General features: G+C 64.7%; 198 protein-coding genes, 1 pseudogene and 2 riboswitches (2 of these 201 cut by a window edge). Of the genes and pseudogenes, 115 read left to right on the top strand and 84 right to left on the bottom strand.

The annotated features are described in order from the left end of the window. The 8 genes from scpA to K3F49_RS12775 form a co-directional block, all read right to left on the bottom strand. On the bottom strand, positions 1-498 hold the 5' portion of the coding sequence (gene scpA / locus K3F49_RS12810) for a methylmalonyl-CoA mutase (RefSeq protein ID WP_234681269.1). The gene continues 1,659 nt to the left of window position 1, outside the view; only the first 498 of its 2,157 coding nucleotides appear in the window; it begins with the start codon at positions 496-498; its stop codon lies off the left edge, out of view. Positions 499-520: 22 nt separating this feature from the next. After that, positions 521-985, bottom strand: a complete 465-nt coding sequence (locus K3F49_RS12805; protein ID WP_234681268.1) for a GFA family protein — start codon at positions 983-985, stop codon at positions 521-523. Further along, on the bottom strand, positions 982-2,856 hold the full coding sequence (locus K3F49_RS12800; protein WP_234681267.1) for a methylmalonyl-CoA mutase subunit beta: 1,875 nt from the start codon (positions 2,854-2,856) through the stop codon (positions 982-984). The genes K3F49_RS12805 and K3F49_RS12800 overlap by 4 nt, the downstream gene beginning before the upstream one ends. Before the next feature lie 81 nt (positions 2,857-2,937). After that, a complete protein-coding gene (folK, locus tag K3F49_RS12795; protein ID WP_234681266.1) occupies positions 2,938-3,429 on the bottom strand; it encodes a 2-amino-4-hydroxy-6-hydroxymethyldihydropteridine diphosphokinase in 492 nt (163 codons plus the stop codon). A gap of 1 nt (position 3,430) precedes the next feature. Continuing rightward, positions 3,431-3,799 carry a dihydroneopterin aldolase gene (gene folB / locus K3F49_RS12790; protein WP_234681265.1) on the bottom strand — a complete coding sequence of 123 codons (369 nt, stop codon included), beginning with the start codon at positions 3,797-3,799 and terminating at the stop codon, positions 3,431-3,433. Next, positions 3,796-4,656: a dihydropteroate synthase gene (folP, locus tag K3F49_RS12785; RefSeq protein WP_234681264.1), complete on the bottom strand. Its 861-nt coding sequence runs from the start codon at positions 4,654-4,656 to the stop codon at positions 3,796-3,798. The genes folB and folP overlap by 4 nt, the downstream gene beginning before the upstream one ends. 256 nt (positions 4,657-4,912) lie before the next feature. After that, positions 4,913-5,320, bottom strand: a complete 408-nt coding sequence (locus K3F49_RS12780) for a DUF4332 domain-containing protein (protein ID WP_234681263.1) — start codon at positions 5,318-5,320, stop codon at positions 4,913-4,915. Between the two features lie 24 nt (positions 5,321-5,344). After that, a complete protein-coding gene (locus tag K3F49_RS12775) occupies positions 5,345-5,710 on the bottom strand; it encodes a DUF2267 domain-containing protein (RefSeq protein WP_234681262.1) in 366 nt (121 codons plus the stop codon). 343 nt (positions 5,711-6,053) lie between these two features. On the opposite strand from K3F49_RS12775, the gene K3F49_RS12770 reads away from it, so the two are divergent. The 3 genes from K3F49_RS12770 to K3F49_RS12760 all read left to right on the top strand — a co-directional run bounded on the left by K3F49_RS12770 (position 6,054) and on the right by K3F49_RS12760 (position 10,586). After that, positions 6,054-7,676, top strand: coding sequence for a helicase HerA-like domain-containing protein (locus K3F49_RS12770; RefSeq protein WP_234681439.1), 1,623 nt, complete (start codon positions 6,054-6,056; stop codon positions 7,674-7,676). A gap of 149 nt (positions 7,677-7,825) precedes the next feature. Beyond that, positions 7,826-9,154 carry a glycosyltransferase family 87 protein gene (locus K3F49_RS12765; protein WP_452100967.1) on the top strand — a complete coding sequence of 443 codons (1,329 nt, stop codon included), beginning with the start codon at positions 7,826-7,828 and terminating at the stop codon, positions 9,152-9,154. Between the two features lie 25 nt (positions 9,155-9,179). Next, positions 9,180-10,586 (top strand): M20/M25/M40 family metallo-hydrolase, encoded by a 1,407-nt coding sequence (locus K3F49_RS12760; RefSeq protein WP_234681260.1) that lies wholly within the window; start codon positions 9,180-9,182, stop codon positions 10,584-10,586. 203 nt (positions 10,587-10,789) lie between these two features. On the opposite strand, the gene K3F49_RS12755 is transcribed toward K3F49_RS12760, so the two are convergent. Both K3F49_RS12755 and K3F49_RS12750 read right to left on the bottom strand, forming a co-directional pair. Further along, the gene (locus K3F49_RS12755) at positions 10,790-11,569 is read right to left on the bottom strand and encodes a class II aldolase/adducin family protein (RefSeq protein WP_234681259.1); all 780 of its coding nucleotides are present in this window, start codon (positions 11,567-11,569) and stop codon (positions 10,790-10,792) included. Between the two features lie 131 nt (positions 11,570-11,700). After that, positions 11,701-13,350, bottom strand: coding sequence for a glycosyltransferase family 39 protein (locus K3F49_RS12750; protein WP_234681258.1), 1,650 nt, complete (start codon positions 13,348-13,350; stop codon positions 11,701-11,703). 313 nt (positions 13,351-13,663) lie between these two features. Here K3F49_RS12750 and K3F49_RS12745 point away from each other — a divergent pair, with 313 nt between their 5' ends. After that, on the top strand, positions 13,664-14,530 hold the full coding sequence (locus K3F49_RS12745) for a DUF308 domain-containing protein (RefSeq protein WP_234681257.1): 867 nt from the start codon (positions 13,664-13,666) through the stop codon (positions 14,528-14,530). 160 nt (positions 14,531-14,690) lie between these two features. Then, positions 14,691-15,104 carry a MucR family transcriptional regulator gene (locus K3F49_RS12740; protein WP_148778724.1) on the top strand — a complete coding sequence of 138 codons (414 nt, stop codon included), beginning with the start codon at positions 14,691-14,693 and terminating at the stop codon, positions 15,102-15,104. A gap of 118 nt (positions 15,105-15,222) precedes the next feature. On the opposite strand, the gene K3F49_RS12735 is transcribed toward K3F49_RS12740, so the two are convergent. Next, positions 15,223-15,651, bottom strand: a complete 429-nt coding sequence (locus K3F49_RS12735) for a SufE family protein (protein ID WP_234681256.1) — start codon at positions 15,649-15,651, stop codon at positions 15,223-15,225. A 70-nt stretch (positions 15,652-15,721) separates the two neighbouring features. Then, a complete protein-coding gene (locus K3F49_RS12730) occupies positions 15,722-16,150 on the bottom strand; it encodes a DUF5330 domain-containing protein (protein ID WP_234681255.1) in 429 nt (142 codons plus the stop codon). 411 nt (positions 16,151-16,561) lie between these two features. Between K3F49_RS12730 and K3F49_RS12725 the strand changes: the two genes are divergently transcribed. From K3F49_RS12725 to K3F49_RS12715, 3 genes are all read left to right on the top strand, one after another. Beyond that, positions 16,562-18,403 (top strand): PAS domain-containing sensor histidine kinase, encoded by a 1,842-nt coding sequence (locus K3F49_RS12725; RefSeq protein ID WP_234681254.1) that lies wholly within the window; start codon positions 16,562-16,564, stop codon positions 18,401-18,403. Beyond that, positions 18,396-19,115: a peptidoglycan-binding domain-containing protein gene (locus K3F49_RS12720; protein WP_234681253.1), complete on the top strand. Its 720-nt coding sequence runs from the start codon at positions 18,396-18,398 to the stop codon at positions 19,113-19,115. Before K3F49_RS12725 ends, K3F49_RS12720 begins: the two co-directional genes overlap by 8 nt. A gap of 63 nt (positions 19,116-19,178) precedes the next feature. After that, positions 19,179-19,523: a DUF1491 family protein gene (locus K3F49_RS12715; protein ID WP_234681252.1), complete on the top strand. Its 345-nt coding sequence runs from the start codon at positions 19,179-19,181 to the stop codon at positions 19,521-19,523. 152 nt (positions 19,524-19,675) lie between these two features. Here K3F49_RS12715 and K3F49_RS12710 read toward each other — a convergent pair whose 3' ends face one another. Further along, a complete protein-coding gene (locus K3F49_RS12710) occupies positions 19,676-20,653 on the bottom strand; it encodes a DUF2336 domain-containing protein (RefSeq protein WP_234681251.1) in 978 nt (325 codons plus the stop codon). Between the two features lie 252 nt (positions 20,654-20,905). On the opposite strand from K3F49_RS12710, the gene K3F49_RS12705 reads away from it, so the two are divergent. Further along, positions 20,906-21,094 (top strand): hypothetical protein, encoded by a 189-nt coding sequence (locus K3F49_RS12705; protein WP_234681250.1) that lies wholly within the window; start codon positions 20,906-20,908, stop codon positions 21,092-21,094. Positions 21,095-21,109: 15 nt separating this feature from the next. Next, positions 21,110-21,871, top strand: a complete 762-nt coding sequence (locus tag K3F49_RS12700; protein ID WP_234681249.1) for a hypothetical protein — start codon at positions 21,110-21,112, stop codon at positions 21,869-21,871. Positions 21,872-21,912: 41 nt separating this feature from the next. Here K3F49_RS12700 and K3F49_RS12695 read toward each other — a convergent pair whose 3' ends face one another. The 3 genes from K3F49_RS12695 to K3F49_RS12685 all read right to left on the bottom strand — a co-directional run bounded on the left by K3F49_RS12695 (position 21,913) and on the right by K3F49_RS12685 (position 24,164). Continuing rightward, positions 21,913-22,491 carry an amino acid synthesis family protein gene (locus K3F49_RS12695; RefSeq protein WP_234681248.1) on the bottom strand — a complete coding sequence of 193 codons (579 nt, stop codon included), beginning with the start codon at positions 22,489-22,491 and terminating at the stop codon, positions 21,913-21,915. Positions 22,492-22,499: 8 nt separating this feature from the next. Continuing rightward, positions 22,500-23,363: a fumarylacetoacetate hydrolase family protein gene (locus K3F49_RS12690; RefSeq protein ID WP_234681247.1), complete on the bottom strand. Its 864-nt coding sequence runs from the start codon at positions 23,361-23,363 to the stop codon at positions 22,500-22,502. 99 nt (positions 23,364-23,462) lie between these two features. Beyond that, positions 23,463-24,164: a GntR family transcriptional regulator gene (locus tag K3F49_RS12685; protein ID WP_234681246.1), complete on the bottom strand. Its 702-nt coding sequence runs from the start codon at positions 24,162-24,164 to the stop codon at positions 23,463-23,465. Positions 24,165-24,274: 110 nt separating this feature from the next. Here K3F49_RS12685 and K3F49_RS12680 point away from each other — a divergent pair, with 110 nt between their 5' ends. From K3F49_RS12680 to K3F49_RS12645, 7 genes and pseudogenes are all read left to right on the top strand, one after another. Then, entirely contained in the window at positions 24,275-25,267 is a 993-nt protein-coding gene (locus K3F49_RS12680) for a zinc-dependent alcohol dehydrogenase family protein (protein WP_234681245.1), read from the top strand. Positions 25,268-25,283: 16 nt separating this feature from the next. After that, positions 25,284-26,177: a VOC family protein gene (locus tag K3F49_RS12675; RefSeq protein ID WP_234681244.1), complete on the top strand. Its 894-nt coding sequence runs from the start codon at positions 25,284-25,286 to the stop codon at positions 26,175-26,177. A 69-nt stretch (positions 26,178-26,246) separates the two neighbouring features. Beyond that, positions 26,247-27,223, top strand: a pseudogene (locus K3F49_RS12670) (tripartite tricarboxylate transporter substrate binding protein). Positions 27,224-27,626: 403 nt separating this feature from the next. Further along, positions 27,627-31,034 (top strand): CHAT domain-containing protein, encoded by a 3,408-nt coding sequence (locus tag K3F49_RS12660; protein WP_234681243.1) that lies wholly within the window; start codon positions 27,627-27,629, stop codon positions 31,032-31,034. A 27-nt stretch (positions 31,035-31,061) separates the two neighbouring features. Then, positions 31,062-31,508 carry a hypothetical protein gene (locus K3F49_RS12655; protein ID WP_452100959.1) on the top strand — a complete coding sequence of 149 codons (447 nt, stop codon included), beginning with the start codon at positions 31,062-31,064 and terminating at the stop codon, positions 31,506-31,508. 41 nt (positions 31,509-31,549) lie between these two features. Next, positions 31,550-31,702, top strand: coding sequence for a hypothetical protein (locus K3F49_RS12650; RefSeq protein WP_234681241.1), 153 nt, complete (start codon positions 31,550-31,552; stop codon positions 31,700-31,702). Between the two features lie 2 nt (positions 31,703-31,704). Next, positions 31,705-32,469 carry a hypothetical protein gene (locus tag K3F49_RS12645; RefSeq protein WP_234681240.1) on the top strand — a complete coding sequence of 255 codons (765 nt, stop codon included), beginning with the start codon at positions 31,705-31,707 and terminating at the stop codon, positions 32,467-32,469. 505 nt (positions 32,470-32,974) lie between these two features. On the opposite strand, the gene K3F49_RS12640 is transcribed toward K3F49_RS12645, so the two are convergent. The 4 genes from K3F49_RS12640 to K3F49_RS12625 all read right to left on the bottom strand — a co-directional run bounded on the left by K3F49_RS12640 (position 32,975) and on the right by K3F49_RS12625 (position 34,922). Further along, positions 32,975-33,145, bottom strand: coding sequence for a response regulator (locus K3F49_RS12640; protein WP_234681239.1), 171 nt, complete (start codon positions 33,143-33,145; stop codon positions 32,975-32,977). A 19-nt stretch (positions 33,146-33,164) separates the two neighbouring features. Then, complete coding sequence (locus K3F49_RS12635; protein WP_234681238.1) at positions 33,165-33,332, bottom strand: hypothetical protein; 168 nt, start codon at positions 33,330-33,332, stop codon at positions 33,165-33,167. Between the two features lie 59 nt (positions 33,333-33,391). Then, entirely contained in the window at positions 33,392-33,577 is a 186-nt protein-coding gene (locus K3F49_RS12630) for a hypothetical protein (protein WP_234681237.1), read from the bottom strand. Positions 33,578-33,767: 190 nt separating this feature from the next. Beyond that, positions 33,768-34,922, bottom strand: a complete 1,155-nt coding sequence (locus K3F49_RS12625; RefSeq protein ID WP_234681236.1) for a helix-turn-helix transcriptional regulator — start codon at positions 34,920-34,922, stop codon at positions 33,768-33,770. A gap of 134 nt (positions 34,923-35,056) precedes the next feature. Between K3F49_RS12625 and K3F49_RS12620 the strand changes: the two genes are divergently transcribed. The 3 genes from K3F49_RS12620 (at position 35,057) to K3F49_RS12610 (ending at position 38,155) form a co-directional block, all read left to right on the top strand. Next, positions 35,057-35,923: a response regulator transcription factor gene (locus K3F49_RS12620; RefSeq protein ID WP_234681235.1), complete on the top strand. Its 867-nt coding sequence runs from the start codon at positions 35,057-35,059 to the stop codon at positions 35,921-35,923. Between the two features lie 332 nt (positions 35,924-36,255). Continuing rightward, on the top strand, positions 36,256-37,431 hold the full coding sequence (locus tag K3F49_RS12615; RefSeq protein ID WP_234681234.1) for a M14 family metallopeptidase: 1,176 nt from the start codon (positions 36,256-36,258) through the stop codon (positions 37,429-37,431). A gap of 298 nt (positions 37,432-37,729) precedes the next feature. Then, on the top strand, positions 37,730-38,155 hold the full coding sequence (locus K3F49_RS12610) for a hypothetical protein (protein WP_234681233.1): 426 nt from the start codon (positions 37,730-37,732) through the stop codon (positions 38,153-38,155). Positions 38,156-38,967: 812 nt separating this feature from the next. On the opposite strand, the gene K3F49_RS12605 is transcribed toward K3F49_RS12610, so the two are convergent. Genes K3F49_RS12605 through K3F49_RS12595 form a run of 3 tightly spaced genes read right to left on the bottom strand, consistent with a single transcriptional unit; the run spans position 38,968 to position 42,425 of the window. Next, positions 38,968-39,552 (bottom strand): DUF1254 domain-containing protein, encoded by a 585-nt coding sequence (locus K3F49_RS12605; protein WP_234681232.1) that lies wholly within the window; start codon positions 39,550-39,552, stop codon positions 38,968-38,970. Then, positions 39,549-40,127, bottom strand: coding sequence for a DUF1214 domain-containing protein (locus K3F49_RS12600; RefSeq protein WP_234681231.1), 579 nt, complete (start codon positions 40,125-40,127; stop codon positions 39,549-39,551). Before K3F49_RS12600 ends, K3F49_RS12605 begins: the two co-directional genes overlap by 4 nt. Positions 40,128-40,136: 9 nt before the next feature. Beyond that, positions 40,137-42,425, bottom strand: coding sequence for a transglycosylase domain-containing protein (locus tag K3F49_RS12595; protein WP_234681230.1), 2,289 nt, complete (start codon positions 42,423-42,425; stop codon positions 40,137-40,139). 292 nt (positions 42,426-42,717) lie between these two features. Between K3F49_RS12595 and K3F49_RS12590 the strand changes: the two genes are divergently transcribed. Together K3F49_RS12590 and K3F49_RS12585 are read left to right on the top strand one after the other, a co-directional pair. Further along, a complete protein-coding gene (locus tag K3F49_RS12590; protein WP_234681229.1) occupies positions 42,718-43,233 on the top strand; it encodes a YcgN family cysteine cluster protein in 516 nt (171 codons plus the stop codon). Between the two features lie 160 nt (positions 43,234-43,393). Then, complete coding sequence (locus K3F49_RS12585; protein ID WP_234681228.1) at positions 43,394-44,983, top strand: MDR family MFS transporter; 1,590 nt, start codon at positions 43,394-43,396, stop codon at positions 44,981-44,983. A gap of 3 nt (positions 44,984-44,986) precedes the next feature. On the opposite strand, the gene K3F49_RS12580 is transcribed toward K3F49_RS12585, so the two are convergent. The 8 genes from K3F49_RS12580 to ku all read right to left on the bottom strand — a co-directional run bounded on the left by K3F49_RS12580 (position 44,987) and on the right by ku (position 55,311). After that, complete coding sequence (locus tag K3F49_RS12580) at positions 44,987-46,630, bottom strand: alpha/beta hydrolase (protein WP_234681437.1); 1,644 nt, start codon at positions 46,628-46,630, stop codon at positions 44,987-44,989. Positions 46,631-46,708: 78 nt separating this feature from the next. After that, positions 46,709-50,278, bottom strand: coding sequence for a GAF domain-containing protein (locus tag K3F49_RS12575; RefSeq protein ID WP_234681227.1), 3,570 nt, complete (start codon positions 50,276-50,278; stop codon positions 46,709-46,711). Positions 50,279-50,373: 95 nt separating this feature from the next. Continuing rightward, positions 50,374-52,104 carry a thiamine pyrophosphate-requiring protein gene (locus tag K3F49_RS12570; protein ID WP_276575379.1) on the bottom strand — a complete coding sequence of 577 codons (1,731 nt, stop codon included), beginning with the start codon at positions 52,102-52,104 and terminating at the stop codon, positions 50,374-50,376. Positions 52,105-52,137: 33 nt separating this feature from the next. Beyond that, entirely contained in the window at positions 52,138-52,527 is a 390-nt protein-coding gene (locus K3F49_RS12565) for a hypothetical protein (protein WP_234681225.1), read from the bottom strand. Positions 52,528-53,295: 768 nt separating this feature from the next. Then, positions 53,296-53,460, bottom strand: a complete 165-nt coding sequence (locus tag K3F49_RS12560) for a Flp family type IVb pilin (protein WP_234681436.1) — start codon at positions 53,458-53,460, stop codon at positions 53,296-53,298. 186 nt (positions 53,461-53,646) lie between these two features. After that, entirely contained in the window at positions 53,647-53,829 is a 183-nt protein-coding gene (locus tag K3F49_RS12555; protein WP_234681224.1) for a hypothetical protein, read from the bottom strand. 188 nt (positions 53,830-54,017) lie between these two features. Beyond that, on the bottom strand, positions 54,018-54,254 hold the full coding sequence (locus tag K3F49_RS12550; protein WP_234681223.1) for a hypothetical protein: 237 nt from the start codon (positions 54,252-54,254) through the stop codon (positions 54,018-54,020). A gap of 58 nt (positions 54,255-54,312) precedes the next feature. Continuing rightward, positions 54,313-55,311: a non-homologous end joining protein Ku gene (gene ku, locus K3F49_RS12545; protein ID WP_234681222.1), complete on the bottom strand. Its 999-nt coding sequence runs from the start codon at positions 55,309-55,311 to the stop codon at positions 54,313-54,315. 235 nt (positions 55,312-55,546) lie between these two features. Between ku and K3F49_RS12540 the strand changes: the two genes are divergently transcribed. The 13 genes from K3F49_RS12540 (at position 55,547) to K3F49_RS12480 (ending at position 71,431) form a co-directional block, all read left to right on the top strand. After that, positions 55,547-55,702: a hypothetical protein gene (locus tag K3F49_RS12540; protein WP_165448146.1), complete on the top strand. Its 156-nt coding sequence runs from the start codon at positions 55,547-55,549 to the stop codon at positions 55,700-55,702. A gap of 228 nt (positions 55,703-55,930) precedes the next feature. Next, positions 55,931-56,605, top strand: a complete 675-nt coding sequence (locus K3F49_RS12535) for a response regulator transcription factor (protein WP_234681221.1) — start codon at positions 55,931-55,933, stop codon at positions 56,603-56,605. Between the two features lie 106 nt (positions 56,606-56,711). After that, on the top strand, positions 56,712-58,088 hold the full coding sequence (locus tag K3F49_RS12530) for a sensor histidine kinase (RefSeq protein WP_234681220.1): 1,377 nt from the start codon (positions 56,712-56,714) through the stop codon (positions 58,086-58,088). A 148-nt stretch (positions 58,089-58,236) separates the two neighbouring features. Continuing rightward, positions 58,237-59,640, top strand: coding sequence for a hypothetical protein (locus K3F49_RS12525; RefSeq protein WP_234681219.1), 1,404 nt, complete (start codon positions 58,237-58,239; stop codon positions 59,638-59,640). A gap of 99 nt (positions 59,641-59,739) precedes the next feature. After that, entirely contained in the window at positions 59,740-60,009 is a 270-nt protein-coding gene (locus tag K3F49_RS12520) for a hypothetical protein (RefSeq protein ID WP_234681435.1), read from the top strand. Positions 60,010-60,140: 131 nt separating this feature from the next. After that, on the top strand, positions 60,141-61,256 hold the full coding sequence (gene ccmI / locus K3F49_RS12515) for a c-type cytochrome biogenesis protein CcmI (protein WP_234681218.1): 1,116 nt from the start codon (positions 60,141-60,143) through the stop codon (positions 61,254-61,256). A 37-nt stretch (positions 61,257-61,293) separates the two neighbouring features. Next, complete coding sequence (gene ccmE / locus K3F49_RS12510) at positions 61,294-61,821, top strand: cytochrome c maturation protein CcmE (protein WP_234681217.1); 528 nt, start codon at positions 61,294-61,296, stop codon at positions 61,819-61,821. Then, the gene (locus K3F49_RS12505; RefSeq protein WP_234681216.1) at positions 61,818-63,800 is read left to right on the top strand and encodes a heme lyase CcmF/NrfE family subunit; all 1,983 of its coding nucleotides are present in this window, start codon (positions 61,818-61,820) and stop codon (positions 63,798-63,800) included. Before ccmE ends, K3F49_RS12505 begins: the two co-directional genes overlap by 4 nt. Before the next feature lie 4 nt (positions 63,801-63,804). Beyond that, positions 63,805-64,284, top strand: coding sequence for a cytochrome c-type biogenesis protein (locus tag K3F49_RS12500; RefSeq protein ID WP_234681215.1), 480 nt, complete (start codon positions 63,805-63,807; stop codon positions 64,282-64,284). Positions 64,285-64,480: 196 nt separating this feature from the next. Beyond that, positions 64,481-66,058 (top strand): Do family serine endopeptidase, encoded by a 1,578-nt coding sequence (locus tag K3F49_RS12495; protein WP_234681214.1) that lies wholly within the window; start codon positions 64,481-64,483, stop codon positions 66,056-66,058. Between the two features lie 273 nt (positions 66,059-66,331). After that, a complete protein-coding gene (locus K3F49_RS12490) occupies positions 66,332-67,012 on the top strand; it encodes a response regulator transcription factor (protein WP_234681213.1) in 681 nt (226 codons plus the stop codon). Then, a complete protein-coding gene (locus K3F49_RS12485; protein ID WP_234681212.1) occupies positions 66,996-68,456 on the top strand; it encodes a sensor histidine kinase in 1,461 nt (486 codons plus the stop codon). The genes K3F49_RS12490 and K3F49_RS12485 overlap by 17 nt, the downstream gene beginning before the upstream one ends. Further along, the gene (locus tag K3F49_RS12480) at positions 68,453-71,431 is read left to right on the top strand and encodes a bifunctional [glutamine synthetase] adenylyltransferase/[glutamine synthetase]-adenylyl-L-tyrosine phosphorylase (protein ID WP_234681211.1); all 2,979 of its coding nucleotides are present in this window, start codon (positions 68,453-68,455) and stop codon (positions 71,429-71,431) included. Before K3F49_RS12485 ends, K3F49_RS12480 begins: the two co-directional genes overlap by 4 nt. On the opposite strand, the gene K3F49_RS12475 is transcribed toward K3F49_RS12480, so the two are convergent. From K3F49_RS12475 to K3F49_RS12455, 5 genes are read right to left on the bottom strand one after another with little or no spacing between them, the layout of a single operon-like run. Beyond that, positions 71,397-71,636 (bottom strand): formate dehydrogenase subunit delta, encoded by a 240-nt coding sequence (locus K3F49_RS12475; protein WP_234681210.1) that lies wholly within the window; start codon positions 71,634-71,636, stop codon positions 71,397-71,399. The genes K3F49_RS12480 and K3F49_RS12475 overlap by 35 nt on opposite strands. Next, on the bottom strand, positions 71,620-72,453 hold the full coding sequence (gene fdhD / locus K3F49_RS12470; RefSeq protein WP_234681209.1) for a formate dehydrogenase accessory sulfurtransferase FdhD: 834 nt from the start codon (positions 72,451-72,453) through the stop codon (positions 71,620-71,622). Before fdhD ends, K3F49_RS12475 begins: the two co-directional genes overlap by 17 nt. Before the next feature lie 4 nt (positions 72,454-72,457). Next, positions 72,458-75,331, bottom strand: a complete 2,874-nt coding sequence (gene fdhF / locus K3F49_RS12465) for a formate dehydrogenase subunit alpha (protein WP_234681208.1) — start codon at positions 75,329-75,331, stop codon at positions 72,458-72,460. Between the two features lie 10 nt (positions 75,332-75,341). Further along, positions 75,342-76,898: a formate dehydrogenase beta subunit gene (locus K3F49_RS12460; RefSeq protein WP_234681207.1), complete on the bottom strand. Its 1,557-nt coding sequence runs from the start codon at positions 76,896-76,898 to the stop codon at positions 75,342-75,344. Next, positions 76,895-77,383 carry a formate dehydrogenase subunit gamma gene (locus tag K3F49_RS12455; RefSeq protein ID WP_234681206.1) on the bottom strand — a complete coding sequence of 163 codons (489 nt, stop codon included), beginning with the start codon at positions 77,381-77,383 and terminating at the stop codon, positions 76,895-76,897. The genes K3F49_RS12460 and K3F49_RS12455 overlap by 4 nt, the downstream gene beginning before the upstream one ends. Positions 77,384-77,607: 224 nt before the next feature. Between K3F49_RS12455 and K3F49_RS12450 the strand changes: the two genes are divergently transcribed. After that, on the top strand, positions 77,608-78,501 hold the full coding sequence (locus K3F49_RS12450; protein ID WP_234681205.1) for a LysR family transcriptional regulator: 894 nt from the start codon (positions 77,608-77,610) through the stop codon (positions 78,499-78,501). Between the two features lie 209 nt (positions 78,502-78,710). On the opposite strand, the gene K3F49_RS12445 is transcribed toward K3F49_RS12450, so the two are convergent. From K3F49_RS12445 to K3F49_RS12380, 14 genes are all read right to left on the bottom strand, one after another. Next, positions 78,711-81,041 carry a PAS domain-containing sensor histidine kinase gene (locus tag K3F49_RS12445; RefSeq protein WP_234681204.1) on the bottom strand — a complete coding sequence of 777 codons (2,331 nt, stop codon included), beginning with the start codon at positions 81,039-81,041 and terminating at the stop codon, positions 78,711-78,713. 212 nt (positions 81,042-81,253) lie between these two features. Further along, a complete protein-coding gene (locus K3F49_RS12440) occupies positions 81,254-82,645 on the bottom strand; it encodes a cation-efflux pump (RefSeq protein WP_234681203.1) in 1,392 nt (463 codons plus the stop codon). Between the two features lie 242 nt (positions 82,646-82,887). Beyond that, positions 82,888-83,856, bottom strand: a complete 969-nt coding sequence (locus K3F49_RS12435; RefSeq protein ID WP_234681202.1) for a zinc-binding dehydrogenase — start codon at positions 83,854-83,856, stop codon at positions 82,888-82,890. Between the two features lie 25 nt (positions 83,857-83,881). After that, positions 83,882-84,877, bottom strand: coding sequence for an NAD(P)H-dependent flavin oxidoreductase (locus K3F49_RS12430; protein WP_234681201.1), 996 nt, complete (start codon positions 84,875-84,877; stop codon positions 83,882-83,884). Between the two features lie 278 nt (positions 84,878-85,155). Beyond that, positions 85,156-85,806 carry a hypothetical protein gene (locus K3F49_RS12425; RefSeq protein ID WP_234681200.1) on the bottom strand — a complete coding sequence of 217 codons (651 nt, stop codon included), beginning with the start codon at positions 85,804-85,806 and terminating at the stop codon, positions 85,156-85,158. Positions 85,807-85,850: 44 nt separating this feature from the next. Then, a complete protein-coding gene (locus tag K3F49_RS12420) occupies positions 85,851-86,054 on the bottom strand; it encodes a hypothetical protein (protein WP_148754708.1) in 204 nt (67 codons plus the stop codon). A 170-nt stretch (positions 86,055-86,224) separates the two neighbouring features. Further along, positions 86,225-86,941, bottom strand: coding sequence for a hypothetical protein (locus K3F49_RS12415; protein ID WP_234681199.1), 717 nt, complete (start codon positions 86,939-86,941; stop codon positions 86,225-86,227). Positions 86,942-86,997: 56 nt separating this feature from the next. After that, complete coding sequence (locus tag K3F49_RS12410) at positions 86,998-88,404, bottom strand: hypothetical protein (RefSeq protein ID WP_234681198.1); 1,407 nt, start codon at positions 88,402-88,404, stop codon at positions 86,998-87,000. Between the two features lie 146 nt (positions 88,405-88,550). Beyond that, a complete protein-coding gene (locus tag K3F49_RS12405) occupies positions 88,551-89,324 on the bottom strand; it encodes a fumarylacetoacetate hydrolase family protein (protein ID WP_234681197.1) in 774 nt (257 codons plus the stop codon). Positions 89,325-89,335: 11 nt separating this feature from the next. Next, a complete protein-coding gene (locus K3F49_RS12400; protein WP_234681196.1) occupies positions 89,336-90,355 on the bottom strand; it encodes a 2-dehydropantoate 2-reductase in 1,020 nt (339 codons plus the stop codon). 103 nt (positions 90,356-90,458) lie between these two features. Further along, positions 90,459-90,884, bottom strand: a complete 426-nt coding sequence (locus K3F49_RS12395; protein WP_234681195.1) for a CBS domain-containing protein — start codon at positions 90,882-90,884, stop codon at positions 90,459-90,461. A gap of 190 nt (positions 90,885-91,074) precedes the next feature. Further along, the gene (oxlT, locus tag K3F49_RS12390; protein ID WP_234681194.1) at positions 91,075-92,397 is read right to left on the bottom strand and encodes an oxalate/formate MFS antiporter; all 1,323 of its coding nucleotides are present in this window, start codon (positions 92,395-92,397) and stop codon (positions 91,075-91,077) included. Positions 92,398-92,655: 258 nt separating this feature from the next. Further along, positions 92,656-93,945, bottom strand: coding sequence for an oxalate/formate MFS antiporter (gene oxlT, locus K3F49_RS12385; RefSeq protein ID WP_234681193.1), 1,290 nt, complete (start codon positions 93,943-93,945; stop codon positions 92,656-92,658). Positions 93,946-94,193: 248 nt separating this feature from the next. Then, positions 94,194-94,331: a hypothetical protein gene (locus K3F49_RS12380; protein ID WP_164938782.1), complete on the bottom strand. Its 138-nt coding sequence runs from the start codon at positions 94,329-94,331 to the stop codon at positions 94,194-94,196. Between the two features lie 295 nt (positions 94,332-94,626). Here K3F49_RS12380 and K3F49_RS12375 point away from each other — a divergent pair, with 295 nt between their 5' ends. Next, the gene (locus tag K3F49_RS12375; protein WP_234681192.1) at positions 94,627-95,958 is read left to right on the top strand and encodes an Hsp70 family protein; all 1,332 of its coding nucleotides are present in this window, start codon (positions 94,627-94,629) and stop codon (positions 95,956-95,958) included. A gap of 227 nt (positions 95,959-96,185) precedes the next feature. Here K3F49_RS12375 and K3F49_RS12370 read toward each other — a convergent pair whose 3' ends face one another. Further along, entirely contained in the window at positions 96,186-96,629 is a 444-nt protein-coding gene (locus tag K3F49_RS12370) for an SRPBCC family protein (RefSeq protein WP_234681191.1), read from the bottom strand. 389 nt (positions 96,630-97,018) lie between these two features. On the opposite strand from K3F49_RS12370, the gene K3F49_RS12365 reads away from it, so the two are divergent. From K3F49_RS12365 to K3F49_RS12345, 5 genes are all read left to right on the top strand, one after another. Continuing rightward, entirely contained in the window at positions 97,019-97,990 is a 972-nt protein-coding gene (locus K3F49_RS12365) for a phytanoyl-CoA dioxygenase family protein (protein ID WP_234681190.1), read from the top strand. Between the two features lie 242 nt (positions 97,991-98,232). Next, the gene (locus tag K3F49_RS12360) at positions 98,233-99,360 is read left to right on the top strand and encodes an alpha/beta hydrolase family protein (RefSeq protein ID WP_234681189.1); all 1,128 of its coding nucleotides are present in this window, start codon (positions 98,233-98,235) and stop codon (positions 99,358-99,360) included. 343 nt (positions 99,361-99,703) lie between these two features. Further along, positions 99,704-99,913: a cold-shock protein gene (locus K3F49_RS12355; RefSeq protein ID WP_026201564.1), complete on the top strand. Its 210-nt coding sequence runs from the start codon at positions 99,704-99,706 to the stop codon at positions 99,911-99,913. Between the two features lie 97 nt (positions 99,914-100,010). Beyond that, the gene (locus K3F49_RS12350) at positions 100,011-100,253 is read left to right on the top strand and encodes a transcriptional regulator (RefSeq protein ID WP_234681188.1); all 243 of its coding nucleotides are present in this window, start codon (positions 100,011-100,013) and stop codon (positions 100,251-100,253) included. A gap of 54 nt (positions 100,254-100,307) precedes the next feature. After that, positions 100,308-100,532: a hypothetical protein gene (locus K3F49_RS12345; RefSeq protein WP_234681187.1), complete on the top strand. Its 225-nt coding sequence runs from the start codon at positions 100,308-100,310 to the stop codon at positions 100,530-100,532. A gap of 12 nt (positions 100,533-100,544) precedes the next feature. Here K3F49_RS12345 and K3F49_RS12340 read toward each other — a convergent pair whose 3' ends face one another. The 4 genes from K3F49_RS12340 to K3F49_RS12325 all read right to left on the bottom strand — a co-directional run bounded on the left by K3F49_RS12340 (position 100,545) and on the right by K3F49_RS12325 (position 105,022). Then, positions 100,545-100,727, bottom strand: coding sequence for a hypothetical protein (locus K3F49_RS12340; RefSeq protein ID WP_234681434.1), 183 nt, complete (start codon positions 100,725-100,727; stop codon positions 100,545-100,547). A gap of 462 nt (positions 100,728-101,189) precedes the next feature. Next, the gene (gene frc, locus K3F49_RS12335; RefSeq protein WP_234681186.1) at positions 101,190-102,467 is read right to left on the bottom strand and encodes a formyl-CoA transferase; all 1,278 of its coding nucleotides are present in this window, start codon (positions 102,465-102,467) and stop codon (positions 101,190-101,192) included. A gap of 63 nt (positions 102,468-102,530) precedes the next feature. After that, the gene (gene oxc / locus K3F49_RS12330; RefSeq protein WP_234681185.1) at positions 102,531-104,264 is read right to left on the bottom strand and encodes an oxalyl-CoA decarboxylase; all 1,734 of its coding nucleotides are present in this window, start codon (positions 104,262-104,264) and stop codon (positions 102,531-102,533) included. Positions 104,265-104,326: 62 nt separating this feature from the next. Beyond that, a complete protein-coding gene (locus K3F49_RS12325; RefSeq protein ID WP_234681184.1) occupies positions 104,327-105,022 on the bottom strand; it encodes a GntR family transcriptional regulator in 696 nt (231 codons plus the stop codon). Here K3F49_RS12325 and K3F49_RS12320 point away from each other — a divergent pair. From K3F49_RS12320 to K3F49_RS12280, 9 genes are all read left to right on the top strand, one after another. Further along, complete coding sequence (locus K3F49_RS12320) at positions 105,006-105,350, top strand: hypothetical protein (RefSeq protein ID WP_234681183.1); 345 nt, start codon at positions 105,006-105,008, stop codon at positions 105,348-105,350. The genes K3F49_RS12325 and K3F49_RS12320 overlap by 17 nt on opposite strands. Positions 105,351-105,369: 19 nt before the next feature. Next, positions 105,370-107,499 carry an acetate--CoA ligase family protein gene (locus K3F49_RS12315; RefSeq protein ID WP_234681182.1) on the top strand — a complete coding sequence of 710 codons (2,130 nt, stop codon included), beginning with the start codon at positions 105,370-105,372 and terminating at the stop codon, positions 107,497-107,499. Between the two features lie 61 nt (positions 107,500-107,560). Beyond that, positions 107,561-108,400, top strand: coding sequence for an IclR family transcriptional regulator (locus K3F49_RS12310; protein WP_234681181.1), 840 nt, complete (start codon positions 107,561-107,563; stop codon positions 108,398-108,400). Positions 108,401-108,505: 105 nt separating this feature from the next. Then, positions 108,506-109,306 carry an NYN domain-containing protein gene (locus K3F49_RS12305; protein ID WP_234681180.1) on the top strand — a complete coding sequence of 267 codons (801 nt, stop codon included), beginning with the start codon at positions 108,506-108,508 and terminating at the stop codon, positions 109,304-109,306. Between the two features lie 84 nt (positions 109,307-109,390). Next, the gene (locus K3F49_RS12300) at positions 109,391-111,193 is read left to right on the top strand and encodes an adenine deaminase C-terminal domain-containing protein (protein WP_234681179.1); all 1,803 of its coding nucleotides are present in this window, start codon (positions 109,391-109,393) and stop codon (positions 111,191-111,193) included. Positions 111,194-111,344: 151 nt separating this feature from the next. Further along, the gene (gene gcl, locus K3F49_RS12295; protein WP_234681178.1) at positions 111,345-113,135 is read left to right on the top strand and encodes a glyoxylate carboligase; all 1,791 of its coding nucleotides are present in this window, start codon (positions 111,345-111,347) and stop codon (positions 113,133-113,135) included. A gap of 12 nt (positions 113,136-113,147) precedes the next feature. Beyond that, the gene (hyi, locus tag K3F49_RS12290; RefSeq protein WP_234681177.1) at positions 113,148-113,933 is read left to right on the top strand and encodes a hydroxypyruvate isomerase; all 786 of its coding nucleotides are present in this window, start codon (positions 113,148-113,150) and stop codon (positions 113,931-113,933) included. A gap of 199 nt (positions 113,934-114,132) precedes the next feature. Then, complete coding sequence (locus K3F49_RS12285; RefSeq protein ID WP_234681176.1) at positions 114,133-115,020, top strand: 2-hydroxy-3-oxopropionate reductase; 888 nt, start codon at positions 114,133-114,135, stop codon at positions 115,018-115,020. 115 nt (positions 115,021-115,135) lie between these two features. After that, positions 115,136-115,519, top strand: coding sequence for a DUF1236 domain-containing protein (locus tag K3F49_RS12280; protein ID WP_234681175.1), 384 nt, complete (start codon positions 115,136-115,138; stop codon positions 115,517-115,519). Between the two features lie 75 nt (positions 115,520-115,594). Here K3F49_RS12280 and K3F49_RS12275 read toward each other — a convergent pair whose 3' ends face one another. Together K3F49_RS12275 and K3F49_RS12270 are read right to left on the bottom strand one after the other, a co-directional pair. Continuing rightward, on the bottom strand, positions 115,595-116,191 hold the full coding sequence (locus K3F49_RS12275) for a thiamine pyrophosphate-dependent enzyme (RefSeq protein WP_234681174.1): 597 nt from the start codon (positions 116,189-116,191) through the stop codon (positions 115,595-115,597). 8 nt (positions 116,192-116,199) lie between these two features. Then, positions 116,200-116,766: a thiamine pyrophosphate-binding protein gene (locus tag K3F49_RS12270; RefSeq protein WP_234681173.1), complete on the bottom strand. Its 567-nt coding sequence runs from the start codon at positions 116,764-116,766 to the stop codon at positions 116,200-116,202. Positions 116,767-117,021: 255 nt separating this feature from the next. On the opposite strand from K3F49_RS12270, the gene K3F49_RS12265 reads away from it, so the two are divergent. Continuing rightward, a complete protein-coding gene (locus K3F49_RS12265) occupies positions 117,022-118,071 on the top strand; it encodes a hydroxyacid dehydrogenase (protein WP_234681172.1) in 1,050 nt (349 codons plus the stop codon). 34 nt (positions 118,072-118,105) lie between these two features. On the opposite strand, the gene K3F49_RS12260 is transcribed toward K3F49_RS12265, so the two are convergent. Beyond that, entirely contained in the window at positions 118,106-118,339 is a 234-nt protein-coding gene (locus K3F49_RS12260; protein ID WP_234681445.1) for a hypothetical protein, read from the bottom strand. On the opposite strand from K3F49_RS12260, the gene K3F49_RS12255 reads away from it, so the two are divergent. Both K3F49_RS12255 and K3F49_RS12250 read left to right on the top strand, forming a co-directional pair. Beyond that, positions 118,239-118,637, top strand: coding sequence for a flagellar basal body rod protein FlgC (locus K3F49_RS12255; RefSeq protein ID WP_234681171.1), 399 nt, complete (start codon positions 118,239-118,241; stop codon positions 118,635-118,637). The two genes, K3F49_RS12260 and K3F49_RS12255, sit on opposite strands and share 101 nt — an antisense overlap. Before the next feature lie 105 nt (positions 118,638-118,742). Then, positions 118,743-118,955 (top strand): hypothetical protein, encoded by a 213-nt coding sequence (locus tag K3F49_RS12250; RefSeq protein ID WP_234681170.1) that lies wholly within the window; start codon positions 118,743-118,745, stop codon positions 118,953-118,955. Positions 118,956-118,958: 3 nt separating this feature from the next. Here K3F49_RS12250 and K3F49_RS12245 read toward each other — a convergent pair whose 3' ends face one another. The 3 genes from K3F49_RS12245 to K3F49_RS12235 form a co-directional block, all read right to left on the bottom strand. Then, the gene (locus tag K3F49_RS12245; RefSeq protein ID WP_234681169.1) at positions 118,959-119,537 is read right to left on the bottom strand and encodes a GNAT family N-acetyltransferase; all 579 of its coding nucleotides are present in this window, start codon (positions 119,535-119,537) and stop codon (positions 118,959-118,961) included. Between the two features lie 6 nt (positions 119,538-119,543). After that, positions 119,544-121,901, bottom strand: a complete 2,358-nt coding sequence (locus tag K3F49_RS12240) for an Orn/Lys/Arg family decarboxylase (protein WP_234681168.1) — start codon at positions 121,899-121,901, stop codon at positions 119,544-119,546. A 107-nt stretch (positions 121,902-122,008) separates the two neighbouring features. Beyond that, complete coding sequence (locus K3F49_RS12235; RefSeq protein ID WP_234681167.1) at positions 122,009-122,488, bottom strand: Lrp/AsnC family transcriptional regulator; 480 nt, start codon at positions 122,486-122,488, stop codon at positions 122,009-122,011. 133 nt (positions 122,489-122,621) lie between these two features. Here K3F49_RS12235 and ald point away from each other — a divergent pair, with 133 nt between their 5' ends. Next, entirely contained in the window at positions 122,622-123,737 is a 1,116-nt protein-coding gene (gene ald / locus K3F49_RS12230) for an alanine dehydrogenase (protein WP_234681166.1), read from the top strand. Between the two features lie 8 nt (positions 123,738-123,745). On the opposite strand, the gene K3F49_RS12225 is transcribed toward ald, so the two are convergent. Continuing rightward, on the bottom strand, positions 123,746-125,677 hold the full coding sequence (locus tag K3F49_RS12225; RefSeq protein ID WP_234681165.1) for a flavin-containing monooxygenase: 1,932 nt from the start codon (positions 125,675-125,677) through the stop codon (positions 123,746-123,748). 276 nt (positions 125,678-125,953) lie between these two features. On the opposite strand from K3F49_RS12225, the gene K3F49_RS12220 reads away from it, so the two are divergent. Then, positions 125,954-126,172 carry a hypothetical protein gene (locus K3F49_RS12220; RefSeq protein ID WP_234681164.1) on the top strand — a complete coding sequence of 73 codons (219 nt, stop codon included), beginning with the start codon at positions 125,954-125,956 and terminating at the stop codon, positions 126,170-126,172. A 110-nt stretch (positions 126,173-126,282) separates the two neighbouring features. Next, on the top strand, positions 126,283-127,341 hold the full coding sequence (locus tag K3F49_RS12215; RefSeq protein WP_234681163.1) for a YeiH family protein: 1,059 nt from the start codon (positions 126,283-126,285) through the stop codon (positions 127,339-127,341). A 124-nt stretch (positions 127,342-127,465) separates the two neighbouring features. On the opposite strand, the gene K3F49_RS12210 is transcribed toward K3F49_RS12215, so the two are convergent. The 5 genes from K3F49_RS12210 to K3F49_RS12190 all read right to left on the bottom strand — a co-directional run bounded on the left by K3F49_RS12210 (position 127,466) and on the right by K3F49_RS12190 (position 132,024). Next, a complete protein-coding gene (locus K3F49_RS12210; RefSeq protein ID WP_452100929.1) occupies positions 127,466-128,350 on the bottom strand; it encodes an ABC transporter ATP-binding protein in 885 nt (294 codons plus the stop codon). Further along, positions 128,335-129,243, bottom strand: coding sequence for an ABC transporter permease (locus K3F49_RS12205; RefSeq protein ID WP_234681161.1), 909 nt, complete (start codon positions 129,241-129,243; stop codon positions 128,335-128,337). Before K3F49_RS12205 ends, K3F49_RS12210 begins: the two co-directional genes overlap by 16 nt. Next, complete coding sequence (locus K3F49_RS12200) at positions 129,240-130,661, bottom strand: ABC transporter substrate-binding protein (RefSeq protein ID WP_234681160.1); 1,422 nt, start codon at positions 130,659-130,661, stop codon at positions 129,240-129,242. The genes K3F49_RS12205 and K3F49_RS12200 overlap by 4 nt, the downstream gene beginning before the upstream one ends. A gap of 164 nt (positions 130,662-130,825) precedes the next feature. After that, positions 130,826-131,599: a Crp/Fnr family transcriptional regulator gene (locus tag K3F49_RS12195; protein WP_234681159.1), complete on the bottom strand. Its 774-nt coding sequence runs from the start codon at positions 131,597-131,599 to the stop codon at positions 130,826-130,828. A 128-nt stretch (positions 131,600-131,727) separates the two neighbouring features. Continuing rightward, positions 131,728-132,024: a gamma-butyrobetaine hydroxylase-like domain-containing protein gene (locus K3F49_RS12190; RefSeq protein WP_234681433.1), complete on the bottom strand. Its 297-nt coding sequence runs from the start codon at positions 132,022-132,024 to the stop codon at positions 131,728-131,730. Between the two features lie 217 nt (positions 132,025-132,241). On the opposite strand from K3F49_RS12190, the gene K3F49_RS12185 reads away from it, so the two are divergent. The 35 genes from K3F49_RS12185 (at position 132,242) to K3F49_RS12015 (ending at position 172,695) form a co-directional block, all read left to right on the top strand. Continuing rightward, positions 132,242-133,015: a ferredoxin--NADP reductase gene (locus K3F49_RS12185; RefSeq protein ID WP_234681158.1), complete on the top strand. Its 774-nt coding sequence runs from the start codon at positions 132,242-132,244 to the stop codon at positions 133,013-133,015. A 99-nt stretch (positions 133,016-133,114) separates the two neighbouring features. Continuing rightward, positions 133,115-134,857, top strand: a complete 1,743-nt coding sequence (locus tag K3F49_RS12180; RefSeq protein WP_234681157.1) for a fumarate reductase/succinate dehydrogenase flavoprotein subunit — start codon at positions 133,115-133,117, stop codon at positions 134,855-134,857. Between the two features lie 31 nt (positions 134,858-134,888). Further along, a complete protein-coding gene (locus K3F49_RS12175; protein ID WP_008141081.1) occupies positions 134,889-135,122 on the top strand; it encodes a 4Fe-4S dicluster domain-containing protein in 234 nt (77 codons plus the stop codon). Between the two features lie 2 nt (positions 135,123-135,124). Then, positions 135,125-136,102 (top strand): HEAT repeat domain-containing protein, encoded by a 978-nt coding sequence (locus K3F49_RS12170; RefSeq protein WP_234681156.1) that lies wholly within the window; start codon positions 135,125-135,127, stop codon positions 136,100-136,102. Positions 136,103-136,217: 115 nt separating this feature from the next. Continuing rightward, positions 136,218-137,390, top strand: a complete 1,173-nt coding sequence (locus tag K3F49_RS12165) for a fumarylacetoacetate hydrolase family protein (RefSeq protein ID WP_234681155.1) — start codon at positions 136,218-136,220, stop codon at positions 137,388-137,390. A 419-nt stretch (positions 137,391-137,809) separates the two neighbouring features. Further along, on the top strand, positions 137,810-138,775 hold the full coding sequence (gene ytfQ / locus K3F49_RS12160; protein WP_234681154.1) for a galactofuranose ABC transporter, galactofuranose-binding protein YtfQ: 966 nt from the start codon (positions 137,810-137,812) through the stop codon (positions 138,773-138,775). Between the two features lie 116 nt (positions 138,776-138,891). After that, positions 138,892-140,433, top strand: a complete 1,542-nt coding sequence (locus K3F49_RS12155) for a sugar ABC transporter ATP-binding protein (protein WP_234681153.1) — start codon at positions 138,892-138,894, stop codon at positions 140,431-140,433. Then, positions 140,430-141,422, top strand: coding sequence for an ABC transporter permease (locus K3F49_RS12150; protein WP_234681152.1), 993 nt, complete (start codon positions 140,430-140,432; stop codon positions 141,420-141,422). The genes K3F49_RS12155 and K3F49_RS12150 overlap by 4 nt, the downstream gene beginning before the upstream one ends. After that, positions 141,419-142,399 carry a galactofuranose ABC transporter, permease protein YjfF gene (gene yjfF, locus K3F49_RS12145; RefSeq protein ID WP_234681151.1) on the top strand — a complete coding sequence of 327 codons (981 nt, stop codon included), beginning with the start codon at positions 141,419-141,421 and terminating at the stop codon, positions 142,397-142,399. Before K3F49_RS12150 ends, yjfF begins: the two co-directional genes overlap by 4 nt. Continuing rightward, the gene (locus K3F49_RS12140) at positions 142,396-143,166 is read left to right on the top strand and encodes a FadR/GntR family transcriptional regulator (protein ID WP_234681150.1); all 771 of its coding nucleotides are present in this window, start codon (positions 142,396-142,398) and stop codon (positions 143,164-143,166) included. Before yjfF ends, K3F49_RS12140 begins: the two co-directional genes overlap by 4 nt. A gap of 2 nt (positions 143,167-143,168) precedes the next feature. After that, positions 143,169-144,095, top strand: coding sequence for a Gfo/Idh/MocA family protein (locus K3F49_RS12135; RefSeq protein WP_234681149.1), 927 nt, complete (start codon positions 143,169-143,171; stop codon positions 144,093-144,095). Positions 144,096-144,097: 2 nt separating this feature from the next. Beyond that, the gene (locus K3F49_RS12130) at positions 144,098-145,174 is read left to right on the top strand and encodes an aldose epimerase family protein (protein WP_234681148.1); all 1,077 of its coding nucleotides are present in this window, start codon (positions 144,098-144,100) and stop codon (positions 145,172-145,174) included. Continuing rightward, complete coding sequence (locus K3F49_RS12125; RefSeq protein ID WP_234681432.1) at positions 145,174-146,052, top strand: SMP-30/gluconolactonase/LRE family protein; 879 nt, start codon at positions 145,174-145,176, stop codon at positions 146,050-146,052. The genes K3F49_RS12130 and K3F49_RS12125 overlap by 1 nt, the downstream gene beginning before the upstream one ends. Before the next feature lie 74 nt (positions 146,053-146,126). Further along, a complete protein-coding gene (gene chvE / locus K3F49_RS12120) occupies positions 146,127-147,200 on the top strand; it encodes a multiple monosaccharide ABC transporter substrate-binding protein (protein ID WP_234681147.1) in 1,074 nt (357 codons plus the stop codon). A gap of 60 nt (positions 147,201-147,260) precedes the next feature. Further along, on the top strand, positions 147,261-148,838 hold the full coding sequence (mmsA, locus tag K3F49_RS12115) for a multiple monosaccharide ABC transporter ATP-binding protein (protein WP_234681146.1): 1,578 nt from the start codon (positions 147,261-147,263) through the stop codon (positions 148,836-148,838). After that, positions 148,835-150,025 (top strand): multiple monosaccharide ABC transporter permease, encoded by a 1,191-nt coding sequence (mmsB, locus tag K3F49_RS12110; protein WP_234681145.1) that lies wholly within the window; start codon positions 148,835-148,837, stop codon positions 150,023-150,025. The genes mmsA and mmsB overlap by 4 nt, the downstream gene beginning before the upstream one ends. 266 nt (positions 150,026-150,291) lie before the next feature. Further along, entirely contained in the window at positions 150,292-151,518 is a 1,227-nt protein-coding gene (locus K3F49_RS12105; RefSeq protein WP_234681431.1) for a sensor histidine kinase, read from the top strand. 39 nt (positions 151,519-151,557) lie between these two features. After that, positions 151,558-152,220 (top strand): HAD family hydrolase, encoded by a 663-nt coding sequence (locus tag K3F49_RS12100; protein ID WP_234681144.1) that lies wholly within the window; start codon positions 151,558-151,560, stop codon positions 152,218-152,220. A gap of 6 nt (positions 152,221-152,226) precedes the next feature. After that, positions 152,227-153,177, top strand: a complete 951-nt coding sequence (locus tag K3F49_RS12095; protein ID WP_234681143.1) for a sugar-binding transcriptional regulator — start codon at positions 152,227-152,229, stop codon at positions 153,175-153,177. 380 nt (positions 153,178-153,557) lie between these two features. After that, positions 153,558-154,811 carry an ABC transporter substrate-binding protein gene (locus K3F49_RS12090; protein ID WP_249794745.1) on the top strand — a complete coding sequence of 418 codons (1,254 nt, stop codon included), beginning with the start codon at positions 153,558-153,560 and terminating at the stop codon, positions 154,809-154,811. A gap of 148 nt (positions 154,812-154,959) precedes the next feature. Then, positions 154,960-155,832, top strand: coding sequence for a carbohydrate ABC transporter permease (locus tag K3F49_RS12085; RefSeq protein WP_234681141.1), 873 nt, complete (start codon positions 154,960-154,962; stop codon positions 155,830-155,832). A 4-nt stretch (positions 155,833-155,836) separates the two neighbouring features. Continuing rightward, positions 155,837-156,667, top strand: coding sequence for a carbohydrate ABC transporter permease (locus K3F49_RS12080; RefSeq protein ID WP_234681140.1), 831 nt, complete (start codon positions 155,837-155,839; stop codon positions 156,665-156,667). Between the two features lie 16 nt (positions 156,668-156,683). After that, positions 156,684-157,691, top strand: a complete 1,008-nt coding sequence (locus K3F49_RS12075; RefSeq protein ID WP_234681139.1) for an ABC transporter ATP-binding protein — start codon at positions 156,684-156,686, stop codon at positions 157,689-157,691. A gap of 20 nt (positions 157,692-157,711) precedes the next feature. Beyond that, positions 157,712-158,485: an SDR family NAD(P)-dependent oxidoreductase gene (locus K3F49_RS12070; RefSeq protein ID WP_234681138.1), complete on the top strand. Its 774-nt coding sequence runs from the start codon at positions 157,712-157,714 to the stop codon at positions 158,483-158,485. Between the two features lie 38 nt (positions 158,486-158,523). Next, on the top strand, positions 158,524-160,170 hold the full coding sequence (locus tag K3F49_RS12065) for an FGGY-family carbohydrate kinase (RefSeq protein ID WP_234681137.1): 1,647 nt from the start codon (positions 158,524-158,526) through the stop codon (positions 160,168-160,170). Between the two features lie 5 nt (positions 160,171-160,175). Further along, complete coding sequence (locus K3F49_RS12060; protein WP_234681136.1) at positions 160,176-161,111, top strand: carbohydrate kinase family protein; 936 nt, start codon at positions 160,176-160,178, stop codon at positions 161,109-161,111. Between the two features lie 101 nt (positions 161,112-161,212). Continuing rightward, positions 161,213-162,634, top strand: coding sequence for an amidase (locus K3F49_RS12055; protein ID WP_234681135.1), 1,422 nt, complete (start codon positions 161,213-161,215; stop codon positions 162,632-162,634). An 85-nt stretch (positions 162,635-162,719) separates the two neighbouring features. Further along, a complete protein-coding gene (locus tag K3F49_RS12050) occupies positions 162,720-163,670 on the top strand; it encodes an ABC transporter permease (RefSeq protein ID WP_234681134.1) in 951 nt (316 codons plus the stop codon). Further along, entirely contained in the window at positions 163,667-164,560 is an 894-nt protein-coding gene (locus K3F49_RS12045; protein ID WP_234681133.1) for an ABC transporter permease, read from the top strand. The genes K3F49_RS12050 and K3F49_RS12045 overlap by 4 nt, the downstream gene beginning before the upstream one ends. A 2-nt stretch (positions 164,561-164,562) precedes the next feature. Next, positions 164,563-165,570 carry an ABC transporter ATP-binding protein gene (locus K3F49_RS12040; RefSeq protein WP_234681132.1) on the top strand — a complete coding sequence of 336 codons (1,008 nt, stop codon included), beginning with the start codon at positions 164,563-164,565 and terminating at the stop codon, positions 165,568-165,570. Beyond that, complete coding sequence (locus K3F49_RS12035) at positions 165,567-166,571, top strand: ABC transporter ATP-binding protein (protein WP_234681131.1); 1,005 nt, start codon at positions 165,567-165,569, stop codon at positions 166,569-166,571. Before K3F49_RS12040 ends, K3F49_RS12035 begins: the two co-directional genes overlap by 4 nt. A 58-nt stretch (positions 166,572-166,629) precedes the next feature. Further along, positions 166,630-168,123 (top strand): ABC transporter substrate-binding protein, encoded by a 1,494-nt coding sequence (locus K3F49_RS12030; RefSeq protein WP_234681130.1) that lies wholly within the window; start codon positions 166,630-166,632, stop codon positions 168,121-168,123. Positions 168,124-168,464: 341 nt separating this feature from the next. Beyond that, positions 168,465-169,439: a magnesium transporter CorA family protein gene (locus K3F49_RS12025; RefSeq protein ID WP_234681129.1), complete on the top strand. Its 975-nt coding sequence runs from the start codon at positions 168,465-168,467 to the stop codon at positions 169,437-169,439. 149 nt (positions 169,440-169,588) lie between these two features. After that, entirely contained in the window at positions 169,589-170,770 is a 1,182-nt protein-coding gene (locus K3F49_RS12020; RefSeq protein WP_234681128.1) for a membrane dipeptidase, read from the top strand. 266 nt (positions 170,771-171,036) lie between these two features. Continuing rightward, the gene (locus K3F49_RS12015) at positions 171,037-172,695 is read left to right on the top strand and encodes a tannase/feruloyl esterase family alpha/beta hydrolase (RefSeq protein ID WP_234681430.1); all 1,659 of its coding nucleotides are present in this window, start codon (positions 171,037-171,039) and stop codon (positions 172,693-172,695) included. Between the two features lie 106 nt (positions 172,696-172,801). Here the strand turns inward: K3F49_RS12015 and K3F49_RS12010 are convergent, their stop codons facing one another. Both K3F49_RS12010 and K3F49_RS12005 read right to left on the bottom strand, forming a co-directional pair. Beyond that, complete coding sequence (locus K3F49_RS12010; RefSeq protein ID WP_234681127.1) at positions 172,802-173,419, bottom strand: alpha/beta hydrolase; 618 nt, start codon at positions 173,417-173,419, stop codon at positions 172,802-172,804. Beyond that, positions 173,416-174,354 carry a ring-cleaving dioxygenase gene (locus K3F49_RS12005; protein ID WP_234681126.1) on the bottom strand — a complete coding sequence of 313 codons (939 nt, stop codon included), beginning with the start codon at positions 174,352-174,354 and terminating at the stop codon, positions 173,416-173,418. The genes K3F49_RS12010 and K3F49_RS12005 overlap by 4 nt, the downstream gene beginning before the upstream one ends. Before the next feature lie 128 nt (positions 174,355-174,482). On the opposite strand from K3F49_RS12005, the gene K3F49_RS12000 reads away from it, so the two are divergent. Then, positions 174,483-175,391, top strand: coding sequence for a LysR family transcriptional regulator (locus K3F49_RS12000; RefSeq protein WP_234681125.1), 909 nt, complete (start codon positions 174,483-174,485; stop codon positions 175,389-175,391). Positions 175,392-175,525: 134 nt separating this feature from the next. Here the strand turns inward: K3F49_RS12000 and K3F49_RS11995 are convergent, their stop codons facing one another. From K3F49_RS11995 to K3F49_RS11985, 3 genes are all read right to left on the bottom strand, one after another. Continuing rightward, complete coding sequence (locus K3F49_RS11995) at positions 175,526-175,702, bottom strand: hypothetical protein (protein WP_234681124.1); 177 nt, start codon at positions 175,700-175,702, stop codon at positions 175,526-175,528. A 353-nt stretch (positions 175,703-176,055) separates the two neighbouring features. Further along, positions 176,056-178,749, bottom strand: coding sequence for a hybrid sensor histidine kinase/response regulator (locus K3F49_RS11990; RefSeq protein WP_234681123.1), 2,694 nt, complete (start codon positions 178,747-178,749; stop codon positions 176,056-176,058). Then, positions 178,746-179,789: an ABC transporter substrate-binding protein gene (locus tag K3F49_RS11985; protein WP_234681122.1), complete on the bottom strand. Its 1,044-nt coding sequence runs from the start codon at positions 179,787-179,789 to the stop codon at positions 178,746-178,748. The genes K3F49_RS11990 and K3F49_RS11985 overlap by 4 nt, the downstream gene beginning before the upstream one ends. A 164-nt stretch (positions 179,790-179,953) precedes the next feature. On the opposite strand from K3F49_RS11985, the gene K3F49_RS11980 reads away from it, so the two are divergent. The 3 genes from K3F49_RS11980 to K3F49_RS11970 all read left to right on the top strand — a co-directional run bounded on the left by K3F49_RS11980 (position 179,954) and on the right by K3F49_RS11970 (position 199,087). After that, positions 179,954-180,715 carry a hypothetical protein gene (locus K3F49_RS11980; RefSeq protein WP_234681121.1) on the top strand — a complete coding sequence of 254 codons (762 nt, stop codon included), beginning with the start codon at positions 179,954-179,956 and terminating at the stop codon, positions 180,713-180,715. A 71-nt stretch (positions 180,716-180,786) separates the two neighbouring features. Continuing rightward, positions 180,787-197,388 carry a leukotoxin LktA family filamentous adhesin gene (locus K3F49_RS11975; protein ID WP_234681120.1) on the top strand — a complete coding sequence of 5,534 codons (16,602 nt, stop codon included), beginning with the start codon at positions 180,787-180,789 and terminating at the stop codon, positions 197,386-197,388. A 4-nt stretch (positions 197,389-197,392) separates the two neighbouring features. Then, entirely contained in the window at positions 197,393-199,087 is a 1,695-nt protein-coding gene (locus K3F49_RS11970; RefSeq protein ID WP_234681119.1) for a ShlB/FhaC/HecB family hemolysin secretion/activation protein, read from the top strand. 56 nt (positions 199,088-199,143) lie between these two features. Here K3F49_RS11970 and bluB read toward each other — a convergent pair whose 3' ends face one another. The 3 genes from bluB to cobU are packed head-to-tail and all read right to left on the bottom strand — an operon-like array spanning position 199,144 to position 201,065. Beyond that, on the bottom strand, positions 199,144-199,776 hold the full coding sequence (gene bluB / locus K3F49_RS11965; RefSeq protein ID WP_234681118.1) for a 5,6-dimethylbenzimidazole synthase: 633 nt from the start codon (positions 199,774-199,776) through the stop codon (positions 199,144-199,146). Positions 199,777-199,779: 3 nt separating this feature from the next. Next, positions 199,780-200,565 (bottom strand): adenosylcobinamide-GDP ribazoletransferase, encoded by a 786-nt coding sequence (cobS, locus tag K3F49_RS11960; RefSeq protein ID WP_234681117.1) that lies wholly within the window; start codon positions 200,563-200,565, stop codon positions 199,780-199,782. Next, entirely contained in the window at positions 200,562-201,065 is a 504-nt protein-coding gene (gene cobU, locus K3F49_RS11955; protein ID WP_234681116.1) for a bifunctional adenosylcobinamide kinase/adenosylcobinamide-phosphate guanylyltransferase, read from the bottom strand. Before cobU ends, cobS begins: the two co-directional genes overlap by 4 nt. 121 nt (positions 201,066-201,186) lie before the next feature. On the opposite strand from cobU, the gene cbiB reads away from it, so the two are divergent. Both cbiB and cobD read left to right on the top strand, forming a co-directional pair. After that, positions 201,187-202,128, top strand: a complete 942-nt coding sequence (cbiB, locus tag K3F49_RS11950; protein WP_234681115.1) for an adenosylcobinamide-phosphate synthase CbiB — start codon at positions 201,187-201,189, stop codon at positions 202,126-202,128. A gap of 11 nt (positions 202,129-202,139) precedes the next feature. Then, the gene (gene cobD / locus K3F49_RS11945; protein ID WP_234681114.1) at positions 202,140-203,105 is read left to right on the top strand and encodes a threonine-phosphate decarboxylase CobD; all 966 of its coding nucleotides are present in this window, start codon (positions 202,140-202,142) and stop codon (positions 203,103-203,105) included. On the opposite strand, the gene K3F49_RS11940 is transcribed toward cobD, so the two are convergent. Continuing rightward, entirely contained in the window at positions 203,094-204,542 is a 1,449-nt protein-coding gene (locus tag K3F49_RS11940) for a cobyric acid synthase (RefSeq protein WP_234681113.1), read from the bottom strand. The genes cobD and K3F49_RS11940 overlap by 12 nt on opposite strands. A gap of 22 nt (positions 204,543-204,564) precedes the next feature. Beyond that, the gene (cobO, locus tag K3F49_RS11935; protein WP_234681112.1) at positions 204,565-205,200 is read right to left on the bottom strand and encodes a cob(I)yrinic acid a,c-diamide adenosyltransferase; all 636 of its coding nucleotides are present in this window, start codon (positions 205,198-205,200) and stop codon (positions 204,565-204,567) included. Between the two features lie 40 nt (positions 205,201-205,240). Continuing rightward, positions 205,241-205,458, top strand: a riboswitch (cobalamin riboswitch). Positions 205,459-205,554: 96 nt separating this feature from the next. Here cobO and K3F49_RS11930 point away from each other — a divergent pair. The 7 genes from K3F49_RS11930 to cobJ are packed head-to-tail and all read left to right on the top strand — an operon-like array spanning position 205,555 to position 213,456. After that, positions 205,555-205,929, top strand: coding sequence for a DUF1636 family protein (locus K3F49_RS11930; RefSeq protein WP_234681111.1), 375 nt, complete (start codon positions 205,555-205,557; stop codon positions 205,927-205,929). After that, positions 205,926-206,960, top strand: a complete 1,035-nt coding sequence (gene cobW / locus K3F49_RS11925) for a cobalamin biosynthesis protein CobW (RefSeq protein ID WP_234681110.1) — start codon at positions 205,926-205,928, stop codon at positions 206,958-206,960. Before K3F49_RS11930 ends, cobW begins: the two co-directional genes overlap by 4 nt. Next, complete coding sequence (cobN, locus tag K3F49_RS11920; protein ID WP_234681109.1) at positions 206,960-210,205, top strand: cobaltochelatase subunit CobN; 3,246 nt, start codon at positions 206,960-206,962, stop codon at positions 210,203-210,205. Before cobW ends, cobN begins: the two co-directional genes overlap by 1 nt. Further along, a complete protein-coding gene (gene cobG, locus K3F49_RS11915; RefSeq protein WP_234681108.1) occupies positions 210,202-211,362 on the top strand; it encodes a precorrin-3B synthase in 1,161 nt (386 codons plus the stop codon). The genes cobN and cobG overlap by 4 nt, the downstream gene beginning before the upstream one ends. Continuing rightward, positions 211,362-211,991 carry a precorrin-8X methylmutase gene (locus K3F49_RS11910; RefSeq protein WP_234681107.1) on the top strand — a complete coding sequence of 210 codons (630 nt, stop codon included), beginning with the start codon at positions 211,362-211,364 and terminating at the stop codon, positions 211,989-211,991. Before cobG ends, K3F49_RS11910 begins: the two co-directional genes overlap by 1 nt. 2 nt (positions 211,992-211,993) lie before the next feature. Beyond that, entirely contained in the window at positions 211,994-212,725 is a 732-nt protein-coding gene (locus K3F49_RS11905) for a precorrin-2 C(20)-methyltransferase (protein ID WP_234681106.1), read from the top strand. Next, positions 212,722-213,456: a precorrin-3B C(17)-methyltransferase gene (gene cobJ / locus K3F49_RS11900; protein ID WP_234681105.1), complete on the top strand. Its 735-nt coding sequence runs from the start codon at positions 212,722-212,724 to the stop codon at positions 213,454-213,456. The genes K3F49_RS11905 and cobJ overlap by 4 nt, the downstream gene beginning before the upstream one ends. Here cobJ and K3F49_RS11895 read toward each other — a convergent pair. Then, entirely contained in the window at positions 213,432-214,178 is a 747-nt protein-coding gene (locus K3F49_RS11895) for a cobalt-precorrin-6A reductase (RefSeq protein WP_234681104.1), read from the bottom strand. The two genes, cobJ and K3F49_RS11895, sit on opposite strands and share 25 nt — an antisense overlap. Here K3F49_RS11895 and cbiE point away from each other — a divergent pair. The 7 genes from cbiE to cobT are packed head-to-tail and all read left to right on the top strand — an operon-like array spanning position 214,177 to position 220,349. Then, positions 214,177-215,358 carry a precorrin-6y C5,15-methyltransferase (decarboxylating) subunit CbiE gene (gene cbiE, locus K3F49_RS11890; RefSeq protein WP_234681103.1) on the top strand — a complete coding sequence of 394 codons (1,182 nt, stop codon included), beginning with the start codon at positions 214,177-214,179 and terminating at the stop codon, positions 215,356-215,358. The two genes, K3F49_RS11895 and cbiE, sit on opposite strands and share 2 nt — an antisense overlap. Next, the gene (locus K3F49_RS11885; RefSeq protein WP_234681102.1) at positions 215,355-215,723 is read left to right on the top strand and encodes a cobalamin biosynthesis protein; all 369 of its coding nucleotides are present in this window, start codon (positions 215,355-215,357) and stop codon (positions 215,721-215,723) included. The genes cbiE and K3F49_RS11885 overlap by 4 nt, the downstream gene beginning before the upstream one ends. Then, positions 215,720-216,502, top strand: a complete 783-nt coding sequence (cobM, locus tag K3F49_RS11880; protein WP_234681101.1) for a precorrin-4 C(11)-methyltransferase — start codon at positions 215,720-215,722, stop codon at positions 216,500-216,502. Before K3F49_RS11885 ends, cobM begins: the two co-directional genes overlap by 4 nt. Next, positions 216,502-217,812: a cobyrinate a,c-diamide synthase gene (locus K3F49_RS11875; RefSeq protein ID WP_234681100.1), complete on the top strand. Its 1,311-nt coding sequence runs from the start codon at positions 216,502-216,504 to the stop codon at positions 217,810-217,812. Before cobM ends, K3F49_RS11875 begins: the two co-directional genes overlap by 1 nt. Next, positions 217,809-218,540, top strand: coding sequence for a uroporphyrinogen-III C-methyltransferase (gene cobA, locus K3F49_RS11870; RefSeq protein ID WP_234681099.1), 732 nt, complete (start codon positions 217,809-217,811; stop codon positions 218,538-218,540). The genes K3F49_RS11875 and cobA overlap by 4 nt, the downstream gene beginning before the upstream one ends. Then, complete coding sequence (cobF, locus tag K3F49_RS11865; protein ID WP_234681098.1) at positions 218,537-219,286, top strand: precorrin-6A synthase (deacetylating); 750 nt, start codon at positions 218,537-218,539, stop codon at positions 219,284-219,286. The genes cobA and cobF overlap by 4 nt, the downstream gene beginning before the upstream one ends. A gap of 10 nt (positions 219,287-219,296) precedes the next feature. Next, entirely contained in the window at positions 219,297-220,349 is a 1,053-nt protein-coding gene (cobT, locus tag K3F49_RS11860) for a nicotinate-nucleotide--dimethylbenzimidazole phosphoribosyltransferase (protein ID WP_234681097.1), read from the top strand. Here the strand turns inward: cobT and K3F49_RS11855 are convergent. Then, a complete protein-coding gene (locus tag K3F49_RS11855; RefSeq protein WP_234681096.1) occupies positions 220,346-220,918 on the bottom strand; it encodes a histidine phosphatase family protein in 573 nt (190 codons plus the stop codon). The genes cobT and K3F49_RS11855 overlap by 4 nt on opposite strands. 73 nt (positions 220,919-220,991) lie before the next feature. Next, positions 220,992-221,193: riboswitch (cobalamin riboswitch) on the top strand. A gap of 116 nt (positions 221,194-221,309) precedes the next feature. Here K3F49_RS11855 and K3F49_RS11850 point away from each other — a divergent pair. After that, positions 221,310-223,652, top strand: coding sequence for a TonB-dependent receptor (locus K3F49_RS11850; RefSeq protein ID WP_234681095.1), 2,343 nt, complete (start codon positions 221,310-221,312; stop codon positions 223,650-223,652). Between the two features lie 12 nt (positions 223,653-223,664). Continuing rightward, positions 223,665-225,098 (top strand): PepSY-associated TM helix domain-containing protein, encoded by a 1,434-nt coding sequence (locus K3F49_RS11845; protein WP_234681094.1) that lies wholly within the window; start codon positions 223,665-223,667, stop codon positions 225,096-225,098. Here the strand turns inward: K3F49_RS11845 and K3F49_RS11840 are convergent. Together K3F49_RS11840 and K3F49_RS11835 are read right to left on the bottom strand one after the other, a co-directional pair. Next, a complete protein-coding gene (locus K3F49_RS11840) occupies positions 225,082-226,467 on the bottom strand; it encodes an amidase (RefSeq protein ID WP_234681093.1) in 1,386 nt (461 codons plus the stop codon). The two genes, K3F49_RS11845 and K3F49_RS11840, sit on opposite strands and share 17 nt — an antisense overlap. Further along, positions 226,448-227,644 (bottom strand): MFS transporter, encoded by a 1,197-nt coding sequence (locus K3F49_RS11835; RefSeq protein WP_234681092.1) that lies wholly within the window; start codon positions 227,642-227,644, stop codon positions 226,448-226,450. Before K3F49_RS11835 ends, K3F49_RS11840 begins: the two co-directional genes overlap by 20 nt. A 26-nt stretch (positions 227,645-227,670) precedes the next feature. Between K3F49_RS11835 and K3F49_RS11830 the strand changes: the two genes are divergently transcribed. Further along, on the top strand, positions 227,671-228,006 hold the full coding sequence (locus tag K3F49_RS11830; protein WP_234681091.1) for a hydroxyisourate hydrolase: 336 nt from the start codon (positions 227,671-227,673) through the stop codon (positions 228,004-228,006). On the opposite strand, the gene K3F49_RS11825 is transcribed toward K3F49_RS11830, so the two are convergent. The 3 genes in view from K3F49_RS11825 to K3F49_RS11815 are tightly spaced (at most 3 nt apart) and all read right to left on the bottom strand, a layout consistent with a single transcriptional unit that may run on beyond the window. Then, positions 228,007-228,822: an ABC transporter permease gene (locus K3F49_RS11825; protein WP_234681090.1), complete on the bottom strand. Its 816-nt coding sequence runs from the start codon at positions 228,820-228,822 to the stop codon at positions 228,007-228,009. It abuts the gene before it with no gap. Then, the gene (locus K3F49_RS11820) at positions 228,822-229,685 is read right to left on the bottom strand and encodes an ABC transporter permease (RefSeq protein ID WP_234681089.1); all 864 of its coding nucleotides are present in this window, start codon (positions 229,683-229,685) and stop codon (positions 228,822-228,824) included. Before K3F49_RS11820 ends, K3F49_RS11825 begins: the two co-directional genes overlap by 1 nt. 3 nt (positions 229,686-229,688) lie before the next feature. Further along, positions 229,689-230,686: the 3' portion of an ABC transporter substrate-binding protein gene (locus K3F49_RS11815; RefSeq protein ID WP_234681088.1), read on the bottom strand. The gene runs 49 nt beyond the window's last position; the window shows 998 of its 1,047 coding nt (coding positions 50-1,047); the start codon falls outside the window, past its right edge — the gene reads right to left on this strand; it ends in the stop codon at positions 229,689-229,691.

Here is a 230,686-nt window from a genome sequence, read left to right as displayed (position 1 = left end):
GAGCGCGAGGATCGGCAGCACCGCGCCGTTCATGGTCATGGACACGCTCATCTGGTCCAGCGGGATGCCCGCGAACAGCGTGCGCATGTCGTAGATGGAATCGATGGCAACACCGGCCATGCCGACATCGCCGCCGACGCGCGGATGATCGCTGTCATAGCCGCGATGGGTGGCGAGGTCGAAGGCGACCGAGAGGCCCTTCTGTCCGGCCGCCAAATTGCGGCGGTAGAACGCGTTGGAATCCTCCGCCGTGGAGAAACCGGCATATTGCCGCACGGTCCAGGGCTGGTTGACATACATGGTCGGGTAGGGGCCGCGCAGGAACGGCGCGATGCCCGGATAAGTATCGAGGAAATCGAGTCCGGCGAGATCGGCCTCGCCGTAGGCGGGCTTTACGAGAATGCCCTCGGGCGTCAGCCACGGCTCGGCGCTGCCTGACGGAGCGGCGCTTGCGGTGCGCTCGAAGGCAATGTCTGCAAAGTTTGGAATGCGGCTCATGGCTTCAACCATATCAGGGCGTTCAATCATGATCCGGATGCTGGTGGCTGACGATGGTTGCCATCTTCTCCGGGCCGTAGTTCTGCTGCGTGGTCTGGCTCGGCAGGTTGGAGATGCCGACCACCCAGCCGAGGCGGGATTCCGTTCCGTATTGCCGCGTCGGTACCAGGCGGTCGGGCCGGTCGAACGCGCCGGTCATGATCTCGATCCGCTCGCCATCGATGCGCCCAAAACTGAGTGGCGTGCCGCAGGCGGCGCAATAGCCGCGGTCGGCGATCGTGGACGAGCGGAAGAACGACGGCTCGCCCTTGGTCCAGGCGAAATCCGTGCGGTTGACGTCGGCGAACGAGGCGAACGGCGCGCCGCTGGCCTTCTGGCACATCCGGCAGTGGCAGATCGAAACCCGGTTCGGTGTGGCCGAAATCGCAAAGCGCACCGCGCCGCATTGGCAGCCGCCGGTGAGAACGGGTTTGTTGGCGTCGGTCATGCCTGTTCCATCCGCAAATAAGCGTCTTGCAACGTGGCGAGCGCGTCGCCGCCAGCAAACACAAAGCCGATGATGCCGGCCGCGCGCAGCGCCGCCTCGGCCCCAGCCGGACGGCCTGCCAGATAAATATGTCGGCCGCCGGCGGTTTGCATGGCCTTCGCCGCAGCTTCTGCGTGTTCCGCATAGACCTTGTCGCTGGAACAGAGGCAGGCGAGCACGGCGCCGGAGGCCTTGAAGGCGGCCGCCAGCTTGGCGGGATCGGCAAATCCCTCGCTATCGACGGCCTGGATGCCGCCGGCCTCGAAGAAGCTTTTTGCGAAGGTCGCGCGCGCGGTGAAATCGGCGGGCGTCCCGAGATTGGCCAGGAACACGCTGGGCCGCGCGCCACGCGCCTTCAGCGTCGCATCGGATTTGTCGCGCAGCGCCTCGAACGGCGCGGCGAGGCGCGTCGGCGCCAGCGCGTCGAACTTGCATGTCGGCTCGCCCGTGGACGGCAGCGTGGTCGGCTTCACGTCGAGCACGGTGGCGTCGGCCTCGTGCAGATTGGGAAACTCGCTGGCGCCGGTCAGGACATCGCGGCGCTTTGCGATGTTGGCCTCGCGCGCTTTGCGCGTGGCCGCGACCTTGCTCTGGAACAGGCCCTGTTCAAGCGCGGCGAAGGCGCCGCCGGCTTTCTCGGCCTCCTGGAACAGCGCCCAGGCCGCCGCGCACAGTTCCGACGTCAGCGTCTCGATGCCGCCGGATCCCGCTGCGGGATCGCTGACCTTTGCGAGGTTGCTCTCTTCCAGCAGCAGAAGCTGCGTGTTGCGCGCCACGCGCCGCGCAAAGGGATCGGGCAGCCCGCGCGCCAGCGTGTACGGTAGCACGGTGATCGCGTTGGCGCCGGCGAGCCCGGCTGCGAATGTCGCGATGGTTGCGCGCAGCATGTTCACATAGGGGTCGCGCTGCGTCAGCATGCGCCAGGCGGTTTCCGCGGCGATGAAAGCCGGGTGAGGCGCGAGGCCGCACGCCTGCTCGACACGGGCCCATAGCTGCCGCAATGCGCGGAACTTGGCCATGGTCAGGAACTGGTCGGCGTCGGCGCTGAGCCGGAATGAAACCGCTTGCCGCGCGACATCGAGATCGATGCCGCCGCGCTCGAGCATGCGCAGATAGGTTGCACCGAGCGACAGCACGAACGCCAGCTCCTGCGCCTCGGAACCGCCGGCGTCGTGAACGGGCCGGCCGTCGGCGAGCACGAACGGACCTTTGAACCCGCGCCCGATCAAGCCCGACACGATGCGCGCGAACGGCGCTTCGTACTCCGACCATGGCGCGACCGCGCCGCCGCGCACGGCGAACGTGCTCAGGGCCTGGTAGTTGAAGCGCACGTCGATCCCTGCGGGATCGAGCTTTTTGGCCTCGACCATATCGGCGAACAGCGTGCCGGCGTCCTGCCGGCCGGCCACCGGGTTGAGCGAGATCGCGACGCCGGCATCGAGGAACACGCCGTCGAACAGCCGCGTCAGCGTGTCCGGACCGGCGTCGATGACACCGAAGCCGCGTGCGCCGGGCCCCCCGGCGAACTCGATATCGAGGCCCGTCGCCCCATTCTCCAGATCCTGCAGCGCCTGCGCATTCGCCGCCGCCGCATCGGGATGATCGACCCGCTGCATGATCAGCCATGGTGCAGCGGCCGCGCGCCCCGTCACCAGCGCAGCACCCTTGGCGCGCGGATAGAGCGGCTCGATCCTCACGCCGTCATAGGTCTTGCCGACCAGCTTCTCGAACGGCGCGCCCTTCAGCACACCGTCGACCAGCTTGCGCCAGTCCGCGTCCGTCGCCTTGGGAAAATCAGCCGCCAGCGGCAGATCGTCAGTCATGGAGGTCATACGGCCAAGGGCTCCCAAACGTCTCGTTATTCGCAGGCGAAATTGCCACGGCCGGCCCTCCCTGCAAACGGTTGTTTTTGGTTAACCGGTATCCGAAAGCCGCTCAATGCCTTGCGTCGAGACGCTGGCGAGGCCGTCACGAACACGAATGCCCGAGATCACGCGGTCCGGCGCGATCTCGGCCAGCGGCACCAGCACGAAAGCGCGCTCGAACAGCCGCGGATGCGGCAGGGTCAGGTCGGGCTTCCTGAACGACACATCGTCATAGGCGATCATGTCGAGATCGAGCGTGCGGGGGCCCCAGCGGCGGTCCTTGTCGCGCGTGCGGCCGAATTTCTGCTCGACTTTCTGCATGACGAACAATAGCGCGTGCGGATCGAGGTCGGTCTCGATCTCGACGCAGGCATTGATGAAGGGATCCTGGTCCTCGTCGCCCCAGGGTGGCGTGGTGTAGTCCGACGAACGCGCGATCACCGCGGCTTGCGCCATGCCGCAGATATGGGCGATCGCCTTGCGGAACGTCGCGCGGACATCGCCGACATTGCCGCCGAGTGCGATCAGCACGCTCGCCATGTCAAGGTTGCCGCGAGCGGGTCAGCATGATGCCGACATCGTCGAAGATCGCGGCGATCGGCGCGTGCGGCTTGTGCACGGTGATCTTCACCGCACGGATGCGGGGGAAGTGCGACAGGATCGCGTCGGCGACTGCACCCGCCGCGCGTTCCAGCAGCTTGTAGCTGGTGTTCTTGAACGCCGCCGTCGTGGTCGCCACCACGTCGGCATAGGAGACGGTATCGGCGAGGCGGTCGCTGCGCGAAGGCTCCGACAGGTCGGTGTAGAGCTCCAGGTCGATGACGAAGCGCTGGCCGACTTCGGTTTCGTGATCCATCACGCCATGGCGTGCATGGATCGACAGGCCGGTCACGAAGATCGTATCGGTCATTGCTTGCTCTCAATTGCGTTGGCGACCCGCAGGGCCTGCAAGGTCTCGGCGACGTCATGGGTCCGGATGATCTTCGCGCCCTTTTGGGCTGCGATCAGATGCGCGGCGATCGAGCCGGCGAGCCGCTCCTTCGGCTCCGACGGCGACACCGAGGCGATGAAGCGTTTTCGCGAGGCACCAACGAGGATTGGCAGGCCGAATACGTCGAGCTCGCGCAAGCGTGCCAGCGCGATCATGCTCTGTTCGGCGGTCTTGCCGAAGCCGATGCCGGGGTCCAGCACGATTTTTTCGCGCGCGATGCCGGCTTTCGCGGCGATGTCCAGCGAGCGCACGAAGAACGCTTTCATCTCCGCGACGATGTCGATGGCGGAATCGACGCTGTCGCGGTTGTGCATGACGATCACGGAGACTCCTCTTGCAGCGACCAGGGGCGCCATGCCGGCGTCGCGCTGCAATCCCCAGACGTCGTTGGCGATGGCCACGCCATGGTTGAGCGCGAAGGCTGTGACCTCCGCCTTCATGCTGTCGATCGAGACGGGGATGCCGAGCGCGACGATGCCTGATAGCACCGGCTTCAGCCGCGCAAGCTCGTCTGCGGCGGTGACCGGCTGGGCGCCCTTGTAGGGCCGGGTGGATTCGGCGCCGATATCGATAATGTCGACGCCGGCCTCGATCATCGCCCGCGCCCGTGCCAGCGCCTGGTCCGGCGCGATGAAGTCGCCGCCGTCGGAAAAGGAATCCGGCGTCACGTTGAGCACGCCCATCACCGCCGGTAGAGGCCGGCCCACGAGCGTCCGCAGCACGTCAGGCCCGGCCGAGCCGGCCTGCGGGACGGATGGGGAGGGCGAGGCATTCATGCGCGTGGCTTTGCGCGGTCGGGAAGGGGGAGTCAAGACGGGAGAGGGGTGGATATGCTACTCGCGCGGCTCTCCAATCGTCACCCTGAGGTGGCCGCTCTTCGGCGGCCCTCGAAGGGCGACGCCCGGCTCTCTCCGTGGCAACAGCGTGGCCGTCCATCCTTCGAGGCTCCCCACGGGACGCGTTGCGTCCCGTGCCTCGCACCTCCAGCGACAACCGCTTCGCGGTTGCACGGGGATGACGGAACTACCATTATCAATACGTAATCTTCGGCGACAGCTTCCTGGCCTTGGCGATGATGTCGCCGACCGACTTCTCGGAAGGAAGGATGCGGACGAGCTTCCTGCGATCGTTGGCCTCGCGCATGCTCTGCGCCAGTCTTGCCGGATTCCGATAAGCCAGCTCGCGCACGGTGGTGACGCCGGCGGCGCGGACCAGGCCGACCTTGGCCCGGCCCATGCCGGGAATGCGCATGTAGTCGGAGACGTTGGCCCACTCCAAGAGCTGCTGCTCGCTGATGCCGGTCCTGGCCGAGAGCGCCTTGCGGCCCTTGGCGGTGCTCGCGGCTTCCAGCAGCGCATCGGTCGTGCGGATTCCCTGCGCCTTCAACTTGTTGGCGGCAAAGGCTGGCAGGCCCTCAATCTCGGAGATCGGATATGTCATGATACTCAATGTGAAATGCGTCGCTCAGGCGAACTGGCTGAGGCCCGGCGTGCCCGCGATGATCTTGCCCATCTGATCCGCTCCGATTTTGTCTCGGCCGTAGCGGAAAAGTTCACGGGCAACGGTCTGGATGTCGGACATGCCAAGCCCAAGGCCCATCAGGCGCGTGCCGACGGCCATCAGGCCGCCGCCCATCAGTCGCGACAGCCCGCCGCCGCTCTTGGACGCTTCGATCGCCCCTTCTGCACCAGGGATCTGGTCGATCAGGGCCTGCACGCTGTCGGAAGGACCTTCGTTGCGAAGGAAGCCCAGGATAATGCCGACGGTCTTTTCAGCCACAGCACTATCTATGCTGGCGTTCGTCGCCAGCCGTCCGATCAGCTCGTCCATATGGGCCTGCCCCTCAGCCGGTTCACATGCCGGAGATTATTTTCGAAAAATGATCTTGAGCCGGTGCGATGTGAAATACAAGCGATGAACGCACGCAACCTCCGATTCACTCGCGAAGACGCCAAAAGTGTTGCAGCGATGCAAGAGCGGAGAAGGAATTCTTGAAAAATTGCCGCGGTGCGAATGTATCACTCCGACTTTCGGCCCATACCGCGCGCGGTGTTTCCGACAATGTCGCATGTCAACACCGCCTTGAACGGTTTCAATCGGCTCGCGACATGCGTTAAACTGGGGAACTGGTGGGCTCGAGTTTCAATACGCGAAACCAACGATAGAGAGAATGATGACGGCGCAGGACAACAAGCTCGGCGATACCGACGACAAGATCTTCGTCGGCAAGGGAGACGAGCAGGCCTGGCTGACGCTGGCGCTCGCCAATCGCCATGGCCTCGTCACCGGCGCGACCGGAACGGGCAAGACGGTCACGCTGCAGGTGATGGCGGAAGGATTTGCGCGGGCCGGTGTTCCGGTGTTCGCCGCCGACATCAAGGGCGACCTCTCCGGCATCTCCGAGGTCGGGGAGGCAAAGGACTTCATCGTCAAGCGCGCGACCGAGATGGGGCTGACGTTCCAGCCCGACCAGTTCTCGACCGTGTTCTGGGATGTGTTCGGCGAGCAGGGCCATCCGGTGCGGGCCACCATCACCGAGATGGGGCCGCTGCTGCTGGCGCGCATGCTCGATCTCAACGACGTGCAGGAGGGCGTGCTCAACGTCGCCTTCCGCGTCGCCGACGATAACGGCCTCGCTCTGATCGACATGAAAGATCTGCGGGCGTTGCTCGATGCCATCGTGCCCGACAGCGGCAAGAAGGGGCCGGACGAAGGTGATGACCCACTCGCGCCGATCCGCAAAGCCGCCCAGGGTTTTGGCAACGTCACCAAAGCCACCGTCGGCACCATCCAGCGCCAGCTCCTGGTGCTGGAGAACCAGGGCGCCACGAAATTCTTCGGCGAGCCGGCGCTGACCTTGAAGGACTTCATGAAGACCGACCGCGACGGCCGCGGCATGGTCAACATCCTTGTCGCCGACAAGCTGATGCAGAGCCCGCGGCTTTACGCGACATTCCTGCTGTGGATGCTCTCGGAGCTGTTCGAGGAATTGCCCGAGGCCGGCGATCTGCCCAAGCCCAAGCTGGTGTTCTTCTTCGACGAGGCGCATCTGTTGTTCAACGACGCGCCGAAGGCGCTGATGGACAAGATCGAGCAGGTGGTCCGTCTGATCCGCTCCAAGGGCGTCGGAGTCTATTTCGTTACGCAAAACCCCATCGACGTACCCGACCGTGTGCTCGGGCAGATGGGCAACCGGGTGCAGCATGCGCTGCGCGCCTTCACTCCGCGCGACCAGAAGGCGGTCGCCGCCGCGGCCCAGACCTTCCGGCCCAACCCGAAGCTCGACACCGCCAAGGTGATCATGGAGCTCGGCAAGGGCGAGGCGCTGGTGTCGTTTCTCGAAGGCAATGGCACGCCGGCGATGGTCGAGCGGGTGCTGATCCGCCCGCCGTCGGCCCGCATCGGGCCGATCAGCCCGGAGGAGCGCAAGGCGATCATGGATGCGAGCCCGGTGAAGGGCAAATACGACACCGCGATCGATCCCGAGTCCGCCTATGAGATCCTCCAGAAGCGCATCGCCGGCACCGCGGCGCCGGCCGATGGCCAGCCGGGTGGAGGCGGCGGCGGCATCCTCGGCCAGATCGGCTCGATCGTCGGCACCATCTTCGGCACCAACACCGGACGTAACCGGCTGACGACGGGACAACGCATCGCGCGCGACGTCACGCGCACGGTCACCGGCAAGGTGGTCGGCGGCGTCGTGGCCGATTTCGGCAAATCGGTCGGCGGCCAGTTGGGCGGTTCGGTCGGTCGCGCGCTCGTCCGCGGCGCGCTCGGCGGATTGCTGCGACGGTAGGCAGAATGCCCGGTTGCGGGCCAGTGGTCCGCGCCGCCGGTCCGGTGGCGCGGGAGGCGGCATTTCTACTGGATACAAATTCGGGTGAGGGGGGCTCTCCAAGCGTCCGTCGGTCTGCTACGTGCTATTTGTTTCCGACTGGACATCATGTGACGCTATTGAATTCATCAGACAAACCCGGCGCGCTCCGGGCTCTCTCGCTGCGCGCGCCGCTCGACCTGCTCTTCCTGGTCTGCTGCCTGATCCTGACCGCGGATGTCTTGGGGCCGGAGATTTTCGGCCGCGGCAAGACCAAGGATTACGCGCTGTGGTACTGGGCCGGGCAGCAGGTGCTGCATGGCGGGCCGCTCTATCCCAGCGAATTGGGTCGTCCGTTCGAGTTCATCTATCCGCCGTTGCCGGCAATCCTGCTCGCGATCCCGAGCTGGTTCGGTAAGATCCCGCTCTACCTCGTGCTGTCGATCCTGAACGTGGTGGCGTGGTTTTCCACGGGCGTTCTCTCCAATGCCATGACCGGCTCGGACCGCAAGCCGGGCCCGTGGCTCGAAGCGCTGCCGGCGTTTGCCACCGTGACCTTCGTGTTCGACATGTTCGATCTCGGTCAGCCGAATCTCGTTCTGTTGGCGATGATGCTCTACGGCTTCTGGAGCCTCCAGCATCGACGGTCCTGGCTCGCCGGCTTCATGTTCGCGCTCGCCACGGCCATCAAGGTGTTTCCGATCGCGGTGTTGCCTTATCTGGTTTGGCGGAGGCAGTGGGCCGCAGTCCTCAGCATGATTGCCTTCATCGGCGTCCTGCTCTACGTCGTACCGGCACCGATCCGTGGCTTCGAGCGTAACGCTGCCGAACTCAGCACCTGGTACCAGGGCATGGTCGGCTCGAGCTCGGAAAAGGGTTTTGGCCAGCGCGACGAGCAGAACTGGTCGTGGGTCAACCAGTCCATCATCGCGGTGACGCACCGGCTGGTCCGGCCGATCAACTACAATCTGGAGGATCCCAGCAAGCCGGTGCGCACGATGAATGTCATCGACGTCGATTACAAGACGGCGAACTGGATCGTGCTCGCGGTATCGGTGTTGCTCGGGCTCGGCTTTGTCGCAATCATGCCGCGGCAAGCGCAGAGAACGGCGCGATCGGACGCCGAGGAGCTCGCCATCCTGTTCTGCCTGATGACGGTCGCCTCGCCGTTGGCGCGGCAATATTACTTCATGTGGCTGTTCCTGCCGTTCACGGTGCTGATGCATCGGGCCGCCTTCGACCTGCGGCCGAATGTGCGGCTGGGAACCTGGCTCGCGCTTGCCGCAGCCGGCATCCTGATGCTGCTGTCGCTGCCGCTGTTCCCCAACACCATCCAGGCCTGGGGCAACAATCTCGTCGCCACGGCGGTCCTCGCCGTTGCGCTCGGCTGGCACATCCGGCATCCGCCGGTTGCGGCTAGCTCCGACGCCGCGGCAGGGCTAAAACCGCAACCATCCTGAGACTTGAAAAGTGGGACATCCGACCATGGCCAATGCGCAGCTTCAATCCGTGCTCGACCACATCGACAAGGACTTTGATAACAGCCTCGAGCGCCTGTTCTCGCTGCTGCGGATCAAGTCGATTTCCGCAGATCCGGCCCATGCCGCGGATTGCAAGGCGGCGGCCGAGCATCTGGCCAAGGACATCGCGAGCCTCGGCGTCGCGACCGAGGTCAGGCCGACCGCCGGCCATCCCGCCGTCGTCGGCAAGGCCAAGGGGGACGACAAGGCGGGTGGACGTCCGCATGTGATCTTCTACGGCCATTACGACGTGCAGCCGGTCGATCCGCTCGAGCTCTGGCACCGTCCGCCGTTCGAGCCTGCCGTCGCCGATCATGCCGACGGCCGCAAGATCATCGTCGCGCGCGGTGCCGAGGACGACAAGGGTCAGGTGATGACCTTCGTCGAAGCCTGCCGCGCCTGGAAGAAAGTCACGGGCTCGCTGCCGATCGACATCACCTTCCTCATCGAAGGCGAGGAGGAGGTCGGCTCCAAGAACTTCGTGCCGTTCGTCGAGGCCAACAAGGACGAGTTCAAAGCCGATTACGTGCTGGTCTGCGACACCGGCATGTGGGACCCGGAGACGCCGGCGATCACCACGGCGCTGCGCGGCCTGCTCTATGAAGAGGTGAAGATCACCGCCGCCAGCCGCGATTTGCATTCCGGCGTGTTCGGCGGCACGGCGATGAACCCGATCCGGGTGCTGACCAGGATCCTCGGCGGCTTGTTCGACGACGACAACCACATCACCATTCCGGGCTTCTATGACGGCGTGACGGACACGCCGCCGGAGATCCTCGAGCAGTGGAAGAAGCTCAACTTCACGCCGGAATCATTTCTCAAGCCGATCGGTCTGTCGATCCCGGCCGGCGAGAAGGGCCGGCTGATGGTCGAGCAGGCTTCCACGCGTCCGACCTGCGACGTCAACGGCATCTGGGGCGGCTATATCGGTGAGGGCTCCAAGACGGTGATCCCGTCGCATGCCTCGGCGAAGGTCTCGTTCCGGCTGGTCCAGGGGCAGGATCCCCAGAAGATCCGCAAGGCCTTCCGCGACTACGTGACCGCTCGAATTCCCGGCGACTGCAAGGTCGAGTTCGGCGACCATTCCGCCGCGCCCGCCGTTGCGCTCGACTGGAACATGAAGCCGCTTGCCGCCGCGAGGCAGGCGCTGACCGAGGAATGGGGCAAGGAGACCGTGCTGATGGGCTCCGGCGCCTCGATCCCGATCGTCGCCGATTTCAAGCGCGCGCTTGGGCTGGATTCGTTGCTTGTCGGCTTTGGCCTGGATGACGACAACATTCACTCGCCGAACGAGAAGTACGATCTGCGCAGCTTCCAGAAGGGCATCCGCTCCTGGGCGCGGATCCTCGCGGCGTTGGCGGACGTGAAGTAGGGCACCAACGCTCGATCCTCGTCATTGCGAGCGAAGCGAAGCAATCCAGAATCCCTCCGCGGAAATACTCTGGATTGCTTCGTCGCAAGAGCTCCTCGCAATGACAGTGGGCCAAATAAAAACGCCGCCCGGAATTGGGCGGCGTTTCATTCCGAAATGTGTAGAGGGTGTTGACCGCTAGTCTACACCAAACTCCGTAAATCTCAAGACCGGTAGCCCGGGAGCTCGCGGTCGAGCTTGCGCAGCAGCGGCGGCCAAACCAGGTTCGTCGCGCGCAGCTCGGCGCGGTCGCGGTTGGCGAGCAGCTCGGTGTTCTTCTCGATCGCAATCTCCTCGACCGGATAGACCGGCGTGCCCAGCGCGCGGGTGCGCACCTGCATCGAGCAGGCGCGCTCGAGGTGGTACATGCGCTCGAAGGCGGAAGCGACTGAGCGGCCGACGGTCAGCGTACCGTGGTTGCGCAGGAGCATGTGGTTGTGGTCGCCGAGATCCTTCTGCAGCCGCGGCCGCTCGTCGTGATCGAGCGCGATGCCTTCATAGTCGTGATAGGCGAGGTCGTGGGTGACGAGCTGCGCGGTCTGGTTCAGCGGCAGCAGGCCTTCGGCGCTGCTCGACACCGCCGTGCCGTCCAGCGTGTGGAGATGCAGCACGCAGGCCGCGTCCTCACGCACCTCGTGGATCGCCGAATGGATGGTGAAGCCGGCGGGGTTGATGCTGTATTCGCTCTCGCTGAGCTGGTTGCCGTGCAGGTCGACCTTGACCAGGCTCGAGGCCGTGATCTCGTCGAACATCAGCCCGTAGGGGTTGATCAGGAAGTGATGGTCCGGGCCGGGCACGCGCGCGGAGATGTGAGTGTCGACCAGATCGTCCCAGCCGTACAGCGAGACGAGACGATAGCAGGCGGCGAGATTGACCCGTTGCTGCCACTCGGCCTCCGTCATGTTCGACGGCACTTCCTTCAGGCGCGCTTCCGCTGGTGACATGGCAAATCTCTCCGAACCTCGTTGTTGCGGGGAGGGAGCCTAGTCTTGGGTGAAGCCGGCAGCAAGGCGCATGAAGCGCGGCAGTTCAGCGTAGCCCGCATGGAGCGGGCTGCGGCTTCAGGAGAAAATGACTACGGCGCCGGGATCGACAGCAGGCTGGAAATGCTGCGGCCGCGGATGTCGTAGACGCGGGCGAACACCACGTCGTCGCGCTTGATCTCGACCAGCACGGGCGCGGTCAGGCCCTTGCAGTAGAATTCGCCGAGCGTCATGGCGAAATCGGCCGCGTTGGAATCCCAGCCGATGGTGAAGTCGGGGCCGAGCGCGACCTGCGCCGGGCGCTGCGGACCGCATACCGCGACCTTCCATTTGCGATTGCGCGGCGGCACTTCCTGGCGCTCGACCAGCTGCTCGCGCAGTTCGTCGGAGGCCTGCTTCAGCGCGAGGCCCCAATAGTCCAGCATGAAGCGGTCGTCGGCGGCGCGTACGGTGCCGGCGATGTGGTTGAAGTGGGTGTATTGATAGGGGTGCAGCCGGATCATCTCGGCGAGCGGCAGCGCCAGGCCGAAGCAGAACACGGCGAGCATGGCGGGCTGCCAGGCGCGGTGGTTGGCGCGCAGGCGCTCCATGGTCCAGCCGAAGGCGACGCCGCCGAGCACCGCCATCGGCGGGATCACGAACACGAAATGGCGGATGCCGTTGTAGAGCGCCGGACGCTTCACCATCGCGATCGCGAGCGGCAGGGTGGCCGCCAGCGTCAGCATCAGCATGATGGTCTTGCGTCGCGCCGGAACTTCGCGACGCGTCAGCATCGCGAAGGTGCTGAACACGGCGCCGGCCGTCAGCACCAGCATCACTTCTGGCAGCTGCAGCGCGAACAATGTCGGCAGATAGGACCAGGGCATGTCGGGCACGGACACGATCGCGCCGTCGAACATCTCCTTCCAGGGCTTCTCGAAGAAGTGCGAGAAGTAGGTCAGGGCCTCGAACGGATTGCCGGGCTCCATGATCGACCACGGCCAGATCAGGCCCATCACGAGATAGCCGAACGCGAGGCCGGGCAGCAGCACGTAGACGACATGGGCGAAACGCCTGATAGCCTCGCGCGCGCCCTCGGTGCGCAACTCTTCCAGGAACAGCGGCATGAAGCCGGCCATCGCGTAGACCAGCGCGAGCCCGCCAAGGACGCGGCAGCCGATCGACAGGCCGGCACCGAGGCCGACGATCAGGATCGTGCGCGGCGAGGGGTTCGGATATTCCTCGGCAAGTCGGACCAGGCCCAGCATCAGGATGATCATCGCCACCGCGAAGGGCGCATCCTTCGGGTTCATGAACATGTGGCCGTAGAAGATCGGGCAGAGCGCGAGCAGCAGGAGTGCGGCAAGACCGGCCAGCGGTCCGGCGATGCGACGGCCGAGCCGCCACGTGACCGCAAGCCCGATCACGCCGACGATCGCGCCGACCAGGCGTCGCGTCTCGAACAGCTCGAGCGGGAGAATCTTGTGCAGCAGGGCCGCGACCATGTCGAACCCACCGCCATACATATAGAGGTTGGCGAACGAGAGGGCAGACGTGTCCCTGAAGCCGGAGCCGTACATGCGCAGCAGCAGGTCGGCATATTCGGCATGGGTGTAGTCGTCCCAGCCGAGCCCGTAGTCACGGAAGGTCAGGCCTGCGATGACGGCGACGGCAGCCAGCACCAGCATGGCGAGGTCGTCGCAAGTCCGTTCAACCGAGCGCCCGAAAGGCGTGTCGATCGCCGAAGTTGTGATGGATGTCATGGCTATTGGTGACCCGGAATCCCCTCTTGGCCCTGCTGGTGCGCGCGGGCCTGCTCCCCGGAATCCCTATAGCGCAGTTCCATTACCAAGTAATTGGGCATTATGGCTAAATTCCTGATGCGACGCAGCAATTTCCAGAAACGCGGAGTGACACTAGAGCTAGCGGACCGTTGCTGAAGGGAATGTGAATAAGTCTCTGATATCCCTCCCTTTAGGAACGGCGCCGGCAATTGGTCGTTGGCGAGGAACGCAGTATGACGGTATCGTGGCGTAACGGGTGTCGCGCGTGCATGCGCGGCCGGGGGTGTGTTCGATGAGCTTTGCTTTGTTGATTGTAGGGATATTCGCCGTGGTGGCGGGCCTCCTTGCGGTCGCTTTTGGCTATTCGATCAGGGATTTCAGCCTCGGCAGCACGCTCATAACGAGCGGCACGATTGGCGTCTGCTCCGGAATGTTACTGGTCGGCCTCTACATCGTGCTGCTCGAGTTGCGAGGCATCGCCCGCCGTCTGGCCGGAATCGCCGCGTCGTCGGAGGTTCGCGTGAGGCCGGTGCTGCCGCCGGGCCTCGCCGCGCCTGGCGCGCCTGTGGCGGAGCCCGCTCCTGCAATGCGGGTCGAGCCGCCGCCATCGCCTGCCGTGCCACCATGGCACGCCGAAGCGCCGGCACGCGATCGCCCGCGGGCCGAGGCACCCGCCGAGCCGGAAGTGCCTCCGCCGCCGCCCGCAACTCCGGAAGCACCACGCCGGCGCAACCTGATGTTCGCCTCGAGCTCGCGCAAGGAGCGCGAGCGCGCCGAGGCGAAAGCCGCCGATAGCCCGCCGCACGACGAGCCCACGGAACCTGCAGCGCCTGAGGTTCCGCCCGCGAGCTTCGACGATGCCTGGCCGAAGGCCGACCGCGCACGCCCGCCGGAGCCGCCGGCACCGCGTCGCCCATCGCCGCTGCGGCCGGCGTCGACCTTCGAGCCTGCTGCTCCTCAGCCTCCCGCCGCACCTCCGCCCGTACCCGAGCCGCCGCCGGCCGAGCAGCCGCCGGTGACGGTGCTCAAATCCGGCATCGTCGACGGCATGGCCTATTCGCTTTATTCAGACGGCTCGATCGAGGCGCAGATGCCGGAGGGCATGATGCGCTTCGCCTCGATCGATGAGCTGCGCGCCCATCTCGACCAGCGCGGCTGAAGACCCGCCGTATCTAAGTAAATCTCGCAATTGTTGCCGCGAGATCAGTAATCGGTTCATATTTTCCAGTCGTCGTATTTCGGCCAAACGTATTGTTGACAGAGAATACTTCGCCGCCGCCAATGCAGTGCGACGGAGTCGTTGGAAAGAGGTCGAGCCCATGTCGGATGTTGGGGCTAAAAATTTCATCGAGCTGACGGCGAACATCGTCTCGGCCTATGTCAGCAACAACCCGACGCCGGCCGCCGAGATTCCGAACCTGATCAGCCAGGTGCACGGCGCATTGACGCGGGTATCGTCGGGCCGCGTCGAAGCGCCGCTCGAACCGGCAAAGCCTGCGGTCTCGCTGAAGAAGTCGATCGCGCCGGACTATCTGGTGTGCCTGGAAGACGGCAAGCGCTTCAAGTCGCTGAAGCGCCATCTGCGTACCCAGTACAGCATGACGCCCGAGCAATATCGCGAGAAGTGGGGCCTGCCGGCCGATTATCCCATGGTCGCGCCGAACTACGCCGTGGCGCGTTCGCAACTGGCGAAGAAGATGGGCCTGGGACAGCAGCAGCGGAAGCGGAAGTAGTCCCGCGCTCCGCCCTCATCCTGAGGAGCCCGCAACGCGGGCGTCTCGAAGGATGGCTGCAGGCACGGTGCGGGCCTGCATGGTTCGAGACGCGCTTCGCGCTCCTCACCATGAGGGTCTAAGAAGCTTCCGCGAGCGCTTCTTTCGCGTCGGTCTTGATCCGCTCGACCATCGAGCGCAGGCCGTTGGAGCGCTGCGGCGTCAGATGGTCGCGGAAGCCGAACTCGTCGAACACCGATAGCGCATCGGTCGCAAGAATCTCCTGCGGCGTGCGGCCGGAATACAGCGCGAGCACGATCGCAACCAGCCCGCGCACGATATGCGCGTCGCTGTCGCCGCGGTACTTCAGGATCGGCGCGCCATCGCCGCGATCGACCAGCTTCTGGAGCCAGACCTGGCTGACGCAGCCATTCACCTTGTTCTCGGCCGAGTGTTCCGCCTCGGGCATCGGTTCCAGGGTGCGGCCGAGCTCGATGACGTACCGGTAGCGGTCGTCCCAGTCGTCCAGAAGCTCGAAATTGTCCCTGATCTCGTCAATCGCAGTCATTGATGGCCCGTGGTTCCCGCTTCCCGTTAATATAGGGATGCAGGCTGCCGAAATCGATAGGATTTGGGCCCTAATTCGCCGCTTCCGGACCGCGCCATTCCAGCGCGAGATCGTCCTGGGTCAGCGTGTTCCGCGGCGCTTCCGCCGCGGCGGCATCGCCCTCACCGGCGACCGTGATCGAGCCGGTGTGGTCGGGCGCCTTCTTGTCGGTCTTTTCGTTCTTCTCGATCTGCTCTTTTTTGTCGTTGATGATCTGGTAGATCTTCTTCGCGCCGTCCTGGGCCCGCTGGCCAATGATGGTCGCGGCCTGTCCACCGACCTCGCAGGCCGCCGGCTGGCGCTTGCAGAATTGGGTCATGTCGGAGACGGCCGCGGTCGCAGCCTGCACCGCGTCGGCAGCGCCGATCTGCGGCAGCTTGTCCGATTCGGGCGTCTTGTCCCGTGGCAGGAGCACCAGCACCAGCCCGAGCCAGAATGTGATGCGGAGCAGAAAGCGCATCTTGCGAACCTGTACGTTAGATCTGGCCTGCGGCGATTCCCGCAGAACGCGCCGGACCTGGCAACTCTCGATAAATCGCAAGTGATTGCCTTCCGCTTAATTCGCGGAAAATTTACGCAATAATCTTCGAACATTGCGGTCTCGTAAATTTTCGATTGATGCGGGCGCCCGCGATGCTCCGGCCCCGCTCGTCCACCAATTCGAAACCATGAAGGGGACGGCGAAACCCTGTGTTCACCATCCCCGATGATGACATCGCCAAATCGTCTAAAAATCTCCGCGATGACGCGGTGTCGGGCCCCGGGCCGGATTGCCTTAGCACTCGTTTAAGGTCGCTCTGACACGTTGGCTTAACGACAAGGAGGCGTTCCGGCACGTCTTCAAAGACGATTGAGCCGAAGCGCGAGACCCGTGACAGTTTTGAGTATCATCCGCGATTGTCTCGATGCACTGCTGCATCCCTCCGCGCGTTACGATGCGCTGATGCGTGCACGCCACCGAGCTTTCATGGCGCCGCGGCTTCTCGGAAGCCTGGCCGCTTTTGCCGCATTTCCGGTTTATCTCGTCCTGCGTGGCGCGCCGAGCGCGATCGAGGTCGCCGCTTTCGCCTGGCTGATCGCACCGATCATGCTGTCCTGGTTCCTGTCGCGCACCGGACGCTATGAAGGTGCCCATGTGCTATCGTCGCTGGCGCTCGCCGGCCTGATCATGGCGATCGCGAGCACGACCGGCGGCATCGAATCATTCGCAGCGATCTGGCTGGTCGTGGTTCCCCTCGAAGCCGCGCTGTCGGCGTCGCGCCGCGTCGCGGCCTTTGCCTCGTTGCTGGCCCTGTCCTGCGCCGCGATATTGATCCTCGTGAGCCAGTTCGGCTGGTTGCCGTCCGAACATGTCGGCGCCGCGCAACGCGGTGTGATGATGGCGTTCGGCGTCGCTTCCGCAACGCTCTATGCCGCGGGCCTCGCCTTCGGCGCCGAGTCGCTCGCACGCACCAGCGTTACCCTGCTGTCGCGCGAGGAGGAGCGCTATCGCCTGCTCGCGCGCAACATGAGCGACGTCATCTCGCGGCATCAGCGCAACGGCGCGGTGCAATTCATCTCGCAAGCCGCGGAAGCCATGCTCGGCATGCCGGTGGCGCAATTGCTCGGCCATGGCCTGTTCGACCGCGTCCATGTCGCGGATCGCCCGGCCTATCTCACGGCGCTTTCCGATGCCGCGCGCGGCGACGTGCGCAGCGTCGAATTCCGGCTGCGGCGCGAGCCCACCGGTTCCGAGCGCGGTCAGGTCGATTTCATCTGGGTCGAGATGCGCTGCCGGCCGCTCGATCAGGATCTGGGCCGCGATCTCACGCGTGAGGCCGAAGTCGTCGGCGTGATGCGCGACGTCACCGATCGCAAGCTGTCCGAGGAGGCGCTCGATCAGGCCCGCAGCGCGGCGGAAGCCGCTGACGCCGCCAAGACGCGCTTCCTCGCTACCATGAGCCATGAGCTGCGCACACCGCTCAACGCCATCATCGGCTTCTCGGAGATGATCGCGCAGGAGCAGACCCTGATGCTGGCAGCCAGCCAGCGCAAGGAATATGCCGAGCTGATCAACGCGTCCGGCCAGCATCTGCTGTCGGTCGTCAACGGCATCCTCGACATGTCGAAGATGGAGTCGGGCAATTTCGAGATTGCGTCGGAGCCGTTCGCGCCACGCGCCTCGCTGACGCATTGCTGCAACCTGCTGGCGCTCAAGGCGCGCGAGAACGGCATCGATCTCATCACCGATGCGCCCCAGGATCTGCCTGTGATGACCGGCGATCCCAGGGCCTTCAAGCAGATCGTGCTCAACCTCGTCGCCAACGCCGTCAAGTTCACCGAGCGTGGCGGTCAGGTCACCGTAACTGCGTCGGCCTCCGCCTCGCAGCTGACGCTACGCATCAGCGACACCGGGGTCGGCATCGCGCCCGACGACCTCAAGCACATCGGCTCGCCGTTCTTCCAGTGCGGCAAGACCTATCAGCGTCGTCACGAAGGCACTGGTCTCGGATTGTCGATCGTGAAGAGCCTTGTGGCGTTGCATCTCGGCGAATTGACGGTACAAAGCAAGCTCGGCGAGGGCACCGCTATCACGGTCAAGCTGCCGCTGGTCTACACGCCGCCGCAAGCAAAGCCCGCGGAGAGCAAGATCGCGACGCTGACGCCGGTGCTGCGCCAGGAACTTCAAGACCGACCTCAGGACCAACCTGCTCTGGTGAAGAAAAGTGCCTAGAAAGTCTGCAAAGGACGAAGCTGTTCCGCGCCGCCGTGGCGCCAAGGGTGTCAAGGCCGCGGTCGTGGATGTCGAGACCGAGCGCAATCTCGTGATGCGCGTGCTCCTGCACAGCCCCAAGGACACGCTGGCCGGCCTCGTCGCCGCCGCCGCCATCAGCGCCATCGTTGCGAACGCACTGTTCCTGCAGACCGGCCGGCATCCGGCGCCGATGTTCGGCACCGTGATCAACCTTCCTGCGCCGTCGTCCGCGTCGCTGTCGAACCTCATGCCGCGCCCGCGTCCCGTCGGCGCCGATACCTCGCCGCTCGAACCAAAAGCAACCGAGTTTCGCGTCGAGCCGAAACCGGCAGAGAAAGCGCCGGAGAAGCCCGCCGAGACGACGGCCTCGACGCCGCGCGCGGGTGATCCCATGACCAATCTGGTCATCAAGGCCACGACACCCACGCCGGCACCGTCCGCGGTGGCCGTCGCGCGGCCGCCGGCGCCGATCCCGGCGCAGCAAAGTCCCGCGGCGCGTCGCCTTTCCGGCGTGCAGCGCGCGCTGTCCGAATACGGCTACGGGAATTTGAAGATCACTGGCTCGATGAGCGGCGAGACCCAGTCGGCGATCCAGACGTTCGAGCGCCAGCACAAGATGCCCGTCACCGGCCAGGTGTCGGACCGCCTGCTGCGCGAGCTCGCCGCCGCGATCGGCCATCCCGTCGAATAAGCGTCGGCGCTTTGCGAGACCTCAAGGCTGGCGCTGCTTGCGGCGCTGACCTATCGTGTGCTCATGCGTTTGAAATCAAATATCTGGGTCTCAGCTTACTTGCGCCGATGCCAGACCGAGGGTGTGTTCGGCGCCGTGCGTCATCGCGGTGCCGAGGAGGCGGGGGCGGTGTTCGTCAAGGTGTCGCTGCTCGACGGCAACGCGATGCTTTACGTGCCGGCGCCGCAGACCGTCTATGACGACGGCCGGCCGGTCGACCGCTTCTTTGTGCCAGCGGCGGCGCAGCCGATGCCGGAGCCTACGGTGGAAGAGCGCCTGACCAAGGAGCTTCGCTTCGATCCGGATGCCTGGATCGTCGAGACCGAGGATCGCGCTGGCCGGCATTTTCTGGAACTGGCGAAGACGTAACCAGGGCCACCGTCGTTGCGAGCGCAGCGAAGCAATCCAGGCTCTGTCCGCGGAGGGACTCTGGATTGCTTCGTCGCAAGAGCTCCTCGCAATGACGAGCTCGGGCGCGTCGCGCGCCTCACGCTCAGCGTCAGCGTTTGAACGAGAGTGCCTCAGCGCTCCGTCGATCCGCCGCTGCCCGTGCGCACGGCCGGGCTCGAGCCGGGCTGCACGTTTGGCCGCGTCTGGCCGGTCGCGCCGCGCGCGCGCTGGCGGTCGCTGTCATGCAGCGATGGCTGATATTTTGCGCGCGTGACGGCGAGTGTCGAGCCGCGCCAGGCGGCGAGCATCACCAGCGCGGCGCGGTCGCTGAGGCGGTCGTAGAGGCGCGACAGCCGGTAGACCGAATCCACCGAGTTGCCGATCTCCGGCTTGAAGAACAAGAGGATGCGCTGGAAGTTCGGGCTCGGCATGTCGAGTGCGCGGGCGGCCACCGCAAGCGCTTCGCCGCCGGCATCGTCGACGATCTCTGCTGCGACGCGCGAGGGCAGGATCAGGGTATCACCGAGCTCGTAGATGAAACTCTCGATATCGCCCGCGATCGCCGCCATCTCCAGGATCTGGATCGCGCGCTTGCTGTGCACGGTCGGAATCCGCGGTGCGGCCTTCAACGGCGTCTGCGCCAGATTATGCAGGATCAGCGCGCGCTGGCTCGCATCGGCGCCGAAGAACATGTCGTGGATCTCGGCCGCTTCCTTCGGCTGCATCGCCATGTTGGCGGCCATGCGCTGCTCGGCGTCGGTCGGCGCGCGGGCGGGCGAGGGGGCGGACGCAGGCCGCGGGATTTCGCGCGCGAGCGGCACCCTGCGGCCTTCCTGCGCTGCGACCAGCCCGAGCTTCTGCAGCACTGGAATGGGCGTCTGCGGATAGATCGCGAGCCGCGCCTTGACGGCGGCGCGCGTTGCATCGTCGACCTGGTCGATCAGCCGCGTGGCGAGCTCGACGAATTGCCGCTGCTCGTCCTCGCTGTGGGTGGGCGCCTGGACATAGAGGTCAGTCAGCACCCGCAGCAGCGTCGGACGCACATCGACGCCCTCGCGACGGGAGAGTGTCATCAGCCCGTCAAATCCGGGAAACAGCGACTTGGTCATGGAGGCGTACGCAACTTGGAAAAGACTGTTGCCCCAGCCTATCAGCGGTTCCTTTAAAGGCTCGTTAAGGAAAACGAGGTGTGAAGCAAACCCGCTCATTTCAGCCGATTTCGTGTCGCAGCGGGACGCTCCGGCTGGCCCGTGCGGTTACGGTCCGAAACCTTTGTTTACATCCCATTAACCATAAACTGATCCTAATGACCCCCATGTTGCAGGGGCGCATTTTGTCGCGCGGCAATTGAGAGAGCTGACATGGGGACGATCATCGAATTTCCGGCCGGTCGCCGGGTGGGCTCGTCGGGGGACGTCACACCGCGCGCGGACACGGGGACGATTCTGATCCTTCCCGTCATCCGGATCGAGCGCGATGCGGACGAAACCAGCGGCGATCGCGGGCCGGAAGCGGGCACAGCGCCGGGGCGCCGTCGTCGTCGCCGCTAAGGTCCGGCTTTTGCAATGCCGGACTCCATCCGCCAGATCCGCACAATCGTAACGGCCATCCTGCTCGCGGCTGTGGGCGCGACGCTTGCCGCCTGTAGTGGCGGCGATTTCGGCCGTACCCGCGCCGACATGCGCAGCGACGACATGCATCGCTGGCTCGGCGCCGAGGTCACCGGAAGCCTCGGCCTGAATGCCTCTCAATTCCAGCTCACCGACGAAGAACGTCAGCTCCGCGACCTTGCCTATCCCATGATCGAGCCGCCACTGTCGCGCCCGGCCTGGAAGAGCGTGTTCGGCGACTACAAGGCGTTGCCGTCGCCGTGGCGGCAGAAGATCGTGTTCGATCGCACCATGTATGGCCGCACGCTGATCGACGAGCCGCATCGCTCGCATTCCTCGCGCTACGCGCAGTTGATCGAGGACGTGCGCAACGACATCACGCGTTTTGAACCGTTCTTTGCCTCAGCCATCCGCGTCATCGACCTCGACAAGAAGCGCGAGGCCAGCATGGCGCGCGTCTCGGCGCTGTCGCCGCGGGAGAAGGCCGACGCCGTCGCACGCATGCAGGAGAACTCGCTGATCATCCAGTGGGTGCAGCTGTCGCTCGAGCAGCGTGTCTCGTCCTATCGCTGGGCGCTTGAGCGGCTGGTGATCCAGGCGCCCGACGGCATGGCCGCCGACGCCGATCGCCTGATCGGTGAGCTCGCGGCCCAGACCGCGAATCCGCCGGTTCAGTCGCAGCCGGCCTACGGCCGCGCCGTCGTCTCGAAGGGCTAGCGGTCCTGCGCGCGATCCGCGCCGGCATTGATCGCGCGCCGTCAGCGCTGTCCGTCATGCACGGAGATGTCGGACGCCTTGAGGCCGCCGATGCGCGCGTGAGGGCGGCCGCCGGTTGCCATCACCAGGCCGAAGGCGATCTCATCACGCCTTGGTGCATCCCACAGCGTCATCTCTGCCGTTCCGAAATGGCTGCGAACATAGGCGGCGTGGATGTGGCCGAGCGGCACCATCTGGCGCGTGCCCGGCCCGCCGATGGTCTTCGCGGCCGGGACGATCGCCTTGGGTTGCCCCAACACCTCACGCATGCCCTGGCCGCCGGCTTCGTGCCAGACCGCGCCGTGCTCGAGCTCGCCGTCTTCGCCGACGATGATGCCCTTGCCGTAGGCTTCGATGTGCGAGGCGCCTCCGAGCTGCGCAATCAGCCGCGTTGCAAGTTCGCGCCCGAGCTCACGCAAGGAAGCCTGAAACGGCATCAGGTTGGGCTCGTAGCGACCGGCGAAGGGATTGCGGATGATCGCAGCTGCCGTTCCGACCAACAGCGGCTTCTCCAGGCGAGGGCCGCGCTCATGCCAGATCTCCTCGACACTGAGCGCGGTCTTGCGAACATCGTAGGACATGCGCGGCCCTATGCTTCGTCGACGACCGGATTGCGCAGCACACCGATGTTTTCGATCTCCACCTCGACCACGTCGCCGGGCTTGAGGAAGATCGGCGGCTTGCGGGTGAAGCCGACACCGGCGGGCGTTCCGGTTGCGATCACGTCGCCGGGAACGAGGTCGAAGATGGTCGAGCAGTACTCGATTAGCTTCGGGATCGAAAAGATCAGCATCGAGGTGTCGGACGACTGCACCACCGCGCCATTAACGCGTGTCTCGAGCTTTAGCTTGGCGGGATCGCCGATCTCGTCCGGCGTAACGAGCCATGGTCCGAACGGACCTGTACCGACGAAATTCTTGCCGGAGGCGATTTGGCCGGCATGGCGCTGCCAGTCGCGCACGCTGACGTCGTTGTAGATCGAGTAGCCCGCCACGTGATTCCAGGCATCGGCCTGGCTGATGTGGCGACCGCCCTTGCCAATGACGACGGCAAGCTCGCCTTCCCAGTCGAAATTGTCGGAGACTTTCGGCCGGATCACCGGCGCGTTGTGGCCGACCTGCGAGCGCCAGACCCGCAGGAAGATCGGCGGAAACTCGGTGATATCGCGCTTCATGCCGAACGCCACCGCCTCGTTATGGTGGTCGAGATAATTGCGCACGGCGCAGACGATCTTTTCGGGACGGGGGATCACGGGGAGGTATTTGACGTCGGCCAGCGCCCTCGTCGGCTTGTGTTCGGCGACAATGGCCTCGCGGCGCGCGTAGTCGTTGCTGCCGAGGAAGTCGGCGAGCGTCGGATATTGGGGCAGGGCGCGGCCAAGATCGACCACGCCATTTTCGACGACGGCTCCCCAGCTTTCCCGATTCCCATCCAAGAACGACAGCAGCTTCATGGCTTTACCCCGAAAGTTCGCGTTTTTCGATATTGGTTATTATTTTCGAAAATCATCGGCGGCGCAAGCCTGACGCGAACGAAAAATGCGGAGAGCGCCCTATTCGGGATCGAGCAGGTGCCCGGCGTACTTCGCGACGTTGTCCGCGGTGGTGCGGATATGCGTCTCGATCAGCTGCACGGCGAGATCGGCATTGCGCGATATGGCGGCTTGCATGATCGCCTGGTGCTCGCCGGCCTTGTCGCGGGGGCGTGGCCGGAAATTGGCCGACAGAAGCCGGTATCGCTCGGCGCGATCGAACAGCTCGGCGCGGATCGCGAGCAGGGTCGCAGAGCCGCAGGCGGAGACCAGCGCCTGGTGAAATTGCCGGTGGGCGATCTTCCATTCGGGATCGCGCAGCGGATGCTCGGGATCACGTTGTTCGATGCGTTTCAGCCTGTGAAGCGTCGAGATGACGGCAATCTCCCAGTCGTCATCGCCCTTCTGGATCGCGCGGCGCATCAATTCCACTTCGATGAGGACCCGGGCGTCGGTGACCTCCACAAGATCCTGCCGGCTGACCGGCGCAACGCGAAATCCGCGCTGCTCCTGGGCGTCGACCAGGCCCTCGGCGGCGAGGGCGGTCAGCGCCTCGCGCAAAGTGGTGAAGCTCGCGCCGAAACGCTCGCGCAATACGTCGAACCTCAACGGCTCGCCGGGGGCCAGACCGCAGGTCACGATCTCCTCGCGCAGCCGATGCGTGATGTCGGCGGCAATGGTCTTGCCGAATTCCTTGCGGGGGCGAATGGCGCTGTCAGGCATGGGTTCTGCCGCTGAATCGATGGCTCAAGATGCCGCGCCAACGACCATCTTGCAATAATTTTCGTAAACGGTATGATTTTCGAAAATATGTCTGGGGAGCACGTGAAGACATGAGGGCAGTGCTGGTGCGTCAGCCGGGTGGGTCGGACGCGCTTGAAGTGGTCGAGCTTCCGGTACCCGTGCCGGGCGCAGGCCAAGTGCAGATCCGGGCCGAGGCGTTCGGGGTCGGACAGCCCGACGTGCTGATCCGGCGCGGCGTCTACAAATGGATGCCGCCGCTGCCGGCCAATCCCGGCAATGACGTCGCGGGCCGCATCTCTGCGATGGGCCCCGATGTCGAGGGGTTTGCAATCGGCCAGAAGGTGCTGCTGAGCGCGCGCGATCTGTCCCAGCGCGGCGGCTGTTACGCCGATTATGTGGTCGCGCCCGCGGATGCCGTTCATGCGCTGCCCGGCAATGTCGATCTGCAAGCGGCGGTGTGCCTCTCGAACTACCAGGTCGCCTACGCACTCCTGCATGAGTGCCGCCATCCGCGCGCACCCACAAGCGTGCTGGTGATTGGGGCTGCCGGCGGCGTCGGCACGGCGCTGGTACAACTGGCAAAACTCGCGCAGCTGAACGTCATCGGCACGGTCTCGACCGACGAGAAGGCTGCGTTCGCGAAGGCGAACGGCGCCGATTACACCATCTTCTATCGCCACGAGGACGTGGTGACGCGGACCCGCGAATTGACGAACGGCGAGGGCGTCGGCCTCGTGCTCGATCATGTCTGCGGGCCGGAATTCACAGGCTATCTCGGCGCGCTCGGCAAGTGGGGGACGCTGTTGTCGTACAACGCCTTCGCCGGACTGCCGGAAGAGAATTTAATGGCGGCGATGCGCAACCATCTCGATATCTGCCCGGCTGTGCGCTGCTTCTCCTTCCACATCTACGACCACGATCGCGACGGGCGCCGTGCCCTGATGCGCAACGTGATCGAGGCGCTGAGCCGCAATGCCATCAAGCCGGCGATCTCGGCGGTCCTGAAGCTCGACGAGGTCAGAAAAGCCCATACGCTGCTGGAGCAGGGCTCCGCGCTCGGCAAGATCATCATGACGCCATAAGGGGATGGACCGCACGATGACGACACGAGCACCCATCGCACGCTTCACCCGCCTCAGGCACGCGACCTTTGCTTCGCCCGATCCCGAGCGGCTGCTCGACTATTACCGGGCGGTGATCGGCCTCGGCCTCGTCGCCCGCGACGGAAACCGCATCTTCCTCGCCAACGATTCCGAGCAGCTGTCGCTGGTAATCGAGCCCGGCGAGGCCGCGCTGACGAGCATCGCCTTCGAAATATCGCCTGATGTCCAGATCGAGGCGCTGGGCGTTGCGCTCAAGCAGGCCGATCTGCGGCCCGAACTCCAGAGTGATCCCCTGCCTGGTGTTTCATTCAGCGATCCCGAAGGCACGCGCTTCGAGCTGATCCAGGGCTGGACGCCGACGCCCGCGCAGGAGCGGATCGGTGCGCTCGCCGTCACCAAGCTCGGCCACGTCGCCCTGCGCACGCCCGATCCGCATGCGGCATCGGAGTTCTATGCCAACGTCATGGGCCTGCGGGTCTCCGACTGGATCGAGGATCGCTTCGTCTTCATGCGCAGCGGCTTCGAGCATCACACGCTGAATTTTGCCCGCGCGCCCGGCCGCGGCCTGCATCACTTCGCCTTCGAGCTGCGGGGCCCGACCCACATGCACCAGGCCTGCGACCATCTCGCGCGGCACAAGCTCCCCGTTCTATGGGGCCCGGTTCGTCACGGCCCCGGGCACAACACGGCGATCTATCATCGCAATCCCGACGGGCATCTGGTCGAGCTGTTTTGCGATCTCGACCGCATGACCGACGAGGCGCTCGGCTATTTCGAGCCGCGTCCCTGGCATCGCGATCGTCCGCAGCGGCCAAAAGTCTGGGTCGGCCTGCCGCGCGATGTCTGGGGCATGCCGCCGTCGCCTGAATGCACTGAGTTTGCGCGTTAGCTAGCACAATCACGAAGACGCCGCACGCGCTGCGGCCAACGAAACAAAAGTCAAAAGGGAGAAGCATCCATGCTCTGGATGAAGCGGCTTGCTCCGGCCATTTTTCTGCTTGGTGGTTGTCTCGCGACCGGCCCCGCGTCGGCGGACAATTATCCGTCGCGCCCGATCCGCCTCCTGCACGGTTTCGCTGCGGGCGGCGCCGCCGACACGCTGTCGCGCATCATCGCCGATGGACTGTCGAAGAAGCTCGGGCAACCGATCATCGTCGAAGCCAAGCCTGGCGCCGGCGGCAACATCGCGGCGGATGCCATCGCCAAGGCTGCGCCCGACGGCTACACGCTCGGGCTCGTCACCGGCGCCCATGCGATCTCCGCAGCGACCTACAAGAGCCTCGCCTATAAGCCGGCCGAGAGTTTCGACATGATCTCGACGCTGGTCTACTACGCGCTCGTCATTGCCGTGCGCAACGACTTCCCCGCGAAGTCGCTGGGCGATCTCATCACTATCGCTAAGGAGAAACCCGGCGCGCTCAGCTTCGGGTCGGTCGGTTTCGGCAGCACGCATCACCTGGCAGGAGAGTTGCTGAACGCAACCGCAGGTATCGAGATCGTGCATGTGCCCTATCGCGGCGATGCGCAATCCGTTACCGCGCTCCTCGGTGGCGAGGTTCCGGTTATCGTCGGCACGCCCGTCCTGCTCGCGCCGCAAATCCAGAGCGGCGCGATCCGCGGTCTCGCGGTGACCTCGCCGGCGCGCACTGCGTTGCTGCCAGACGTTCCGACGGTTCAGGAGGCCGGCATTGGGGGATACGACGTGCGCCCTGGGCCGGCCTGCTGGCCCCCAAGGGAACGCCGCCCGCCATCATCGCGACGCTCAATGCCGCGACGCGCGACGTGCTGGGGGACCCCGACATCAAGCAGCGCCTGGAGACGGCCGTCGGCGGTGAGGTCCGCGGCAGCTCACCGGGAGAGATGAAGGCGCTCATCGAGACGGAGATCGCCAAATGGACCGGCGTGGTGGAGCGGGCGAAGATCCCGAAGATCTGATCGACGGTGAGGGCGTTCTGCCTGTTTGCCAACACCTCTAGTCGGCGACGAAGCGTGGCGCGAATTCAATCTTCACGGGACAGCGGGGAGAAGCGGAAATTGCAGTGACTGGCGCCGCCGGCCGTCAGTCTTCGCGCGTGGCTGCGAGCCCTGGCGGCTGAGAACCCGTGCGCAAACCGTCGCCCACGACTGGTCGGCGGCGTCGGACGCTGAGGCGACCGAGGGGCGTTGGCCGGCCAACCGATGTGCCCCCGCCAGGATGCCCGGGGAACCCGGCCCTGGCCGCAGGTGGTAACCCTCTTGGGCATATTCCGAGACTGCGCCGATTGGCGCTTGTTCTCCCGGGCCGTATCGATAGGATTGCGCCGTTATACCAAGTCATTTTGCACGAAGGTCTTTTGAGATGAGCATCAATTCCGCGATGCCGCTTGACGCCCGTCGCAATTTCACGCCCCTGCGAAAATTGCTGGCCCTTGCCATCCTGCTCGGATCGACCGGCTCGGCCGCCGCGCTGACCAAGGAGGCGGCGATCGAGAACTGCCGGATGACCGTGGGCAAGCCGATCGTGCAAGCCTGCATGCGTGCGGGCGGCGGCGCCAATCTGGAAGCGTGCCGCGCCACGGCCTCTCCCAAGGTCAAGGCCTGCGTGATGGCGGCGCTCAACGCCGCCAACGGCCGCGCCAATGTCGCCGTCGAGTTGCCGAAGGAAGCGGCGCCCAAGCTCGATCCCGGCACCGCCCTGCCAAAGGACTTCGTCGCGCCGCCGCGCAATATCTCCGACATCACCGCGATTCTCGACGGCGAGAAGCCTGACGAGAAGCTGATCGCTGAGCTGAAATCCGACGCCGACGCCGTGCCGACGGGGAAGGAAGCGCGCGTGGATCTCGCGCAATTCTACTTTGACCGCGCCAACGCGCGCGCCCAGCTCGGCCGCCTCGCCGACGCCACTGCCGATGCCAACAAGGCCGTGGAGACCGGGCGCGGCGCCGCCAGCCCGAACATGATGGCGCGGATGATGCAGCTCCAGTCGTTCCAATATGCGACTGCGGGCGATCCCAAGCGCGCGTTCGAAATCCTCCAGAAGATGCTGCGCGACTTTGCCGGCACGCCGACTGCCAAGGGATTTCAGTTTGGCGCCAATCGCTCGATTGCCGCCATCCTGATCCAGATGGGCGACATCCCACAGGCCGAAGCTTATCTGCGCCGGAGTCTGACCGCGATCCAGGAGGCACGCACCAGCGGACTTCCGGGCTGGCGCGCCTCCTATGCCCGGCTCGGCCAGAACTGGGAGGGCGAGATCGAGATTTCGCGCGGCCAGATCTTCGAGGCGCGCGGGCAGTTCGCCGAGGCCGAGGCTGCTTATCGCACCGCGGAGGTGCGCAAGCGCGCTGGCAACAAGGGGGTTCTGGAGGGCGACAATCCGCCGGCCGAAACCCTTCTGTTGCAGGCGGTCGACAGCAGCATCCTGAATCAGGCGCGCATGAAGGCGCGGCAGGGCAGGCTCGCCGAAGCCGAGGTCGACGCGCGCCGGGCGCTGCTGTCGCGTCTGAAGGACACCGGCAAGTACAATCCGGTGACGCCGCGCTATGTGATGGGATTGGCCGGCATTCTGGTCGACCAGGGCCGTTACGACGAAGCCGAGCAGCTCGGCCGCGTCGCGCTCGAGATCAACAAGACGGTTGGCGTGCCCGAGGACTCGCAATCGACCGTGCAGCTGCTTTCGCAGGTCGCCGGCATCCTGAACCTGCAGCGCAAGAATGCCGAGGCCAACGACATGTTTGCGCGGATCGACAAGGCGGTCGCCAATTGGGATCCGCAGCGCCGCCAGGTCATCGAGCTCAATCCGGCGCGCATTCTCGCGCTCTACAATTCCGGGCAGCTCGACGCCGGCATCGCCGCCGCGGAGCAGCTGGTCAAGAAGCAGGTCGGGCGGGTCGGCGAGAACCATTTCGATGCGGCGTCGGCGCGCGGCACGCTGGCGATCGGATTGATGCGCGCGCGGCGCGATGCCGACGCGATCCGGGAGTTCAAGGCCGCCATTCCGATCATGATGGCGAACGCAAACGAGAACGCCGACGACGAGAACACGACCGTCGTGGCCGCGCGCAGCCAGCGGCTCCAGAACATCGTCGAGAGCTACCTTCTGCTGCTCGCGCGGGCCGAAGGCACCGGAAGCGGCATCGGCGAGGAGACGTTCGGTCTGGCCGACGCGATCCGCGGCCGCTCCGTGCAGCAGGCGCTGGCCGCCTCCAGCGCGCGTGCGGCGGCGAAGGATCCCGCGCTGGCCGAGCTCGTGCGCAAGCAGCAGGACCTCACCAAGCAGGTCAACGCCCAGCTCGGCACACTGAACAATGTGCTGGCGATTCCCTCTGCGGATCGCGACGAAAAGGGCGTTCAGCAGATCCAGGCATCGATCGCGTCCATGCGTAGCGAGCGCGACAAGGCACGGCAGGAGATCAACCGGCGATTTCCGACCTACGCCGATCTCGTCTCGCCCAAGCCGCCGAGCGTCGCAGAGATCCGTGCGACGCTGGCCGACAACGAGGCCATGCTGTCATTCTACTTCGGTCAGTACGGCAGCTTCGTCTGGGCCGTGCCGAAGTCGGGGCCGGTGGCATTCGCGGCGGTCAAGGCCAGCATCGGCGACGTCGAGACGAAGATCCGCAAGCTGCGCGAGGCGCTCGAGCCGCAGGCTGCGATGATCTCGGACATTCCGCCGTTTGATCTCAAGCTTGGTTACGAGCTCTACGAGCTGTTGCTGAAGCCGGTCGAGAGTGGCTGGAAGCCGGCCAGGAATTTGATCGTGGTCACGAATGGCGCGCTTGGCCTGCTGCCGCTGTCCCTGCTGCCGACGGCGCCGGCCGAGGTGGCCGCGGACGAAGATCCGCTCTTCGTCGGCTATCGGAACGTGCCATGGCTGGCGCGAACCCACGCCGTCTCGACCGTGCCGTCGGCCGCGGCCTTGCGCACGCTTCGGCAGTTGCCGCCCGGCAAGCCCGGCCGCGGCGATCTCGTGGCGTTTGGCGATCCCTATTTCAACAAGGACCAGGAGAGCGAGGCGGAAGGCGCCGGCGAAAAGGTGCAGGTGGCCGATGTCGGTGGCAACGTCACGCGCGGCATGCCGCTGAAGCGTCGCAACAGCCCGAAGCTCGACGGCGTCGACAGCGCCGAACTCGGTCTCCTGCCGCGCCTTCCCGATACGGCCGACGAACTCAAATCGATCGCGCTGGCGCTGCAGGCCGATCCCTCAAAGGTGCTGTTCCTCGGCAAGAGCGCGACCGAGAGCGCGGTCAAGACGATGAACCTCTCCGGCTTCAAGATCCTCGCATTTGCCACGCACGGCCTTGTTCCGGGCGAGCTCAACGGTTTGACACAGCCGGCGCTCGCACTGTCATCGCCAACGGTGACGGGCGAAGGCGGCGACGGCCTCCTGACCATGGAGGAGATTCTCGGCCTCAAGCTCGACGCCGACTGGGTCATCCTGTCGGCTTGCAACACCGGTGCCGGCGCCGGTGCCGGCGCGGAGGCCGCGTCCGGACTTGGTCGTGCCTTCTTCTACGCCGGAACGCGCGCGCTGCTGGTGACGAACTGGTCGGTGCATTCGCAATCCGCGCGGCAGCTGGTAACCGATCTGTTCAAGCGGCAGGCGGACGATCCAAAACTGTCGCGGAGCGAAGCGCTGCGGCAGGCGATGATGGCCCTGGTCGACGGTCCCGGTTACCTGAACGGCGAGGGCAAGACCGAGTTTGCCTATGCACATCCGCTGTTCTGGGCGCCGTACACAATCATTGGCGATGGCGGCGTGCGTTGACGGCAGGTGAGGAGGGGTGGAATTGAAATGAAGCGGAATTTCTTGCCGGCGCTGATCGCGGCAGGCCTCCTGTTTTCGGGAGCTGCGAGAGCGGCAACACAATTGATCACGGAAGAGGAAGCGAAGTTGCCGCCCCCGAAGGGCGCGGTCGCTGCCGATCGACGCGGCATCTTGCGCGGACCGAAGGTCGAATTTGTTTCGCCGAGTGACTCGGTCAGCTCGCCATTGCACCTGGTCTTGAAGTTCGATTCCTTTGGCGGAGCCAAGATTGATCCGGATTCGGTCAAGGTGATGTTTCTGAGGACGCCGAACGTCGATCTGACGGCGCGAGTCAAACCGTTTATCCAGGCCGACGGCATCAACATACAGGACGCCGAACTGCCGCCGGGCGATTACACCGTGCGGGTCGACGTCAAGGACAGCGATGGGCGGCCTGGCACGGCCGTTTTTACCCTCAAGGTCGCACCCAGGTGATGTGTCCTTACTGCCAGGCCGAGAGTGCGGATCACGCGCTGGTGTGCGCATCCTGTGCGCGCGACATCGCCGTGCCCGCGACGCTGATTGCGGAGCGCGACGATCTCCTGCGCAAGCGGGACCAGCTGCGCGATGAGCTGACGCGGGCCAGAAACGAGGTCGAAGCCATCATGCAACGCAGGAAGTCGCGCTGACGATGGAGTGTCCGTTCTGCGCCGAGACGATCAAGGACGAAGCCATCGCGTGCAAGCACTGCTCGCGCGACTTGCGTGTGGTGCGGCCGACGCTCATCGAGATCGAAGAGATCGTTGCCGATCTCGACAAGCTCAGGCGCGACCTCGACCGGGTCAATGTCCGGCTCGAGCGGCACAAGAATCCGCTGCGCTATTTCGGGACGCATGTCCTTCTCTACGTGTTCATTCCGGCCGTCCTGCTGACGATCACCCATTTCCTGGTCACCATCACCTTCAACCTCTCTCCAATCCCGCTCCGGATCGCCTCGATCGTTGTCCCGCTGCTGTTCGGGTTCGCTGCCTATCCTCTGCATCGGGTCTCGGCATTGGGGGCGTTCGTGCTGGCGTTGCTGCTCGCCAGCGTCAGCATCCAGGCAATGCTGACGGTCACCGGCATCCACGATGGCGTTCCGATCCTTCCGACGGTGTGGATCGAGTGGCGCGAAGTGTTCGAATACGGTGCGAGCATCCTGCTCGCCTTCGTTTCCGGAAACATATTGGGAGTCGTCATCTTCCAGGTCTTGCCGCGCGTTTTGGGCCAGGGCGGGAAACCCAACGCTTTCGCCTTCAGGATGGCGCGCCTGCTCGGGCAGCATGTTGGGGAGGAGCAGCTCCGCCGCCGCGCCCGTTTGATTCAGGACCTGATGCAGACCGTCGGCCCGCTGGTCGGGGTCGCCGCGACGGCCGTGGGCTCCATCTATGCCGGCCTGAAGGGTTTGCTCGGATAGCGGCGGCGCGCAAGCGCGGCAGCGCCATGGCCCAAATCCTCCGATTGGCGACGCAAATGAACTGTCACCGTGGCAACGTGTTGCTGTTTTGCCCGTTCAACTAATCGCACGACAGGCAGATCGTCTCAGGCGAGGATTTCGCGGGCTCAGATCCCGAAGCACGTCCGCAGATGTTCCAGGCGACGACGTGCACGAGGAGAAACGCGGCGGCGACTGCCAGAAGCCAGCCCATCTCGTCCTGGGCCCGGGATCGGGTCGTCAATCCCGTTCGTGCCGCCCCGTTCGTAACGACCATTCGCGTTCTCCGGAATTCGGTTTGGGTTTGCTTGTGAGCAGGTGCTCGTACTGGCGCATGACGCGACGCGCCTGGCGGCGTCGCGACGCATGCAGCGCGGACATGATGAAAGCGACAAGGCCTCGCGCCTTCGGTTCGACGCCACGGTCTGAAACGGGAGAGGCGGCCTCGGAAGAATACCGCATGATGCTCATGTTCGAACCCGATCGGTCAGAACAGGCCGGCGCTCAGATCGAGCCCGCAAGTCAGCGTCAACAGCCACACGAACAGGATGGCGCCGCAGAACATCGCGAGCTGCTTCAGAAATCTTGCCCGCAGCGACGAGGCAGGGAATATGCGAACGAAAGCGTTCGCGAGGGCGGCAGCAGCGAGGGCTCGCATGATGATCTCCGGAGGTCGCCTAGTGGCCGGGCTTCACGGAGCGTCGCGCTTCGTGCATGAACTCGCGGTTTTGCTGCCATCCCCGGCGAGCCTCCTCGAATTCCCGGAACGCCCGGACGAAACAGGCGCCGAGGCAAACTGAAATCGAAATGAGCAGAAATGCTTGATCGCTCGCGGTCTGAATCATGAAACGTCCAATGCAAATAAGAATCAGATTGATGCAAACGATGCGCCAACGTGCCTCGCTCAGGGAATGTCGACCGCCGGCAGCGGGCCAGTGGGACGGATTGGGTCATCGGGGAGCTGCTTCTGTGTGAAGATCGCCAGGACGACCAGCCCGACCAGAAAGAAGGAGGATACGAGCTGCCATCGCCTGGAGTCCGCTCGGTCGTCGGGCGTCTCGAGGCGGCGCCGGCCTGTCGTCTTGGTCATCGTCATTCTCCTGTTGTCGTGACGCGACAACACCAGTCTTCCCGCATTGCCGCATCATCGGAACCAATGAGGCGCGGCTGCTGCGGCACGGATTTTCATGTCTGAAGTCTCTCGCCGGGCAATGCGCAGCGCCGCGCCAGCAGCTTGCGCGGGCATGTCGTGACGATCTGGCCGTTTCTCGGATGATGGATTAACCGACCGCGCTTTGTGCCGACAAAAGCGGTGGCGTGGAGCTCTGGAGCAGGCGCAACAGATCGGCCTGCCGAGTCGTATTCGTCTTGGAAAAGATTCGCTGCAAGTGTGAGCGTACCGTCGGTTCACCGATGCCGAGCATGTCGGCCGTTTCCTTGGCGCCGAGGCCCTGGGCAAGCGTCATCAGCACGCGGAGCTCGCCTCCGGTCAGCTTGTAGAGCCTGGCAAAGGCCTCGCCGGGCATCATCGGTGCTTCGGCCGGATCCTTCATGAAGACGGCGACGGATGCGGCAAACGGGGCGAGAATTCCGCTGCGCTGGCCGCGATCCACGGGCAGCAGCGTTGCGATGTAGCCGGCGCCGTCGATATCGGGGATGGCCAGCGACTGTCCGCTCAAATCCGCGTCAATGCCGGACGCTTCGTCGATCGCCTTGGCGAGAGCGGCGCGCGCCGCCAAATCGACCGGAAAGATCCGGTTGCCTACGATGCGAACGGCGTTGCCGGTCTTGATCTGGCGCTCGGCAACTTCGTTCATGTAGACAACGCGACCGTCACGGGACGTGAGGAATACGCCAACGGCCAACATGTCGAACGTCTTCTCCAGGATTTCCGATCTCAAAGTTCTGAGATCGAGTGCATCGGAGATGGTCAGCGTGCGGCAGACATGCGGAGACAGCAGTTTGAACAGATTGACATCGAGCTGCTGATAGCGCGGCGCCTTCTCGGTGCGGGAGGCATGCATCGAGGCCATGCGGGCACCGGTCCGCAAGGCCGGAAACCAGATGATGTCCTGAAGTCCGTAGGGCTGGAGAACTTCCCGGTAGAACCGGCTTTCGAGCAGCTCGTCGGGATCGTTCATCGACAGCGCGTTGACCTGGCCGACGTCCGCGACGACGTCGGCCGCGGCCATCGGCGTTTGGGCGTAATTCGTGCCGAGCTTTTCCAGGAAGGTCTGCTCGTAACCGAACACGAACAGCTGGTCGTTCTGCACATGCCGCATGTCGTGCACGCAAATGCCGCCCGCCGTGCTCTCGCAGAGATCGGCGATCTTGCGGCAGGTGGCCGCCCAGAGCTGTGGGTTGAGCGCGCAGTCGTAGACCGCGCCGATCACGTCGGACAATGCCTGGGCGGAAACGCCATCCAAACCGATCACGGCACCCTCGCTTGAAGGAGGGGCCTCACCGGTCGCCGGGTCGCGAGAGGACCCGTCTTCCCAGCACCCCCTGCCGAATATCGCGCCACTTGACGGGTCTGACTACTACCTAGAAAGGTGGTTCGCTGTCCTTTATGTATGCCCGCGCAGGTCGGCGGGGGACTTCTGAGGTCGGTAGCCTCTGCACACGCGTTGGGAATGACATGCATCCATCCACGGATCCCATCGATCCGCAAAATCAAGAAGTCTATGCACTCTGGGATCGGCTGGCCGAGTTCTCCGTCGGCGACAGCGACGCCGCACTGACACACCTGCTGGCCTCACTAGGGACCATGTTGTCGGCACGCAACGTGCTATGGGGCGTGCTCGTGCGATTGCCTTCACCGAAGCGTGCGGATCCCTTGCTCGGCTGGCGTCCGCGCCTCGTCCGGGTGCTGGACCCAATACCGGCGGTGGCTGCATCCGTGCAGAAGCAATACGATAAGCTTTGGTCCGACAACGTCGACCTGTCTCAGATCTTGTCCATGTCGGGCGATGAACCGTTCCGCGTCCGTCTGCTGTTCGAAACGTTACCGCCGGAATGGTTCGAGGGCGAACACTATCGGCGGCACTATTTGGACGTCGGCTTCGCCGACAGCATTTCCGTGCGAATTGCGCTCAATGACGATTTGCGGATTCGCCTGTTCGTATTCCGCGATGCGCAGGCACCCCGCTTCACTGCGCAGGACGGCCAGCGTCTCGGCTTCGTGATGCGCGCCTTGAGATGGTTTCACCGTCAACAACTGCTCAGCCACGGCCTGCTCATCGCCAACGCGGCCCTGACACCCGCTGAACGCAGGGTGTTGCTCGCATTGCTCGACGGGCGCACCGAAAAGGAGATCGCGCAGACGCTCGGGCAGAGTCCGAACACCACGCACTTCCATGTCAAGTCGATCTACGCCAAGTTCGGCGTACGCAATCGCGCGGCGCTCACGGCGCTCTGGCTCGGCAAGCTGCGATAGCGGAACCAAACAAGTCGGTGCCGATTGGAATGTCATGATCGGTACGCCCCAACCCGGCCATCCGCGATGGGGCTTTGCGCCGCTGTCCACAACCGCAGCAAATGTCGTTATGGACCAGTGAGAGACTTGACCAAGGACGATTGAGCCGCGTGAACGGGCAGGATGAAAATCGCGTCACCGGCCCTGGAGGTCGATGCGGCAACTACTCGGCGCAACAATCTTGCACCCTGATGAGATCAGTAGCAGACTCGGTGCGCTGCAGTCGCGGATGTCGCGACCATTATGCGTTTCATTCTCTGATCGTACCATCATAAAAAAGGAGAATTGACACCATGCCGGACAATTCCGAAAAAGGTCTCGATCGCCGCAACTTCTTGATTGCATCTATCGCCACCGCTGGAGCCTCGGCCGCCTTCGCTGTCAACGCTAACGCTGCTGGCGAAGCGCCGGCTGCGTCGGGGGGAACCGTCTATACCGGCGATGTGATCCAGGGGAAGAAGGTCATCAGCGCGCTGGACGTCAACGACCTTGAGCCCGGGCAGAAGCATCTCTTCTATTTTCAGGGCGTGCAGATGCCTACGGGCAAACACTGGAATGTGTCGGTGGTGGTCGCGAAGGGGGTAAGGCCAGGCAAGCGCGCCCTTCTGATCAGTGGTGTGCACGGCGACGAGATGAGCTCGATCCATACGGTCATGACCGTGATGAACCAGCTCGACCCCAAAAGTATGTCGGGCACGGTGATGGCGGTCACCGATGTGTCTCGCCCCGCCTTGGAAAGCATGCAGCGGCGATGGCCCAACGTGGGGTTGGGTGCCGACCTCATAGACATGAACCGAGTATGGCCGGGAGACGAAAACGGCCCCACCCCGACCAGCCGACATGCGGGGTTGCTGTTCAATCGTCTGCTGCGGCCGAACGCCGACTTCGCCATCGATTTCCACACCGGAGCAACCGGCTTTAGTGCCAGTGCCTTCAATCTCGGCGATATGAATATTCCGGAGGTCAAGGCGATGCTGGAACTCTTTCCCGTTACCCAGATCTTCAATAATCCGGTGTATCCGGTTGTTCTCCATAACGCTCTGATCGACGTGGGCATTCCGGCGTTCTGCTCAGAGATCGGCCCCGGTCGGGTACTCACTCCTGATATGATCGATCTGTTCGTTGGGGGTACGATGAACGTACTCAAACACCACGGTATCGTATCCGGCCCGATGGGCAAAACCGGCAAGGACGTGACTGTTTTCATTGGCAACAGTGGCTTCCCGATTATTGCGACCGAAGCCGGCTTCGTCGAGCCTCTGGTTAAGCTTCACGACAGGGTCAACCCTGGGCAGAAGGTCGCTGTACAGCGCAACAGCTTTGGCGAGATTGTTGCCGAATACATGAGCAGCGTCACGGGGGAGGTCTTTGCACTGCGTACTGACGTGACATCTGAGCCCGGCAATCCTCTGCTGTTTATTCTTTTCGAGAAGCCGACGCGGGAGGGCATGGAGTCTTATCCCGAGTAGTTCGCCCGAACACGTTCCAGAACGAATGTAACGCCTGTGACCTCCCTTTCCTGGCGACTGAGAAGCCCACAACGAACTTTGCACTTGCCGATCGTGGATATGACGCTGACTGGATCAGGGAGCTTGCCAGGCAAACTCTCCGTCTCAGTCACGCCGTTTCAATTCTAGCGCGCCGCTTCGCCGCGTAGCCTGTACCGTCGGATTGTCCACACCCACGACCCGCAGTGTCGAATTGCGGATCAGGCCTACTAGCCATCGATAATTTGCCAACGCGCGTCCGCATCGCTTTGATGCCGGCATGGGTACCAAATCACGCGAGGTCATCTGGAGTGGGCGGATCATGGGCGCGGAGATTTCCGCCAAGCACGCCCGCGAGGAAGCCCGGAAGGCCGTGCGCGAGGCCGATCGTGCGGAGGCCGAGGCCTGGTCGGTCCGCATGGAAGGTTACGGTGGTCCCTCGCAGCCGTCGCCGACCATCGCGCAATGCCTCAACGGCGGCATGGGCTGGCTCGAGGTCGAGTGCAACAGGTGCAAGGCGCGCGCGAGCCTGCCGCTCGATGCGATCCGCCGTCCGCGCGATACGTCGATCTGGAAGCTGGAAGCGTCGCTGAAGTGCCGGTCATGCCGGAAGGGACGATCCGCACCGCCGGTCCACATGATCAAGCTGACGGAAACGCGGAGCATCACGCCGTACAAATGGGTGCATCCGACCGAGGAGCGTTAGAGCATGATCCGGATCTTAAGCGCCGCGACGAAGGTGTATACCGCTCTCCAACTCCCGACTTGCTCGCGTAAAGCTGGCGCGGGAACAAAGGTGGTTGTTGCGGGTTCAAATTTTCGCAAAGGCAAATTTTCGCAAAGGAATGTGCGAAGCAAGATCCAGGGAGGATGCCATGGATGGCCCGGCGCCGCTGGCCGAGAGCTGCCGTATTTGAGGTGGACGATATGATGATGATGGGCAATCCGTTCAAACTTGTTTGCGCACTCCACAAGCAGCGGAAAGAGCGGATGAGGCGTCGCGAGTGCGAGGCGCGCAGGAGGGGGGCGGCGCGCGCGAGGGAGCAGGGTTGGGCGGACTTGTTTGATCACATGTCCCGAAACTCCGCCCACGCTGCGGGCCTTGCATCTCAGCCGGTATCCTTGACCGCACCGGAAGCCGCGGTCGAAGCCAGCCGGGGCGACGCCGACATCCAGTCGGTGGAAGAATCGATCGAAGCGCCCGGAGCTCTCCCATTGGCTCGCCCGCCGCGCAGAGGTGACGTTTGACGTGCGCTGGCTGCCGGTGCTGCCAGGCATGAAAAACCCGCGACGGATTTCTCCGCGCGGGTGTTTACGAACTTTTCGATGATGCCAGTTTGCCAGTGTTTTGCCCGACGTGTCAAACCGGTCCGGGGGCGGCGGACGAGGCGGCGAGAACGATGATTCCGCTGATCGGGTTGGCTGCTGCGCTTAAGCGAACGATTTCAAGACTCCGGCTACTGTGCATGGGGTTGTTTTCGCGCTCCTGATCTTGCGGCTCGTCGAAACGGCCGCGCTTCAGCGCCGGCCGCGCGGCGCTTCGGCCTTCGCCGGCGCTTCGGTCTGTGGTCCGCAACTCGCGGCCGCCAGCGTGGCCTGCGCCTGCGGCATCAGGCCGGGCTCGGCGGCCAGCGCCTTCATCACGATCAGGCCGGTGGCGCTCGGGGAGTCAATGATCAGGCGGTCGGCCGCCGTGATCTCTTCGTCCTCGGGCAGGGCGTCGTGCTGGGCCTGCGTCATCAGGTCGAGCTCGATGACCTTCTTGCCGGCCGAGCGGTCGTTGATGGCGTAATAGGCGATCTCGTTGCGGGTATAGAACGACACCGAGGTATAGGCCTGGCTCACCGGCACGGTGAGCTTGATCGGTCCGCCCGAAAGATCGTAGCGGCAGATCGCCAGTGCAAAGGCCGGATCCATGAACGGCATCGGCGAGGTGTTGGGATCGGCGAGCGGAAGCTGCGTGACGCCGTTGAGCTTCGTCATCGGCGTCAGCCGCGAATAGGCGTCCTGCGTTGCGATGCGCGGCAAGGCCAGCACGCTGACGAGATGGACCACGAGGCCCAGCACCACGCCGGCAAGTATCGTGAACAGCAGCCGGATCATGAGCAGCCCACCGTCGAGATGGTGGGCATCGGCGCGTCACGCTGGGTGCGCGTCGCAACCCCGACCGGCGTGTCGTAGAGGCGGAACATCAGCGCGTAGCGCTCGATGCCGCCGGTCGGCAGCCAGTTGCCGGCGCGCGAGCGCGCGGCGATGTGGATCTCGAACGAGCCGTCGGACTGGCGGATGATCTCCTGGCTGGTGAAGCCGTAGCGCTGCAGCGAGTTGGCGACGAGATGACCCTTGCGGTCGTACAGCGTCAGCGTCCAGAACCGCGCCGGCGGCGTCACGCCGGAGACGACGACGTCGCAGCGGCCGTCGAGCGCCTTCTTCTTGCCGTCGGCGGTCGCGGTGAAGGCGACGCCGTCGCCGGTGCCGATCGGCAGCTCGCCGTTGCGCACGATGGTGGCGCGCGAATAGGGATCGACGTCGGCGGTGCCGGTGCGGGGGCGGGCGGTCCAGGGGCCGATGGTCAGTGCGCCGATCTCGGTGCCGCGCGTCGTCGTCATCCAGGTCGCGCCCAGGCCGACCACGGTCGCGAGCAGAAGGGCCGTCAATGTGATCAGGATCAGCCGCACGGGATCAGGTCAGTTCTTGCGCGGGGTGGATGCGTTCGCGTTGTCCTCCGCCGCATAGTTCTGCGGGAAGGCGAGCGCGCTCGCTGCCGCCGGCTTGGCCGGCTGGCTGTCGTTGGCCGTCGATTTGTTCGCAGTCTTGGCCGCGTCGTCGAGCAGCTTCTCGACGCGCACCAGGATGTCGGCGCCGCGCTTGGTCAGCACCGGCGGCGGACCGGGCTTGGTCTCCAGCACTTTCGGCGCCGCATTGGCCTGCGCATTCGCGACCTGCTCGCGCGGCAGCTTCTGGCCCATGCCGACGCCGGGAATTTCGCGGACCTCGACGCCCTGATGCGCCGCGACCATGATGTCGTGCCAGGTCTGCGCCGGCAGCGAGCCGCCGGTCATGCGGTTGGTCGGCGAATAGTCGTCATTGCCGTACCAGACCGCGCAGGTGAAATTGCCGGTGTAGCCGACGAACCAGGCGTCGCGATATGCATTCGTCGTGCCGGTCTTGCCGGCGGTCGGAATGCCGTCGAGCGCCGCGCGGCGCGCGGTGCCTTCGCTGACGACGTGGCTCATCATGCCGGCCATGTCGGCGGCGATGTTCGGCGGAATGGCCTGCTTCGGCTTCGGGCCGTCGCGGTCCCAGCGCCAGACCAGATCGCCGGCGCCGGTGCGCACCTCCAGCACGGAATGCGGCGTCACCGACTTGCCGCGGTTGGGGAAGGTCGCATACGCCACGGCGTGTTCGAGCACGGTGACTTCGTCCGAGCCGATCGGCAGCGACGGCGTGTCGGGCAGGGGCGCCTTGAGGCCGAAGCGGCGCGCGACCTCGACGATCTTGGCGCGGCCGATCTTGGCCGGGTTGGGCGCCTTCGGCTGTTCCTTCTGGCCGATCGCGATCGACAGCTTGACCGGCACCACGTTGATCGAGCGCGTGATCGCCTGCGTCAGCGTCACCGCGCCGGAATAGGAATGGCCATAGTTCTGCGGACACCAATTGCCGATGCAGACCGGGCCGTCGACCACGATCGAGTTCGGCGTGAAGCCGTTGAGGAGGGCCGTGGTGTAGACGTAAGGCTTGAACGACGAGCCGGGCTGGCGATAGGCGTCGGTGGCGCGGTTGAACTGGCTCGCGCCGTAATCGCGGCCGCCGACCATGGCGCGGATGCCGCCGTCGAGATCGGAGACGACGGTTGCGGCCTGGGTCGCGTGATAGTCGCGGCCGAACTGGCGCAGCTGGTTCTCGATCGCGTCCTCCGCACCCTTCTGTACGTTCATGTCGATCGCGGTGCGGACCACGAAGACGCGCTCCGTGTAGGATTTCGGGAAGGTGTCGACCAGCTTGCGCATTTCGTCGAAGGCATAGTCGAGATAGTAGTTTGGCGACGCCTCGTCGCGGCGGTCGACCGCGAAGGCGGGGTTGCGGCGGGCGCCGAACACCTGGCCCTCGGTCATGAAGCCGGCATCGACGAGATTGTCGAGCACAACGTTGGCGCGGGCGCGCGCGGCGGGCAGGTTGATGTGGGGGGCGTATTTCGTGGGCGCCTTGAACAGACCGGCGAGCATCGCGGCCTCGGCCAGCGTGACGTCGCGCGCCGACTTGTTGAAATAGAAATGCGCGGCGCCATCGACGCCGAACGTGCCGCCGCCCATATAGGCGCGGTCGAGATAGAGCTTGAGGATCTCGTTCTTGGTCAGGCGCCATTCCAGCCAGACCGCGAGGAAGGCCTCGTTGATCTTGCGCTCGATGGTGCGCTCGTTGCTCAGGAACAAATTCTTGGCGAGCTGCTGCGTGATCGAGGAGCCGCCCTGGCGGACGCCGCCGGCCTGGGCGTTGGTGACCAGCGCGCGCGCGGTGCCGGCGATGTCGATGCCGAAATGCTCATAGAAGCGGCGGTCTTCGGTCGCGAGTGTCGCCTTGATCAGGACATCCGGAAAATCTTCCAGCGGGATCGAGTCGTTGTGCTTGATGCCGCGGCTGCCGATCGGATTGCCGTAGCGGTCGAGGAACGTCACCGCGAGGTCGGACTTCTTCAGCCAGTCCTCGTCCGCGGTCTCACGGAAGGCGGGGATGGCGAGGATCAGCATCAGCACCATGCCGCCGAGGCCGAGGGTTGCGGCTTCCGACAGCGGCTCGATGAACACCCAGCGCTTCCACCGCCCGACATAGAAGCGGTCCATGAAGGTTGAGTAACGCTCGTAGAGCTCGCGGATGCCCTTGGCCGAGGAGAACAGCGAGGAGTCGATGCGCGCATCGAGGTCCAGGAAGAAGTTCCTGATCCGACTCTTCCAGTTGGATGGTGTGTTCTGGACCACCTAGAACCCTTGAGGCTCGCTTCGAAAGCGTTCAAGCACCCGGCCGGGGCGGCATCGAGACGTCTTGCGGGATTGTTGCGGCAAACCCAAGGCGCCCGTTTCGCGTCCGTGGGGACTTGCTGTTCTTCTAGCCGAGCGGGGCCTATAAACCAATGGTCAGGCTCGCAATTTTGAACAACAGGCCTAATTGAACCCCGGTTCATTACGGGCCTTGCGCGGGCATTGCTTGCAGCTTACCGGCCACGCGCTCTAGATGGCGCTGGCTGCACCTCTTGGGAATCGTATCAGGCCTATGACCGCAGCTCCGAAACGACCTTCAGATCAGGATGGATTCTTCTGGAAAACCAAGAAGATGGAAGACATGTCGCCGGCCGAATGGGAGAGCCTGTGCGACGGCTGCGGCCGCTGCTGCCTGAGCAAGCTCGAAGACGAGGATACCGGCGAGATCTATTTCACCGACGTCAGCTGCAAGATGCTCGATTCCTGCACCAGCGGCTGCAAGGACTACGCGAATCGCTTCGACTTCGTCCCGGACTGCGTTGTCATGACCCCCGAGAAGGTCCGCACCCTGCCTTGGCTGCCGCCGAGCTGCGGCTACAGGCTCGTCGCCCAGGGCCGCGATCTCTATTGGTGGCACCCGCTGATCTCGGGCGACCCCAATACGGTGCACGAGGCCGGCGTCTCCGTGCGCGGCCGGGTCTCGGGCACCGAGGACGATGTTCCTGACGACGAGCTCGAAAACTACTTGGTGCAATGGCCGGGGCAGATCCCGAAACGGGCGCGCCTGAAGCGACGCCCCAAGGACTGATCTACCCGCAGCGCCGGATCAATTGTTCGGGATGACCGCGGTGCGGGATGCACCCATGCGCCGCGGTGCCTGCCTGAGAAGAACTTTGCTGTCTAGATTGGCTTCATAGAACGAATCCTTCGCGGCTTTGCGCCGCAGCAAGACGTCTGACACGCCCGAAATGAACCAGTTCGCACGGCAGAGCAGCCAGTCTGCCGACATCCAGACATTGCCCGACGACCTCGCCGAGGAACTGACCCGCCTTCCGGGCGAGGTCATGAGCGTCAGCGACGCACCGCCGATCTCGCCGCCGACACCGCTGACCTCGGACGAGGTCCGCACCATCGTCATCAGCCTGATGCTGACGATGTTTTTGGCCGCCCTCGATCAGACCATCGTCGCCACCGCGCTGCCGACCATCGGGCGCCAGTTCCAGGACGTCTCGAATCTCTCCTGGGTCATCACCGCCTATCTGCTGGCGTCGACCGCGGTTGCGCCGGTATTCGGGACGCTGAGCGACATCTACGGCCGCAAGGTCATGATCATCGTCTCGCTCAGCCTGTTCATAGCGGGCTCAGTGCTGTGCGCGATCGCGCCGAGCATGCCGATGCTGATTTTGGCGCGCGGCCTGCAGGGGCTCGGCGGCGGCGGCATCATGCCTGTCGTGCAGACCGTGATCTCCGACGTCGTCTCGCCGCGTGAACGCGGCCAGTACCAGGCCTATTTCTCCAGCGTCTGGATGGTCGGCGGCATTTTGGGCCCCGTCATCGGTGGCGTGTTCGCCGAGCATCTGCACTGGTCGATGATCTTCTGGATCAACCTGCCGCTCGCAGCCGCGGCGCTCGCACTGCTGCTGCCGAAGATGAAGAAGATCCCGGTGTTCCACCGCCACCGCAAGGTCGACTGGCTCGGTGGCGTGTTGCTGATGGCCTCCGCCGTCGTCTTCATGCTGGTGCTGACCTGGGGCGGCACGCGTTATCCCTGGCTGTCGCCGACCGTGCTGTCGATGGTGGGCGGCGCCGTTGCGCTCGCGGTCACCTTCGTCTGGCACGCGCGCCGCTCGGACGAGCCGTTCCTGCCGTTGAAGCTGCTGACCGGATCGGTCGCGCCGTTCGCGCTGACCGCCGGCGGCTGCGGGCTAGGGGCCATCACCGGCCTCACCGTGCAACTGCCGCTCTATTACGAGTCGGTCTATCACCTCAGCGCCAGCGAGGCGGGGCTTGCACTGATTCCGCTCGCGGCGGTCTCGACCGTAGGCGCGGCTGTTGCCGGCCGCACCATGGCGCGCGCCAAGCATTACAAGCGCGTTGCGATCATCGGCACGTCCTGGGCCGCGCTGTGCGCGCTCGGCCTCACGGTCACGACGCTGCCGCTGTGGGCCCTGCTGTCGCTGATGGCCGCGTTCGCGCTCGGTCTCGGCACGACTTTCCCGGTCTGCGTGGTCTCGCTGCAGAATTCGGTCGCCCGTCCGCTGGTCGGCACCATCACCGGCGCGATGAACTTCTTCCGCTCGCTGATGTCCTCGTTCACCGTCGCCGCGTTCGCCGCCATTTTGCTGATTGCGCTTGGCGCCGACATCCCGCTCGCCGGCGAGCATCACGCCGCGAGCAGCATCCCGGCGATCCCCGCTGAAGACATGCGGCATGCGTTCCGCTACGTCTTTGCGGCTGCGACCGCGTTGATGACCACCGCCGCGCTCTGCCTGATTATGATGGAGGAGCGGCCGCTGGCCGGTCCCACCACCACGCAGCCCGTCGAGATGGCGGAGTAGAGCTTAGCCGCCGCGATCGGGATCGTCGTCGGCATTGCCTGTCGTCGTCTTCCGCGCCTTTGCCGCAAGCCGCTCCTTGAGCTTCGCCAGCGCCTCAGCCGACCAATCGCCGACATCGGTCACCGCGACCCAGGCATCGACATAATGCTCGGGCGCGTAGACATGACCGAAGCCCATCGGCGTGCCGGTCGCTACCGCCATGTCGAGCGCGAGCTGCAGCATCGTCACGATCGGATACCATCGCAGCTCCGGTGACACGTCAGGCCCGCGCGGCGCATTCATCCAGGCCGGGGGCTGGTAGGCGTCGCGATAGGCGAAGAACGTGATCGCGTCGCTCGCATATTGCAGATAGACGACGCGCATCGCGCCCCAGGGCGCATCTGCGGGCACCGTCGGCCCGCTCTGGTTCATGAAGCGCACGAAGCGGCCGTCGCGAAATTCCGGCAGCCACGCCGGCGTGCCGGGATTGCGGTTGTCGGTGATCGAGCGCCAGTTGCGGCTCTCGAACGGAGGTCCGCTCCACAGTGCACCCGCGATGGGATCGCCGATCATCTCGAACAGCTCGGCGGATTTTTCCGAGTTCAGGGCGCCGAGACTGAGTCCGTGCAGATACAGCTTTGGCCGCTTGTCCTTCGGCAGCGTCGTCCAGTAGCCGTAGATTTCCACAAATAGAGCGCGCGCCGCTTCCGCGCCGTATTCGGGCTGAAACAGCAGCGACAGCGGGCTGTTGAGATAGGAATACTGCATCGCGACGCTGGCGACGTCGCCATGATGGAGATATTCGACGGTATCCATCGCGGCCGGATCGATCCAGCCGGTGCCTGTCGGCGTGATGACGATCAGGAGTTTGCGCTCAAAACCGTGCTGGCGCTTGAGCTCATCGAGTGCAAGCCTGGCACGTGCCTGCGCCGTGTCGCGGGCCGCGAGGCCGACATAGACGCGCACCGGCTCCTGTGCGGGCCGTCCCGTCACGGCACCGATCTCGGCTGCGGTCGGGCCCGAGGCAATGAACCGGCGTCCCATGCGCCCGAGCTCCTTCCACTTCACCAGCGACGCCGGGCTTCCGGTCCGATCGGCTGCGGTCGGCTGCGGGCGTTCGGGCTCGAGCAGGACATCGAGCTCGCGGAAGGAGGAATCGAGCGCGTTGAAGGCGGTGCGGATCAGGACATTGCTGGCGATCGACCAGAACAGCAGGCCCGCGACCAGCACGCCGATGACGTTCGCGACCTTTCGCGGAATGACGCGTCGTATGCGCGCAGCCAGAAAGCTGGCGATCAGGGCAAACAGCCGCCCCAGCACAAGTAGCACCACGAACGCGGTCAGGGCGATGGCACAGACCTTGAGCGGATGCGCGGTCTCCACCGGCGTCATCTTCATCACAGTGCGGATCGAATTCTGCCATTCGGTGGTCCGCCATAGGAAGAGGATGACGATAAACAGGCAGAAGGCCGCGGCAAGCGCATTGGCGCTCGATCGCAGGCGCGCTGAAGGTTCGGGCAGTTCGAGATAGTGCCACAGCCGGCGCCACAGCACGCCGGCGAAATAGCCGATCGCAAAGCAGCCGCCGGCCAGCGCCCCTTGCGTGAGATAGCTGCGCGGGATCAGCGTCGGCGTCAGCGCGGCCGCGAAGAACAGCGCGCCCAGCATGAGACCGACGCCTGACAACGAAAGCAATTGCCGCCGAATGAACCGCGCGAGACCAGTCAAGATATCCCCCTGGCGACGTTATCCTTTGTCGTCCGCAAGGCCGCTCTTCCGCGGCAGCAGGATCGTGAACTCCGTGAACTGGCCCGGCTCCGTCGCGACCTCGATCGTGCCGCCGTGCTGCTTCACCACGATGTCGTGGCTCATCGACAGTCCGAGGCCAGTGCCTTCGCCGGCCGGTTTTGTCGTGAAGAACGGATTGAACATTTTTGCCTTCACGTCATCGGGAATGCCGGTGCCGTTGTCGCGGATACGGATCTCGATAGTGTCGCCGCGGTCGCGGGTCGTGGCGGTCACCACCGGCTCGAATGTGCCGGCGCTGCTTTCCGCCTGGCGCTTTGCCACCGCATAAAACCCGTTCGAGATCAGGTTCAGCAGCACCCGCGAGATCTCCTGCGGAAACAAATTTGCGAACCCCGCCGCCGGATCGAGCTCGCGCTTCAGCGTCACGTCGAACTGCGGCTTCTCGGCACGTGCGCCATGATAGGCGAGGTTGAGGCTCTCCTCGACCAGTGCATTGATCTCGCTCAAGCCGTATTCGCCGCCGCCCTCGCGCGAATGCAGCAGCATGTTCTTGACGATGGAATCGGCGCGCTTGCCGTGTTGCACGACCTTCTGCAGATTGTCCTTCAGCATCCCGGTCAGCTCGTCGACGTCGTTGCGGATGTCGTCGCCGAGCGAAACGGGCCCCAGCACCTCGTTCAGCTCGTCCGTCAGCTCGGCGGAGAGCGCGGCGAAATTGTTGACGAAGTTGAGCGGGTTCTTGATCTCGTGCGCGATGCCGGCGGTGAGTTGGCCGAGCGAGGCCAGCTTCTCGGTCTGGATCAGCCGGTCCTGCGCCGCGCGAAGATCGTCGAGCGACCTGGCGAGCTCGCTGGTGCGGGCCTGCACCTCGTCGAAGAGGCGCACATTCTCGATCGCGATGACGGCTTGGTCGGCGAAGCTGGTAACGAGTTCGATCTGCTTTTCGCTGAACGGCCGGATTGCGCGACGCGCGAGAACGATAGCGCCAACCGTGCTGCCTTCGCGCAGCAAGGGCACACCGAGGAAGCTGCGCGGATTGCCGCTCAATTCCTGGCCTTCAAAGAAGTAATCGGGGTCTTCGAGCACGTCGGTGACATGGACGACCTTGTCGCCGAGCAAAGTCCGGCCTGTGATGGTGCGCCTGTCTGGCCGGACCGGGAGATCTCTTACATATTCGACGAACTTGGCCGGGAAGCCGTGGGAGCCAGCCCGAAAATAGGTGCTGCCGGTCTTGCGGGTAATCGCCGCCATATCGGCTTCGCATAGTCGCGCCGCCGATTCGACCAGCGTATCGAGCACGGCCTGCAAGTCGAACGCCGAGCGGCTGATAACCTTGAGCACGTCGGCAGTCGCCGTCTGCTGTTGCAGCGACTCGGTCAAATTCTCGGTGCGCTGACGCAATTCGCTGAGCAGCCGCGCGTTCTCGATGGCGATCACGGCTTGCGCCGCGAACTGGCTTAGCAAGGTGATCTGCTTCCGCGAGAAGCGCCGGTTCTCCTGTCTGAAGATCATGACGTTGCCGACCACGCGCTCGTCCTGGAGCAACGGCACGGCGAGCAGACAGCGCGCGCCGCCGAGATCGACCAAGGCCCGGCGGTTCGGCTCTCCGCTGCGATAGACGTCCGACTCCAGAAGGTCGACCATTTCGACGAACGGTTCGCCCCTCAAAAGGCGCGCGGGCGCGGTGGCCGGACCATAGTTGAGGGGCGCCTTGCGCCGGAATTCATCGTAGGCGGGGGGCAGGCCGTAAGTCGCGGCTGTGTGGAACTGCGTGCCATCGTAGGTATTGAGCACGCCGAAACTGGCACCGCAGAGCTGCATTGCCTTGCCGAGCATCGCCTCGAAGACCGGCGCGAGATCGCCATTCGATCGGCTGATGACAGCGAGCACCTCCGATGTCGCGGTTTGTTGCTCCAGGGATTCGGTAAGCTCGCGCGTGCGGTCCTGCACCTCGTTGAACAGGCGCGTGTTCTCGATCGCGATCACGGCCTGGTCGGCAAAGGTCTTGAGCAGGTTGATTGCCTTGTCGGGGAAATGACCGGCTTCGGGGCGTGTCACGCCGATGGTGCCGATCGCAACGCCATCGCGCAGCATCGGGATCACGAGGATGCTGCGGTAGCCGCGCGTCCGCGCCAGCTCCCGCATCGCCTCGGTCAGGTCTGCCTCGTTCTGCATGTCGCTGCGGAACGCGTATGCGCCGCTGGTCGCGACCCGGCTGTGAATGCCTGACGACGACAGCGGCGCCGGGAACGTGCTGAGCAGCTCGGCATTGCCCGCCTCGTTGTCGGTGGTGAACGCCGCCAGATGCAGCAGGCCGTCGATGACGCGGGTGACGGTGGAGGAATGGCCGCCGACCAGCGCCTTGGCGCTGTCGGAGATCGCCTGGAACACCGGCGTAACGTCGGCGGGCGAGGCGGCGATCACCTTGAGGATGTCGGCTGTCGCGGTCTGCCGTTCCAGCGCTTCCCTGGTCGCATTGAACAGGCTGACATTCTTGACTGCGATCACGGCCTGGTCGGCGAAGGTTTGCAACAGCCGCACATGATGCTCGGCGAACGCGCCGGTTGCCCGCCGCGTGGCGATGATGACGCCTTTGGCCTCTCCCTCGCTCATCAGCGGCGTGAACAGCATGCTGCGAAAGCCACGCGCGCGGGCGACGTCGCGCGCCGCGGGCTCGAGCTCGGTGTCGGGCAGCTGAGCGGATTCACCATGAGCGGTGAGCTGGTAGGCCGGGAACTGGGCGAACGGCACCGGGAACGACGCCTGCAGCACGCGATCGCCTTCCGGATCGCCCGGCGTGAAGGCCGCAAGATGCGCCGCGCCGTCGATGTAGCGCAGCACGGCGGTGGAAAAGCCGCCGATCAGCCGGTTGGCATTGGCGGCGATGGCGTCGAACACCGGCTGCACGTCCGAGGGCGACGCCGCCATCACTCTCAAGATGTCGGCCGTGGCGGTCTGGCGTTCCAGCGCCTCGCGCGTCTCGTTGAACAGCCGAGCATTCTCGATCGCGATCACCGCCTGGTCGGCAAAGGTCTGGAGCAGTTCCACGAGGTCGGGCGCAAACGCACCGGTCTCGGTGCGCGTGACGCTGATCATGCCGACCGCCGTGCCGCAGTTCATCAGCGGCATGAACAGCACGCTGCGGAAGCCACGCAGCCGCGCGAGATCGCGGTTCAGCTCCGGCACGTCACTGGCTTCGCTGTCGGGAAACTGGATCGTCTCGCCGCCGCGAACCAGCGCGAAGGTCGGAAAATCCTCGATCCGTCGCGGGAACGACGCCTTCAGCCCTTCGTCGCCTTCCGGGCTGGTCGGCGTAAACGCCACGAGGTGCAGCTCATCGCCGATGAACTGGAGCACAGTGGCGGAGAAGCCGCCGAGCAGGCGTTTTGAGCTGGATGCGATCGCCGCGAAGACCGGCCGGGCATCGGAGGGAGAGGCGGCGATGGTGCGCAAGATCTCGGCGCTGGCGTTTTGCCGATCGCGCAGCCGCGCATTCTCGGCTGTGGCGGACTGCAATTGCCGCTTGAGCTCGTCGATCCCGGCAGCATCGTTGGAAAGGGTGGTCATTTGCATTCCGGCTGAATGCCGCGACAGGCGCGGCACCAGGCCGGATTATCACATCTCCTGCGGCCGGAGCCAGCGCTCGCGGCCCTGCAGCTGCCTCAAGTCCCCGGTCGCGACACCTCGGTCTCCTTGCTGGTGATGAACTCCAGCAGCACAGGGATGCCTTCCTGCGTCTTCTGGATGCCGCGCTTGATCGCGGGGATGATGTCTTCCGGCTTGGTCACCCGTTCGCCGTAGCCGCCGAAGGCGCGCGCCATCGCGGCATAGTCGCCCGAAATGTCGGTGGAGCGATATTTCTCGGTCGAGATCGGCATCACCTTTAATTCGATCGCCATCGAGAAATTGTTGAGCAGGATCGACATGATCGGGATGCGCTCGCGCACCGCGGTCTCGAAATCCATGCCCGTAAAGCCGATGGCCGCATCGCCCCAGACATTGATGCAGAGCTTGTCGGGTTTTGCGAGTTTTGCGCCCATGGCCAGCCCGAGGCCGTAGCCGAGCTGCGTCGTCTTGCCCCAGCCAAGATAGGAGAGGGGCGTCACCGCCTTCCAGAACGGCGAGAGCTGGTCGCGCGGGCTGCCGGCATCATGGGTGATGATGGTGTTGTCGATATCGACGGTGTGTTGCAGGTCCCACAGCACCCGGTAGGGATTGAGCGGCGCATCGTTGCTGGTGAGCTTCGGCATCCATTTCGCCAGCCACTCCCGGTGCGAGGCCGCGATCTCGGCGGCGACGGCCGAGGCATCGCGATCGGCGGTAACCGTCTTGCCGATTTCCTTCAGCAGCGCATCGAGCACGAGGCCGGCGTCGCCGACGAGGCCGATCTTGGCTTCGACGTCCTTGTTGAGATGGTTCGGATCGAGCGTCGAATGGATGACGGTCTTGCCCTTCGGCATGGCGATGCCAAAGCTGGTCTCGGTGAAGGAGCAGCCGATGCCGAAGATGACGTCGGCCTCGGCGAGGAATTTCGGCACCGCGCGCGGCACCGCAAGCCCGCCGGAGCCGAGCGAGAGCGGATGGGTTTCCGGGAATGACGATTTGCCACCGAGGCTGGTGGTGACGGGAATGGCGAGCCGCTCCGCAAGCCGCTTCAGCTGCGGCCACGCCTGCGCGTAGTGCACGCCCTGGCCGGCATAGATCAAGGGACGCCTGGCGTTGACCAGCAGGGCGGCCGCTTCCTTCACATGCACGGGGTCGGCGCCGTATCGGGTGCGCAGCACCGGCGTGTAGTTCAGCGGTTCCGGTACCTCCTCGTTCCACATGTCGGCGGGAATTTCCACGATCACCGGCCCGCCGCGGCCGTTCTTCAGCTTGGTGAAGGCGCGCCGAAAGATATTGGTGACCTCGGCCGCCAGGATGATCGGCTCGGACGATTTCGAAAACGGCTTCATCGCCTCGCTGGAATTGAAGTTCGGCTCGATATGCGCAAGCCTGCGCTGATAGCCCATCGGCAGCACCAGCACGGGCACGGATTCACCAAAACACTGTGCGACGCCGCCCATCGCGTTCTCCGCGCCGGGTCCGTGCTGCATGCAGAACGCGCCGATCGTGCGTCCCGACGTGACCCGTGAGATCGCATCCGCCATGTGCACGCCGACGCGTTCCTGCCGCACCATCACGGGACGGATCTCGGCCTTCGCCGCGTGCTCGATCAGATGATTGACGGGATAGCCGCAGAGGATCTCGATCCCCTCGCGCCGCATGATTTCCGCAATGGCGGTGCCGAGCTTCATGGCGTCTCTCTCCCTGGCGAGGCCGGTTGCTCCGGCCGTTACGGAGAGAGGATCAGGAAATGCCGGGAGGGTAAAGCGTGAGCAAGTGACAGTCAGCTATGCAGCGAGCTCTCGTAGCGCGGATGGAGCTTATTTGCAGTTTTTACAAATGGTCAGTTTTCGCTTCAACGCCTCGTCTTCCTGATCAATCGATGACTGCGCGTCGGAATCTTTCGCCGCGCGCGACCTCACAGGCGGCGGCAGCTGGCTTGGTGCGTCATTGTCGTCGGTACTGGCGCTGAAGCCATCGTAATCGGCGGCGGGAGCAGGATTCGGCAATTGTGGAGATCCGCTGGTCGCCGGTGTCGACGACATCCTGTCGGACGCAGGCGGCGGATTTTTCGTGCCCGCGCGCGGTGGCGATGCCTTGGGCGGGGTCAGCGAAACCGGTGGCGCGGCCGAACTCTGTGCCCTCGCGCTGTCCTGCAGCCCGACGCCGACCAACATGAGGCAGAAAGCCAGGAGCGTCGCGCGTCTCATCTGCGTCCTTCAAACAGTTCTGGTTCAATGATTGACCGCATGGCTCGTCGCGCCACCCCGTGAAGAATATCAGCACTCGCATGGGCGTCAAAGTTGACGGAAATGGGGTTCGGACGGCCGCCGATGGGCCACGACCCCTTGTGTTGCCCGACGGGCAAAATACGCCAGCGCTGGGTCAATCGCCGGTCACCAGGATATTCGTATTTACAGAAATTTCGTTTTGGCGTAAAACCCGAAACATCCCGCCCGCCACAAGGGCGTTTCGCGATCGTCACGAGACGGGGCAGGGATGCGGTGGCCGCGACGGCGTCGGCGCGCAGGGGTGACTGCAGGGCGGGAAACCGTGAGCAGCGCTTCGCGTGGCACGACACGGCGCTGACTGCGTCTTCGGATGGCCTTCATGGCGAGCGCACGCCAGCCGTGGGGGATGCAGACGAAGATGTGCGCGGACGGAGAAGTCGTGTGGTCTTGGCGCCCGGAGCCTGTGCGTCAAGTCCTGCGGTGATGTGGCGGCCCGACCGGGCACGCGCATCAGTCATCTGCATGGCGACGGGGGCAATAGTGCATCGCTCCCCGGGGAGAGCACGAAGGACACCGTGAAAACCATCCGCGAGAGCGCGAAGGTGTGTCTAGGGATGAAAGTGCGAGTGAAAGGGAAGTGCTGTGGCCTGGAATTCCGTCATTGCGAGCGCAGCGAAGCAATCCAGAGTCCCTCCGCGGAAAGACTCTGGATTGCTTCGCTGCGCTCGCAATGACGAGGGGACGGCCTTACTTCGCGGCCGCGCTGATCGAGTTGAACTTGTTGCTGAGGAGGACACTGCCCGTGTTGGTCACGACCGTCACGATGGCAAGAGCGACGCCGGCGGCGATCAGGCCATACTCGATCGCGGTGGCGGCTTTCTCATCGGCAAGAAAAGACCTGAGCAAAATCATCGCCAACTCCTCATCATCCGGTCCAATGTAAGCGCGCGGCGTTATGAAACTGGTAAAGCGATCGACGGGCATTTGCGCGCGTCAAATATGCAAGGCTCAGCCGAACCTTGCCCGCTGTGTCTTAACGTAACAGCCGTTAAACGAAGGTTTCATTATCCAATTGAAATGAAGGAAAGCTGGCCCGGCTCAACCCGTGGTGGTGCGTCCCGGCGCATCCTTGCGAGCGCGTCCCAGCATGGCCGCGAGACGGCTGACCAGATAGCCCACCGCATGCGGCTGCAGGCGTGCCGCACCGTCGGCGATGCGCTCGTCCTCGGTCGTGTCATTCACGATGCCGATGTAGTTCTTTCTGGCGTCCTGCTGCGGCACGAAGCTGCGAACCCTGGCTCGATCGATGGCCAGACCATGGTGCGCGTAAGGGGAATCGGAAGTTAATTTTGGCTTCCGTAGGAATACTCAGTGCGACACGATGACATGATGGTGCGAAAGGTGCGCGCCTCGCTTAAGGGATTTTTGAGGCTGTTCGTCAACCTATCGGCAAGCATACCGATCGCGGCTCATCCACGGCGGCCGTCCGCGTTCAACGCCCGCAGCATCCCGACGCGCGCGAACATCAGCCAGCCGCCGCCGGCCTCCGCCGCGTTGATCAGCATCTCGATTGCGGTTTGCCAGCGCGGCTCCTGCTGCTCGGCTTCGGGCAGCTTCATGATGAAGTCGGCGGCCTCTTGCAGCGTACGGAGCCGGCGTCCGCCGCGCAGGTCGATCGGATCGTCGAACGGCGTCGACCAGGGCATGTCAGGCTGCCCGATCGGTGAGGGGAAACGTCACGGCGCGATCGGTGGCGCGAGGTCGTCAGCCGGCCTTCTTCGTCCGTGTCGTGGCGCGCACCGGCTTTTCGGCCTTCTTCGGTGCAGCTTCCTTGGCCGCTGCGTCCTTGCCGCCCTTGCCCGAGATCGGCAGCAGCATCTCGCGCTGGCCCTCGACGCGCTTCTTCGGCTTCTTGGCCTTGACGGCTTCCCTGGCGGTCTCCTTGACCGTCTCCTTGGCAACCTTCGCCCTGGGCGCCGCGTCCTTCTCGCTCGCGAGGCTCTTCTTCAGCGCGTCCATCAGGTTGATGACGTTGCCGCCGCTCTTCGGTGTGGTCTTGGCTGCGATCGGCGCGCCCGCGCGCTTCTTGTTGATGAGGTCGATCAGCGCGCTCTCGTAATGGTCTTCGAACAGCTCGGGTTCGAACGCGCCAGACTTCTTCTCCACGATGTGCTTGGCGAGGTCGAGCATGTCCTCTGTCAGCTTGACGTCCTGAATGTCGTCGAAATATTCGCTCTCGCTGCGTACCTCGTAGGGATAGCGCAGCAGCGTGCCCATCAGCCCGCTCTCGAGCGGCTCGAGTGCGATGATGTGCTCGCGATTGGTCAGCACCACGCGGCCGATCGCGACCTTGTCCATGCTGCGGATGGTCTCGCGGATCACCGCGTAGGCGTCGTGGCCGACCTTGCCGTCCGGAACGAGGTAGTAGGGGCGGATCAGATAACGGTTGTCGATGTCGGCCTTCGGCACGAACTCGTCGATGTCGATCGTATGGGTCGAGTCCAGCGCGATGTCGTCGAGCTCGTCCTTGGTGACCTCGATGTAGGTGTCGGTGTCGACCTTGTAGCCCTTGACGATGTCCTCGGAGGTCACCTCGTCCCCGGTCTCGGCGTCGACCTTGAGATACTTGATCCGGTGGCCGGTCTTGCGATTGATCTGGTTGAACGAGACCTTCTCGGTATCCGATGTGGCCGGATACAGCGCGACCGGGCAGGTCACGAGCGAGAGGCGCAAAAAACCCTTCCAATTGGCACGGGGGGCCATGGGTTACTCCAAACGCAACAGGGACAGACTTATGAAGATACCATCGGGGAACACCGAATCATACACGGCTCAGCGCGGATTCTTGCAACTGCGTTAACCAGTCGCTGACCCCGCGGTTCTGCCCGATCCGGCGGCAAAAGGCCGGAACATCATATCGGATCGGGCGTTGGCTCCGGACACAGGGCCGTGATGAGGTCGCGGTCGTCGGAGGCGACGTTCAGAGATTGAGGCCACCATGGCAACCACGCGAGACCAGCATCAGATCGTTGAAACCGCAACCGAGGCGCGCCAGGGCGAACCGGGGCCGTCGGTGGCCGCGCTGCTTGCCATCTCGACCGGGCTTGCGATCCTGATTCTCGCCGTCATCTGGTTCGTGTTCTTTCGGACCTGACGGCTAAATCGACGGGAAGGGCGGACCTTCCGACTCACGGCGTGCCGCGGCAGATTGCGCCCGCCATGCCCCCGGCTCATCCGGTGGCGCGGCGGGCGCAGTCGCGTTTAGCCCGGACAGATCGTATATGACCAAAAAGTAACGCGGTCGGTTCCCCGCGTTCATACTCAGTTCACGCCGGAATTGCTCATCTCTGGCGTAGTTGATGCAGCCATCTCGGAGAGAAGCGTGCGCCTGCTCGTTGTTGAGGACGACCCCGATCTCAATCGTCAGCTCACCAAGGCGCTGACGGACGCCGGTTATGTCGTCGACCGCGCCTTCGACGGAGAGGAGGGGCATTATCTCGGCGACAACGAGCCGTACGACGCCGTGGTGCTCGATATCGGCCTGCCGAAGAAGGACGGCATCTCGGTGCTGGAGGCTTGGCGCCGCAACGGCCGCACCATGCCGGTGCTGATCCTGACCGCGCGCGACCGCTGGAGCGACAAGGTCCAGGGCTTTGACGCCGGCGCCGACGATTACGTGCCAAAGCCGTTCCATCTGGAGGAGGTGCTGGCGCGCCTCCGTGCGCTGCTGCGCCGCTCCGCCGGCCATGCCCAAAGCGAGCTCAGCTGCGGCCCGGTCACGCTCGACACCCGCACCGGCCGCGTCAGCGTCTCCGGCAACCCCGTCAAGATGACCTCGCACGAATATCGGCTTCTGGCCTATCTGATGCACCATTCGGGGCGCGTCGTGTCGCGCACCGAGCTGGTTGAGCATCTCTACGACCAGGATTTCGACCGCGACTCCAACACGATTGAAGTCTTCGTCGGCCGCATCCGCAAGAAGCTCGACGTCGACATCATCCAGACTGTCCGCGGGCTGGGCTATCTCCTGACCCCGCCGCCGGCGCCGGGCGCCTAAGGAGGCTCTCGGAGGATCTTGGCTTGACGGGAGCCCGGACACGGGCCTTGGTCCGATCATGACCGCCGAAGCCATGCCGCCACCTCGCGCCTCCGGGATCATTCCGATGCCCGCCAGCTCGCTTGCCAACCGACTGTTCCTGTCGGCGACCGCCTGGCTCGTGGTGATCCTGGCCATCACTGGCGTGGTGCTGTCGTCGGTCTACAAGAACGCGACCGAGCGTGCCTTCGACCGCCGGCTCAACCTCTATCTCCGCACCCTCATTGCCGAGGTCGCAACCCCGGACGAGCCGCCGGACCGCCAGTTCCAGTCGCTCGGCGAACCCCTGTTCGAGCTGCCGCTGTCCGGCTGGTACTGGCAGATCACGCGCACCGACACCGAGAAGCCGGAGGTTCGCTCCTCGCGCTCGCTCTGGGACAAGAAGCTGCCGAAGCTGGAAGACCAGGGCACCGAGCTCACCGCAGCCGGCATTCGCCTCGCTTATGTCGACGGGCCGGAAGGGCAGAATTTGCGCATGGTCGAGCGTCCCGTCGACCTCGGCGCCGACGGCAAATATCTGGTCAGCGTCGCCGGCGACGACACCGAGATTTTCGACGAGACGCGCAGCTTCGATTACTATCTCGGCGGGACCTTCACCGCGCTCGGCGTCGTGCTGCTGCTGACGACCGTGTTCCAGGTCCGCTTCGGCCTTGCGCCGCTGAAGCGCATCTCGGAAGCCATCGCCGACATCCGCTCCGGGCGGGCGGAGCGGCTGGAGGGCGAATTCCCGGTCGAGATCGCGCCGCTCGCGCGCGAGACCAACGCGCTGATCGACGCCAATCGCGAGATCGTGGAGCGCGCGCGCACCCATGTCGGCAATCTCGCCCACGCGATCAAGACGCCGCTGTCGGTGATCGTCAACGAGGCCGGTTCGCACGCTGCCGATCCGTTCGCGGCAAAGGTGATGGAGCAGGCGGACGTGATGCGCAACCAGCTCGCCCATCATCTGGAGCGCGCCCGCATCGCGGCCCGCATCTCGATCGTCGGTACCGTGACCGAGGTTGCCCCCGCCATCGAGGGGTTGCGGCGGACCATGGAGAAGATCCACCGCGGCCGCGACATTGCCATCGAGGCCAAGGCCGACCCGTCGGCAAAATTCCGGGGCGAGCGGCAGGATCTGGAGGAGATGGTCGGCAACCTCGTCGACAATGCCTGCAAATGGGCGGCCTCGCGCGTCTTCATCGAGGTGTTGGTGGAGGCTCCGACCCAGACCGGCGCAGGCCCCAGGCTGCGGCTCATCGTCGATGACGACGGGCGCGGCCTTTCCGAGGCCGAGCGCGCCCAGGTCTCCCGGCGCGGCCAGCGGCTTGACGAATCCAAGCCGGGCTCAGGGCTCGGGCTGTCGATCGTGACCGACCTCGCCGCGCTCTATGGCGGCAGCCTCTCGCTCGGCAGCGCGCCGATCGGGGGCCTGCGGGCCGAGCTGGTGCTGCCGGGAATATAATCCTCTGATCGCAAACGATTATTTGGGTTTCCGGGCGAAACCGGAGGGTTTCGGGGCGACGTCCTCAACGGCTTCTTAAGGCGCACGCACCTATGATCGTGCAGGACGCATCCTACGTCCGCCATTTTACCGTGCATTACCCGGGCGCATGAGCCAGACATCGATCGAGCGGCTGAGGGAATATCTCGCGCAGCTCCCGCCGCAGGCGCAGGCGCTGCTGATGCGGGAGTTCGAGCGTGCGCTCGAACGCGGCCAGGACACCGCCGTGGCGACCCTGGTGCTCGAGCAGCTGCGCAAGATCGTGCGAAAAACCGAGGCCGACGAAGCGCTGCCGCCGCGCACCGACGATCTGTCCCGGCTGCTGTTCCAGGTGGTGGAACCGTTCCTGGTCGAGGCCGGTGCCGCGGCCCGGGTCGGACAGATCCGCCGCTCCTCGCTGCATCCGATCTGGCAATGGCTCGGCCGCGACGGCGCCCCGGACAAGATCAACGAATTCGAGACGGCGCTGGCGCGCATGCCGGCGTCAGACAGCGCGCGGCAGGTCGAGGCGCTGGCGCTCAAGCTCCAGGCCGTGGCTGCGGGCGCCATCTTCGAGCTGACGGGGCCCGGCGGCGGCGACAAGTCGCGCGCGCTCGCCCGTGTCGGTCCGCCCAGCGTGATCGAGGACCTCTATGCGATCGGCGCGCTGCTCGCGGTTCGCGAGGCCATCGGCACGCTCAATGAGAAGCTGCCGCGGTTCCTGCGCACGTTCGGCGAGCCCCAGATCGCCGCGGTGTCCGCGGCCCTCAACATTCCCGTGCTCCAGACCCCGCAGATGCTGCCATTTGCGCTGACGGTGTTGGTCCAGCGCATGACCGCGCCGTGGCAGATCATTCGCCTCGCCATCAAGATCGCCGCGTCCGACGACGAAATCCGCGTCGCGGCGACGCCCTACGGCGTGGCTGTGACGATGGCCCTGCACGATTTGGCCCGCGTTGCCGCCAATTTGCGCATGGACATCAAGCGCGGCCATTTCGAGACCGTCGCCGACAATCTGAAAGCGCTGCATGACGGCGTCCGTGGCCTGCGCACCGAGCTCGACCTGCGCAATGATTCCGCCTGGGGCAAGCAGCTGACCTCGATCCGGGCCGATATCTCCAACGCGCTGCAGTCCGAGATCGACAGCGTTCCCGGCCGCGTCCGCCGTATCCTGCGCCAGCGCGCCGAGAAGGACATTCCGCCGGGCGCGCGGATCGACAGCACCGAAGTCGAGGAAACCGCGGCGCTGATCGATTTCGTCGCGACCTGCCGCAACTATGCCAGCGAGCTTGCGATCAACGAGGTGACGCTGCGCACCTATTCCGACCTGCAGCAATATGTCGAACGGTCGACCGAGCAACTGGTGCAGTCGCTGCGCGCCGCCGATCACAAGGTCCGCACCTACCGGCAGCAGCAGGTGCAGGCCGCGATCCGCTTCTGCCAGGTGCTGTTCGGCGACGATTACGCCTCGCTGATGAGCCGCGCCGCCGAGAATGCGGCCACGGGCGAGCGTAAATCGACGCGCGCAAGCTGATTCAAGCGCATCTTTTTGCGGTCACAATTTGTGGTTGACGCTGCCGGTCGTGGGCCCTACGGTCCCGTGCAGGCTTCTGGAATTGCTATCTGTGGGCGCATGAAACCTGTTATCAGCTCCATCGAAATTGAGAACCGCGTCATTGTTGCCAAATATCAAAGGCTGATGGTCGGCGCGAAGGTGGTGCTGGTCGAGAAGGCGAGCGGTCGGCAACTGCCCGAGACCGTCACCAGGGTCGCATCGCCCGTTCCAGTCGGGGCCTTGCGCATCAGATTGCCTGACGCAATCGAGCCGGGAACATACTTCCTGAGGGCCTTGAATGGGCACGGCGAGGACGCCGCTCAAAGCGCGGACTTCGAGATCGGCTAAGCCGTTGGATTTTCACCATTTCGGGACTGTGTGCGCTCGCGCCAAATTGACAATTGTCAATTGCCGCATCGTCCGGCCGTGGTGTAAAGCCAGCTACAGGCGCGGCTCGCGCGCTGCCGGAAGCTTGCCTGATGACGCTATGGTTCGTGTTCGCGCTGATGACGGTCGCGGCGATATTCGCCGTGCTCTGGCCGCTCGGCCGTGGCGCGCGCCCCGACAATCAAGGCAGCGAGGTCGCGGTCTACAAGGACCAGCTGGCTGAAATCGAGCGTGATCTCGCGGCGGGATTGATCGCGCTGCCTGAAGCCGAGGCGGCGCGCGTCGAGATCAGCCGCAGGCTGCTCGCCGCCGCCGGCAGCGAGTCTGCGCGCGTGCCGACATCCAGTCTGAGATGGCGCCGGGCGGCTGCCGTGCTGGCGCTGGTCGGCCTGCCGCTGGTGGCAGCCGCGATCTACGTTCCGCTCGGCTCGCCCGCGCTTCGCGACTTCCCACTGGCGCAGCGGGGGCGTGGGGCGGGATCCGGCACGGCGCAGTCGCTCGAGAACCTCGTCGTGCAGGTCCAGCAACATCTGGAAAAAAATCCGGCCGATGGCCGCGGCTGGAACGTGCTTGCGCCGGTGCTGGAGCGGCTTGGCCGCTTCGACGAGGCCGTGCGCGCCTATCGCAGCTCGATCACCTATAACGGCGAGAGCGCGGAGCGCCGCTCCGATCTCGGCGAGGCGATCACGGCCGCGGCCAGCGGCGTGGTGACGGCGGAAGCCAAGACCGAGTTCGAGCGCGCGCATGCGCTCAACGCCGACGATCCCAAGGCGAACTACTTCCTCGGGCTCGCTGCCGAACAGGACGGCCGCAAGGATGACGCGGCCAATATCTGGCGCGCGCTGCTGGCGAAGGCACCCGCCGATGCGCCGTGGCGGCCCCTGGTGCAGACCTCGCTCGCGCGGGTCGGCAGTGGCGGCGTGACGATGCCGGCGCTGTCCGACGAGACGATCGCAGCGTCCAAGGAGATGAACGACGGCGATCGCAACGCGATGATCCGCAGCATGGTCGAACGTCTCGCCACGCGGCTCAAGCAGAACGGCGACGATGTCGAGGGCTGGCTGCGTCTGGTGCGCGCCTATCTCGTGATGGGCGATCGCGACAAGGCGCAGGGCGCCTCGACCGATGCGCGCCAGGCGGTCGCCAAGGATTCCGAGCGGCTGCGCCAGCTCAACGAAGGCCTCAAGACTCTCGGGCTCGACGGATGACAGTCGCAGCACGAGACGAGCGGAGAACGGACACGCCATGACGCGCAAGCAGCGACGTATGACCATCATCGGCGGCTCGCTCGCCGTGCTCGCGCTCGCGGCCGCGCTGGTGCTCAATGCCTTGCGCGACTCCATCGTGTTCTTCTCGACCCCGACCATGGTGGCCGAAAACCATGTCCAGCCCGGCAAGCGTTTCCGCCTTGGCGGCCTGGTGCAGCCGGGCTCGCTCCAGCGCGGCGACAATCTCGCGGTGACGTTTGACGTGGCCGACGGGGGTGCCAAGCTGCCGGTCGCCTACAAGGGCATCCTGCCCGATCTCTTCCGCGAAGGGCAGGGCGTCGTCGCCGAAGGCGCGCTCGATGCCAACGGCGTGTTCAAGGCCGACACGGTGCTCGCCAAGCACGACGAGACCTACATGCCCAAGGACGTCGCCGATGCCCTGAAGAAGCAGGGGCACTGGAAGGACGATTACGGCGCCCAAGCTTCTGGTAACCCCAAGCCTTCTGATGGCCCCAAGCCTTCAGCGACGACGGCGCAGGGCAATTCGCAGGGAGCTGTGCGGTGATCGCGGAAGCCGGACATTACGCGCTGGTGCTGGCGCTCGCGCTGGCGCTGATCCAGTCCTTCGTGCCGCTGATCGGCGCGCGCCTGCGCGATCCCGCGCTCATGAACGTGGCGCGTTCCACCGCGCTGGCGCAGCTCCTGTTCGTCGGCGCGTCGTTCATCGCGCTTGTGACGTTGCACGTGAATTCGGATTTCTCCGTCGCCAATGTCTACGAGAACTCCCACTCCATGAAGCCACTGATCTACAAGATCACCGGGGTGTGGGGAAATCATGAAGGTTCGATGCTGTTGTGGGTGTCGATCCTGGCGCTGTTCGGCGGGCTCGTGGCCGCCTTCGGCAACAATCTGCCGCTGTCGCTGCGCGCGCATGTGCTCGCAGTTCAGGCCTGGATCGCGAGCGCGTTCTATCTCTTCATCCTGATCACCTCGAATCCGTTTCTGCGCATCGTCAATCCGCCGATCGAGGGGCGCGATCTCAATCCGGTGCTTCAGGACATCGGTCTCGCGGTGCATCCGCCGATGCTTTATCTCGGCTATGTCGGCTTCTCGATCTCGTTCTCCTTCGCGATCGCTGCGCTGATCGAGGGGCGGATCGATGCGGCCTGGGCGCGCTGGGTGCGGCCGTGGACGCTGATGGCGTGGATCTTCCTCACCCTCGGCATCGCCATGGGCTCCTATTGGGCCTATTACGAGCTCGGCTGGGGCGGCTGGTGGTTCTGGGATCCGGTCGAGAACGCCTCGCTGATGCCGTGGCTCGCCGGCACCGCGCTATTGCACTCCGCGCTGGTGATGGAGAAGCGCAATGCACTGAAGGTCTGGACCATCCTGCTCTCGATCCTGACTTTCTCGCTATCGCTGCTCGGCACTTTCCTGGTGCGCTCGGGTGTCATCACCTCCGTCCACGCATTCGCCAATGATCCGACCCGCGGCGTGTTCATCCTGCTGATCCTCTGCCTGTTCATCGGCGGCAGCCTATCGCTGTTTGCGGGGCGGGCGACCTCGTTGAAGCAGGGCGGCTTGTTCGCACCGATCTCGCGCGAGGGCGCGCTAGTGCTGAACAATCTGCTGCTGACGGTGGCCTGTGCCGTCGTGCTGTTCGGAACGCTCTATCCGCTGGCGATGGAAGTCCTCGCCGACTTCAAGATGTCGGTCGGCGCACCTTTCTACAATCTCACCTTCGTGCCGCTGTTCGCGCTGCTGCTGCTCGCCGTGCCGTTCGGGCCCATGCTGGCGTGGAAACGCGGCGATCTGCTCGGCGTCACCCAGCGGCTGCTTGCGGCCGGCGTCGCCGGTCTTGTGGTGATCGCCATTGTCTGGGGCTGGACGCGTGGCGGCAGTGCACTGGCGCCATTGGCCATCGGGCTTGGGGTCTTCGTCATCGCTGGCGCCGTGACCGACATGGCCGAACGGACGGGCCTGTTTCGCCTGCCGTTCATGACCACGCTGCACCGTGCTCGCGGCCTGCCGCGCTCGGCCTGGGGTACTGCCTTTGCGCATGCCGGTCTCGGTGTCGCGCTGATCGGGATCGTCTGCGAGACCACCTGGAACAGCGAATATATCGCGACCATGAAGCCGAACGACGTTGCGCAGGTCGCCGGATATGAGCTGAAGCTCGACGGTCTGCTCGAGCGCCAGGGGCCGAACTACCGCGAGATGATCGCCCAGTTCAACGTCAGTCGGGACGGCGATATGCTCAGCGTGATGACGCCGTCGAAGCGCAGTTTTACCACGCGCGGCTCCTCCACCACCGAAGCTGCGCTTTTGACCCGCGGCGCCAGCCAGCTCTACATCTCGCTCGGCGACGCCACCGCCGAGGGCGCGATCGCCGTGCGCATCTATCACAAGCCGCTGGTGCTCATGATCTGGTGGGGGCCCGTGCTGATGGCGTTCGGCGGCGTGCTGTCGCTATCCGACCGGCGCCTGCGGGTCGGTGCGCCGAAGCCGGCGCGGGCCAAGCAGCGCCTGCAACCGGCGGAGTGACGGGATGCGCCGGATGATGGCCGCGCTCGTCGCGCTCGTGCTGCTGGCCGCTCCGGCGGCCTACGCTGTGCAGCCTGACGAGATCATGTCTGATCCGGTCAAGGAGGCCCGCGCACGCGACTTGTCGCGCGAGCTGCGTTGCATGGTCTGCCAGAACCAGTCGATCGACGATTCCGATGCGCCGCTCGCGCGCGATCTGCGTCTTCTCGTGCGCGAGCGGATCGCGGCCGGCGACAGCAATTCGCAGGTGCTCGACTTCCTGGTCGCCCGTTACGGCGAGTTCGTGCTGCTGAAGCCGCGCTTCGAACGGCAGACCTTGCTGTTGTGGCTGCTCGCGCCGCTGCTGCTGGCCGGCGGTGGCTTTGCGCTGTGGCGGCAAAACCGACGCCGTGCGCAGACGGGTGTAGATGTGCCGCCGCCGCTGACGCAGGACGAACAGGCGCGGCTCGCGGCGTTGATGTCGGACGACGCCACGTCGCGATAGCCCGTCCCCGGAACCGCGTTAAGTTCCTGTGAGACCGCGACTTTTGGCCTGCGATAAACTGCCGCATCGCGGACCATCCTTCATTACAAAAGTTTAACCCCGCAGCCAGCGCGCGGTAAGGCGGCAGCCCCCATCTTCAGCTCCGTAAGGTGTCGCTATCGCGCGCCAAATGGATTTCAAGGCCCTGGAGACCTGCATGACCGATCGTCCCGACCTCACCAACCTTCCGTCCTACCGGCAGCCTCGCCGTTCGGTGTTTTCCGCCCGCCGGATCGCGCTGATGGCCTCCGTCGTCGCCGGCCTCGGCATCGCCGTCCATGGCTTCAGCCCGTCGACGTCGCCCGCCGACCTGTTCTCCAGTCCGGCGCACGCCCAGGTCAACAACGAGGTCAAGAAGGTCGAACGTCCGATCGGTTTCGCCGACATCGTCGAACGCGTGAAGCCCTCGGTGATCTCGGTGAAGGTCAACATCAAGGAGAAGACCGCGAGCAATGACGACGGCGATGATTCCGCCTCGCCGTTCCAGCCGGGCTCGCCGATGGAACGCTTCTTCCGCCGCTTCGGCGGTCCGGATGGTTTCCCGGGCCAAAAGGGTGGCCGTGGCCGCGTCGTGCAGGGCCAGGGCTCCGGCTTCTTCATCTCGGCGGACGGCTTTGCCGTGACCAACAACCACGTGGTTGACGGCGCAGACAAGGTCGAGGTCACCACCGACGACGGCAAGACCTACAGCGCCAAGGTGATCGGCACCGACCAGCGCACCGATCTCGCGCTGATCAAGGTCGAGGGCGGCTCGAACTTCCCGTTCGCCAAGCTCGCCGACGGCAAGCCGCGCATCGGTGACTGGGTGCTCGCGGTCGGCAATCCCTTCGGCCTCGGCGGCACCGTGACCGCCGGCATCGTATCGGCCAGCGGCCGTGACATCGGCAATGGTCCCTATGACGATTTCATCCAGATCGACGCGCCCGTGAACAAGGGCAATTCCGGCGGTCCGGCCTTCGACACCAACGGCGAAGTGATGGGCGTCAACACCGCGATCTACTCGCCCTCCGGCGGCAGCGTCGGCATCGCATTCTCGATTCCCGCGAGCACCGTGAAGAGCGTGGTGGCGCAGCTCAAGGACAAGGGTTCGGTCAGCCGCGGTTGGATCGGCGTGCAGATTCAGCCTGTCACCTCGGACATCGCCGACAGCCTCGGCATGAAGAAGGCCGAAGGTGCACTGGTGGCGGAGCCGCAGGCGAATGGTCCGGCGGCCAAGGCCGGCATCGAGTCCGGTGACGTGATCACGTCGGTCAACGGCGAATCCGTCAAGGACGCCCGCGAGCTCGCCCGTACCATCGGCGGCTTGGCGCCCGGCGCCACCGTGAAGCTCAATGTGCTGCACAAGGGCCAGGACAAGGTCTTGAACCTCACCCTGGGCCAGCTGCCGAACAGGGTCGAGGCCAAGGCCGACACCGATAACGACAGCGGCAAGGGCGCGAGCAAGGGTACCGACGTGCCGAAGCTCGGCATGACGGTTGCGCCTGCCAATTCCGTGGCCGGCGCCGGCAAGGACGGCGTCGTGGTTACCGAAGTCGATCCGAAGAGCGCAGCCGCCGAACGCGGCTTCAAGGAAGGCGACGTGATTCTCGAAGTCGGCGGCAAGAGCGTGAGCACCGCCGGCGACGTCCGCGACGCCATCAACACGGCGCGGACAGACAACAAGAACAGCGTCCTGATGCGCGTGAAGAGCGGCGGCCAGTCGCGCTTCGTCGCGGTGCCCATCGCCAAGGGCTGAGCCTCGGGATGTTGACGAGATGAAGGGTGTCGCCGGCATCAGTCGCCCCCGCCGCCGGCACTCTTCCGGGGGAGCAGCGCAAGTTTGCTCCCCACGCCTACCTTCCGGTGGAATTACGCCCCCCTCCGTCGGAAGGCCTAGGGCGGTGAGGTCCCCCCAGCTTCACCGCCCGCCTTTTTGCCTAGCCAAGTCCCGTTCGCTTGGCTTGCATGCGATTGCTGCTCGCGCCATGTTCAGAGAAGGTTGACCTCCTTGACCGCCGCCGAACGCACAATGCGCCTCCTCATCATCGAAGACGACCGCGAATCCGCCGACTATCTCGTGAAGGCGTTTCGCGAGGTCGGACACATTGCCGACCACGCCGGCGACGGCGAGGAGGGCCTCGCCATGGCCGAGAACGGCGACTACGACGTGCTGGTGGTCGACCGCATGCTGCCCAAGCGCGACGGGCTGTCGCTGATCGGCTCGCTGCGCGACAAGGCCGATACGACGCCGGTGCTGATTCTTTCCGCGCTGGGGCAGGTCGACGATCGCATCAAGGGTCTGCGCGCCGGGGGCGACGACTATCTGCCAAAGCCCTATTCCTTCGCCGAGCTGCTCGCCCGCGTCGAGGTGCTGTCGCGCCGCCGCGGCGGACCTGCCGAGGACACGCTCTACCGTGTCGGCGATCTCGAGCTCGACCGGCTCTCTCACCGCGTCGCCCGCGGCAAGGACGAGCTGACGCTGCAGCCGCGCGAATTCCGCCTGCTCGAATATTTGATGAAGCATGCCGGCCAGGTGGTGACGCGCACCATGCTGCTGGAGAACGTCTGGGACTATCATTTCGATCCACAGACCAACGTGATCGACGTGCACATTTCGCGGCTGCGCTCCAAGATCGACAAGGGCTTCGAGCGGCCGCTGCTGCACACGATCCGCGGCGCCGGGTACATGATCCGTGACGGCATTCGGTAAACTCGTCCGCACCACGGCATTCCGGCTGACGCTGGTCTACCTGTTCCTGTTTGCGATTTTCGCGGCCTCGCTGCTCGGCTATTTCGCCTGGAACACGCGCCGGCTGATCACCGAGGAGATCACGCAGACGGTCAATGCCGAGACTTCGGAGATCAACGACATCTACGCCCGCCGCGGCATGTTCTACCTCGTGCGCGCGATCGAGTATCGCGCGCTGCGCCCGGGCGCCAATCTTTACCTCGTGACCACGCCGACCGGACAGGCGGTTGCCGGCAATGTCGGCTCGCTGGCGCCGGGCGTGATGGCGACGCGCGGCTGGACGGAGACCGCCTACCGGCGCCTCGAGGACGCGGACGAGCGCGACCATCGCGCGCTGGTGCGCGTCACCGAGTTGGAGAATGGTTTCCGCCTCCTGATCGGCCGCGACCTCGCCGAGCGGCGGCGCTTGTTCGGCATCGTCGCCAAGGCCGCGCAATGGTCGATCCTGATCGTGGTGGTGCTCGGCCTCGGTGGCGGCGTCTTCGTCGCGCGCAGGGTGCTGACGCGCATCGATGCCATGACTGGCACGGCCCAGCGCATCATGACCGGTGATCTCAGCGGCCGCCTGCCGGTGGGACGCAGCGGCGACGAGCTCGACCGCCTCGCCGAAAACCTCAACGCCATGCTGGAGCGGATCGAGGCGCTGATGGTGGGGCTCAAGGAAGTTTCCGACAACATCGCCCACGACCTCAAGACGCCGCTGACGCGCCTGCGCAACCGCGCCGAGGAGGCGCTGGCAAAGTCGGGCTGCGAGGCCGATTACCGCGCCGCGCTGGAACGCACCATCGAGGAATCCGATGGGCTGATCCGCACCTTCAACGCGCTGCTGATGATCGCGCGCGCGGAGTCCGGCCAGGCGCGCGGCAACATGGATGATTTCGACGCGGCCGATGTCGCGGGCGGCATTCACGAGCTCTACGAGCCGCTGGCCGAAGACGACGGCATGACGTTGAAGGTGAAGACGCAAGCCGCGCCCATCCACGGCAATCGCGAATTGATCAGCCAGGCGCTCGCCAATCTCGTCGAGAACGCGATCAAATACGGCAAGCCGGCGGCGCAGTCGGCGGGAACCGTGGTCAGCATGGACGCCCGTCAGATCACGATCGAGGCGAAGCGGGAGGGCGACCAAGTGCTGCTGAGCGTCACCGACCGCGGCCCCGGCATCCCCGAGTCCGATCGCAAGCACGTGGTCGAGCGGTTCGTCCGGCTGGAGGCCAGCCGCACCATGCCGGGCTCCGGCCTCGGCCTCAGCCTCGCATCCGCCGTCGCCACATTGCATGGCGGTGAATTGCGGCTGGGCGATGCCCAGCCCGGTCTCGTCGCCACGCTGCTGCTGCCGGCGCGCGCGGGGGCCGGCGACAGGGTTGCTCCGCCAATACCGGATGTGCCACAGAAGGTGGCATGAACCACTCCGCGCCGGGAAACGCGGACAAGCATGGTGAGAGCCTGGCCGCCCGCTTCGCGGAGGCTCCCCATATTGCCGCTTCCACAACCGACCAACGACGTTTCGAAACCTGGCTGGCCGCGCTCGAGCCGGCACAGTCGGCCCGTCTGGAAGGCTTGCTGGTCCATCCTTTTGCCCGGGACATTCTCGCCGGGATCGTAGAATTCTCGCCTTATTTGTTCGATCTGGTGCGCGCCGATCCGCTGCGCCTGATCCGGCTGCTCGAGTGCGAGCCGGATGCGCATCTCGCTGCGCTGATCGCAGAGGCGAGGGGCGCAGTGCTTGCTGCCCCCGATGAAGCCGAGGTGATGCGGCTGCTTCGTCGCATGAAGGCGGAGGCCGCGCTGCTGATCGCACTGTGTGACATCGGCGGGGTCTGGCCGGTGATGCGGGTGACTGCGGCGCTGACCGATCTCGCGGTGTCCTCGGTGCAGGCGGCGCTGCAGTACCTGCTGCGACAGGAAGCCGCACGCGGCAAGCTCGCGCCGCCCGATCCCGAGGCGCCGGAAGTCGGCTGCGGCCTGATCGTGCTCGCGATGGGCAAGATGGGCGCAGGCGAGCTGAACTATTCCAGCGACATCGATCTCATCGTGTTTTTCGACCCCGATGCGACGACGCTGGCACCGGACATCGAGCCGCAGCCATTCTTCGTCCGGGTGACGCAAGGCATGGCGCGCATCCTCCAGCAGCGCACCTATGACGGCTACGTGTTCCGCGTCGACCTGCGGCTGCGGCCCGATCCGTCGTCGACGCAGGTCGCGATCTCGCGCGACGCCGCGCTGAACTATTACGAGCGGGAAGGGCGCACCTGGGAGCGTGCCGCGATGATCAAGGCGCGTGCTTGCGCGGGCGATGCCGGCGCAGGCGAGGCGCTGCTGGCTGAGATCGCGCCCTTCGTCTGGCGCAAGCATCTCGACTTCGCCGCACTTGCCGACGTGCACGACATGAAGCGGCAGATGCAGACCTATCGCGGCCAGAGCGAGATCTCGGTCGAGGGCCACAATGTCAAGGTCGGTCGTGGCGGCATCCGCGAGATCGAATTCTTTGCCCAGACCCAGCAGCTGATCGCCGGCGGCCGGCATCCGGAATTGCGGGTGCGGCCGACGCTTGCGGCGCTGAACAACCTTGCGTCCAGCAACTGGATCACGTCCGCGGCGCGCGACGAGCTGACCACCGCGTATGAATTCCTGCGCCGGGTCGAGCACCGTCTCCAGATGATCGCCGACGAGCAGACCCACGCGTTGCCGGAGGACAAGGAGGCGGTGGAGCGCTTCGCCTGGTTCTTCGGCTATGACAGCCGCGAGAGTTTCGCGCGCGACCTGTTGCGCCAGCTCGAGATCGTTCAGGGGCACTACGAAAAACTGTTCGAGGGCGATGATCCGACCGGAACGGCAAGTCTGCCGGCACTCGACTACAGTGCGGGTCCTCATGATCCGCGCCTGCTGCAATATCTGACCACGCTCGGCTTCAAGAAGCCGGCCGCCCTTGCGCAGACCGTCCGCGACTGGCTCACCGGCGACTACCGCGTGTTCCGCAACGAGCAGACACGAAACGCCTTCGTCGAGTTCGTGCCGGCCTTGATCGACGGCCTCGCACGTGCCGAGGAGCCGGATCGCGCTGTCGTGGCGTTCGATCAATTCCTTGCAGCGCTCCAGCGCGGCGGCCGGCTGATCACGCTGCTTGGCCAGAACCGCGATCTCGTCGCGCTCGTGGCGCTCGTGCTTGGCGCTGCGCCCCGGCTCGGCGAGATGCTGGCGCGGCAGCCGCAGCTGATGGACGGCCTGATCGATCCGCGCTTCTTCGGCGCGATGCCGCAAAAGCAGGAATTGTCGGCACGGCTTGCAACCACGGTGCAGGACGCCGGCTCCTATGAGGAGTTCCTGGACCGCCTGCGCCTGTTCGGGCAGGAGAGCCTGTTCCTGATCGGTACGCGCATCCTCTCCGGCACCGTCTCGGCGCAGCAGGCGAGCACGGCCTTTGCAGACGTCGCCGAGGGCATCGTCCACACCGTGCACGGCCTCGTCGCCGATCGCTTTGCCGCCCAGCACGGGCGGATCAAGGGGCAGGAGACCGCCATCATCGCGATGGGCCGGCTCGGCAGCCGCGAGATGACGGCATCTTCGGATCTCGATCTGATCCTGCTCTACGATTTCGACGGCGACAATCCGGACTCCGATGGCGAGAAGTCACTGCAGGGCGCGCATTACTTCGCCCGCCTCACCCAGCGCCTGATCAGCGCCTTCACCACCCGCACCAATTACGGTGTGCTCTACGAGATCGACATGCGGCTGCGTCCTTCGGGCCGCGCCGGCCCGGTCGCATCAAGCCTTGTCTCCTTCGCGGACTATCAGGCCAACGAGGCCTGGACCTGGGAGCACATGGCGTTGACGCGCGCACGCGTGGTCTCGGCATCGCCGGAATTCACCGCGCGGATCGAAAGCATCATCCGCGAGGTCCTGACCCGACGGCGCGACCCCTCGATCACCGCCAATGACGTCGCCGACATGCGCCGCGCGATCGCGCAGGAGAAGGGGGAGACCGACTATTGGGACTTGAAGTACGCCTCAGGCGGCATGGTCGACATCGATTTCATCGCGCAATATCTCCAGCTCGTTCATGCCCATGACAAGCCGGAGATTCTCGATGTCGGCACGGTGCAGGTGCTGGACAACGCAGCCAGACTAGGCGTGCTGCCGCACTCGGAGGCGGAGATCCTGCGCGCCGCGGCGCGGCTCTATCACGATTTGACCCAGATCCTCCGGCTCTGCGTCAGCGACGGCTTCAAGCCGGAGACGGCGGGTACTGATCTTCAGCGTGTGATGGCGCGCGCCGGCGATGCGCCGGATTTCTCGTCGCTGGAGGCGCGCGTGAAGGAGACGCAGGGCGAGGTGCGGCGCGTGTTCAGTGCGCTGCTGGAAGGGAAGTCGTCTGCCTGAGCGAGGTGAGGGCTTCGAGCACGTTCGGCTCGAGGCCAGTGCCGCCGGCATCGAGATGCGCGAAGATCGCGCGCTTCATCCGGGGATCCCAGAACTTCTTGATGTGGTCGGCGATCCCCGGCACGGCCTTGTCGTGGCCCTGGCTGCGGAAAAATGTGCCGATCTGGTTGGCCATGTAGACGAGGCGGTCAGCAGGCGACGACATTGACAATCTCCTGAGCACAGTCCGCCGAGACGCGGCCCTGGTGCGTGAACACTTCAAACCCGTCGCTGCGGGCAATTGCAATCAGCGTGATGCCGGCGGCGGCGGCGGTGCGCACCGCGAGCGCGGTGGGCGCGGAGACCGCGACCATCACAGGCGCGCCGATGGCGGCGGTCTTCTGCACCATCTCGACCGAGACGCGGCTCGTCAGCAGCACCATGCCGCCCGCGGCATCCGTCCGGCTGCGCGCCAGCGAACCTGCGAGCTTGTCGAGCGCGTTGTGGCGGCCGACGTCTTCGCGAAGGGCCACGACGCCGTTCGATGGCGACCAGAAGGCCGCGGCGTGGACCGCGCGGGTCTGCATGTTGATCGCTTGCAGGGGAGCGATCGCCTGCATCGCGATCATGATCTCATGCGGCGTGAAGGTCTGCCCTTGCAGCACGACGGCCGCGGGCCGTATGGCTTCGGCGATCGAGTCGATGCCGCAGATGCCGCAGCCGGTGGGACCGGCGATATGGCGGCGGCGCTCGCTGATGCGTGCGGCGTTCTCCTGCTCCAGCCACATGCGCAGCTCGATGCCGTCGTCGAGGCGGACCACATCGAGCGACTTGATGTCATCGACCGATTTGATGATGCCTTCGTCCAGGCTGAAGCCGACGGCGAAATCTTCCAGGTTCTGCGGCGTCCCCATCATGACGGCATAGGTGCCGCCATTGTAGGTCAGCGCCAGCGGCGTCTCCTCCGGGATCAGCCGCGTGCCCTCGGACGCGACACCGTCGCGCCAGATTTCGCGGTCGATGGCCTGGACCGGGACGTGCATGCGGTTACTCCGCGGCTTCGGCCGGCGCAATGCGGCGGGAGTGCCGTGCCTGCTCGTCATAGGACTTCTGCCAGTCGGACGGGCCGTTCGACGGCGAGATCTGCACCGCCGTGACCTTGTATTCGGGGCAGTTGGTGGCCCAGTCCGAATAGTCCGTCGTAATCACGTTGGCCTGCGTGTCCGGGTGATGGAAGGTGGTGTAGACGACGCCCGGCGACACCCGGTCGGTGATCTCCGCGCGCAGCGTGGTCTCGCCGGCACGGCTCTGCAGCCGCACCCAGTCGCCGTCGCGCACGCCGCGCAGCTCGGCGTCGTGCGGATGAATCTCCAGCCGGTCCTCGGCGTGCCAGACCACGTTCTCGGTGCGCCTTGTCTGCGCGCCGACATTGTACTGGCTGAGGATGCGTCCGGTCGTGAGCAGCAGCGGGAAGCGGGGGCCGGTGCGCTCGTCGGTCGCGACATATTCGGTGACGATGAACTTGCCCTTGCCGCGGACGAAGCCGTCGATATGCATCACCGGCGTGCCCTCCGGCGCCTTCTCGTTGCAGGGCCACTGCACCGAACCAAGCTCTTCCAGCTTGGCGTAGGAGACGCCGGCAAAGGTCGGTGTCAGCGCGGCGATCTCGTCCATGATCTCGGAAGGATGGCGGTAGTTCATCTCGAAGCCCATCGCCTTGGCGAGCGCGATGGTGACTTCCCAGTCGGCCATGCCGTTCTTCGGCGACATCACCTTGCGAACGCGCTGGATGCGGCGCTCGGCGTTGGTGAATGTGCCGTCCTTCTCGAGGAAGCTCGAGCCGGGCAAGAAGACATGGGCGTAGTTCGCGGTCTCGTTGAGGAAGAGGTCGTGGACGATGACGCATTCCATCGCCGACAGCGCCGCCACCACATGCTTGGTGTTGGGATCGGATTGCAGGATGTCTTCGCCCTGCACATAGAGCCCCATGAACGTGCCTTCGATCGCGGCATCGAACATGTTGGGAATGCGCAGGCCAGGCTCCGGGTTGAGCTTGACGTCCCACATCGCCTCGAACTGCTCGCGCACGGCATCGCCCGCGATGTGGCGGTAACCGGGCAACTCGTGCGGGAACGAGCCCATGTCGCAGGAGCCCTGCACGTTGTTCTGGCCGCGCAGCGGGTTCACCCCGACGCCGGGACGGCCGATATTGCCAGTCGCCATCGCGAGGTTCGCGATTGCGATTACCGTGGTCGAGCCCTGGCTGTGCTCGGTGACGCCGAGGCCGTAATAGATCGCGCCGTTGCCGCCGGTGGCGTAGACGCGCGCCGCTTCGCGCAACGTCTGCGGATCGACGCCGGTCAGGATGGCGGTTGCTTCGGGGCTGTGCTTGGGCTGGGCGACGAAGGCGGCCCATTCCTCGAACTCGCTCCAGTCGCAGCGCTCGCGCACGAAGGCTTCGTTGACGAGACCTTCGGTGACGATGACATGCGCGAGCGCGGTCACGACCGCGACGTTGGTACCGGGCAGCAGCGGCAGATGCAGCGCCTTCACGTGCGGCGATTCCACCATCTCGGTGCGGCGCGGATCGACCACGATCAGCTTCGCGCCCTGGCGCAGCCGCTTCTTCAGGCGGGAGGCGAAGACGGGGTGAGCCGAGGCCGGGTTGGCGCCGATGATCATGGCGACGTCGGTATTCTCGACCGAGTCGAAGTCCTGCGTTCCGGCGGAGGTGCCGAAGGTGACCGAAAGACCGTAGCCGGTCGGGGAGTGGCAGACGCGGGCGCAGGTGTCGACATTGTTGTTGCCGAAGCCGGCGCGGATCAGCTTCTGCACCAGATAGGTTTCTTCGTTGGTGCAACGGGACGAGGTGATGCCGCCGATGGCGTCACGGCCGTATTTCTTCTGGATGCCGCGCATCCTGGCCGCGGCGAACGAGAACGCCTCGTCCCAGGACACTTCGCGCCAGGGGTCTTCGATCCGCTCGCGGATCATCGGATTGAGGATGCGCTCCTTGTGGTTGGTGTAGCCCCAGGCGAAGCGGCCCTTGACGCAGGAATGGCCACGATTGGCCTTGCCGTCCTTGTACGGCACCATGCGGACGACTTCCTCGCCGCGCATTTCGGCCTTGAAGGTGCAGCCGACGCCGCAATAGGCGCAGGTGGTGACAACCGAGTGCTCGGGCTGGCCGATCTCGATCACGGACTTTTCCGTCAGCGTCGCGGTCGGGCAGGCCTGCACGCAGGCGCCGCAGGAGACGCATTCGGAGCCGAGAAAACTCTCGCTCATGCCGGGTGAGACGCGGCTGTCGAAGCCGCGGCCGGAGATCGTCAGTGCGAAGGTGCCTTGCACTTCCTCGCAGGCGCGGACGCAGCGCGAGCAGACGATGCACTTGGAGGGATCGTAGGTGAAGTAGGGGTTGGATTCGTCCTTCGGCATCCAGGCGGCGTTGATCTCGCCGTGGGATTTGGCGAAGACATGGTTCTCGCCCTCATAGCCGTAGCGCACGTCGCGCAGGCCCACGGCGCCGGCCATGTCCTGCAATTCGCAATCGCCGTTGGCGCCGCAGGTGAGGCAGTCGAGCGGATGGTCGGAGATGTAGAGCTCCATCACGCCCTTGCGCAGCTTCTTCAGCCGCTCGCTCTGGGTGTGGACGACCAGACCGTTCATCACCGGCGTGGTGCAGGAGGCCGGCGTGCCGGCGCGGCCCTCGATCTCGACGACGCAGAGACGGCAGGAGCCGAATGCATCGACCATGTCGGTCGCGCAAAGCTTCGGGATCTGGTGGCCGGCATCCATCGCGGCGCGCATGATCGAAGTACCCTCGGGCACCGTGACCTCATTGCCGTCGATGGTCAGCGTCACCATCGTTTCCGATTTGGAGCGCGGCGTGCCGTAGTCGATTTCTTCGATCAGAGACATCGTTGTTCTCCTATTCCGCGGCCTGAAGCGTGGTCGGCACGGGCGCGAAATCTTCCCGGAAGTGCTTCAATGCGCTGAGCACGGGGTAGGGCGTGAAGCCGCCGAGTGCGCAGAGTGAGCCGAATTTCATGGTGTTGCAGAGGTCTTCGACGAGCGCGAGGTTTTCGGTGACCCGCTCGCCACGGATGATCTTCTCGATGGTCTCGACGCCGCGGGTCGAGCCGATGCGGCAGGGCGTGCACTTGCCGCAGGATTCGACGGCGCAGAATTCCATGGCGAAGCGCGCCTGCTTGCGCATGTCGACGCTGTCGTCGAACACGACGATGCCGCCATGGCCGATCAGGCCGTCGCGCGCGGCGAAGGCTTCGTAGTCGAACGGCGTGTCGAACAGGGCGCGGGGGAAGTAGGCGCCGAGCGGGCCGCCGACCTGCACCGCGCGAACCGGGCGGCCGGTGAACGTGCCGCCGCCGATGTCGTCGACCAGCTCGCCGAGCGTCACGCCGAACGCCGTTTCGAACAGCCCGCCCTGGCGGATGTTACCGGCAAGCTGGATCGGCATGGTGCCGCGCGAGCGTCCCATGCCGAAATCGGCGTAAGCTTTGGCGCCCTCGGCGAGGATGAAGGGAATGGCCGCGAACGACAGCACGTTGTTGATGACGGTGGGCTTGCCGAACAGGCCGTGATGGGCCGGCAGCGGCGGCTTTGCGCGCACCAGGCCACGACGGCCTTCGAGGCTCTCGAGCAGCGAGGTCTCCTCGCCGCAGACATATGCGCCGGCGCCGACGCGCACTTCCATATCGAAGCTAGTGGTCGAGCCGCCGATCTTGTCGCCGAGATAGCCGCCGCGCCGTGCCGCGGCGATGGCAGCGTTCATCGCCGCGACCGCGTGCGGATATTCGCTGCGGATGTAGATGTAGCCCTTGGTCGCGCCGACGGTGATGCCGGCGGTCGTCATGCCCTCGATGACGAGGAAGGGATCGCCTTCCATGATCATGCGATCGGCGAAGGTGCCGCTGTCGCCCTCGTCGGCGTTGCAGACGATGAATTTGCGATTCGCGCTGGCTTGCGCGACCGTCTTCCATTTGATGCCGGTCGGGAAGCCGGCGCCGCCGCGGCCGCGCAGGCCGGAGGCGGTGACCTCGTTGAGGATCGCATCTGAGCCGAGCGAGAGCGCGCGCTCCAGGCCCTTGTAGCCGCCATGAGCGCGATAATCCTCGAGCGAGCGCGGATCGATCACGCCGCAGCGGGCGAAGGTGAGACGGGTCTGGCGCTTGAGCCAGGGAATTTCGTCTACGACGCCGAGCCGCAGCATGTGCGGTCCATTGCTCGCCATGGAGTCGAATACGGAAGCGACGTCCTCGGAGCTAACCGGGCCGTAAGCGACCCTGCCTTTAAGGGTTGCCACCTCGACCATCGGCTCCAGCCAGTAGAGCCCGCGCGAGCCGGTCCTGACGATCTCGACCGGCAGGCCGCGCTTGGCCGCGACCTGCTCGAAAGCGACCGCAATGTCATCGGCGCCGACGGCAACCGCAGCAGCATCGCGAGAAATGAAGATCCGCATGCTCATCGCTGCGCCTCCGCGACCAGCGCGTCGATGCGCTTCTCGTCGAGCCGGCCGACGAGGCGGCCATCGAGCATCGCGGACGGCGCGGTCGCGCACAGTCCGAGGCAGTAGATCGGCTCCAGCGTGACGCGATCATCCGCGGTGGTGTTGCCGAGCGAGACGCCAAGCCTCGCTTCGGCGCGCGCCGCCAGTGCATCGCCACCGGCGGCCTGGCAGGCCTCGGCGCGGCACAGCTTCAGCACATGGCGGCCGGCCGGCTTGTGGCGGAAGTCATGGTAGAAAGTGAAGACGCCATGGACTTCGGCGCGCGACAGGTTCAGCGCCTGCGCCACCATGGGAATCGCGGCCTCCGGCACGTAGCCGAACGCCTCCTGGAGCGCGTGCAGAATCACGAGCGTCGCACCTTCCTGCTTGGCATGTTCGGCGATGATCTCGGCGCCGCGCGTCTCGTTCCAAGGCTCGTATGAAGGCTCGTAAACCGCTGTCATTCTTCGTTCTCAAATTGAGCGTCCCTTCCGCGCAAATTATTTGGAATCGTTCGAAGATCAATAAAGCTGTCTCATGCTGCGATTGCGAATTCAGATCGATTTGGAAACCAAATCGATCGATGCGAAGCACTGATGAAACTTGTATCGGTCGCCGGTTTTTGCGTGTTGGTGCAGGCCCGGCGTGATAGCTTGCATGCCACCACAGAGAGCCAGGGGACGGACGGTTGATCGACAAGCTTGAACTGCTGCTGGCGCTGGCCAAGGAGCGGCATTTTGGACGGGCGGCAGAGGTCTGCGGCGTCACCCAGCCAACCATGTCGACCGGGCTGAAGCAGCTCGAGGAGATCCTTGGCGTGATGCTGGTCCAGCGTGGGTCCCGATTCCAGGGATTCACCCCCGAGGGCGAGCGGGCGTTGGACTGGGCCCGGCGGATCGTGGGCGACGCCCGCGCGATGCGCCAGGAGATCAACTCGCTGAAGGACAAGTTGTCCGGCGAGATCCGGATTGCAGCGATTCCGACCGTGCTCGGCATGGTGGCCTCGCTGACGACGCCATTCCGCGCGCGGCATCCCGAGGTGCGTTTCAGCATCCGCTCGACGACCTCGTCGGAGGTGCTGGGGTTGCTCGAAAATCTCGAGGTCGATGCCGGGCTTACCTATATCGAGAACGAGCCGATCGGGAAGGTGCGCACGATTCCGCTGTTCAACGAGAGCTACCGCCTCCTGACCGCGCCGGATGCGATGTTCGGCGACCGTGAGTCCGTGACCTGGACCGAGGTCGGGCAGGTGCCGCTGTGCCTGCTGACGCCCGACATGCAGAACCGCCGCATCATCGACCGCGCGCTGCGCTCGGTCGGCGCGGAGGCGACGCCGACGCTGACATCGAACTCGTTGCTCGTGCTGTACACGCATGTGAAGACCGGGCGGTGGGCGAGCGTGATGCCGGCCAAGCTCGCCGAGACGCTCGGCCTGTCCGACAAGGTCCGCTCGATCCCGATCACCGATCCCGAGGTCAATTACAGTATCGGTCTGGTGATCCCGCAGCGCGATCCGATGACGCCGCTGATCGCGGCGCTGGTCAACGTCGCGCGCGAAGTGGCGCCGTCGCTGCAAGCGTAGGGCATAGTGAGATCAGGTTCGAATGCCGCAACGAGGGAGGTGTGCTCCCTCCCCCGCTTGCGGGGGAGGGCTGGGGAGAGGGTATCTCCGCAATCGAGAATCCCCAAGAGGAGAGAACCCTCACCCGGCGCGTTGCGCCGACCTCTCCCGCAAGCGGGAGAGGTGCACCGAGTCCGCGGTCGCGTGATTCAACCTAAGCCCATTCCGCTCTAGGCCGCAGCGGAAATCCCTGCCGCCGCCTTGATGGCGTCGCGCGGCAGCGTCACGCGGACGACGGTGCCGACTTCCAGCCTGGAGCGCAGTTTCATCGAGCCGCCGTGGAGCTGTGCCAGCGAGCGGGCGATCGCGAGCCCAAGGCCGGAGCCGTGATAGGTCTTGGTGAGCTGGCTCTCGACCTGCTCGAACGGGTGTCCGAGCCGCGCCAGCGAGTGCGGCGCGATGCCGATGCCGGTGTCGGCGATCATCAGCACGATCCTGTCCTCGAACTGCCGGCTGCGCACCACGATGCGTCCGCCGTCGGGCGTGAACTTCACGGCGTTGGACAACAGGTTGACGATGATCTGCTTGGTCGCACGGCGATCGGCGACGACGGAGATCGATTTCTCGATTTCTGCGTCAAGCGCCAAATTCTTGTCCTGCGCCCGACCGGCGACGACGCGCAGGGATTCCGCGAGCGTCTGTGCGAGGTCGAGCTCTTCCATATCGAGCTTCATGCGGCCGGCCTCGATCTTGGACATGTCGAGGATGTCGTTGATGACCTCGAGCAGATAATGGCCGCTGGTCAGGATGTCGTGGCAGTATTCCTGGTACTTCTCCGAGCCCAGCTCGCCGAACATGCCCGAGCCCATGATCTCGGAGAAGCCGATGATCGCATTGAGCGGCGTGCGCAGCTCGTGGCTCATATTGGCCAGGAATTTCGACTTGGTCTGGTTGGCTTCCTCGGCCCGGGTCTTCTCGCGCTGATATTTCTCGGCGAGATCGGCGAGCTCGATGGTCTGGCGCTCCAGCGCCGCCTGCGAGCGCTTGAGGTCGATGACGGTGGCGCGCAGGCGCAGGTCGTTGTCGACGAGCTTCTGCTCGTGCTCCTTGATGCGGGTGATGTCGGTGCCGACCGAGACGTAGCCGCCGTCCTTGGTGCGGCGCTCGCTGATGTGCAGCCAGCTGCCGTCGTCGAGCTGGGCCTCGAAGGTGCGGGCGCCGGGGCCTTGGGCAGCGGTCTCGTTGTGGCGGGTCCGGACCTCCGGCATGCGGCCGACTTCCAGCACGGTCTCGTAGGAGGTGCCGGGGATCACGGCCGTGTCGGGCAGCTTGTGCAGGCGCTGGAAGTGCGAGTTGCAGAGCACCAAGCGGTCGCTGGCGTCCCACAGCACGAAGGCTTCCGGAATGGTCTCGATCGCGTCGCGCAGGCGAAGGTCGGCTTCCACGGTGCGCTCGGCGAGGCTCTTCTGCTCGGTGATGTCGACCGCGATCCCGATCAGGTGCATGCCGGAATCGCTGGCACCGCGGGTCCGCTCGCAGCGGACGCGGAGCCAGATCCAGTGGCCGTCGACGTGCTGCATGCGGAAGGTCTGGTCGATGTGGTCGATCTTCTCGGAGATGAGCTGGTCGGCGATCGCGAACAGGTCGATGTCGTCGGACTTCACCAGCGCATTGACCTCGCCGAAGGTGAGGAGCTCGTTGCGGCCGTCGAGGCCCAGCATCGAAAACATCGATTGCGACCAGAAGATCCGGCCGCGCGACAGGTCCCAGTCCCACAGGCCGCAGCGGCCGCGGTTGAGCGCGGTGTCGATCCGGCCGCGCACGGCGTCGTTGATGAGGTCGCCTTCGCGGGCGCGGGTCGACTGCCAGTGGAAGGCGAAGCCGAGGATCAGGACGACGAAGCCGGTGGTGGCCGACAGCGTCACCGAGAGCGCCGCGTCCGACCCCCAGATCGGCTCGTTGCGCTCCTGGATCACGGTGACGAGGCCCGGCATCGACTTGATCTGCCGCGAGGTCGCCACTGCGGCGTTGCCGTTCGGCAGCGTCATGTTGGAGATGTCATTGTCGCGCGGTGGTGCTGCGAGCAGCTGTGCGGTGGTGATCGCATCGAGCAGGCGGTCGTTGCCTGAGCTGTCGCTGTCGATCGGAATGCGGGCGAGCACGCGGCGGTCGATCCCGGCCGAGGTGACGACGACGTGGCGTCCCGAGACTCTGGCCCGGGACGGGATCATGTCGGGCAGCATTGTCGGCAGGTTCTCGATGCTCTTCAGCCGCTCCGCGCGCACGGAGGTGACGCGGTCGATGCGCTCGGCGAGCAGTTCGGCGAGGAATGAAATGTCGTTCTGGATCACCTGGCGCTTCTGGCGCGTCTGGTCGACGACCTGGACGAATGCGCCGAGGCAGATCGTGACGAGGAAGGCGATGATGAGCGTCGGCACGGCGCGACGCAGCGCTGGCTCCGCGATCAGGAGCCGATGATAGGCAGGTTTCGCGATCGATTGTGCCAATCCCTTGATCGAATCGGATTGGACACACGCGTTCGCGGCGTCTGCGCGCGCCATGCCTTCGGCCCCCTGAAAACCAGCTTACGACGAATTTCGAAAGCAGCCCCACGTCGCTTTCGAATCACAGCGATTTGAATCCAGTTTGCGCAGGCTGTCGAGAGTCAACGAAACGTTAACGCGAAATAATTCTTATCCAACGCAGAGTTCGCGCGCTTCGAGTCCGCAAACTCACGTGCGCGACGAGTCCGAAACGAGAACGTGCGACTCCATCACGCACGCGGCGGTTCGGCGTGGCTGATGACGCGCTTCACGCTCGGGAACGCGCGACGCAAGCGGCGCTCGATCGCATCAACTTGCTCGTGCACCTTGATCACGCTCATCGATGGCGTGGCGCGGCAATGGAAATTGACGATCTCGCCGGCATCGGTATTGCGGACACGCACATTATGGATGTCGTGGATATCGCCGCCGGCGGCATATTCCGTCAGCGCGGCTGCGATGGTCTGCACCCGTTCCGGGACGGCGTCGACGCCGAACGGCAGCTCCGGTTCCAGCGGCTCGATATGGACGTCGACCTCGACGTCGGCGCCAAACTCCTCCTGGATGCTGCGCTCCAGCGTGTTGGCGACGTCGTGGGCGGCCTCGAGCTGCATGTCGGCGTCGACCTCGAGGTCGATGCTGACGATCAGCTTGCCGCCCAGGTTCTGCATCGTACCCAAGTCGTGCACCGTGACGTGGTGGATGGCGAGGCCGGAATTATGCGCGATCACCATGATGCGGTCGCGCACGGTCTCGTTGTCGCGGGCGACCGGCACTGCGGCGAAGGTGAGGTCGGCATCGCCGAAGGCCCTGGTGACGGCGGCTTGCGCGCTGCGCTTGATCTCCTCGACGCGGTCGATCGGGTAGGTCCTGGGCACCTTGACGATGCAGTCGATGAACGTGGTGGCCCCGACCATGCGCACCCGCAGGCGCTCGACGTCGATCACGCCGGATACGCTGCGGATCGCGTCGGTGGCCTTCTCCAGCGCGCCTTCCGGCGCGCGGTCGACGAGCGTCTGCACCGTGGAGCTTGCCATCCGCAGGCCGAGCAGGGCGATCATCACGGCCACCGCTGCGGCAGCGGCCGCGTCACCCCACCAGAAGCCGAGCGCTGCGAGAATCAGGCCCACGATCACGGCACAGGAGCCCATGACGTCTGATGCGAAGTGCAGCGCGTCAGCGGCTAGCGCCTCGCTTCGGGTCTCCCGGGCGGCACGATGCAGGGCGCGGGCGCGCCATAGATTGACGACGATATCGATCACGAGCACCACAAACGGCACGGCCGAAATCGTCGGCGGCGGGGTTCCCTCGCGAAGGTGGCTATAGGATTGGACCAAAATGCCGCCGGCCAGCACGTAGAGCAGGGCGGTCACGCCGAGCGCGGAGATGCTCTCGAGCTTGCCGTGGCCATAATGGTGCTCGTCATCGGCCGGCTTGTCCGAGACCCGCACCACCGCCCAGGTGATGATGGTTGCGACCAGGTCGATTGAGGAGTGCAGCGCTTCGGAGATCAGCGCCAGCGATCCGATCGCGATGCCGACCACGAATTTGGCCGCCGCCATGCCGCCGCTGGCCAGGATCGAGATTGCCGCGACCGATGTCTTGTCGTGTTGTCCGCTCATGGTCGGGGATTTAGCAGGGCGTTCGCGAACATCAAGCGACGATCCACAGCTGTAGTCGCTAGTGAGTTGCAGGAGCGAAGCTATTGCGAATGCTTCCGAATTGTATGCTGTGCCACTCCCTCCGTCGTGCCCGGGCTGGTCCCGGGCATCCACGTTCTTCGTTCCTCGTGGCAAAGACGTGGATGGCCGGGACAAGCCCGGCCATGACGAGTGGAGAGAGTGCGGTTCTCGTCCGGCTGCTGTTAAAGCGTCACCACGATCTTCCCCAGGTGCTTGTTCGCCTCCATGTGCTCGAACGCCTTGTCGATGTCGTCGAACCCATAGACCTTGTCGATCGGCAATTGGAGCTTGCGCGACTCGACCGCACCCCAGATGTCCTTCCTGACCTCGTCGAAGATCGCGCGGACCTCCTCGATGGTGCGGGTGCGGAAGGTGACGCCGATATAGCTGATGCGGCGGGCGGCATGCAGGTCGAAGTTGAAGTCGGCATGGGTGCCGCCGAGCCGTCCGACATTGACGATGCGGCCCAGGACCTTGGTTGCAGCGAGGTTCTGGTTGGCGACCTTGCCCGAAACCTGGTCGACGATGACGTCGACGCCTTCGCCGTTGGTCGCCTTTAGCACCTCTTCCACCCATTTGGGGTCGGAGGAGTCGACCGCGAGGTCGGCGCCGTATTCGTTCAGCCGGCCGCGGCGATAGGCATCGGTCGAGGAGCCGATCACCATCCTGGCGCCCTTGAGCTTGGCGATTTGCATCGCCATCAGGCCGACGCCCGAGCTGGCACCCTGGATCAGCACGGCCTGGCCAGGCTGCACACCCCCGACCGTGACCACGGCGTTGTGCATGGTCGCAAGCGCGACGGGGAGGGTGGAGGCCTCCTCGAAGTTCATGTTCGAGGGCGCGCGAAATAGCCGGCCGTGGTCCGCGAGCGTATACTCGGCAAACGCCGCGCCGCCCGAGCCCATGATGCGATCACCGACCTTGACGCCCTTGGCATCCGGTCCGAGCTCGGCAACCTCGCCGGCCCATTCCATCCCGAGCACGGTGCCGACGCCGCCCGCGGCGCCATGGGCGTGGCCCTTGCGCATGCCGGTGTCGGCGCGATTGAGGCCACAGGCACGCACGCGAACCAGCACCTGCGTGCCTTTAGGTTTTGGTTGAACGACGTCGGAAATCCGAGCGCCCTCAGGGCCATAGACATAAGCCTTCATGAATTACTCTCGCTTCTTGCAGTGATTATTCCGCGGCTTGCGCGCTTGGATGAGCGATCATGCCTTCGAGCCGGTTGCGAATGATCGCCTCGGCTTCGCGCACGATGCGCGAGATGAGCTCGCCGCAGCTCGGGATGTCCTGGATCAGGCCTTGTACCTGACCCGCCGACCAGATGCCTTCATCCGAATTGCCTGTCGCGTAGACCATCTTGCCACGGGCGCCGGCGACGAGCTCGCGGATGTCCTCGAACTTGGCGCCTTCCTTCTCCATGGCGACGACCTTGGTCGAGATCTCGTTCCTGGCGACGCGCGAGGTGTTGCGCATGGTGCGGAAGATCAGCTCGGTCTCGCGCTCGTCATTGGCGACGATCTTCTCCTTGATGAGCTGGTGGATCGGGCTTTCCTTGGTGGCCATGAAGCGGGTGCCCATGTTGATGCCCTCGGCGCCCAGCGCTAGCGCCGCCACGAGGCCGCGGGCATCGGCAAAGCCGCCGGAGGCGATCATCGGGATCTTGACCTTGTTCGCGGCGGCCGGGATCAGGATCAGGCCGGGGGTGTCGTCCTCGCCGGGGTGGCCGGCGCATTCGAACCCATCGATCGAGATGGCGTCGACGCCCATCCGCTCGGCCGATAGGGCGTGGCGGACGCTGGTGCATTTGTGCACGACCTTGACGCCATGCTTCCTGAACTCGTCGACATGCTCCTGCGGCTTGTTGCCGGCAGTCTCGACCACCGTGATGCCGCTCTCGATGATGGCGGCGCGGTATTCGGCGTAAGGCGGCGGCTTGATCGCGGGCAGGATGGTGAGGTTGACGCCGAAGGGCTTGTCGGTGAGGTCGCGGCAGCGCGCGATCTCCTTGGTCAGATCCTCCGGCGTTGGCTGGGTCAGCGCCGTGATGAAACCGAGCGCGCCGGCGTTGGCGACCGCTGCGACCAGCTCGGCCCGCCCGACCCATTGCATGCCACCCTGGACGATCGGGTGCTCGACGCCGACGAGTTTGGTGAACCGTGTCTGCAGCATCTTTGTTTCCCCCGCCTGCGTGACAGGCTCTGTTATCGGTTGATGGCGGGAGGATGCCGCCCGGGTCGGCAAAAGTCTATTGCGCGGCCGTGCGGTGAGGGCGGGGCGTCATGCGGGGAGTGAGGGTGATTCCGCAGGGCGGATAATTGGCGCGCGCCACTGCATCAGCCACGTCATTGCGAGTGCAGCGAAGCAATCCAGAGTCCCTCCGCGGAAAGATTCTGGATTGCTTCGCCGCGCTCGCGACGACGGAGCGGCGTGGCGGGCAGCCTCGACAGCTACTCCGCCGACAGCCGCACCAGCTGGCGGCCGCCGTTGATTTCTTTGAGGCTGTTGACGAAGTTTTCCGGGCGCTGCCAGCGATAGGGGACTTTCAGTCCCATGTACTCGGCGATGTCGCCGATGAAGCCGGTGCAGTTGGTGGTCTCGGCGTTCCAGACCGGCGAGCTTGCCTGCAGCTTCTTGATGTAAGCGAAGACGCGCTTGGCGTCGGCCTCGTTCAGATAGACGCGATAGCTCGCGGTCAGATAGTCCGGATCGAGATCGCCGTAGCTCGCGCCGGTCTCGGATGGCACCCAGGTGAGGTGACCGAGCACGTAACTCCAGGTGTCGCCCTTGGGCGTGAGGCCCGCGACGTCGACGGCGCGCTCGCTGGTCTTGCCGTACCAGACGAAGGCATGGCCCCAGCTCGCCGCCGTCCGCGCGCGGAAGTCGACGTAGTACGGACCTTTCTCCGCACGCGCGACGGGGCGCCGCGTCGATTGCGGCGCCTGTCGCGATGAGGAGTCGGTCGTGGCAAGCGCATTTGCATCGGCAACGCGCTTGTTCGCTTCGTGGGCCGAGGCCGATGGCATCATGGATGCGGTCATGGCCGCAAGCGCGAGACCTGCAAGGATACAGAATCCCGATCGATCAGGTTTGTTCGTCACGCTGAGCCCCTCGACTGTCGGCCGCCTACGCAGATATTTGCGGCTCAGTAGCGCGCTGCGACCGGGCCAGGCGCCTTGCCGATCGGGGCCTTGCCAATCGGGCTCTTGCCAATCGGCATCTTGCCGATCGGGGCCTGCTCGGCCGGATAGACCGGCACGGGCTGGCGGCGCGGCAGGTCCGCAGCGTTCGCAGCCGTCACCAGAGCAAGCGTCGCACCCAGAACAAATACAATCTTCTTCACAGTCATACCCCTAGCAGGTTTGGTCCAAACACGGCTGAGCCGTGCCCCCAGACACGGCTTACAGAAGGGCGGCCGAATGCGTCGACAGTGCGGCACCCCTGCGACTTGTTGGCGGCATTGATCGGGTGCGCACAGATGTGATGTGTGTCTACATGTTTCGGCGCGCCGTGCGTTCGTCAGCGATCGGCGGTGAGGCTGAAGTGCATCTCGATCTTGGCTGGCGATGGCTCGCTCGCGGTGCGCCAGGGTGAAAAGCCGGGCGTGGGGTCCGGATCGGAGGGAAGATCGATCGACCAGCTCTGCGTTGGCACGCCCGGGAGCGTCAGGCTGACGGCGCGGTGACGTGTCTTGTACATCAGGGACGCCGTGGAAATGATCGCCTTGCGGTCACCGTCATGCGCGCGCCAGTTCGCCGGCAACATGGCGTTGGCATATCCCGAGGCTTCCTCGACTTCGATGTGAACGTCCTCCTCCTTGTCCAGCAGTGTCATGCCGGGGGGAAGCCGAAACTCGATCTGCAGCGTCATGAAGCCGTGGCTGAGATTGGGCGAGCGGATCAGTTCGTACCATCCCCAATAGCCGAGGATGGCCACGATGAGCAGCACGGTAACGGCAAAGGGGAAGGAGAGCCGCGTGGCGCGGGGAGGCCTGGCATCGGGGGTGTCCGCAGGCGGCCGTGGCGTTGCGTTTCGCACCAGGCCGAAACGCACGAACAGCCAGATGCCGGCGATCAGGCCGACAACGCCGCCGATCGGGCCGATGTCGAAGAAGGCCCCCATGGCGATGCCGCCATCGCGGTCCGGCCCCGCCAGCATGACGACCAGCGCGGCCAGGCCGGCCCATCCAGCGAGCGCGCCGAGCAGAGCGGACAGGAAGCCGAGGATGAAGCGCATGTCCGGTTGGTCGCGCGCGGATCAATCGCGGTTCGAACCGGTGCGTCGTTCGGCCTTCACCCGATCCGGTTCAGGCTGTTGCGGATGGTCGAGAAGATGCCGCCGATATCCTTGCGTAAGGCATCGAGCGCGTTGAAATTCTCGAAGATGCGGGCGAGGCCGTCTTCGACCTCGCGCTTGCTGTTGGTCAGCGCATCGACGCGCGAGGTGAGGGTGACATCGCCATGGGCCTCGATCTCACCGACGGTCTTGGCCAGGAGATCGCGGGTGGTGCTGACATCGGCGATCATGGCCTCGATGCCGAACACTGGTGCTTTCAGCGGGACGAGATCGGCCTGCGACCTCGACAGCTCGGTCTTGAAGGCATTCAGCGTCGCCAGCGTCTCCTGCAAGGCGCCAAGGCGCTGGCGCGACTGGAGAACGAAATCGTTCAGCGCGTTCTGGCGGTCGACGAGCGTCTTGCCGTCGGGATCGGTCTCGACGCTGGCGAGCGAGCGTTCGAGCTGCGCCTTGCGCTGACCGAGCTCCTCGAAATCGAGCCGGATGGCTTTGAGGATGTTGGCGCTGTCGTCGATGCGGGCCAGGCGCTGCTCGATCTCGTTTCTGTTCGTCGACAGCGTCTCGACGCGTGCGCTGAGCGGCGCCTCGCCGCCGGTCTCGAGCTCGTCGACGGTCTTGGCGAGACGGTCATGGCTGAGACTGAGCTCACTGATCAGGGCGTTGATGCCGGCGTCGGACGAGCGCAGCGGCACCAGCTCGGCATGGGATTTTGCCAGATCTTCCTTGTACTGGTTGAGCGTCGCAAAAATGTCCTGCACCGCGGTGACCCGGCCCAGCAGCGTCGAGACGTCGCGGGCGATGTCTTTCAGACGGTCGGCGAGATTATTCTTGCGGTCGTCGGTCTCGAGGTCGAGGAGCGCGCGTTCGAGCTGGTTCTGGCGGTCGCGGATCTCGGTGAAGACGGGCTCGACCGCGCGGCGCTGGTCGGCGACCTTGCCGACCATCTCGCGCAGCCCTTGCTGCCGGCGGCGGATCTCGGCGAGCTGGTCGTGCATGTCGGTGGACTGATTGCGGCCCTGCTGGAGCAGCGCGCGCTGCTCGGTCTCGCCCAGTTTGTCGTGCAGTGCGGAGACGGCCTCCCGGGGATCGCTCTCGATCAGGTGCTGGACGGTGGTATCGAGATGATTTTGCAGGGCGTGGGCGACGACGACGTCTTCCCGGGTCTTCTTGAGGCGGTCGCGCAGCTTGTCGAGGCGCCGGTCCTGGCGCGAAAGCCGCCACGCCGAGGCGCCGATCAGCGCCAGCCCCACCACAAGGATCGCCCCGGCTGCGATGCGTTGCGGCATCGGCAGGGCGGCAAACGCGGCGGGCAGATGGGTGATGTCGTAGCCCAACGCCTGCGGGGCGAGAAACGCGATGGCGGCGAGCAGGACAGCCCAGGCAACCAGGAAAAACAACCACATCGCGACGCCCCCACGCCGGCACAATCTCGCCATGATTGCTATTGGAGAGCGGAACCGAGATCAAGGGCCGGACGGGTTGCCGGACGTATTCGGTTGCACAATCCACGGCTGGTTGCGTTGGCCGGGCGGCGGAGGGGTGCGCGGGGTTACAGCCGAAACTCGTTGGTCAGCTCGCCGATGCCGTCGATGGCCACGGTCACGCTATTCACCGGCTCCTTCATGACGCCGACGCCGACCGAGGTACCGACCGCGATGAGGTCGCCGGGGAGCAGGGTCATGTCGTGGGAGATCTTGCTGACGAGGGCTTGCGCGCTGAAGATCATGTCGGAGATCGGATAGTTCTGCCGCTCCGCGCCGTTGAGGATGGTGCGAACCGTGAGTTTCGCCGGATCGAGGCCGGTTGCGATCACAGGGCCGAACGGGCCGTAATCGTCGATGCCCTTGGCGCGGGCCCACTGGGGAAAGGTAGGGTCGCTGGTCAGGATGTCGTTGGCGGTGATGTCGTTGACGCAAGTGTAGCCGAAGATGAAGCCGTCGGCTTCCGCAGGAGAGACGCGGGCGCAGGTCTTGCCGATGACGATGCCGAGCTCGCCCTCATAGGTGGTCTTGCCGTCGTAGTAGGAGGGACGGCGGATCACGGCGCCCGGCGTCGTGATGGTGGTGGTGGCCTTGAGCAGATAGAGCGGCTCCGGCGGCTCGGGCTGATTGAGCTTCGCGGCGAGCGCGTGGAAATTGTTCCAGAGCGCGACGATCTTGCTGGGCGCGCAGGGCGCGAGCAGCTCGACCTCCGACAGCGCCAGCATCTTGCCGGTGCTTGCGTTGCGGCCGAACATCTCGCCCTCGTGCACGCTGATGCCCGACGCGGAGAGCGTGCCGAAGCCGGTGGTGCCGGCGTGGCGGAAGCGGAGCCAGTGTTTCATCTCGCCCGCCATCACGCCACCGCCAGTGCGCGAGGATCCGATGGTGCCGACACGCCGTCATAGAGGCCGGCGATGCGGGCGCGCTGGGTCACCATCGCCAGCACCGAGTCGAGCGCGGGCGTCGGAATCCTGGTCAGGCGGCCCATCTCCTGCACCACGGTGACGAGCGGGTCGATCTCCATCGGGCGGCCGCGCTCGAGATCCTGCAGCATCGAGGTCTTGTGCGCGCCGACCTTGCGGGCGCCCTCGATGCGGCGCTCGACGTCGACGCGGAACTTGACGCCGAATGTTTCGGCGATCGCCTGCGTCTCCACCATGATCGCGCGCGACAGCGCCCGCGTCGACGGATCGGTGCAGATCACGTCGAGCGTGGCGTGCGTGAGCGCGCTGATCGGATTGAAGCAGACATTGCCCCAGAGCTTCAGCCAGATCTCGTCGCGGATGCGGTCGAGCACCGGCGCCTTCAGGCCGGCCGCGACGAAGAGGTCGGCGAGGCGCTGCACGTCCGACGTGATCTCGCCGGAGGGCTCGCCGAGCGGAAAATTGTTGCCGTAGACGTGCCGGATCACGCCCGGCGCCTCGATCTCGGTGGCGGGATAGACGATGCAGCCGATCGCGCGTTCGGCACCTAGCTCGCGCCATTGCCGCCCGCCGGGATCGATGCTCTCCAGCGTCGAGTTCTCGAAATCGCCGCCGTGCCTGTGGAAGTACCAATAGGGGATGCCGTTGACCGCAGTGACGATGCGGGTGTTGGGCCCGAGCAGCGGCTGCATCTTCTCGATCACGCCGGTGATCGAATGCGCCTTCAGCGTGACGATGACGTAGTCCTGCACGCCGAGATCGGCCGCATTGTCGGTGCAGCGGGGATGGACGGTGTGCGTCTCCTCGCCGGCGAGCAGGGTCAGGCCGTGCTCGCGCATCGCGGCGAGGTGCGCGCCGCGCGCGACCAGGCTGACATCGGCGCCTGCGCGCGCCAGCTGCACGCCGAGATATCCGCCGATCGCGCCGGCGCCGTAGATGCAGATCTTCATGAAATCCTCGCGGGGGGGTACCGGAAATTTGGGCGAAAGATCCGGTCCGGCTCGGAGGTGTCCGAGCCGGGGCCGGTAGTCGCAGGGGAAGAGTGGTCGCGCTTTAGGCTGCTTGCGACGTGCTGTTGGTCGCCTCGTCAACGGCAGCCGCGATGTCGCGCATGCTGATGACGGAGACGAGGCTGTAGTCGTCGATCACGGGCAGGTGCCGGATGTGATTCCGGTTCATCAGATGCCTGACGTGCTCGATCGTGTCCGAGGAGGTGCAGGAGACCAGCTGCTGCACCGAGACGAGCTGAGAGACCTTGACGTTGACGGCGTTGGCGCCGTGCTCGGCGACCGCGCGCACCACGTCGCGCTCTGTGAACATGCCGACCGCCGTGTTTCCTTCGGAGCGGACCACGTCCTTCACCACCAGCGCGCTGATGTTGTTGGCCCGCATCAGCTTGGCGGCGATACAAACCGTTTCGTTCATTCGCACCGTGACAACGCGCGGTGTCTTCTTGCGCAGAATGTCTCCGACCAGCATTGCAACCTCCCTGGGTGAATGATGGATCAAGTGTGGTATACATAATACCAAACGTCAAGCACTCGATTTGGCTGATCCGAAAATTCTTGCGGCAGCAATGCTGACGTTTGCCGTGGCGGACCCAAAGGAGACAAAGAAAAAGGGGCGCATCGCTGCGCCCCTTCTGGCCGTCGTCAAGGCGTCTGGCGGCTCACGCCGTCTCGGTCTTTGCACTCGCGGTCGCGGTGTTGGCGCGCTCGGCTTCCTTGCCGAGGATGAAGGAGCGGCGCAGCGGCTTGATCACGAACAGCGCCATCAGCGCGGCCGTCGCGTTCAGCGCCACGGCCACCACGAACACGGCCTTCCAGCCATAGGCGGTCGAGATCACGCTGGCGAGCGGCACGAGCAGGGAGGCGGTGCCCTTCGCGGTGTAGAGCATGCCGTTGTTGGTGGTCGCATATTTCGAGCCGAAGGTGTCGCCGCAGGTGGCGGGGAACAGCGAGTAGATTTCGCCGAACACGCCGAAATAAACTGCAGTGGCAAGCACGAACACGATCGGAACGTGACCGTAGGCCGACAGCGTCAGCAGCATCAGCGCCGCCGTGCCGAAGGCGATGAACATGGTGTGCTCACGGCCGATCGTGTCGGACACAAAGCCGAAGAACGGACGGCCGAAGCCGTCGAAGATGCGATCGAGCGAGATCGCGAACGTCAAGGCCGCCATCTGGAAGCCGGCGAGCGAGACCGGCGTGTCGGCGATCTTGAAGTCGTGCGCGATCGGCGCGATCTGCGCCGCGGTCATCAGGCCGCCGGAGGCGACCATGACGAAGACGAGATACATCACCCAGAAAATAGGGGCACGCAGCACCTGCGGCGGGGTGAAGTCGATCTTGGTCTGCGGCAGATTGAGCTGCTTCTTCTTCGGCGGGATCGAGATCCGCGGCGGCTGGATGAAGAAGGCGAGCACGAACACGATCACGCCCTGGCCGATGCCGAAGGTGAGGAACGCGTGCTGAAAGCCGCTCGTCGCGATCATCGCCGCGATCGGCACCACGGTGAGCGCTGCGCCCGCGCCGAAGCCGGCAGCCGTTGCACCGGCGGCGAGGCCGCGGCGGTCCGGAAACCATTTCAGCGCATTGCCGACGCAGGTGCCGTACACCGCGCCCGCGCCCATGCCGCCGACGACGGCCGCCGCATAGAGCACGGGAAGCGAGTCAGCGTAGGAGTTCAGGATCCAGGACAGTGCGATCATCACGCCGCCGAACATGATGACGATGCGCGGGCCGTATTTGTCGACGAACCACGCCTCGATCGGCACCAGCCAGGTTTCGGTGACGACGAAGATGGTGAAGGCGAGCTGGATGGCGGCGCGCCCCCAATGGTACTTGGCATCGATCGGATCGACGAACAGCGTCCAGCCATATTGCAGGTTCGCGATCATCGCCATGCAGACGATGCCCATTGCGAGCTGGAGCCAACGGAAACTGGTTCGTAGGGGCGCAGCGGTCACGGCGCCATCCGTGCTGGACATCATCAACAACCTCCCAAGCGCCTGTCTGGTCACGACACTGCTGCCCATATGACGGAGTGTCGCAAATATTGTGGCTTATCGTCGCAAGCGCGGCCGGCAGCTTGGTATACCATATTCCAGAATGCAAGGCCTATTGTGCGGCCCCACTCAAGAAAGTGCGGGTTCCCTTCGGGTTTCCGGTATTATTGTATGTTCGGGCAAAACGAAAACGCCCGGCCGTGAGGCCGGGCGCATCCGCGAGACGGTTGTGTACGAAGCGGCTCAGACGCTCGATTGCGCGACCACAACCTTGCGCCAGGGCTTGAGCACCACGATCGCCAGGAGCGAGGCCAGAATGTTGGCGCCGGCCGCAAGAATGAACACGTTGTCCCAATGGCCGGAGGTCTGCTGCACGTAGTTCGCGAGCGGCACCAGCAACGCGGCGGTGCCTTTCGCGGTGTAGAGCAGGCCGGCATTGGTGGTCGCGAACTTCGCGCCGAACGTGTCGGTGCAGGTCGAGGGGAACAGCGAGTAGATCTCGCCCCAGGCGAAGAACACGAAGCCCGACAGGATCACGAACCAGATCGGGTCCTGACCCCAGAGATAGAGCATCCAGATGCCGACGCCTTCCATGCCGAAGGCGATGAACATCGTGTTCTCGCGCCCGATCATGTCGGAGATCCAGCCGAAGAACGGGCGCGTCAGGCCGTTGAGTACGCGGTCGATGGTCGCCGCGAACGTCACCGCGGTCATGGTCATGCCGATCAGCGTGACCGGCACGGCGTCGACCTTCCAGTCGACCGCGATCGGCTTCAGATTCGCCGTCACCATCAACCCGCCGGCGCCGACGATCACGAACATGAAGTACATCAACCAGAAGATCGGCTGACGCAGAACTTCGGTCGGCTGGTAGTTGCGCCGCGACTGCGCGAGTGCGGCGTTTGCCACCACGGCCGGCACCTGGCCTGGCTTCGGCGCCAGCAGGAAAAAGGCGAGAATGCAGATGATGATGCCTTGTCCGAGACCGAAATAAAGGAACGTGGTCTGGAAGCCGCTGTCCTTGATCATGGCCTGGATCGGCGCAACGGTGAGCGCTGAGCCCGCACCGAAGCCCGCGGCCGTGATGCCCGCCGCGAGACCGCGCTTGTCGGGAAACCATTTCAACGCGTTGCCGACGCAGGTGCCGTAGACGCCGCCGGCGCCGATGCCCGCGACGATCATGCCGAGATAGTAGCCGTTGAGCGTGGTGGCCTGCGCGTTGATCACCCAGCCGACCGCGCAGAGCACGCCGCCGACGAGCACGACGAGGCGCGGACCGTATTTATCGACAAACCATCCTTCGACCGGCACCAGCCAGGTCTCGAACAAAACAAACAGAGTAAAGGCCCACTGGATCGAGGCGCGATCCCAACCGAATTTCTTCTGGATGTCGGGGACGAAGAACGTCCAGCCGTATTGGTAATTGGCGATCATCACCATGGCCGCTACGCCGATCGCCAGTTGCGCCCAGCGATATGTATCGCTGACGCGTGCGGCCGCAGGAGCCGTTGTTGTCTGCACCATGTCCGTCATGAATCCTCCAATGAGCGCTTCTGTTTTTTTGAGCGAGCGTTGGCGGCATTCTTGTATTCATTATGCCAAGCTTCAAGCGCGCGCCGGCCCATTGTGCGCTTATGACGCAACCCCGTTTTCGAAGCTGCGAGAATGAGCCGATTCCCAAATAGAAATGGCCCTGCAGAGCAGGGCCATTGTTCAAAAGTAGGAGTTCGCTGGTTTTACAACCGCCGCGACAATTCGACGCGCCGGCTCTCGTCCAGACCTTACAGGCCGAAGCGGGGCAGGTCGCCGTTGTGGTTGGAGATCTCGGCGCTCGCCATCAGGAAGCGGTCGACGGCGGCCATGAAGCGGGCGAACAGCGAGGCGGAGGGCGCGAGCGCGACGGAGGCGGTCTTGGACATCGGAATTTCCTTTCTCGAGACAGTCAGTAATGCTGTCTCATTTCGAAAGGCAATCTATGTATACCAGATGCCACTGTCTATGCATGCCATTGCATGGCAGCATTCGAATTGCCGCATTGCAGCATAATTGCTTCGTTAAAGCGAGCTGTCTGGCTCAAAACACGCGGTTTGAGGCCCAAAAGGGGGCGTAAGCAGCTCCGGGCCATTCCGGATCGGCTCTCGCATCCGGCTCTTGGCACTGCAGTGCAAAACGGTTAGTGCTTCGCCCCCCTTTCCAGATCTCGCAGAGTGGTTCATGTCGAGCGCCTCGCCCGCCGTCTCGATCGGCATCGATTTTGGGACCAGCAACACGGTCGTTGCCCTTGCGGTCGACGATCACCGGGTCGAGGCCATCCGCTTCGATCACGGCGGACAACGGCACAGCACCTACGTCTCCGCCCTGTGCTTCTGGGAGGACCGGCCGGGCGCCGGCGCCCAGGCCGAGGGTGGCCCGTGGGCGATCGAGCAGTTTCTCGAAGGCCGCTACGTCTACCGCTTCCTGCAGTCGTTCAAGACCTTTGCGGCCAGCTCGAGCTTCAACACCACCCAGGTGTTCCGGCAGCGCTTCAAGTTCGAGGATATTTTGGCGGCGTTCCTGCGGACGCTGGCGCGCCATGGCGGCGACAAGTTCGGCTTCGAGGTGGCCAACATCACGGTCGGCCGGCCCGTGCGCTTTGCCGGCGGCAATCCCGACGACGATCTGGCCATGCAGCGCTATCGCGCCGCGTTCGAACGCCTCGGCGCCGGCCACGCGCGCTATGTCTATGAGCCCGTGGGCGCGGCGTTCTCCTTCGCCCGCCGGCTGGAGCGCGATGCGACCGTGCTGGTTGCGGATTTCGGCGGCGGCACCAGCGACTTCTCGGTGATGCGCTTCTCGCGTGCAGGCGGCGTCTTGCGCGCCGAGCCGCTCGGCCATGCCGGCATCGGCATTGCGGGCGACACGTTCGATTATCGCATCGTCGATCACGTCGTCTCGCCGCGGCTCGGCAAGGGCTCGAGCTTCCGCTCGTTCGACAAGGTGCTGCCGATCCCGAACAGCCACTATACCAACCTCGCGCGCTGGCATCAGCTCGCGCTGATGAAGAGCAACGGCGACCTGCGCGAGCTGCGGGAGCTTGCGCGCACCGCGATCAAGCCCGCGCTGCTCGAGGATTTCATCACCATCGTTGATCTCGATCTCGGCTTTTCGCTGTACCGCGCGGTGTCGGACGCCAAGGTCGCGCTCTCGGCCAGGGACGAAGTCGACTTCCGCTTCAAAGGCGGCGGCGTCGAGATCGGCTCGACCATCACACGGAAAAGCTTCGACGCCTGGATTGCCGACGACATCGCTCGCCTCGGCGCCACGGTCGACAAGGTGCTGAATGAGGCCGGCATCACCGCGCGCGAGGTGGAGAAGGTGTTCTTGACCGGCGGCACTTCGTTCGTGCCGGCGGTGCGAAAACTGTTCGCAGACCGGTTCGGCAACGAGCGGCTGATGTCGGGCGACCAGTTCGAGTCGATCGCCTACGGCCTCGCGCTGATCGGACACAGTCCCGAGCCGGACCGCTGGACCGCAGACGGCGGGCTGAAGACGAAGGCGGGCGCGTAGCAATCGTTCTCCGCAGACTCGATGTGAGTTGTTCTCCCGGAGAGTTCGTCATTCTCCGTCATTGCGAGCGCAGTGAAGCAATCCAGAATCGTTCCGCGGAGGGACTCTGGATTGCTTCGCTGCGCTCGCAATGACGAAGTTGGTGGATCCGCGCATACGATCGAACAGATCGATCCGCGGATGCTCCCCTCGGCGGATCACATCCGACGGTGCGATCCTGATCCAGGCTACTGATTGATCTCCGGCTCCACGAGCCGCGCCAGGTTGCGCAGCGATTCCTGCCAGCCGAGATAGCAGGCCTCCACGGGAATGACGTCGGGAATGCCGGCCTGTGTGATATCCACCTCGGTGCCGACGGAGACCTTCTTCAAGATCACGGTCACCTCGATCACGCCCGGCAGGTTGGGATCGTCGAACTTGTCCGTGTAGCGTAGACGCTGCCCCGGAACGAGCTCGAGATATTCGCCGCCGAACGAATGGCCGTTACCGGTCGTAAAGTTCCGGAACGACATCTTGAACGTGCCGCCCACCTTGGCCTCCAGATGATGCACGGTGCAGGTGAAACCGTTGGGCGGAAGCCATTTTGCCAGCGCATCGGCCTCAACGAAAGCGCGATAGACTTTGTCCGGGCTGGTCGTGAGAACGCGGTGCAGACGTACGGTGCCGGGCATGGTGTTATTCCCTGTGAATTGCTGGGCTCGACGGTCAGGTCTATTGCCCAATCATGGCCTGAGGACGAACGCGCCGGCTCTGATCCGACATGACGGCGTCAAATTTTTTCGCCGGGTGTGCCTCGGGTCGTCCGTCGATCGCACCGCGAAACAGCCAATCGCACGAAAGGCGCTACCTGTTTACCGCAACTGCATCTGACGTGTCGTGACGATGCGGCATGCATGCCATACGCAGCGTTCGCACAATTTGAGCGCATCTACTCCCGCAGTTCACTTCGACACACTCAGGCCGGATTTTTGCCTCTAGTCTCAGCGATGAGTTCGTCGCAGGCCGCGTCGCATGACACGGCGACCGCGCGACGAATCCATCGCACTGGAGAATTTGCGACATGAAGCAGACGACGCTGCGTTACCGGGCCTTGCGCCGGGTCCGCAGCCTGCCGGCCGAAACCGCTTCACGGCTGCTCGGGATGCCAGCTGTCGGCCGACGATTGAACAAGGCCTACGAAAAGGCGCGCGCATCGCATAGGCCGCGCCTGCCAAAACTCTCCCCGCACGACATGGACGTTGTTGCCGGGCTGGAGACAAACGGCGTTTACGTCACCTCGCTCGCGGCGCTGGATCTGCCCGGCACGGACACACTCTGGACATCGGCGACCGACATCGCGAACGCCTATTCCGTTCGTGCCAAAGCAGGTGAGTTCGCCGGCCAGTATACGGTGCAGGTCGGTGCCGAGGACATGATGCGCCATCCACACATCGTCCGCTGGCCCCTCCACGACCGCATTCTCGATATTGTCGAGACTTATCTCGGCTTGCCTGCGGCGTACGACACGCTGAATTTTTTCTACACATTGGCCGATGGCCGTCAGGTCGCGGCGCGCCGATGGCATCGCGATGTCGAAGACCGACGCATGGTCAAGGTGATCGTCTATCTGCACGACGTCGATGAGGAGGGCGGCCCGCTCGAAATCCTGCATCGCGCCTTTCCAGGCAGCGACCGGCTCGACGGCGCCAACTATCCGGTGCTGACGCAGGAAATGCTGGAGCAGCGGCTCGGCGGGACGCTGGCGCACGGCGACCTGACGACCTGCACCGGCAAGGCCGGGACGGTGATCTTCGTGGATGTTGCGAGCCGCTACCATCGCGGCCGCCCGGCGATCGCGCGCGACCGCTGCGCCCTGTTCTACAATTTCTTGTCGCGCTCGCCGCTTCGCCCATTCTTCTGCGAGCGGCACTTGTTCTCGCGGGCGCAGCTTGTCGAGCTTGCGGCCGGCCAGACCGCGCGGGCGCGTGATTGCATGCTGTGGCACGCCAACGTCCCTCTGCTCGCCCGGCTCGTGCCACGCGCGCGGGTCTAGAAGCATCGAAGCCACAATTCCGCTATCGTTCCCCGCTCAACTTCCGCGCGAAATCAGGGGGTGTCCGTTGCTCAGGACAGTTGGGCTTTCGCCATCGCACTCTGCTGTCTTGGGTTTGCTCCGATCCCGATGGCTTTGACAGGGTAGCCTTTCACCACACGTTCGATGCGGCCGTAGTGAAGTCTTTTTCGCGAGCAGCTCGCTGGCGGAGATCAATGAACATCTGGTCCGGGGAGGCGAGGATGAGGCGACTTGGCTATGTGATCGGCTTGCTTGTGCTTCTTGTGTCTTCGGCTGTGGCCGATCCCGCGCTGCCGGGCCTCGTTCGGCAGGATCGGATGATGCCGATCACGCTCGCCGATGGCAGTCAGGTCAAACTCGAGACCATGATCCTGCGGCCGGATCGGCCCGGACGCCTTCCGTTGGTTCTTCTGGTCCACGGCACGAATCCCGCAGCCGGACAAGCGTTTCGGGTCGCGGCGGAGCGACAATCGCCGGCCGATCTCCTCAATCCTGCCGTCGCGTTTGCACAGCATGGTTATGCCGTCGCATCGATCATGCGCCGGGGCTTTGGTCATTCAGACGGACCATTCGCCGAGACGCTGTCCGGACCCTGCGACGATCGGGACTATCTCGCCGTTGCACGGATCGCGGCTGAGGACGTGACCGGCGCTCTTGCCACGCTCCGCGGTGAGCCCTGGGTCGATCCCGATCGGGTCGTGCTGATGGGGCATTCCACCGGCGGCTTTGCGGTGACCGCGGCGGCGGCGGACAATCCTGTTGGCGTCGTCGGTGTTCTCAACTTCGAGGCGGCGCACGGTTCTGTCCCGGGTCGCACCTGCAGCCCGGATCATCTCGTCGCCGACGCCCGCATCTTCGGCCGCACGGCGCGCGTTCCGGCGCTCTGGGTTTATTCGGAGAACGATCGCAGTGCCCCGCCGGCGTTGGGCCGTCGCATGTTCGATGCTTACGTCGCCTCCGGCGCGCCGGCGCAATTGCAGGTCTTGCCGCCCTTCGGCGTCGACGGACATGCCGTGGTGCCGATGGGCCCCGCTGACTTCTGGTGGGCGGCCGTCGAGCGTTTCTTGAACCAATTGCGCCTGCCGACGTCAGTGCTGGTCGAATTGCCTCCGCCTGCACCCATTCCGGCGCCGGCGCCGCTCAACGCGGCGTGCGCGGGCTATTTCGATGCCTATGTGAAGGCATGGACCGATGCCAAGGCCTATGCCTGGAACCGTGATGGTCATTGTTCATCGGCGACCTCCATGCGAACCGTGGATGATGCGAAGAACGAAGCCATGCGCCAATGCGTGGCCGCCTGGAAGGAATGCTCGCTCTATGCGGTCGGCCAAGCGCTGGCGCCCGGGTAGAACGCGACGAAGTGGATGCGCATGTGGGGCGACGAGGCAAAGATCGGCAGGCCACGAGAATTGCATCAAATCGGCGCTTGCGATTGCGCCCGCTCGCGCAGTGTCTGACGCCGTGCGGGCCTGAATCCTAAATATCTGCAATGGCTTGCAGCGCTTATGGGGCAATTGAATCCGGCCCAGCCTTGCAAACGACGCTGATGTGGTATACCTTACTGTTGTTCGTTCAGCCGCTGTGCCTTGTTGAATGCGCCCGCGGGCTCCTTTTCCATCGACATCGACGAATTGAAACGGTTCTGCGTGAGTGTCACGCGGAACGCACATGTGTGCTCTTTGGAGAAGAAAAATGACGACAGGTACTGTAAAGTGGTTCAACGGCCAGAAGGGCTTCGGATTCATTCAGCCCGACGACGGTGGCAACGATGTGTTCGTTCACATCAGCGCGGTCGAGCGGGCTGGTCTTGCGGGTCTCGCTGAGGGCCAAAAGGTCAACTTCGAGGCCAAGACCGACAAGATGCGGGGCAAGGTCAGCGCTGAGAATCTCTCGCTGGCTTAAGTCCTCCAGTGCCGTTTCACGGATGTACTGAAACGGCCATGCGACCCGCTCGATCGCTGGATTGAGCGGGTTTTGTCCGTTTCCGAAAGGGTGAAAGATGAGCGCCAGAAAATCGGCCGAACCGTCACCCGAAAGCATCGCGCGCTCTAACCGCCAGCGTTTGGCGGCTCAAGAAGGCGCGCAAGCGATGGCGGATGCCGAAAGGCAGGCTATCGACGTTCGCAAGAACATGGCGAGGCTTCGCGAGCTGCGCGAAGCCAGGGCAGCGGCCGACGCAACCCATCAGGCATCGCTGCCGGCACCGATCCCGACCAAGCGCAAGAAGAAGCCGCCGCAATAGCCGACGTCGGCATCGCTGCCGAACGACGGGAGAGGGCCGGTTACATGCCAGGGAGTGCGGATCGTGCCTAGAGTCAAATCGGACGCCGGCGGCACCATCACCTTCTTTCTCGCGCACGGCGCGGGTCGGCAGATATGCCGGCTTGCGACCACCTTTGCGACGCAGAAGCAGGCCTTCAGCTATCTTCAAAAATACCGCACGGAGTTCGAGCGCATCGCACGGACGCGGTTGGATTCGGGAGAGCTCGAAGACGGCGTCGTTGTGCTGTCGATGCTCTAGAGTGCGTCGATCCTAGTCTTCGCTGCCTTTCGGCTTGGCCTCGCGAGCCAATCGTTCCGCTTTCAGCCGCTCGCGGTTTTCGTTGAAGGAGTGCTGGTCCTTCGCGTAGTCATTCATCGGTTTCTGCGTTTTGGCAGGCTTGAACGCCTTGTCGGCTTCACGCTTGGCGCGATCAGAGGATTGATCTCTCAACATATCGGTCTCGGTTTGTTTGAACGTGTCTGGCCCGCGAATGTGCTGACGTCCCGTCCGCGTTCGCGGGCTGGTGAAACAGCGCATCGTCCCTGAGTGGAGAAGTCGGGTCTGGATAAACAACTGACGGCCACCGCGCCGGTTCCTCGAAAGACTGTCCGACGCGAATAAAAATGCCGGCTGGTCGCCACCCGACTGGTCGTCGGCGCGCGGCAGTGACGCGCCTCTGCGTCGAGATGCCCCTCATAGGCCGGCCTTCGCTTCTCGCATAATGGCATACTACCCCTGTTTTCCCCGACGCGTCAAACGAAATTCGTAAAATACGAAGTTTTGTTCGCGGCAGGGGCTACTGTGCATGGGGTTGTTTTCCGCTTTTTGGGTTGGGCACGTGGCCGCACCGCCTTCCTGACGCAAAAAGGGCCGCCTCGATGGGCGGCCCTTTCATCTCATGCGTTGTGGTGCCGCTTACTCGGCGGCCTGCTTCTGCGGCGGGTCGAGCGCGCCGGACTTGTGGATCTCGGCGACCTGGTGGTCGCTGAAGCCGAGCACCGCGCGCAGGATCTCGTCGGTGTGCTCGCCGAGCAGCGGAGAGCGGGTGACGTCGGCCGGTGAGTCCGACAGCTTGATCGGGTTGCCGACCGAGATGTACTTGCCGCGGGTCGGATGATCGACCTCGACCACGGTGCCGGTCGCGCGCAGCGACTGGTCCTCGGCGATCTCCTTCATCGACAGGATCGGGCCGCAGGGGATGTCGTCCTTGTTGAGGATTTCCATCGCCTCGAATTTTGTCTTGGTCATCGTCCACTGTTCGATGCGGGCAAAAATCTCGTTGAGGCGCGGAAGGCGTGCGGCTGGCTTGGAATAGTTCGGATCGGTCTTCCAGGTCGGCTCGCCGATGACGTCGCAGATCTTCTCCCAGACCGGGGCCTGGGTGATGAAGTAGATGTAGGCGTTGGGATCGGTTTCCCAGCCCTTGCACTTCAGGATGCGGCCGGGCTGGCCACCGCCGGAATCGTTGCCGGCGCGCGGCACGGCATCGCCGAACGGAATGCCTTCGCCGAACTGGCTGTATTCCCTAAGCGGGCCGCGCTCGAGGCGCTGCTGGTCGCGCAGTTTGACGCGCGCGAGGTTGAGCACGCCGTCCTGCATCGCGGCGGTGACGCGCTGGCCCTTGCCCGAATGGGTGCGGTGATACAGCGCGGTGACGATGCCGAGCGCCAGATGCAGGCCGGTGCCGCTGTCGCCGATCTGCGCGCCGGTGACGAGCGGAAGACCATCGCGGAAGCCGGTGGTGGAGGCGGCGCCGCCGGTGCACTGCGCGACGTTCTCATAGACCTTGCAGTCTTCGTACGGTCCGGGACCAAAGCCCTTGATCGAGGCGACGATCATCTTCGGGTTGATCGCCTGGATCTTCTCCCAGGGGAAGCCCATGCGGTCGAGCACGCCGGGGCCGAAGTTCTCGACCAGCACGTCGCACTTCTTGATGAGCTCGGTGAGGACTTCCTTGCCCTTGGGGTTCTTGGTGTCGAGCGTGATCGAGCGCTTGTTGTGGTTGAGCATGGTGAAATACAGGCTGTCCACGTTCGGGATGTCCTGCAGCTGGCCGCGGGTGATGTCACCCACGCCCGGGCGTTCCACCTTGATCACGTCGGCGCCGAACCATGCGAGCAGCTGCGTGCAGGTCGGTCCGGACTGGACGTGGGTGAAGTCGAGAATGCGAACGCCCTCGAGCGCTTTGGTCATGGTGTTGCTCCGTACTCTGTCTGCCCCTGCGAACCACAGGGAATAAAGGGTTGAGGGGTGGACTTACTTCTTCTTCTGCAGAACGCTCTGCGGATTGAGGTTGCCGATGCGGCCGCTCTCCGAGCCCGCGGCGGGATCGATCACTGCGTTGATGAGCGTCGGCTTGCCCGAGGCCATCGCCTCGTTGACGGCGCGCTTCAGTTCATCCGGCGAGGTCGCATTCACGCCGACGCCGCCGAAGGCTTCCATCATCTTGTCGTAGCGCGCGCCCTTGACGAACACCGTCGTTGCCGGATCGGCGTTGGCGCCGTTGACGTCGGTGCCGCGATAGATGCCGTCATTGTTGAAGATGACGACGCAGATCGGCAAATTGTAGCGGCAGATGGTCTCGACCTCCATGCCGGAGAAGCCGAAGGCCGAGTCGCCTTCCACCGCGAGCACGGGGTGGCCGGTCTCGAGCGCAGCCGCGATCGCCTGGCCCATGCCGATGCCCATCACGCCCCAGGTGCCGACGTCGAGACGCTTGCGTGGGCGGTACATGTCGATGACGCCGCGGGCGAGGTCCAGCGTGTTGGCGCCTTCGTTGACGAGGATCGCCTCGGGATGTTCCTTGATCACGTTTTTCAGCACGCCGAGCGCGCCGTGATAATCCATCGGCGACTTGTTGTTCATGAGCTTCGGCGCCATCTTGGCGACGTTCTCGTCGCGCTTGGACACGATGGCCTTGGTCCATTCGGCCGGCGGGGCGGTCCAGCCCGTAGCGATCGCCTGGTTGAAAGCCGAGACGACCGAGCCGATGTCGCCGACGACGGGCGCGACGATCTCGATGTTGGAGTCCATTTCCTTCGGCTCGATGTCGACCTGGATGAACTTCTTCGGCGCATCGCCCCAGCTCTTGCCCTTGCCGTGCGACAGCAGCCAGTTCAGCCGCGCGCCGATCAGCATCACGACGTCGGAGTCCTTCAGCACCGTCGAACGCGCAGCCCCTGCGCATTGCGGATGCGTGTCGGGGAGCAGGCCCTTGGCCATGCTCATTGGCAGGAACGGCACGCCGCTCTTCTCGACGAAGCTCTTGATCTCTTCATCTGCCTGCGCATAGGCCGCGCCCTTGCCGAGAATGATGAGCGGACGCTTTGCGCTCTTCAAGACATCAAGCGCGCGCTTGACCGAAGCAGGCGAGGGGATCTGGGCCGGAGCCGCGTCGATCACCTTGACCAGCGACTTCTGGCCGGCCTCGGCGTTCATCACCTGGCCGAACAGCTTGGCCGGCAGGTCGAGATAGACGCCGCCCGGACGGCCCGAGACCGCAGCGCGGATGGCGCGGGCGAAACCGATGCCGATGTCCTGGGCGTGCAGCACGCGATACGCCGCCTTGCACAGCGGCTTCGCAATCGCGAGCTGGTCCATCTCTTCGTAGTCGCCCTGCTGGAGGTCGACGATCTCGCGCTCGGAGGAACCCGAGACCAGGATCATCGGATAGCAGTTGGTGGTGGCGTGCGCGAGCGCGGTGAGACCATTGAGGAAGCCGGGCGCGGACACCGTGAGGCAGACGCCGGGCTTCTTGGTGAGATAGCCGGCGATGCCGGCGGCGTAACCGGCGTTCTGCTCGTGGCGGAAGGAGATCACGCGAATGCCTTCGGCCTGGGCCATGCGGCCCAAATCCGTGATCGGGATGCCCGGCACATTATAGATGGTGTTGATGCCGTTCAGCTTGAGCGCGTCGATGACGAGATGGAAGCCATCCGTCAGTTCTTGCTCGGTGCCCGGTGCTTCGGACTTGGTCGCGGTGTTCAGCATGGGCCTTGTCTCCCTGGTCTCAAGATAACGGGGCGAATGTTTCGCCCTTCTGGTGAATGTTGCTAGGTGAAGAGTTCCTGACCGTGCGATTCGACGTAAGCGGCGAGGCCAAGGGTGTGGTCGCGGGCGCGCTTCTCGGCGAGCTCGGTGTCGCGTGCCTCCAGCGCCTCGATCATGCCGAGATGCTCGGGCAGCGACGTCGCGGTGCGGTCCTTGCGGCCGATCGTCAGTTGGCGATAGCCGCGCACGTGCAGCAACAGATCGTTGGTGAGATCGACCAGCACCGGAGATTCCGACAGCGAGATCAGTGCCTGGTGGAAGGCGATGTTGGCGCGTGAATATTCCTCGACGTGATCCTCGGGCAGGCGGTCCTTGCCGAAGTCCTTGAAGTAGTCGCGCAGCGCCGTGATGTCCTTCTTGCGCGCGGTGGTGGTGATGAGGCGCGCCGCCATGCTCTCCAGCGCGGCCCAGGCGCGGATCATGTCGACGATCTCGCTCTTGGTCCTGCGCACCACCATGATGCCGCGGCGCGGCACGGTCTTCACGAAACCGTCCTGCTCGAGCATCGCGATGGCTTCGCGGATCGGCGTGCGGCTGACGCCCAGGCGTTCGGACAACGCGCGCTCGTCCAGCATGACAGGCTCGGGCGTCGAGTAGATGTCCATCTTGAGGATGGCTTCCTTCAAGGCGTCATACGCCTTGTTCTTGAAGCTGCTCTCCGGGGCAATACGAACGATTGCGATGTCTGCCTCGGCCATGTTCGGCAATGCCTTGGTTGGTTTCCGCAGTGACACGACGATTCTCCTCCAGTGGGAGTCGTCTTTTACAGGAATATTTACCGGAAAGTTTTTGGCATACCAAATGCCAGAATGTCAAGCTGCCTATTTTTTGCGGCGTTCCAAGGTGGTCTCTGACTTGACAAGTTGGCTTCTGGCATACCAAATGCCATCACTAGCCATTTTTGATCCAAACCGGCGGTGTAGTCTAGGCATTTCTGCCGCTGCATTCCGCCATACGGAACAGAGCGTGGCGATGGCAAGCATCACGGGCAGCCGCATCACGCGCGCTTTGCAAAGCAAGAACTGAAGGTCAAGGGAGAAGCCATATGTCCAATTCCAAAGACGTCGTCCGCAGGGTCCTTGACCAGGTCAAGGCCGACAACCGCACCAGCCTGACCGCCCCGGAAGGCAAGGTGGTCTGCGACGCCTACGGCATCCCGGTGCCGAAGGAGGGTGTGGCGAAGTCGGCTGGCGAGGCCGGCAAGATGGCGTCGTCGATGGGCTTCCCGGTGGTGATGAAGATCGTCTCGCCGGATATTCTTCACAAGACCGAGGCCGGTGGCGTCATCGTCGGCGTCAAGACGGCACAGGACGCCGAAAAAGCCTACGAGACCATTCTCGGTAACGCCAAAAAGTACAAGGCCGACGCCAAGATCGAGGGCATCCAGGTTCAGCAGATGCTGGCCGGCGGTACCGAAGTCATCGTCGGCTCGATCACCGACGGCTCGTTCGGCAAGCTGGTCGCCTTCGGTCTCGGCGGTGTGCTGGTCGAAGTGCTCAAGGACATCACCTTCCGCCTCGCGCCCGCGACCAAGGAAGACGCGCTCTCGATGCTGGACGGCATCCAGGCGCATGAGATTTTGAAGGGCGTTCGTGGCGGTGAACCGGTGAACCGCACGGCACTCGCCGATGTCATCGTCAAGGTCTCGCAGCTCGTCACCGATTTCCCTGAAATTGTCGAGCTCGACCTCAACCCGGTGTTCGCCACCGCAAAGGACGCCATTGCCGCCGACGTGCGCATCGTCGTCGACTTCGCCTACAAGCCCAAGCCGAAGCCGCGCCCGACCGAAGAGATCGTCGCGGCCATGAGCCGCATCATGCAGCCGAAGGCCGTCGCCGTGGTCGGCGCCTCCGCCGAGGACGGCAAGATCGGCAACTCCGTGATGAAGAACCTCATCAACGGCGGTTACAAAGGCGAGATCTATCCGATCCACCCGAAGGCCTCCGAAATTCTCGGCTACAAGGCCTACAAGAGCGTCAAGGACGTGCCGGGCGTAATCGACACGGCGGTGTTCGCGATTCCTGCGAAGTTCGTGGCTGCGGCGCTGACCGAATGCGGCGAGAAGAAAATCCCGGGTGCGGTGCTGATCCCGTCGGGATTCGCTGAAGCCGGCGCGCCGGAGCTGCAGGCCGAGATCGTCGAAGTCGGCAAGAAGTACGACATCCGCCTGATGGGGCCGAACATCTACGGCTTCTATTATACGCCGGCCAATCTCTGCGCGACCTTCTGCACGGCCTACGACGTTAAAGGCCACGCGGCGCTGTCGTCGCAGTCGGGTGGCATCGGCATGGCGATCATCGGCTTCTCGCGCTCGGCCAAAATGGGCGTCTCCGCGATTGTCGGCCTCGGCAACAAGTCGGATATCGACGAAGACGATCTGCTCGCCTTCTTCGAGCAGGATCCGAATACGAACCTCATCGCGCAGCACTGCGAGGACCTCAAGGACGGCCGCGCCTTTGCGGAAGCCGCCAAGCGCGTCTCGAAGAAGAAGCCCGTGATCGTGCTCAAGGCCGGTCGCACCTCGGCTGGTGCAAAGGCGGCCTCGTCGCACACCGGCGCGCTCGCCGGCAACGACAAGATCTACGAGGACGTCCTGGCGCAGTCCGGCGTGATCCGTGCCCGCAGCTTGCGGCAATTGCTCGAATTCGCCCGTGGCGTGCCGGTGCTGCCGACGCCGAAGGGCGAGAATGTCCTGATCATCACCGGTGCGGGTGGCTCGGGCGTGCTGCTGTCGGACTCCTGTGTTGACAACGGCCTGTCGCTGATGTCGATGCCGCCGGACCTCGATGCTGCCTTCCGCAAGTTCATCCCGCCGTTCGGCGCGGCCGGAAATCCTGTGGATATCACCGGCGGCGAGCCGCCGATCACCTATGTCAACACGGTGAAGCTCGGTTTGACGGATGAGCGCATCCACTCGCTGATCCTCGGCTACTGGCACACCATCGTCACGCCGCCGATGGTGTTCGCCCGCAACATGGTCGAGGTGAAGAAGGAGATGGAAGCCAAGGGTTTCGTGAAGCCGATCGTCGCCTCGCTCGCGGGCGACGTCGAAGTCGAGGAAGCGGCCGAATATCTCTACCAGAACGGCATCCCGGCCTATGCGTACTCGACCGAACTGCCGGTCGAGGTGCTCGGCGCAAAGTACAAGTGGGCGCGCGGCGCGGGCCTGCTCTGAGACGACGACGTCCATTCACCTCTCCCCGTGTGCGGGGAGAGGTGAGAACAGTCAGGTCGCGATGAGCAGGAACGTGATCAGGCGCAAATCGCTCGAAACTCGATCGGCATCGGAGGCCGATCGTGATGGCGGCGTGCAGTCGGTCGACCGCGCGCTGTCGATCCTCGAGACACTGGCCGAGGACGACGAAGGCTATCGCCTCAGCGATCTCGCTGTGCGCACGGGCCTATCGGCTTCGACCGTTCACCGCCTGCTGGCCACGCTGGAAAGCCGCCGCTTCGTGCAGTTCGACCGCGTCGAATCCAAATGGCACGTCGGCGTGCGCAGCTTCACTGTGGGCGCCAGTTTTGCGCGTCGGCGCAATTTTACCGCACAAGCCATACCTTATTTGCGCAAGTTGCGCGATCTGACTCGCGAGACCGCCAATCTCGCGGTGGTCGACGACGAATTCATCATCGTGCTGACCCGCATGGAGAGCCGCGAGATCATGCGCTCGCTGACCAAGGTCGGCGGCCGCGTCGCGATGGTGACATCAGGCGTCGGCAAGGCCGTGCTCGCGACCTACTCCGACGAGGATGTCGGCGCCGTCATTCGTCATCACGGCATGCCCAGGCTGACGGAAAAATCCATCGTGCGGCCGAGCGACCTCTTCAAGGAACTCGCGACGATCCGAAAGCAGGGTTTTGCCGTGGACGACGAAGAGGCCGAGGCGGGCCTGCGCTGCGTCGCTGCCGTGGTCTACAACGCGCTCGCCGAGCCGCTGGCCGCGATCTCCGTCTCGGGCCTGACCAGCCGCGTCACCGATGCCCGCTTGCCGGAGATCGGCCGCGTGGTACGCGAGGTCGCGGCGGAGTTGACGGCGGCGCTTGGGGGCGTAACGCCTGCGGTGAACCCAGGCTGAGCCAGTTTGCGCCTAATCGTGCCCTGAAGGGAAATCAGCTCTGGCGGCAACAGCCTCGAAATCGGTATATCCATCCACGGTTGTCGCGTCCTTTTGGGGAATATCATGCCGTCTGAGCTCCGTTCGCCCCGTCTCGCTGTTCTGATCGATGCCGACAATGCTTCCGCGAAGATCGCCGATGGTCTGTTCGAGGAGATTGCCAAGATCGGCGAGGCGAGCGTGCGCCGCATCTATGGCGACTTCTCCAATGCGCGGTCGAGGGGCTGGGCCGACATTCTGTCGAAACACGCCATCATCCCGCAGCAGCAGTTCGCCTATACGACTGGAAAGAATGCTTCCGACATAACCCTGGTGATCGACGCAATGGACCTGCTTCACAGCGGCCGGTTCGATGGCTTCTGCCTGGTGTCGTCCGACAGCGACTTCACCCGGCTTGCCGCCCGCATCCGGGAGCAGGGCGTCGATGTCTTTGGGTTCGGCGAACACAAGACACCGGAAAGCTTCCGACAGGCCTGCAGAAGGTTCGTTTACACGGAGAATCTGCTTGCCGCCCCGGCGAACACCCAGGACGCCGCGTTGCGTTCGACATCGCTTCAGCCACCTGATGCCGCGACCCCCATCATCAAGAAGGTCATCACCCAGATGGAGAGCGAAGACGGCTGGGTCACGCTCGGAGAAGTCGGCCGGCAGCTTGCCAATTTGGCTTCCGATTTCGATCCGAGGACCTTTGGCTTCCGCAAGCTGAGTGACCTCGTGCGAAAGACGAATTCGTTCGAGATCGACGAGCAAAATGGGCGATCGATGCGGATTCGGGTCAAGCCCACTGCCGCACCAACGCCGAGAACGCGGAACCGGCGCAGACCTGCCAGGTCGCGGACGGCAGGCGGTTCGCCGCCTAAGGCGTAAGCAGGCGTGCCGTCATATTTGAGCTTGCCCGGTTTGGCGTAGGGCGTAACCATCGCTTGGCCGTAACGCCACGCGAGGGTCCTGATGACCAAACTCACCCGTTTTGCCGTCGCGCCGCTGCATGCGATGACGCGCCGTCTCGCCGATGTCGCCTCGGCGCGCGTCGCGCCCGATCTCGTCGTAACAGGTGCACGGGTGCTCTCGACCTATTCGGAGCGGATCCATCCGGGACGGGAGGTCTGGATCACCGGCGGCCGCATCGCCGCGGTGAAGCCGGCCGGTACGGCGAAGAAGGCGTGGAGCGACGTTGCGGTTTATGATGCCGCCGGCGGCATCATCGCGCCGGGGTTGGTCGATCCGCACATCCACATCGAGTCCTCGATGGTGACGGCCTGCGCCTACGCGGAGGCTGCGCTGCTCAACGGTACCACCACGATCTTCTGCGACAGCCACGAGATCGGCAACGTCATGGACGTCGCCGGCGTCGAGGCGATGCTGGAGGATGCCCGCGAGGCGCCGCTCTCGATCTTTTTGACGGTGCCGTCGACGGTGCCAGCAACATCGGCTGAATTGGAGACGGCGGGCGGCGACCTCACGGCGGACAAGATCGCCGGCCTGTTCGACCGCTGGCCCGAGGCGGTGGCGCTCGGCGAGAAGATGGATTTCGTGCCTGTGACCATGGGTGACGAGCGCAGCCACGCGATCCTTGCGGCGGCCTTGAAGCGCGGACGTCCGGTGTCCGGCCATGTCTATGGCCGCGAATTCGTCGCGGCCTATGCGGCAAGCGGCGTCACCGACACTCATGAGGCGATCGACCGCGACATCGCCGATGATCTGCTCGATGCCGGCGTCTGGATCTTCCTCCGCGGCGGGCCGCCGACGACGCCCTGGCACTCGCTGCCTCAGGCGATCCGTACCATCACCGAGCTTGGCGCCTCGCACAAGCGGACGGCGGTCTGCACCGACGATCGCGATGCCGACGACCTCCTGCTGTTCGGCCTCGACTGGGTGGTGCGCGAGGCCGTGAAGGCGGGGATGTCACCAGAGCAGGCCTGGTCGATGGGCTCGCTGCATGGCGCCACGCGCTTCGGCATGGAGGGCGATATCGGCGGGCTCGGCGGCGGCCGTCGCGCCGATCTCGTGCTGATGGACGATCAGCTCAAGCCGCAATCAACCTGGTATGGCGGCGAACTGGTCGTCGAGAACCGCAAGATCACGCCTCGGCTCGATCAGGCCCTATCGCAGCGCTATCGATATCCGAAAGCGGCCTATGTCACTGTGAAGCTGCCGGAGAAGCTCAAGCTGACGCCGGAGCTGCCGACGAAGGCCTGCACTGTCAACGCGATCAAGACCGCGCTGCCTGGCATCACCCTGATCCATGAGAAGATCGCGATCGAGCCAGCCAAGGACTGGCCGTCGTTGTTCGCCCGCTACGGCCTGTGCTTCGTCACCGTGGTCGAGCGTCACGGCAAATCGGCCGGCAACGTTGCTTATGGCCTCTTGAAGGATTTTGGCCTCAAACGCGGTGCAGTCGCCTCCAGCGTCGGCCACGACAGTCACAACATCATCGTCGCGGGCACCAACGAGGGCGACATGCAGGTGGCGATATCAGCCATCAAGGCGCAGCAGGGCGGCGTCTGCGTCGTCGCCGACGGCAAGGTGAGGGCGCTGGTGCCGCTGCCGATCGCTGGCCTGCTCTCCTACAAACGCGTCACCGAAGTGGCGGAAGAGGTAAAGGTGCTGAAGAAGGAATGGGCCGAGGCCGGCTGCACCATCCCCGACATGGGCTTCAATCTGATTCCGCTATCAGTCATTCCGGAAATTCGCATCACCGACAAGGGGCTGGTGTTGGTGCCACAGATGAAGCTGGCGCCGCTGTTCGAGTGAGTTGCTTTCACGCATTTCTCGATCTAACCAACTGAAGCGTCCACTGTTTTTCCGCGGTTGCCGCATCGTGGAAAATAAAACCGATCTCGTTGAGATCGCATCTCGCACACCTGATGATCTCACTCGCTGACGTAACCGAGGGAGATCCGATATGGCGAAGATGCGAGCCATCGATGCGGCTGTGCGTATCCTGGAGAAGGAAGGCATCTCGACCGCCTTCGGCGTTCCCGGGGCTGCAATCAATCCGCTTTATTCGGCGCTGAAGAAGCGCGGCTCGATCCGCCACATCCTCGCGCGGCATGTCGAGGGTGCCTCACACATGGCCGAAGGCTATACGCGGGCCAAGGCGGGCAATATCGGCGTTTGCATCGGGACCTCAGGCCCTGCCGGCACCGACATGATCACCGGGCTCTATTCGGCGATTGCCGATTCCATCCCGATCCTCTGCATTACCGGCCAGGCGCCGCGGGCACGGCTCTACAAGGAGGATTTCCAGGCCGTCGACATCGAGTCGATCGCAAAGCCGGTGACCAAATGGGCGGTGACGGTGCGCGAGCCGGCGCTGGTGCCGCGGGTGTTCAGCCAGGCGTTTCATGTGATGCGCTCAGGCCGGCCGGGGCCGGTCCTGATCGACATGCCGCTCGACGTGCAGCTCGCCGAGATCGAGTTCGACGACGAGACCTACGAGCCGCTGCCGGTCTACAAGCCGACCGCGACGCGCAAGCAAGTCGAGAAGGCGCTGGAGATGCTCAATGCCGCCGAGCGCCCGTTGATCGTCGCAGGCGGCGGCATCATCAACGCCGACGCTTCGGATCTGCTGGTCGAATTCGCCGAGATCGCCAACGTGCCGGTGGTGCCGACGCTGATGGGGTGGGGCGCGATCCCCGACGATCACGTGCTGATGGCCGGCATGGTCGGCCTCCAGACCAGCCACCGCTATGGCAACGCCACGATGCTGGAGTCGGACTTCGTGCTCGGCATCGGCAATCGCTGGGCCAACCGGCACACCGGCTCGGTCGAGACCTACACCAAGGGCCGCACCTTCGTGCATGTCGACATCGAGCCGACCCAGATCGGGCGCGTGTTCAATCCCGATCTAGGTATCGTCTCGGACGCGAAAGCTGCGCTCGAGCTCTTCGTCACCGTCGCCAGGGAGTGGCGACGTTCCGGCAGGCTCCGCGAGCGCCAGGCGTGGCCCGCAGCCTGCCGCGATCGCAAGAAGACCATGCTGCGCAAGAGCCATTTCGACAACGTCCCGATCAAGCCGCAGCGCGTGTATGAGGAGATGAACAAGGCGTTCGGTCGCGATACCACCTATGTGACCGTGATCGGTCTGTCGCAGATCGCAGGCGCCCAGTTCCTCGGCGTCTACAAGCCACGCAACTGGATCAATGCGGGGCAGGCGGGGCCGCTCGGCTGGACGCTGCCGGCGGCGCTCGGCGTACGTGCGGCGTGTCCGGATCGCGACATCGTCGCGCTGTCGGGCGACTATGACTTCCAGTTCCTGATCGAGGAGCTCGCCGTCGGGGCGCAGTTCAATCTGCCCTACATCCATGTCGTCGTGAACAATTCCTATCTCGGCCTGATCCGCCAGGCCCAGCGCGGTTTTGATATGGACTATCACGTCCAGCTCTCGTTCGAGAACGTCAACGCGCCGGAGCTCAATGGCTATGGCGTCGACCATGTCGCGGTCGCTGAAGGTCTCGGATGCAAGGCGATTCGCGTCACCGATCCGAACGACACGCAGGCGGCATTCGCGACCGCGCGCGAATTGATGAAGAAGCACCGCGTGCCCGTGGTGGTCGAGTTCATCCTCGAGCGCGTCACCAACATCGCGATGGGCACCGAGATCGACAACATCGTCGAGTTCGAGGAGGTGCTGGACCTGCCGCTCGACGAGGTCGGCACCAAGCGGCCCGGCGTGCTGCAGCCGGCAGAATAGGGGGACAGCATCATGCCGAAATTCGCCGCCAACCTCACCATGCTTTTCAACGAGATGCCGTTTGTTGACCGCTTCGCTGCAGCGAAGGCGGCAGGCTTTGCCGGGGTCGAATATCTCTTCCCCTATGATTTCGACAAAGCGCTTTTGCGCGAGCAGTTAGAGGCCCACGGGTTGACGCAAGTGCTGCACAATCTGCCCGCCGGCAACTGGGCCGGCGGCGAGCGCGGCATCGCGATCCTGCCCGATCGCACCGCCGAATTCCGCGACGGCGTGTTCCGTGCCATCGACTACGCCAAGGCGCTCGATTGCGAGCAGCTCAATTGCCTCGTCGGCGTCGCGCCTGTCGATGTCGATCCGCGCGAGCTTCGGGAGACGTTGATCGGAAACCTGCGCTTTGCGGCTTCGACGCTGGCACGCGAAAACATCAAGCTGCTGGTCGAGCCGATCAATACCCTCGACATTCCCGGCTTCTTCCTCAACGGCACCGAGCAGGCGGTGCAGCTGACCTCCGAGGTGCGATCGAACAACCTGTTCGTCCAGTACGACATCTATCACATGCAGATCATGGAGGGCGATCTCGCCCGCACCATGCAGGAATATCTGCCGCGGATCGCTCATATCCAGCTCGCCGACAATCCCGGCCGCAACGAGCCCGGCACGGGCGAAATCAACTATCCCTTCCTGTTCCGCCATCTCGACGCGATCGGCTATCGCGGCTGGATCGGCTGCGAATACAAGCCGCGCACCACGACGCTGGAAGGCCTGTCCTGGCACGCCGCGCAGACTTTCGAGACCTGAGGAAGTGCGCTCCCTCTCCCGCTTGCGGGAGAGGGTTGGGGAGAGGGTGTCTCCGCGATGAAACACGGTGAGGTGCGTTGAAAATCCCCGGGCGGAAAGAACCCTCACCCGGCACTACGTGCCGACCTCTCCCGCAAGCGGGAGAGGTGCACCTCGCGCGCGGACAATATTTCACTAATCAACGGAAAGAAAATCAGACATGATTGACATCGGCTTCATCGGACTTGGCACCATGGGACGGCCGATGGCCGGCCATCTTCTGGCCGCGGGCCATCGCGTTCTCCTGCACGACGTCGCGCCGGTCGCCCCCGAGCTGATCGCAGCGGGCGGCATCGCCTGCAAGTCGGCGAGGGAAGTCGCGGAGGAGGCGGATGCCGTCATCATGATGGTGCCGGATACGCCGCATGTCGAAGCCGTGCTGTTCGGCAAGGACGGCGTTGCCGACGGCATCTCAAAAGGCAAGATCGTGGTCGACATGAGCTCGATCTCGCCGCTGGCGACCAAGGAGTTCGCGAAGAAGATCGAGGCGCTGGGCGCGGACTATCTCGATGCCCCGGTATCGGGCGGCGAAGTCGGTGCCAACGCCGCGAGCCTCACCATCATGGTCGGCGGGCCTGAGCGCGCCTTCAACACCATGAAGCCGATCTTCGACAGGATGGGCAAGAACGTCACCCATGTCGGGGCCAATGGCGACGGTCAGACCACGAAGGTCGCCAACCAGATCATTGTCGCGCTGACGATCGAGGCGGTGAGCGAGGCGCTGCTGTTCGCATCCAAGGCCGGTGCCGATCCCGCGCTGGTGCGGAAGGCGCTGATGGGGGGCTTTGCCTCGTCGCGGATTCTCGAAGTGCATGGCGAGCGCATGGTGAAGCGCAATTTCGATCCCGGCTTCCGTATCGAGCTGCACCAGAAGGATCTCAACCTCGCGCTCGAAGGCGCGCGTGCGCTCGGCCTGTCGCTGCCGAGCACGGCGGTGGCGCAGCAATTGTTCTCGTCCTGCACCGCGCATGGCGGCAAGGGCTGGGATCATTCGGCAATGGTGCGGGCGCTGGAACTGATGGCAGGGCACGAGGTCGCCGCCGCCTGAACTGTTACGCGGTAACACTCTTTCGGATTGGGCGCGTCTTTCGCCACGGGGGAACCGGAACAATGCTCCGGCCCCGCGGTTGAAGGCGCATCAACAAACACTGGAGAGTGTGGACATGAAGACCCGTCTTGCGATTTCGTTGGTTGCCGCGTCGCTGCTCGCGTCGAGCGCAGCCTTTGCACAGTCGACGACCGAACAGGGTGCCAGGAACGGCGCACGCGCGGGCGGCGACATCGGTGGTCCGGTCGGGGCCGTCGTTGGCGGCACCGTCGGTGCGGCGGTCGGCGCTGGCCTCGAAATTCCGAATGCGATCCTGGGTGGAATCCCGCGCGATGATTCCGTCGTGATTCAAGAGCGCGTCGTCGTGGGCGAGCCGCTGCCTCCGACCGTGGTGCTGCGGCCTGTGCCGAACTACACCGAGTATCGCTATGCTGTCGTGAACGATCGCCGCGTGATCGTCGAGCCGCGTACGCGCCGTGTCGTCAAGATCATCGACTGATCTGCGCCAAAGTGACTGGAATATCGGGCCCCGCGGAGCGACGCTCCGCGGGGCTCTGTCGTCAGTGGCGATGGCCTAAAGCGGCTCGCGCACACCGAGGCCGTGCATGAAGCGCTCGCGGATCTGCACGGGATCCCTGCGGGTGGTGCCGACGCCGGGCTTGTCGTCGATGCGCAGCGCGATGAGGCTGGGCTCGTCAGCCGACATCGCCTCGTCGATCAGCCGTTCGAAGTCCTCCTCGTCCGCGGCCCAGGCGCTGTTGGTGAGACCCGATGCTAAGGCGATCGCGACGAGATCGGCGACACCCGCGGCCGGCGTCGGCTGTGCGCCGGTGATCTGGTAGATGCCGTTATCCATCACGATCATGACCAGGTTCTTCGGCTTCAGCGCGGCGATGGTCGAGAGCGCACCGAGCTGCATCAATAGTGAGCCGTCGCCTTCGAGCGCAAAGACACGACGATCGGGCTGCGCCAGCGCCACGCCAAGCGCGATCGGGAAGGCGAGTCCCATGCTGCCGAGCATGTAAAAATTCTGCGGGCGGTGGCCGGCGGCCCAGAGGTCGAAATTGGTGTTGCCGATGCCACCGATTACTGCTTCCTCGCGCTTGAGCTTTGCGATCAGGCGCGAAGTCACATCGAACCGGTTCATCACCTTGGTGTTGCGGGTGCTCATCGCCGATCTCACTTGTCGAAGATCTTGCCGCCGGTGAGCAGCGGATTGAGGATCAGCGCCACCGGCGCCTGCGTGGTGACGGCCTGCTTGATCGAGCGCTCGGCGATGAATTCGAGCTCGTCGAGCCGGGTGATGGTGTGATGCTCCAGCGCCAGCGAATCGAGCACCGGGCGCATGGTGCGGCAGACCAGCGACTGGCCGTAATTGAACTCGCCGAGCGTGCCGCGTTCGGAGACGAACATGATCAGCGGGATCTGGTAGGGCACTGCGAGCGAGGCGAGCGTGTTTGCGAGCGTGGCAAAGCCCGAGGTCTGCATCAGCACCGCGCCGCGCCGTCCGCCCATCCAGGCGCCCGAGACGATGCCGACGGCCTCCTCCTCGCGGGCGGTCGCAAAGGTCGTGAAGAAGGGATCGGCGTGCAAATTCTTGATCAGCGGCGTCAACACCCGGTCGGGTACGTAGGGGATCAGGCTGATCTCGTTCCGCTTCAGGGTTTGCAGGACGATGCTATGCCAGCTTTTGTCGCCGGACCCCGGTCCCGCCTGGGACGAGGTCTGCTGTTCCGCAATCGCCATCGCGTTCTCCCTTGTGCCGCGCAGGTTTCTTGGTCTTGACCATTGTCTTGGTCGTCGCGGTGATCTGCCGAAACTTGACGGAGCGGGCAGGATTGTCAACATGTCCGGGCCGGCACCGTGATCTGCGCCAGACGGTCTGCCGTGGCCGGCGCCGCCATGTCATAAGCGGGATAACATGAAAACGGGAGAACGCTTGGACGGAGCGCGTATTGCGCGGACCTTGCGGGTCTCCACGAGAGAGCCGGAAGGGTCCTGATGTCGGTCAACAGCAAGCGCGTCTTCTACGTCAAATACCTGGCCAATCCAATCTACATCGACATCCTGAAGGCGCGGCCCGACGTCCGGCTCGACCGCATCGAGAACGAGAGCCCCGAGGACTTTTACGCCCCGATCCTGAGTGCGGCCCATGTCTACCAGATCGGTGCCGCCCGCGACGAGCTGGCGCCGCATTTCCATGTCGACGCGGCCTTCCTGAAGCGCACGCCGAACCTGCTGCTGGTCTCCAGCAACGGCGCAGGCTTCGACCCCGTCGACGTCGAGGCCTGCACGGATGCGGGCGTGCTGGTCGTGAACCAGTCGGGCGGCAATGCCCATTCGGTGGCCGAGCACGCGCTGGCGATGATGCTGACCTTGTCCAAGAGGATCATCCAGTCCGACCGCCGCTTGCGCCGTGAGGCGAATGTCAACCGCAACGAGCTCGTCGGCAACGAGGTCGAACACAAGACCGTTGGCATCATCGGGCTCGGCAATGTCGGCCGCCGGATCGCCGCGCTGTGCGAGGGCCTGCTCGGCATGAAGGTGCTGGCTTACGACCCGTATCTGTCTGCCGAAGTGATGGCCGAGCGGGGCGGCGAGAAGGTCGAGCTTGACGAGCTGCTGCGCCGCGCCGATTTCGTCTCGATCTCCTGTCCGCTCGACAAGCGCAGTCGCAACATGATCAGCGTGCGTGAGTTCGGCCTGATGCAGCCGCACGCCTATTTCATCACCACCGCGCGTGGCTTCATCCACGACGAGGACGCGCTGCTCCAGGCGTTGCGCGACAAGCGCATCGCCGGTGCCGGCCTCGACGTCTGGTCCAAGGAGCCGCCACCGCCGGAGCATCCGCTGCTGCAATTCGACAACGTGCTGGCGAGCCCGCACACCGCCGGTGTCACGATCGAAGCGCGCCAGAATATGGGCCGCATCGCCGCCGAGCAGGTGCTGGAGACGCTCGACGGCAAACGGCCGCCCCGCATCATCAATCCCGAGGTCTGGCCTGTTTATGCCGAGCGCTACAAGCAGGCCTTTGGCGTGATGCCGGGGTAGCGCGCGCGAAGGGCCGTTCCGCAGCGATCATTGGTTACCACGACAAAAAGACAAAGCGGCGCATCTTATCGATGACGTGAATGAACGCGTATGACTTGTCCTGTAGATCAGGTTCCATGAACATACTCTCGATTGCGACATCCGGATTATCTGCAGCGAGCTTGCGCGTGAACGTGGCCGCGAGCAACATTGCAAATGTCAGCACGACCGGCCCGCTACCAGACTCGGGCGGATCGAACGCAGCGGCCGGTGCCGGCAGTTCGCGCACCAGTTCGACTTATCCTGCGGCTTATGTGCCGTTGCGAGTCGATCAGGTCGACCAGTCGAGCGGCTCGACGCCAGGCGGTACGATCGCGACGGTGTCGACCGTTTCGCCGAGCTATTCCGCCCAATCCGACCCGAGCGCTCCATTCGCAAACCAGGACGGCTTGGTCGCCGCGCCGAACGTCGATCTCGCCAACGAGTTCGTTCAACTGGCAACGGCAAAGTACAGCTTCATTGCCAATGCAAAGGTCATTCAGGCCTATTCCGAAACGACAGAGGCGCTGCTCGATATCAAGACGTGACTGGCTGGCGGAGGAACCGTCGCCGGCTTTGATCTTCGTCAAAATCTCTCTCGCCGGTTTGGGCTAAATGGGATTAGATTGCTGCCGGGGCAGCAGGGAGGTCCCATGTCAACTTATGTCGTCAGGTTCATGAAGGACGTGCTCGGCCAGTACGGACGGCAGATCGAGGTCTGTCAGGGTGCGCTCGAGATCGACGCCGCCGACGAGGACGAGGCCAGGGAGCAGGCGAAGGCGAGGTTTTGCAAGGACCAGGCGTTGCATCACTGGTCGCTGCATGCCGACCGTATTCAGGTCAGGCCGGCTGACTTTCCCTCGTAGGGTTTAACGTCCCGGTGCCGTGAGCGATGGCGGCGCGGTGATGCCGGCGCCGAGCGAACGCTGCACCATGGCGGTGTCCGACCAGCGGCCGTGCCGATAAGCAACGCCGCAGAGCAGGCCCACGCGCGAAAATCCAAACTTCTCGTGCAGCGCCAGCGAGGGCGCATTGTCGGCATCGATATAGCCGATCATCTGGCGGAATCCGGCCGCGGCACAGGCGTCGATCAGCTCCCGAAGCAGCAGCCGTCCGACACCCCGGCCGAGATGCTCGTGGTGGACATAGATCGAGTGCTTGGCCGTGTAGCGATAGGCCGGTCGCTTGCGGAACAGCACCGCATAGGCGTAGCCGACGACTTCGCCGCGATAGGTCGCGACCAGATGCGGCAGACGGGTCTGCTTCAGATTCTTGCGCCGGTCGCGTAAGTCGTCCGGCTCCGGCGCGCCGGTTCCCTCGACATCGCGCGGCACGCCATTGCGGACGTGATGGCGGTAGATTGCCAGCATCGCTTCGATATCGCTCTCGCGTGACGGCCGGATCAGAACCGGCTCGCCATCGGTGCGTGCAATCGCTGTTTCGTTCATCGGCGCCTACTCGGCAACGACGTAAGTATAGAGCCCGATGCGGCCGCGCGCATCGACCTCCTTGTAGACGCCCTGGATTTCGACATCGAAGCCCGGAAACGTGTTGAAGCAGGTTTCGAACATCTTGAGATAATCCACCATGGGCTTGGCCCGTTCCGTCAGCCGCTCGCCGGGGACGATGGTGGCGATGCCGGGCGGATAGACCACGAAGGGGGTGGTGGCGATGCGGCCGGCGATTGCCTCGATCGGCAGATAGTCGACGTCGTTCTTGAACAGGAAGCGCGCGGCATCGCGCGGCGACATGACGATCTCAGGCATGTGCTCGGGCATGAATTGCCGCGCCTGGAGCGCGCTGACGTCGGCGGCGCGGAAGAAGCGGTGCATCTCCCCGCAGAGATCGCGCAGCCGCACGCCGGCGTAGCGCGCCTGCCGCCGCTGGTAGAATTCCGGGATCGCGTCGGCCAGCAGCGCATTGTCGTCGTGCAGCCTCTTGAACGCGACGAGGCCGGAGATCAGCGTGCCGGCCTTGCTCGCCTCGACGCCCGGCGTGAGCAAGAAAAGCAGGGAGTTGAGGTCGTTCTTTTCTGGCACGATGCGGTTTTCGCGCAAGTACTGCGCGACGACCGGAGCAGGAATGCCGTGCTCGGCATAGGCGCCGGTGCCACGGTCGAAGCCTGGCGTAAGCAGCGTCAGCTTGTTCGGATCGGTCATGGCAAAGCCCTCGGCCATGGCGGGGAAGCCGTGCCAATCGCTCGCGGGCGAAAGGTGCCAGAGCGCGGGATTGGTCGCGAGTTCGTCGGTCGACAGCGTTTCCCAGGCAACATTGTGGGAGGCGCCGGGGCGGCTGACGTCGGGGATGGCGACGCGATCGGGAACGAAGGGCTCGAAGAACCAGCGCCGGTCCGCGTTCTGTTCCTTCTCCTCGAACTCCCGGCGCATGGCGCGGATCTTTTTGCGCAGCTCGATGCCCAGCCGAATCGTGTCGTCCCACAGCACCTCGCCGGAGCGGCCCTTCATCATCTGCGCGCCGACGTCGAGCGAGGCGAACAACGGATAAAATGGCGAGGTCGAGGCGTGCTGCATGAAGCTTTCGTTGAAGCGACGGTGCTCGACCCGCCGCTTCTGGCCCCGGATGTGGCGATCCTTGATGTGGATCTGCGAGGCCTGAGAGAAACTCGCAAGCTGCTTGTGGGTCGACTGCGTCGCGATGATACCCGGTGCTTCCGGCGGAAGGTTGGCGAGCCCCATCGCGAAACGGCCGGCATAAAGCGGGTGGAACTTCATGAAGCCGGCCCAGGCCTCGTCGAACAGGATGTATTCGCAGAGATGGCCGATGCGTTTCAGGATCATTTCGGCGTTGTGGATCGTGCCGTCATAGGTGCATTGCTCGACCACGGCGACGCGGAACGGCCGCTCCTTGCGCCAGGCGTCCTTGTCCGTGACCAAGGGATGATTGCGGATCGCCTCGCGCAGGGCCTTTTCGTCCAGCGCGTCCCAGCGCATCGGGCCGATCAGGCCCCAGGCGTTGCGGATGGTCGGGACATAGACCGGGATGCCGCCATTGATCATCAGCGCGCCGTGATGGGCGGCCTTGTGGTTGTTGCGGTCGAACAGCACGAGGTCGCCATCGGTGACGAGCGCGCCGAGCGCGACCTTGTTCGAGGTCGAGGTGCCGTTGAGCACGAAATAGGTCTTTTCCGCGCCGAAGATCGCGGCCGCTTCCTTCTGCGCCTTCAGCGCCGGGCCCTCATGGGTGAGGAGGTCGCCGAGATCGAGCACGGAATTGTCGAGGTCGTCGCGGAATACCGATTCGCCGAGATGCTCGACGAACACCCGGCCGATCGGGCTGCGGTTGTAGAACACGCCGCCATTGTGGCCCGGGCAGGTCCAGAGCTGGTTGCCTTCCTCGGCATAATCGACCAGCGCACCGAAGAACGGCGTCTTCAGCGTCTCGGCATATTGCTTGAGCCGGCTGATCAAATTCTTGGCAATGAAGGTCGGGGTCTCCTCGGACAGGAACACGTAGCCGTCGATGAAGTCGAGCACCTCGACCGGCAGATCTTCGAACCGCTTGCGCCGGATCAGCAGGATGATCGGGAAGTCGAGGCCGCGGCGCCGCATCAAATTGATCAGCGCCGAAGTCTTGCCCTCGAGCCCCTTCTTGCCCCAGTCCACCACCATGCAGCCGATCGCGGCATCGGTCTGTACCGCCATCTCGGCGTCTTCCAGCTTGCGGGCCCGGACCACCTCGAAGCCGGAGCGCTGGATCTCCTCGATGATCTGGTTGAAGCGGACGCCCTCGAGGTCGTCGGCGTCGAAAACAGGTGCGGCGAACAGGAAGTTGAAGCGCTTGAAATAGTCCATGGCGTGTCCCGAATGTGCAGAGACTGACAGGTCTCGGCACATTCGATGACAGTTCTATGACAGCGCTGTGGGATAGCCTTCCGCCGCGTTGGTGGGGAGAGGAGCCGCTACCGCTTGCCTTCGCCGAATACCACGGTCGGCACCGCGCGATTGACGATCTCGCGTAGCGCGAAGCTCGATTGCACCCGCGCCACGCGCGGCAGGCGCGACAGCTCGGTGCGGTGGATGCGCTCGAAATCCTGGATGTCGCGCGCAAGCACGATCAAAATATAGTCGTCGGTCCCCGACATCAGGAAGCAGCGCACGACGGAGGGGCACTTCACCACCTCCGCCTCGAACGCTTTCAGCGCCTCGTCGCTCTGGCTCTCCAGCGCAATGCGCACCAGCACCGTGGTGGTGAGGCCGAACTGCGCCAGATCGAGCGCGACCTGGTAGGCCTGGATGTAGCCGTCGTCCTCGAGCGTCTTCTGCCGCCGCGCCAGCGCGGTGCTGGAGAGGCCGACCTTGTTGGCGAGCTCGGTGTGGCTGGCGCGCGCATTGGTCGTGAGTTCCGCGAGAATGGCGAGATCTTTCCGGTCGAGGGCCAAGGTTTCGTTTCCAGCGTGAAAGGACACTTCCGCGACCGAAACCGGCGCGGGACGGCCAAAGCTAGCGGATATTTGCACGAAACCAAACCAGCCTCGTCGCTACGATCATGCGGGGAATCAAAAGGAGGCCGGGATGCGCGTCGGTGTGCCCAAGGAGATCAAGGTCCAGGAATATCGCGTCGGGCTCACCCCGGGCGCCGTCCGCGAATACGTCGCGGCCGGGCACCAGGTCTCGGTCGAGACCGGCGCCGGCAGCGGCATCGGCGCCTCCGACGAGGTCTATCAGCGGGCAGGGGCCTCGATCGCTGCGAGCGCGCGCGACATCTTCGCCAAGTCCGACATGATCGTGAAGGTGAAGGAGCCGCAGAAGGGCGAATGGGCCCAGCTCCGCGAGAGCCAGATCCTGTTTACTTACCTCCATCTTGCGCCGGATCCCGAACAGGCCAAGGGCCTGCTGACGTCCGGTTGCAGCGCGATCGCCTATGAGACCGTCACCGACGCGGCCGGTCACCTCCCCCTGCTGGCGCCGATGAGCGAAGTCGCCGGCCGCCTCGCCATCGAGGCCGCCGGCGCCGCCCTCAAGCGATCGTCCGGTGGTCGCGGGCTGTTGCTCGGTGGCGTGCCCGGCGTGCAACCGGCGCGCGTCGTCGTGCTCGGCGGCGGCGTGGTGGGAACGCAGGCCGCGCGAATGGCCGCAGGCCTCGGTGCTGAGGTCACCGTGATAGACCGCTCGATCCCGCGCTTGCGCGAGCTCGATGATCTCTTCGCCGGCCGTGTGCGCACCCGCTTCTCCACGATCGAGTCCGTCGAAGAAGAGGTGTTTGCCGCAGACGTCGTGATCGGCGCCGTGCTGGTGCCAGGCGCCAGCGCGCCAAAGCTCGTCACACGCGCGATGCTGAAATCGATGCGGCCCGGTGCCGTGCTGGTCGATGTCGCGATCGACCAGGGTGGTTGCTTCGAGACCTCGCGTGCGACGACGCATGCGGAGCCGACCTACGAGGTCGACGGCGTCGTGCATTATTGCGTCGCCAACATGCCGGGCGCGGTGCCGGTGACGTCGAGCCAGGCGCTGAACAATGCGACGCTGCCGTTCGGCTTGATGCTCGCCAACAAGGGCTTTGCCGCAGTGCTGGAAAATCCGCATCTGCGCAACGGGCTGAACGTCCATCGCGGCCGCATCACCAACAGGGCGGTGGCGGAAAGTCTCGGGCTGGAGTTCGCGCCGGTGGGAAGCGGGTTGGCGGCCTGATAAGGCCGTCATTGCCGATGTGGTGAGGTCCACCCCTTCGTCAGCCTGTATTGCCGCAGATCCGGATCGTGCGTCATCCGCCAGTAGTCCACGAACCGCCAGGGCATCGCGGAAAATACGCGGCCGCTCGAGTTGCGGTAGTATGTGCTCATACCCGGATGGGTCCAGATCATAGCCTCGTGCTCGGCATCGACCTTGCTGACATAGTCGTCGAGCACGTCCGGGCGGACGTCGATGGCGGCGATGTCGTGCTCGATCATGTCGACGAGGCATGCGGAGATGTAGCGGCTCTGGCATTCCGACTGGAAGATGACGCTGCCGCCATGGGCCGGGCCCGAGTTCGGGCCGAGCATGCAGAAGAAGTTGGGAAAATCCGGCACGGTGAGGCCGAGGAAGGCGGTCGGATTGTCGTTAGCCCAGGCCTCGCGGAGGTTCTTGCCGTCGCGGCCGCTGATGTTGAGGCGCGCCGCCATCGCCGTCACCTTGAAACCGGTCGCGACGATGATGATGTCGGCGGGATGCTGCTTGCCGTCGGCGGTCACGATGCCGCCTTCATCGAAATGGTCGATCGCATCAGTGATCAGCTCGACATTGTCCCGCCTCAAGGTCCTGAACCAGTTGTTGTCGAGCAGGATGCGCTTGCCATAGGGCGGATAGGTCGGCACGCATTTTTCGATCAGGTCGGGCCGGTCTTTCAGCTCGGTCAGGATGAAGTCGGTCAGCTCCTGGCGATGCCGGTCGTTGCCCTTGTTGACGGCGCGTTCCGGATGCGGCCAGGCCGGGTCCTTGCGCAGGAACGGCAGCAAGCCGTCGCCATAGCGCCAGAACATGTTGAAGCGGTACCACTGCACATAGAACGGAAGGTGCGCGAGCAGCCAGCGCGCGCCTTCGCTGATCGGGTCGGCATAGCCCTTCACCGGTCGCGCCCATTGCGCGCTGCGCTGATAGACCGTGACGGAGGCGACACGGCCCGCGATCGCCGGCACCACCTGCATTGACGTGGCGCCGGTGCCGATCACGGCGACATGCTTGCCGTCGAGATTGATGTCGTCCGACCACAGTGCCGAGTGCAGGATCGTTCCCTTGAATTCCTCCTCACCCTTGAAATGTGCGCGTGAGGGATCGTTGAGCTGGCCGATGGCTGAAACCAGAGCCGTCGATTCGAAGATCTCTTCGCCGTCCTTCGTCTTCAGCGTGGAGATCCAGCGCCGCTTGCTGTCATCCCAGCGCGATGCCATCAGCTCGGTGCTGACGCGCAGATGCTTGCGGATGCCGTATTCGTCGGCGACCTTCAGGAGATAACCGAGCAGCTCCTCGCGCAGGCAGAAATAGCGCGTCCATGCGTTGCGTGAGCCGAACGAGTAGGAATAAGAGTGGTTCGGCGTGTCGACGCCGCAACCGGGATAGCGATTGATCCACCAGGTGCCGCCAAGCTCGGCGTTTTTCTCGACGATCGTGTAGGGGATGCCGAGATGGCCGAGCGCGACACCGAGCGCGATAGCGCAGACACCGGCGCCGACGATCAGCACGTGTTGTCTAGAGAGCTTCTCGTCCGAAGGCCGCGCCGTCCAGCGCGCCTCGCGCGACACAAAGCCCATCTCCTCGCGCATCAGCGGCGCATATTCCGCCGCGACGTTCTCGCCGAGGCAGGCGCGCATCATCTTCAGCAGCAGCTGTTCGCCGGGATCGGTGATCATCGGCCTCGGCGGGCCTTCGGCAAACAGCTTGACCACGGCGGCGCGGATCTCGTCCTGGACCTCGCGGGGCACGCCGGCCTCGGGGTCGGGGATGAGGCGGATGTCGCGCTTGGGCAAATAGGGCGGCTCGAGCCAGCGTTCATCGCCGGTCATGTGCACCAGCACCATCAGGAGGCAGCGGATATCGGCTTCGGAAATCGCGGAGGCGAGGTCGAGCGGCTGGCGGGGAGATTCGATGTTCATCGTCTTCTGATCTCCGGCGATCCCATGTGTCCGGTCCTGAAGGGATGAACGAAGGACTTGCGGGCACGGGACGGTAGTCGACCAGCGCTGGGGCGTCTACGCGGCGGCGTCCGGCCGCGCCCCCGTGTCCAAATGGGCTAAAAGAAGAAAACTATTGCCTGGTGACCGTCCCACGGAAGGAGCTTCCCCTCCAGAGGGCAAAAACGCCAATTGCATCCATTGCTGTTTGGGCCCGAAACGACGACATTTCGGTTACAGATTGATGGATTGACGACCATGGAACGCACTGGATTTGAGCCCTTCGGCGAGCAGCTGGTGTCCGCAACGGACACCCAGCCGCAGTCGCGCGCCTCGAAGTTGCTCCTGCGGGCGGGTACGGGCGTGTTCTGGACGCTGGTCGCGGGCATCGTGCTGGCGCGTGCAGCCTTCTTCGAGCCCTGTGTCTACGACAGCTTCAGCCACGTTGCTTCGATCGCCAGGAACCTGCTGTTCTGAGCCGGATCATTCCGGGCTGAGGACAGAACTTCCCTCGGCCCTGATATGTCGAAATCTTATTCCTCAAACGAACGGCGCTGCGTATAAATCCTTCTCCCAGGGAGAGATTTGTGTCGCAGAATCAAGCATCCAGCCCGGCCGACGCCAAGCCAGCCACTGCCGTTAGCCGCATCGTTGCGCTGATTCCCGGGATTATCCTTTGCATTGCCGTCGCCGGGGTCTCGGCCCTGCTCGAGCGGGCGGAGTTGGGCGTCTTCGAGCATCCCTATGTCGAGGCGCTGGTGATGGCGATCCTGCTCGGCATGGCGCTGCGCAGCTTCTGGAAGCCGGCGCCACGCTGGCAGGCCGGCATCGCCTTCAGCGCCAAACAGCTGCTCGAAGTCGCCGTCATGCTGCTCGGTGCCTCCATCAGCTTTGCGGCCATCGCGGCCTCGGGCGTCGCGCTGCTGGCGTCGATCGCGGCCGTCGTCGTGATCGCGCTCTCCGTCTCCTTCGGTCTCAGCCGTTTGCTTGGCCTGTCGACGCGGCTCTCGATCCTGATTGCCTGCGGTAATTCCATCTGCGGCAATTCGGCGATCGCGGCCGTGGCCCCGATCATCGGCGCCAACAGCGACGAGATCGCATCCTCCATCTCGTTCACCGCGATCCTCGGCGTGATGATGGTGCTGGGCCTGCCGCTGCTGATCCCGCTGTTGCAGCTCACTGCCACCCAATACGGCATCCTGGCGGGCCTGACCGTCTATGCCGTGCCGCAGGTGCTCGCGGCGACGGTGCCGGCTGGCCTGATCTCCACGCAGATCGGTACGCTCGTGAAATTGATGCGCGTGCTGATGCTGGGGCCTGTAGTTGTCGGCCTCTCGCTGGTCGCCTCGCGTTGGCAGACCGGTGCCAAGAAGACCAATGTCGGCTTCTTCCGCCTGGTCCCGTGGTTCATCCTCGGCTTCCTCGCGCTCGCCACGTTACGCTCGCTCGAGATCGTGCCGGGCACGGTGGTGTCTCCGATCACGCGGATCACGGGTTTCCTCACCGTCGTGTCGATGGCTGCTCTTGGCCTCGGCGTTGACGTGAAGGTGCTTGCCAATGTCGGCGGACGGGTGACGGCCGCGGTGACGCTGTCGCTCATGCTACTGCTGGGGATCAGCATCGCGCTGGTGCATTGGTTTAAATGAATAGAGTGAAACTGCCGTAGCAAAGGCGCGAAGCGCCGTGCCCACTATCTTTCAAGAATAGGGATAGTGGTGGGCACGCTCCGCTTTGCCCACCGAAACGGCCTCCGTCGCTAGCGGGAGTGAATCAAATCACATCCGCCAGCGAATGGCCCTGCAGCTCGATGTTGAGTCCCTGCATACCCATGTCGCTGATCTCGCCGCCCATCGCCTTCAGGCTTTCCTCGCGGATCAGCGACATCAGCCCGCGGCGCAGTGCAAGAAATTCCGAGGACATCATCATCGATTGCTGCCGCGGCCGCTCCAGGGGAATCGGGATCTCGGCCTTGATTGAGCCTGGACGCGCGGTCATGCAGTAGACACGGTCGGAGAGGAAGATCGCCTCGTCGATGTCGTGGGTCACGAACAGCACCGAGATCTTTAGCCGCTGCCACATGTTGGTGAGGATCTGCTGCATGATGACCCGGGTCTGCGCGTCGAGCGCGCCGAACGGCTCATCCAGCAGCAGCACCTTTGGGCCCGTCGCGAGCGCGCGCACGATGCCGACGCGCTGCTTCATGCCGCCCGAGAGCTTTTCAGGATAGTGCTTCTCGAAAGCTTCGAGGCCCGCGAGACCTAGCAGCGTGCGCGCGGCGCGCTCGCGCTGCGAACGCGGCATGCCGCGCATCTTCAGGCCAAACTCGACATTCTCCCGCACTGTCTTCCAGGGAAACAGTGAATATTGCTGGAACACCATGCCGCGCTCGGCGCTGGGGCCGCCCACGCGGTCGCCGTCGACGGTAACGATGCCCGTGGTTGGCTTGAGAAAGCCCGCGACCGCATTGAGCAGGGTCGATTTTCCGCAGCCGGATGGACCGACGATCGAGACGAACTCGCCGGGCTTCACATGGATCTGCGTATCGGTGACGGCCTGAACCGGTCCCTCGATGCTGTCATAGCTGAGGGAAAAATTCCTGACCTCGATATGGCCCTTCGACGGGCTAGCCAGCCTCTCGCTCATGTCGGCCTCCATGGCATCACCAGATGTCCCGCACCCCTGATCAGCACACTCGATCCGAGGCCAAGCACGCCGATCGCGATCATGCCAAGCGCGATATCGGGATACTGGACCAGCGAATAGGCCTCCCAGGTGAAATAGCCGATGCCGTACTGGCCCGAGATCATCTCGGCCGCGATCAGCGACACCCAGGCGACGCCCATGCCGACGGTGAGGCCGGTGAAGATGTGCGGCAGCGATGCCGGAAAATACACCTCGCGGAAGATCGAGCGCTCGCGTGCGCCGAGACACTGCGCGGCGCGCACCAGCACGGGATCGACCAGCGACATGCCGTGCAGCGTGTTGACCAGGATGGGGAAGAACGAGCCGAGGAAGGTGATGAAGACGATGCTCTGCTCGTTGGTCGGCCACAGCATGATCGCCATCGGCACCCAGGCGATCGCCGGGATCGGCCGCAGCACTTCCGCAACGGGGAAAATGATCTCGTGGACAAGCTTGAAGCGGCCCATGATCAGGCCGAGCGGCACGCCGACGATGGCGGCAAGCGAGAAGCCAATGAAGATGCGCCGGCAGCTCAAGACGATGTGCAGGAGAAATTTGGGATCGTGGATCGCCTTGGTAAAGCTCGCATAGACCGCGAGCGGCGAGGGCACGTTGGTGAAGCGCACGAAGAACACGACCCGGTAGGTCGTGAGCAGGTGCCAGACCAGCAGGAAGGCGAGCAGCGAGATGATGCCGATCGCGGTCGCGCGCAGCCGGTCTTGGTTCAGCCGGTACCAGCGCAGCGCCAGTGTACCGAACGAGGGCGGTGTTGCGGGGGGCGTGACGGCGGGAACGGGGCCTGCCTCGGCTATGGCTGCGGGCATGCTGCTGTGCTCTGAATGTCTGAGGATGGCGGGACTGCTCACGTCTTGCCTCCGCTAACCGCCGCCTTCACCGCCTCGTCGAAGCCGAGCACCTTGCCGCTGATCTTGGCGGCATAGGCTTCCGCGTCCTTCTTGAGCAGGAAGGGCGCGACGTCGCCATTACCAACTGCGAAGAAGGCCTGGTCGGCGAACAGCTTGATGCCGCGCGTGGTGTCGAAGACGTAGGCGACGTTGATCTTCTTGCCCTTGGCCTTGAAGTCGGCATAGGCCCCTAACGTGCAACTCGCCGACGAGAACGGCAGGATGCCGGCCTCGTCGACCCAGACCTCGCCGGCCTTGCGCGGATCGGTGATCGGCTTCTTGCAGAAGCCGTCCTCGCCCGAGATTTCGTAGTTCATGGTGCTCGCAAGCTGCGCGTCATAGTCGAGCTTCATCTCGGCATAGGCCTTGCGGACGTAGCTGTCGTCGACCCACTTCTTGGGATCGAACTCCTTCATGCGGCCGAGGTTCTGCAGCACCTTGACGTCGGCGGTGGCCGCATCGATCAGCGCTGGCTTGATCGTGGGATCGGTGGTCATGTTGCCGCTGGGACCGAGGAAGATGTAAACGACTTCCTTGTTGATGCCGGTCCATTCCTGGATCTTTTCGGCCGCAAGCTTGGGGTCGTCGCGCAGCCACTGGTTGGCGGCGATCAGCGCTTTGAAGTAGGCGACGACGACCTCGGGATATTTCTCGGCGAAATCGGTGCGGACGACGATGCCGTGGAAGGTCGGCAGATTGGTCTCGACGCCGTCAAAAATCTTTCGTGCGAAGCCGCGGAAGGGGAGCAATTCGGCAAAGGGGACGAAGTCGGCATGCGCGTCGATCTTCTTCTCCTGGAGATTTGTCGAGCCGACCTCCGGGCTCTGGCTGACGAGCTGGAAGAAATCGGACGAATAGCCGCGGTCCTGCATCGCCTTCAGCACCATACCGTGGGCGGCGGAGCCGAAGGGCACGCTGACGAGCTTGCCCTTAAGATCGGCGAGATCGTAGTAGGGCGAATCCTTGTGAACGACAATGCCGTTGCCGGAGCCGGAGAGGCTGTAGGCAGCGATGCCGATCAGGCGGCTCTTGCTTTCGGGATTGCTGTCGAAGGTGAAGCCGTTCACGATCAGCGGATAGTCGCCCATCATGCCGATCTGCAGCTTGTTCGCCATCATCGCATTGGTGACGGGCGGACCGGACGTAAAGTTCTGCCACTCCAGCTCGAACTTGATGTTGGAATATTTGCCGTCGTTGGGCAGATATTTTTCGAGGAGATGAAGCTGGCGGATAACGACGCCCGCGGTCACCGTGTTGGTCGTGGTGTCCTGCGTTCCGATGCCGAGGGTGACGGTTTCCGCCGAAGCCGGCTGCGCCAGCAGTAGCGCCAGCGACGTCACCGACATCGCGATCGAGAGCGTGGGAAGATGGCGGACCATTCTCATTCTCATTCGGTTGGATGTGCTGTGGTGCCATGATTGGGTGAGGGCACCGGCAGGGCAAATCCGGAATGATGACCGCAGTCGATTAGTTGCCGGGAAAAGCTGATTGCATACTCCTTGGGCAGTCCTGCACTATAAAGCCGCTTGCCTGTGCAGCGGCCTTAGTCTGTCCCTTGGCCGCGCATCTCCTCCAGCGCGTCGGTCCGGCAGACCACGATCTGCGAACGCTTGGTCAGGACGATTCCCTTCTCCTGCATGCGTTTCAGGCTGATCGTGACCCATTGCCTGGTGGCGCCGACCATGTGGGCGATGTCGGCATGGGTGAAGGCAGCGGCAATCACGCGCCCGTCGGCGTCGTCGACGCCATAGAGATCCACGAGATGCAGCAGCAGGTGTGCGAGGCGCTGCGTGATCGACCGTGTTCCCAGCATCTGGGCCAGTGCCGAATAGCATTTGCCCTTGAAGGTCAGGCCCTCGATCAGACCAATCGCGAGGTTCGGTATCTCGACGGCCAGTGACCGCAGTTCCTTTCCGGGCAGGTGCACCACGCTGCAATTGCTGGATGCGACGCCGGACCATTGATGCACGGTGCCCTCGAACACTTCGGGTCCGCCGACGAAATTGCCGACATGCCAGTAGGCGAGCGTGATCTCGCGTCCGAGCGGGGAGGTGTAGAACACGCGGATGCGGCCGCTTTCGATCAGCCAGATGCCGTCATGTTTGCCGCCCTGGCTGAACAGCGTCTGGCCGCGGTTGAGCACTTTTCGCCGGCCCTGCTTCAGCACGAGCTCCCGCTCGCGCGGCGTCAGCTTGTCCATCAGCGGCGGCGGGCCGCCGATCCATTGCTGGTTCTCGGTGAGGAGCAGCGAGGAACTGCCTGCAGGCCGGACTACCGGGGGAACGGTCCCGCGAATCGCACTCGCCGCCTGCAACATCGTCTGCCTCCGGAACGTTCAAATCGTTCTAAAGAGGAGCAATGTCCGTGCCAGATGGGGGACGTTAGCGGGGAATGCCGGCGGAGGCCGCTGCTTGGGTGAAACCCCTCTCCAGCGTCGTGAGTGGGTTACCGCTCCGCCAAACTCAACAAATACTGCTTCGGGTAAATTCCCCGATTGTGCCCGTCCGAAAACGAGATATTCAGCCCATAGCCGAGATCGCCGACCTCGGTGATGGCGATGCCCGGAAAGCATTCGGGGAAGCGGCCGTCGAAGCGGGCGCGGGTGCAGTGGGCGCATTTGCATGAGAGGCGGAGTTTTTCGGCGGGAACGCTGAGAGCGTCGCCTTCGGTCGTGCGGACGAGGAGCGTCGCGAGATCGGCGCTTGCCTCATAGTCGGCCACGGTCGGTGCCACCAAAGTCATGGTCATGACGAACCTCCGATTCCTCTCTACGTCAGCGCCGGCGCGCTCGGATAGCAACTAATTGCCAGCGTCGGCGCGCAATCGCACGTTCGTCGATGCCTGTTCTTCGATCGTCACCGACGAAATGTGAAACTAATCGACCGGGAATGTCGTTTCCGCGTTGCCGGAGTCCCGTCTCTCCGAAACCTTGCGCGTCGTCGCGAGCCAAGGAGAGACAATGAGCGCATTTCAGAAGGAAACGGTTTTGTCGGTCAGGCACTGGACCGAGTCCCTGTTCAGCTTCACTGCGACGCGGGATCCGGGCTTCCGCTTCCAGAACGGCCAGTTCGCGATGATCGGACTGGAAGTCGAAGGCAAGCCGTTGATGCGCGCTTACAGCATGGCCAGCGCAAATCACGAGGAAGCGCTCGAATTCTTCTCGATCAAGGTGCAGGACGGCCCGCTGACCTCGCGCCTTCAGAAGATCAGGGAAGGCGACATTATCCTGGTCGGCCGCAAGGCGACGGGCACGCTGATCACCGGCAACCTCATTCCGGGCAAGCGTCTTCTGCTGCTCTCGACCGGCACGGGCCTCGCTCCGTTCGCAAGCCTGATCAAGGACCCCGATGTCTATGAGAATTACGAGACCATCGTGCTCGCCCATGGCTGCCGCCAGGTCTCCGAACTCGCTTATGGCGAGCACGTCGTCGACGGCTTGCGCAATCACGAATTCTTCGGACCCCTGATCCGCGACAAGCTCGTCTACTACCCGACCGTGACCCGCGAGCCGTTCCGGAATCGCGGCCGTATCACCGATCTGATCTCGTCCAATCAGCTGTTCGACGATATCGGGCAATCCGGTCTCGATATCGAAACCGACCGCATCATGCTGTGCGGGAGCCCCGCGATGCTTGAGGAACTGCCTGCGATGTTCTCCGCGCGCGGCTTTGTCGAAGGCAATCACAGCCAGCCCGGGCATTTCGTGATCGAAAAGGCTTTTGTCGAGCGCTGAGAGCAAATCGGCTCCCCGCGACAACTAATTGCTATCGCTGGGACGCCTCCTGAACAAATCTGATGCAAAGGCGCCGGATCGGCGAACCAGGAGCAAGCGATGGCACTAGATCAGATCGTCGACGGACTTTCGGAGGTTTCCTGCGATGTGCTGGTGATCGGCGGCGGCACGGCCGGTCCGATGGCGGCATTAAAGGCGAAGCTCAGGAATCCGAAGGCCAATGTCGTCCTGCTCGAAAAGGCCAACGTCAAGCGTTCCGGCGCGATCTCAATGGGCATGGACGGGCTGAACAACGCCGTCATCCCCGGCTATGCGACGCCGGAGCAGTACACCAAGGAAATCACCATCGCCAATGACGGCATTGTCGATCAGAAGGCGGTCTATAAATACGCCCAGAACTGCTACAAGATCATCGAGGAGCTCGACAGCTTCGGCATCCGCTTCCTGAAGAACGAGAACGGCGACTATGCCGTCAAGAAGGTGCACCACATCGGCACCTATGTTCTGCCGATGCCGAACGGCGAGACCGTGAAGAAGGCGCTGTACCGCCAGCTCCGCCGCGCCCGCATCCTGATCTCCAACCGTTACATGGCGACCCGGCTGCTCAAATCGTCCGACGGCCGCATCGCGGGGGCGATCTCTGTCAACACCCGCACTGCCGAGATCCTGGTGATCAAGGCCAAGGCCGTGATCCTGTGCATGGGCGCCGCCGGCCGCCTCGGCCTGCCGACGTCCGGCTACATGTTCGGCACCTACGAGAACGCCGCCAATTCCGGCGATGGCTATTCGATGGCCTATCACGCCGGCGCCGCACTCGCGAACCTCGAATGCTACCAGATCAATCCGCTGATCAAGGATTACAACGGCCCGGCTTGCGCCTATGTCGCCGGTCCGTTCGGCGCGTTTACGGCCAACAACGAGGGCTCACGCTTCATTGAATGCGACTACTGGTCCGGCCAGATGATGCTGGAATTTTACAACGAGCTGTTGTCAGGCAAGGGCCCGGTGTTCCTCCAGCTCAAGCATCTCCACCCCGACACGATCTCGGAGATCGAGTCCACGCTGCACAAGGTCGAGCGGCCGACGCGCGGCCTGTTCCAGCAGGGGCGCGGGGTCGACTACCGCAACGACTCGATCGAGATGCACATCTCGGAGATCGGCTTCTGCTCCGGCCACAGCGCCTCCGGCGTGTTCGTCGACGACAATGCCCGCACCACCGTGCCCGGCCTCTATGCCGCCGGCGATATGGCGAGCGTGCCGCACAATTACATGCTCGGCGCCTTCACCAATGGCTCGGTTGCCGGCATCGACGCGATGGAGTTCGCCGACAGCCATGACTTCGCCGAATTCGACGCGGCCGATGTCGCGAAAGAGCGCGACCGGGTGCTGGCGCCGACCAGGCGCGAGGATGGCATTCCACCGAACCAGGTCGAGTACAAGACCCGCCGCCTGGTGAATGACTATCTCCAGCCACCGAAGGTCACGCGCAAATATGAGCTCGGCATGCGCCGCCTCGCCGAGACGCGCCAGGACATGCAGGAGCACATGATCGCCCGCAATGCGCACGAGCTGCTTCGCGCGCTCGAAGTGCAGTCGATCATGGACTGCGCCGACATGGCGGTGCACGCTTCGCTCTACCGCGAGGAAAGCCGCTGGGGCCTCTACCACTGGCGCACAGATTTCCCCGAGAAGGACAACGAGAACTGGTTCTGCCACACGCTGCTGTCGAACCAGAATGGCAAGATGACCAGCGAGAAGCGCGCGGTCGAGCCTTACGTCGTGCCGATCGCCGACGACGAGAAGGACCTCTACGACAAGCAGCGCATCCGCGCCTCCGCCTGATCCACCGCACCATAGCAACTGGAGACATCAAATGCCTCTCGCGTCCTATCAGACATCGGTTCCGGTGGTCGTCGACGACGCCAAATGCATCGCCGACAAGGGCTGTACCGTGTGCGTCGACGTCTGTCCGCTCGACGTGCTGCGCATCAGCGACATGACCGGCAAGGCCTACATGGCCTATGACGAGTGCTGGTACTGCATGCCCTGCGAGGCCGATTGCCCGACCGGCGCCGTTACCGTCAACATTCCCTATCTGTTGAGGTGAGCATGTCGAGCCCGTTCGAATCCTATGACGATCTCGAAGACGCCGACGAGCGGCTCCAGGCGGCCGATCCCGCCGAGCGCCGCGTCGCCATTATCGCACTCGGCCATTCCGGCGACCCCGCCGCGGTTGGTCATCTCGCCAGCATCGTAACCGATCCCGACGCCGGCGTGCGTCAGCAGGTCGCGATGGCGCTCGGCGAGTTCGACGGGCCGGAAGCCGCAAGTGCATTGGTGAAACTGCTGGTCGACCCGGAACGGATCGTGGCGGCCGCTGCTGCCGACAGCATGGCCGAGTTCAAGGATCCGGCGTGTGCGGAGACCATCCTGCCGCTGGTCAAGCACGCCCACGCCTTCGTCCGCATGGGCGCGCTGCGCGCGCTGAAGGAGCTGCGGCGCAAGGATACGCTGAAGCCCGCGCTGGAAGCGCTGCAGGATCTCGATGCCGCCGTGCGCGTGCAGGCGATCGGCGTGATCGGCTTCCTGAAGCTGGAGGAATCCATCCCCGCGCTGACCGCGCTCATCAACGATCCCGATGCACATGTCCGCCGCGCCGCCGTGAGTGCGCTCGCGTTCTCACAGATGAAGCCCGCGGCTGAGACGATTACGCGAGCCTTGAAGGATGCCGACTGGATGGTCCGCGAGATGGCGGCGGAAACGCTCGGCCTCAACGTCAACGGTTCGATCGCGGCCGACCAGCTCGTCGGCGCGCTTACCGATGAGTTCTGGCAGGTGCGGCTGAAGGCGATCCGCAGCCTCGGCAAGATGAAGATCGAGCGCGCGGTACGGCCGATCGGCAATTGCATCAATCACGATCAGGCGAATTTGCGCAAGGAAGCGGCCGCCGCGCTCGGCGAGATCGCCCATCCCGACGGTGAAGCATTCCTGGCCGTGATCGCCGACGACGCCGATCCGGATGTCCGCAAGAATGCACGCTGGGCGCTGCAGCAGATCGCGGCCCAAAAGGCGCGGGCAGGGGCATAGCAGCAGGGCAACGTGCCGCTCTGGACTTCCCCTGCCAGACGTTTATTGGTCTTCGCCAATGGGATCGGCCGCTTGCGAAAGTGGCCAGTCCTTAGAAACAGCGAGGACGCCGGCCATGACGAGTTTGACGGTTAAAGACCTTCTTCCTGAGGATGGAACGAAGGGGACGCTGGTCGGTCGCGTTTGGCTGCCGCAGGCGGACGGCCCGGCCGTGGTCGCCGTGCGCACCGACGGTGTCTTCGACGTCACCGCGAAATTCCCGACCGTCAGCGCCCTCTGCGAGGAGGACAATCCGGCCAAAGCGCTTGCCGCGACCAAGGGCGAGCGGATCGACGATCTCGAAGCCATCGTTGCCAACACGGGGCCTGATGGGCGCGACCCGAAAAAGTCCTGGCTGCTGGCGCCGGTCGATCTCCAGACCTTGAAGGCTGCCGGTGTCACCTTCGCGATCTCGATGCTGGAACGCGTGATCGAGGAGCGGGCCAAGGGCAATCCGGCCTCGGCCGAAGCAATCCGGAAAGAGGTGACACGGCTGATCGGCGACGATCTGTCAAAACTCAAGCCGGGCTCGGACCAGGCGATGCATCTGAAGCAGGTGCTGGTCGATCAGAATGCCTGGAGCCAGTATCTCGAAGTCGGCATTGGTCCCGATGCCGAAGTCTTCACCAAGGCGCCGACCCTGTCCTCGGTCGGCACCGGCATGGACGCCGGGTTGCATCCGAAGTCCACCTGGAACAACCCCGAGCCGGAGCTGGTGCTGTTCGTCTCCAGCCGCGGCAAGATCGTCGGCGGCGCGCTCGGCAACGACGTGAATTTGCGTGACTTCGAGGGCCGCTCGGCGCTGCTCTTGTCGAAGGCCAAGGACAACAACGCCTCGTGCGCGATCGGACCGCTGCTACGTCTGTTCGACGACACTTTCACGCTCGACGATGCGCGCAAGCTCGATATCAGCCTGAACGTGAAGGGCGCGGACGGTTTCGTGCTCGACGGCCACTCGTCGATCAGCATGATCAGCCGCGATCCGACCGATCTTGTCGCGCAGACCATCGGCAAGGTGCATCAATATCCTGATGGCTTCGTTCTGTTCCTCGGCACGATGTTCGCGCCGGTCAAGGATCGCGATGCGCCGGGGCAGGGGTTCACCCACAAGCGCGACGACATCGTCACGATATCGGCACCTCAGCTCGGCAAGCTCGTCAACCGCATGCGCACCAGCGACGAGTGCGAACCGTGGACGTTCGGCATCGGGGCACTGATGAAGAACCTGGCGCAGCGGAAGTTGATCTAGCACTTCGCTTCTCTGCCACGCGTGGCAGCTGATCGCACACGCAAATTTCCATGAGACCGTGATGCCCGGACTTGTCCCGCCTGCGGGGCCGAAGCCCCTTCGGCGCGGCGAAGGCCCGGGCATACACGTTCTTTGACCCGCGAGAGAAGGCCGCGGAGGGCCTTGACGAGCCCGGCCATGACGATGCCGCACTCGCAAAACTCCTTTCACCTCCACGTTGCATCCATGGAACAAGGTCGCGTTTGGCGAGCCATCTACGCAGCCGTCGGCATCCCGGTGACATTCGGTTGAATAGTCAAATAATATGACTATACGGGCAGAAACTTCCGTGAAATAGTCCCTCCCGCCGCCTTAAAGGCCGGCTTGAGGGTGCCAGGATACCGAAGGCGCCCCGGACAACATTTTGGGAGACACGTCTGATGACCTTCAAAGCCCTTTTTGCGGCCAGCGCCACGGCCGCGTTGTTGCTCGCGCTGCCGGCCAATGCAGCCGAGCTCACCGTCGGCTTCTCGCAGATCGGATCGGAATCCGGCTGGCGCGCGGCCGAGACGTCGGTCTCCAAGCAGGAGGCCACCAAGCGCAAGGTCAATCTCAAAATCGCCGATGCGCAGCAGAAGCAGGAGAACCAGATCAAGGCGATCCGCTCCTTCATCGCCCAGAATGTCGATGCGATCTTCCTCGCGCCCGTGGTCTCGACCGGCTGGGATTCGGTACTGAAGGAAGCCAAGGAAGCCAAGATCCCGGTCGTGCTGCTCGACCGCGACATCGATCCGTCCGGCAAGGACCTCTATCTCACCGCCGTCACGTCGGACAGCGTGCATGAAGGCGCGGTCGCCGGCGAATGGCTGGCCAAGACCGTCGGCGACAAGGCCTGCAACGTCGTCGAATTGCAGGGCACGGTCGGCGCCAGCGTCGCCGCCAACCGCAAGAAGGGCTTTGACACCGCCATCGCCAAGCATGCCAATTTGAAGGTGGTGCGCAGCCAGACCGGCGACTTCACCCGCGCCAAGGGCAAGGAAGTCATGGAGAGCTTCATCAAGGCCGAAGGCGGCGGCAAGAACATCTGCGCGGTCTATGCCCACAACGATGACATGATGGTCGGCGCGATCCAGGCAATGAAGGAAGCCGGTCTCAAGCCGGGCAAGGACATCCTCACCGTCTCGATCGACGCGGTCCCCGATATCTTCAAGGCGATGGTCGCCGGCGAGGCCAATGCCACGGTCGAGCTGACGCCGAACATGGCGGGGCCGGCCTTCGATGCCGTCGCGGCATTCAAGGCAAAGGGCACCGTTCCGCCGAAATGGATCCAGACCGAATCCAGGCTTCTCACGGCCGCCGACGATCCGCAGAAGGAATACGACAGCAAGAAGGGCCTCGGTTACTGAAGCGAGCGCCTGCCGGACCGCTCTTTGCGGTCCGGCAACCCCCTTCGCATCCGTTGCACGAACGAATAGGCTGGGTGTCCGCAGCATAAGCGGGCGCCGGTGGGAGTGACGTCGTTATGGAGAATAGCCTTGATCCGGCTCCTTCTTTGTTGGAGGTGCGCGGGATCAGCAAGAGCTTCGGTGCGGTGCGCGCGTTGCAGGAGGTCGACTTCACGCTTCGCGCCGGCGAGATCCATGCGCTGCTCGGCGAGAATGGAGCCGGCAAATCCACGCTGATCAAGGTCATCACCGGCGTGTTCCCGCGCGATGCCGGTGTCGTCCGTCTGGGCGGCGAAGAGGTCGCGCCGCGTTCTGCCAAGGCTGCGCTGCAAGCCGGCATTGCCACCGTCTACCAGGAGGTTAACCTGCTGCCGAACCTGTCGGTGGCGCAGAACCTGTTTCTCGACCGCCAGCCGATGCGCTTCGGCATCGTGCGTGAAGGCGAGATGCGCCGCCGCGCCAAAGCGCTGCTCACGGAATTCGGCCTCGATATCGATGTCGCAGCGCCACTCGGCAATTATTCGGTAGCCATACAACACGTCACCGCGATCGCACGCGCCGTCGATCTTTCCGCCCGCGTGCTGATCCTGGACGAGCCGACAGCGAGCCTCGACCGTCACGAGGTCGAGATCCTGTTCGGCATCATGCGCCAATTGGCCAAGCGTGGCATCGGCATCGTCTTCGTCAGTCATTTTCTCGATCAGGTCTACGAGATATCAGACCGCATCACGGTCTTGCGGAACGGTCGCCTGGTCGGCGAGCGCGAGATCGCTTCGCTGCCGCGGCTCGAGCTGATCCGGATGATGCTCGGGCGCGAGCTGGCCGAGACCACCAGCGCACGGGCGGCGGTCGGCGAGCACAAGGCACGCGAGATCTGCGCGAGTTTCGAGAGTTACGGCAAGGCCGGCTATGTCGCCCCGTTCAATCTCGAGCTGCGCCACGGCGAGGTCGTTGGTCTCGCTGGCCTCCTCGGCTCGGGCCGCACCGAGACAGCGCGGCTGGTGTTCGGCGCCGAGCGTGCCGATGGCGGGCATGCGAGGGTGGAGGGCGCGGCCGTACGGCTGCAGTCCCCGCGTGATGGCGTGCGCCACGGCTTTGGCTATTGCCCGGAGGAGCGCAAGACCGATGGCATCGTCGCCGAGCTCACCGTGCGCGAGAACATCGTGCTGGCGCTTCAGGCCAAGCGCGGGCTGCATCGGCCGCTGTCGCGACGCGAGCAAGACGAGATTGCGAGACGTTACGTCAAGATGCTCGACATCCGCCCGCCCGATGCGGAACGACCCGTCGGCCTGCTCTCCGGCGGCAATCAGCAAAAGGTTCTGCTGGCGCGATGGCTCGCGACTTCGCCACGGCTCCTCGTGCTGGATGAACCCACGCGCGGCATCGATGTCGGCGCGCATGCCGAGATCATCCGCCTGATCCGCGAGCTCTGCGACGACGGGCTGGCGCTGCTCGTGATCTCCTCCGAGCTCGACGAGATCGTGACCTATTCCGATCGTGTGGTTGTGCTTCGCGACCGAACCCATGTCGAGGAGCTCTCGGGCGAGGCCATCGACGTCACCAACATTCTCGCGGCCATCGCCGCCGATGGCGCAGCGATGCAAGAGGCCCGGGCATGACAGCGCTATTGCCGCGGCGCGGCCTTGCCCAGATCCTCGCGCTTGTCGTCATTCTCGCGGTCGACCGCGTGGTGTCGCCGCAATTCTTCGACCTGCGTCTCCAGGACGGTCGGCTGTTCGGCAGCCTGATCGACGTGCTCAACCGCGGCACACCGGTGGCGCTGCTCTCGCTCGGCATGGTGCTGGTGATCGCGACGCGTGGGATAGACCTCTCCGTCGGTGCGGTGATGGCGATCTGCGGCGCGATCGCCGCGAGCCTCGCCGACAGCCACGGCCTGCCGGTGGTGCTGGCGGCGGCGCTTGGCGCGGGGCTCGTCTGCGGATTGTGGAACGGCTTCCTCGTCGCCGTGCTTGGCATGCAGCCGATCGTGGCAACGCTGATCCTGATGGTCGCCGGTCGCGGTATCGCCCAGCTCATCACTGAAGGTCGCATCGTGACCTTCAGCTCGCCGGATCTGGTCTGGCTCGGCAACGGCGCCATTCTCGGCGTGCCGGTGCCGATCGCGATTGCGCTCGGCATGCTGATCCTGACCGGTGCGGTGGTGCGCGGCTCGGCGCTTGGACTTCTGATCGAGGCGACCGGCGGCAATGCGCGGGCGAGCGAGCTTGCCGGCGTCGCCACGCGCGGGATGATTTTGGCGGTCTACGTCTGGTGCGGCGTCTGCGCCGCACTTGCCGGCGTGATTGCCGCGGCCGACATCATGGGCGCGGATGCCAACAATGCCGGCCTTTGGCTCGAGCTCGATGCCATCCTCGCGGTGGTGATCGGCGGCACCTCGCTGTTCGGCGGCCGCTTCAGCCTTGTTCTGGCGGTGCTCGGTGCGCTGATCATCCAGACCATGAACACCGGCATTTTGCTGTCGGGCTATCCGCCGGAGTTCAATTTGCTGGTCAAGGCCGTGGTGGTGCTCGCGGTGCTGCTGCTACAATCGCCAAAACTGTCCGACTTTGCTGGCATCATGGCGCGGCTGCGGAGGACGAAACCATGAAAGGCCTGCCGCCCGTCCTGATCACGGCCGTCGTCCTCGTCGCAGGCTTTGCCCTCTGCGCGCTACAGTTTCCCAACATCGCCTCGACCCGCGTGGTCGGCAATCTCCTCACCGACAATGCCTTCCTCGGCATCGTCGCGACCGGCATGACCTTCGTCATCATCTCCGGCGGCATCGATCTCTCGGTCGGCTCGGTGATCGGCTTCACCACCGTGTTCGTGGCGCTCGCGATCGAGCGCTGGGGCGTGCCGCCGCTGGTCGCGTTCGTCGCCATCCTTGCGCTCTCGGCGGCCTTTGGCGCCGCGATGGGCGCGATCATCCACGTCTTCGACCTGCCGCCCTTCATCGTGACGCTCGCCGGGATGTTCCTGGCGCGCGGCGCGAGCTTCCTGCTCTCGACGGAGTCGGTGCCGATCACCGCGCCGGTCTACGCATCGGTGTCCGACTTCGCGCTGCGCATCCCCGGGGGTGGGCGGCTGACCGCGATCGCGATCATCATGCTCGCGATTGTGATCGGCGGCGTGCTGCTGCTGCGTCTCACCCGGTTCGGTGCCAACGTCTATGCACTTGGCGGAGGCCGGGCCACCGCAAGCCTGATGGGCGTCGCGGTCGGCAAGATGACGGTGAAGATCTACATGCTGTCGAGCCTGCTTGCGGGCATCGCCGGCATCGTGTTCTCCTTCTACACCAGCGCCGGCTATTCTCTCTCCGCCGTCGGCGTCGAGCTCGATAGCATCGCGGCCGTGGTCATCGGTGGCACGCTGCTCACGGGCGGGCAGGGCTCGGTGATCGGCACCTTCCTCGGCGTGCTGATCCAGGGCATGATCCAGACTTACATCAATTTCGACGGGACACTGTCGAGCTGGTGGACCAAGATCGCGACCGGCGTCTTGCTGTTCGCCTTCATCGCCCTGCAGCAGGGACTGGTCGCGCTGGCGCGACCGCCGGCGGCGAAACGTGCGGGAGCCGTCTCATGACCTCGCGCATCGTCGTCATCCCGACACGGCGGGCCCATTCCAACCACGCGGAGGTCGCCCGCTCGATTGGCGTCGACATCATCGCTAGCCGCTATGCCGAAGGGGCGCGGCTTCCGGGTGACGCCGAGCTGATCGCGATGTTCGGCGTGTCGCGGCCGGTGCTGCGCGAGAGCGTGAAGACGCTGGTCGCCAAGGGGCTTTTGACCACCAAGGCGCGGGTGGGCACCGTCGTGCGCGAACGCGCCGCCTGGAACATGTTCGACGCCGACGTGCTGGCCTGGCATCTCGATGCCGGCATCGACAAGCGTTTTCTCAACGACCTCGCCGAGATTCGCCTCGCGGTCGAGCCGCGGGCCGCCGCGCTCGCGGCGGCGCAGCGGTCCGAGGAGGATATCGCCGAGCTTCGCCACAGCATGGAACGGATGCGGCTCGAGGCTTCCGATTCCGTCCGCTTTGCCGATGCCGATCTCGCACTGCACGTTGCGGTGGCGCGGGCATCGGGTAATCTGTTCATGCGCTCGATCGGCCATGTCATCGAGGCCGCCTTGCGCGCCTCGTTCCTGCTCAGTGCCCCGGTCGAGCCGGAGGACCGCGACACCGTGTTGCTCTGGCATCAGAAAATCGTCGACGCGATCACGTCCGGCGATGCCGGGGCGGCATCGGAGGCGATGGTCTATGTCATTCACAACGGCATGCGTCGCCATGATGGCACTGAGATCGAGACGGCCCCTGCCGAGCCGCTGCCGTCCGCGGAAAGTGGAGAGTAAGTGTGACTGAACTTCGCATCGCCATCGTCGGCTTCGGCAAGATTGCGCGCGACCAGCACGTCGGCGCGATCGCCGCAGTGCCAGGCGCGATGCTCGCCGCAATTGCCAGCCGCAACGCGTCGCTGCCAGACCTGCCGCATTTCGCGACCGTCGAGGAGCTGCTGGAGAAGGGACCGCAGATCGACGCGGTGTCGCTCTGCACGCCGCCGCAGGTGCGTCGTGCCCAGGCTGCCGCGGCGCTCGCCGCCGGCAAGCATGTCATGCTGGAGAAGCCGCCCGGCATCGGCGTTGCCGAGCTCGATCCGTTGATCGCCCTTGCCGCGGAGGCAAAGCGCACTCTGTTTGCGACCTGGCATTCGCGCCATGCACCCGCGGTCGAGCCGGCCCGCGAATGGCTGGCTGCACGCCGGATCAAATCGGTGCATATCAATTGGAAGGAAGACGTCCGCGTCTGGCATCCCGGCCAGGCCTGGATCTGGGAGCCGGGCGGGCTCGGCGTGTTCGATCCCGGCATCAACGCGCTGTCGATCCTGACCCGCATCCTGCCGAAGCCGGTGTTCGTCACCGCGGCCGAGCTCGCTTTTCCGGCCAACTGCCAGTCGCCGATTGCGGCCAATTTGACGCTGACCGATATCGGCGGTCTGCCGATCACGGCCGAATTCGACTTCCGCCAGACCGGACCGCAGAGCTGGGATATCCTGGTCGAAACCGACGAGGGCCGGATGACTTTATCCCGCGGCGGCAGGATCATGGCGCTCAACGACAAGGTTGTTGCCGACGCGCCCGATGAGGAATATCGCGAGCTCTATCGGCATTTCGTCAAGCTCGCCGCGACTGGCGCGAGCGACGTCGATCTGGCACCGCTTCGTCTCGTTGCCGACGCTTTCCTGCTCGGCAAGCGCAACATCGTCGAACCGTTTGTGGACTAGACATGGCTGGCTCAAAAATAGCAAAAGACGTTTTTGGAACGCTGCCTGACGGACGCAAGGTCGAGCGCATCGTGCTGCGCGGGGAGGGCGGGTTTGAGGCTCGCATCATCACCTATGGCGCGGTGATCCAGGCGCTGATCGCGCCGGATGCGAAGGGTGGTTACGACGACGTCGTGCTCGGCCATGATGCCTTCGACGGCTATCTCGCCGAACGGAAGTTTTTTGGCGCGACCGTCGGCCGGTACGCCAACCGCATCGCCAGTGGGCAGTTCTCGCTTGATGGCGAGACCTTCCAGCTTCCAATCAACAACGGCCCGAATGCGCTGCATGGCGGCCTCGACGGCTTCGACCGCAAGCTCTGGGACATTGCCGAGCTCGACGATGGCGCCAGCCCTGCGGTTACGCTGACCTACACCAGCCCGCATGGTGAGGAAAATTATCCCGGCAAGTTTGATGTGCGCCTGACCTACCGCGTCACCGGCCCGGCCGAGCTGTCGTTGACGATGGAGGGGCGGACGGACCGTCCGACCATCGTGAACCTCACCAACCACAGCTTCTTCAATCTGGAAGGCGCGACGTCGGGTACGCCCACGCTCGATCACAGGCTGACGGTCAAGGCCGAACATTTCCTGGCCATCGATCCCACCGCCATCCCGCTGCCGGAGCCGCCGCGCAGCGTGGCTGGCACGCCGTTTGACTTCCGCGAGGCCCACGCTGTCGGCGCGCGCATCCGCGAGAGCGATCAGCAATTGCGTAACGGCAAGGGCTACGACCACACCTACTGTCTTGCGCGTGACGGCAAGCTCGCACTCGCGGCCCGGCTGGAGGCGCCGCGCTCGGGGCGGATCATGGAACTGTTGACCGATCAGCCCGGCCTCCAGGTCTATTCCGGCAACTATCTCGATGGCACGATCTCGGGCAAGGGCGGCAAGCTGATCCGGCAGTCGGACGCGTTGTGCCTGGAGCCCCACACGTGGCCCAATTCGCCGAACCGGCCTGATTTCCCGAGCCCGCGCCTCGATCCTGGTGGCGTCTATCGGCATCACACCGTCTATCGCTTTGCCGCGAGGACGCCATGATGGAAGAGGTGCCGACCTCCGTTCTCTCCGCCGAACACTGTCACCTCGGCGAAGGCCCGACCTATGATGTCGCCACGGATACAGCGTGGTGGTTTGATATTCGTGAGGGACGCCTGTTCGAGGCGCATCTTGGCAGCGGCACGATCCGCATCCATGCGCTTGGCAGGATGGCGAGCGCGCTCGGGCGGATCGATGCCGAACGCCAGCTGGTCGTCGCGGAAGATGGTTGTTACATCCGCAGCGTGGCCGACGGCGCGATGACGCTGTTCTGTCCGCTGGAGGCGGACAATCCCGCAACGCGCTCCAATGATTGCCGCGTGCATCAATCAGGCACGTTCTGGATCGGCACGATGGGGCGCAAGGCCGAGCGGGGGGCCGGCGCCATCTATGCGCTCCACCGCGGCAAGATCTCGACGCTGTTTCCGGGCATCAGCATTCCCAACTCGATCTGCTTCTCGCAAGACGGCGCGATCGGTTATTTCACTGACACAGCGCGCGCCGTGCTTTATGCGGTGCCGCTCAATCCCACCACCGGCCTGCCGCGCGGCGAGCCGGAAGTGCTGCTGCGCCACACTGGCATTGGCGGCCTCGACGGCTCGGTGTGCGACGCCGAGGGGCAAATCTGGAACGCCTGCTGGGGCGCGGGCCGGGTCGACGTCTACTCGCCGCAAGGCGAGCGCCTGCGCTCGCTGCGCGTGCCGGCGAGGCAGGCGAGCTGTCCCGCTTTCGTCGGCGCCGATCTGTCGCGCCTGCTCGTCACCTCGGCGTGGCAGGATATGGATGCCGACGCACGCGCGGCCGATCCGCAGGCCGGTTGCACCTTTCTGCTACAAGCGTCCGCGCGCGGTCGCGCGGAGCCCGACGTCAAGCTCGCATAGGAGATCCGAAGCCGACCTTTACCTCTGTTCTCGACGACACTAAGAAGCAGTCTGACACCCAAAGGGAGTGAAGCATGTTGAAATTGAAGACGACATTTCTCGCATTGGCGCTGGCCGGTGCCGCAACGATGGCCGCAGGCGTCGCCGCCTCCGCGCAGGACAAGGCGACCGTGGGCATCGCGATGCCGACCAAATCCTCGGCGCGCTGGATCGACGACGGCAACAACATGGTCAAGGTGCTGAAGGAGCGCGGCTACAACACCGACCTGCAATATGCCGAAGACGACATCCCGAACCAGCTCTCGCAGATCGAGAACATGGTGACCAAGGGCGCCAAGGCGCTGGTGATCGCCGCGATCGACGGCACCACGCTGTCCGACGTGCTCAAGCAGGCGAAGGCAAAAGGCATCACCGTGATCGCCTATGACCGCCTGATCCGCGGCACGCCGAATGTCGACTATTATGCGACCTTCGACAATTTCCAGGTCGGCGTGCTCCAGGCGGAGTCGATCGAGAAGGGGCTTGGCCTCAAGGAAGGCAAGGGCCCGTTCAACATCGAGCTGTTCGGCGGCTCGCCCGACGACAACAACGCCTACTTCTTCTACAATGGCGCGATGAGCGTGCTGAAGCCGTATATCGACAGCGGCAAGCTCGTGGTCGCCTCCGGTCAGATGGGCATGGACAAGGTCGCGACCTTACGCTGGGACGGCGCTACCGCCCAGGCCCGCATGGACAACCTGCTCAGTGCCTATTACGGCAACAAGAAGGTCAACGCGGTGCTGTCGCCCTATGACGGCCTCTCGATCGGCATCATCTCCTCGCTGAAGGGCGTCGGCTACGGCAGCGCCGATCAGCCGATGCCGATCATCTCGGGCCAGGACGCCGAAGTGCCGTCGATCAAGGCCATGCTGCGCGGCGATCAGTACTCGACCATCTTCAAGGACACCCGCGATCTCGCCAAGGTGACCGCCGACATGGTCGACGCCGCGCTGGCCGGCAAGCAGGTGACGGTCAACGACACCAAAACCTATGAAAACGGTGTCAAGACCATCCCTTCCTATCTCCTGAAGCCGGTCGTGGTGTACAAGGACAATTGGGAGAAGACCCTGGTTGACAGCGGCTACTACAAGAAGTCGCAGTTCCAGTAAGAGGCCTAATCCCTCTCCCCGCTTGCGGGGAGAGGGAACTAGCGATCGAGGACGAAAATCATGACCGCCATGCTGGAGATGCGCAACGTCAGCAAGAGCTTTGCCGGTGTGCAGGCGCTGCGCGACGTCAACTTCTCGGTCGAGGCTGGCCAGATCCACGCCCTGGTCGGCGAGAACGGCGCCGGCAAGTCGACGCTGATGAAGGTTTTGAGCGGCGTCTATCCGGCGGGCAGCTACGAAGGCACCATTGTCTTTGAAGGCGAGGAGCGCCGCTTCCGCGACATCAACGATTCCGAGGCGCTCGGCATCATCATCATCCATCAAGAACTGGCGCTGATCCCGCTGATGTCGATCGCGGAAAACATCTTCCTGTCGCATCCGCCATCGAAGCTCGGCGTGATCGATCGCGACGAGGTGTACCGGCGGACGCGCGAGCTGCTTGCGCAGGTCGGACTGAAGGAATCGCCGGATACGCTGATCACCGATCTCGGCGTCGGCAAGCAGCAGCTCGTCGAGATCGCGAAGGCGCTGTCCAAGCGCGTCCGGATGTTGATCCTGGACGAGCCGACTGCGAGCCTGAACGAGGCCGACAGCGCCGCCTTGCTGGAACGCCTGATGAAATTCCGGGAACAGGGCATCGGCTCGATCCTGATCTCGCACAAGCTCAACGAGGTCGCCAAGGTCGCCGACCACATCACCGTGCTGCGCGATGGCCGCACCGTTGACGGCATCGACTGCCGCGCCGAGCCGATCCAGGAAGACCGCATCATCCGCAGCATGGTCAATCGCGATCTTGCCCATCGCTTCCCCGAGCGCAGCGCGAAGATCGGCGAGCCCGTCCTCGAGGTTTCGAATTGGTCGGTCTATCACCCGATCCATCCCGATCGGCAGGTGATCAAGAACGTCAATTTCGGCGTCAAGCGTGGCGAGGTCGTCGGCATCGCCGGGCTGATGGGCGCCGGCCGCACCGAGTTCGCCATGAGCCTGTTCGGCCGCTCCTGGGGCACTAATATTACCGGCCGCATCGCCCTTGAGGGCCAAGAGATCGCGCTGACGAGCGTCGCGGCTGCGATCGACGCCGGCCTCGCCTATGTCACCGAGGACCGCAAGCAACTCGGGCTGATCCTGGCCGACGATGTCCGCAAGAACATTACGCTGGCAAGCCTCAACCAGGTCGCGCCTAACCGGGTGATCGACGACATCGCCGAGCTGAAGGTCGCCAGCGACTACCGCAACCGCATGCGGATCCGCTGTTCCGACGTCTACCAGGAGACCGGGCAGCTCTCCGGCGGGAACCAGCAGAAGGTCGTGCTGTCGAAATGGCTGATGACCGACCCCAAGGTCCTGGTCCTGGACGAGCCGACAAGGGGCATCGACGTCGGTGCCAAATACGAGATTTACTGTATCATCAACGAGCTTGCGGAAGCCGGCCGCGGCGTGGTGGTGATCTCCTCGGAGATGCCCGAGCTGCTCGGCATCTGCGACCGCATCTGCGTCATGAACGACGGCGCCTTCGTCGGCGAGTTCCCGGGCGCTGAGGCGACACAGGAAAAGATCATGCGCGCCATCATGCGCAACGAACGAAGCAACGGTAAAGGCGCGGTCGAGGCCGCGGAGATGGGAGGATCGCAGCCATGACCGACAAGACGGTTTCGCTGCCCGAGGAGCGCCGGCACGGCAGCTTCATCAAGAACAATCTGCGCAACTACGGCATGCTGATGTCGCTGATCGCGATCATGCTGTTCTTCCAGGTCATGACCGGCGGCACGCTGCTGCAGCCGCTCAACCTGACCAATCTGGTGCTGCAGAACAGCTACATCGTCATCATGGCGCTGGGCATGCTGCTGGTGATCGTCACCGGCCATATCGACCTGTCGGTCGGTTCGGTCGCGGGTTTCGTCGGTGCGGTCGCCGCTCTCCTGATGGTGACCTACAAGGTCGACTACACGCTCGCCTTTATCATCTGCCTCGTCGTCGGCGCGGCCATCGGCGCCGCGCAGGGCTATTGGGTCGCCTATTTCAAGATCCCGTCTTTCATCGTGACCCTGGCCGGCATGCTGGTGTTCAAGGGCCTCGCGCTTGCCGTTTTGCAGGGCCAATCGCTCGGGCCGTTTCCGTCGACCTTCCAGAAGCTGTCGTCGGGCTTCATCCCGGAACTGCTGCCAGAGGCCGGCACGCTGCATCCGACCTCCATGCTGATCGGCGCGGTGCTGGCGCTGGGGCTGGTCTATGCCAGCGCCAAGAGCCGGACGCGTGAGGTGTCGCACGGTATCGAGGTCGAGCCCTATGCGTTCTTCCTCGGCAAGAGCGTGGTGCTCGCCTGTGCGGTGCTGTACTTCACCTATCTGATCGCGACCTATCGCGGCCTGCCCAACGTGCTGGTCATCATGAGCGCCTTGATCGCGCTTTACGGTTTCGTCACCCGACGGACCGTGATCGGTCGGCAGATTTATGCGGTCGGCGGCAACGCCAAGGCGGCCGGCCTGTCGGGCATCAAGACTGAGCGGCTGACCTTCTTCACCTTCGTCAACATGGGCGTGCTGGCCGCGCTCGCCGGCCTGGTTTTTGCCGCGCGCCTCAACACCGCAACCCCGAAAGCGGGCCTCGGCTTCGAGCTCGATGTCATCGCCGCCTGCTTCATCGGCGGCGCCTCGGCCTATGGCGGTGTCGGGCGCGTCGGTGGCGCCGTGGTCGGCGCCATGATCATGGGCGTGATGAACAACGGCATGTCCATCCTCGGCATCGGCATCGACTACCAGCAGGTCATCAAGGGCCTGGTACTGCTCGGCGCCGTGTGCATCGACGTGTACAATCAGCGGCGGTAGCCGCATCGGCAGTGCCGTAGGCAAGGGCGCTCTTGCGCGGTGCCCACCATCTCCTGCTCGACATATCCTGAAAAAGCTGGTGGGCACGCTTCGCTTTGCCCACCCGGGCTCATTGAGTCCTCGGAATCTCCCGGGCCGAGCCCGCGTGCATCGTTGATTTAGATCAACCGACAGTCAACTCCGTGCTAATTTAATGGGTCTGACGTAGCGTACAGGGGGAAGTTCCCGTGACAAGTACACCGCTTTCGCTACCGGCGTCGGAGGTGATGCTGGTCTCGACGACGCCCGCGTTGCAACTGATCTACGATACCGCACCGATCGGGCTTGCCTGCCTGTCGCGCGACTGCCGCTATCTCCTGATCAACCAGCGCCTTACCGAGATCTGCGGCATATCGGTCGAAGGCCATCTCGGGCATTCCGTCAGGGACTGTGTGCCTGCTCTGGCCGATTCCGTTGAACAGATCGTGCGGTCGATCGTCAAAACCGGGGAACCCGTCATTGGTATAGAGGTCGCAGGACAGCGCGCGGATCAGGTCGAGGAGCGCTCCTGGGTCACCTATTGGCATCCGTTGCGAACGCAGGCAGGCGAGATCATTGCGGTCAATGTCGCTGCGGAGGAGATCACTGAACGCAAGCGGGCCGAGCGGGAAATCCGCAGCGCCAGGGATGCCGCCGAGACGGCGCTTCGCCATTTGCGCGACATCCAGGCCTCGCTGATCGAGGCGGAGAAGCTCGCCGCACTGGGGCGAATGGTCGCCGGCGTTGCTCATGAGATCAACACGCCGCTTGGTAGCAGCCTGACGGTTGCCTCGACACTTCAGCGGAGGGCCGAGTTGTTCGCGGCGGAAGTCGCGCGGGGCGATCTCAAGCGTTCGACCTTGATCAGGTTCCTGAAGCTGGTCAGCGAGGCCTCGGCACAACTGGTCACAAATCTCGACCGAGCGGCCGAGCGTGTTCAATCGTTCAAACAGGTGGCGGCCGATCAGACCGAGTCCGATCGGCGAAGTTTTGACGCGGGCGAACTGACAGGCCAGGTTCTTTCCCAATTCGAGCGGCAATTGCGGCAGCGTGACATCGCGCTCAGCCTCCGCTGCGAGCCGGGTCTTGCGATGGACAGCTACCCCGGGCCATTCGGGCAGGTCCTGACCAATCTCGCCGTCAACGCGATGACACACGCGTTCCCGGGCGACGGACGAGGGGCGATTCGAGGGACTATCAATGTCTCGCTCGGCGCGGCCGGCGACGGGCATATTGCGCTTTCGTTTGCCGACGACGGCTGCGGCATGCCGCCAGATGTGGAGCGGCGGGCCTTTGATCCTTTCTTTACGACGCGACGGCACGATGGTGCGAGCGGTCTCGGTCTGCACATCGTCCACAGCATCGTCGTGGATCGATTGGGCGGACAGCTCCAGCTCGAAAGCAAGCCGGGCACGGGCACGGTACTTCGGCTTGTTCTGCCCAGGATTGCCCCAGACCGACGCGGCGAGGCCTGAGCTATTGCTCATCAATTGGGTATATGATCGAATAGCTGGATGAACCAGGGCCGGCCAAAACCCGATCTGATCATCTTCGATTGCGATGGGGTGCTCGTCGACAGCGAGCTGTTGAGCTGCCGATGCCTGTCCGAGGTGCTGGCGGAATTCGGCCTTCAGCTCAGTGTGGAGCAGGCGCTCGAACTCTTCCTCGGGCGCAGCACCGAGGCGATCGAGCAGCACTATCGCGATCTCGGGCGAGCCCTGCCTGACGACTTCTTTCCGCGCCTGAAGGCGCGGGTGCTCGAGACCTTTGCGGCGGCGCTTCAACCGATCCCCGGCGTCGGCGCATTGCTGTCCGAATTGGAAATGCCGCGCTGTGTGGCATCGTCGAGCGACCTCGATCGCGTCTCGCTGTCGCTTGATGTCACCGGCCTCGCGCCGCATTTCGGCGATCGGCTCTACACCGCGCAGATGGTCAGGCACGGCAAGCCTGCGCCGGATCTCTTTCTTCACGCTGCCGGGAAAATGCGGGCAAGTCCTTCGCGCACGCTGGTGATCGAGGACAGTGTGAGCGGCGTGCAGGCTGCCAAGGCGGCCGGCATGATGGTCTGGGGATTTGTCGGTGGGGGTCATTATCGCGCGCGCGATGGCCGCGCTATATTGTCCGCCGCCGGAGCCGATCGGGTCTTCGCGCGCATGAACGAATTCTGGGAGGCGTGAGGCCGCATGGCCGTCGAGAACGAAAAATCCAGGCTCGACGACGCCGCGCGTGCCGGCTGGCTCTATTTCATCGCCGGCCACACCCAGGACGAGATCGCAAAGATGCTGCAGGTGTCGCGCGCCTCGGCGCAGCGGCTGGTGTCGCTGTGCCTCGCCGAGCGGCTGATCACGTTCCGGCTCGAACATCCGATTGCCGCCTGCATGGAATTGGCCGCGCAACTGAAGGAGCGTTTTGACCTCAGCCATTGCGAGGTGGTGCCGGCCGATCCTGCGGCGCCGCAGGCCACCGCCGGCATCGCCGAGCGCTGCGCCAATCTGCTCGACGCGACGCTGCGCTCGGAGACGCCCGTGATCGTCGCGCTCGGCACGGGGCGGGCGGTGCGCGCCGCGGTCGAGCGCGTCACGCCGATCGACCGGCCCAACCACCAGATCGTCTCGCTGGTCGGCAACATCTCGGCCGACGGTTCGGCGAGCTTCTACGACACCGTCGGCCGGCTCGCCGACCGCACCGGCGCGCGGCATTACCCGATGCCGCTGCCGTTCCTGATGTCGTCGGAGGACGAGCGCAACAAGATGGTCCGTATCGAGCCGATCGCGAAGGTCAAGGCGGTCGCCGCCAGGGCGGATCTGCGCCTCGTCGGCATCGGCCAGATGGACCAGAAGGCGCAGGTCCATGTCGATGGTTTCGTCACGCGTGATGAATTGTTCGAGATGATGCGGCAGGGCGCCATCGGCGAGATCACCGGCTGGGCCTATGATGCCAAGGGCCGCCTGCTCAAGGCCGGCACCAACAAGCGCCTCACCAGCATTCCGCCGGAAGTCCCGGCCAAGACCACGACCATCGGCGCCGCGGTCGGTGCGGCCAAGGTGCCGGCGATCGCGGCTGCGCTGAACGGCGGTCTGATCAACGGCCTGATCACCGACGAAGCCACCGCGCGGGCGATCCTGGAGCGGTAGGGCTAGCCGGCGCGGCAATGGGACTGCGCTCCCTCTCCCGCTCGCGGGAGAGGGCCGGGGAGAGGGTCTCTCCGCTGGCAAGACTCCTCCAGAGGATAGAACCCTCACCCGCCGCGCTCTTGCGAGCGTGTCGACCTCTCCCGCAAGCGGGAGAGGTGAAGAGCCACACGCAGTCGCTTCCATCCAGGCCTCCTCCCTCCCGCACCGCAGCACTCATAAGTTGCGGGAACGACTGCGCGCCTGCTTGACAAGCGCCGCACCTCGTCCGAACATACGCCCAACGCGTGGGCATATGCTCAAAAGCGCGGGCTAGGGAGGTCACCGTGAAACACGTTCTGGGCGCCGTCTGCGGCGCGTCCGTACTGCTTGCCGTCCCCGCGATGGCCGAAACGACCCTGACGATCGCCACCGTCAACAATGGCGACATGATCCGCATGCAGGGCCTGACCAGCGAATTCACCAAGGCGAACCCCGACATTTCGGTGAAATGGGTGACGCTTGAGGAAAACGTGCTGCGCCAGCGCGTCACCACCGACATCGCCACCAAGGGCGGCCAGTTCGATGTGCTGACCATTGGCACTTACGAGGTGCCGATCTGGGCCAAGAAGGGCTGGCTGGTGCCGCTCGCCAATCTCGGCGCCGATTATGACGTCGCCGACCTCCTGCCGAAGATCAGGGACGCGGTCTCCGTCGACGGCAAGCTCTATGCCGCGCCGTTTTACGGCGAGAGCTCGATGATCATGTACCGTACCGATCTGTTCGAGAAGGCCGGCCTGAAGATGCCGGAGAAGCCGACCTGGGAGTTCGTGATCGACGCCGCCAAGAAGCTGACGGACAAGAACGGCGGCGTCTACGGCATCTGCCTGCGCGGCAAAGCTGGCTGGGGCGAGAACATGGCCTTCCTCTCGGCGATGGCCAATTCCTACGGCGCACGCTGGTTCGACGAGAAGTGGGAGCCGCAGTTCAATACGCCGGAATGGAAGACCACGCTCACGACCTACGTCAATCTGATGAAGGACGCCGGCCCTCCCGGCGCGAGCTCGAATGGCTTCAACGAGAACCTCGCGCTGTTCAACGCCGGCAAGTGCGGCATGTGGATCGACGCGACGGTGGCGGCGTCCTTCGTCACCAATCCGAAGGATTCCAAGGTCGCCGACAAGGTCGGCTTTGCGCTCGCGCCCAACACCGGGCTCGGCAAGAACGCCAACTGGCTGTGGGCCTGGAATCTCGCGATCCCCGCCGGCTCGAAGAAGACCGAGGCTGCCGAGAAGTTCATCGCGTGGGCGACGAGCAAGGACTATACCAAGCTCGTGGCGTCGAAGGAGGGCTGGGCCAACGTGCCGCCGGGCACACGCACCTCGCTCTACAAGAACGATGAGTATCTGAAGGTCGCTCCCTTCGCCAAACTGACGCTGGCCTCGATCGACGCGGCCGATCCGAACAAGCCGACCGTGAAGCCCGTGCCTTATGTCGGCGTGCAATATGCCGCGATCCCCGAGTTCCAGGGCATCGGCACGCAGGTGGGGCAGCAATTCTCTGCAGCACTTGCGGGTTCTATGACGGTCGATGCGGCGCTTGCCGCCGCGCAGTCCGCTACCGAGCGCGAGATGAAGCGCGCCGGTTACATCAAGTAGACCCGAGCTCTCCCTGAGCTCAAACTTGCGGCCATCCACTCTTTGCTCGATGGATGGCCGCCTTCTTCCTGATGTTTATTTTGACGCGTTTTCTTTCCGCGAACCGGTCTCCACTTCGCTCGAAAACGCCTTGAAGGAGAGCCCAAGAATGGCAACCCGGCAGACGCAACTCCTTGCGCGGTCGCTCCTGACCCCGGCCGTCGGGCTGCTCTTCGTCTGGATGATCGTTCCGCTCGCGCTGACGATCTATTTCTCAACGCTGCATTACAGCCTGCTCGATCCCGGCTCGGAATCGTTCGTCGGGCTGGAAAACTTCCGCTACTTCCTCACCGATCCCGCCTTCCTCGCTTCACTCCAGAACACGCTGGTGCTGGTCGGCTCGGTGCTGGCCCTGACGATCCTGCTCGGCATTCCCCTGGCGCTGCTGATGGATCAGCCGGTGATCGGCCGCAATATCGTGCGGTTGATGGTGATCGCGCCGTTCTTCGTGATGCCGACGGTGAGCGCGCTGGTCTGGAAGAATTTGCTGATGCACCCGGTGTCCGGCCTGTTCGCGTGGCTCGCAAAACTGGTCGGGCTGACGCCGATCGACTGGTTCACGGACGCGCCGCTGCTCGCCGTGATCCTGATCGTGGCCTGGCAATGGCTGCCGTTCGCGACGCTGATCCTGCTCACCGCGCTGCAATCGCTCGACGAGGAGCAGAAGGAGGCGGCCGAGATGGATGGCGCCAGCGCGGTCTCGACCTTCATCTACATCACGCTGCCGCATCTGGCGCGCCCGATCACGGTAGTGATCCTGATCGAGACGATCTTCCTGCTCACCGTGTTCGCCGAAATCTTCGTCACTACCGGCGGCGGGCCGGGGCTGCAGACCACCAACATCGCCTTCCTGATCTATTCGCAGGCGCTGATACAGTTCGATGTCGGCAGCGCCTCTGCGGGCGGCCTCGTGGCTGTGGTCATCGCCAATGTCGTCGCTTTCTTCCTCGTCCGCATCGTCGGCCGCAACCTGGAAACCTGAAATCATGGCGCGCAAGTCAACGACGCAGCGTGTGGTGGTCTCGACGATCGGGGCGTGGTTCTTCGGTTTCCTGATCTTTTTCCCGATCCTGTGGATGGTACTGGCGAGCTTCAAGACCGAGCTTGAGGCCTTCGCCATTCCGCCGTCCTTCCTGTTCTTCCACTGGACCACCGAGAATTACGCGACGGTGCAGGAGCGTAGCGATTATTTCCACCACGCGCTGAACTCGATCATCATCGCCGGCGGCTCGACGCTGATTGCAGTCTTGATCGCGATCCCGGCTGCGTGGTCGATGGCGTTCTCGCCGACCAAGCGCACCAAGGACATCCTGCTCTGGATGCTCTCGACCAAGATGATGCCGCCGGTCGGCGTGCTGGTGCCGATCTATCTGATCTTCAAGACTTTCGGCCTGCTCGATTCCCGTTCCGGACTGATCTTCATCCTCTGCCTTGGTAACTTGCCGATCGTGATCTGGATGTTGTTCACGTACTTCAAGGAGATCCCGCGCGACATCCTGGAGGCCGCGCGCATGGATGGCGCCACCATCGGCCGCGAGCTCGTCTATGTCCTGACACCGATGGCGATCCCGGGGCTGGCGTCGACCATGCTGCTCAATCTGATCCTGGCCTGGAACGAGGCATTCTGGACGCTCAATCTGTCCACTTCGAACGCCGCGCCGCTCACCGTGTTCATCGCGTCCTATTCAAGTCCGGAAGGATTGTTTTGGGCCAAGCTGTCGGCGGCTTCCACGCTGGCGATCGCGCCCATCATCGTCCTCGGTTGGTTCAGCCAGAAGCAGCTCGTGCGCGGGCTCACCTTCGGCGCGGTAAAGTAAGAAGGGCTGCCGGATCATGGGTCAGATTACACTTCAGGACGTGCAGAAATCCTTCGGCCCCGTGCACATCATCAAGGGCGCCGATCTCGATATCGCGGACGGCTCCTTCGTGGTGTTCGTGGGACCTTCCGGCTGCGGCAAGACCACGCTGCTGCGGCTGATCGCCGGGCTCGAGGACGTCAGCGGCGGCAAGATTTTGATCGACGGCAAGAACGTCGTCGATACGCCCCCCGCGAAGCGTGGGCTGTCGATGGTGTTCCAGTCCTACGCGCTCTATCCGCACATGAGCGTGCGCGGCAATATCGGCTTCGGCCTGAAGATGGCGGGGCTTTCCAAGGACGACACCAACCGTAAGGTCGAAGCGGCGGCAGCGACACTGAACCTTACGCCTTATCTCGACCGCAAGCCGCGCGAACTCTCCGGCGGCCAGCGTCAGCGCGTCGCGATCGGGCGCGCCATCGTCCGCGAGCCCAAGGCGTTCCTGTTCGACGAGCCGCTGTCGAACCTGGATGCGGCGCTGCGCGTGCAGATGCGCATCGAGGTGACGCGGCTGCAGAAACAGCTCGGCACCACCGCGATCTACGTCACCCACGACCAAGTCGAAGCCATGACCATGGCCGACAAGATCGTCGTGCTCAACGGCGGCAAGATCGAGCAATATGGCTCGCCGCTGGAGCTTTACGAGCGCCCCGCCAATCTCTTCGTCGCCGGCTTCATCGGCTCGCCCAAGATGAATTTCGTCACGGGGGAAAACGCGGCGCAAAAGGGCGCTGCCACCATTGGTGTGCGGCCGGAGCACATCAAGATCGAGCGCGACGGCGCCGGCGGCTGGCCGGGCACGATCGCGGTCGCCGAGCATCTCGGGAGCGATACCTTTCTCTATGTCGACGCCGGGCCGCTCGGGATGCTGACGGCGCGCTACATCGGCGAATTGAGCCTGCATGCCGGCGACCGCGTGTCGCTGGTGCCGGATCCCGCGCGCATTCACCGCTTCGACGCAAGCGGCAACGCGCTTCGGAACTAACAAGAAACGGGAATACGACCATGTACCTGGAAAAATTCAAGCTGAGCGGCAAGACCGCGTTCATCACCGGCGGCGGGCAGGGCATAGGGCTCGCCTGCGCGGAGGCACTGGCCGAGGCCGGCGCCAAGGTCATCATCGGTGACCGTGACAGCAAGGTCGCCGGTGACGCCAAGGCCAGCCTGAAGGCGAAAGGTTTTGAGATCGAGACCGCGATCATGGACGTCACCGACACCAAACGCGTGGCCGAGGTCGCCAATGATCTCGTCGGCCGTCACGGCAAGGTCGACATTCTCGTCAACAATGCCGGCATTGCCCGCAGCGAAACGCCGGCCGAGACCGTAACCGACGAACACTGGCTCAACGTCATCGACGTCAATCTCAACGGTACCTTCTGGTGCTGCCGCGAGTTTGGCAAGCACATGCTCAAGGCCAAGAGCGGCGCCATCGTCAATGTCGGCTCGATGTCGGGATTCATCGTCAACAAGCCGCAGGAGCAGTGCTTCTACAATGCCTCCAAGGCCGGCGTGCATCATTTGACCAAGTCACTCGCCGCCGAATGGGGCGCGCGCGGCATCCGGGTCAATGCGGTGGCGCCGACCTATATCGACACGCCGCTCAACGCTTTCGTGAAAAGCACCCCGAGAATGTATGACGCCTGGATCGGTGGAACTCCGATGGCGCGGATGGGGCAGGTCGAGGAGATCGCCTCGGTCGTCCTGTTCCTGGCATCCGAGGCCGCGAGCCTGATGACCGGCAGCATCGTGCTGGTGGATGGCGGCTATACTTGCTGGTAAGCTTGCGTCAAAACTGACGAGAGCTTCCGGGAGCGACAATGCCGCGAGCGTATATCGGCGTCGACGTGGGGACCACGAGCACGCGGGCAGGGGTGTTTGACGAGGCGGGCACGCTGCTTGCGACCGCCAAGCATCCGATCCGCATTTGGCACGAGGCCGGCGATATCGTCGAGCAGTCGTCCCAGGACATCTGGGAGGCCTGCGTCAAATCGGTGCGGGCGGCGACGGCGGAAGCGGCCATTGCGCCCGACAGCGTCGACGGCATCGGTTTTGACGCGACCTGTTCCCTGGTGGTGCTCGACCGCCAGGGCGAGCCGGTCACGGTGAGCGCCTCCGGCGACAAGCAGCGCAACGTCATCGTCTGGATGGATCATCGCGCCATTGCCGAGGCGCGGCTGATCAACGAGACCGGGGATTCGGTGCTGCGCTATGTCGGCGGCTCGATCTCGCCCGAGATGGAGATGCCGAAACTGTTGTGGTTGAAACGGCATCTGCGCGCGAGTTTTGACGCTGCCGGGCATTTCTTCGATCTGGCGGATTATCTGACCTGGCGCGCGACCGGTTCGCTGCAACGTTCGACCTGCACCGTCACCTGCAAATGGAACTACCTTGCGCATGACGGCGGCGGCTGGAGCGCGCCGTTCTTTCAGCGCATTGGCCTGTCCGACTTCGTCAGCGAGAAATACGCCCGCATCGGCACCGAGATCGTCGCCCCCGGCACGCGGCTCGGCGCCGGTCTCACCCGCGCGGCCGCCGCCGATCTCGGCCTGTCCGCGGGCACGCCGGTCGGTGCCTCGTTGATCGACGCCCATGCCGGCGGCATCGGCGCGATCGGAGGGCGTGACGGATCGGGTGGAACGATGGATGTCAGCGATCGCCTGGCCTACATCATGGGAACGTCGGCCTGCATCATGGCGACGACGAAAGAACCGTGCTTCGTGCCCGGCGTCTGGGGTCCCTATTATTCCGGCATGGTGCCGGACTTCTGGCTCAACGAAGGCGGCCAGTCGGCCGCGGGCGGTGCGATCGACCATCTCCTCAAGTCGCATCCGGGTCACGCCGAGGCGAGCGCGGCAGCGCGCAGCGAGGGCGTCGACCTCATCGAATTCCTCGAGCGCCGCATCATCGCGCGCGCCGGCGATGCCAGCCGTGCCGCGCTGTTCGCCCGCAACGTTCATGTGCTCCCTGAGTTCATCGGCAATCGTTCGCCTTATGCCGATCCGGATACGCGCGCGGTGATCGCGGGCCTCGATCTCGACACTGATGTCGGTTCGATGGAGCGGCTGTTCATCGCCGGACTGTGCGGGCTGGCCTACGGGCTCGCCGAGGTGATCGAGGCCTTTGCCGCGCACGGCGTCCATGCTGGCATCATGATCATGGGCGGCGGCGCCAGCCGCAGTCCGCTGGTGCGACAGATCATGGCCGATACGACCGGTCTCACCGTCGCGCTGCCGCAAACCAAGGAGCCGGTGCTTCTCGGCGCCGCGATGCTGGGTGCGGTCGCCGGCGGCGCCTATGCCTCGATCGGTGAGACCATGGCAAAGATGTCGGCGCTCGGACGCAAGAGCGAGCCGACCGCGCCCGACGTGGCGGCGTTTCATACGAAGAAGCGCGAGGTCTACAAGCTGCTGCGCGAGGTCGATCGCGGCAGCCGGGCCGTGATGCGCGACGTCGCGAAGGGTTAAGGGGCATGCTGATTTCCTGTGGCGATGCGCTGATCGATTTCGTGCCGACGAAGAACGCCGATGGGCGCGAAGCGGTGATGCCGGCGGTCGGCGGCTCCTGCCTCAACGTCGCGATCGGCATCGCGCGGCTGGGCGCGCCGACTGGCTTTGTCGGCGGCATTTCGAACGACATGTTCGGGCGCATGGTAGCTGATCATGCCGCAGCGTCGAACGTCGAGCTGGGGCTCTCTACCCGCAGCGATCACCAGACTACGCTCGCCTTCGTCCGCATCGTCGCCGGCGAGTCGCATTACGCTTTCTATGACGCCGAGACCGCGACGCGTAATTGGACCTACCGGCGCGGAACCATTTCCTTCGATGCGATCGAGGCTGTCCACATCGGCTCGACCACGCTGGTCAACGACCAGGGCGCGGCCGAGAGCAAGGACCTGATCGCGGACGCGCGGATGTCGTCGACGATCTCGTTCGACCCGAACTGCCGGCCCAATCTGGTCAAGGACAAGCCGGCCTATCTTGCACGCATGGACGAGTTCGCGGCCAGTGCCGATCTCATCAAGATGTCGGACGTCGACTTCGCCTATCTCTTCGGCGAGGAGCCATATCAGCAGCGGGCGAGTGCACTGCTGGGGCGGGGGACAAGTCTCGTCGTCATCACCCGAGGCAACAACGGCGCCATCGCCTGGCATGCGGAGGCAGGGCAGATCGAGGTTGACGCGCCGAAGGTCGCGGTCGCCGATACCATCGGCGCCGGCGATAGCTTTCAGGCCGCGTTGTTGTTCGCCTTGCACAAGCAGGGGCGCCTCACCCGGCGGCAATTGAAGGACATCGGCGCAGACGAGCTGCGCCGCGCGCTGTCCTTTGCCGCCAACTGTGCGGGCCTGACCTGCACCCGCCCGGGCGCCGATCCGCCCTGGCGCCATGAGATCAGCTGGAGCTGGTAGGCGTCGCGATGTCCGGGCGGACTGCGGCCATGCGCCAGCCGAAATGGACAGGGCAAGTCCGCGCTGGCAAGGTCCGCGCGTCCTGACGCGAGCCTGTCCTGATGACCAACGACCTCTGCTTCCTCTCCGCCACCGAGCTGCGCGCGCGTATCGGCCGCAAGGAGGTCTCCCCCGTCGAGGTCACGCGCGCCGTGCTCGCGCGCGCCGAGGCGCTCCAGCCTAAGCTGAACTGCTTCATCACGCTGTGCGGCGACGAGGCGATGGCCGCGGCGCGCGAGGCCGAGCGGAAGGTCATGGCGGGTGAGCCGCTCGGCCTGCTGCATGGGCTTCCCGTCACCGTCAAGGACATCGTCAACACACGCGGCGTGAAGACGACTTTTGGCGCCGTTCCCTACAAGGACAACGTCCCTACCGAGGATGCCGTCGCGGTCGCAAAGCTGCGCAGCGAGGGCGCGATCCTGATCGGCAAGACCACGACGCCGGAATTCGGCAGTAAATGCCTGACGGATTCACCGTTGTTCGGCCGCACCCGTAACGCATGGAGCGCGGAGCGTTCGTCCGGCGGCTCCAGCGGCGGTGCGGCCGTGGCGGTGGCGAGCGGCATCGCGCCGCTGGCGATCGCGACCGATGGCGGCGGCTCGACGCGAATTCCGGCCGCCTGCAACGGCGTCGTTGGCTTGAAGCAGAGCAACGGTGTGATCGCGCACAGCCAGGCGCTCGATGCGTTCGGCAACCAGACCTATGTCACGCCGACCACGCGCACTGTCGCCGACACCGCGCTGATGATGCAGGCGATGGCCGGCGAGGATTCCTGCGATCCCTGGTCGATCGGGGTGCCCGTGCCCGATTTCATCGGCACCGCGGCCCCGCGCGGCGATCTGCACGGTCAGAAAGTCCTGTTCTGTGCCGCGCCGCCCGGTCGCCCGGTGTCGGCGGATGTTGCCACAGCGTTCAAGGCAAGTCTCGACCGGCTCGCGAGCCTGGGTGTCGAGCTCGAAGAGTTCTCCGGCGAGGGCTACGACGTCGAGCCGATCTGGCGCGCTATCAACCACACGGTCTGGCGCTCGCGTTTTTCGAAGCTGGTGGCGGAGCATCGCGATGCCCTCAGCGAGGCCTTCGTCAAACAGATCGCGCTGGCAACCAATGTCAGCGGCGTTGATTATCAAGAGGCGATGTTCGCGCGCACGGCGTTGTTCCGCCGCGTGCAATCCCTGCTTGCGCGCGGGCATCTGTTGGCGATGCCGACCATTACCCGCACCGCGCTGCCGATCGACCAGGACCTGTTCGGCACCATCGAGATCGACGGGCAGCAGTTCGACAGCGTCCGGCCGCACTGGTTCCCCTGGACCATGCCGTTCAACATGACCGGACACCCCGCCATCAGTCTGCCCTGCGGTTTTGGTCGCGACGGTCTGCCGATCGGTCTCCAGCTCGTCGGCCGCTTCCGGGCCGACGCGGAATTGCTGCGCGTCAGTGCGCTGTTCGAGGCCTCGCACGACCTTCTCGCTCACCGGCCGGCTTGATGGCGGACGATGAGCCGCAAAAGGCTTGCGTCCGGCTCCCGGACATGTTGATCGTGCCGCTGATGAGCCCTGAATCCGACCACGCATGAGCGTATTTGTCCTCCGACGTGTCCTGACATTGCTGGCGACGCTGGTCGGCGCATCCGTGATCATTTTCCTGGTGCTGGACGCGCTGCCGGGCAATGCCGCCCAGATGCTGATGGGCGCCGACGCGTCGGCGGACGCGGTGCGTGCGCTCACTGTCAAGCTTGGGCTCGATCAGCCGCTCGCGTTCCGCTACCTGCAATGGATCAAGGGCCTTTTCGTCGGCGATCTCGGCAACTCCTATGTCTATGGCACGCCGGTCGGCGCCCTGATCGCGGAGCGGCTGGTGCTGACCATTCCGCTCGCGATCATGTCGATGCTGATCACGGTGGTGCTAGCACTCTCGGCCGGCATCTACACGGCCGCCAACCACAACAAGATCGGCGATGTCGGCGTGATGTCGCTGACCCAGATAGGCATCGCACTGCCGAATTTCTGGTTCGCGATTCTCCTGGTCCTCCTGTTCGCCGTGCGGCTGCAATGGCTGTCCGCGGGCGGCTTCGCCGGCTGGGAGGATGGCATCTGGCCCGGCGTCAAATCGCTGCTGCTGCCGTCGATCTCGCTTGCGGTGGTGCAGGCCGCGATCCTCGCCCGCGTCACCCGCTCGGCCGTGCTCGAAGTGCTGCGCGAAGATTTCGTCCGCACCGCGCGCGCAAAGGGGCTCGGCAAGCGCGAGGTGCTGTGGAGCCACGTGCTGCGCAACGCCATGATCCCCGTCATGACGGTGATGGGCCTGCAATTCGCCAATCTGCTCGCCGGCACCATCGTGATCGAGAACGTGTTCTACCTGCCCGGCCTCGGCCGGCTGATCTTCCAGTCGATCGCCAACCGCGACCTGATCGTGGTGCGCAATTGCGTGATGCTGCTCGCCGCCATGGTCGTCATCGTCAATTTCGTGGTCGACGTGCTCTATGCCTTCATCGATCCACGCATCAAGGTGCACGACCTGTGAGCGCGCCCCTGACAACTTCGGTTGAAGCACCGGTTGCAACGCGTTCGTTGCCGGCCCGAACATTCTGGGGCCGCGCGCTCCGCCATCGCAGTTTTGTGCTGGGCGGCGTGCTCAGCCTGCTGGTGGTCGCCTCGGCCGCGCTCTCGCTGGTGTGGACGCCGTGGTCGCCTTACGAGATCGATATCGCCTCGAAACTTCGGCCGCCCTCGGCCGCGCATTGGCTCGGCACCGATACCTTCGGCCGGGACATCGTCTCGCTGCTGCTCGCTGGCGCCCGTTCCACCATCCTGGTCGGCATCATTGCAGTCAGCATCGGTCTCTCCTTCGGCGTCTGCCTCGGCCTGATCGCATCGGCCAAGCGCGGCTGGACCGAAGAGATCATCATGCGCTTCTCGGACTTCACTTTCGCTTTTCCGGCCGTGCTCTCCGCGATCATGCTCGCTGCGGTCGCGGGGCCGGGCATGCTGACCTCGATCATCGCGATCGGCATCTTTCAGATCCCGACGCTGACCCGGCTGACGCGCGGCTCGGCCAATGCGATCTGGGCGCGTGAATTCGTGCTGGCGGCGCGTGCCTCGGGGAAGGGCGCCTTTCGCATCACCATCGAGCACGTGCTGCCGAACATCCTGTCGATCCTGATCGTGCAGGCGACCATCCAGTTCGCGCTCGCCATTCTCGCGGAGGCCGCGCTGTCCTATCTCGGCCTCGGCACGCAGCCGCCGCAGCCGTCCTGGGGTCGCATGCTGAACGATGCGCAGACCATGTTGTTTCAGTCGCCGATGCTCGCCGTCTATCCGGGCGCCGCGATTGCCATCGCCGTGCTCGGCCTCAATCTCCTCGGCGACGGCTTGCGTGATTTGCTCGATCCCAGACTGGCGCGGGAGCGGTGACGATGACCGATCCCGCAAAACTGATCGAAGTCGACAATCTCGGCGTTCGCCTCAACACCAGCCGCGGTCCGGCGCAGGCCGTGCGCGGCGTCAGCTTTGCGCTGAAGCGTGGCGAGACGCTCGGACTCGTCGGTGAGTCCGGCTGCGGCAAGTCGGTCACGGCGCTGTCGCTGATGGGATTGCTGCCGGACAGCGCGCTCGTCACCGGCAGCATCAGGCTGGATGGACGCGAGCTCGCGCGGCTCCCGGATGCGGATTACTGCGGCTTGCGCGGCAACCGCATCAGTATGATTTTCCAGGAGCCGATGACGGCGCTGAACCCGATGCACACGATCGGCCATCAGGTCGCCGAGCCGCTGCGGCGTCACAAGAAATATTCCGCCGCGCAGGCGCGCAGAGAGGCAATCGCCTTGCTCGACCGGGTCGGGCTGCCCGATCCGGCAAAGCGCATCGATGCCTATCCGCACCAGTTCTCCGGCGGCCAGCGCCAGCGTGTCACGATCGCGATGGCGCTCGCCTGCGAGCCGGATCTCCTGATCGCAGACGAGCCGACCACCGCGCTCGACGTCACCATCCAGGGCCAGATCCTGGATCTCATCGCCGACCTCGTCGAGGAGCGCGGCATGTCGATGATCCTGATCTCGCACGATCTCGGCGTCATCGCCGAGAACGTGCAGCGCATGATGGTGATGTATGGCGGCACGGTCGTCGAGAGCGGGCCGACCGACGAGGTGTTCCGCCGCATGGGCCACCCCTACACGCAGGGCCTGTTCCGCGCGCGTCCGCGTCTCGGCGCGCGCAAGGGGACGCGGCTGATGACGATCTCGGGCACGGTGCCGGAGCTCGCCGATCTGCCGGTGGGCTGCGCCTTCGGCGAGCGCTGTCCGCTGGTCGAGGACAAATGCCGCGCGGCGATGCCGCCGATGGTAGAGGTCGGTCCGGCGCACGTCGTGCGCTGCGTGCGTACCGACGTCTCGATGGCCACGAATATCGGGGCGTTGTCCGCATGACCGCAGCACCGCTTCTCGATGTCAAAGATCTCGAGCAGCGCTACACGCTGCCACGCGAAAGCCTGTTCCGTCCGCCGGGCCAGGTGCGTGCGCTCAATGGCGTCAGCGTGCAGGTCTCCGCCGGCAAAAGCCTCGGCATCGTCGGCGAGTCCGGCTCCGGCAAATCCACTTTTGCGCGCGTCGTGATGGCGCTGGAGCGACCGACCGCGGGACAGGTCACGCTGCTTGGACGCGATCTCAACCGCATCTCGCCGGATGAATTGCGCCGTGCGCGGCGCGATTTCCAGATGGTGTTCCAGGATCCTTACGGATCTCTCGATCCGCGCCAGACCATTGCGCGCATCGTCGCCGAGCCGCTCACCGTGCTCGATGATGCCGACCGCAATACGTTCCGCACCCGCGTCGCTGCGGTGCTGAAGCAGGTCGGCTTGCGCGACGCGGACATGGACAAATATCCGCATGAATTCTCGGGCGGCCAACGCCAGCGCATCGCGATCGCGCGCGCGCTGATCACCCAACCAAAACTGATCGTCGCGGACGAGCCGGTCTCCGCGCTCGATGTCTCCGTGCAGGCGCAGGTGCTGAACCTGATGCAGGACCTGCAGGAGCAGTTCGGGCTGAGCTACATCCTGATCAGCCACGACCTCGCCGTGGTCGATTATCTCTGCGACGAGGTGGCGGTGATGTATCTCGGCCGGGTCGTCGAGCGGGGGCGGCCCGAGGATCTGTTCGAGCGCTGTGCCCATCCCTATACGCGGGCGCTGCTGGATGCGATACCGCGCGCACGCCCCGGCGGGAGCCGGCGCCGGCGCGGGGCCCAGGCCATCGCCTCGCAATCGGCGGCTGCTGCCGGGTGCCCCTATGTGGCGCGTTGTCCGCTCGCCGACCAGCATTGCCGCGAGGTTCCGCCCTTGCTACGCAGGGTGGGCGAGGGACATCTCGCCGCCTGCCACAAGGCGGAGGCCGTGATGGCATTGCCGCAGGCGGCTATGGAAGGTTAGTGTCGGCTACGCAATTGGCGTAGCCTCAAGACGACAGAACAAGGCCGGGGAGTTGGGCATGTTGAAGAAGCTAACGATCGTCGCTTTTGCCGCAGCATTGGCCGCGGCGCCGCTGCCGGTGCTGGCGCAAAGCAAGAAGGACAGCGTCGTCATGGGCATGACGCTGGAGCCGCCGGGGCTCGATCCCACCAACGCTGCGGCCGCAGCGATCGCCGAAGTCACGCTCTACAACATCTACGAGACCCTGACCAAGATCAACGAGGATGGCTCGGTCGCGCCGCTGCTCGCCGAGAGCTGGACTGCGTCGCCCGACCTGAAGACCTATACGTTCAAGCTGCGCAAGGGCGTCAAATTCCAGAACGGCGAGGCCTTCGATTCAGCGGCCGTGAAATTCTCGTTCGAGCGCAACGCGGCCGCGAACAGCACCAACAAGGACAAGAGTCTGTTCCAGGCCTTCGAGAAAGTCGACGCGCCGGATGCCGACACGATCGTGCTCACGCTGAAATATCCCGAGCCGAACCTGCCGTTCCTGCTGGGGCAGGCGAGCGGCTCGATCGTCGAGCCGAAGAGTGCTGCGACCAACGTGACGCAGCCGGTCGGCACCGGGCCGTACCAGTTAGGGGCCTGGGTCAAGGGCTCCTCGCTTACGCTCAACAAATGGGCCGACTATCGCAATGCCGCTGCGATCAAGCTGTCGAAGGTGACGATCCGCTTCATCGGCGATCCCGCCGCGCAGATCGCGGCGCTGCTGTCCGGCGACGTCGACGCGTTCCCGCGCGTCACCACGCGCGGCGTCGCGCAGTTCAAGAGCGATCCGCGCTTCACCGTGCTGGTCGGCGGCTCGAAGGCCAAGACCATCGTCGCCATCAACGAGAAGAAGAAGCCGCTCGACGACGTGCGGGTGCGCCGCGCGATCCTCGCCGCCATCGACCGCAAGTCGATGATCGACGGCGCGGTCGAAGGTTTCGGCACGCCGATCGGCAGCTTCTATACGCCGGGCTCGCTCGGCTATGTCGACACCACGGCCGTCAATCCCTACGATCCCGAGAAGGCGAAGAAGCTGCTGGCCGAGGCCGGCGTCACCACGCCGCTCGAGCTCAGCCTGAAGCTGCCGCCGCCGCCTTACGCGCGGCAGGGCGGCGAGATCCTCGCAGCCCAGCTCGCCAAGGTCGGCATCAATGCCAAGATCGAAAACGTCGAGTGGGCGCAGTGGCTGTCACAGGCGTTCGCCCCCAACGGCCCGCACAATTACGACCTCACCATCGTCTCGCATGTCGAGCCGTTCGATCTCGTCAAGCTGACCGAGCCCGACTTCTATCTCGGCTACAACAGCGAGGCGTTCAACGCGCTCTACAAGCAGATCGTGTCGACGCCGGACGAAGCCGGCCGCGCAAAACTGCTCGGCGATGCCCAGAAAATGCTGGCGACCGACGCGGTGGCCGGCTTCCTGTTCCAGCCGCAATGGCCGACGGTCATCAACAAGAAGCTGAAGGGCGTCTGGAAGGAAGTCCCGCAGTTCGAGAACGATTTCTCGGCCTGGTCCTGGGAATAAACCCGGTCATCCAGGTCAAATCCGGCATCTCGATTTTGACCTCTCCCCGTCGGGGAGAGGTCATTTGTTTGACCGCATCAAAACAAAATCCGCAAAACAACCCCATGCACAGTAGAAGCGCTTATGGAATTTCTCATTTCGGTGAATCAGAATAATATTTGACTCGTCGGGCAAAACACTGGCATGATGGGATCATCGAAGAAGGCCGCCGCCCGTGCTTGTCTGGGAGCGCCGCTTCTGTTGATCCCCGACGTTGAACGATTGGAACCCTCATGCGTTAGCCCGGCGCTGGATGGCCGATTGCCGTGCAATCCGGCGCGAGGGCAGACGGAGTTCGGTCATTGCTGAAACTGCACAGGTGGCCCTCCGACGACTGGCAAGGCATCGGCGCGGAAATGCCCTCGGAGATCATCTGGGCCGATCTCTTGAACGCGACCACAGAGGAAAAGCAATTCGTCGAGAGAATGCTCAAGGTTCGTGTTCCGTCCGAGGAATCGCTCAGCGAGATCGAGGCGTCGAGCCGATTGATCCTCGAGCACGGCACGCTCTATCTCAGCTCGCCGGCGGTCCGGCTCAACGAGGATAACGAAGCCGAGATCACGCCGGTCGGGTTCGTCATCGGCCCGCATGTGTTGGTGACGGTGCGCTTTGCAGAACTGCCGATCTTCGACCAGATCGGCAAGCGCGTCGGCTCCGACGACAGTCTCGAGAACGGCATGTGCGTGTTCACCAGTCTGCTCGAGGCCATGATCGACCGCGGCGCCGATGCTCTGGAGCACCTCGGCGCGAAGGTCGACCAGCTCTCGCGCGGCGTCTTCAAGGGCGGCCTCGTTCGCACCAAGCGCCCGGTTCGCTCCAGCCGCAGGATGCGCGAGGCGCTGGAGAATATCGGCGAGCTGGCCGATCGTCTCGCCAAGGCGCGCGATGTCCTGCTCGGCGTCGGGCGTATCGCGTCCTATGCCGACAATGTCGGGAGCGATTGGATCACGGCGGCGTCGAAGAAGCGCCTCGAGGCTGTCTCGAAGGACGTCGTTTCGCTCAGTGACTACGAGACGCGGCTGTCCGACAAGATCCAGCTTCTGCTCGATGCAGTGCTCGGCTTCATCAACATCCAGCAGAACGAGCTGTTCAAGATCCTGACGATCGTCTCCGTCGTCGGCGTGCCGCCCACCATCCTGGTCGGCGTCTGGGGCATGAACTTCAAGAACATGCCGGAGCTGAGCTGGACGTTCGGCTATCCGTTGTCGCTGCTCGCCATCATCGCCAGCGGCGTGCTGCCGCTGATCTGGTTCAAGCGGCGCGGCTGGTTCGAGTGAGTGCGATACGGCTGCTCGGTCGTTGGCCTCGCGATCCGAAGGACAAAACGGAACGTGTGCATCGACAACCTCCTTGCGATACCGGTTGCCAAGCTAGGAAAATTCGAGCAATGATTATATATTATAACTAACCTGGGGAGGTCGCCGTAGTGAGACAGGTCAATCGACGATCACGTCGCACCGTGCTCCAGGGCCTGGCGGCGGCAGGGGGAGCGGCCCTGTTGCAGCCTTCTGTGCTGGCGAATGCGTGGGGGCATGAGACGGTCGATCCCCGTGTCGCCAAGATTATCGCCGACACGATTTCCATCGACATGCACAACCACGACGGCCAGCCGACCTTCGCCAGGACGCCCGCCGACCGCAAACCCGACGCCACCGGCGTCGATCTGCCAGGCGAGATGAAGAAGGCCGGGCTGTCGGCAATCTGTTTGACATACGCCGTCGACATCTTCCGAACGCCGCAAAAAGACGACTGGTACCAGTATCATCTCCAGTGCCTTGACTATGATGACAGGCTGCTGGCGAAAAGCGGTATGCGCCGGGCTTTGACGGTGGCCGACCTGAAGGCGGCGCATGCGAGCAAAACGCCCATCGTCATCCAGGCTTGCGAAGGCGCCCACTGGATCGAAGGAAAATTGGAGCGGATCGAGGAAGCTTACAAACACGATCTCCGTCTCATGCAATTGCCGCATCAGATGCACGACCTTGTCGCGCCTCTGGGCGGTCTGCAGCAGCTCATAGTGCCGCCGGGTGGAACTCAAAGTGGCACGCCTGCAAACGTCACGGGGCTCACTCCTTTCGGAGCCGATGTCATCAGGGAATGCAACCGTCTCGGTATTGTCGTCGATATGGCGCATGCAGACGAAGAAACTGTCATGGGCGCGCTGAAAGTGACGCAGCAGCCGCTGGTGGTTAGCCATACTGCACTCGACAGCGAAGTCGCCAGATCAGCAGACCTATACGTCGGCAATCCGGGCCTCAAGGCGCGTCTGGCGAACAAAACCTACGCGAAGGCCGTCGCCGATGCCGGCGGCATCATGGGGATATGGCGCATCTTCCCGACGGTGAAAGACTATGTCACCGGTATCAAGCAGATGGTTGATGTGGTGGGCGTCGATCACGTAGGTATCGGAACCGATACGTCGTTAGCACTTCCGGGTGGCGGGCCCGTTCCCGGCACCAACAATATCTGGCCGGATGAAATGAATGGCTTTCTGTATTCGGTCGCGCAGGAGATGCTGACGCAAGGTTTCCAGCCGGACGAAATCTCGGCGATCGCCGGCGGCAATTATCTCCGCCTGTTCGGAAAGGTCACGCGCAGCGGCGCCTAGTCAAGCGTTGTCGAACCAAACGGTGGGAAACCGCTTCACTGTCTTGGACGTATAGGCTTGGACGTACAGCTCAGCTGGCAATTGCTGTGGGGCTGCCACGGCTGAATAGCGACGGCGAAAGCAGTGAATTGCGTGCGCCAGGAGCTGCTTTCGTCCGCACCTTCCTCGGTTGGGACACGGCTTGCCAGGGATATGGCCCGGGTATAATGGTTATAAAATATAATTAAACTGGGGAGGTCGCCGTGAGGTCTGGTGCTGTATCGGCAGTGATATTGGCTGCCCTTCTTGGGACGACGGTGCTCGCCCGCGCCGATGACGTGAACTGCTCGCCGGTCACCACGGCATCGCTTGCTATCCCCGGCATCGAGATCGTCGCCACCAAGCTGCAGGAGGCCGGCAACAATCTGCCCAAGCATTGCATTTTGACGGGGCTGGCCAACCGTCGCACGGGTGCGGACGGAAAGGCTTATTCAATTCAGTTCGAGATGAGGCTGCCGGCCGAGTGGAACGGGCGCTTCCTTCACCAGGTCAATGGCGGCAATGACGGCGTGGTCGTGCCCGCGGTAGGTCCCCGCCCCGAGGGGCTTGGATCGGGCGGCACGGTGCCGCTCGCGCGAGGTTTCGCGGTGCTGTCGTCGGACAGCGGTCATTCGGGCTCCGACCCCGCCAACACGCCACTCGGACTGGCAGCAGGCGCGGCCTTCGGGCTCGATCCGCAGGCGCGGCGCGATTACGGCTACGCCGCCGACATGACGCTCTCGCCGGTTGCGAAGAAGGTGATCGGGCTGCATTACGGCCGCCAGCCGGAGCGCTCCTACATGGCCGGCTGCTCGAACGGCGGACGCCACACGATGGTCGCCGCCTCCCGCATGCCCGAAAATTACGACGGGTTCCTCGTCGGCAATCCCGGCTTCGATTTGCCGCGCGCCGCGGTCCAGCACGCCTGGGACGTGCAGGCGTTCCTGAAAGCCGATCCGGATCTTCGCAAGTCGATCACCAAAGCGGATGCGCAACTCGTTGCCTCGCGCATCACGGAAGCCTGCGATGCACTCGACGGTGCCAAGGATGGGCTTACGTCCAATCTCGCCGCCTGCCAGAAGACCTTCGACCTCAAGAGCCTTGTGTGCGCGCCCGGCCAGAACTCCGCCTGCCTGCCGGAAGCCAAAGTGGACGCACTGAAGACCAGCCTCGCCGGGCCGAAAAATTCGAAGGGCGAAGCGCTCTATTCGGACTGGCCGCTCGACGGCGGCATCGGCACCGGCAACTGGCGCGCCTGGAAAGTCGAGAGTTCGGTCCCGCCCTGGAACAATTATCCGATCATTGCCACGATGGGCGCGGCGTCGCTGAACTACATTTTCTCGACCCCGCCAGTTGCCGTGGAAGGCAGCACCGACAAGCTCATCGACGCGCTGAAGGCCTACGATTTCGACAAGGACGCGCCAAAAATCTTCGCCAGGGACGGCACGTTCACAGAGTCCGCCATGGACTTCATGGCGCCGCCCGATGTCGACGAGCCCAAGCTCACAGGCCTGCAAGCGGCCGGCCGCAAGATGCTCATTTTCCACGGCCAGGCCGACCCGGTGTTCTCGGTCAACAACACCATCAGCTGGTACGATCGACTGAACAAGAACGCGCAGGGCCATGCCGATGGCTTCGCCCGCCTTTTCACCATACCGGGCGGGACGCATTGCGGCGGCGGGGTCGCGCTCGACAAGTTCGATGCCCTGACGGCATTGACCGAGTGGGTTGAGCACGGCAAGGCGCCGGAGCGGATCATTTCCTCCATCGATCCGGCCAACAAGGAAATCCCGGCGACGTGGAGCGCAAACCGAAGCCGGCCTCTCTGCCCCTATCCGTCGTACGCGGCCTACTCCGGTTCAGGCGATAGCGAGGACGCGGCGAACTTCGTGTGCAAGACGCCGTAGCGCGGCTAAAGCGCGATGAGATTGGGTTGAATCGTCATCGCGCTTTAGCTCTTTGTTTGAGCATGATCTTTTCGGAAAACCGCTTCACACTTTTCCGGATCATGCTTTAGACCAGTGCCTCGATGTTGCCGATCCAGTCGCGGGCAAGCGTGACGTCGGCTTGCGACAATTGATGGCCTGCCGGCAAGACCTTGTGGTCGACACGTGCCCCTGCTTCCGACAGCAGCGCCGCAAGCTTTGCTGAATTGCTCGCCGGCACGATTGGGTCAGCCTGCCCGGACAATAACAGAACTGGCTTTCCTGCAAGCTCAGCCTTGGGCGGATCGGATAGCGGCACCATGGCGCGCAGCAGGATCGCGCCTGCCAGCACGTCCGGCTTCAGCAGCAATAGCGCGGCTGCGATGTTGGCGCCGTTGGAGAAGCCGACCGCAACCGGTGCGGCGATGCCGTATTGCTTCCGTGCGTCGGCGACGAACTCGCCGAGCTCGAGCGCACGCCGGCGCAAATCCTCCTCGTCGAACACGCCTTCCGCCAGGCGGCGGAAGAAGCGCGGCATGCCGTGCTCGAGCACGCGTCCGCGCGGCGAGAGCAGGGCGGAGCCGGGCGCAATCATCTTGCCGAGCCCGAGCAGATCGTTCTCGTCGCCCCCGGTGCCGTGCAGCAGCAGGAGCGGGGGCGAGCCCGCGTCGCGCGCGGGCTCGAAACGATGGATGAAGTCGGTCATGATGCGGTCTCTTCCAAATTCGGCAGCACGCCCTCGATCTGCTTGCGCTGCGCTTCGAGGAAACTCGGCAGCTTCAGGTCGCGCCCGAGCGTTGCGACGGGCTCGTCGACGGCGAAGCCGGGGATATCGGTCGCGATCTCGAACAGGACGCCGCCGGGCTCGCGGAAGTAGATCGAGCGGAAGTAGTTGCGGTCTCTCTGCTCGGTCGGGTGCAGGCCGTGATCGCTCACGAGCTTTTGCGCCATCTTGCCCTGCTCGACGTCGTCAGCCGCGCGGAAGGCGATGTGGTGCACCGAGCCGCCACCCTGATGGCCGCGCAAAAAGCCCTTGGCCTCATAGATGTCGACAACGCTGCCTTCGGTATCGCCCGCCGCCTTGAAGCGGATCACCGAACCTTCGCGCCCGGTTTCCTTGAAGCCGAGCACGTCAGTGAGGACGGCGGCCGTCTTCGCTGCGCTGTCGAGCAGCAGCGTCACGCCGTGGAAGCCGCGGACCGCGTGCTCGGCCGGCACGTCGCCATTGCTCCAGCCGGGCTCGTTCTCGGCGCCGGGAATGCCGACCAGCGCGAGCGCCATGCCATCGGGATCGGTGAACGGCAGCACCGACTCGCCAAAGCGCTTTTCCAACGCCTCATGGGCAATGCCCTTCTCGATGAAGCGCTGGGTCCAGTAGCCGAGCGAGCGCTGCGGCACGCGGAAGGCGGTCTGATGGGTCTCGCCGACGCCGCGACGGCCGGGGGACACGCCGGCCCACGGGAAGAAGGTCAGGATGGTGCCGGGGCGGCCGGTCTCGTCGCCGTAGTAGAAGTGATAGGTGCCGGGATCGTCGAAATTGACCGTCTTCTTGACGAAGCGCAGGCCGAGCTCCCGGGTGTAGAAGCCGAAATTGCGGATGGGGTCGCCGGCGATCGCGGTGACATGGTGCAGTCCAGACATTGTCGCCTCCAGAATTCGGGGAGCGGTCTTGCTCTGGAGCGAAATATCGTTCCGCTTTGGATTGGAGACAATCCATGCAAATATGACGACTATGTCTACGATTTGGAACCAATCGCTGGGGCGACGCCTTGGATAAGGTCGCCAGCCTCCGGGCCTTCGTCAAAGTGGTCGAAAGCGGCAGCTTTGCCGAGGCCGGCCGGCAATTGCGGCTGTCGCGCTCGGCGATCAGCAAGTACATCGCCGATCTCGAAGAGAGCCTCGGCGTCCAGCTTCTGAACCGGACCACCCGCCACGCCAGCCCGACCGAGAACGGCCAGCGCTATTTCGAGCGTGCCGTCGTCATCCTCTCCGAGATCGAGGCCGCCGATCAGGCGGTGGCGCAGGCGCAGTCGGCGCCGCGCGGACTGTTGCGCGTCAACGCGCCGATGTCGTTCGGCACCATGCGGTTAGGTCCCGTGCTGGCCGATTTCATGGCGCGCTATCCGGAGCTTCAGCTTCAGATCGTGCTCAGCGACGATCTGCTCGATCCCGTCCAGGACGGTTTTGACGTGACGCTGCGGATCGCGGAATTGGAATCTTCGAGCTTGATCGCGCGAAAAATCGTGCCGGTGCCGCGCATGATCTGCGCATCGCCCGATTATCTCGCGCGTCACGGCTCACCAAAGCATCCGCAGGATCTGCGAGAGCATGCTTCGCTCACCTACGGTTTCCTGCTCACCGGCAATCAGTGGAAGCTCACCGGCCGCGACGGCGATCACTGGATCCAGCCGGCCTGGTCGCTTTGCGTCAACAATGCGGAAGTGCTGCGCGACGTCGCGATCAAGGGCAGGGGGCTCGCGCTGCTGCCCGAGTTCATCGCCGCGGATGCGCTGAGGAAAGGCGAACTGCGGACGGTGCTGGACGACTATTTTGCGCCACCGCTTTCGCTCTATGCGGTCTATCCGCCGACGCGGCATTTGTCGGTGAAGGTACGGCTGTTCATTGATTTTCTGGTTGGGCGGTTTGGGGGTGAGGAAGATACGGGCGCCCGAAGCTAGGGCGCGCGTGCGCATGACATCCGCGATGTCCGCTTATCTCCCCCGGTTGTCGATCGCTCTCGGTCGCATATTCCCGCTACGACCACCACACTAGCCGTCCGTCCAAGGCCGCCAGGGCCGTTCGCGCCGATGAGCTACACGGCCTTCCGCTCATTCATTGCGGTTTCAACCTGGTCTGCGAGGACGTTCAGTTGATCGGCGAGGCGGCCGAACAGTTCCTGCTTGGCCTTGTCGGTCGCGAGATCGCGGATGAGCGCGCACTCCGCTGCATCTTTCCGGAGCTTTTCGAGCTGAGTTCGATAGTCCTGCATGATCGCCGCCCATTCTTGCTTTTCCTGATCTAGGGAGAAGCAATCTGGACTCCAAGAAAATCAGCTTAACATTTGTTATGGCAGGAATTTGTCAAGCGGGAAAAACTGGCACCTCCGGGGCTGGCAAAGCCATTTCAGTTCGGAATTATTGAAACCCGGAAGCGTGAGGGCCGCTGTCCACTGGATGGCGGCCCTTTGCTCAGGAACGATCGCTGGATTGCCACGTTATCCCGGTGCCCTTCCCCAAGAGGGCGACCCCGATTGGCCCCAGCTTGTGTCCCCGCCCCTGAGAGCTGGGGCCTTTTTCGGGACGCATGCTTTATCGCTCCATCGCAACGGTCACTATCTCGGCCCTAGCTGACCGAGCGCTGCCCGGCAGGCGCGAGCAGATCGTCCAGCGCGCTCATCGATGCGTCGCGAAGCGCGGCCAGCTCGCGCGCTGCATCCTGGCACGCGCCTGATGACATTGAAGGCGCCGTCAGCTCGATGTCACGGCAGCGCTCGAACAGGCGGACGAGGCCGAGGGCGCTCGCCGCGCTGCCAAGCTGGTGCGCGGAACGCGCGAGCTGCTTGTGATCGCCCGTTGCGGCCGCCGCAGTGATGTCGACGATCAGCCTTTTGCTGGTCTGATCCAGCAGCTGATGAAGCTTTGCGATTTGCGAAGCACCGAGCAGCTCCTTCTGGTCGTCGAGAAAGTACCGGTCGATCAATGCGCCGATTTCGAGCGGCGCGCCGCTCGTGCCATGCTCGGGCTCATCCTCGATCGCTTCGCGAAGCGCGTTGATCAAGATCGGCTTGCTGACGACCTTGGTGATCCCGGCGCCTGCGAGCCGCTCGCGGGTGCCGAGTGACACGTCGGCGGTCACGACGATGATCCGCGGCATCGGCTGCAGGGGGAGCTGTCGAATGCGCGCGGCGGCCTCCACGCCATCCATGTCGGGCATGTGCAGATCCATCAGGATGATGTCGAACGCCTGGTTGCCTGCGCGCGCGACCGCTTCTGCGCCGTTCCTTGCGATCGCGGAATGGTGGCCGAGCCGGCTCAAAATGGCTTCGCCGACTTCGCAATTGACGGGATCGTCGTCGACCAGCAGCACGCGGCGCTGCCGCGACGGCGGCGCAATCGCGCCTTGCGCGATGTCGCTGGCGGCGCGGGCGAGTGGAACGAGCACAGTGAACACGCTGCCGGCATCCGGCGCGCTCTCCACCGTCAGCTCGCCGCGCATCAGCCGGGTGAGCCGGCGCGCGATCGCAAGTCCGAGGCCGGTGCCGCCGAACCGCCGCGCGATGCTGTCGTCGGCCTGCACGAAGTCCTCAAAGATCCGCTCGTGCATATCGGGCGCGATGCCGATGCCGGTATCACGAACGACGACGCGGAGAAGCGCACCGTCAGCACGCTGCTCGGCTGTCGCGCTCAGCGAGATGCCACCGCTCGGGGTGAACTTGATGGCGTTGCCGATCAGGTTGAGCAGGATGCGGTTGAGCCTGACGGGATCGCCGTGCACAGAGGTGCTGATCGTCGCGTCGCGGGTGAAGTCGAAGCTCAATCCCTTGCCAAAGGCTTGCGGCCGCATCAGATCGGCCGCGGTCTCAATCAGCTGGTCGAGACGGAAGTCACGCGTCTCCAGCGCCTCGGTGCTGGCCTCGAGGCGGGCATATTCGAGAATGGCGTCGACCAGCGCGATCAGCGTTTCGCCCGAGGCGGCGGCGGTTGCGAGGTGGCGGCGCTGGACCTCGCCGAGGCGGCCGTCGTCAAGCAGCTGCAGCACGCCCATGACGCCGTTCAGCGGCGTGCGCAGCTCGTGGCTGACGACGGCGAGGAAGCGCGACTTGGTTTCGTTGGCCGCAACCGCGACGCTGCGTGCGCGCTCGGCCGCATCGTGCTCGGCGAGGGCGTGATCGCGCGCCTTCTCGAGCTCGGAGGTCCGTTCGATGACCTTCCGCTCGAGCGTCGCATAGGATTCACGCAAATGCGCGGCCATCCGGTTGAACTGGTCGCCGAGGGCCTCGAGCTCGTCACCCGTCGTGATCGCGAGCCGCAATCCGAGGTCGCCGCTCTCGATCCGCCGCGCGCCCTGCGTCAGCATCTGGATCGGCACGGTCATGCGCCGGCTGAGCCAGAGCGACACCAGGGTGGCGAAGGCCAGCAGGACGATCAGCAGGAACGTCGACCGTCCGATCGAGGCGTAGATCGGCGCGTAGGCTTCGCTGAGCGGAAGCTCGACGAACACCAGCCAGCCGAGCGAGGGGACCGTGGCATAGGTCGAAAGCACGCGTTGCCCCGAAAAATCCTCCTTGATCAGTCCGCCGGAGGGCGGCCCGACGCCGTCGAGCGCGGCGCGTACGTCCGGATGCCCGGAGAGATCGCTGCGGCGGAGCGCCGGCCACAAATCGGGATGCGCGATCAGCACGCCGAGGCGATCGACCACATAGGCCTTGCCGGTGTTGCCCACCCGGATCCCGGCGACGAGGTCCCAGATGAAGCGCAGATTGACCTCGGCGACGACCACGTTGGGCGTGCTGCCGGTGCCGCGGGTGGCGATCGTCATGAAAGGTTCGGTGTCGCCGAAAAAATAGACCGGCCCGTAATAGGCCAGGCTTTCATTGGCGCCGCGGAAGGCTGCAAACGAGGAGTGGTCGGCGTTGCTGCCGATCCTGTCCGCGACACGGCGCGACACGCGCACCTGCTCGCGGCCCTGCGCATCGAGCTCGGTCAATTCGGCGATCGCGGGCGAGAGGCGCATCAGGCGGATGGCGTTCAGACGCTCGTCTTCGTTGGTCGAGAGCTCTGCGGGCAGGCGGGCGAGCCATCTGATCTGGTTCTCGATCTGGCCGATGAACTGGCCGATCTGAATCGCCGCGCTCGCGGCCTGCTCGCGCTGGGTCGCCGCGAGAAGCTGCTTCTGCTCGCGATAGGAGAACCAGACGTCGAAGCCGGTGTTGATGGCGAGTGCGGCGAAGGCGAGGGTGACGATCGAGTAGAGATATTTGCGGAACAGCCGGCCGGGAGGCGTCCGCAAATGTCCCTGGTCGACCGCCTCGTTCACTCGCGAATCTCGTCGGCGCGCACCAGCAGCGTGAACGGGATCTTCAGCCCGAGCGCATTGGCAACTGTGCGGTTGATCAAGAGCTCGTATTTCCGCGGCGATTGCACCGGGAGATCGCCGGCCTTGGTACCGCGCAGGACGAGATCGACATAATCGGCCGAGCGCACCTCCAGCGTCGGCCCGTAGCTCATCAGCCCGCCGGCATCCATGAAGTAGTGGAACGGATAGATCATCGGCACGCGATATTTCGCCGCCGTCGCGACGATCGCCTGCCGGTTCACCACCAGGAAGCTGTCGACGAGCGAGATCATCGCCGCCTTCGGCGGCTCGGCGAAGCGGCCGATCGCGCCGTCGATCTCGGCTGCCGTGCTGATCGGCGTGAGGACCACGGTCACGCCCGAGGCCGCGGCCTCTTGCTCGACGGAGTCGAGGTAGAAGCGCCCGGCGCGAGGCGTGCTCGCCGGATTGAACAGCACGCCGACGCGCCGGATATCCGGCACGGCCTCCTTGATCAGCTGAAGCCATTTGCCGCCCATCTCCGCGGTGCTGCTGGTGAAGCCCGTGACGTTGCCGCCGGGATGAGCGAGGCTTTGAACGAAGCCATTGCCGACGGGGTCGTTGGATGTCGCGAAGATGATCGGGATGGTCTTGGTGGCCGCCATGATGGCTGCGGTCTCGACGGTCGATCCGGTCAGGATGACATCCGGCCTGAGCTCGATGAGCTCCGCGACTGCGGCCTTCATCTTGTCCGGACCGCCGAAGCTGGAGCGGACCTCGAAACGGTAATTGACCCCTTCGACCCAGCCACGCTGTCTCAGGCCCGCGATCAGCGCGCCTAGGCGCGTCGTCGAGCTTTCGCTCATGTTTCGTCTGGTCAGCTCGTCGTCGAGCGACAGGCTGGTGATCGAGGCGACTACCCGCATGCGATCCGGCGTTGCGCCAAGCGCAAGGAAGCCCGCGGCGGTTGCGCCCGCAAGGCGAATGAAATCGCGGCGGGCGACCGCCGGCACAACGCGGGCAGGAGCAGGCCGCTCAGTCATGAAATGTTTCGCAAAAGTTGTCCCCGACCTTGTGCATAACGCGAAAGCCTTGCGGCGACAATTGATGAAAATATGCGCCTGTGAATGTTCATTCGCAGCCACGGGCAGTCCAATACCGTATTGCTAGGTGAATCGTTGTTTCAGGCTTGTTTCGAAGGTTTACGATGCGCAAAATCTATCTCGTTCCGGCCCTCGTCGGCCTTCTCACCACAGTTGCGGCCGGGCCGCTGGCGGCTCAAGGCGTGCAGGGCGTGACGCCCAGGCAGAAGGCCGCAGCGGCGCCGAAGGCGGTCGCGGCTGGTGCCTCGCCCGGCGCAGCAGCCCCTGCCAGTGCCGCGCCTGCAGCCCCGAGCGAGACCGCCCCCGCCGACGACAAGATCAAAGCGATCGACGGTTTCCGCTCCGCCAAGTTCGGCATGAACGAGGCCGACGTGCGCGCGGCGATGGCCAAGGATTTCAGCCCGAAGGCCGACGCGATCAAATCGCAGGACAATCCGTCCGAGCTGACCCACAGCGTGCTGCTGCCCGTTCCGGAGTTGCTGCCGAACGGCGGCACCGCCGAGCTCTCCTATGTGTTCGGCTACAAGTCCAGGTCGCTGATCCAGATCGGCGCGGTCTGGTCCAAGGCGACCGATGCGGCCATGACGCCGGAGAAGCTGTTCTCCAACGCCAACATCCTGCGCGCGCACTTCCTCAGCGAAGGGTTCAAGCCCGACTCCATCGCGGTCAACATGCCCGTCAACGGCGGCATCGTGATGTTCCGCGGCAGCGACGCCAAGGATCGTTCGGTGATCCTGCTGCTGCAGGGCACGTTCGAGAACAAGGAGAACAACCAGCGTGTGCTCACGCCGACGAGCCTGCTGCTGTTCTACGTGGCCGACGCCAAGAGCCCCGACGTCTTCAAGCTTCCGCCCGGCCAGTTCTGATCACGTGCCATCTCAATTCATTCTCCCACCCGGTTGTGGATCGGCGCCAATGCCGATGACGAGGATCTGAAATGCGCAGACCGTCTGCGAGGCGAGGCAACAACGAACGGATGCTGCAAGGACTTGCACGCTTCCGTTCGATGTCGCTGCTCTGCGCGATGCAGATGGTCTTCCTGCCGGTGTTCAGCGTCCGCCTTCAGGCGCAGACGGCGAACGTCATCACCCCTGACGGCCGCACCGGCACTGCCCTGCAGACCTCCGGCAGCGTCACCAACGTCACGACGTCGACGGTGTCGGGCGCCAACGCCTTCAACTCGTTCTCGCAGTTCAGCGTCGGGCAGGGCAACACCGTCAATCTGCAGCTGCCGACCGGCACGCAAAACCTCGTCAACATCGTTCACGACGCGCCGGTCTACGTCAACGGCACGCTCAACTCCTACATGAACGGCGCCATCGGCGGTAACGTCTACTTCGCCGATCCCAAGGGCTTCGTCGTCGGCCGCAGCGGCACGGTGAATGTCGGCAGCCTCAACGTCTCGACGCCGACGCGCGAGTTCACCGACAGCCTGATCGGCGCCGGAGGGGCGATCAACGGCACGGCGGTCGGCAACCTGATGGCGGGCTCCTTCCCGGTCTCGCCGGACGGCAATGTCAGGATCTACGGCCGGATCAACGCCATCGATGGCGTGCGCCTGACCGGGCAGAACGTCTTCGTCGGCGGCGCGACCCAGCGCGATATCGCCAATCTCGACCACGCCGCGAAGTTCGCCGCGTCGGTCAATTCCAAGGGCCTGCGCAGCGCCAGCGCCATCACCGTGAGCAACGGCTCGATCCATATCGGCGCCGTCCACAATGCCAGGGTGAACGGACGGCTGACCGCGCGCAGCAAGACGACGACGCCGAGCAACATCACCGTTCAGGCCGGCCACAACATCGACGTCGGCAAGAACGCGAAGCTGAGCACGGCGAGCAAGACGGGCGATGCCGGCAGCGTCCTGGTCAAGGCCGGCAACGACCTCACAGTGAAGAGCGGTGCGGCGATCAACGCCGGCTCGAAGGCGGGCAATGCGGGCCTGGCAGAGCTGAGCGGAAACGGCGTCATCGACATCGGCAGCGGTGTCTCCATCAACCTCAGCGCGCCGAACGGCAAGGCGGGCACGCTGGTGATCGACCCGACCGACGTGGTGATCGGCGATACCGGGCAGGGCGACACCGGCGTGACGCTGTCGAACACGTCCGTCGCCAACGCCATCGCGGCGCTGAGCGCCGGTGCGACCTATGTCGTGCAGGCGGACAATTCGATCACGCTGGCCGCGCACGCGCTGATCGATGCCCGCCGTCTCGACGTCAACGGTCATTCGACCGGCAACGCCAACAATGTCGAGCTTGACGCGAAAACGATCAACATCGCCTACGGCGCCAAGATTCTCGCGCAAGCGGTCAATTCCGGAACGAGCTACACCGACGGCAGCGTCACCCTCGCTGCGACGGCGAGCCAGACCCTGGTGTCCGGCCACGCCTATGCGACGACCGGCATCACGGTCGATGGCCAGATTACCGGCGGAAACATCACGATCGGCGCGACCTCGACGGCCGTGTCGAACATGTTGAGCTCGGTGTCCGGCGCTTTCGCGATGCTCGGCGAAACCGTTGCGGGGCTGAACCTTGGCGTCAATGCCGGCTATGTCGCCGCGAGCGCGACGGCCAACGTTGCCATTAATGGTCATGCCAATATTTCCGCGAGCGGTAATGTCCTGATCACCGCGACGGGTTCGGAAACGGCGGCGGATCCGGTGCTCGCATCGACGATCGGAGGTGGTCTTCCGTTCGGCGCTTCGGCCGTGGTCGGCAACGTCGTCGGCAACGTCTCCGCCAACATTGCAAACGGCGCGACGATCAACGCCGGCGGATACCTGAACATCAATTCCACCAACGACGCCACGGTGAACGTCGCCGCGATCGCGGCAACCACCAGCGCGGCCGTGGTTGCAACGTTCGCCTATACCAACGCCTCTGTGACGACCAACGCGAATGTCGAGACCGGTGCCCATCTGAGCGCGGGAACGGCGAGCGGTTCGGCCGGCGGCCTCGCGGTCTACGCGACCAACAACAATAGCTTCTCGACATCAGCGACATCGGTCGCGCTGGATAATCCTGCGCTCAACGGCAATGTCGGCGGTGCGATGGCGATGAGCAACATCAATACATCCGCCAACGCGACGCTGGGATCATCGCTGGGAACCAGCGCGAACCCGATGACCGGTCCGGTCACGGTCAACGCCGTCTCGAACACCACGTCGAACTCGACCATGGCGTCGACCATCACCGGAACACCCACGTTGATCGCGGGCCTGCAGGGTGTTGCGGCCGTCGGCTCCGCGCCGACCAGTATCATCGTGTCGCAGATGACCAGCACGCTGATCACGGCCGATTTGAACCTCAAGGCCTCCGCGGCGCTTACGCTCGCCAACAGCACCGAAAATGCCACGGCGGCGATCGCGACCAATCCCAACGGCGGGGCACCCTCGATCTACACGACCGGCAATGTCGCGGTGGTCTCCAGCGTGACCGATGTCGGCGTGCGGAACAATTCGACGACGGCGGCGATCACCTCGAGCCCGATCAATGGCCAATCCTACGCGATCAGTGCGGCCGTGGCCTGGGGCAACTACACCCACAATTCCAATGCCTACATCGGCGAGGGCGTGACGATCAGTGCGCCGAACATCGGCGTCGCTGCAAACACCTCGATGCCGATCACCAACACCTGGACCCAATGGGCCGGGTTGACCGAGGTGCTGAGCCATCTCAACGGCAGTCTTGGCGTCAGCGGCAACATCATCACCAGCTACGCGAACGCAGGCGCCGACGCAGGCGACACGCTCGGGATTTCCGGCTCGCTGAACAATTTCATCGTTCACAACAACTCGACGGCGTGGGTCGCGACCGCCGCCAACCTGAATGCGACCTGCACCGTCGCATCGTGCGGCAGCGGCGCGTGGACGGCCAATCTCAACAACGGCACCCAGGCTTTCGACGCGACGCTTGCCGTGACGGCGAGCTCCTATACTGCGTCGATCGACGTCGCCGGTAACATCGGCACGTTCGGCTTCATCGGTAATACGTCGGGAGGCTCGTCTTTCGGCGGCTCGCTCAATCTGGTCCAGCTCTCCAACAACACCATCGCCGGCGTCGCCGCCAATGCCACGGTGAAGGCGAACGACGACATCTCCGTCGAAGCCGTCACGACCGACCAGTTTTTCGGCGTCGCGCCGACATCGGGCAAGGCCCAGGGTGCGCTGGCGCTGAACGGCATCACCTCGATGGCGCTGATCGACAATACGACCCACGCTTCGATCGGAGCGGGGGCTATCGTCGAGGCGCCGACCGTCAACATCTATGCCGCGCAGAACCTGTCGATGCTGTCGATCGCCGGTGCGGTCTCGATCGGCGCCAACTCGGCGGTTGGCCTCGCTGTCGCCTATCTCGGCGCGACCGCCGACACGGCAGCCTATATCGGCGACAACAGCAACGATATCCGGGGTGGCACTTTCAACGTCGATGATCCGTTCTCCGGAACCAGCGGCGGCACCGGCTCGGTAAAGGCCGACAACCTGATCATTTCCGCGACGACATCCGGCCGCATCACCGCGGCATCGATCGCAGCCGCGATCTCGGAGCCCGGCGTGTCCAGCTTCGCGACCAAGGCGCAGGCGGTGACGTCAGCCGCGACCGGCGGGACCGCGGGCGTCGCAGCTGGAGCAGGCCAGGTCGGTTCGAAGTCCGGATCGAGCACCAGCGGGTTCAGCATCGATCTCGCCGGCAGCTCCTCGGTGAGCGACGTCTCGCTCGGCACCAGCGCCTATATCAGGAACGCCGGGACGATCGACAAATACACCACGACGAACCTGGTGAGCACCAAGACACTCGTCCAGGCGCTCAACGACACTATTCTGGATAACGGCTCCGGTTCGGCTGCGGCCAACATGGCCGGAAGCGAGGGATCAACCAGTGTGGCCGTCGGCGGCGCCATCGCGTCGGCGATGTCGAGCAACAACACGCTCGCCTATATCTACGGCACGACGCTGAACAATCAGGACACGTTGAAGGTCATGGCGCTCAATGGCGGCTCTGAAACCGTCGTCGCGCTGGGCATCTCGGGATCGAAGGCCAATTCCGCCTCGTTGTCGGCCTCGGTCGGCATCATCACGGACAGCGCCAATGCCTATATCGAGAGCTCGACCGTCACCGGCCGGACGGGCGTTGTCAACCGCACCCTCGAGGTCGACGCCTACCAGACCACGAATATCGCAATCGGCGGCGGCGTGCTCTATTTCTCGGGTGGCAAGGCCGGTGTCGGCATCGCGCTGACATATGCCTCGATCTCTGATCCCACGAACCGGAAGGCGACCGACGCCCACATCCTCTCGAGCTCGATCTCCAACTACGACACGCTGCAGGTGCTCGCCGACAATGCCAGCGTGATCGCGGCCGGCGCGGCGTCGGGCGGCGCGTCGACGAATGGCAACTCGCTGACCGGTGCCATCGTGGTCGACGAGATATCGCCGACCACGACGGCCTACATCGACAGCGGTGCGACGGTCAGCATCAATGTCGGGTCGATCACGGTGATCGCCGACAGCGGCGACGTGTCAGCGCTGGACACCGCGCTCGGAAATCTGGTCAAGACGTCGAACAACGGGCTCCTCGCGTCGGACACCTGCACGACCCACGGCGGCACCGGAGGGCAGAACTGCGTCGACTTCAGTGCGGCCGCGCTCAACGGGGGAGTAGGTAGCGGACCCGGCGGCGGCATTGTTTCCGTCGCCGGCGTCATCGAGGCCGCCAAGAATGATATCGGCGCTTCGCTGGTCTACGACACCATCGCGACGACGCATTCGGCCTACATTGCCAACGTGCTGACGACGGCGGTCGGTCGCGTCAACGTGACCGCAACCGACTCCTCGGCGATCCAGTCGGTCGCCCTCGGCATCGGCGCGGCCAGCGGACAGTTCGCCGGTACCGCCGCGCTGACGATCAGCTCGATCACCAACACCGTCTCGGCCAGCATCGGCAAGACACAGTCGAACTCCACGAGCTCGACTGTGTCGGCCGGCTCCGTGACGATCAACGCGACTGACAATTCCAAAATCACCGGTTCGGCTGCAGTCGCCGCGATCGCGCCGAATGGCGGAAACGCCGCGGGTCTGTCGCTCGTCAACAGCAACATAGCCAACAATGTCAGCGCCGGCATCACCGGTTCGAAGGTGACCTCGACAGGTACCGTCGCCCTCGGCGCAACTTCGAACGCCACGATCTCGACGGTCGCCGTCGGTATCGCGATATCCTCGCAGGTCGGCCTCGCAGGCTCCGTTGCGACCAACCTGATGGGGACCAACGTCATTGCCAGCATTACCGACAGCGCGGCGCTGGGCGCCACCAAGGGATCCGACGTCACCGCCAACAACAACGTGGCGGTGATCGCAAACAACACGGACAACGTCGTCGTGTCCGCCGGCGCGCTCTCGATCTCCAAGGGCCCGGCCGGCGGCGCCGGCTCGATGGTGACCAACCAGATCACCGGCAGCACCTCGGCCTATATCAGCGGAGCAAACACCAAGGTCGACGCGCTCGGAACCAGCTCGACCGACACGCTGTCGGTCAACAGCGGAACGCTGGCGCACGCGAACGATCTCAGCGGCTTCCAGGCGCCGACCGACCACACGCCCGATCTGAGCGAGACCCAGGATATTGTGAAGGGGCTCGCCGTGGTCGCAAGCTCGCACCAGGCGGTCGTGACCAATGTCATGACGATCGCGGCCGGCACCGGCATCTCCATCATGATCAACCCGATCACCTCGGTGCTGAGTGGGTCGACCAACGCCTATATCGACAGCGCCAGCATCGATACGCGGCTGACCAGTGCCGGATTGCTGCCGCAGATCGACGTCGCCGCCTCGAGCTTCTCCTATTCCGGCGCGTTCGGCGCCGGCATCGTGCCTCCGACCGGCACCGGCGGTGGCGGCGCGACCATCATCTCGACGACGATGTCGCGCACCACGATGGCCACCATCACCAATTCGACCGTCGGCAGCCTTTCGTCGACGACGACCCCGACCGTCGGCGCCGTCACCGTGAAGGCCAATGCCGAGCAGGATGCGTCCTCGATCGGCGTCGGCTTCAACACCGGCTCGGTTGCTCTCAACGTCTTCACTGCGACCACCGAGGCCTATGTCGACGGCGGCGCGATGACGGCGTCGTCGCTGACCGTGAACGCCTATGACACGACCGCCATCTACTCCGCGGGCGGATCGGCGGCCTATGGCAGCCAGGCCGCGGTCGCGGCCGCGTTCCTGGTCCAGGTCTCGGCCAACCGGACCGAGGCTTATGTCGGCGACGAATTCTTCTACCATGGCGGCAACACGACGCACACGACCGCGCTCAATCTGACCGGCGCGCTCGACGTCGAGGCCACCACGAAAGACCGCTTCGAGGCCTATTCCGTCGGCGGCTCGCTCGCGACCGGATCGGCCGCGATCGCCGGCATGGCGAACATCGAGATCGCCAACAACACCACCATCGCCGGCGTCTACGACACCACGCTGCAGTCGCCCACGGGCGGCGCGGTCACCATCAGCGCGAACGAGGATGTGGCGATCAAGGAGATCGCCGGCGCGCTCGCGATCGGTGCCAGCGGCTCAGGCGTCGGTGTCGGCGCGGCCGCCAACGTGCTGGTCTTCAAGAGCCAGACCATTGCGGAAAGCGTCAACAGCGTTCTGAACTCCTCCGGCGCGATCAATGTCGGCGCACTCAGCACCAAGGAAGTGGTGTCCTACGCGGTCACGGCGGGCATCGGCGGCAGCGTCGGCATCGGCGCGACGGTCGGCGTCATCATCATCGGCGAGAACACGGCCGATTCCGACACGCAGATCCAGGAAACCGGGCAGTTGGATCAGCGCGACGGCAACGGCCACAACAACGGCACCATCACGGCGGTCAACAGCAGCACCAGCAATTCGCACGGCAGCGATGCGGTCGCGGGCGGCATCGCCGGCAATCCGAACAACGCTCATGTCAGCTCGACCTACGACGTCAGCACCGTGCTGGTTGGCGGCGCTGACGGCGTCACCGCGCAGATCGCGGGCGGCAGCGTCACGACCACGCAGCAGGTCAATGTCGGCGCCACCAGCGCCAATGCGACCAAGATGTATCTGCTCGGCGCCGGCTTCGCCAAGAATGTCGGCATCGGTGCAGGCATCGGCTACACCAGCGTCAACAGTCGTGTGACAGCGAATCTGAGCTCGGCCGTCGCCGCGCCATCCGTCATGGTTGCGGCCGTGGTCAAGGACGCCGGCACCGGGCCTTATGCCGGCCAGACCATCAACACCGAGGCGATCGCGGGCGGCGCGGCGCTCTACTTCGGCGCGGATGCGGCGGTGGCGATCGGCAACGTCTCCAACCATGTGACGGCAGAGCTTGGCGGCTCTGTGACCGGGACGGGCGGCAGTGGTGTCGCCGTGATGGCACAGGATTCCTCGACCCAGATCGTCTTCACCGGCGGCGTCACCGGCGGGGCCGCGGCGGTCGGCGCCTCGGTCTCGACGGCGAGCCGGTCGAGCACGGTCTCGGCAAAGGTGCTGCAGGGGGCCGACGTCGATACCTCGACGCTCGCCGTCGGCGCGCAAGGCGCGGGCACCCTGACCACGACGGCAACGGCGCTCGGCGGTGGCATCGTCGCGGGCGTCGGTGCCGACGCCGAGGCCCACGAGAATTCAAGCGTGCTCGCCGAGATCGGCAACGGCGCTACGATCACGACTTCGGCGACCGCGGTCGGCACGCTGGTATCGGCGTCGATCACGCCCAATCTGTCGAGCAGCGCAATCGGCGTCTCGGTTGGCGGCGGTGCGGTCGGCGTCGCCGTCGCCCAGTCGACGGTCGGGGCCCAGGTCACGGCCGATATCGGCGACAACACCATCTTCTCAGGCGGCGCGATCTCCGTGGCCGCCATGGCGCTGGTCCCGACGGGCGGCACGACGACCAACGCCTGGGCACTCGCAGGCGGTGGCGGATCGCTGATCGGTGCCCAGGGCAGCTACGCCAAGGCTTCGGAGAACGCGACGGTCAACGCCTATGGCGGGACCGGAATTACGCTTCCCAACGCAAACGTGACCATTGCGGCCGAAAACGACAGCGCCCAATACGCGGAGGCAACCGGTCTTTCGAGCGGGTTCCTGGCGTTGGGTGCGACCGTTGCGCAGACGTCGTCGAGCGCGCAAACCTACGCCTATCTCGGGGCGGGCGCGATCACGTCGGCAACCAACATCGGCGCTCTCCAGATCACGGCCACCGGCATCGATACCAATGTCTCCAGCGCCCTGGTCGGCGCAGGCGGCACCTATGCCGGCGCCGCGGCGGTGGCAACCACAAGCTCGACCGCGACCACCGAAGCGAGGATGGACGGTAACGGGACCGACGACACGCTCTATCTCGGCGGTCTCAATATCCGCGCCAAGCACACCACGAATTACGCAGCCAGCGGCGACGCCTACCAGGCGTCCACGGCTGGTGTCTCCGGCGGCAGCGCGCAGAACACCGTGACCACGAACACGACCGCCGAGGTGGGCACGCATCTGATCATCAACTCCGCCGGCGGCGACATGGATGTCATCAGCAACGACATCGTCAACCAGGCCGGCGGCGGCGCGCGCTCGGGCTCGGGCGGCATGTTCTCGGGCGCCGCAGCGCTCAGCAACTCGACCGTCACCCAGACCGTCACCACCAATATCGATGCCGGGACGGTCCTGAGCCTCAACGACGATCCGCGGACGACGAGCGCGGTGATCAACATCGAGGCCTACAACACGCTGAATACGAACGACACGGTGAGCCTGGCCACGGCGAGCTTCTTCGCCGGCGGCGGCGCCGAATCCGACATGACGGCGACCGCCACGCTCCAGGTCAACATCAATGCCCGCGAGCTGTTCAGCGCCGGCAAGATCTATGTCGGCACCGCCGCGAAGATGGCGGCGGCCAACAATGCCAACGCCAGTCTCTACGGCGCCATTGCTGGCGTCGGCGCCAGCACCAACACCTGGGTTCACGCCAACCAGGCCGTGAATGTCGGCAGCAACGCCAAGGTCGAGGCCTGGGGCGACATCACCATGTATGCGGGCCTTGCCGGCGACGGTAGTGCTTTCAGCAGCGTGCAGGCCACAGCGACGACGGTCGTCTACAATAACACGGCCATTCCGATCTCGACCCTATATCGCGGCACGGCCAATGCCGACGACACCACGAGCCTGACGCTCGCCAACACGTCTAGCGTGCTCGGCGTACAGAACATCTATCTCGGCGCAACCCAGGGACAGGTCACGGCCACCGGCAACGGCAGCAATTACAATCCGTATCTGGACATCTTCAGCGCCAAGAACAGCGACAACCACAGCCACACCAGCGGCACCGGCGATGTCGCACTCAACGGCCTGGTGGTGGCGGGCATCAACGATGACCTGACCGTCACGATCGAGCTTGGCGCGACCGCGCCGACGCTGAGCACGACAAGCCCTTACTCCACGCTGTCATCCACCCTCGAACTGGTTTCCGACGTCAATCACTTCAATCCGGTGATGAGCTGGAACCACCAGACGGTCCAGTACACCGTCGTCAGCAGCTTCAATCCCTATCAGCTGATCGTCAATCAGCTGGTGTCGCTGACTGGCCTGACCGCGGCGCAAATCCGCTCCCAGCTCGCGACGTCGACGACGGCGAACCCCGCCACCATGTCGCCGTCCGGCACCGATCAGACCGGCGACATCCAGCGCCAGATCAACACCTTGATCCAGCAGGCGCCATTTACCACGGACGCCGCAGGCAACGCCTTCTCACTCGGCGACATGCTGGTGTCCGCCGGCAACGTCTCGATCCTGGCGCAGAAGCTGACCGGAAACAGCGGCACGAACCCGGCCGCGCCGGCTGTCATCGCGCGCAGCTCGCCGATGATCAAGATCGAGAACAAGGGTCTCGAGTTCATGGACCTGAACAACCTCACGGTCACCAACGTGAGCGGCGGCAACATCACCTACCGCCAGATCGACCATGTCGATCCGGATTCGCATTCCAACGTGACCTTCACCGCCACGCCGAGCGCGTCGCCGCTGATCGACATCTCGGCCACCTACAACCGCCTGGATGCCGTCACCGGCCAGGCCGTCGACCAGAACGGCAACGCGCTCACCAGCACGCCCGACATCTATCTGGACGGGGCGATCACCAACGAGAACGGCCTGCTCAAGATCACCAACAATTCCGGCAGCGTCGTCGCGTCGCAGGCCATGACGGCGGCGACCATCCAGATGGTGGTGCCGAAGGGCTCGTTCACCTATCTCGGCGGGCTCGGGAGTCTCAAAAACACCAACGACGATGTCGCCGCGCAATGGGCCAGTACCGAATTCAAGCCGGGTGACACCGATACGCTCACGGCGGTGATGTTGGCGGCGACCTATCTCGGCGCCTACGGCGACTACGCGACCAGCCCGCATATCGGCGGGGGCGGCAATCACCCGTATTTCTATTACTGCTGCGTCGACGGCAACAACGGCGTCCAGCAAACGGTCTCCGGGCCCGACGCCAGCAAGATCTTCACCGCGCGCATGCTGGATCTGTATTACGACCGCACGTCGCTCTATTCGGCGATCTTCCTGCCGATGGGCCAGGGCGCGCCCGGCGATGGAAATGAGCACGCTGGCAGCGTGCCGTACCCCGCCACGCTCGCAGTCATCGAGGGACCGACGACCCAGAGCATCACCACGGCGCCGTGGCACCAGCACGACTATGACGGCCTGGGCGTCTACAGCGACACGACCAGCGGTTCGAGCACATACTCCACCCCGTTCAACTGCGCGACCTGCGATGCCTACTTCCAGGTCATCAACATCCAGCCGGCCGCGATCACGCCGATCACCGCGCCTGCGCCGCACACCCAGATTGCAAACGACGCCCAGATCATCGGCAAGGCGATCATCATCTCGGCGTCCGTGATCAACATCAACGGCACGCTCCAGAGCGGCTCGAGCAGCAACTACTCGGTCAACATCGGCGCCGCTGCGTATGACGCGATCTACGGCACCAACGGCCTCAAGAACCGCAACGGGGGCGCGGACTTTGCCCAGGCCCAGGCCAACGCGCAGCATGGCGTCTATTACGACATCACGAGCGCCGTGACCACGTCGGCCGCCCACGATGCCATGATCGGGGTGAAGTACAACGCTCTCACCGACCAGCTCGTCCTGAACAGCGTTGTGCAGGGCTCGGGCGGCTACATCTATTTGAACGGCAAGATCATCTCGACCTCGACCGTGGACGGCCAATCACAGGGCAAGCTCGTGATCAACGGCGGTTCCGGTACGGTCTCGGTCAACAACACCAGCGGCCTGCAGCTCGTCACCAACACCATCAACACCGGTGTCACCACCCCCAGCGTGATCGAGATCGTCGATCAGCTCCAGCAGCAGACCAAGTGGTACGTGTTCGATCCCACTGCTGCGGCCGGCCAGCAGGTGTCGACCTATGTGACCAACAGCGTCAATGCGAACCAGTACACCGCCTCGATGCTGAACGGCGTCAGCGGTACGGCAGGCGTCCAGTACAGGCCGCAGGCCGACATGCTTTATCAGTGGGTCGACAGCGCGACGCTGGATCGTTCGCCGACCAGCACGCAGTTCGACTACGGCTGGAGTTATACCGGCGCGCATCCTTGGACCCGCGCGGTCAGTCTGGTGTCCGGAGTGCAGGCCTCCAACTACCAGGAAGTCGTCACCGCGACCGGCAGCTATTACATTCCAAACGACAGCAGGCCGGGCAACAACGGGCAGACCACCCATTCCGACTGGTGTTGCGGCGCCGACGGCCAGTACAACTGGTACCAGGAAATCTACACGCACCTGACCCTGACGCTGACCAACACGGTCAAGGCGTCAAACCCGATCGACATCGTGTTCAACGGCGGTGCTACCAGCACGGTTGCGGTCAACTCGAACTCCAGCATCACCCTCAACGGGTCGATCAACAATGTTCAGGGCACCACCTCGATCACGGCCAGCGGCGCCAACTCGTCGATCAAGGTCGGTGCGAACGCCAACAACCCGGTGATTTCAGGCACCAGCGTCAACCTGTCTGCGCCGGGCGGTATCGGCACGCTCGGCACGAGCGGCGTTCCGGTCCAGGTGCAGCTCTATGGCGGCAGCCTGACCGCCAACTCGGTCGACCACGATATCTCGATCGCTGCGATCGGATCGCTGTCGATCAACCAGGTGAAGGTGAGCCCGACGGTGACCGGCAACGCGCCGCAGGGCAGCGTCTTCCTCTCGGCCATCGGCGACATCAACTCGGCGTCCCCATACGACATCAATAATCCCGTCGTGATCGGCAAGAATATCGAGATCGACTCCGCTGCCGGCGCGATCGGCGCGACAAGCGCGGTCGTCAATAATGCGACAACCCTGACCAACATCAATCCGCTGGTGATCCAGGCGACGGGAACGGTTCAGGCCAACAGCACCGTCGATGGCGGCGTCCTCGACAGCTCCTCCGCGACCGGCACCTACATCGTCCAGTCCAGGGGCGACCTCCGCCTCGGCACGGTCCAATCGACCGGCGGCCCGGTCTTCCTGGAAGCCGCCGGCTCCGACGGCAACCCGGCCAACATCCTGAACGGCCGGGCGGCCGCCGGTATCACCGCGGCGGAGAGCGCGCATCTCCAGGCCGTCTGGGCCAATCTCGACCTGCTCAACGGCAATCCCGCCACCGCCGCCGTCAACAGCTACCAGTCCATGGTGACGTCGGCCTACAACGACTACTTCCAGCTCAAGAACATCGCCTTCGCGAACGGCAGCACCTACGCCCCGACCTCGGTGGGCCTGACGGTGCTGCGGGCGCAGGTGGCGGCCAAGCTCGGTATCGCTCCGGCGGCCGTCTCGACGACGGACATGCAGGTCGAGGCCACGACACGGTTCCTGAGGGACCAGTTCCTGCTCGGCAAGATCTCCACTGACCAGCTCAAAAGCTCGTTGACGACCTTGCTCGGCGCGGCGCCGGCCGACCCGCTGGCGACCGTGTTCGGCAGCTCGCTGTCGACGACGCTATTCTCGAAGCTGTTCGACGGCGTGACTACCGCCAATCAGCGGCTGCCGAGCAATGCGGCGCTGCAGGCCGCGCTCAATACCTACAATGCGTACTACACCTACACGCTCGCATCGACCGAGGCGGTCTACGGCATCATCACCGCGGGCGCGCAGTGGACGCAGAGCCAGCTTGCCTACACGGTCTCGTCGTCGGCCGTCGGCGCGGCACCGCCGCCGATCGACCCGAACGTCGCGGCCAACATCAGCGCGAGCCAGATCATGCTCTACGCGCCGCACGGTTCGGTCGGCAATTCGGCCGCGCCCCAGACGTTCACCTTCACCAGCGTCGATTCCTCGTCGCTGACGACGGTGCAGCGGGGATTGCTCGCCTCGGCCGGTCCCGGTCAGCTCACCGTCGGCGCCACCACGGATCCGACGACCCATGTCGTGACCCATACGGTCAGCCTGTCGCAGCAGAACCTCGTCGTTCTCGACAACCCGACGGCGATCTCGGCCAAGGCGCTGTCCAATATCTATCTGGGCAGCAAGAACAGCCTCACGCTCGGCGGCATCACCGCGAGCTACGGCCCGATCGCCGCAGCGCAGGCCAACGGCATCCAGGTGACCGGCCGCGGCGACGTCAAGCTCGACGCCGTGACCGGCATCACCGCTGCCGCCGGCGTGACCGGTGTGCCCGTGATCTCAGGTGATATCGCCAATCTGACCCTGATCGCCGAGCACGGCAATATCGGCGCTCCCGGGACCGCCGGAAGCAATCCCGCGACCAACGCGAACGCGATTCAGATCGCCTTCGCCGACCCGGCCAACGACCAGCTCGACCAGGTCTCGTCCGGGCAGGGCATCTATGTGAAGCAGACCACCGGCGATCTCATCCTCGGCAACATCTCCGCCGGCAACGAGATCCAGCTTGCCGCGACCGGCAGCATCTATGGCGAGGCCGGCTTCTCGGACCGCAGCGCGATCCACATTCTGGGCACAGACATCGATCTGCGCGCCGGCGGCAATATCGGCTTCAACGGCTCGACCTTCCAGCCGCTGCAGGTGAATATCTCCGGCGCCGTCACCGGCTCTGCGGGCGGCGATTTCAGCCTGCTCGCAGTTACCGGCGACCTCGCGGTCGGCACCAGCGGTGCCTATGGATCGCTCACGGCGGGCGGCGCGATGACGCTGAACGTGCCGCGCGGCGCGCTCACCATCAATGCCGATCTCACCAGCGACGGCTTGATGCAACTCCTCGCCAACCGCGGCATGACGTTCGCGGCCGGCACCGGCGCGGCGCCGATGGTCGCGACCAGCAGCTCCGACGGCGTGACCCTGGTTGCCGCGACGCTGTCGATGGGCGCCTATTCGGCCATCAACGCGGCCGGCGTGATCTCGGTGACCACCACGGGCGATGCGACGATCGGTCAGCTGAATTCGTCGCTGTCCTATGCGGCGGCCAGCAACGCTCCCTCGATCATCGTCACCGCGGGTGGCGTCGCCTCGCTGGGAGCGATCATCGACAATGGCGACGGACGGACCAGGTTCGTCGCGTCCGGCTCGGGCGCCGAACTTTCGCTGAGCGCATCGAACGGCATCGGCACCGCGACGGACCGGTTCATCTTCAGCGCGGCACGGCTCTCGGCGAGCGCGAGCGCCGGCGACATCTATCTGAAGGCGCTCACCGACACCGACGCAACGTTGCTGTCTGCCGCGAAGGGCAACGTCGACATCCTCGGCACGGGTGGCCTGACGCTCGACCAGGTGGTCGCTGGCACGGCGACGGGTGCGAGCGGCAGCTTCAGCGCCGTCACCGCCAGCGGCAGCATCGTGATTGGGACCGCCAGCAGCAGCGGCTTGCAGACGATCCACGCCAGCCAGAACGTGACGTTCAACTCGCTCGCCTCCACCGGCAATGCCGGCGACGTCGGCAACATCGACGTCACCGCCGACAACGGCTTCATCCTGGCGCAGACAGTGACGTCGGGCGGGGTGACGACGCTGGGCTCAATCTCCGCCAACGGCTCGGCGACGTTGCAGGCCGCCACGTCCATCACCGGCAACACGCTCGCGGCGACGACCGGCTCAGGCCTGCTGACCGCCGGGGGCCCGATCAACTGGAACGTGCTCAACGTCGGGACGACGCTGGGCGCGACTGCGGGCCAGGGCAGCATCACTTTCCAGACCGCACAGAGCGGCGGCACGCAGACCATCCACGCCCACGACAATTTGATCTTCAACGCGCTCACGGCGACGGGCATCAATGGCGACGCCGGAAGCATCAACGTCGATGCGGACAATGGTTTCATCCTGGCGCAGACGGTGATGTCCGGCGGCGTGACGACGCTGGGCTCGGTCTCGGCCAATGGCTCGGCGAGGCTGATTGCCGCGGGAACCAACTTCGGTCATAACCTCACGGCCGCGACCGGCAACGCGCTGCTGCAGGGCACCGTCGTCAAGTGGGACAATATCAATGTCGGCGGCACGCTCGGCATTACCGCGACGGCAGGAGGGATCACCGTCGGCACCGCCATCAGCGGCGGCACGCAGACCCTGCATGCCCACGACGACATCGTCTTCAGCCAGCTCACCACGACCGGCATCCCGGGCGATGCAGGTGGCATCGACGTCAAGTCCGAGACCGGCAAGCTTCGCGGCGGATCGATCTCCGCCAATGGCGACACGCATTTCGATGTGGCCGGTGGGGTCTCGTTCGACCGGATCAGCGGCGACGTCGTCAAGCTGACCTCGTCGGGTGACCTGACCATCAACTGGGTCAGCGTGGTCAGGGAGCTCGATCTTGCCGCCGACACCATCACCGTCAGGGGTGAGCAGGTCCGCTCGAACCCGCCGGTCCCGCTGATCATGAACATCACCGGCTACAATGGCGGCATCGCGAAGTACGCCAACATCTCGATCGATCCTGATACCATCATCGTCAACAATTTCAGGGTGGTGGACGCGAACTTCCTGACCGACGCGCGCTCCGTGACGATCCTGAACGGCTACGTGCCGGGCCAGCTCCTGCTCACCACGGCGACCGAGCAGGTGCTGCTGAACAACCGGACGCTGGCGCCTTCCAATTGGCCGACGCTGCAGCTCTACCAGCCTGGCGGCGTGTTCACGATGAGCCAGGTCGGCAACGCCAATGTCACCAACGCCTATGTGGTGTCCTACACCGGCGATATCTCGGCAACCGTCTCGAACTACGGTTCGGGCCACGCCTGCTGCAGCGACTACACCGGTGCCAGCATGGCCCGCAACATCGCCGTCGACGGCGAGGGGCGTGAGAGCATCGACACCTGGCTGGCGCAGAAAAGCGGGGCAGGAACGTTCTACCAGCTCGGTCTCTCCGGCCATGCACGGCTCGACGCTTTGCTCTCGCCGCGGCCGGTCGAGACCATCGGGTCTGGTCCCGCCGTGAACGTCGAAGGGCTCAGCGACATGCGCAAGCTGCGCCGCCAGGGGCAGCGCGTGGGGCGCCCGGGTTGGAAGGACGCAGCAATCGGTGCAACGACGAAGCCGGCGGTGAGCCGCCTCGCGGAGGCGTGGTAGGTCAATGCGGGTTCTGGGGGCAGCACTGGGGGTTGGGCTTGCAGCGTCGAGCATCGTGGCCGCGCGCGCGCAGGTGCCCTCGATCAATCCCGGCGCGATCCAGAACGACATCGACCGCCAACGCCGCCAGTTCGAACAGCAGAGCGAGCCACCCAAGCTGAGCGGCCCGGCCGTGATCGGCGGCGCACGTGAGAAGTCGCCGCTGCTGAAGCCGGGCGGCCCGAAATTCCGCCTGCGCAAACTCGAATTCGACGGGTCCAAATTCATCACGCCGGCCGAGCTCGACGAGATCGCGAAGAAATATATCGGCAGAAACGTCGACATCGCGGCGCTGCTGCAGATCGTCGCCGATATCAACGCGATCTACACTGAGCGCGGCATCGTGACCGGCATCGCCACCCTGCCTGATCAGGATCCCAAGGACGGGGTGGTCAGGATCAAGCTGACCGAAGGCCGGCTCCAGAAGACGACCATCGAGGGCAACAAGCAGACCCGCACCGACTACATCCTCCAGCGCGTCAAGGAGCCGGAAGGCGAGGTCCTCGACGTTCCCAAGCTCAATCGCGACGTGACCTGGTTCAACCGGACCAACGACGTGCAGATCAAGGCGCTGCTCCAGCCCGGCGCGAGCTTCGGGCTGACCGACCTGCAGTTTGCGGTGATCGAGCCGCCGGTCGATACCTGGCAGCTCTTCGTCGACAATCAGGGCGCGGAGAATACGGGCCGCTGGGAAGGTGGCACGTTCTACAAGCGCCACGGCCTGTTCGGCGTCGACGACCGCCTGACCTTTTACGGCGTCCGTTCCGACGGCAATCTCAACGGCAACGTCGCCTACAGCATCCCGGTCAACCCCTGGGGCGGCCGCGCCGGCGTCAGCTATACCGAAGGCAAGATCAAGATCGTCGACGGGCCCTTCGTTGCGCTCGACGTCACCGGGCGCTCGAGCCAGGCCGCGGTCAATTTCAGCCAGCCGGTCTGGGTGACGCAGAACTGGCTGGTGCTGCTCAACGCCGCCGAGACCGAGGGCAAGACGGTGAGCCGGTTCTCGACCGTCGCCGTGACCGACGACCATTACGGCAAGGCCACGGCCGGCGTCTCCGTGACCAATTCCGGCAACACCTATTCGATCACGGTCGCGCCCGCCGTCAACTACATCGAATGGCAAGACCACGTGCTCGGCAACAACCGCACGTTCAACACCTATACCGGCACGCTGATCGCAAACAGCGCCGCGGGCCCCGCCAATTTCAGTGCGAACGTGCTAGCGAGCTGGCAGTACACGCACGAAAAGCTGCTGCCGGGCGACCAGATTTTTACGATCGGCGGTCCGACGACGGTTCGTGGCTATCCGACCAACGCGGCGTCCGGTGACAGCGGCTATTATTTCAACGCCGAGCTGCACTACAACTGGTCGCAATGGCTTAAGGGATTCGACACCTACATCTTCACCGACTGGGGTGCGGTGTATTCGACATTCCCCGGCGTCACGGAAATGACTTCCGTCGGCGTCGGGTTCTCCTGGACCTATGCGCAGTTCATGACGTTCGAGGCCAACTACGCAACGCCGCTGAAGAATGCGGTTTCGACCCAGCATCACTACGAGGCGTATGGCCGCGTCATCTTCCGCCCGCTGCTGATGTTCGAGAAGCAGCAGAGTGCTGCCCCCGTGGCCGCGGTTGCTGACAAGAGCAAGTCGTAGCTGTTAGCTTCCTCTCCGTCATGGCCGGGACAAGCCCGGGCATGACGAACTTGGGGTTACCGCCGCAGCGTGAATTCGTCCGCGCTACGCCGGTGCTCCCATGTCGCCCGCTCGAGCTCGGGCTGATCGCACTCCGCCTCGGGATAGCCGATGCAGAGATAGGCGATGAATTTCCAGGAGGCGGGCACGTCCAGCACGCCGTGGATGAGCTCCGGATTGAGGATCGAGACCCAGCCGAGCCCGATCCCGTCGGCGCGTGCGGCGAGCCACATCGCGGTGATCGCCGCGACCACTGAATATTCTGTCGTCTCCGGCATGGTTGCGCGGCCGAGCCCGTGGCCGATGTCGCTGGTCTTGTCGGCGAACACGGCGAGATGGCCTGGCGCTTGTTCGAGGCCCGAGAGTTTCAGCGCGGCATAGCGGCCGGCGCGCTCGCCGGAATAGCAATTCAACGCCTCGGCGTTGCAGGTCTTGAAATCGTCGATCACGGCGCGGCGGCGTGCGGCGTCATCGACGGTGACGAAGCGCCACGGCTGGCTCAGGCCGACCGACGGTGACAGACAGGCCGTCTCGATCAGCCGCTCCACGGCGCCGTCGGGCAGCGCATCGGTACGAAAGCGGCGCACGTCGCGGCGCCATACGAACAGCTCGTGCAATTGCCGGCGGAAGGCATCGTCGAACTCGACCATCAATCATCCTCCCGCGTGAAGGAAGGCTGCGGCCACCAGCAGGATCAGGATCTCGCCGACCTGCTCGAAAGCGCCGAGGATGTCTCCGGTCTGCCCGCCGATCTGACGGATGGCAAGCTGCGCCAGGATCAACCCGGCGAGGGACAGCAGGACCAGGCCAACCAGCGCCTTGGCCGGTCCGAGCGCAAGGGCGAGGGCGAGCGTTCCGACAGCGAAGGCGACGGCCACGCTGCGACCCGGCGGCGATCCGGCGCGCGCGGCGAGCCCGTCGGGACGCGCCGGGGTGACCAACGACATGAAGGCCGGCACGCCTGCGCGGGCTGCGGCGTGGGCCGAGCACAATGCCAGCATCACGGCCCATGGATTGGCGATTGCGGCCAAGGCACTCCAGCGCAGGCCGAACGACAGGATCAGTGCGCAGACGCCATAGCTGCCGATACGGCTGTCGCGCATGATCTCGAGCTTGCGCTCGCGCGTCCGTCCGCCGCCGAGGCCGTCGGCGGTATCTGCGAGCCCGTCTTCGTGCAGCGCGCCGGTGATGATAGTCGTTGTCGCGAGCGCGAGCAGGGCGGCTGTGCCTGGTGCCAGTCCCAACTTGCTCGCGAGCGCATAGACCACAGCGCCTGCAAGGCCCACCAGGAGTCCCGCGACCGGCAGCGCCCAGGTCGCGCGCGCGATGTCACCATCGCCGGCCGGTTTTGACGATGCCACCGGCACGATCGTGACGAAGGACGCCGCGGTTCTGAGATCGGCGACGACGTCTTTCAGAATGTCGGCGCGCGGCGTCATTTCAGTTTCATCGGCAGGCCGGCGACGACGAACTCGACTTCGTCCGCAGCCGCCGCAATGGTTTGGTTCATGATCCCGGCGGCATCGCGGAAACTGCGCGCCAATGCGTTGTCGGGCACGATGCCGAGCCCGACCTCGTTGGTGACGAAGACGACCGGGCTCTTCAGACGGGGCAGGGCGGCGGCGAGCTCGGTCACCTCGTGGTCCCAGTCGCGCTCCGCATGCATCAGGTTGGAGAGCCACAGCGTCAGGCAGTCGACGAGCCGCGCGCCGCCGCCGTCGGTCGCGACCAACGCGGGCACGAGGTCGAGCGGCACCTCGCGCTCGATCCAGTCGGTTCCGCGCCGAGCGCGGTGTCTTGCAATGCGCGCGTCCATTTCCGTATCGAGCGCCTCGGCCGTCGCGACATAGACGGGCCGCCCGGGGAAGGCGCACGTGCGCGTTTCCGCACGTTTGCTCTTGCCCGATCGCGCTCCGCCTGTGATCAAGATGACGGCCATCAAGGTCTCCTGTGGGCCTGACTAATCACCAATCGCGGCCAAAGACAAAGCCGAAATCAGGCACCCGGGGGCTTGCGCTCGCCCCTCGCTTTGCGCAACAGGGGCGGGACAGGAGGCAGGTGTGGGTTTTGCGGGCGCGATGGTGGTGGCGATGGCGGTGGATGCCCTGCTGGGCTGGCCGCCAAAATTGTTTGCGCGGATCGGCCACCCCGTGACCTGGCTGGGTCGGCTGATCGCCGCCATCGATACCGGCTGGAATCGCGATTCTGACCCGCCGGCGCTCCGCCGCGCTGCCGGCGTCGCCGGCGCGCTTCTGGTGATTGCGCTCGCGGTTGCGCTCGGTTGGCTGCTTCAATCGTTACTTCGCCCAGGCTGGATCCAGATCGTGCTGGCCGGCATATTGGCCTGGCCGCTGGTGGCGCTGCGTTCGCTGCACGATCATGTTGCGGCCGTCGCAAATCCTTTGCTGAAGCGCGATCTCGGTGCCGCGCGCGAGGCAGTGTCGCGCATCGTCGGCCGTGATCCGGCGGCGCTCGATGAAGCAGGCATCGCACGCGCGGCGATCGAGAGCCTCGCGGAGAACACGTCCGACGGCATTGTCGCGCCGGTGTTCTGGGGTGCGCTGTTCGGATTGCCCGGTATTTTGGGCTACAAGGCGATCAACACGCTGGACTCCATGATCGGCCATCGCAGCGAGCGGCACGAAGCCTTCGGCTGGGCGGCCGCGCGCATCGATGATGTCGCGAATTTCGTCCCGGCCCGCCTGACCGGATTTCTGTTCGTGCTGCTGGCGCCGCGGCGGTCCGAGGCGTTGTCGTGCATGACGCGCGATGCGCGCCGTCATCGCTCGCCCAATGCCGGCTGGCCGGAAGCGGCGCTGGCCGGCGCGCTCGGCGTGCGGCTCAGCGGCCCGCGCATCTATCACGGCAGCACCACCGACGAGCCCTGGCTCAACGAAGGCGCGCGTGATCCGCTTGCGGCCGATATCAGCGAGGGACTGACCGTCTACCGCCGCGCCATGCTGCTGCTCGCAGGCGTCCTTGCGATCCTGGCCTTCGCGTGAAAGAACAGGGCATGCGCGAGCACGGTGGAAATCTTGATCTGGCCCAGCAGCGTTTTGGCGGACGTGCGGATGACTGGATCGATCTGTCGACCGGCATCAACCGGCTGCCTTATCCCGTGGGCGAGATCGGCGCGCATCATTGGCAGGCGTTGCCGTCGCGATCCGAGATCGACGCCCTGCATCTGGCCGCACGGCAGGCCTATCGGACAAGCGCGCCGATCGTTGCGATGGGCGGTGCACAAGCCGCCATTCAATTATTGCCGCAGCTTGCGCCGCGCGGCCGGGCGGGCATCCTCGCGCCGACCTACAACGAATATGCTCCCGTTCTGTCGGCCGCGGGATGGGAGGTCGAGGAGGTCAGGACGCTCGATGCGCTGGCGGGGGCGAACCTTGCCATCCTCATCAATCCCAACAATCCCGACGGCCGCCGCTACGCACCGAAGGATTTGCTCGCGCTGTTGCCGCGCGTCGGTCACCTCGTCATCGACGAGAGTTTTGCGGATGCCGTTCCTGAGCTCTCGCTCGCCCCGGAAGCGGGGCGGCCGGGGTTGCTGATCCTGCGCTCGTTCGGAAAGTTTTATGGTCTTGCCGGCTTGCGGCTCGGCTTCGCGATCGGCCATGCGGATGACATCGCCAAGCTCGCGGCGGCGTCAGGTCCATGGCCGGTCTCCGGAGCTGCGATCGCGATCGGCTGCCGCGCGCTGCGTGACGATGCCTGGGCCAACGCGACGTCTGTGCGGCTTGTGCGGGACTGCGTTCGCCTCGACGACCTGGGGAAGTCGCAAGGCTGGCGGCTGGTTGGTGGTGCGCCCCTGTTTCGCCTCTACGAAACGGCCGATGCGCGTGCGGCGCAGGAAAAGCTCGCGCGTGGCCAGATCTGGTCCCGCGTCTTCGCGCAAAACCCGACTTGGGTTCGCCTCGGCCTTCCGGGCGCTGCGGCCGAATGGACACGCTTGACCGAGGTGCTAGCGCGCTAGCGCGATCAGGCCTTCGACGTCGAGATGCTTTTCGACGTGATCGGCGAGTGCGTCGAGTGCGCTCTCGACGCGCGCCTGATAGGGCTCGTCGCCCGCGGGAATATCGAGCTTCGCCAAGAATGCCTTGCGAAATGCATCCGACGCAAACAGGCCATGCAAATAGCTGCCCTGCACGCGCCCATCACGCGAGATCGCGCCTTCAGGCTCGCCGTTCAGTTTTGCGAATGGCCGTGCACGATCGGCTCCATCGGTACGGCCGATATGGATTTCGTAGGCCTGGATCGGCTGACCCGTCGCCGCATGCACCGCCGCGACACGCGTCAGCGTCTTCTGCGGGCTCATCACCGTCTCCACATCCAGAATCCCAAGCCCCGGCGTGTCGCCCGCAGGGCCTTCAATGCCGTCAGGATCGGCGACGCCGCGCCCGAGCATCTGATAGCCGCCGCAGAGGCCGAGCACATGGCCGCCTCTGCGGTGATGCGCGAGCAGGTCGATATCCCATCCCTGCGCGCGCAGGAAGGCGAGATCGCCGCGGGTGGATTTTGAGCCGGGGATGATGACGAGCCTGACGTCGCCGGGAATCGCTTCGCCCGGACGCACCATCACGAGGTCGACGCCCGGCTCGAGCTTGAGCGGATCGAGATCGTCGAAATTGGCGATTCGTGACAGCGCGAGGCAGGCGATCTTGCATTGGCCCGGTTTGCGCGCATCGCTCAGGCCGAGCGCATCCTCGGCCGGCAGCTCGCCGGCGCGCGCGAACCAGGGCAGCACGCCAAGGCCGCGCCATTCGGTCTTTGCTTCGATCAGCTTGTAGCCGTCGTCGAACAGCGTGGGATCGCCGCGAAACTTGTTGATGACAAACGCCTCGATCATCGCGGCATCGTCAGGGTCGATCACCGTCTTGATGCCGACGAGTTGCGCGATGACGCCGCCGCGATCGATGTCGCCGACCAGCACCACCGGCACATCGGCCTTGCGCGCGAAGCCCATATTGGCGATGTCGGCCTTGCGCAGGTTGACCTCGGCCGGACTGCCGGCGCCTTCCACCAGCACGAGATCGGCGCGGGCCTTCAGCCGCTCGAAGCTCTCCAGCACAGCGCCCATCAGCGACGGCTTCATCGCCGCATATTCGCGCGCACGCGCGGTGGCGATGCGTTTTCCCTGCACGATCACCTGTGCGCCGACATCGGTCTCGGGCTTCAGCAGCACCGGGTTCATGTCGGTGTGCGGCTCGACGCCGGCGGCGAGCGCCTGCAGCGCCTGGGCGCGGCCGATCTCGCCGCCATCGACGGTGACGGCTGCATTGTTCGACATGTTCTGCGGCTTGAACGGGAGCACGCGCAACCCGCGCCGCGTGAAGGCGCGCGCGAGGCCGGCGACGATGAGCGATTTGCCCACGTCCGAGCCGGCTCCCTGGATCATCAATGCGCGCGCCATGTTTTTTCGGAGCTTGGTGTCGTCAGAACTCGACGCCGGCTTGTGCCTTGATGCCGGAGCGGAACGGATGCTTCACCAGCGTCATCTCGGTGACGAGGTCGGCGATCTCGATCAGCTCGTCCTTGGCGTTGCGTCCGGTGAGGACGACATGCGTCATCGGCGGCTTCGAAGTCTTCAGGAAGTCGACCACTTCCGCGATGTCGAGATAGTCGTAGCGCAGCGCGATGTTGATCTCGTCGAGCACGACCATGCGCAGATTGGAATCGAGAATCAGCTCCTTCGCCTTGTCCCAGCCGGCGCGCGCAGCCGCGATGTCGCGGGCGCGGTCCTGCGTCTCCCAGGTAAAACCTTCGCCCATGGCGTGGAACTGGCAGAGCTCGCCAAAGTGGCCGGTGAGTAGCCGCCGCTCACCGGTATCCCAGGCCCCTTTGATGAATTGCACGACCGCGCAGGGGAAGCCATGGGCGACGCAGCGCACGATCATCCCGAAGGCGGAGGAGGACTTGCCCTTGCCGGCGCCGGTGTGGACGATGATGAGGCCCTTTTCGCCGCTCTTCGTCGCCATGATCTTGTCGCGGGCGACCTTGATCTTCGCCATTTTCGCGGCGTGCTTCGCGTCGGTTTCCTCGGCCGTTTGGCTATCCGGTTCAGGCGTCATCTGACAGGGTCCTTCGGCTTGACAAGAGGCGGCCGGGGGCAAATGGTGACCCGGCGTTGGTTCCTGTCCTATGACAGGCGAAGAGGGAATGCGATAGGGTCCGAATCGGCAAGATTTGGGTCCAAACTGCAGCCGCCCCCGCGACCGTGACCGGAGAGATGCCCAAAGCCACTGATCCCCTGGGGATCGGGAAGGCGGGGATCGAAGGGGAAACCCTGCTCCGCAAGCCGGGAGACCTGCCAGCGCGGACGATTTTTGGACCGGCGGACGGGGTGTTCCGCGACGGGGAAACGGGCCTTCGCAAGAACGGTTCGTGGGCCTCTTCGCTTCCCGCTGATACTTCTGGAAGAGGCGATGACCGTCACACTGCACGTCTGCATCACCTGCCGCGCCGGCGAGACGCTCGGCGAAGGCGAGGTCACGCCCGGCAAGCGCCTGCATGGTGCGATCCTCGAGGCCGGCGTGCCCGATGGCGTCAATGTGGTTCCCGTGGAATGCCTGTCTGCATGCAGCCAGGGCTGCTCGGTCGCGCTCAGTGCGCCCGGCCGCTGGTCGTATGTCTATGGCCGACTGTCGGATGCCAATGCACGGGACGTGGTCGCGGGCGCTGCTGCCTATGCCGCTGCGCCTGATGGCCTGGTGCCGTGGCGCAGCCGGCCGGAGATCTTCCGCAAGCAGTCGCTTGCCCGCATTCCTCCCCTTACCATTGTGTCAGAGGCCGCCGAATGAACACGCTCGCAAAAGTCCCTGTGACCGTGGTCACCGGTTTTCTCGGCTCCGGCAAGACGACGCTGATCCAGCACCTGCTCGCCAATCCCAACGGCAAGAAGCTCGCGGTGCTCGTCAACGAGTTCGGCAGCGAGGGCGTCGACGGCGAGATTTTGAAGTCCTGCGCCGATGCCAACTGCCCGGAGGAGAACATCGTCGAGCTCGCCAATGGCTGCATCTGCTGCACCGTCGCCGATGATTTCATTCCGACCATGGAAAAGCTGCTGGCGCGGCCGGTGAGGCCCGATCACATCCTGATCGAGACCTCGGGGCTCGCTCTGCCAAAGCCATTGTTGAAAGCCTTCGACTGGCCGGAGATCCGCTCGCGCATCACCGTCGACGGCGTGATTGCGCTCGCCGATGCCGAGGCCGTCGCGGCTGGCCGCTTTGCGCCGGATCCGGATGCGGTCGAAGCGCAGCGCGCGGCGGACGAAAATCTCGATCACGAGACGCCGCTATCGGAAGTGTTCGAGGACCAGATCGCCTGCGCGGACATCGTGCTGCTGACCAAGGCCGATCTGGCTGGTAGCGCCGGCATCGAGGCCGCCAAGGCGTTGATTGCCGCCGAGATGCCGCGTCGCGTGCCGATGCTGCCCATCACCGACGGCGCGATCGACGCGCGCGTCATCCTTGGCCTCGGCGCCGCCGCCGAGAACGATCTCGCCGCGCGTCCCTCGCATCATGACGGCGAGGAAGAGCACGAGCACGACGACTTTGCCTCCGTCGTGATTGATCTTCCTGAAGTGACCGACGTCGATGCACTGGTTGCCTCGGTCCAGAAGCTCGCGCGCGAGCAGAACGTGCTGCGCACCAAGGGCTACATCGCGGTCGCGGGCAAGCCGATGCGTCTGTTGCTGCAAGCGGTCGGCGAGCGCGTGCGCCACCAATTCGACAAGCCCTGGGGCGCGGGCAACCGGCAATCGAAACTAGTCGTGATCGGCGAGCACGGCGATATCGACGAGGCCGCGATCAAGGCGGGATTGGGAGTCTGATGCACGTCGTCTTCCGCGAGAGCCGCGGTCTCGAGGAGACCGCGACACCAAGGGACATCGGCCAGGACCCGGCCGATCTCGTGGTGCTCTCGTACTCGGATTCCGATCTCGCGGCGTTTGCGGCCGGCTGGCGCCGCGGCCGCAACAGCCTGCCGTCGCTGCGGCTGGCGAATCTCGCCGAGCTCCGTCATCCACTCTCGGTCGATACCTATATCGAGCGCACGCTGTCGCAGGCGCGCGGCATCCTGGTGCGGCTGATCGGCGGCGAGTCCTATTGGCCGTACGGGCTGTCGGCGCTGCAGCAGCTGGCAAAGGATCGCAACATCGTGCTCGCCGTGCTGCCAGCCGATGGCCGCGACGACACGCGGCTCGATGCGTATTCCACCTTGCCGGTCTCGACGCTGCGCCGGCTGAAAGTGCTCTGCGACACCGGTGGTCCTGTCGCAGCGCAAGCCGCGATCGCGCAGCTCGCACTGGCATCTGGCCTTTACGCCGGGCCCGTCGTCGGCGAGATGACCGTTCCCGAGATGGGTTTTTACGATCCGGCACGCGGTGTGATTGCTGAGCCCGTGGCGAGCGACGGGAAGCCGCGCGCGCTGGTGGCGTTCTATCGCTCCTATCTCGCCGCCGCCGACACGGGGCCGATCGATGCGTTGATCGCGGCTCTGTGCGAGAAGGGCTTTGACGCTCATGGCGTGTTCGTCACGTCGCTCAAGGCCGTAGGCGTCTCTGATTGGCTGAGGACGTATTTCGCGACGAATCCTCCGGCCGCGATCGTCAATGCGACGGCGTTCTCGGCCGTAGGCGACGACGGCACGACGCCGTTCGATGCTGCGTCGTGTCCGGTGTTCCAGGTCGCGCTCTCATCGGCGCGGCGCGAGGATTGGGCGGAGTCGCTGCGGGGCCTGTCGCCCGGCGATCTCGCGATGCATGTGGTGCTGCCCGAAGTCGACGGGCGCCTGTTCGCGGGCGTGGTGAGTTTCAAATCGGCCGCGGAACGTGACCCAGATCTGCAGTTTTCGCATCTGGCTCACAGGCCGGATGAGGGGCGCGTGGAGGCCGTCGCCGCGCGCGTTACAGCCTGGCGCCGGCTCGCGGAGGCACCGGCTGTTGAGAAACGGCTGGCGATCGTTCTCTCGAACTATCCCGGCCGTCCGCACCAGATCGCGCATGCCGTCGGTCTCGACGCGCTCGCATCGGTCGAAGCGTTGGTGTCCGATCTCACTGAAGTCGGCTTCGATGTTGCGCCCGTTGAAGGGCTGGGCGAGACACTGCCTAAGCAACAATTGGCCTGGAGCGTTGCCGATTACCGCGCGGCGCTCGCGCGTCTTCCGCAAAGTCTGCAGGATGATCTCGCCCAAGCCTGGGGTGCGCCGGAGAACGATCCGAGCTGCCGCAATGGTGCGTTTCACTTCGCTGCGGTCCAGTGCGGCAATTCGGTCATCGCGGTCCAGCCCGAGCGCGGCGATGCGACCATGCGCGCTTCCGACTATCACGATCTCGCCCGCACGCCGCGCCATGCCTATGTCGCGTTCTATCTCTGGCTTCGTGGGCAGGGGATTGATGCCGTCGTGCATATGGGCGCGCATGGCACGCTGGAATGGCTGCCTGGAAAATCCGTGGCGCTGTCCTCGTCCTGCTGGCCGGAAGCCCTGATCGGCGATCTGCCCGTCATCTATCCCTTCATCGTCAACGATCCCGGCGAGGCCGCGCAGGCCAAGCGCCGCATCGGCGCCGTCACCATCGGCCATCTGCCGCCGCCGCTCGAACAATCCGCGGTGCCGGAAGGGCTGCGCCGGCTCGAGCGTCTGCTCGACGAATATTCGACCGCCGACGGTCTCGATCCCGCCCGCCGCCAGCGCCTGATCGCCGCGATCCGCGATGAGGCGCGCGCCGCAGGCCTCGAAGACGATCTCGGTCTCGATGCATCGGCTGCGCCGGCCGAAGCCATTCCGCGGATCGATCGCTTCGTCTGCGATCTCAAGGAAAGCCAATTCGGCGATGGCCTGCACGTGTTCGGTCGCGGCGCCTGTGGCGAGGCGGAACGGGATGCGTTGCGTACCGCGCTTTCGGGCCAGCGCGTCGCGCCGGGCCCGTCGGGCTCGCCCTATCGCGGACGCGGCGATGTTCTGCCGACGGGACGCAATCTCTTCGCCGTCGATCCCCGCGCCGTGCCGACGCCGTCGGCGCATGCGCACGGCATAAAACTCGCCGAAGAGCTGCTGCGTCGTCATCTTCAGGATCACGGCGATTGGCCGAAAGGCCTCGTCGTCGATCTCTGGGGCTCGGCGACGATGCGCACCGCGGGCGAAGAGTTCGCGATGGCGCTGCATCTGGCCGGCCTCGCGCCGCGCTGGGATCACGCCTCCGGCCGTGTCACCGGCTACGACATCGTCGCGCCGGCCGAGCTCGGTCGTCCCCGCATCGACGTGACGCTGCGGGTGTCAGGCCTGTTCCGCGATGTCTTCGCGGGCCTTGCGCAATTGTTCGAGGCCGCCACTGAAGCGCTGGCATCGCGCGAGGAAGGCGAGGAGAATCCGTATCGCCATCGCACCTCTCGCGTGTTCGCGCCGCGTCCCGGCCAATACGGCGTTGGTCTCTCGGCGATCCCCGATGCCTTCACGCCGGAGACACGGGATGCGGCCGGCGAGGCCTGGCTGTCGGCATCGTCCTGGGCGTTCTCCGCCGATGGCGAGATCAAGCCCGACCGCGCGGGCATCGAACAACGGCTCGCATCGGCCGACGCTTTCGTCCATCCCCAGGATCTGCCGGAATCCGATCTGCTGCTCGCCGCCGACTATGCTGCGCATGAGGCCGGCATCGCGGCAGCTGCAGCGCATCTCGGTGCTACCGGACTATCGCTCTATCACCTCGACACGACACGGCCCGAGCAGCCGCAGGCGCGTACGCTGACGGAGGAGATCTCGCGCGTCGTCCGCGCCCGCGCCGCCAACCCGGCCTGGATCGCCGGCATGATGCGCCACGGTTTTCGCGGCGCCGCCGAGATATCAGCGACGCTGGAACACATGGCCGCCTTCGCTCATCTCGCCGGCGCCGTGCCGCCGCATCTGTTCGATCTCTACTACGATGCAACGCTCGGCGACGCCGATGTCCGTGCCTTCATGGCGCGCGAAAATCCGGCAGCGCTCGCTGCGATGGAAGTGTGCTTCACGCGCCTGCACGAGGCCTCGCTCTGGCGGACGCGCCGCAATTCGATTGCGGCTGCGCTGAAGGAGGCGTCATGAGCGCGGCTCCGGTGAAGGGCTGGTGTCCCGGCGCGCTGCGGCCGATGCAATCGGGCGACGGGCTCGTGGTCCGCGTGCGCCCGTTCGGCGGCCGGCTCGATGCGGCACAGGCTGCCGGGCTTGCACACCTCGCCGAGCGCCATGGCAATGGTCTGATCGACGTGACGAGCCGCGCCAATCTCCAGATCAGGGGCGTCAGCGAGAGCACCCACCGGCTGCTGCTTGACGGGCTTGCGCAACTGACCCTGCTGGACCCCGACGCCGACACCGAAGCCCGGCGCAACATCCTGGTCACGCCATTCTGGCGCGATGGCGACGAGACCCAGGCGCTTACGGCCGAGCTCGAAGAGGCGCTCGCGGACAGTGCGTTGGAGCTGCCCACGAAATTCGGCTTCGCCATCGATGACGGCAAGTCACGCGTGCTCGCCGGCAATTCCGCCGACGTGCGGATCGAGCGTGATGCCGCCGGCGGTCTCCTGGTGCGCGCGGATGGCGCCAGGTTCGGCCGTGGCGTCGCGCGCGGCGAAGCCGTAACCACCGCACTTGCTGTCGCACGCTGGTTCGTCGCATCCGGCGTCAGGGATGGTCGAGGGCGGATGGCAACGCATCTTGCGGCCGGTGCAAAAATGCCAGAGCCGCTGCGCGGCGAGGCTGAGCCGGCGCCCATCTTGGCAGCAGTGCGTCCCGGCCTCTATCCGCAGGGAGCCATGGTCGGCGTCGCCTTCGGGCAGATGCCGCATGCGACGCTCAAACAGCTTTCCGGTTGCGGGCGTGCGTTGCGGATGACGCCATGGCGCATGGTCTTGAGCGAGGGCAAGCGGACGATGCCGACCGCTTCCGGCCTGATCACCGAGGCCTATGACCCGGCGCTGCGCGTCATCGCCTGTAGCGGCGCGCCGCGCTGCCGCGAGGCCCATGCCGACACCCGCGCGCTTGCCGCGGCGCTTGCGCCGAACATTGGCGCGGCTTCCCGGCTTCACGTCTCGGGCTGCGCCAAGGGCTGTGCCCATTCCGGCGTTGCCGCGATCACGCTGATTGCAACGGGCGCAGGATTCGATCTCGTGCGCGGCGGCTCGACCCGCGACGAGCCCATCCTGCGCGGGCTCGACCGCGATGATATCGTGCGCGATCCCTCCATCCTGATGGGAGGGCACTGATGCCGAACATCTACGAGACCGATGGTGCTGCGATCTACCGGCAATCCTTCGCGACCATCAGGGCCGAGGCGGATCTGGCGCGCTTCACGCCGGATGAAGAGCAGGTCGTGGTGCGGATGATCCACGCCGCCGGCATGGTGGGCCTCGAGGCACATGTCCGCTTCACGCCCGGCATGGCGACCGCCGCGCGCGCGGCGTTGCAGAAGGGCGCGCCGATCCTGTGCGATGCGCGGATGGTCTCGGAGGGAATTACGCGCGCGCGATTGCCTGCGGCCAACGCCGTGATCTGCACGCTCGGCGACGAGGCCGTTCCCGCGCTGGCGCAGTCCATGCGCAACACGCGTTCAGCCGCAGCGCTGGAGCTGTGGCGGCCGCATCTCGACGGCGCCATCGTCGCGATCGGCAATGCGCCGACGGCGCTGTTTCATCTCCTCAACATGCTGGAGGACCGAAACTGCCCACGGCCTGCGGCGATCATCGGCTGCCCGGTCGGCTTCGTCGGTGCGGCCGAATCCAAGGCGGCGCTGATGGCCGGTCCGCCTGTGCCGGCGCTGACGGTCCAAGGCCGGCTCGGCGGCTCCGCCATCACGGTCGCCGCCGTGAACGCGCTCGCAAGCCGGAGCGAATAGAGATGGGACGCATCATCTGCTGCGGTCTCGGCCCCGGCAACCCCGACATGATGAGCGTACGCGCCGATCGTACCGTGCGCGGCGCAAAGCACGTCGCCTATTTCCGCAAGAAGGGCCGGCCCGGCCAGGCGCGGCGCATCGTCGAGGGCATGCTCGGAAGCGACGTCACCGAATATCCCATGGAGTATCCGGTAACGACCGAGATCGCTTTCGACAGTCCGGCCTATGTCCAGCTGCTGGCCGGATTCTACGACGAATGGGCCGAGCGCCTGGCGCGGCTGGCGCGCGCGGTCGATGTCGTCGTGCTGTGTGAAGGCGATCCCTATTTCTACGGCTCCTTCATGCATCTGCACACGCGCCTGCAGCGCCGCGTCGAGATCGAGGTGATCGCCGGCATTCCCGGCATGGTCGGCTGCTGGAACGGTGTCGGTCAGCCGATCGCGCTCGGCGACGACGTGACGACAGTGCTGATGGGCACGCTGGCAGAAGCCGAGCTCGAACGCCGCATGCGCGATTCCGATGCACTCGTCATCATGAAGACCGGCCGCAATCTCGCAAAGGTGCGCCGCGCGCTCGCGTCCGCCGGCCGGCTCGACGATGCCTGGCTGGTCGAGCGCGGCACCATGCCGGGCGAGCGCGTCGTGCGGCTCGCCGAGACCGACGCCGCCGACTGTCCTTACTTTGCGATAGTGCTGGTGCACGGCAAGGGCCGGCTTCCGGACGCCGCTGAATGAAAGGTACGTTGACCATCGCGGGCCTGGGCCCGGGCAGTGACGCGCTGGTGACGCCGGAGGTTTCCGTCGCGCTCGCCGCCGCGACCGATATTCTGGGCTATGCGCCCTACGTCGCGCGCGTCGCTCCGCGTGCCGGTCTCACCTTGCATCCGTCCGACAACCGCGAAGAGCTTCAGCGTGCGAGTGAGGCCCTGCGGCTTGCCGCCGAAGGCGGACAGGTCGTCGTCGTCTCCTCCGGCGACCCCGGGGTGTTTGCGATGGCCTCGGCCGTATTCGAAGCGCTCGAGCAGGCGCCGCACTATCAGGTGCTGCCGATCCGGGTGCTGCCGGGTATCACCGCGATGCTGGCTGCCGCCGCGCGCGCGGGGGCGCCGCTCGGCCACGATTTCTGCGCGATCAATCTTTCCGACAATCTTAAGCCCTGGACGGTCATCGAGAAGCGACTGCGGCTTGCCGCGGAAGCCGATTTTTCGATTGCGCTATACAATCCGCGCTCGGCGAGCCGGCCGGAGGGATTTGGCCGCGCGCTCGCGGTGTTGAAGGAAGCCGGCTGCGGTGAGCGCCTCGTGATCTTCGCGCGCGCGATCAGTGCGCCTGACGAGAAAATCGTGACCGTGACGTTGAACGACGCGACGCCCGAGATGGCCGACATGCGCACGCTCGTGATCGTCGGAAATTCTCAGACGCGCCGCGTCGGCCGCTGGGTCTATGCGCCGAGGCAGGTCCGATGACCGAGCCACTGCATCACGTCAGCGACGCTCTCCACCCGCGGCCGTTCGGGCAGTCGTGGTCGCGAGATCATGATCACGGGCAAGCCGAGCATGCGGGCGGCATCGATCTTGGCGCGCGCACCGTCGCCGCCGGAATTGCGCGCCACGATCCACGCGATACCCCGATTGCGCAGCATCTCGAGCTCGCCATCAAGGACGAACGGTCCGCGCGATACGATCACATCGGCAGCGAAGGGCAGGGGCGCATCGGGCGGATCGACGAAGCGCAACGTATATGCGTGCTGCGACCGCGCAGCGAACGGCGCGATGTGCTGGCGGCCGATGGCGAGGAACGCGCGCGTGGGCGCTTCGGGCAGCGCGGCAACCGCAGCGGCGACGTCACCGACTTCAATCCAGCTGTCGTCGGGCGCTCTCGCCCAGGGGGCGCGTTCGAGCGCGATCAGGGGCTTGCCCGTTTGCGCGCACGCTTCGACGGCATTTCGGCTCATCTCGGCGGCGAAAGGATGCGTTGCGTCGATCACATGCGTGATGGCTTCGCGCTTGATGTAATCGGCAAGCCCGCCTACGCCGCCGAAGCCGCCGACGCGGGTCGGCAGCGGCTGATCGGCAGGCGCACGGGTGCGGCCGCCGTAGGAATACACGGCATCGATGCCCGCGCGTGCAATCTCCGCGGCGAGCAGGCTCGCATCGGCAATTCCGCCCAGAATAAGGGCGCGCATCATGGCTGATCCCTGGCTGACCATCATCGGTATCGGCGAAGATGGCCTTGCCGGGCTGTCCGATGCAAGTCGAAAGGCGCTAGCCAACGCGGAAACTGTCTTTGGGGGCGAACGTCATCTTGCGCTTGCGGATGTGGGACGTCGCGGCCGCGCGTGGCCGGTGCCGTTTGATGCAGAGATCGTGCTGAGCCGCCGTGGCGAACCAACGGTCGTGCTCGCCTCCGGCGATCCGTTCTGGTACGGCGCCGGCGCAAGTCTTGCCGAAAGGCTCGGGAGCGACGAGTGGATTACGCATTCGGCGCCGTCGACCTTCTCGCTCGCCGCAGCGCGTCTGGGCTGGCGCCTCGAGTCTGTGACGTGCCTTGGCCTTCATGCTGCGCCGTTCGAGCGCCTTGTGCCGCACCTTGCGCGACATGCGCGCATCATTTGTTTGGTGCGCGACGCGAAGGCGGTCGGCGATCTCGCAAAATGGCTGACGGAACGCGGATGGGGTGCTTCGCTCTTATGGACTCTCGCCGCGCTCGGCGGCCCCCGCGAATATATCGACCAGCATCGCGCTGATGTTTTTGCGGAGGATACTCCCGGAAATCTGGTCTCGGTGGCGGTGCTGGCGATGGGGGCGCCGGGCATTCCGCGCAGCTCGGGACTATCAGACGATCTCTTCATTCATGACGGTCAGATCACCAAGCGGCCGGTGCGCGCACTCGCGCTTTCGGCGCTAGCGCCGCGTCCGGGCGAACGGCTGTGGGACATTGGCGCCGGTTCGGGCTCGATCTCGGTCGAGTGGGCGCTGTGCAGGGGCACGGCGATCGCTATCGAGGTGCGCGAAAATCGCGCCGCCAACATTCGCAGCAATGCTGCCACGTTCGGACTGGCGCATCGGATCACCGTCATCGCGGGAAGCGCGCCGGAAGCCCTTGCTGCGCTGGAAGCTCCAGATGCCGTCTTCTTCGGCGGAGGTCTCGACATCGCAATGTTTGATGCCGTCTGGTCACGGCTCTCGCCAGGCACGCGGCTCGTCGCGCATTCGGTCACGCTCGAAACGGAGGCGCTGCTCGGCGAGCTGCACCAGCGCCATGGCGGCGAGTTGATGCGGGTCGAGATTGCGCATGCTGCCCCGCTCGGCCGCTATCGGTCGTGGGAGGCGTCGCGCCCTGTGGTGCAATGGAGCGCGGCGAGATGAAGGTCGCCGGGCTCGGATTCAAAAAGGATGTCACGCTTGCCTCGTTGCGCGAAGCGCTGCTGGCGGCTGGCGGTTCCGACGGTCTCGCGGCGGTGGCGACCATCAGCGACAAGGCCGACGCGGAGCCGCTGAAGCAGCTCGCACGGGAATGCGGCGTGCCGATCAGGGCTGTCCCGACCGAGATGCTAGCCGGTATCGCGACGCCGACGCAGTCGCAGCTGATCACCGAGAAGTTCGGCACGGGATCGGTGGCTGAAGCGGCAGCGCTCGCAGCCGCCGGCCCTCGCGCACGGCTCATCGCGACGCGCGCGGTCTCGCGGGACCGGACCGCGACCGCGGCGATCGCGGAAGGAGACGGTCCATGACGGTGCATTTCATCGGCGCCGGGCCGGGCGCCCCCGATCTTCTCACTTTGCGCGGGCGTGATTTGATCGCGGCCTGTCCGGTCTGCCTATACGCCGGCTCACTGGTACCCGAGGGCGTGCTGGCGCATTGCCCGAGCGGTGCGCGTATCGTCAATACGGCGCCGCTGTCGCTCGACGAGATCATCACGGAGATCACCGCGGCGCATGCGGATGGCAAGGACATCGCGCGGCTGCATTCCGGCGACCTCTCGATCTGGTCGGCGATGGGCGAGCAGCTTCGCCGCCTGCGCGCGCTTGGCATTCCCTTCACGGTGACGCCGGGCGTGCCGTCCTTCTCGGCGGCCGCAGCAGCCCTCGAGGCCGAGCTGACCTTGCCGGGTCTTGCCCAGTCGGTGGTGCTGACGCGTACGCCGGGCCGCGCCAGCGCGATGCCCGAGGGCGAGAAGCTGGCTGCGTTCGCCGCGACGGGCGCGGTGCTCGCCGTTCATCTGTCGATCCATCTGCTCGGCAAGGTCGTCGCCGAGCTGACACCGCATTACGGCGCGGATTGCCCGGTCGCCATCGTCTGGCGCGCGAGTTGGCCGGATCAGCGTATTGTTCGCGCCACGCTGGCAACGCTCGATGCAGCCGTTGGCGCCGAGATGGAGCGCACCGCGCTGATCCTGGTCGGCAAGACGCTGGGCGCCGCGGATTTCGATGAGAGCCGGCTTTACGCGGCCGACTACGACCGCCGCTACCGGCCTGTGGGGGCCGAGCCCCGTTTTCCGGAGGCATCGTGATGCCGGCCGGCCTCGTCATCTCCGCGCCGGCCTCCGGCGTCGGCAAGACCACGCTGACGCTGGCGCTCGCGCGCGCCTGGCGCCATCGCGGATTGCGCGTGCAGTGTTTCAAGAGCGGCCCCGACTACATCGATCCCGCCTTCCATGCCGCCGCCACAGGCCGCGCCTCAGTGAACGTCGATAGCTGGGCGATGGACCGCGCCATGATCGAACATCTCGTCAGCCGGGGCACTGATGCCGACATCGTGCTTGCTGAGGGCTCGATGGGCCTGTTCGACGGCGTTGCCGCGCGCGGCGTCTCCGGCACCGGCGCCACCGCTGACATCGCGGAGATGCTGGGATGGCCGGTGGTGCTGGTGATCGACCCCTCCGGACAGGCGCAGACGGCGGCGGCGATTGCCGCGGGTCTTCGCGACTACCGCCCCGGCGTGCGCCTTGCCGGCGTGGTGCTCAATCGCGTCGCCAGCCCGCGTCATGAAGACCTCGTACGGCGCGCGCTCAATGATTCCGGCATCGCCGTGTTCGGCGCGCTGCCGCGTCATGCCGAGATCAGCCTGCCCAAGCGGCATCTCGGCCTGGTGCAGGCCGAGGAGCAGGCCGAGATCGGACAACTGATCGACGAGGCCGCGCGCTTTGTCTCAGGGCGTGTCGACCTCGATGCAGTGCTGCGATCCGCGGCCGCGTGGCCTGCGCAAACAGTGGCGAACGGCCTGAACGTGACGCCGCCGGGGCAACGCATTGCACTCGCCCGCGATGCCGCGTTCTCCTTCGTCTATCCGCATATGCTGGAAGCCTGGCGTGCGGCGGGCGCCGAGATCTCGACGTTCTCGCCGCTTGCGGATGAAGCGCCCGACGCGAACGCCGACGTGTGCTGGTTGCCCGGCGGCTACCCGGAGCTTCATGCCGGCAAGATCGCCGCCAATAAGCGCTTCCGCAGCGGCCTGCGCGCCTTCGCCGAGACACGACCCGTGCACGGCGAATGCGGGGGGTATATGGTGCTGGGAACTGCTTTGACCGATGCCGACGGTATCAGTCATGAGATGACGGGCCTGCTCGGACTGGAGACGAGCTTTGCCAAGCGCCGCATGCATCTGGGCTATCGTCTCGCCGCGCTCGCTGCTCCCATGCCGGGCCATCGAATTGGTGCGCGCCTGCGCGGGCATGAATTCCACTATTCGACGATCGTCGTCCAGCCTGATACGCCGCTGGCGGTCGTGCACGACGCAACGGGTGCGATCATCGCCGAAACCGGCTCGCGGCGCGGCCACGCGACCGGCACGTTCTTCCATCTGATCGCGGAGGACAGGTGAGCGGCTTCGTCTCCTTCATCTCCGCCGGGCCCGGCGATCCTGAATTGCTCACGCTCAAGGGCGCCGCGCGGCTGCGCGAGGCCGACGTCGTGCTCTATGACGATCTCGCCTCCGGCGCGATCCTCGACCTCGCGCGTCCGGGCGCCAATCTCGTCGCGGTCGGAAAACGGGCAGGGCGCCCATCGACGAAACAACACCACGTCAACCGCCTGCTGGTCGACTACGCTGCCACGGGCGTGCGCGTGGTCCGGCTGAAGTCGGGCGATGCCGGCATTTTTGGCCGGCTCGAGGAAGAGCTGGAGACGCTGCGCGAGGCCGGTATCGGCTACGAGATCATTCCGGGCGTCACCTCGGCCTGCGTCGCTGCGGCGCGAGCCGGCATTCCCCTGACGCGCCGACATACCTCGCGCCGGGTGCAGTTCGTGACCGGGGCCGATGTCACCGGTGAGCTGCCGCAGAATTTGAACTGGGCGGCGCTGGCCGATCCTGATGCGACGACCGTGGTCTATATGGGACGGCGTACTTTTCCGGCGCTGGTCGCGAAACTGGTCGAGCACGGCCTCTCACCGAGCACGCCGGCGCTGTTCGCCGAGTCCCTCGGCCGTCCCGACGAGCGGCTGGTGCGCACCACCATTGCCGAGCTTGCCGAGCAGCTCGCGCGCGGCGGTGCGGCCTCCACTGCGGCCGTAATCATGTTCGGCGCGCTGGCGGAGGGCGGATCGTCATGATGACGCTCTCTCTGATCGGCATCGGCTGCGGCGATCCCGGGCAGCTCACCCGCGCTGCGATTGGCGCCATAAACGCCGCCGATCTCGTCCTGATCCCGCGCAAGGGGACAGCAAAATCCGATCTTGCCGATCTCAGGCGTACGATCTGCGCGGATGTGCTCACCAGCGACACCACGCGCATTGCCGAGTTCGATCTTCCCGTGCGCGACGCGGGCGAGACCGATTACCGCAAGGGCGTGGACGATTGGCACGACGCCGTCGCCGCGACCTGGTCGCAGGCCATCGCTGATCATCTCGGCGGTGACGGTAAGGTCGCGCTGCTGATCTGGGGCGATCCCTCGCTGTACGATTCCTCGCTGCGCATCGCGCGGCGGCTCAACCCCTTGCCCGACATCGAGGTCGTGCCCGGCATCACCTCGATCCAGGCGCTGTGCGCGGCGCATGCGCTGCCGCTCAACGATATCGGCGAGCCGTTTCTGGTGACGACGGGACGCCGCCTGCGCGAAGGCGGCTGGCCGGTGGGCGTCGATACGATCGTTGTGATGCTCGACGGCGGCACCGCGTTCCAGTCGCTCGACCCGGAAGGCCTTCACATCTGGTGGGGCGCCTATCTCGGCATGGCCGATCAGGTCATCATGTCCGGCCGGCTTGCCGAGGTGGGAGCGCGCATCGTCGCATCGCGGCAGGCCGCGCGCGAGCGGCACGGCTGGATCATGGACAGTTACATTCTCAAGCGCAGGCCATAAGCGAGGCAGCATGCTCCCTGATTGGGTCACCCAGAAATGCCCCGAGATATCTGCCGCCCATCGGGAGGCCGCGATCGCGCGGCAGGCGCAACTGACCAAACCGACCGGCGCGCTCGGCCGGCTCGAGCAGCTCGCGATCGAGCTTGCCGGCTTGCAGGCGACTGAACGCCCTCGCGCCGCGCGCGTGCCGATCATCATCTTCGCTGGTGATCACGGCATCGTGGCCCAAGGCGTGTCGGCCTATCCGCAAGCGGTGACCATCGCGATGATGGCGAATTTTGCCGCGGGCGGCGCCGCGATCTCGGTGCTGGCGCGCGATCTCGGCTCGACCCTCGAGGTCGTCGATGCCGGCACACTGGCGGAGACGGCGATTCCGGGCATCGTCACGGACAAACCGCGCCTTGGCACAAGTGATTTCAGCGTCGAGGCTGCGCTGACGCCGGCGGAGCTGGCATTCGCCTTCAAGGCTGGCCAGCGCGCAGTGGCGCGGGCGAAGGCCCATCAGCCCGATCTGCTGATCTTCGGCGAGATGGGCATCGGCAACACCACGGCCTCGGCGGCGATCGCTGCGAGCCTGCTTGGCATCAGCGCCGGGGAAATCGCGGGGACGGGGACCGGTGTCGATGCGGCAGGCCGTGCGCACAAGGCGCGCGTGATCGATGCGGCGATTGCGCGTCATGCCGTTGCGGGTGCAAAGCCCGAAAAGATCCTGTGCGCCGTGGGCGGCCTCGAGATCGCGGCCATCTCCGGCGCGATCATCGCGGCCGCGCAGGCGCGCATTCCCGTGCTGATCGACGGTTTCATCGTCTCGGTTGCCGCGCTCGCGGCCGTGCGGCTGAACCCGTCGTGCCAACCGTTCCAGCTCGCCTCGCATCAATCGGCGGAGCAGGGGCACCGGCTGGTGCTGCGCGCGCTGAACGTGCAGCCGCTGATCAGCCTCGATCTCAGGCTTGGCGAGGGATCGGGCGCCGCGATCGCGCTGCCGCTGGTGCGATCGGCCTGCAGCCTTCACAACGACATGGCGACGTTCGCGCAGGCCAATGTGCCGGATCGGCCGTCCTAGTCCGTGCGCTGATTGACGGAGATGACGCGCCAGCCGGTTGCGAGCCGGTCGATCCGGGTGAGCGACAGCGGATCGATCACGAAGCGCAAGGCGGCTTCTGGCGTCAGGTCGAGCGCGATGCAGAGCACGGCGCGGATGGTGCCGGAATGCACCACGAACGTTGCGTGACCTGCGCCGATCCGCACTAGTCCCAGTCGCACGCGCGCGACCTGATCCTCGAAGCTTTCGCCGCCTGGCGGCCGTCCGTGCGCCGGATCGCTCCAGAATTGCGCATAGGCCTGGCCTCCGCTCGCCGCGAGCTCGTCGTGCCGCCGGCCGGTCCAGTCGCCAAAATCCTGCTCGCCGAATTCGGGCAGCAACGCCGGCGCGAGCCCCAGCGCCCGCGCCGTCTCGACCGTACGCCGCGCCGGGCTGGCATAGCTCACCACATCCCGCGGCAGGCACCGTCGCAGCGCGTCCAGCTGCGCGCGATCACCGAGATCGGCCGGCGCGTCGGCGGCGTGGATCGTCCCTTTGACGCCGTCGACGGGGGCATGCCGTATCAGCCAGAGGAAGGTCTCGCCTTCCATGCAGATCTCCCAAGGAAGTTGGCCGCTGTGGCATTATCGCCGCAACGGGCACATTGACTCTGTCTTCGCCGTAATCCTAGATGGCTTTGACGGTTTCCCCGAGAGGGGATGAAAAGGGAATGCGGTGCGGGGACATTGTCCCCAATGCCGTAGCTGCCCCCGCAACTGTAAGCGGTGAATCCTTCGTCAGAAGCCACTGGGTCCTCGGTCCCGGGAAGGCGACGAAGCGGTCACGACCCGCGAGCCAGGAGACCTGCCGTCAGCCGTGGTCACACGCGAAGATGTCGGTCGGGGAGTACAGACATTCGGCTTCATCGGAAGGCTGAAAGCCGGAAGATGGGACCTTGGTTCGCGGTGACGTGCCACTGACGTCACGCCGAGGTCCAAGACCGTGTCTTCTATCCGTATTGTACGGCCACGCCGCTTTTTGCTCGCGTCCGCCGCTCTCGCATCTTTTGCTGCTATCGACATGCCAGCCGTGTTGGCACAGCAGGCCCGCGAGCCGCTGCCTGCGGTGGAGGTCTCGCCGCCGCAATCCCGCAAGCGAGCCAAGCCGACCGGCCGGGACGCGGCAAGCGCACGCCGGACGGCAGCGCGCAGGCCGGCCGCAGCCGCGCCTAAGCCGCTCGTGCCAAATGCCATAGTGCAGACTCCGCTCAACAGCAACGCGGTCGCCGAGAGCGCCTCGCGCCTCGGCCTGACCGTGCGCGAGACGCCCGCGACCGTCGAGGTGATCTCCGCCGAGACCATCCGCGAGCAGGGCTACCGCACCGTCTCCGACGTCGCCCAGGGCGCGGTTGGCGTCACCGCCGGCGACAATCCGGCCGAGCCTTCGGCCTTCTCGATGCGCGGCTTCACCAACAGCCAGATCAACACACTCTACAACGGCATCAAGATCGGCCCGCAGAACATGACCTCGCGGGTCATGGACACGGCCAATCTCGAAGCGGTGGAAATCCTGAAAGGGCCGGCCTCGCTGATCTCGGGCGAGGGCGCCGCTGGCGGCGCGATCAACTTGGTCACCAAGCGGCCGCACACCGGGCCGATCCGGAACGAAGCGGACTTCTCCTGGGACTCGCTCAATTCGTTCCGCGCACATTACGGCTCGGGCGGCAGCACCAGTGTCGAGGGGCTCGACTACCGCTTCGACGTCAGCCGCTCCACGCTCAACGGCTTTGCCGACGACACCAGCACCAAAACGCTCGACGTCTCCGGCCAGCTCAATTACCGCATCTCCGACAGCCTCAAGGTCTGGGGCGCGATCGAGTATCTCGAGGACCGCTCCAAGGCCTATTGGGGCGCGCCATTGGTGCCGGTGGCCTTCAGCGGCTCGCATGCGACGACCGGGATCGTCTCCGGCAGCTACTTCAACAGGACTGATCTCGGGGCCGTCACGATCGACGATCGTACCTTCAACGCCAACTACAACGTCCTGGACAACAAGAACGTGGCCCAAGAGGTGTGGCTGCGCGGCGGATTCGAGCTGAAGCTGGCGCCCGACTTGACGCTAAAAAGTCAGGCCTATGGCTATGGTGCCGAGCGCACCTGGTTCAACAACGAGATCGAGGCGTTCGATTCCACGAATAACAAGGTCTATCGCGAGCGCTTCTATGTTGCGCACAGCCAGCGCCTCGTCGGCAACATCACCGATCTGGTCTGGGATGCCAACATCGCGGGCTTCGACAATCGCATGGTCACGACGCTGTCGTCGAGTTACCTCGACTTCGTCAGGCCGGGTGCCGCAAATTTTCCGAATGATTTCGTCCCGCTGGTCGATTTCGACCGTGGCTTCTACGGCACGCTCACGACCAAGCAGCAGACTGCTCGTATCGACAACGAGGCTCTGTCGTTCGAGGACCGGCTGAGGCTGACGCGGACGTTCGCGCTGATCGGTGGTCTGCGCGTCGAACATATCGGACTCGACCGCAATTCGACCGACGTCAGCGGTTTGGAGAACGAGGGTTTCCCCTTCTCGAACTCCTGGACGCCCGTCACCGGCCGCATCGGCTACACCTGGGAAGCCGTTCCCGGCCTGACCTTCTTCAGCCAGTACGCCACCGGCGCGGATATCTCGGCCAACAACATCTTCCTGCTTGCACCGACCCAGAACCTGGACCTGACGACCGCACGCACATATGAGACCGGCGTCAGGCATTTGTTGTGGGATAACAGGGCGGAGTGGTCGTTCTCGGCCTACGATATCGTGCGCAAGAACGTCTACGCGGCAGCCGGCGGCCAGACGCTCAACATCGCCGGGCGGCAGGAATCGAAGGGTGTCGAGCTTGCCGGATCGATCCGCCCGATCGAGCCTTTGCGTCTCTGGGGCAACATCGCCTATGTCGATGCGCGCTATGCCGACTACGACTTTGCCGGTGGCTCGTTCTCCGGCAACACACCGCCGAACGTGCCGCGCATTGTCGCCAATGCCGGTGCGTCCTGGCGCTTCTTCACGCTGTGGCCGGTAGAGGTCGGCATCACCGGCCGCCATGTCGGCGACCGCTACAACACCGACGCCAACACCGTAATCATGAATGCCTATACGGTCGGCGATGTCTACGCCTTCGTCGACATCCCCAAGACGGTGTTCAATGCGGTCAATCAGGCCCGCCTGACGTTTCGGGTGCGCAACTTCACCGACAAGCGCTACGCGATCTGGGGCGACCCGTTTTATCCCGACCAGGTCCTGCTGGGCGCGCCGCGGACCTACGAGATCTCGGCGGCGTTCAAATGGTAGGACGCTGACCGCATGATGGGCGCGATCGTCCTTTCGCACCGCTGGCTCGGGATCGCGTTCTGCCTCCTGTTCGCGACGTGGTTCGCGAGCGGGATCGTGATGCATTTCGTTCCGTTTCCGTCGCTGACGGAAGCGGAGCGTTTTGCCGGGCTCGCGCCGGTGGGGCGCGGAGAGGCGACCATGGCGGTTGCCGATGCCGTCGCCGCCAGCGGCATCACGGACGCGACGCGCGTTCGCCTGATCCGGCGCAACTACGGGCCGGTCTATGTCGTGTCGGGTCCGTCGCGTTTGCGGGCGGTCAACGCGTCAGATGGCGCGGACGCATCGGTGGAGTTTCCCGATGTCGCGCTTGCTGTGGCACAAGACCATGCTCGCCGACGTGGGCTCGATGCCGCGAACGCCACGATCGTCGCGCGTGCGGATTACGATCAATGGAGCGTGCCGAACGGTTTTGATCGCCATCGGCCCCTGTTCCGCATAGCCCTCGACGATGCGGCGGGAACGGAAATCTATGTTTCGTCGCGCACCGGCGAGGTCGTGCTGGATACGACGCGCAGCGAGCGGGGATGGAATTGGGTCGGCAGCGTGCTGCACTGGATCTATCCGACGGTTCTCCGGAGCAACTGGGCGCTGTGGGACCAGGTCGTCTCGACGCTGTCGCTGGTGGCCTTGATCGCGGCGGTGCTGGGGGCAGTGCTGGGAATCATCAAGATCAGGATACGAGGACGCCGGATGTCGTCGCCCTATCGCGGCTGGCACGCCCTGCATCACGTCATCGGGCTCGTTTCGACTGTTTTCGTGCTGACCTGGATTTTCAGCGGCTGGCTCTCGATGGATCACGGCCGGCTGTTCTCGCACGGGCAATTGACCCCAGCGGAGTCTCGCATCACGAATGCCCTGCCGGATTGGCGCATGGCTGCATCCCTCGATCAGCGGCCGTTGTCGGCCGCGGCCCGGGAGATCGAATGGTTTGCCTTCGACGGCGGTGTCATTCGGCGCGATCGGACCGGCCTCGACAGCCAGACCTTGGCCAAGGCGGGCGAGCTGGCCTCGGCTCGGCAAGCGGCGTTCCTGACTGAGCAGGACGTCCTGAGCCTGACGACGCGGATGGCGACTGGCTGCGGCGCCGTGTCGGCTCTTGCCGATAAGGATGACTATCCCGCCCACTCCGTCGTTCCCGACGCGCCCGTCTACCGCTCCCGCTGCGGCAATCTCTGGTTCGACATCGACGGCGCCGACGGCAGCGTGTTGCAGCGGCTGGATGCCTCGCGGCGGGCCTATCGCTGGTTCTACAGCGCGCTGCACACGCTCGATTTCCCTGTTCTCATGGCACGTCCGCGCCTGCGCGATGTCCTGATCGTCGGACTTTGCGCACTCGGCCTGGTGTTCTCCGTCACCGGTGTCGTGATCGGCTGGCGGCGTTTGCGGCTCACATTGGCGGCCTGACTTGCGACTGCAACAATGCCTCGATCTGCCGCGCAGCGCGCAGCAGCGTGCGGTCCTGCCCGCGTCGGGCAATCAGCTGCAGCCCGAAGGGAAGGCCGACCGCATCGCACCCGCAGGGAATGGAAATCGCGGGCAGGCGGGCGTGGTTGACGAAGGGCGTGAACACGGCGTGCCCGCGGGGGCTCGCCGGACTGCCGCCGATCATATCGGGCCCAAGCTGGGTCAACGGCCAGGCGACGCAGGGCACCGTCGGGGCCAGCAGCAGGTCGATGTCGGTGAAGAAGGTCGCAAACGCATGGGCGATCGACGTGCTGGCGACCAGCGCCCGGGCAACATCGCTGCCTGACCAGGCGAGACCGCGTTCGATCTGCCTGGCGATATCAGGATCGAAAGCGGTTGGATCCCTGTGAAAGGCATCGCCGTAGAGCGCGGCAAGGCCGGCGTGCTGAAGCGGCATGATAGCGTCTTCCGTGGCCCCCGGCGGCCAGACGGGATCGCGTTGTACGATAGGCAAGCCCGCGGCGGCGAGATGCGCAACCGTGGAGGCGAGCCCATTTGCGACGATATCGTCGACAGCGACGTCGAGCCCGAGACGCGGCGAGAACGCGATGCGTAGGCTGGAGATGTCACCGGCATCTTGCGCGATGTTCACTGAGTCCGGATCGCGTGGATCGTCGCCGGCCATGGCTTCGAACGCCAAAGCGATATCGCCGACATCAGTGGCGATCGGAGCGATGACGGAGAGGCCGAAGAATGGCTCGGCGAAACCGGGCCCATAGGGGATGGCGCCATAGGACGGCTTGAAGCCGGCGACGCCGACATGCGCAGGCGGCCTGCGGCTGGAGCCTCCGGCATCGGTGCCGATCGCAAGCGGCACAAGGCCGGCTGCAACGGCTGCGGCGGGGCCGCCCGAAGAGCCACCCGGCGTCAGTGCGGGATTTAGCGGATGCCGTGTTGGCCCGAACAGCTGTGAGGTGGTGACGCCCTTGCTGGCGAACTCGGATGTTGCCCCGATGCCGACGACGATCGCGCCGGCGCGGCGCAGCCGCTCGATCGCAATCGCATCCTGCGGCGCGATGAAATCGGAGAACAGGCGCGAGCCCTGCGTCACGCGCCAGCCGCCGACCCAGATATTGTCCTTGACGACGACAGGCACGCCGGCGAGCGCCATCGTCTCGCCGGCGCGCAGGCGTGCATCGACTGCTGCCGCATCAGCGAGGGTGGGCTCGGGATCGATCGTGACGATCGCGTTCAAAGCCTTCGCGGCCTCGATGCGGGCGAGAGCCGCCTTGGCAGTCTCGACCGCGCTGATCCGTCCGGCGCTGACGTCAACCGCGATCTCGCGCGCATTAGTGCCTGGTTTTGTCATGGCCTTCCCAGATCAACGCTATTGTGCCGCAGAGCGCGAGGCACGCCAAGGCGAAGAAGGCCGTGCCGAGGCCAGCCGCACCATCCAGGATCGACACCAGCGCCGGCGCGGCCAACAGGCCTGCATAGGATGCGGTGAGTACCGCACCGGTGGTCTCGCCAATCCGGTCCTGCGGGGCAAGGCGAGCTATCTCGGCGATGAAGACGCCGTTCCACCCCGAAGCCGTCAGGCCGAACAACGTCGCGACGGCGAACTGCCCGCTGCGCCCAAGCGCTGCGCCGTCGAGGCCAAGCAGCGCGGCGCAGGCAGCCATGCCGAAGCCGATGACAACGAGCACCATGCGCGAGGCGTTGAGGCGCATGGCAACGAGGCCCCAGCCGAGCCGGCCGACCAGGCCACCGGCTTGCGCGCAGGCAAGCGCCATCCCGGCCTCGATATGGCTGAGGCCCAGTTCGCGTGTGCCGAGCGTGACGAAGATGGTGTTGAGCGACACCTGCGTCGCACTGAACGGCATCGAGGCCAGCGCCAGCATCGCAATGCGCCGATCCGCGGTGACGAGCGCCAGCCGCGCGCGCAGATCGAGCTTTGGCGGCGGGACGACCTCGCCGGCATAGGCGGGCCGCAGCCACTCGAACAACCCGATCGCGAGCAGCGCGCAGGCGCCAACCACTGCATAACACCAGGCAGGTCCCAGCGCGATCGCGACCGCCGGCAGGACCAGCGACCCGCAGACCGCGCCGATCTGGTTACCAGTCTGACGCACCGAGAAGACGAAGGCGCGCCGCTCCGCCGTCACGAGCCGGGCCAGCAGCGCTGCGCTGGCCGGCGTCTCGGGTCCGAAAGCGAGGCCGAGGCAGAGGCCGGCGGCGAGCAAGGCAGCCGTTGAGCCGAACGAAGCCAGCGTCATGCTAACCACGATGGCTGTCGCACAGAGGCTTGCGATTCGGAGCGAGCCCAGGCGGGCAATAAAACCACCGCCCCAGAACGAGGCTGGGATGCCGACGGCGAACACCGCGCATGAGAACATCGAGAGCTGCCAGACCTCGATATGGGCGCGAGGGGCAACCACACCCGGCGCGAACAACGCCAGCGCCACCAGGGCCTGGAGCCAGGTCATCGCGCCGAGCGCCGGCAGCAGCGCAGGCGCTGGCCGAACGGCCAGGTTTGCGTCTACCATGGTGCTGCGCTTACGGGAGGAACATGGTGGCAGGCGGTATTTCCATTCACGCGGTCGATGTGGCGAGCGGCCGGCCCGCGCAGGGCCTGCGCATCGAGATCTGGCGGATCAATCCAGACCCCTTGCGCATCGCTGACGGCCGGCTCGGCGCCAATGGGGTGCTCGATCATCCCATCGCGCAAGGGGCCGGCGTGGTGGTAGGCGAATATGAGGTCCTGTTTCATCTCGGCGCGTTCTTTGGCGACGGCGACGGCTTCCTGACCGTGACGCCTTTCCGCTTCCGCATCCACAATGTCGACGAGCATTTTCACCTGCCGCTGAAATTCACGCGCTGGGGCTATTCGCTATTCCGCGGCGCCTGATCAGTTCGTCAGTCGCCGAGAAAGGCCCGTCACGCGTTCCATGACCGCAACCAGCACAACCGTGGCAATGATCAGCACGCTCGACAATGCGGCGATGGTGACGTCGAGTTTGCCTTCGAGATCCTGCCACATCCGGATCGGCAGCATGTCGGTTGCGGCGTCGCGCAGGAACAGCGAAACCGGCACGTTGTCAAAGGACGACATGAAGGCGATAAAGGCGCCTGCGATGATGCCCGGCCTGATCAAGGGCAGCACGATACGGCGGAACGTATAGAGGCGGCTTGCGCCCAGCACGGCCGAGCTTTCGAGCAGGGTTGGCTCGAGTTGGGCGAGGGCCGCGACCGTATTGCGCACGACATAGGGCACGCAGACCACGGTGTGGCCGATCACCAGCGTCAGCGGCGACACCGGCAGGCCGACCAGCGAGAACAGCATCAGGGCTGCCAGCCCGAAGGCCAGCGCCGGCAGGACCAGCGGCGACATGAACAGGGAATCGAGCAGTCGCGCCGACAGTGTCCGGGATCGCGAGATCGCAAGCGCAGCCGCGACGCCGAGCACGATCGACAGGCCCGTCGCCCACAGCGCGACGATCAGGCTGTTCTTGGCCGCGAAGTGCAACTGCCAGGCATCCCAAAGCTCCGCGTACCAGCGCAGCGAATAGCCGGGCGGCGGAAATCTCAACGAGAAGCCGCTGGTGAAGGAAACGATCAGCACGACCAGCGACGGCGCGATGATGATGACCAGCGCGATGATCGCGATGACGGTCATCACGAATTCGAAGCTGATCGCCTCCCAGGTCCGTTTGCGTCCGCTCATCACGCCCCGCCGTAGCCGCGCGACATGCGGCCGAGTGTCGTGAAGACGGAGACCACCGCGAGCACGGCGAGCAGAAAGATGATCGAGATTGCGGAAGCGAATGGCCAGTTCTGAAGCGTAGACGCCTGCTGGTAGAGGTACATCGGCATGAACAGCATCTGTCCGCCGCCGATCAGCGACTGGGTGATGAAGGCGGTGATCGCAGCGGCATAGGTCAGCGTGCAGCCGGCGATCACACCCGGCAGTGATAGCGGCAGCACGATCCTGAAGAAAGTGCGCCAGCTCCCGGCGCCGAGCGAACAGGAGGCGTCGTCGAGATTGGGATCGATCCTGCCGAGCGCGGTGATCAGAGGCAGCGTCATCAGCGGCATCTGGACCTGCGCCAGCGCGATCACCACGCCGAACTGGGTATAGAGCAGTTTGAGGGGCGTATCGATGATGCCAAGCGATTGCAGTGTCGCGTTGATGATACCCTGGCGGCCCAGGATGACGATCCAGGCGAAGGTGCGGACCACGACGCTGGTCAGGAGCGGCAGCAGCACGATCAGGATGATAATGGTCTGAAGCCGCGGCCCGACCCGCTGGTGGAGCCAGGCGATCGGAAAGCCAAGCAGAAGGCAGACGGCGGTCACTTCAGCGCCCAACAGCAGCGTGGAGCCGAGAACGCTGAGGCTGAAGGGGTCGGTCAGAAAGTGAAGATACTGGCCGAGCCCCCAATGGAGCGCGGCTGTGTCGTTGTGCAGCGAGAGCCAGAGGAGTTGCAGCAGCGGCGCCACGAAGAAGACCAGGAAGAACAGCGCCAGCGGCGCTGCCAATCCCATTCCGTGGGAGGTGACGTCCCGTGATGCCGGTGCTGCGCCCATGACTCAAATCTTGATCTCGCGGTTGAAGCGCTCGATCCAGGCCGAGCGTTGCTCGTTGATCTTCTTCCAGTCCTGGAACACGAACTTCTGTTTCAACTCGGCCGTGTCCTTGGCAAGCACGCGCGCGATCTCGCCGCCCATCGCCACCTTGGAATTGGTCGGCACGATCAAATAGGGCGGATTCATCAGCGCTGTCTGCACCTCCGGGCTGAGCGACGCCTCGATCAGCTTGAAGGCGAGTTCGCGGTTCGGCGAATTCTTGACGATATGAATCGTGGTCTTGAAGGCGATCGCGCCTTCCTTCGGCGCCACGAATTCGACCGGCACGCCGCGGGCTTTCAGGATCTGGATGGCGTTGAAATTGCCGGGCGAGATATCGATCTGGCCCTGCTGGAACAGGGTGGCGAGCGCGCCGGGATTGGCGGCAACCGCGGCGAGATTGGGCTTCAGCTCTTCGAGCGCCTTGAAGGCGGGATCGACATTGGCCTCCGAGCCGCCCCGCATCTTGGCGATTTCGACCAGCCAGCCGGTACCGAGCGTCGAGTTGAGGTTGGTGATGCCGACGCGGCCCTTGAACTCCGGCTTCCAGAGATCGGCCCAGGAGGTCGGCGGCGTCTTGATCGCTTCCGGATTGTAGGTGAGGCCGACGACCTGGAAGAACGGGGCGGGGCCCATCGGCTCCTGCGCTTCCGAGATCAGGTCCTTGTAATAGGCGCTCTTCTCGACCGGATAGGGTTCTGCGAGATCCTGGCCAATCGCGACGAGCGCCGGACCGGGATCGTGCAGCATGACGTCGATCGGCGGATTGGCCTTGGCCGCATTGACCTTCGCGATTTGATCGACCGACAGCATCGGATCGAGCACGATCGCCGCGTCCGCGTTGGCTTTGCGGAACGCCGGCACCAGCACGGCCTTGTGCGCTTCCTCCCAGCTTCCGGTGAAGGTTGCAAACACCAGCGGGCGGGCCTGGGCGTAACTCAAGCCCGGAAACGCCTTCATGG

The sequence above is a fragment of the Bradyrhizobium monzae genome (assembly GCF_021458635.1).
Classification (GTDB): Bacteria; Pseudomonadota; Alphaproteobacteria; order Rhizobiales; family Xanthobacteraceae; genus Bradyrhizobium.
Note: the sequence above shows the minus strand (reverse complement) of the source record. Positions and strands in the feature narration are given on the sequence as shown.

Bases quoted from the DNA above. Each gene is read 5' to 3' on its own strand.
- folP (WP_234681264.1), bottom strand. From the start codon at position 4,656: ATGAATGCCTCGCCCTCCCCATCCGTCCCGCAGGCCGGCTCGGCCGGG.
- cobW (WP_234681110.1), top strand. From the start codon at position 205,926: ATGAACACGCTCGCAAAAGTCCCTGTGACCGTGGTCACCGGTTTTCTC.
- K3F49_RS12745 (WP_234681257.1), top strand. From the start codon at position 13,664: ATGAGCTTTGCTTTGTTGATTGTAGGGATATTCGCCGTGGTGGCGGGC.
- K3F49_RS12265 (WP_234681172.1), top strand. From the start codon at position 117,022: ATGTCGGTCAACAGCAAGCGCGTCTTCTACGTCAAATACCTGGCCAAT.
- K3F49_RS12315 (WP_234681182.1), top strand. From the start codon at position 105,370: ATGTCCAATTCCAAAGACGTCGTCCGCAGGGTCCTTGACCAGGTCAAG.
- frc (WP_234681186.1), bottom strand. From the start codon at position 102,467: ATGACCAAAGCGCTCGAGGGCGTTCGCATTCTCGACTTCACCCACGTC.
- K3F49_RS12490 (WP_234681213.1), top strand. From the start codon at position 66,332: ATGCGCCTCCTCATCATCGAAGACGACCGCGAATCCGCCGACTATCTC.
- ald (WP_234681166.1), top strand. From the start codon at position 122,622: ATGCGCGTCGGTGTGCCCAAGGAGATCAAGGTCCAGGAATATCGCGTC.
- K3F49_RS12635 (WP_234681238.1), bottom strand. From the start codon at position 33,332: ATGATTCAGACCGCGAGCGATCAAGCATTTCTGCTCATTTCGATTTCA.
- folB (WP_234681265.1), bottom strand. From the start codon at position 3,799: ATGACCGATACGATCTTCGTGACCGGCCTGTCGATCCATGCACGCCAT.
- K3F49_RS12270 (WP_234681173.1), bottom strand. From the start codon at position 116,766: ATGGCGATTGCGGAACAGCAGACCTCGTCCCAGGCGGGACCGGGGTCC.
- K3F49_RS12710 (WP_234681251.1), bottom strand. From the start codon at position 20,653: ATGACCAAGTCGCTGTTTCCCGGATTTGACGGGCTGATGACACTCTCC.
- K3F49_RS12095 (WP_234681143.1), top strand. From the start codon at position 152,227: ATGGCCGTCGAGAACGAAAAATCCAGGCTCGACGACGCCGCGCGTGCC.
- cbiE (WP_234681103.1), top strand. From the start codon at position 214,177: ATGGCTGATCCCTGGCTGACCATCATCGGTATCGGCGAAGATGGCCTT.
- K3F49_RS12305 (WP_234681180.1), top strand. From the start codon at position 108,506: ATGCCGTCTGAGCTCCGTTCGCCCCGTCTCGCTGTTCTGATCGATGCC.
- K3F49_RS12755 (WP_234681259.1), bottom strand. From the start codon at position 11,569: ATGTCACCAGCGGAAGCGCGCCTGAAGGAAGTGCCGTCGAACATGACG.
- K3F49_RS12035 (WP_234681131.1), top strand. From the start codon at position 165,567: ATGACCGCAGCACCGCTTCTCGATGTCAAAGATCTCGAGCAGCGCTAC.
- K3F49_RS12010 (WP_234681127.1), bottom strand. From the start codon at position 173,419: ATGACCGACTTCATCCATCGTTTCGAGCCCGCGCGCGACGCGGGCTCG.
- K3F49_RS11835 (WP_234681092.1), bottom strand. From the start codon at position 227,644: ATGGTAGACGCAAACCTGGCCGTTCGGCCAGCGCCTGCGCTGCTGCCG.
- K3F49_RS12310 (WP_234681181.1), top strand. From the start codon at position 107,561: ATGAGCAGGAACGTGATCAGGCGCAAATCGCTCGAAACTCGATCGGCA.
- K3F49_RS12730 (WP_234681255.1), bottom strand. From the start codon at position 16,150: ATGCGCTTTCTGCTCCGCATCACATTCTGGCTCGGGCTGGTGCTGGTG.
- K3F49_RS12370 (WP_234681191.1), bottom strand. From the start codon at position 96,629: ATGCCCGGCACCGTACGTCTGCACCGCGTTCTCACGACCAGCCCGGAC.
- K3F49_RS11875 (WP_234681100.1), top strand. From the start codon at position 216,502: ATGCCGGCCGGCCTCGTCATCTCCGCGCCGGCCTCCGGCGTCGGCAAG.
- K3F49_RS12750 (WP_234681258.1), bottom strand. From the start codon at position 13,350: ATGACATCCATCACAACTTCGGCGATCGACACGCCTTTCGGGCGCTCG.
- K3F49_RS12210 (WP_452100929.1), bottom strand. From the start codon at position 128,350: ATGGAGGCCGACATGAGCGAGAGGCTGGCTAGCCCGTCGAAGGGCCAT.
- K3F49_RS12495 (WP_234681214.1), top strand. From the start codon at position 64,481: ATGACCGATCGTCCCGACCTCACCAACCTTCCGTCCTACCGGCAGCCT.
- K3F49_RS12165 (WP_234681155.1), top strand. From the start codon at position 136,218: ATGACGAGTTTGACGGTTAAAGACCTTCTTCCTGAGGATGGAACGAAG.
- K3F49_RS12675 (WP_234681244.1), top strand. From the start codon at position 25,284: ATGACGACACGAGCACCCATCGCACGCTTCACCCGCCTCAGGCACGCG.
- K3F49_RS12300 (WP_234681179.1), top strand. From the start codon at position 109,391: ATGACCAAACTCACCCGTTTTGCCGTCGCGCCGCTGCATGCGATGACG.
- K3F49_RS12350 (WP_234681188.1), top strand. From the start codon at position 100,011: ATGAGCGCCAGAAAATCGGCCGAACCGTCACCCGAAAGCATCGCGCGC.
- K3F49_RS12740 (WP_148778724.1), top strand. From the start codon at position 14,691: ATGTCGGATGTTGGGGCTAAAAATTTCATCGAGCTGACGGCGAACATC.
- K3F49_RS12645 (WP_234681240.1), top strand. From the start codon at position 31,705: ATGGAGTGTCCGTTCTGCGCCGAGACGATCAAGGACGAAGCCATCGCG.
- K3F49_RS12575 (WP_234681227.1), bottom strand. From the start codon at position 50,278: ATGACCACCCTTTCCAACGATGCTGCCGGGATCGACGAGCTCAAGCGG.
- K3F49_RS12155 (WP_234681153.1), top strand. From the start codon at position 138,892: ATGGAGAATAGCCTTGATCCGGCTCCTTCTTTGTTGGAGGTGCGCGGG.
- K3F49_RS12520 (WP_234681435.1), top strand. From the start codon at position 59,740: ATGAAACCTGTTATCAGCTCCATCGAAATTGAGAACCGCGTCATTGTT.
- ccmE (WP_234681217.1), top strand. From the start codon at position 61,294: ATGACGCGCAAGCAGCGACGTATGACCATCATCGGCGGCTCGCTCGCC.
- K3F49_RS12580 (WP_234681437.1), bottom strand. From the start codon at position 46,630: ATGCTGGGCGCGCTGTTCTTCGCGGCCGCGCTGACGCCGACGCTGATC.
- K3F49_RS12250 (WP_234681170.1), top strand. From the start codon at position 118,743: ATGTCAACTTATGTCGTCAGGTTCATGAAGGACGTGCTCGGCCAGTAC.
- K3F49_RS12195 (WP_234681159.1), bottom strand. From the start codon at position 131,599: ATGTTGCAGGCGGCGAGTGCGATTCGCGGGACCGTTCCCCCGGTAGTC.
- K3F49_RS12760 (WP_234681260.1), top strand. From the start codon at position 9,180: ATGGCCAATGCGCAGCTTCAATCCGTGCTCGACCACATCGACAAGGAC.
- K3F49_RS12090 (WP_249794745.1), top strand. From the start codon at position 153,558: ATGGCCGAAACGACCCTGACGATCGCCACCGTCAACAATGGCGACATG.
- K3F49_RS12175 (WP_008141081.1), top strand. From the start codon at position 134,889: ATGCCTCTCGCGTCCTATCAGACATCGGTTCCGGTGGTCGTCGACGAC.
- K3F49_RS12280 (WP_234681175.1), top strand. From the start codon at position 115,136: ATGAAGACCCGTCTTGCGATTTCGTTGGTTGCCGCGTCGCTGCTCGCG.
- K3F49_RS12040 (WP_234681132.1), top strand. From the start codon at position 164,563: ATGACCGATCCCGCAAAACTGATCGAAGTCGACAATCTCGGCGTTCGC.
- K3F49_RS12690 (WP_234681247.1), bottom strand. From the start codon at position 23,363: ATGAAGCTGCTGTCGTTCTTGGATGGGAATCGGGAAAGCTGGGGAGCC.
- K3F49_RS11930 (WP_234681111.1), top strand. From the start codon at position 205,555: ATGACCGTCACACTGCACGTCTGCATCACCTGCCGCGCCGGCGAGACG.
- K3F49_RS12530 (WP_234681220.1), top strand. From the start codon at position 56,712: ATGCCCGCCAGCTCGCTTGCCAACCGACTGTTCCTGTCGGCGACCGCC.
- K3F49_RS12565 (WP_234681225.1), bottom strand. From the start codon at position 52,527: ATGAGACGCGCGACGCTCCTGGCTTTCTGCCTCATGTTGGTCGGCGTC.
- yjfF (WP_234681151.1), top strand. From the start codon at position 141,419: ATGAAAGGCCTGCCGCCCGTCCTGATCACGGCCGTCGTCCTCGTCGCA.
- K3F49_RS12475 (WP_234681210.1), bottom strand. From the start codon at position 71,636: ATGTCGTCGCCTGCTGACCGCCTCGTCTACATGGCCAACCAGATCGGC.
- K3F49_RS12200 (WP_234681160.1), bottom strand. From the start codon at position 130,661: ATGGTCCGCCATCTTCCCACGCTCTCGATCGCGATGTCGGTGACGTCG.
- bluB (WP_234681118.1), bottom strand. From the start codon at position 199,776: ATGGTCGAGTTCGACGATGCCTTCCGCCGGCAATTGCACGAGCTGTTC.
- K3F49_RS11895 (WP_234681104.1), bottom strand. From the start codon at position 214,178: ATGATGCGCGCCCTTATTCTGGGCGGAATTGCCGATGCGAGCCTGCTC.
- K3F49_RS12240 (WP_234681168.1), bottom strand. From the start codon at position 121,901: ATGGACTATTTCAAGCGCTTCAACTTCCTGTTCGCCGCACCTGTTTTC.
- K3F49_RS12440 (WP_234681203.1), bottom strand. From the start codon at position 82,645: ATGAGCGGACAACACGACAAGACATCGGTCGCGGCAATCTCGATCCTG.
- mmsA (WP_234681146.1), top strand. From the start codon at position 147,261: ATGACCGCCATGCTGGAGATGCGCAACGTCAGCAAGAGCTTTGCCGGT.
- K3F49_RS12585 (WP_234681228.1), top strand. From the start codon at position 43,394: ATGAACCAGTTCGCACGGCAGAGCAGCCAGTCTGCCGACATCCAGACA.
- K3F49_RS12065 (WP_234681137.1), top strand. From the start codon at position 158,524: ATGCCGCGAGCGTATATCGGCGTCGACGTGGGGACCACGAGCACGCGG.
- K3F49_RS12775 (WP_234681262.1), bottom strand. From the start codon at position 5,710: ATGGACGAGCTGATCGGACGGCTGGCGACGAACGCCAGCATAGATAGT.
- K3F49_RS12080 (WP_234681140.1), top strand. From the start codon at position 155,837: ATGGCGCGCAAGTCAACGACGCAGCGTGTGGTGGTCTCGACGATCGGG.
- cobD (WP_234681114.1), top strand. From the start codon at position 202,140: ATGCGCGAGCACGGTGGAAATCTTGATCTGGCCCAGCAGCGTTTTGGC.
- K3F49_RS12365 (WP_234681190.1), top strand. From the start codon at position 97,019: ATGAAGCAGACGACGCTGCGTTACCGGGCCTTGCGCCGGGTCCGCAGC.
- K3F49_RS11995 (WP_234681124.1), bottom strand. From the start codon at position 175,702: ATGCAGGACTATCGAACTCAGCTCGAAAAGCTCCGGAAAGATGCAGCG.
- K3F49_RS12130 (WP_234681148.1), top strand. From the start codon at position 144,098: ATGGCTGGCTCAAAAATAGCAAAAGACGTTTTTGGAACGCTGCCTGAC.
- K3F49_RS12560 (WP_234681436.1), bottom strand. From the start codon at position 53,460: ATGATTTTGCTCAGGTCTTTTCTTGCCGATGAGAAAGCCGCCACCGCG.
- K3F49_RS12770 (WP_234681439.1), top strand. From the start codon at position 6,054: ATGACGGCGCAGGACAACAAGCTCGGCGATACCGACGACAAGATCTTC.
- K3F49_RS11970 (WP_234681119.1), top strand. From the start codon at position 197,393: ATGCGGGTTCTGGGGGCAGCACTGGGGGTTGGGCTTGCAGCGTCGAGC.
- K3F49_RS12540 (WP_165448146.1), top strand. From the start codon at position 55,547: ATGGCAACCACGCGAGACCAGCATCAGATCGTTGAAACCGCAACCGAG.
- K3F49_RS12590 (WP_234681229.1), top strand. From the start codon at position 42,718: ATGACCGCAGCTCCGAAACGACCTTCAGATCAGGATGGATTCTTCTGG.
- ytfQ (WP_234681154.1), top strand. From the start codon at position 137,810: ATGACCTTCAAAGCCCTTTTTGCGGCCAGCGCCACGGCCGCGTTGTTG.
- cobG (WP_234681108.1), top strand. From the start codon at position 210,202: ATGAGCGCGGCTCCGGTGAAGGGCTGGTGTCCCGGCGCGCTGCGGCCG.
- fdhF (WP_234681208.1), bottom strand. From the start codon at position 75,331: ATGTCTCTGATCGAAGAAATCGACTACGGCACGCCGCGCTCCAAATCG.
- K3F49_RS12705 (WP_234681250.1), top strand. From the start codon at position 20,906: ATGGGGACGATCATCGAATTTCCGGCCGGTCGCCGGGTGGGCTCGTCG.
- K3F49_RS12170 (WP_234681156.1), top strand. From the start codon at position 135,125: ATGTCGAGCCCGTTCGAATCCTATGACGATCTCGAAGACGCCGACGAG.
- K3F49_RS11905 (WP_234681106.1), top strand. From the start codon at position 211,994: ATGGGACGCATCATCTGCTGCGGTCTCGGCCCCGGCAACCCCGACATG.
- mmsB (WP_234681145.1), top strand. From the start codon at position 148,835: ATGACCGACAAGACGGTTTCGCTGCCCGAGGAGCGCCGGCACGGCAGC.
- K3F49_RS12405 (WP_234681197.1), bottom strand. From the start codon at position 89,324: ATGAAACACTGGCTCCGCTTCCGCCACGCCGGCACCACCGGCTTCGGC.
- ccmI (WP_234681218.1), top strand. From the start codon at position 60,141: ATGACGCTATGGTTCGTGTTCGCGCTGATGACGGTCGCGGCGATATTC.
- K3F49_RS12400 (WP_234681196.1), bottom strand. From the start codon at position 90,355: ATGAAGATCTGCATCTACGGCGCCGGCGCGATCGGCGGATATCTCGGC.
- K3F49_RS12320 (WP_234681183.1), top strand. From the start codon at position 105,006: ATGTCTGCCTCGGCCATGTTCGGCAATGCCTTGGTTGGTTTCCGCAGT.
- K3F49_RS12655 (WP_452100959.1), top strand. From the start codon at position 31,062: ATGAAGCGGAATTTCTTGCCGGCGCTGATCGCGGCAGGCCTCCTGTTT.
- K3F49_RS12660 (WP_234681243.1), top strand. From the start codon at position 27,627: ATGAGCATCAATTCCGCGATGCCGCTTGACGCCCGTCGCAATTTCACG.
- K3F49_RS12415 (WP_234681199.1), bottom strand. From the start codon at position 86,941: ATGCGCTTCATCCTCGGCTTCCTGTCCGCTCTGCTCGGCGCGCTCGCT.
- K3F49_RS11940 (WP_234681113.1), bottom strand. From the start codon at position 204,542: ATGGCGCGCGCATTGATGATCCAGGGAGCCGGCTCGGACGTGGGCAAA.
- K3F49_RS11820 (WP_234681089.1), bottom strand. From the start codon at position 229,685: ATGGGCGCAGCACCGGCATCACGGGACGTCACCTCCCACGGAATGGGA.
- K3F49_RS12550 (WP_234681223.1), bottom strand. From the start codon at position 54,254: ATGCCCTGGTCGACGCCGTTCGACGATCCGATCGACCTGCGCGGCGGA.
- cobF (WP_234681098.1), top strand. From the start codon at position 218,537: ATGATGACGCTCTCTCTGATCGGCATCGGCTGCGGCGATCCCGGGCAG.
- K3F49_RS12460 (WP_234681207.1), bottom strand. From the start codon at position 76,898: ATGAGCATGCGGATCTTCATTTCTCGCGATGCTGCTGCGGTTGCCGTC.
- K3F49_RS12735 (WP_234681256.1), bottom strand. From the start codon at position 15,651: ATGACTGCGATTGACGAGATCAGGGACAATTTCGAGCTTCTGGACGAC.
- K3F49_RS12150 (WP_234681152.1), top strand. From the start codon at position 140,430: ATGACAGCGCTATTGCCGCGGCGCGGCCTTGCCCAGATCCTCGCGCTT.
- K3F49_RS12525 (WP_234681219.1), top strand. From the start codon at position 58,237: ATGAGCCAGACATCGATCGAGCGGCTGAGGGAATATCTCGCGCAGCTC.
- K3F49_RS12680 (WP_234681245.1), top strand. From the start codon at position 24,275: ATGAGGGCAGTGCTGGTGCGTCAGCCGGGTGGGTCGGACGCGCTTGAA.
- K3F49_RS12245 (WP_234681169.1), bottom strand. From the start codon at position 119,537: ATGAACGAAACAGCGATTGCACGCACCGATGGCGAGCCGGTTCTGATC.
- oxc (WP_234681185.1), bottom strand. From the start codon at position 104,264: ATGCTGAACACCGCGACCAAGTCCGAAGCACCGGGCACCGAGCAAGAA.
- K3F49_RS12005 (WP_234681126.1), bottom strand. From the start codon at position 174,354: ATGTCTGGACTGCACCATGTCACCGCGATCGCCGGCGACCCCATCCGC.
- K3F49_RS12685 (WP_234681246.1), bottom strand. From the start codon at position 24,164: ATGCCTGACAGCGCCATTCGCCCCCGCAAGGAATTCGGCAAGACCATT.
- K3F49_RS12220 (WP_234681164.1), top strand. From the start codon at position 125,954: ATGGAACGCACTGGATTTGAGCCCTTCGGCGAGCAGCTGGTGTCCGCA.
- folK (WP_234681266.1), bottom strand. From the start codon at position 3,429: ATGGCGAGCGTGCTGATCGCACTCGGCGGCAATGTCGGCGATGTCCGC.
- K3F49_RS12225 (WP_234681165.1), bottom strand. From the start codon at position 125,677: ATGAACATCGAATCTCCCCGCCAGCCGCTCGACCTCGCCTCCGCGATT.
- K3F49_RS12275 (WP_234681174.1), bottom strand. From the start codon at position 116,191: ATGAGCACCCGCAACACCAAGGTGATGAACCGGTTCGATGTGACTTCG.
- K3F49_RS12630 (WP_234681237.1), bottom strand. From the start codon at position 33,577: ATGACCAAGACGACAGGCCGGCGCCGCCTCGAGACGCCCGACGACCGA.
- K3F49_RS12605 (WP_234681232.1), bottom strand. From the start codon at position 39,552: ATGATCCGGCTGCTGTTCACGATACTTGCCGGCGTGGTGCTGGGCCTC.
- K3F49_RS12340 (WP_234681434.1), bottom strand. From the start codon at position 100,727: ATGTTGAGAGATCAATCCTCTGATCGCGCCAAGCGTGAAGCCGACAAG.
- K3F49_RS12620 (WP_234681235.1), top strand. From the start codon at position 35,057: ATGTATGCCCGCGCAGGTCGGCGGGGGACTTCTGAGGTCGGTAGCCTC.
- K3F49_RS12030 (WP_234681130.1), top strand. From the start codon at position 166,630: ATGTTGAAGAAGCTAACGATCGTCGCTTTTGCCGCAGCATTGGCCGCG.
- K3F49_RS11985 (WP_234681122.1), bottom strand. From the start codon at position 179,789: ATGACTGAGCGGCCTGCTCCTGCCCGCGTTGTGCCGGCGGTCGCCCGC.
- K3F49_RS12610 (WP_234681233.1), top strand. From the start codon at position 37,730: ATGGGTACCAAATCACGCGAGGTCATCTGGAGTGGGCGGATCATGGGC.
- K3F49_RS12380 (WP_164938782.1), bottom strand. From the start codon at position 94,331: ATGTCCAAGACCGCCTCCGTCGCGCTCGCGCCCTCCGCCTCGCTGTTC.
- oxlT (WP_234681193.1), bottom strand. From the start codon at position 93,945: ATGACGGACATGGTGCAGACAACAACGGCTCCTGCGGCCGCACGCGTC.
- K3F49_RS12085 (WP_234681141.1), top strand. From the start codon at position 154,960: ATGGCAACCCGGCAGACGCAACTCCTTGCGCGGTCGCTCCTGACCCCG.
- K3F49_RS12355 (WP_026201564.1), top strand. From the start codon at position 99,704: ATGACGACAGGTACTGTAAAGTGGTTCAACGGCCAGAAGGGCTTCGGA.
- K3F49_RS12455 (WP_234681206.1), bottom strand. From the start codon at position 77,383: ATGACAGCGGTTTACGAGCCTTCATACGAGCCTTGGAACGAGACGCGC.
- K3F49_RS12190 (WP_234681433.1), bottom strand. From the start codon at position 132,024: ATGACTTTGGTGGCACCGACCGTGGCCGACTATGAGGCAAGCGCCGAT.
- K3F49_RS12285 (WP_234681176.1), top strand. From the start codon at position 114,133: ATGATTGACATCGGCTTCATCGGACTTGGCACCATGGGACGGCCGATG.
- hyi (WP_234681177.1), top strand. From the start codon at position 113,148: ATGCCGAAATTCGCCGCCAACCTCACCATGCTTTTCAACGAGATGCCG.
- K3F49_RS11825 (WP_234681090.1), bottom strand. From the start codon at position 228,822: ATGAGCGGACGCAAACGGACCTGGGAGGCGATCAGCTTCGAATTCGTG.
- K3F49_RS11975 (WP_234681120.1), top strand. From the start codon at position 180,787: ATGCGCAGACCGTCTGCGAGGCGAGGCAACAACGAACGGATGCTGCAA.
- K3F49_RS12435 (WP_234681202.1), bottom strand. From the start codon at position 83,856: ATGAAGGCTTATGTCTATGGCCCTGAGGGCGCTCGGATTTCCGACGTC.
- K3F49_RS12070 (WP_234681138.1), top strand. From the start codon at position 157,712: ATGTACCTGGAAAAATTCAAGCTGAGCGGCAAGACCGCGTTCATCACC.
- K3F49_RS12430 (WP_234681201.1), bottom strand. From the start codon at position 84,877: ATGCTGCAGACACGGTTCACCAAACTCGTCGGCGTCGAGCACCCGATC.
- K3F49_RS12420 (WP_148754708.1), bottom strand. From the start codon at position 86,054: ATGACTGTGAAGAAGATTGTATTTGTTCTGGGTGCGACGCTTGCTCTG.
- ku (WP_234681222.1), bottom strand. From the start codon at position 55,311: ATGGCCCCCCGTGCCAATTGGAAGGGTTTTTTGCGCCTCTCGCTCGTG.
- chvE (WP_234681147.1), top strand. From the start codon at position 146,127: ATGTTGAAATTGAAGACGACATTTCTCGCATTGGCGCTGGCCGGTGCC.
- K3F49_RS12500 (WP_234681215.1), top strand. From the start codon at position 63,805: ATGCGCCGGATGATGGCCGCGCTCGTCGCGCTCGTGCTGCTGGCCGCT.
- K3F49_RS11855 (WP_234681096.1), bottom strand. From the start codon at position 220,918: ATGGAAGGCGAGACCTTCCTCTGGCTGATACGGCATGCCCCCGTCGAC.
- cobU (WP_234681116.1), bottom strand. From the start codon at position 201,065: ATGGCCGTCATCTTGATCACAGGCGGAGCGCGATCGGGCAAGAGCAAA.
- K3F49_RS12480 (WP_234681211.1), top strand. From the start codon at position 68,453: ATGAACCACTCCGCGCCGGGAAACGCGGACAAGCATGGTGAGAGCCTG.
- K3F49_RS12395 (WP_234681195.1), bottom strand. From the start codon at position 90,884: ATGCTGGTCGGAGACATTCTGCGCAAGAAGACACCGCGCGTTGTCACG.
- K3F49_RS12695 (WP_234681248.1), bottom strand. From the start codon at position 22,491: ATGTCCTACGATGTTCGCAAGACCGCGCTCAGTGTCGAGGAGATCTGG.
- gcl (WP_234681178.1), top strand. From the start codon at position 111,345: ATGGCGAAGATGCGAGCCATCGATGCGGCTGTGCGTATCCTGGAGAAG.
- K3F49_RS12140 (WP_234681150.1), top strand. From the start codon at position 142,396: ATGACCTCGCGCATCGTCGTCATCCCGACACGGCGGGCCCATTCCAAC.
- K3F49_RS12805 (WP_234681268.1), bottom strand. From the start codon at position 985: ATGACCGACGCCAACAAACCCGTTCTCACCGGCGGCTGCCAATGCGGC.
- K3F49_RS12325 (WP_234681184.1), bottom strand. From the start codon at position 105,022: ATGGCCGAGGCAGACATCGCAATCGTTCGTATTGCCCCGGAGAGCAGC.
- fdhD (WP_234681209.1), bottom strand. From the start codon at position 72,453: ATGCACGTCCCGGTCCAGGCCATCGACCGCGAAATCTGGCGCGACGGT.
- K3F49_RS12105 (WP_234681431.1), top strand. From the start codon at position 150,292: ATGCTGGTCTCGACGACGCCCGCGTTGCAACTGATCTACGATACCGCA.
- K3F49_RS11980 (WP_234681121.1), top strand. From the start codon at position 179,954: ATGCGCAAAATCTATCTCGTTCCGGCCCTCGTCGGCCTTCTCACCACA.
- cobT (WP_234681097.1), top strand. From the start codon at position 219,297: ATGCTCCCTGATTGGGTCACCCAGAAATGCCCCGAGATATCTGCCGCC.
- K3F49_RS12185 (WP_234681158.1), top strand. From the start codon at position 132,242: ATGAGCGCATTTCAGAAGGAAACGGTTTTGTCGGTCAGGCACTGGACC.
- K3F49_RS12125 (WP_234681432.1), top strand. From the start codon at position 145,174: ATGGAAGAGGTGCCGACCTCCGTTCTCTCCGCCGAACACTGTCACCTC.
- K3F49_RS12100 (WP_234681144.1), top strand. From the start codon at position 151,558: ATGAACCAGGGCCGGCCAAAACCCGATCTGATCATCTTCGATTGCGAT.
- K3F49_RS11910 (WP_234681107.1), top strand. From the start codon at position 211,362: ATGCCGAACATCTACGAGACCGATGGTGCTGCGATCTACCGGCAATCC.
- cobM (WP_234681101.1), top strand. From the start codon at position 215,720: ATGACGGTGCATTTCATCGGCGCCGGGCCGGGCGCCCCCGATCTTCTC.
- K3F49_RS12180 (WP_234681157.1), top strand. From the start codon at position 133,115: ATGGCACTAGATCAGATCGTCGACGGACTTTCGGAGGTTTCCTGCGAT.
- K3F49_RS12445 (WP_234681204.1), bottom strand. From the start codon at position 81,041: ATGGCGCGCGCAGACGCCGCGAACGCGTGTGTCCAATCCGATTCGATC.
- K3F49_RS12055 (WP_234681135.1), top strand. From the start codon at position 161,213: ATGACCAACGACCTCTGCTTCCTCTCCGCCACCGAGCTGCGCGCGCGT.
- K3F49_RS12800 (WP_234681267.1), bottom strand. From the start codon at position 2,856: ATGACCTCCATGACTGACGATCTGCCGCTGGCGGCTGATTTTCCCAAG.
- K3F49_RS11840 (WP_234681093.1), bottom strand. From the start codon at position 226,467: ATGACAAAACCAGGCACTAATGCGCGCGAGATCGCGGTTGACGTCAGC.
- cobS (WP_234681117.1), bottom strand. From the start codon at position 200,565: ATGACGCCGCGCGCCGACATTCTGAAAGACGTCGTCGCCGATCTCAGA.
- K3F49_RS12615 (WP_234681234.1), top strand. From the start codon at position 36,256: ATGCCGGACAATTCCGAAAAAGGTCTCGATCGCCGCAACTTCTTGATT.
- K3F49_RS12715 (WP_234681252.1), top strand. From the start codon at position 19,179: ATGCGTTTGAAATCAAATATCTGGGTCTCAGCTTACTTGCGCCGATGC.
- K3F49_RS12640 (WP_234681239.1), bottom strand. From the start codon at position 33,145: ATGCGAGCCCTCGCTGCTGCCGCCCTCGCGAACGCTTTCGTTCGCATA.
- K3F49_RS11845 (WP_234681094.1), top strand. From the start codon at position 223,665: ATGATGGGCGCGATCGTCCTTTCGCACCGCTGGCTCGGGATCGCGTTC.
- cobN (WP_234681109.1), top strand. From the start codon at position 206,960: ATGCACGTCGTCTTCCGCGAGAGCCGCGGTCTCGAGGAGACCGCGACA.
- K3F49_RS12410 (WP_234681198.1), bottom strand. From the start codon at position 88,404: ATGTGGTTGTTTTTCCTGGTTGCCTGGGCTGTCCTGCTCGCCGCCATC.
- K3F49_RS12780 (WP_234681263.1), bottom strand. From the start codon at position 5,320: ATGACATATCCGATCTCCGAGATTGAGGGCCTGCCAGCCTTTGCCGCC.
- K3F49_RS12360 (WP_234681189.1), top strand. From the start codon at position 98,233: ATGAGGCGACTTGGCTATGTGATCGGCTTGCTTGTGCTTCTTGTGTCT.
- K3F49_RS12375 (WP_234681192.1), top strand. From the start codon at position 94,627: ATGTCGAGCGCCTCGCCCGCCGTCTCGATCGGCATCGATTTTGGGACC.
- K3F49_RS11885 (WP_234681102.1), top strand. From the start codon at position 215,355: ATGAAGGTCGCCGGGCTCGGATTCAAAAAGGATGTCACGCTTGCCTCG.
- K3F49_RS12050 (WP_234681134.1), top strand. From the start codon at position 162,720: ATGAGCGTATTTGTCCTCCGACGTGTCCTGACATTGCTGGCGACGCTG.
- cobJ (WP_234681105.1), top strand. From the start codon at position 212,722: ATGAAAGGTACGTTGACCATCGCGGGCCTGGGCCCGGGCAGTGACGCG.
- cobO (WP_234681112.1), bottom strand. From the start codon at position 205,200: ATGACGCCTGAACCGGATAGCCAAACGGCCGAGGAAACCGACGCGAAG.
- K3F49_RS12075 (WP_234681139.1), top strand. From the start codon at position 156,684: ATGGGTCAGATTACACTTCAGGACGTGCAGAAATCCTTCGGCCCCGTG.
- K3F49_RS12060 (WP_234681136.1), top strand. From the start codon at position 160,176: ATGCTGATTTCCTGTGGCGATGCGCTGATCGATTTCGTGCCGACGAAG.
- K3F49_RS12700 (WP_234681249.1), top strand. From the start codon at position 21,110: ATGCCGGACTCCATCCGCCAGATCCGCACAATCGTAACGGCCATCCTG.
- oxlT (WP_234681194.1), bottom strand. From the start codon at position 92,397: ATGATGTCCAGCACGGATGGCGCCGTGACCGCTGCGCCCCTACGAACC.